Below are 214,314 nucleotides of genomic sequence, written 5' to 3' on the forward strand. Positions count from 1 at the left end.
GCCGCTTGGCCTGGGTGATCAGCTTGGCGGCCTCGCGGATCTGCTTGGCGTGCGGCTTGGTCACCGGGCGGTAGCCGGGCAGGTCGAGCTGCGGCGGCCAGCTGAAGACGGTCCGGGCCTGGAGGGCGTCCTTGGCGATGTCGACCAGGACCGGGCCCGGGCGGCCGGTGGAGGCGATGTGGAACGCCTCGGCGATCGTCTTCGGGATGTCCTCGGCCTTGGTGACCAGGAAGTTGTGCTTGGTGATCGGCATGGTGATGCCGCAGATGTCCGCCTCCTGGAAGGCGTCCGTACCGATGGCCTTGGAGGAGACCTGACCGGTGATCGCGACCAGCGGGACGGAGTCCATGTGGGCGTCGGCGATCGGGGTGACCAGGTTGGTGGCGCCGGGGCCGGAGGTGGCCATGCAGACGCCGACCTTGCCGGTGGCCTGGGCGTAGCCGGTCGCGGCGTGGCCCGCGCCCTGCTCGTGGCGGACCAGGATGTGACGGACCTTCGTGGAGTCCATCATCGGGTCGTACGCGGGGAGGATGGCACCGCCGGGGATGCCGAACACCGTGTCGGCACCCACTTCCTCGAGAGAGCGGATGAGGGACTGCGCGCCCGTGACGTGCTCAACGGTGGCGGAGGACGGTCCGCCGGTACGGGCCCGCGGCTGCGGATGGTGGGCCCCGGTGGCCTGCTCGGTCATCGGCATTCTCTTCTCGAAGCTGAGGGTTTTCGCGAGGTTTGACGGGTTTGGCGGGGTGCCAGTGCAACAAAAAACCCCTCGTGCCGTGAGGCAAGCGAGGGGAGCGCGCCGGTGTGGGTCCGCACGGCCAACAGGGGGCCGTGCTCAGCCGACGCGCTTTCCAAGTACGAGAATTCGGGTGCGCATGGCATTGACCCTCCACCCGGCGCACTACCAGTGTCAAGTGGGTGGGACGCGCGTCTCATCATGTGAACGCAGCGAGGGAAGTCCCGCGGGCAGTCCGGGCAGGGCCGAGGGCAGGACGGAGCCGGTGAGGACGGGCAGGGCGACGCGGTCCGGCACCGGGAACTCGTCCCGGACCAGGGCGCGCCGCAGCCGGTACTCGTCGAGCGGCCCCGAGAAGGCCATTCCCTGTCCATGCGTGCACCCCATCGCCCGCAGCGCCAGGACCTGCTCCGGTACGTCGACGCCGTCGGCCACCGACTGCATGCCGAGGTCGCGGGCGATACGGAGCAGCCCACTGGTGATCTTGTGCAGCCGGGGAGACTCGACCACACCTTCGACCAGTCCTCTGTCCAGTTTCAGTATGTCCACCGGAAGACGGCGCAGCGCGGTGATCGCGGCGTATCCGCTGCCGAATCCGTCGAGGGCGATGCGCACCCCGAGCCCGCGCAGGGCCACCAGGCGCTGCTCCAGCTCGTCGAAGGAGATCCTGGGGTCGCTGTCGGCCAGCTCGATGATCAGGGTGCCGGAGGGCAGCTCGTGCTTGGTGAGCAGGTTCTCGACGGTGCTGAGCGGCAGGGACCGGTCGAGCAGCCCGCGGGCCGGGAGGCGGACCGCGACCGGGACGTGGTGGCCCTGCCGGGCGCGCTCGGCAGCCTGCTCGACGGCCTCCTCCAGCAGCCAGCGGCCGAGCTCGCCGGTGCGCCGGCCGTCCTCGCCGACCCGGAGGAATTCGGCCGGGGTGAACAGCACGCTCTGGGCGGAGCGCCAGCGGGCCTGGGCGGCGACGGCGGTGACACGTCCGGTGGTGAGGTTGACCACGGGCTGGTGGACCAGGGTGAACTCGCCGTCCTCCAGGGCGGTGCGCAGCCGGGTGGCGACCGCCGTGCGGCGCACCACCTCGGTCTGCATCTGGGGGGCGTACAGCTCGACGCGGTTCTTGCCGCCGGCCTTGGCCCGGTACATGGCCAGGTCGGCGTTGCGCAGGAGCTCCCCGGCGCCGATGCCGGGCTCGGCGAAGGCGACACCGATGGAGGCGGCGACCCGCACGTCCTGGCCCTCGACCCGGTACGGCTCGGAGAGGGTGAGCCGCAGCCGGTCGGCGATCTCGTGGACCTGGAGCTCGCGGCCGGACGGGTCCTGGCCGCCGTCGCCGAGGATCAGCGCGGCGAACTCGTCGCCGCCGAGCCGGGCGGCGGTGTCCCCGGCGCGTACCGAGTCCTGCAGGCGGCGGGCGGCCTGGACGAGCAGCTCGTCACCGGCCTGGTGGCCGAGCCGGTCGTTGACGCCCTTGAAGCCGTCGAGGTCGATGAAGAGCACGGCGGTGCCCGAGTCGCCCGCCCGGCGCCCGCTGAGCGCCTGCCGGACCCGCTTGGTGAACAGGGCGCGGTTGGGCAGGTCGGTGAGCGGGTCGTGCTCGGCGTTGTGCTGGAGCTGGGCCTGGAGGCGGACCCGTTCGGTGACGTCGCGGCTGTTGAAGATCAGGCCGCCCTGGTGGCGGTTGACGGTGGACTCGACGTTGAGCCATTCGCCGGTGCCGGACTTGAAGCGGCACTCGATCCGGGTGGTGGGCTCCTCCGACGGGGAGGCGGCCAGGAAGCGCCGTACCTCGTGGACGACGGCGCCGAGGTCGTCGGGATGGATGAGCGAGGCCAGCTCCGAGCCGATGAGCTCCTCGGCCTCCCGCCCGTACACCCCGGAGGCCGCCGGGCTGACGTAGCGCAGGACGCCGGTGGGCGCGGCGATCATGATGACGTCGCTGGAGCCCTGCACGAGTGACCGGAAGTGGTTCTCCTTCTGGGCCAGTTCATGGGTGAGGGCGATGTTGTCGACGAGCATGATGCCCTGCCGGACGACGAGCGCGAGCACGACCGTGCAGCCGGTGAAGACCACGACGCGGTCCACGCGGCGGCCCTCGATGACGTTGTACAGGATGCCCAGGGTGCACACGGCCGCCGCCAGGTACGGGGTGAGGGCCGCCAGCGAGCCGGCGACGGGCCGGCTGAGGTGGCGCAGGTGCCGCTGCCCGCGCGCGGGCGCGGCGCTCTCGGCGGTGCGGCGCGCGCCCCAGGGGGCGTACGCCAGGAGCAGCGACCCGGCGAACCAGCCGGCGTCCAGCAGCTGGCCCGAGCGGTAGTTCTCGCGCAGCAGCGGCGAGGTGAACAGGGCGTCGCACAGGACGGTCAGGGCGAGGGCCGCGATGGCCGTGTGGACGGCCGAGCGGTTGGCCTGGGAGCGCCGGAAGTGCAGCGCGAGGACCATGCTCACCAGGACGATGTCGAGCAGCGGGTACGCCAGGGACAGCGCGGCCCGGGCGACGCTCTCGCCCTGGAACTGCGCCGTGTGTGTGAGGGCGAGGCTCCAGGACAGGGTCAGCAGCGAGCCGCCGATGAGCCACGAGTCCAGCCCGAGGCAGACCCAGCCCGCGCGGGTGACGGGCCGCTTGGCGAGGACGAGCAGTCCGACGATGGCGGGCGGCGCGAAGAGCAGGAAGAACAGGTCGGCCACGGAGGGGCTGGGCACCGGCCGGCCGAGGACGACCTCGTACCAGCCCCAGACGCTGTTGCCGGCGGCGGCCATGGCGGAGGAGAAGGCGAACAGCAGCCAGGCCTGCCGGAAGCGGCTGCCTCGCGCGCGTGCGTACAGGAAGCAGGAGACGGAGGCGGTCAGGGCGGCCGCACTGAGGCCGAAGTCCCCCATGATCTGGGCCGCTTTCTGGGATCCCCAGCCGACCGCGGCCCCGGCGGCGTAGCCCGCGCAGATCAGGGCGAGGGCGAGCTGGCAGTAGAGCCCGCCCGCCCTGCCCGCTTCGTTCCCGGCGCCCCGCCCGGATCCGCCGCCCGTCACGGGGGGCCGCTCGATGAGCATCCCCGGGGCGCTCACCGGAACGCCCCTGCGCGTGCGTGCCGCCGGGGCGGCCGGACGGGTGCCTGTGCGGAGGTCCGCGCCGGAGTGCCGGCGCGGACGCCGCCCGGCGTCCCGCAGGTTCGCAGCCGAGTTCCCCGTCGCGTCGGTTCGTTGGTCCATCGACCGTGCATCGCCCGTCGCCCCCCTCGGATTTGTGGTCGACCATCACGTCGTTCCCCTGCGCCGTCGTGCTCGGCGCGTCCCCCAGATCGGGACGATACACCAGATCCGTCACTCAGGGACAGGGGTTCTCTACGCTCCGTGACGATCATCGGAGTTACGGGCGCGTACCGCGCGCATACGACTCCGTACCGTACTCAGGTGGTAGTGAACACCTGGTTCCGCAACGGCTCGCCCTGGACGAAGCGGGAGAGCTGCGCGGCCAGGAGCCGCCGGGCGCGCGGCAGGAAGGCGGAGCTGGAGCCGCCGACATGGGGGCTGATCAGCACGCCGGGGGTGTGCCACAGGGGGTGGCCGGCGGGCAGCGGCTCGGGGTCGGTGACGTCCAGAGCAGCCGTGATGCGCCCCTTGGCGGCCTCGGTGATCAGGGCTTCGGTGTCGACGACCGGGCCGCGGGAGACGTTCACGAGCAGGGCCCCGTCCTTCATCCGGGAGAGGAACCCGGCGTCGGCGAGGTGGCGGGTGTCGGGAGTGAGCGGTGTGGACAGGACGACCACGTCGGCGTGCGGGAGGAGCGCCGGGAGCTCGGCCAGCGCGTGGACGGGTCCGCGCTCGGTGGCACGGGCGGAGCGCGCGACGCGTACCACCCGCGCGCACTCGAAGGGCGCGAGCCGGTCCTCGATGGCGGCGCCGATCGATCCGTACCCGACGATCAGCACGGACTTGTCGGCGAGCGCCGGGTAGAAGCCGGCCCGCCACTCCTGCCGCTCCTGGCCGCGCACGAAGCCCGGGATGCCGCGCAGCGAGGCGAGGATCAGCGCCAGAGTGAGCTCGGCGGTGCTGGCCTCGTGCACCCCCTTGGCGTTGCACAGCACCACACCGGGCCGCAGGGCGCCGATGCCCGGCGTCACGTGGTCCATCCCGGCGGTCAGGGTCTGCACGACGCGCAGGGAGGTCATACCGGCGAAGGGGCGCACCGCGACGCTCGTCGGCTTCATGTACGGGACGACGTAGAAGACGCAGTCGGCCGGGTCGGCCGGGAAGTCGGGTTCCCCGTCCCACAGGCGGTACGTCAGGCCCGAGTCGGCGGGGTCGGGAAGCCCGTCGATCTCGTCGGCGGGAACGGGGAGCCACACGTCGGTAGTCATGGTCAGGAGGTTAGTTTGGGGGGCGGCACGAGGAGGGGTACGGGGAGTTGGAGCGCAGGACAATCGGGGCGACGGCGCTCGAAGTGGGGGCGATCGGCCTGGGCTGCATGCCGATGAGCTGGGCGTACAGCGCCTCGCGGCAGCGCGGTGACCGCTCCGTGCGCACCGTGCACGCCGCGCTCGACGCGGGTGTGACCCTGCTCGACACGGCCGACATGTACGGGCCGTTCACCAACGAGCTGTTGCTGGGACGGGTGTTGAAGGAGCGGCGGGCGGACGCCTTCGTGTCGACCAAGTGCGGGCTGCTCGTCGGGGACCAGCACATCGTCGCCAACGGCCGCCCCGGGTACGTGCGCCGGGCGTGCGACGCCTCGCTGCGGCGGCTCCAGACGGACGTGATCGACCTCTACCAGCTGCACCGCGCCGATCCGGAGGTGCCCGTCGAGGAGACGTGGGGCGCCATGGCGGAGCTGGTGACGGCGGGGAAGGTGCGGGCGCTGGGGCTGTGCGCGATGGCGGTGCGGTCGGCCCGGCGCGCGGGCGGGGACGGGGCGGCCGACCTGTACGACGGAACGATTCGCCAACTGGAGCGCATCCAGCAGGTGTTCCCGGTGAGCGCCGTACAGGCGGAGCTGTCGGTGTGGTCGCCGGAGGCGCTGCGGCGGCTGCTGCCGTGGTGCGAGTCGCGGGGCGTGGGGTTCCTCGCCGCGATGCCGCTGGGCAACGGCTTCCTGACGGGCACGCTGACGCCGGGCGGCGGCTTCGAGCCGGAGGACCTGCGGGCGCGGCACCCGCGTTTCACGGCCGAGATGATGGCGGCGAACCAGCCGGTGGTGGTGGGGCTGCGCCGGATCGCCGAGCGCCACGGCGGCCGCGGGGCCGGGGTGACGACGGCGCAGGTGGCACTGGCCTGGGTGCTGACACGGGGCCGCCATGTCGTGCCGGTGCCGGGCACGAAGCACGAGCGGTGGGCGGTGGAGAACGCGGGGGCGGCCGCGCTGCGGCTGACGGGCGAGGACCTCGCGGAGATCGCGGCGCTGCCGCCGGCGCAGGGTTCGTGGGACTGACCCGCCCGACCGGACCGGCCGACCGGACCCGCCGGGCCGGAGACGGAACCTGATCGACCCGGCCCGCCCGGGAGGCGAACCCGACCGGCCCGGGCGGTGTATCAAGGGGTGTCATGCAGCTCGCACCGCCGTGGTGGAAGGAATTCGTACCGTGCAACGTCCTGCTGTGACGGCCGTGTTGGCCGCTTCCGCGCTCGTGTTCGCGGCCGGTTGCTCGGGGGGCGGGGGCCCGGGGCCGGCCGGCGCCGCCAGCACCCCGCCATCGGCCCGCTCCTCGCCCGCCTCACCTGCCGCGCCCGCCTCGCCGTCGCCGTCCGCGCCGCCCGCCGAGGGCACGGTGAAGGTGCTGCGGACGCTGGCCGAGGGGCTGAAGTCGCCGTGGGGCCTGGCCGCGCTGCCCGACGGGGATCTGCTGGTCTCCTCGCGTGACGAGGGCACGATCAGCCGGATCGACACGGAGAGCGGCAAGGCGACCGTGATCGGCTCCGTGCCGGGGGTGGCTCCGGCGGGCGAGGGCGGGCTGATGGGGCTCGCGCTGTCGCCGACGTACGCCTCGGACCACCTGGTCTACGCCTACTTCACCACCGAGTCGGACAACCGCATCGCCCGGATGCTGTACGACGAGAAGAGACCGGCCGGTCAGCAGCTCGGCGCGCCGGACACGGTGCTGCGGGGCATCCCGAAGGGCACCGTCCACAACGGCGGCCGGATCGCCTTCGGCCCGGACAAGATGCTGTACGCGGGGACGGGTGAGACCGGTGACACGAGCCTGGCGCAGGACATGTCCTCGCTGGGCGGCAAGATCCTGCGGATGACGCCGGACGGGCAGCCCGTGCACGGCAACCCGGCGGAGGACTCCGTCGTCTACTCCTCCGGGCACCGCAATGTGCAGGGGCTCGCCTGGGACGCCGGGAAACGGCTGTGGGCGGCCGAGTTCGGGCAGAACACCTGGGACGAACTCAATCTGATCGAGCCCGGGAAGAACTACGGCTGGCCGGAGGCGGAGGGCCGGGCGGGCCGGCGCGGGTTCATCGACCCGGTGGCGCAGTGGAAGCCGGAGGACGCCTCACCGAGCGGGATCGCCGTCGCCGCGGGCTCCGTGTGGATGGCGGGGCTGCGCGGTGAGCGCCTGTGGCGGGTGCCGCTGGCCGGGGCGGAACCTTCCGCGGCCCCGCAGGCGTTCCTCGGTCAGGAGCACGGCCGGCTGCGCACGGTGCTGTCGGCGGGCGGGAACAGGCTCTGGCTGGTCACCAGCGAGACGGACACCAGGGGCACCCCGGAGCCGGGCGACGACAAGATCCTCCTGCTGGAGGTGACCTGAGAGGCGGCAGCCAGTGTTCAACCTGATGGAAGAGCTCTTCGCGCCGGGCCGCAAGCACACGCGTGACGAGGAGCGCCGCCTCGCCCTGACCCGTGAGGACCTCGGGGACAACGACCCCTCGCGCGGCCCGATAGACCTCACGTCGGGCCGGGTCACGATCCGCGTCGCTCCCCCGGCCGACGACACCGCCCGAGAGCCCGCGCCGGCGCGCCGCGGCGCGTCAGGCGGTCGCTCCGGACAGCAGGTGGAGGCGGTGGGCGAGGGCGGCCGCCTCGCCACGGCCGGAGACTCCGAGCTTGGACAGGATGTTGGAGACGTGGACGCTCGCCGTCTTCGGTGAGATGAAGAGCTCCTCGGCGATCTGGCGGTTGGTGCGGCCCTCCGCCACCAGGCGCAGCACGTCCTGTTCCCGGGGGGTCAGGCCGAAGCCGTCACCGGTCCCCTCGCCGGGGCCGGGCGCGGCGGGCTCCGGCCGCAGGGAGAGGCGGGCGCGGGCGGCGAGCAGTTCGAGCTCCTCGCGCAGGGGATGGGCCGCGAGGCGGACGGCGACCACGTGCGCCTCGCGCAGCAGCGCGGCGGCCCGCTCGCGGCTGCCGCCCCCGACCAGCAGCGCGTCGGCCCAGCGGTGCCGGACCCGGGCGAGGTCGTAGGGGCGCTCCAGCGGGGCGAAGGCGTCGGCCACCTCCGCCCAGCGGCCGGCGTCGGTACGGCCCCCGGCGCGGTCCAGCTCGGCGGCGACGTACAGGGCGTACGCACGCCACACGGGGACGGGCGTGGCGAGCTGCCGGGCGCAGGAGCGGATCAGCTCCAGCGCCTCGGGGCGCCCCTCGGCCGCGGACGGCAGCCCCACGGTGTCGGCCTCGGCGGTGGCGGCGGTGAGCAGCAGCGGCCAGGCGTACCGGTGGCTGCCGGTCGGGAACCCCGCCTCCGCGGTCCGGGCGAGCCCGGTGCGCACGTCGGCGACGCAGCCCCGCGCGGCGGCGGCGCCCAGGGCGAGCCGGTCCAGCGGCAGCAGGTACTGCATCATCGGGTCGTGCTTGCCGTAGGCCTCGTGGGCGAGCGCCACGTGCTCCCGGCACGCGGCCACCTCGCCGCGGAGCAGGGCCAGCTCGGCGCGCTTCTGGTGCGCGGAGCCGCGCGGCTTGGTGCTGTAGGCGATGCGCTGGAGCCGGTGGGCGCCCTCGCTCGCCTCGTCCCAGTGGCCGAGCGAGATCTGTGCCTCGATGAGGTTGCCGAGGACCCAGCCCTCGTTGTCGATGAGGCCGCGGCTGCGGGAGTACGCGACGCCTTCCGTGGCGACCCGTACCGACTCCCGGGAGCGGCCGACGGCCTCCAGGCAGGAGCTGAGGTTGGTGTAGGCGCGTCCGGTCTCGGCGCGCAGGCACAGTTCGCGGGCCCGGTCCCGTACCGCGTACATGGTGGCCAGGCCGTCCTCGATGTCACCCGCGTCGACCATGAGGCCGCCGAGGGTGAGCCGGGCGTTGAGTTCGATGGGCTCGGCCTGGACGAGCCGGGCGTATTCGACGGCCCGTTCGGCGGCGGCGAGGCTCTCCGGGCCGGGGGCGTGCAGCATGCCCCAGCCGGCGGCGAGGGCCAGGACCCGGGCGTGCACGGCGGACGGCGGCAGGCCGCTCACCAGTTCCTGGGCCTTGGCGATCTCGGCCCAGCCGTCGCCGCGGCCCAGGTTGGAGACGAGCCGGGAGCGCTCGGCCCAGAACCAGGCGGCGCGCAGGTGGTCGTTCTCCTCGTCGAGGAGGCGCAGTGCCCGCTTGACCGTCTTCAGGGCCCGTTCGCGCTCGCCGCACAGCCGCGCGGCGACGGCGGCCTCCGCGAGCAGGTCGAGGTAGCGCAGGGGGGCGGCGCCGGAGTCGCAGCCGCACGCGGGGTAGGCGTCGGCGTGGTCGATCGGCCGCAGTGAGGCGCGGACCTCCGCGGGGACGTCGTCCCAGAGCTCCATGGCCCGCTCCAGCAGCCGGAGTTGCTCGGCGTACGCGTGGCGCTTGCGGGTCTCGACGGAGGCCTGCAGGACGACGGGGAGGGCCTTGGCGGCGTCGTGGGCGTGGTACCAGTAGCTGGCGAGCCGGGTGGCGCGCTCGTCGGCCCGGACGAGCGCGGGTTCGGCCTCCAGCGCTTCGGCGTACCGGCGGTTGAGGCGGGAGCGCTCACCGGGCAGGAGGTCGTCGCTGACGGCCTCGCGGACGAGGGAGTGCCGGAAGCGGTACCCCTCGCCGTCGGGCACGGCGAGCAGGATGTTGGCGTTGACGGCGGCCCGCAGCGCCTCGATGAGATCGTCCTCGGGCAGCCGCGCGACCGCGGCCAGCAGTCCGTACTCGACGGTGGAGCCGCCCTCGGCGACGGTCCTGACGACCTTCTGGGCGTCCTCGGGGAGCCGCTCGACGCGGACGAGCAGCAGGTCGCGCAGTGAGTCGCTGAGCTCACCGGGGCCGCAGTCGCTGCAGACGGCGAGTTCCTCGACGAAGAAGGCGTTGCCGTCGGAGCGGCCGAAGATGCCGTCGACCAGGGCGGGGGCGGGCTCGGCGGCGAGGATGCCGGTGAGCTGGCGGTGCACCTCGGTGCGGGTGAACCGGGGCAGTTCGATGCGGCGCACGGTGCGCATCCGGTCCAGCTCGGCGAGCAGGGGGCGCAGCGGGTGGCGGCGGTGGATGTCGTCCGCGCGGTAGGTCGCCACGACGACGAGCCGTCCGCGGCGCAGCGTGCGGAAGAGGTACGCGAGCAGGTGGCGGGTGGAGGCGTCGGCCCAGTGCAGGTCCTCCAGGGCGAGGACGACGGTGCGGTCCGCGGCGATGCGTTCGAGCAGGCGGACGGTCAGCTCGAACAGCCGGGCGGTGCTGTCCTCGTGGTACGACTCGTGACCCGCCGTGTCGCCCAGTTCGGGCAGCAGCCGGGCCAGTTCGCCCTCCTGGCCCTCGGCGGCGGCGGTGAGCTCGTCGGGGAGCCGGCGGCGCAGGGAGCGCAGGGCGGCGGAGAAGGGGGCGAAGGGCAGCCCGTCCGCGCCGATCTCGACGCAGCCGCCGAGGGCGACGACGGCGCCCTCGGCGCACGCCCGGTCGAGGAACTCCTCCAGCAGCCGGGTCTTGCCCACGCCTGCCTCGCCGCCGACGACCAGTGCCTGCGGCTCGCCCGCGGCGGCGCGGGCGAGCGCTTCGGTGAGTTCGGTCAGTTCACCGGCTCTGCCGACGAACACCGGGCTGACGGACCTGGTTTCCACGCCGCCGAGCATCGCACAGGCGTCCGACCACGTGGGACAGGATTTCGGCAGGACGGGCGCGGCCGCCATGGCGCCGGGCTCACGCGGCCCGGGCGAAGCGGGTCCGCGGGCCGTCGCCGGTGCTGTTCACCGGCCCCTCGGAGCCGTTGCCGCCGGGGCGGCGGACGGTGGCGCGGCGGCCGGTGCGGACGAGTCCGGCCAGCCGGTCAACCTCCGCCTCGCGGACGAGGTCGGCGTGGCGGGCCCGGTGCAGTTCGTAGGCGAACATCGTGTTCTCCCTGGTCGAGGTGGGACGTGCTGTGTGTCTCCACTCTCGTGCGCCAGGTGGGGCGGCCGCATCGGGAGAGTGCCTCATCCCGGGGCCGCGGGGGGCCTTAGACGTGCACTCGCCCACCACGCGGCGGGCCTAAGTCGTGCGCGCAGGGCGCGCCATTCGGGGGCGAGGACGGACCAGACCTCCATGTCGTGGCGGACGCCCCGGTAGGGGTACGACTCGCGCAGCACGCCGTCCTTGGTCATGCCCAGGCGCTTGGCGACGTTGATGCTCGCGGTGTTCTCGGAGGAGACGTGCCATTCGACGCGGTGCATGCCGCGCTGCTCGACCGCCCAGTCGATCAGCACCCGGGCGGCGCGGGTGACCAGCCCGCGTCCGGCGGCCGAGGGCTCCAGCCAGCAGCCGGCCTCGCACACCCCGGTGGCCACGTCCATGGTGCGCAGCATGACCCCGCCCACCAGGACGTCCTCCAGCCAGATGCCGCAGATGCGGCCTGTGTCGCCGGCGGCCTTGTCGGCGTAGCCCTGGAGGAAGGCCCGCGTCGAGGGCAGGTCCGTGCAGACGTCGGGCAGGCCGATGTACCGGCCGATGTAGTCGCGTCCCCGGTCGAGGTGGGCGAGGTACTCCTCGGCCTGCCAGGGTTCGAGGGGACGCAGCTCCGCTCCGTCGTCGCCCAGGGATATCGCGTACATCGTCCTCAGTCCTCCACGACCGCTAGGGCACGAGTTCCCCGTCCTGGCTCGTGCGCTGTCCGGCGATCTTCGCACGGGTCGTGGCGCGGCGGTCGGGGGTTTCGATGCTGATCCGCGGCAGGATCCGGTCCAGCCAGCGCGGCAGCCACCAGTTGGCGCCGCCGAGCAGGTGCATCAGGGCGGGCACGAGCAGCGTCCGCAGGACGAAGGCGTCGAGGGCGACGGCCGCCGCCAGACCGATGCCGAACATCGCGATGACCCGGTCGCCGGACAGGACGAAGGCCAGGAAGACGGCGATCATGATGACCGCGGCGGAGTTGATCACTCGACTGGTCTCGGCGAGGCCGACCCGGACGGCCCGCCGGTTGTCGCCGGTTTCCAGCCACTCCTCGTACATCCGGCTGACCAGGAAGACCTGGTAGTCCATGGAGAGGCCGAACAGCACGGAGACCGCGATCACCGGGAGGAAGGGTTCGATGGGCCCGGCCCGGCCGAGGCCGAGCAGTTCGCTGCCCCAGCCCCACTGGAAGACCGCGACGACGATGCCGAAGGCGGCGGCGACGGCGCCGACGTTCATCACGGCGGCCTTGAGCGGGATGCCGATCGAGCGGAAGGCAAGCAGGAGCAGCAGGCAGCCCAGGGCGATGACGACGCCGACGAAGAGGGGCAGTTTGCCGATGATGACCTGGGCGAAGTCGTCGTACCCGGCCGTGACGCCGCCGACGTGCACCTCCAGGGAGGTGCCGTGCTCGGCGCGCGGCAGGACCTCGTCGCGCAGCCGGTCGACCAGGTCGCTGGTCTGCCGGGACTGGGGTGCGGAGTCGGGGACGACGGTGAGGACGGCCGTGTTGCCGCTCCCGTTGTACGCGACCGGGCTGACCGCCTCGACGCCCTCGGTGTCGCGCAGCGCCTCGGGCAGGGCGGTGAGGGCGAGCCGGTCGTCGGCGCCGTCGAGCTCGGCGACCAGGGTGAGCGGTCCGTTGACCCCGGGGCCGAAGCCGTCCGCGAGCAGGTCGTACGCCTTGCGGGTGGTCGAGGTGGCCGGATGGTTGCCCTGGTCGGAGGTGCCGAGGTGCAGGCCGAAGGTGGGCAGGGCCAGGACCAGCATGACGACGGCGGCGAGGCCGCCGAGGAGCTTGGGGTGGCGTTCCACGAAGGCGGACCAGCGGGCGGCGAACCCGGTGGGCAGTTCGGGCTGCGGGCCGTGCTCGGCGAGCCGGCGGCGCTCGCGGCGGGACAGGGCGCGCATCCCGATGAAGGACAGCAGCGCGGGCAGCAGGGTGACGGACGCGGCGACGGTCAGGACGACGGTGAGCGACGCGGCGATGGCGACGCCGTTGAGGAAGCCGAGCCGCAGGATGAGCATGCCGAGCAGGGCGATGCAGACGGTGGCGCCGGCGAAGACGACCGCCCGGCCGGTGGTGGCGACGGCGTTCCGGGCGGCTTCGGCGACGGGCAGACCGCGTTTGAGGTTCTTGCGGTGCCGGGTAACGATGAAGAGCGCGTAGTCGATGCCGACGCCCAGTCCGACGAGCATGCCGAGCATGGGCGCGAAGTCGGCGACCGTCATGGCGTGGCCGAGCAGCACGATGCCCGCGTACGCGGTGCCGACGCCGACGAGTGCGGTGGCGATGGGCAGGAGGCTGGCGGCGAGCGAGCCGAACGCGAGGAAGAGGACGACGGCGGCGACGGCCACGCCGACGATCTCGGCGGTGTGGGAAGTGGGGGCCTCGGTGAGGGCGATGGCACTGCCCCCGAGCTCCACCTGGACGCCGTCGCCGGCGGCTTGGCGCGCGGTGTCGACGACGGCGCGGGCCTCACCCCCGGTTATGTCCTCGGCGGGCTTGTCGAAGGTCACGGTGGCGTAGGCGGTCCGGCCGTCCTCGCTGATCGCGCCGGTGCCCTCGTCGTCGTACGGGCTGATCACGGCGGCGATGCCGGGCAGCTCGGCGACCTCGTCGAGCATGCCGGTGACGCGCTCCTCGACGCCGGTGGCGCGGACGCTGCCGCGGTCGGTGTGCCAGACGATGGTGTCGCTGTCCCCGCCGGTGCCCCGGAAGCCTTCTTCGAGGAGGGAAGCGGCCCGGCCCGACTCGGTGCCGGAGACCCCGTAGTCGTTGGAGTACGCGGGGCCGGCGGTGCTCGCGGCCGCCGCGGCGCCGCCGAAGGCGAGGAGCCAGAGCAGGACGGCGACGAGGCGGTGATCGATGCACCACCGTGCGAGGGCTGCCAACGGGTTGCTCCCTGAGTGGTTCGTGCTCTTCCATCGGGGATTGCCCGTAAAGACCACCTGAACTTCGTACGGTCACTCTGGCAGCCCAAAGTGATCGTTTGTCCTTTTCGTGGGCTTACTCACAGCGATCCGTGCTGGTGGGGCGCTGTGAGAAGGCCCACGCGGGAATGTCCGCGCCGCCACCGTTCCGGTGTCCGGACCGGCCGTACGGCCGCATCGAGCCCGGCGGCATCCCCTGCCGCGGCCGGTCCGCGCCAGGCAGGCATGATCGACCGGGCCCGGGGCAGAAGCACCACACCCCCCACGGGACAGTCCGGTCCCGGTCATGGCCCTGCCGCCCCTTCCGAGGGGCGGCAGGGCCATGCACCAAGCGTCCGCGGGCGTCACGGTCCTTCGTGCGGATCAGGCTCGATCAGGGGCCGTGGTCGCGGGGTGCTCCCCCGGGCCGGTGATGTTGTCCGCCAGCGGGGTGGGCGACAGGACGCTGTCCTCCTCACCCGGCTCCAGCAGGGTCTGCGCGGCCCCGATGATCAGCGGGTCCGGCGTGCCGACCGCCTCGGGGTCCTTCCGGTCGTAGTCGATCCGCCAGAGCAGGTGCCGCATGGCCTCCAGACGGCCGCGGCGCTTGTCGTTGTTCTTCACGACCGTCCACGGCGCCTCCACCGTGTCGGTCGCGCGGAACATGGCCACCTTCGCGGTGGTGTACTCGTCCCACCGGTCGAGGGACGACAGATCGGTCGGGGAGAGCTTCCACTGCCGGACGGGGTCCACCTGCCGGATCGCGAACCGCGTGCGCTGTTCCGACCGGGAAACCGAGAACCAGAATTTGACCAGGACGATTCCGTCCTCGACCAGCATCCGCTCGAATTGCGGGCATTGCCGCAGGAACAGTTCGTACTCGTCCTGCGTGCAGAATCCCATGACCTTTTCCACGCCGGCCCGGTTGTACCAGGAACGGTCGAAGAAAACGATCTCACCGGGTCCGGGCAGGTGGGCGACGTAACGCTGGAAATACCACTGCCCGGATTCCCGCTCGGTGGGCTTGTCCAGCGCGACGACCCGGGCGCCGCGGGGATTCAGGCGTTCCATGAACCGTTGTATGGTTCCGCCCTTGCCCGCGGCGTCCCGGCCTTCGCAGACCACGACGAGCCGTCCACCGGTGTCCTTGATCCACCGCTGGAGCTTCAGCAGCTCGATCTGCAGCACGCGCTTGGTGCGCTCGTACTCACCGCGCCGCACCTTGCGGTCGTACGGGTAGTTCTCCTGCCAGGTGCGCAGGGGCCTGCCCTGCCCGTCCAGCAGGATCGGCTGCTCGGGCCGGCTGTCGTCAACGGTCAGCCCGCCCAGCAGCTCCTTGTCCGGGTCCACCGGGACTCGCCTACCAGCGATACCAGCGGCCACGGGTCCCGCTGGGACCGGCGGAGCGCATGACGAAGCCGAGCAGCCAGACCACCAGGACGATGACGGCGATCCACCACAGGGCCTTCAGTGCGAATCCCGCACCGAAGAGGATCAGGGCGAGCAGAAGAACGAGAAGCAAAGGGACCATTGTTTTCCACCTCCGATCCGCCGTATGCCCCGCCTTTCGGGTGACACACCTTCCGCGGCCGGTTCCGTTCGGGTGTGCGGTGCAGGCGTCCCATCGGGTGACGGATGCGTTTGCGGAACGAAGAGCCGGATACGCGGGAGGATGTCATTGTCCCAGTCGAAGGAGTGATCCTCGTGTCGGCAAGCGAAAAGGCCAAGGCGAAGACCGAGCAGGCCAAGGGCAAGCTGAAGGAAGCCGCAGGCCGGGCGTCGGGCAATGAGGAGATGGCGACGGAAGGCCGGGCCGAGCAGGCCCGCGGCGACGTCCGGCAGGCGAAGGAGAAGGGCAAGGACGCCTTCAAGCGGTAGGCGGAGCTCGCGCCCCTGGGGGCCGCCCCGGCATGGATGCCGGGGCGGCCCCTTCTCGCGCGTGGCCCCGCCCTTCTGGAATGGCCCCGCCCGCCCGGCCGCCCCCGCGGGCCGCCCGGACGCCACGCCTCGTCGGCGCCGCGGGCCGCCCGAGGCCGGCTTCCGCCCGGCCTTCGGCGACGACCGCGCCGGCGCTACCGCTCGTCGGCCTCCGCCAGCACCTTGATGCCCCGCAGCGACGCCTCGATGTTCGCGCGGAGCTCCTTCAGGCGGGAGGACACTATCTGCGCCTCCCGGTCCGGCATCCGGTCGATGGACAGGCTGACCCCCGAACGCGCCGGCCCCAGCCGGGCCGACTGGTGCAGCCGGGTGCCTCCGGCCTCGGGGCTGAGGGTGAAGCGCCAGGTGGCCATGGGCCGGGCAAAGTCCGGGGCGTCGTCCCCGAATCTGCCGTCCGGGTCCACCACGGCCCAGCCGAACACCCGCTGCTCCTGCAGCTCCACCACACGGGACATCGTCCGCCACTCGCCGACCAGGGGGTGGCGGTTGTACCCGACGAAGGTCTCCCCGAGCGCGGGCGCACGCGTCGCCGCGTCCGTCCACTCGGCACGCTGCAGTTCGGGGCTCAGCCGGGCCGGCAGCTGAATGTCGGTCACCAGCTCCCAGACCGCCTGCGGTGGCGCCTCCACGTGGACGTCGCACTCGACCAGGGGTCCATCGGCGTAACGCATGTGCCCTCCTCAGTGGTGTTCCCCCGGAGCAACGGCGGGTTCGGCGACTGATCATCGCGGACCGGCCCGCGCGCGGACAAGGGTCACGGTCGCCGCCTCCCGGACACGACGCGGCCCCCGTACTCCTCGGCGGAGCACGGGGGCCGGTGGAGGCCGGGTCAGCCCTCGACGCCGAGCTTCTCCAGGATCAGCTCGCGCACGCGGGCCGCGTCCGCCTGGCCGCGGGTGGCCTTCATGACGGCGCCCACCAGGGCGCCGGCCGCGGCCACCTTGCCGCCCCGGATCTTGTCCGCGATGGCGGCGTTGGCGGCGATCGCCTCGTCCACGGCCGCGCCGAGCGCGCCCTCGTCGGAGACGACCTTCAGACCGCGCTTCTCGACGACCGTGTCGGGGTCGCCCTCGCCCGCCAGCACGCCCTCGATGACCTGGCGGGCCAGCTTGTCGTTGAGGTCGCCGGAGGCGACGAGCTCGCTGACGCGGGCGACCTCGGCCGGGGTGATGGCCAGCTCGTCCAGCGGGGTGCCGGACTCGTTGGCGTTGCGGGCCAGCTCGCCCATCCACCACTTGCGGGCCTGGTCGGCCGGGGCGCCCGCCTCGGTCGTGGCGACGATCAGGTCGACCGCGCCCGCGTTGAGGATCGCCTGCATGTCGAGCTCGGAGATCCCCCACTCCTCGCGCAGCCGGTTGCGGCGCACGCGCGGCAGCTCCGGCAGCGTGGCGCGCAGTTCCTCGACCCACTCGCGGGACGGGGCGACCGGGACGAGGTCGGGCTCCGGGAAGTACCGGTAGTCCTCGGCCTCCTCCTTCACCCGGCCGGAGGTGGTGGAGCCGTCCTCCTCGTGGAAGTGGCGGGTCTCCTGGATGACCGTGCCGCCCGCGTTCAGCACGCCCGCGTGGCGGCTGATCTCGAAGCGGACGGCCCGCTCGACGGAGCGCAGCGAGTTGACGTTCTTCGTCTCGCTGCGGGTGCCGAACTTCTCGGTGCCCCGGGGGCGCAGCGACAGGTTCACGTCGCAGCGCATCTGGCCCATCTCCATGCGCGCCTCGGACACGCCGAGCGCCTTGATGAGCTCGCGCAGCTCGGCGACGTACGCCTTGGCGACCTCGGGGGCGCGCTCGCCGGCGCCGACGATCGGCTTGGTGACGATCTCGATCAGCGGGATGCCGGCGCGGTTGTAGTCGAGCAGGGAGTGGGACGCGCCGTGGATACGGCCCGTGGCCCCGCCGACGTGGGTCGACTTGCCGGTGTCCTCCTCCATGTGGGCGCGCTCGATCTCCACGCGGAAGACCTCGCCGTCCTCCAGCTGGACGTCCAGGTAGCCGTTGAAGGCGATCGGCTCGTCGTACTGGGAGGTCTGGAAGTTCTTCGGCATGTCCGGATAGAAGTAGTTCTTCCGGGCGAAGCGGCACCACTCGGCGATCTCGCAGTGGAGGGCCAGGCCGATCTTGATGGCCGACTCGACCGCGGTCGCGTTCACGACCGGGAGCGAGCCGGGCATGCCGAGGCAGGTGGGGCAGGTCTGGGCGTTGGGCTCGGCGCCCAGCTCGGTCGAGCAGCCGCAGAACATCTTGGTGCGGGTGCCGAGTTCGACGTGCACCTCGAGGCCCATGACGGGGTCGTAGGCGGCGAGGGCGTCGTCGTACGGCACCAGTTCGGTGATGACGGTCACGGTGAAACTTTCCCTCTCAGCCGAACAGGACGTCGTCGTCGCCGACGCGCTTCAGCTCGCGCATCAGGATGGCGAGGCCGGTCGCGATGGCGGCGGCGGACACGACGGCGTCCAGCAGCAGCAGCGTGTCGCTCTCGGTGCGGGCCTTGCGCAGCTGCTTGACCACGCTGAGGGCACCGAACGCGGTGGTGCCGATGGACAGATACGTACCGGTCTTGGACTTCTTGAAGCCCTTGGCCTTGGTCAGTGCGCTCACAGCGACGGAGCCTCCTCCAGCAGCGGGTGGCCCCAGCGTGCCACGAAGGCGGCCTCGACGGCCGCACCGACCGTGTAGAGGCGGTCGTCCTTCATGGCGGGGGCGATGATCTGCAGGCCGACCGGGAGGTTGTCCTCCGGGGCGAGGCCGCAGGGCAGCGACATGGCGGCGTTGCCGGCCAGGTTGGTCGGGATGGTGCACAGGTCGGCGAGGTACATCGCCATCGGGTCGTCGGCGCGCTCGCCGATCGGGAAGGCGGTGGTCGGCGTCGTCGGGGAGACGATCACGTCGACCTGCTCGAACGCATCCTCGAAGTCCCGCGTGATGAGGGTGCGGACCTTCTGCGCCGAGCCGTAGTACGCGTCGTAGTAGCCGGAGCTGAGCGCGTACGTGCCGAGCATGATGCGGCGCTTGACCTCGGCTCCGAAGCCGGCCTCACGGGTGAGGGCGGTGACCTCCTCGGCGGAGCGCGTGCCGTCGTCGCCGGTCCGCAGGCCGTAGCGCAGGCCGTCGAACCGGGCGAGGTTGGAGGAGCACTCGGACGGGGCGATCAGGTAGTACGCGGAGAGGGCGAGGTCGAAGGACGGGCAGTCCAGCTCGACGATCTCGGCGCCCAGCTCCTTGAGCAGCTCGACGGACTCGTCGAAGCGCTGCACGACGCCGGCCTGGTAGCCCTCGCCGCGGAACTGCTTGACGACGCCGACGCGCATGCCCTGCACGGAGCCGTTGCGGGCGGCCTCGACGACCGGCGGGACCGGGGCGTCGATGGAGGTGGAGTCGAGCGGGTCGTGGCCGCCGATGACCTCGTGGAGCAGCGCCGCGTCCAGGACCGTGCGGGCGCAGGGGCCGCCCTGGTCGAGGGAGCTGGAGAAGGCGACCATGCCGTAGCGGGAGACGCCGCCGTAGGTCGGCTTGACGCCGACCGTGCCGGTGACGGCGGCCGGCTGGCGGATGGAGCCGCCCGTGTCGGTGCCGATGGCGAGCGGCGCTTCGTACGACGCGAGGGCGGCGGAGGAGCCACCGCCGGAGCCGCCGGGGATGCGGGTGAGGTCCCACGGGTTGCCGGTCGGGCCGTACGCGCTGTTCTCGGTGGACGACCCCATGGCGAACTCGTCCATGTTGGTCTTGCCGAGGATGACGACGTCGGCCGCGCGCAGCTTCCGCACGAGCGTCGCGTCGTACGGCGGGATCCAGCCTTCGAGAATCTTGGAGCCGACGGTGGTCGGCATGTCCGCGGTGGTGAAGATGTCCTTCAGCGCGAGCGGCACGCCCGCGAGGGGGCCGAGCTTCTCGCCCCTGGCGCGCTTCTCGTCGACGGCGCGGGCCTGGGCGAGGGCACCCTCGCGGTCGACGTGCAGGAAGGCGTGGACCTTCTCGTCGACGGCCTCGATGCGGGCCAGGTGGGCCTCGGTGACCTCGACGGCGGTGAGCTCGCCGGACGCGATCCTTTCCGCGATCCCGGCAGCGGTGAGCTTGATGATGTCCGTCATGGCGGTCTTAGTCCTCCCCCAGGATCTGCGGCACCTTGAAACGCTGCTGCTCCTGGGCGGGCGCGCCGGAGAGCGCCTGCTCGGGGGTGAGCGAAGGACGGACCTCGTCCGCGCGCATGACGTTGGTCAGCGGCAGCGGGTGGGAGGTCGGCGGTACGTCTTGGTCGGCGACCTCGGAGACGCGGGCGACCGCGCCGATGATGTCGTCGAGCTGTCCGGCGAAGTGGTCGAGCTCTTCGCCCTTCAGCTCCAGACGCGCCAGCCGTGCGAGGTGGGCGACCTCCTCGCGCGTGATGCCAGGCATGCAGCGATCCTCAGGGGTGAGTGTGATGGTTTTGGCCCAATCCTATGGGGCGGGGCCCCATGCCCGTGAAACGGTTTCCCCGGGCGCCGGACGGTGCCTGCCGCGTGTACCCGGATCGGCCCTGTGCCGCCCCGCTGCGCCGTCCGTCCCCGGGTCCGCCGTCCCGTGACCCGCGGCGGCGGCGCCGGACCGCCCGGCCCGGCGGCGGGGCGTCCTGTCCGCGGCGGGTGCGGCGGTTACTGGACCACCTGGCCGGCGTCCTTCGGGGGCGGGAGCTCGGCGGTGGGCCGGGGCGCCGGGGCGTCGCGCGCGCGGAGCCAGGCGGTGGTCTCGGCCGGCGGCATGGCCGCGGCGACCAGCCAGCCCTGGACCGCGTCGCAGCCGAGGTCCCGCAGGCGCTCCCAGGTCTCGTCGTCCTCGACGCCCTCGGCGACGACGAGGAGGCCCAGCGAGTGGGCGAGGTCGACCGTGCAGCGGACGATTTCGGCGTCCTCGGTGTCGACGGCCAGGCGTGCCACGAAGGAGCGGTCGATCTTGAGCTCGCTGACCGGGAGGCGGCGCAGGTGGACCAGGGAGGAGTAGCCGGTACCGAAGTCGTCCAGGGACATCTTCACGCCGTGGCCGGTCAGGCCCGCGAGGGTGTCCGCGGCGCGCTGGGGGTCCTCCAGCAGGACGTGTTCGGTTATCTCCAGCTGCAGCGCCCCGGCCGGGACGCCGTGCCGGGCGAGCCGCGCGGCGACCGCGCCCGCGAAGCCGGGGCTGTGGACGTCCCGGGGGGAGACGTTCACCGCGACGGGGACCTCCAGTCCCTGGGCGCGCCACTTCGCGACCTGGCCCAGGGCCGTCTCCAGGACGTACTCCGTGAGGTGCGGCATCAGGCCGGAGGTCTCCGCGATGGCGATGAACTCGTCGGGAGGGACCCGTCCGCGCTCGGGGTGCACCCAGCGCACGAGGGCCTCCAGGCCGGCCACGTGCCCGTCGAACCCGACCTTGGGCTGGTAGTGCAGCTCGACGTCGCCGGCATCCAGGGCGCGCCGCAGGTCGCCGAGGAGCCCGAGCCGGTCGGGGGTGTTGGAGTCGCGCTTGGACTCGTACACCTCCACGCCCGTACGGTCCCGCTTGGCCTGGTACATGGCCACGTCGGCGCGCTGCAGGAGCCCTTCGGCGTCGGTCGCGTGGTCGGGGAAGACCGCGACGCCCGCGCTGGCCTCCAGCACGAGCGTCAGCCCGTCGAGGTCGAGCGGCGAGGAGAGCTCGGCGGCGAGCTGCCGGGCGACCCGCTGGGCGCTCGTCGTGGAGTCGGCGGTGGGGAGCAGGACGGCGAACTCGTCCCCGCCGAGCCGGGCCGCCTCGGCCCCGCGCGGCAGCGCCAGCCGCAGCCGGTCGGCTATCTGGAGGAGCAGCCGGTCGCCCGCCAGATGACCGAGCGTGTCATTGACCGACCGGAACCGATCGAGGTCGATCAGGACCAGGGCCGCCTTGAGGCCCTCGCCCTCCGCGTCCTCCAGCGCGGTCCAGGTGCGCTCCAGCAGCCACTGACGGTTCGGCAGCCCGGTGAGCGGGTCGCGCAGTTGCTCCTCCGCCCGGGCGCGGGCGATCCACAGGGTGGAGTCGAGCGCGATCAGCGGGACGGCGAACAGCGGCAGCAGCACGGGCAGGGAGACGGCCACGGCGCAGATCAGGGGGGCGATGCCGAGCAGCGCGACGGCGACCAGCCCCTGGCGCAGCAGGGCCGTGCGGGCGGCCGTCGGCAGGCCGCCGCCCTGCGGGGCGAGCGTGTACCACAGCAGGAGCCGGGTCACCACCAGGTAGCCCACCGCCGCCAGCACCACTTCCGGTACGGCTTCGATCCCCCATTCGAGGGGCTGCCACGGGCGTTCGACGCTCGGTACGTCCCCGAACGCGGCGAGCACGAGCGCGGCCACGCCGATGCCGAGGATGTCCGCGGCGCCGTGCAGCAGGCCCTGCCGCCAGCGGTGCCGCCGCGCCGCGCCGACCAGCACGACGACGGCGAGGCTGACCAGTCCGGCCGGCAGCCAGCCGTACAGCAGGAGGACCGCGAGCGTCAGCGCGGCGCCCGATCCCGTGCCGCCCCACCAGCGGTCGCGGCCGAGGGCCACGAGGTGGGCGACGATGATGCCGGTGAGCACGGCGAGCGACCAGCCGGGAGTACCGCCGGGGAAGAGCCCGTGGCCTTCGCGCACCGCGCTGGTGAAGCCGGTCGCGAGGAGGAGCGCGGACAGGGTCACCACCGTGGCGGGGAGCCGCTCCGCGATGCGCGTGCAGGCCGCACGGGCACGCGGCCGTGAGACCGGGGCGGCACTCTCGGTCGGTTTCATTCCGTCCCTCTCACAGCCGGCTGTGCCGTTGCCACGTGATGGCCCGTCGTCATGCCACCACGGCCGGACCCGGACCCCGCGGCCGTGCACGACAAACGCACGTCTCAACAGTAGGCCGCGGAAGGCTCCGACGGGCACCGCTCTACAGCTCTTGCCCGAATGCGACCCGGCCACCCTTATCCATCTGGTATGCGCTGAACGGGTGACGTTTTCCGGTCGTTCCGCGGCTTGTACCGGCCTACTGTTCGGCGAGGACCGCCGCCTCCTTCGCCGCGTCAGGCCCTTGTTCCAGCAGGACAGCGAAGCCGTCCTCGTCCAGAACCGGAACCTTCAGTTGCATCGCCTTGTCGTACTTCGAACCAGGGTTGTCGCCCACCACCACGAAGGCGGTTTTCTTCGAAACGGAACCGGTCACTTTCGCTCCACGGCTCTGGAGCGCCTCTTTTGCGCCATCCCTGGTGTAGTTCTGCAGGGTGCCGGTGACGACCACCGTCAGTCCCTCCAGCGGACGCGGGCCTTCGTCCTCCCCGGAGCTCTCCTCCTCCATGCGGACGCCCGCCGCCCGCCACTTGCGCAGGATCTCCCGGTGCCAGTCCACCTCGAACCACTGCTTGAGCGAGGCCGCGATGGTCGGCCCGACGCCCTCGACCGCCGCCAGCTCCTCCTCGGTGGCCTGTTCGATGCGGTCGATCGAGCGGAACTCCCGTGCCAGCGCCTCCGCCGCCACCGGACCGACATGACGGATCGACAGGCCCGTGATGATCCGGGCGAGCGGCCGCTGCTTGGCCGCCGCGATGTTCTCCAGCATCGCCAGGGCGTTCTTGCGGGGCTCGCCCTGCTGGTTGGCGAAGACCGTGACGACCTTCTCCTCGCCCGTTCTGGCGTCCCGCTTGGGCAGGCCGCTGTCCTGGTCCAGGACGTACGCCTTGATGGGCAGCAGCTGCTCGATGGTGAGGTCGAACAGGTCGCCCTCGTCCACCAGCGGCGGCTCCGCCGGCTCCAGGGGCTTGGTGAGCGCGGCCGCCGCCACGTAACCGAAGTTCTCGATGTCGAGGCACTTGCGGCTGCCCAGGTAGAACAGCCGCTCCCGCAGCTGCGCCGGGCACGTGCGCCCGTTGGGGCAGCGCAGGTCGACGTCGCCCTCCTTCATCGGCCGCAGCGGCGTACCGCACTCCGGGCACTCCGCCGGCATCACGAACTCCCGCTCGGTGCCGTCCCGCAGGTCCACGACCGGCCCGAGGATCTCCGGGATGACGTCACCGGCCTTGCGCAGCACCACCGTGTCACCGATGAGCACGCCCTTGGCCTTGACCACGTCCTGGTTGTGCAGGGTGGCGAACTCGACCTCCGAGCCCGCGACCGTGACCGGCTCCACCTGCGCGTACGGCGTCACGCGGCCCGTACGGCCCACGCCCACGCGGATGTTGACCAGCTTGGTGTTGACCTCCTCCGGCGCGTACTTCCAGGCGATCGCCCAGCGCGGTGCCCGCGAGGTCGATCCGAGGCGCCCCTGGAGCGGGATCTCGTCGAGCTTGACGACCACGCCGTCGATCTCGTGCTCCACGGAATGGCGGTGCTCACCGAAGTACGTGATGAACTCCCGGACGCCGTCGATGCCGTCGACGACCTTGTTGTGCCGCGCGGTCGGCAGGCCCCACTCGCGCAGCAGTTCGTACGCCTCCGACAGACGGCGGATCTCCAGGCCGTCGCGGGCACCGATGCCGTGCACCACCATGTGCAGCGGGCGCGTGGCCGTGACCTTCGGGTCCTTCTGGCGCAGCGAACCGGCCGCGGCGTTGCGGGGGTTGGCGAACGGCTTGTCACCGGCCTCCACCAGCCGGGCGTTGAGCTCCTCGAACTTCTCCATCGGGAAGTAGACCTCGCCGCGGATCTCGACGAGGGCCGGGATCCGGTCGCCCTTCAGCCGCTCGGGGACGTCGGCGATGGTGCGGATGTTCGGCGTGATGTCCTCGCCCGTCCGCCCGTCGCCGCGCGTCGCCGCGCGGGTGAGGCGCCCCTTCTCGTACGTCAGGTTCACGGCGAGGCCGTCGACCTTCAGCTCGCACAGGAAGTGGTGGTCCGAGGTCCCGACCTCCTTGGCGACCCGGTCCGCCCAGGAGGCCAGCTCCGTGTCCTCGAAGGCGTTGTCCAGCGAGAGCATCCGCTCGCGGTGCTGGACGGCGGTGAACTCCGTCTCGTACGCCCCGGCGACCTTCTGGGTCGGCGAGTCGGGCGTCCGCAGCCCGGGGTGCTCCTCCTCCAGGGCCTCCAGCGAGCGCAGCAGCTTGTCGAACTCCGCGTCGCTGATGACCGGCTGGTCCTTCACGTAGTAGCGGAAGCGGTGCTCCTCCACCTGCTCGGCCAGCTGCGCGTGCTTCTCCCGTGCCTCGGCCGGCACCGCGTCCTGCTGTTCGACAGCCACCGTGTTCCTCCCGTTACGACGTTACTCAGGGTTGTCCGCGAGCGATCTCGCCGCCTTGGCGCAGTGGGCGAGGGCCGCCCGGGCGTAGGCGGGCGAGGCGCCCGCCAGCCCGCACGTCGGGGTGATCACCAGCGACTCGGCGAGAGTCCCCGGATTCAGCCCCAGCCTGCGCCACAGCGTCCTGACACCCATGACGCTACCGGCAGGGTCGGACAATGGGCCGTCGGTGGACGCCACGACGCCCGCGAACAGCCGCGTCCCGCCCTCGACCGCCTCACCGATCTGCTCCTCGTCACGCTCCGTGAGGAGGTTGAAATCGAACGAAACGGCCGTGGCACCCGCCCGGCGCAGCAGCGCGAACGGCACGTCCGGGGCGCACGAGTGGACGACCACCGGCCCGTCGTGGACCGCGACGACGTCCCGCAGCGCGCCCTCGACCACCTGGCGGTCCACCGCCCGGTGGGTGCGGTACCCACTGGCGGTCCTGACCTGCCCGCGCAGCACGGCGGTGAGGGACGGCTCGTCGAGCTGGAGCGCCACCCGCGCGCCCGGCACCCGGCGCCGCACCTCCGCGAGATGGGCGCGCAGTCCTTCGGCGAGCGACGCGGCCAGGTCCCGGCACGCGCCCGGGTCGCCCAGCGCGGCCTCCCCGCCCCGCAGCTCCAGCGCGGCGGCCAGCGTCCACGGGCCCACGGCCTGGACCTTCACGACGCCTTCGTACCCCTGCGTGAACTCCTCCAGGGCGTCCAGGTCCTCGCCCATCCAGGACCTGGCCCGGCGGGTGTCGCGGCCGGGCCGGTCGCTGACGCGCCAGCCGCTCGGCTCGACGTGCGCGTACATCTCCACCAGCAGGCCGATGGTCCGCCCGATCATGTCGGCGCCGGGGCCGCGGGCGGGCAGCTCCGGGAGGTGGGGGAAGTCCTCGAAGGACCCCACGACCGTCTTGGCGGCCTCGCGCGCGTCGCCGCCCGGCATGGACCCGATCCCGGTGGCCGGGCCCCAGCTGAAGTCGTTGTTCTCGCTCACCGGGGAAGCGTACGTGCCAGCATCAGGCGGGTGGCCTCCGTCTCCCGGTGGCCGGCGCCGAGGACGCGGGTGCGGGCCTCCAGCACGGCTTCGTACTCGGCGACCGCGCGTTCCGTCTCCCCGCAGTCGGCGAGGGCGGTGGCCAGGTTGTGCCGGGTCGTCAGGGTGCTCGGGTGCTCGGCGCCCAGCGTCCGCGTCTCAGCGGCGAGGACGGCCTCGTACTCGGCGCGGGCGCCGGCCGGATCGCCGTCCAGGTGGTGGAGCATGGCGAGGTTGTGCCGGGTGGCCAGGGAGTGCCGGTCGGTGGGGCCGAGCAGCCGGACGTACACCTCCAGCACCTTCCCGTAGGCGTCCCGGGCCGCCGCGACGTCACCGGTCTGCTGGGCCGCCACCGCGTACAGGTGGCGGGTGCGCAGGGTCACCGGCCCGTCCGGGCCGAAGTGCTCCTCGCAGTCCCGCAGCAGTGCCTCGCACGCCGTCCGTGCCTCCGCCGCCCGCCCCGAGTCGAGCAGCGCGCTGACCTCCAGGGTGCGCGCCCAGTGGCTCAGCCGGTGCGCGGCGCCCAGCGCCCGAGGGGCCCGCGCCGCGAGCGGCCGTACCGCCGCCAGCCCCCGCTCCGGAGCACCGGCGCGCGTCAGGTGGTCGGCCGCGCACAGCGCCCCGACCCACAGGTGCTCGGGCGAGCCGTCCTCCGGTTCGAGCTCCAGCAGGTGCGGCAGCAGCAGCGACCAGAAGGGCCACCGGGCCGGGTCCTCCGGCCGGCGGTCGGCGTCGGCGGCGCGCGCCGCCAGGTCCTCGGCCAGGGCCCGGGCCGCGTCCGTCCGGTGGGCGTCCCGCACCAGGGGGTGCAGGGCGACGACCGGCTGCTCGCCGTCGCGGTCGCGCAGTTCGGCCAGGCCGAGCCGGTCCAGGGCCTGGAGGGCCCCCCACAGGCCCGCGGGGGTCACCTCGGGGATGCGGGCGGGGTCGAGGATCCGCAGCGGGACCGGCGCGTCCGCGAAGCCGGCCAGCAGCCGCAGCACCGGCCGGGCGCAGGTGTGCCCGCGGGCCTCCGCGAGGGTCAGCGACATGTCCCAGATGCGCGCCAGCGTCCCGTCGCCGTCGACGGTCAGGTCACCGCTGCCGACGGCCGCCAGGTACGCGGCGTACGAGGCGGGCTCGTCGGCGCCCCGGAGGAACGGGGGCCGTTCGTTGACGGAGGCCAGGTAGCGCCCGGCCGTGTCCAGGGCGAGCGGCAGCCCTCCGAGCCGTACGGCCACCCGGGCCGCCTCCTCGGGCCGGCCGGCGCTCTCCCCCGCCCGGTCGTGCAGCGCCTGTGCGCCCTCCGTGCGGGCCAGCGGCCCGACCGGGTGGAGCACGGGCAGCGGCCCCCAGCCGGCCGGGTCGCCGTCGCGCGTGGTCACCAGGACCAGGCCGTGCGGGGCGCTGTGGGGGCGCACCCAGCCGGTGCCGGAGGCGAGCCGCCCCGGGCCGTCCAGCAGGCCCAGGTCGTCCGCGTTGTCGACGACCAGCAGCCACGGGCCGCCGAGCCGGTCCAGGCGCTGCCACAGCAGGTCGGCGGTGACCCCGGCGGCGAGGTCGTCGTCGGTCGCCCCCAGGTGCCGGGCGACGGCCCGCATGCCGCCGGACAGCCGGGTGCCGTCCTGTGCGGCGACCCACCACACCGGCGCGCCCCGCTCACGGTGGCGGTGCGCGGCCTCCAGGGCGAGGCTGGTCTTGCCGACGCCGCCCAGCCCGTACAGGACGTGGACGCCGGGCGCGGCCATGAGCCGCTCCAGCAGCTCCTCGCGGCCGCGCAGCGGTGTGCCGCGGTCGCCCCACGGCGGCGCGACGGTGACCTCGTCGGGCGCCGTGCGGGCATCGCCCACCACGAGGTGCTCGATGTGGCCCGCCTGGATGAGCGTCTCCTGCCGGCCCCCGGAGACGACGTTGCGGACGGAATCCCCCACCCCTGTGCCCCTATCGTCCCGGTCGCACCGTCAGGTCGTTGATCTCGGCGTCGCGCGGCAGGTCCAGGGCGGTGAGGATCGCGGTGGCGACCGACTCCGGGTCGATCCACCGGGAGGCGTCGTACTCCTTGCCCTCCTGCTGGTGGACCTTGGCCTGCATGGGGCTGGCCGTACGGCCCGGGTAGACGGACGTGACCCGTACGCCTGCCGGGTGCTCCTCGTGGCGCAGTGCGTCGGCGAGCGCCTTCAGGCCGTGCTTGGAGGCGGCGTACGCGGCCCACTCGGCGTGGGCGTTGAGCCCGGCGCCCGAGTTGACGAACACGATGTGCCCCTGGGAGAGCCGCAGTTGCGGCAGCAGCAGCCGGGTCAGCTCGGCGGGGGCGACCAGGTTCACGTCGAGCTGGTGGCGCCACGTCCTGGGCGTCAGGTCCCCGACCCGGCCGAGGTCGACGACGCCCGCGATGTGCAGCAGCGAGTCGAGGCGGTCCGGGAGGGACTGGTGGGAGAAGGCCCAGGAGAGCCGGTCGGGGGTGGCGAGGTCGCCGACGAGCGTACGGGCGCCGGGATAGGCACCGGCCAGTTCCTTGGCGCGTCCGGCGTCGCGTGCCAGCAGCACGAGGTCGTCGCCCCGCTCGTGCAGCCGGCGCGCGACGGCCGCGCCGATGCCGGATCCTGCTCCGGTGATCAGATGTGTAGCCATAGGGGCCATGCTCGCACTGCCGGCCCGCTACCGGATCCCGGCGGTCTCCTCCAGGTACGCGAGGGCGGCGACGCCGTCCTCCGCGAAGAACACCAGGTCCGTCAGGGGCACGGGGAGGAAGCCCTCGGCGTCCATCCGCCGGAACTGCTCCTTCAGGCCGTCGTAGAACCCGGCGGTGTTGAGCAGCACGACCGGCTTGCCGTGCAGGCCGTGCTTCTTCAGCTCCAGGATCTCGGTGGCCTCGTCGAGGGTGCCCGTACCGCCGACCATGATCACGATCGCGTCGGCCCTGGCCAGCAGGAGCGCCTTGCGCTCGGCGAGGTCCTTGGCGACGACCATCTCGTCGACGCCGGGGCGGGCCTTGTGGGACAGGAACTCCACGGAGACGCCGACCAGCCGGCCGCCGGCGTCCTGGACGCCGTCCGCGACGACCTTCATGAGGCCGGCGTCGGAGCCGCCCCACACCAGGGTGTGGCCGGCCTTGCCCAGCAGTTCGGCGAACTCGCGGGCCGGGACCGTGTAGCGCTCGTCGAGGTCGGCGGCGGAGAGGAAGACACAGATGTTCACGACGCAACCCTACGGGCCCGCGCGGGAACAGGGCCGGGGGAGTCGGCGGCCGGTCACCGCCGGTGCACCGGTCCCGGAGCGGACCCCGCCGACGGGGCCGCGGCCGCCCCGGCCCCTCACCGCGCACCTCCCCGCGGCCCGGACCCGCGGGCCGGGTCAGGCCGTGGCCGCCGCCGCGCCGCGCCGCGTGGTCGTCGCGATGGTCGCCGAGCCGACCACGCGGGTGCCGTCGTACAGGACGATCGCCTGGCCGGGGGCCACGCCGCGGACCGGCTCGTCGAAGGTGACCCGCAGCTCGCCGCCCTCCAGGGAGGCCGTCACCGGGGTCTCGCCGCCGTGCGCGCGGAGCTGGGCGGTGTACGTGCCGGTGCCGGAGGGCGCCGTGCCGCACCAGCGGGGCTTGATCGCGGTCAGCGCGGTGACGTCCAGGGCCTCGGCGGGGCCGACGGTCACCCGGTTGTCCACGGGCGAGATGTCCAGCACGTAGCGCGGCTTGCCGTCGGGCGCCGGGTGGCCGATGCGCAGGCCCTTGCGCTGGCCGATGGTGAAGCCGTACGCGCCCTCGTGCGTACCGACCTTGGCGCCGGACTCGTCGACGATGTCGCCCTCCGCCCTGCCCAGCCGGGAGGCGAGGAAGCCCTGGGTGTCGCCGTCGGCGATGAAGCAGATGTCGTGGCTGTCGGGCTTCTTCGCGACGGCCAGGCCGCGCCGCTCGGCCTCCGTGCGGATCTCGTCCTTGGTGGTGAGGGTGTCGCCCAGCGGGAACATGGCGTGGGCGAGCTGGCGCTCGTCGAGCACGCCGAGGACGTACGACTGGTCCTTGGCCATGTCGGAGGCGCGGTGGAGCTCGCGGCTGCCGTCCTCGCGGGTCACGACCGTGGCGTAGTGGCCGGTGCAGACCGCGTCGAAGCCGAGCGCGAGCGCCTTGTCGAGCAGCGCCGCGAACTTGATCTTCTCGTTGCAGCGCAGGCACGGGTTGGGGGTGCGGCCGGCTTCGTACTCGGCGACGAAGTCCTCGACCACGTCCTCGCGGAACCGCTCGGCCAGGTCCCACACGTAGAACGGGATGCCGATGACGTCGGCCGCGCGGCGCGCGTCGCGCGAGTCCTCGATGGTGCAGCAGCCGCGGGCGCCGGTGCGGAAGGACTGCGGGTTGGCGGACAGGGCCAGGTGCACCCCGGTGACGTCGTGCCCGGCTTCGGCGGCACGGGCGGCGGCGACGGCGGAGTCCACGCCGCCCGACATGGCGGCGAGGACGCGGAGGGGGCGCGGGGAAGTCTCAGTCATAGCCCCACCAGGGTACGGGGCGGGCGGGAGGACCCGGGAACCGAATACGCATGCGCATGCGTTGACGATCACATGGGGAGTGCTCACAGGCGGGGAGTCGGCCGGCGCGCGGTGCTGATCGGCGGCGGCGCGGCCGTCGTCGGTACGGCCGTGCTGGCCCGGGACGAACTGAGACGTGCCTGGTGGCGGCTGCCCGGCATGGAGAAGAAGCGCGTCGAGGGCGAGCTGGACCACCAGGGCGCGCAGTGGACGGCGGCGGCGCGGGCGAACTGGCGGCGGGCGGACCGGCCGGACGACTACACGATCGACCGGGTGGTGATCCATGTCGTCCAGGGCAGCTTCCCCACGGCCCTGAAGGTGTTCAAGAACCCCGGGCACGGCGCGGCGACCCACTACGTCGTCCGCAAGGACGGCCACGTCGCCCAGATGATCCGCGAGCTGGACGTGGCCTTCCACGCCGGGAACCGCGACATGAACGAACGCAGCATCGGCATCGAGCACGAGGGTTTCGTGCACCGCCCGCAGGACTTCACGGCGGCGATGTACGAGGCGTCGGCGCGGCTGACGGCGGGGATCTGCGCCCGGTACGGGATACCGGTCGACCGGGAGCACATCATCGGCCACGTGGAGGTGGAGGGCACCGACCACACCGACCCGGGCCCGCACTGGGACTGGGACCGGTACATGCGCCTGGTACGGGCCGCGGCGGCGGGGCTCCCTAGCTGAGGCCGGCCGTGCGGGCCCGCTCCACCGCCGGGCCGATGGCCTTCGCGACGGCGTCGACGTCCGCGTCCGTGGAGGTGTGGCCGAGCGTGAAGCGCAGGGTGCCGCGGGCCAGGCCGGGATCGGTACCGGTGGCCAGCAGCACATGGCTGGGCTGGGCGATGCCCGCCGTGCAGGCGGAGCCGGTGGAGCACTCGATGCCCTGGGCGTCCAGGAGCAGCAGCAGCGAGTCGCCCTCGCAGCCGGGGAAGGCGAAGTGGGCGTTGGCGGGCAGGCGGCCGGCCGCGTCCGGGTCCCCGCCGAGGACGGCGTCCGGGACGGCCGCGCGGACGGCCTCGATCAGCCGGTCGCGCAGGGCGCCGACGTCCCGGGCGTGCTGCTCGCGGCGCTCGGCGGCCAGGCGCGCGGCCACCGCGAAGGCGGCGACGGCCGGGACGTCGAGGGTGCCGGAGCGGACGTGCCGCTCCTGGCCGCCGCCGTGCAGCACCGGCACGGGGCTGTGCTCGCGGCCCAGCAGCAGGGCGCCGATGCCGTACGGGCCGCCGATCTTGTGGCTGGACACGGTCAGGGCGGCGAGGCCCGAGGCGGCGAAGCCGACCGGGACCTGACCGAACGCCTGGACCGCGTCGGAGTGCAGGGGGATGCCGAACTCCCGGGCCACCGCCGCGAGTTCGGCGACCGGCATGACGGTGCCGATCTCGTTGTTGGCCCACATCACGGTGATGAGCGCGACGCTCTCCGGGTCCCGCTCGACGGCCTCGCGCAGCGCGTCGGGGTGGACGCGTCCGTACGCGTCGACGGGCAGGTACTCGACGGTCGCGCCCTCGTGCTCGCCGAGCCAGTGCACGGCGTCGAGGACGGCGTGGTGCTCGACGGGGCTGGCCAGCACCCGCACGCGGCGCGGATCGGCATCGCGCCGGGCCCAGTACAGACCCTTGACGGCGAGATTGTCCGATTCCGTACCCCCCGAGGTGAGGACGACCTCGCTGGGGCGTGCCCCCAGCGCCTCGGCGAGGATCTCGCGGGCCTCCTCGACGGTACGGCGGGCCCGGCGGCCGGCGGCGTGCAGCGAGGACGCGTTGCCGGTGACGGCGAGCTGGGCGGTCATCGCCTCGATCGCCTCCGGGAGCATCGGAGTGGTCGCGGCGTGGTCGAGGTAGGCCATGGTGCCTCGATTCTACGAGGCTCCCCGGGGCCGGAGGCCGCCCGGTGCGGTCAGGACGCGGTCAGCACGCGGTCCGCGTGGCGGGGGGCCGCGGCCGGGCCCGGTCCGTCAGCCGAAGTTCCAGGAGAGCGTGCCGTCGGCCGAGGCCAGCACGGCGAGGACCACCAGGTCCGCGATGCCGAGGCCGAGACCGAGCAGCGCGCGCCCGCGGCGTGCGGTACCGCGGCGCAGGGCCAGCAGCGCGAGTCCGATGGCGATGGGCCCGAGGATGATGTTGAGGACCAGCAGCCCCAGCAGTCCCAGGACGAACGCGGCGACGGCCATGCCGTCGGCATCCCGGATGCCGGTGCGGCTCCGGGGCGGTGCGGTGAGTTCCATGACGACGCTCCTCTCGGTGAAGACGGTGGCGTCAGCCACCGCGGTGACGTGCCGTGGTGTGCGTCCGTGGCGAACGCCGGTGGTGGTGGTGCGTCAGTGGTGGCGGTGCCGCCGCCGCTCGCGTGCGGCGAAGACCAGCAGCCAGGCGCCGATGACGGCGGCCGCCACGACGGTGACCGGCAGGGGCACATGGGCCACGGACCCCATGAGCACCCCCAGCAGGAGCAGGGCTGCCACGAGGAAGAGCATCGGAAACAACCTCCTGGATCGGAAACAGTTGTTCACTGACTACCCAGTCTAACGACTCCGATGACTGTCGCGCCGGGGAGAACGGTTGTTTACTCATGGAATGAGTCACACCGCCGGGACGGGGACCGGGATCCGCCGGGCCCAGAAGCAGAAGACCCGTCAGGCCCTGCTGGACGCCGCCCTGCTGCTCCTGGAGGAGCAGAGCCTGAGCAGCCTCGGCCTGCGCGAGGTCACCCGCGCCGTCGGCGTCGCCCCGGCGGCCTTCTACCGCCACTTCCGCGACACCGCCGACCTGGGCGTCGCGCTGGTCGACGAGGCCCTCGGCAGTCTGCACGAGACGCTCCGTACGACACTGGCGACGACCGGGGACAGCGGCGAACGGATCGCCGCGGCAGTCGAGTTGATCGCCGACCTGGTCCACGGGTACCCCGCTCACGTCCGGTTCATCGTCCGCGAGCGGCACGGCGGCGTACGGCGCGTGCGGGAGGCGATCGGCGGACAACTCGACCTGTTCGTCCGGGAGGTGGCCGACGAGCTGGCACGGCAGCCGGAGTCACGCGGCTGGGACCGGGACGATCTCCTGATGCTCGCGGGGCTCTATGTGGACCACATGGTGATGACCGCCTCGGCGTTCCTGGCCGTCGGCCCCGACCGCGAGCCCCGGGACGGCGAGCTCGGGGAGCGCGCGGCGCAGGAGCGTGCGGCACAGGACCGCGGGGAGTACGAGCGGGTGGCGCGCACCGCGCGGCGGCAGCTGCGGCTGGTCGCCCTGGGGCGCCGCCACTGGCTGGACTGACCTGTCCGCGCCCGGCCGCCCCGACGCGAGGAGCGCCCCGGCGTCCCGGTGGCTGGTGCGCACGGGGGCGGCGAGGCGCTCGACGAATGGGACCAGGGGGGACCCTCTCTAGCGCGGCGCGCGGGCCAGTTGGCGGGACTGGGCGACCAGACGGTCGGCGGTGTCCCAGACCTCGGCGTCCTCCTCCAGGAAGCCGCCGGCGAGGTTGCGGGTGGTGATGAAGACGCGCAGCGGGCCGGGGGCCGGGCGGCAGCGTATGTGCGTGGTGAGCTCGACGGTCGGGGTCCAGCCGGTCAGGCCGAGCTCGAACGAGGTCGGGGGCAGCGCGTCGACGGTCAGGAGCAGCGACAGCGGATCGGGGTCGCGGCCGTCCGCCAGCCCGAACCAGCCGCGCATCTTGCCCTTCCCGGAGGGCGCGCCGAGGGCCCAGCCCAGGGTGGCGGGGTCGAGCTTGATGTCGAGGCGCTCGGTGATGGCCGAGGAACCGGGGATGGGCGCGGGGCCGTCCGCGGGGCCGAGGCAGTGCTCGCGGGGCGGGATGGCGGGCGGCTTGGCCGAGGTGCGCACGTCGTCGGGGAGCGCGTCGAGGTCGCCGTAGGAGGCGAGGACCCGGATGCGCTCGACCTCGGCGCCGTCCGGCCCGTACTGGAAGAGGGACGCCTGGCCCGTGGAGAGCGTCCGGCCGGTGCGGACGGTCTCGGTCCGGATGACGGCCGGGCCGGGCACGGAGGGCGTCAGGTAGTACGCCGAGACGGTGAACGGGTCCGGGTGCGGCAGGGCCTCCCCGAGGGCGCGGCCCAGCAGGGCGAGCAGGTAGCCGCCGTTGACGGCGGAGATGATCGTCCAGCCGGCGGAGAGCTCTGCGTCGTAGACGCCCGGCTCGCGCAGGGTCACCGCGGTGTCGCGGTCGAACTCGCTGTCCATGGCTCGGAACCGTACAGCAGGAAACTACTAAGCGGTAGCTTTTCCCGGCAGCTCTTCCTCGGAGCGGGCGGAACGGCGGTTCCAGGCGCGCGGCGCCCGCCAGTGGAAGCGCATGGCGAGAAGCCGGAGCACGAACGTGGTCAGGGCCGCGAGGCCGCTGGTGAAGGGGTTCAGCATCTCGAAGCGGATGCAGAGCGCCACCATCGTGGCGCCGACGATGGCGGGCACGGCGTACAGGTCCCGGTCCCAGCGGAGCAGCGAGGGGACCTCGTTGGCGAGGACGTCGCGCAGCACGCCGCCGCCCACCCCGGTGGCGAGCCCGAGCACGGCGGAGAAGGTCAGCCCGAGCCCGTGCTCGTACGCCTTGGTCGTGCCGGAGACGCAGAAGAGGCCGAGGCCCGCGGCGTCGAAGACGTTGACGGCGTTCTGGGTGCGCTCGACCTGGGGGTGCAGGAAGAAAACGAGGACGGTCGCGACCAGGGGCATGACGAAGTAGCCGAGGTCGGTGAAGGCGGCGGGCGGCACCGCGCCGATCACGAGGTCCCGGAACAGCCCGCCGCCGAGCGCCGTGACCTCGGCGAGGACGGCGATGCCGAACACGTCGAAGTTCTTGCGGACCGCAAGGAGCGCGCCGGAGATCGCGAAGACGAAGATGCCGGCGAGGTCGAGCGCGTGTTGGACGGACGGCGTGAACAATTCCTGGAGCACCGCACAATTGTGCCGCCTCCGGCGGAGGGCTCCGCTCCGCCGGACGACCGGCCCGCCGGGAGCTCACCCGGCGGGCGCCCCCGGCTTCCGGGCGAACCCGGCCCCGGCGGCCGGCGCTCCGCGGGCGGACCCGCGGCGGGGGGCGGGCCCCCGCGCCGCGTCCGCACGGGTCAGGGCTTCTCCGGAGCCTCGTCCTTCGACGCCGCCTCGGTAGCCGCGGCCTCGTCCGGCGCCGGAGCCCCGGAAGCCGTGGCCTCGCCCTTCGACGACTCCCCGGAGGCCGGCGCCCCGGAAGCCGCTGCCTCGTCCGGCGCCGGAGCCCCGGAAGCCGTGGCCTCGTCCTGCGATGCCACCTCGGGAGCCGGAGCCTCGCCCTTCGACGACGACTCCCCGGAGGCCGGCGCCCCGGAAGCCGTGGCCTCGCCCTGCTCCGCCGCCACCTCGGGAGCCGGAGCCCCGGCTTCGGCCGCCACCGGCGGCACCTCCGCCACGGCCGCCGCCTCGGCGTCCGCCGCCTCGGCCTCGGCCGCCTCCGCCACCGCCTTCGTCGCCGGGACGATCTCGATCGCCTCGCCCGCCGAGGCCAGCAGCGCGTCGCCCGGGACCTGGTCGGGGGCGTTCTCCGGGTGGTGGCAGGCGACCCGCCGGCCCGGGGCCAGCTCCAGCAGCGGGGGCTCCTGGACCGTGCAGACCTCCGTCGCCTTCCAGCACCGCGTGTGGAAGCGGCAGCCGCTCGGCGGGGAGATCGGCGACGGCACGTCGCCCTTGAGCAGGATGCGCTCGCTCTTGGCGTGCCGGCGCCTGGGGTCCGGGACCGGCACCGCCGACATCAGGGCCTTGGTGTACGGGTGCATCGGCGCCTCGTACAGCGAGGTCCGGTCCGCCAGCTCCACGATCTTGCCGAGGTACATCACCGCGATCCGGTCCGAGACGTGCCGGACGACCGACAGGTCGTGCGCGATGATCACGTACGTGAGGCCGAGGTCCTGCTGGAGGTCGTCCAGCAGGTTCACGACCTGCGCCTGGATGGAGACGTCCAGCGCCGAGACCGGCTCGTCCGCGACGACGAGCCGCGGCTTCAGCGCCAGCGCGCGGGCGATGCCGATGCGCTGGCGCTGGCCGCCGGAGAACTCGTGCGGGTAGCGGTTGTAGTGCTCGGGGCTCAGGCCGACGCGCTCCAGCAGACCCTGGACCTCCTTCTTCACGCCGCCCTCGGGCTCCACGCCCTGCAGCCGGAAGGGCGCGGAGACGATGGTCCCGATGGTGTGGCGCGGGTTCAGGGAGCCGTACGGGTCCTGGAAGATCATCTGGATGTCGCGCCGCAGCGGCCGCATCCCGGCCGTGTTGAGGTGCGTGATGTCCGTGCCGTCGAACTCGATCCTGCCGCCGCTGGGCTCCAGCAGGCGCGTGATCAGCCGGCCCATCGTGGACTTGCCGCAGCCCGACTCGCCGACCACGCCCAGGGTCTCCCCGCGGCGCACCTCGAAGTCGATGCCGTCGACCGCCTTGACCGCGCCGGCCTGCCGCCGCAGCACGCCCTTCTTGATGGGGAAGTGTTTGACCAGGCCCTCGACCTTCAGCAGGGTGTCGGAGGAGGAGCCGGTCGTGTGGGTCGGTTCGTTGGTCACAGCTTCGGCGCAATCTCTTCGGTCCAGATCCGCGTGCGCTCCTCCTGCGGCATGTGGCAGGCGGAGAAGTGGCCGGAGCCCACCTCACGCAGGTCCGGACGCTCGGTGCGGGTGATCCCGCCCTTCGGCACGTCCGCGTACGGGCAGCGCGGGTTGAACGCGCAGCCGCTCGGCACGTTGATCAGGGACGGCGGCTGGCCCTTGACCGGGATGAGCCGGTCGGTCTGCTCCCGGTCGATGCGGGGCATCGAGCCGAGCAGGCCCCAGGTGTAGGGGTGCTGCGGCGCGGAGAAGATCGTGTCGACCGGCCCGCGCTCCACGCACCGGCCGCCGTACATCACCAGGATGTCGTCGGCGATCTCGGCGACCACGCCCAGGTCGTGGGTGATGATGATGACCGCCGAGCCGAACTCCTTCTGCAGGTCCCGGATCAGGTCGAGGATCTGCGCCTGGACGGTCACGTCCAGTGCGGTCGTCGGCTCGTCCGCGATGAGCAGTTCGGGGTTGTTGACGAGCGCCATCGCGATCATCGCGCGCTGGCGCATGCCGCCCGAGAACTCGTGCGGGTAGGAGTCCACGCGCTTGCCGGGCTCGGGGATGCCGACGCGATCCAGCAGCTCGACGGCCCGGGCGCGGGCGACCTTCTTCGGCACCTTGTGGTGGACGCGGTAGGCCTCCACGATCTGGCTGCCCACCGTGTAGTACGGGTGCATCGCGGACAGCGGGTCCTGGAAGATCATCGCCATCTCGCGGCCGCGGAGCCGCCGCACCTCGTCGGGGTCGGCGTTCACCAGCTCCTTGCCGTCGAGCCAGATCTCACCGCTCATCCGTACGTTCTTGCCGCGCGCCCCGAGCCGGTGCAGGCCCATGATCGCGAGCGAGGTGACGGACTTGCCGGAGCCGGACTCGCCGACGACGCCCAGCGTGCGGCCCTTCTCCAGCTGGAAGGAGAGGCCGTCGACGGACTTGACCAGGCCGTCGTCGGTGGGGAAGTGGACCTTGAGGTCGCGTACGTCGAGGAAGGCCTGCGACGGCGGGCTGTGCACCGGCTCCCCCACCGCGGCGCCGCTCTTGGACAGTTCGGTCATGACACCCTCACGCGCGGGTCGACGACGGCGTACAGAAGGTCAACCACGAGGTTGAGGAAGACGACGAAGAACGCGGCGAGCAGGGTGACGCCGAGGATCGGCGGCAGGTCGTTGGCGACGATCGACTGCACCGCGTACTCGCCGATGCCGTGCAGCGAGTACACGGACTCGGTGATGACCGCACCGCCGAGCAGCAGGCCGATGTCCATGCCGAAGACGGTGACGATCGGGGTGAGCGCGGCCCGCAGGCCGTGCTTGGCGACCACCCGGCGCTCGCGCAGGCCCTTGGCGCGCGCGGTGCGGATGAAGTCCTCGCTCATCGCCTCCAGCATCCCGGAGCGGGTGAGGCGGGCGTAGATCGCCGCGTAGAGCAGGGCCAGCGAACACCACGGCAGGAAGAGGGTGTTCGCCCATTGCGAGGGGTTCTCGGTGAACGGCACGTAGGTCCGTCCGAAGATCTCCAGCTTGTAGCTGAAGAGCAGCAGGAACAGCTGGGCGGTGAAGAAGATGGGCAGCGAGACGCCGGCGAGCGCACCGCCCATGGCGGCCCGGTCGAAGAACGAGCCGGGCTTGAGCGCCGAGACCACGCCGACCAGGACGCCGGAGACCAGCCACAGCAGGGCGGCACCGATGGCGAGCGAGATGGTGATCGGCAGCCGGTCGACCAGCTCCGGCCAGACCTCCATGTGGGTCTTGAAGGAGTACCCGAAGCAGGGTGCGTCGCACCGTACGGAGGTCGGCCCCTGGTCGTAGGTGGCGCCGCCGACGAGTCCCCTGACGAAGTCCCAGTACTGCACGTAGACCGGTTCGTCGAGGCCAAGGTTCCGCTTGACCGCCGCGATGTCCTCGGGCGTGGGGTTCTTGCCGATGTACTGCTGGGCCAGCTGATCGGCGGTCTGTCCGGCCAGCTTCGGCAGGACGAAGAAGATGCCGAAGGTGACCGCCGTGACGACCAGCAGCAGGATCACCGCTGCTATCAGCCGGCGGATGATGTACGAGATCACGGGGACCGGCGCCGGTGCCCGCGGGCCGCGCGTCGGGGGACGCGGGGAACCGCGGGCACCAATGCCTTCACCTGCCTTCCGGGGCTACTTCTTCGTGGTGCCGATGTTGAGGTAGTCGTACTGACCGCTCCACGCCGAGGAGGCCGTCATGTTGGTGCCGTACGGCGAGCGGTAGTGCAGGACCTTGAAGTAGGTCAGCGGGACGATGACCGCCTGCTCCATGGCCTTCTTGTCGATCTCCGCGTAGGCCGCGTCACGCGCCGCCTTGTCGGTGTTCGCGATGGCCTGGTCGAACAGCTTGTTGATCGCCGGGTCGTCCAGCTCGGAGAGGTTGGTGTTGCCGGACTGGCTGATGGCCTTGCCGTGCAGGATCTGCTTCAGGTAGCCGTAGCCGGTCGGCCAGTCGGAGCCCCACTGCATCATCATCAGACCGATGTTCTCCTTCTTGGTGAAGGAGGGGACACCCGCGTAGTCCGTGAAGTACTTGCTGCCCGGGTACTGCTTGATCTTGGCGTCGATGCCGACCTTCTTCAGCGACGCGACGACGGCGGTGGCGGCGTCGACCTCGCTCTGGCGCTCGCTGCGCGCGGAGATGAAGGTGGAGATCTTCTCCTGGCCGCAGGCCTTCAGGTGCTGCTTGGCCTTGGCCGCGTCACCCTTGTTGCCCTCGGTGGTGTACAGGTCGAACTTCTGGTAGCCGGGAAGGTCGTTCGGCATGATCGTCGAGGCGATCTCGCCGCGGATCGGCCCGCCCATCGAAGTCTGCACGGAGACCTTGTCGATGGCGTACTGCACGGCCTTGCGGCACTCGACGTTGTCGAACGGCTTCACCTTGGTGTTGATCGCCGTGTAGACGAGGCGGCCGCCGTAGGCGTTGTCGGTGTTGGCCTTGAGGTCCTCCTTGGCCATCACCTGCGCCTGGGTCTGGGCGTCGACGCCCGCGCCCTTCAGGTCGGCGATGATCTCGCCGGCCATCAGGTCCTTGTCGATGGTCGCCTGGTTGACCTTCATGTTCAGGACGATCTTGTCCGGGTACTGCTTGCGCAGCGGGTCGGTCTTGGCGTCCCAGTGCTCGTTGCGGGTCAGGACGACCTGCTTGCCCTCCTGGTAGGTCTCGAACTTGTACGAGCCCGAGGAGACCACGGAGGAGGTGTACTGCGCGCCCTTGTCCTTGGCCTTCGGCACCGGAGCGGTCTGCGGGGCGCTGACCAGGTAGTCGAAGTCCGCGAACGGCTGGTTGAGCTTGAAGACGATGGTGTGGTCGTCCGGGGTCTGGATGGACGCCAGGCCCTTGTCGCTCTTGTCCTTGTACGGGCCCTTGTACTTGTCCCCGCCGTCGAGCAGCGTCTGGAAGTAGTTGGGGCCGTTGGAGAGCACGTCACGCGCGAAGTTGGAACGCTCGACCGCGTACTTCACGTCCTTGGCGGTGACCGGCGTGCCGTCGTCGTACTTGACGCCCTTGCGGAGCTTGTACGTCCACGTCTTGCCGCCGTCGGTCGGGACGCCCATCGACTCGGCGAGGTCCGGCACGAGCTCGTTGCCCTTCTCGCCGGGGGCCGGCTTGAAGGTCGTCAACGGACGCGCGTAGAGGCGGCTGAAGTTGTAGAGGAAGGCGTAGTACGTGTTGCCCGGGTCGAAGGACTCGGGGGCGTCGGCCATCGCGTAGGTGACCGTGCCGCCCGTCTTGTCCGAGACGTTGACGACCCCGGTCGTCGCCGCGTTCGCCTTGGCATTGCCCTTGGCGCCGTCCTCGCCGCTGCCGTCGTCCGCCTTGCTGCAGCCCGCGAGGAGCAGGCTCGCACTGCTGACGACCGCGAGTGCGGCCACTGCTGACCTTCGCATTTTCGTCGAACTCCCCTTTTTGTTCCGACAATTGGTCGGGCACGGTCCCGGTGGTGCGCGGCCTTCAGCGGCTGCGCGGATCGAGAGCGTCCCGAAGGCCATCACCGAGCAGGTTGAAGGCCAGTACGGTGATGAAGATCGCGAGGCCGGGGACGAGCATGAACTGCGGGTCGACCTCGAAGAACGTGACCGCCTCCCTGAGCATGCCTCCCCATGAGGCCTGCGGCGGCTGGATACCGACCCCGAGGAAGCTGAGCGACGCCTCGAAGATGATGTTGGTCGGGATGAGCAGCGTGGCGTAGACGGTGATGGGTCCTACGAGGTTCGGCAGCAGCTCGCGGAAGAGGATGTACGGGCCGCGGGCCCCCATTCCGCGCGAGGCGTCGATGAACTCGCGTTCCCGCAGCGCCAGCGTCTGACCGCGGACGATACGGGCCATGTAGGGCCAGTTGAAGAAGCCGATGACGAAGATGAGCACGCTGATGTGGAGGGGCAGGCCCTCCAGACCGAAGGCACCTCCCTGGAGGGTCGCCGAGATGGCGATGGCGAACAGCAGCAGCGGGAACGCGAGGAACGTGTCCATGAGCCGGCTGATGACGGTGTCCACACGGCCGCCGTAGTAGCCGGCCATCAGGCCGAGCACCACGCCGATGACGTTGGACAGGACCGTGGCGCCGAAGGCGACGACCAGCGAGACCCAGGACCCCTCGAGGATGCGGGCGAGGATGTCGCGGCCGAACTTCGGGTCGACGCCCAGCGGGTGGTCCAGGCTCATGCCGCCGAACGACCCCTTGGGCAGCGAGGTGTTCGGGTCGATGAGGTCCTGCTGGAGGGCGTTCGGGTCGAGGCCGAGGAGCGCCTGGAGCGGTCGGGACAGCACCGCGATCAGGATGAGGAGGATGACGACGACTCCGCCGGTGACGGCCAGCTTGTCCCGCTTGAAGCGGGTCCAGGCGATCTGTCCGAGTGAACGTCCCTCGATCTGGTCGGACTTGACGCCTGCGAGTACGGCCTCAGGCGCTGCCTCGGCCTGTGCTCCGGTGGTCTCCATGGGTGCGGTCATCGTCCCTCGTGCTCGCCCGTGCCGACGGTCGCCGGCAGCGCCTCTACGGGCCGCCCGGGTCTGCGATGCGGTCCGTGGTGCAGGTGCTCAGGAGGGGTGCGTTGCGCTGCACGAATGTGCGACACCCCCTGGTTGGGGGGAGTCTTCAATGGGTTCGCGATCACCCGCCAGACCTGGCGGGGAATGTTTGCGCAACCGTGATGCGGTCCGGTGGCTTCCGTTATGCGGACGGGATGATCGCCTCAGCGGACCAACTCGGGCGGTAGTTCGGCAGAACGGACACGCGTCACGGCGTGCGGGGCGCGCCCGGGGGATAGCCGTACCCGCCCGCGACGGGCGCGGTCACGTGGGCCTCGCGGTCGTAGAAGGGCCGGGCGTTGGCCCGCAGCCACATCGTCACCGGGTCGTACTCGTCGGACATGGCGACCGTCGAGACGGGCAGCCCGTCGGGGACGGCCGCGATCGACTGGCTCATCATGGTGCGCACCGCGTCGACGGACGTCTGCGTCGTGTCGTACAGGTCCAGGCCGATGGCGAGGTACGGGGAGCCGAGCGCGGGCTGCACCCAGGCGCGGCGCAGCGAGCGGACGGCCGGGGTGCGGTGGGCGTTCTGCGTGAGCAGGGCGTAGAACTGCGGGATCTGGATGGCGGGTTCGGAGAGCTTCAGCGGCCCCGCGGGCATCCGGTCCAATCCGGTGGCGATCCGGCGCAGGTCGGGCCAGGGGATGCCGACACCGCCGCCGGGGGCGTGCGGGTTGAGCCAGACGCCCCAGCGGTCGGGGTACAGGGCGCGGGCGATGTCACGGCCGGTGATGACCTCGTGGGCGCGGTTCCAGCCGGAGACGGCGAGCTCCTGGGCGGAGGTGACGCACGGCGCGTAGCCGAGGCCGTCGACCTCCATGTTCCCGTACTGGGCGTCGGGCGAGCCGGCCCGGCCGTGCCAGAGCAGCATCCACAGCGGGGCGTCGGCGAGGGCCGCCAGCAGCGCCTCGTACGCGTCGTAGCGTCCGGGCGTGACCTGGCTCAGCAGCTGCTCGATCCGCCCGGCTGCCTGTCCGGCCGCCGCGGTGCCTTGCGCGCTCACCCTGGGTCCCGCCCCTCGTCGATCCACCGCACCAGCTTATGTGCGTCTACCGCTGCTCGTGCTGGTAGAAGGGGCGCACCTTCTCCAGCATCCAGTCGCCGACCGGGTCCTGCGCGATGTCGAGCAGGACGAGGTTGACCGGCCAGGGCACCTGGACGCGGCCCAGCGCCCGGCCGAGCGCGTCCATGGGTACGTTACGGTCGGCGCCCTCCCAGGAGGAGAGCTGCACACCGATGAAGAGCGACGGGGGGTCCCCCTCGACGCAGGCGAGGGCGCGGCGGGCGGTGAGCACGATGCCGGCGGACCGGAACTCGTCGGCCGCGGCGGCCAGGAAGTCGACCGGGTCCTCCTGCCAGTACGGCTCGTACAGGCGCACCCGGCCGCCGCTCGCGGGGCCGTCCAGGGGGGTGCGGCCGATCCGGCACAGCTCGGCGACCGCGGGCGGCGGGAGGGGCGCGCCGACGGCACCGCCGGGGTTCACCGCGATGCCCACCTGCGGGGGCAGGCCGCGGGCGAACTCGACGGCGGGTGCGACGGTGTACGCCATGTGGGGGCCCACGCAGTGCAGGAACTGCTGCTCGGAGCTGAAGACGGGGACGTACGCCTGGCCCTCGAGCTCCAGCATCGGCAGGTCGAGGTCGGGGCTGTCGGGGCCGCCGCCCTTGGGCAGGGGCACCCAGACGGGACTGCGGCCCAGCACCTCTACGAGGCGGCCTCCGGCCGCCGGGTTGCCGAGAGAGGCGGTGAGCACCTCTTCGAGCTCGTTGACCGGCCAGGCAGTGTCCACTGGTGTCCCCTCGTCCCCGTCCCGCGCGTCCCACCGCGCGGGGCCTGCGCCAGCACCCTAGCGCCCGGGTCGCGGCTCAGCCGAACGTGATGCGGGTCAGCGCCGCCGCGGCCGGGCGGTCCAGCAGGACCGCGGAGGCGCAGCCGGCGGGCAGGATCCCCTTCTCGGCGTCCCGCACCAGCCGCCCGACCGCCCTGCGGTGGCGCGCGAAGGCGTACCCGGACACACCGCGCCCCCGGTGGCGCTGGCCCTCGCGGGCCTCCCCGGGGGAGACGTCGAGCAGGACCAGGTGCAGGGCCCTGCCGCGCCGGCGGGCCTCGCGGGCGAGCCAGCGCCGCACCCAGGCCTGGGTGCCGCAGTCGTGGACGACCACACCGGAGCCGGAGCGCAGCGTGCGGTGGAGCCCGGCGTAGTGGGCGATCCGGACGAGCGGGCGGTACACGGCGTACGGCAGGAAGCGGGGCATCCGCTCCTCCCAGCGCTCGCGGGTGTCCTGCGAGTCGATGCCGCGTCCGCCGGCCGCGCGGGCGATGAGGGTGGACTTGCCGCTGCCGGGCAGGCCGGAGACGACCACCAGGTCGCCGTCGGCGAAGCCGAGCGTGCGCGGGCAGCGCCCCGCGCGGTCCCGCAGGTCGCGCAGGACGGGCGCGGCCGGTGCCGGGCGGCGGCGCGCGGGGACGGCACCGGTCACCACGCCGGATACGGCCGTCCGGGTCGCGGCGCCGGGCATGGCACCCGCGGGCGCGCCGGTCGCCGCGCAGGCATGCTCCACCGGACCGCGCCGGGTGGAACCCCACCGCTGCAACGTCATCGCTCACTCCCCCTGCTCGGGCTCGGCCTTCCCCGACCCTTGCCCAAGAAGTGTAAAGAACGGGTAATAAGGCACAAGCGATTTGCCGATCAGACCCCGCGTGCAATGATGTGCGCGCCGGCGCACACACAGGTGTGCGACCGCCACAACCGCATACCGGCCGCTTGAATCCGCGCGGGAGAGTTCCGGGTCAGCCCGGGCGCCGAAGGAGCAAGTTCCTCCCTTGAATCTCTCAGGCCCCGTACCGCGTGGATGAGGCAGATCTGAAAAGCGGGCCGCCGTGGCGGCTCCACCCAAGGTGCAAGCCGAAGACCGCACGCGTCTCCACACCTCCGTACGGTCACGGTGAACCTCTCAGGTTCCGATGACAGATGGGGAGGACCGTCTTCGAGCCATGCCCGTTCCGGGACCCGGGAGCCACATCCATGAGCACTGCCCCACGCCTCACCGCCCTCGATGCCGTGCATCGGGCGCTCGGCGCGACCATGACCGACTTCGCGGGCTGGGACATGCCGCTGCGGTACGGGAGCGAGCGCGACGAGCACACCGCCGTCCGGACCAGGGCCGGCCTCTTCGACCTCTCCCACATGGGTGAGATCACCGTGACGGGTCCGCAGGCCGCCGCCCTGCTCGACCACGCGCTGGTCGGCAACATCGGCGGCGTCGCCGTCGGCCGCGCCCGGTACACGATGATCTGCCGGGAGGACGGCGGGATCCTCGACGACCTGATCGTCTACCGCCTCGCCGAGGCCACGTACATGGTCGTCGCCAACGCCTCCAACGCGCAGGTCGTGCTCGACGCGCTCACCGAGCGGGCCGCGGGCTTCGACGCCGCCGTGCGCGACGACCGGGACGCGTACGCGCTGATCGCGATCCAGGGCCCGGAGTCGCCCGGCATCCTGAAGTCGGTCACGGACGCGGACCTGGACGGGCTGAAGTACTACGCCGGGCTGCCGGGCACCGTGGCGGGCGTGCCCGCGCTGATCGCCCGGACGGGCTACACCGGCGAGGACGGTTTCGAGCTGTTCGTGGAGCCGCAGCACGCCGAGAAGCTGTGGCAGGCGCTGACGGAGGCGGGCCGGGACGCGGGCCTGATCCCGTGCGGGCTGTCCTGCCGCGACACGCTGCGCCTGGAGGCGGGCATGCCGCTGTACGGGCACGAGCTGACCACGTCCCTGACCCCGTTCGACGCGGGGCTGGGCCGGGTGGTCAAGTTCGAGAAGGAGGGCGACTTCGTGGGCCGCGAGGCCCTGGCGGCCGCCGCCGAGCGGGCGCGGACCGCCCCGCCGCGCAAGCTCGTGGGCCTGGTCGCCGAGGGCCGCCGGGTCCCGCGCGCCGGGATGCAGGTGGTGGCGGACGGCACGGTGATCGGCGAGGTCACCTCGGGCGCGCCGTCCCCGACGCTGGGCAGGCCGATCGCCATGGCCTACGTGGACGCGGCGCACGCCGCGCCGGGGACGCCGGGCGTCGGCGTCGACATCCGCGGTACCCATGAGCCGTACGAGGTCGTGGCGCTCCCCTTCTACAAGCGCCAGAAGTGACGCCCCGCACCACTCCCCCGTTCACCAGCACTCCCCCGCGTACAGGAGAATCCCAGTCATGAGCAACCCCCAGCAGCTGCGCTTCAGCAAGGAGCACGAGTGGCTGTCGGCCGCCGAGGACGGCGTGTCGACGGTCGGCATCACGGAGCACGCGGCGAACGCCCTCGGCGACGTCGTGTACGTCCAGCTCCCGGAGGTCGGCGAGACGGTGACCGCGGGCGAGACCTGTGGTGAGCTGGAGTCGACCAAGTCCGTCAGCGACCTGTACTCGCCGGTGACCGGCGAGGTCACCGAGGTCAACCAGGAGGTCGTGGACGACCCGTCGCTGGTGAACACCGCTCCCTTCGAGGGCGGCTGGCTCTTCAAGGTGCGCGTCAGCGAGGAGCCGAAGGACCTGCTCTCCGCCGACGAGTACACCGAGTTCTCCGGCTCTTAAGGCTTAAGGACCTTCCCGATGTCGCTTCTGAACACCCCTCTCCACGAGCTGGACCCGGACGTCGCCGCCGCCGTCGACGCCGAGCTCCACCGCCAGCAGTCCACCCTGGAAATGATCGCCTCGGAGAACTTCGCCCCGGTCGCGGTCATGGAGGCCCAGGGCTCGGTCCTCACCAACAAGTACGCCGAGGGCTACCCCGGCCGCCGGTACTACGGCGGCTGCGAGCACGTCGACGTGGTCGAGCAGATCGCCATCGACCGCATCAAGGCCCTGTTCGGCGCCGAGCACGCCAACGTGCAGCCGCACTCCGGCGCCCAGGCGAACGCCGCCGCGATGTTCGCGCTGCTCAAGCCGGGCGACACCATCATGGGTCTGAACCTCGCCCACGGCGGGCACCTGACCCACGGCATGAAGATCAACTTCTCCGGCAAGCTCTACAACGTGGTCGCGTACCACGTCGACGACGCCACCGGCCAGGTCGACATGGCCGAGGTCGAGAAGCTCGCCAAGGAGCACAAGCCGAAGCTGATCGTCGCCGGCTGGTCCGCCTACCCGCGCCAGCTCGACTTCGCCGCCTTCCGCCGCGTCGCGGACGAGGTGGGCGCGTACCTCATGGTCGACATGGCGCACTTCGCGGGCCTGGTCGCGGCCGGTCTGCACCCCTCCCCCGTCCCGCACGCCCACGTGGTCACCACCACGACGCACAAGACGCTGGGCGGCCCGCGCGGCGGTGTGATCCTGTCGACGGCCGAGCTCGCCAAGAAGATCAACTCCGCGGTCTTCCCGGGCCAGCAGGGCGGTCCGCTGGAGCACGTGATCGCCGCGAAGGCCGTGGCCTTCAAGGTCGCCGCGAGCGAGGAGTTCAAGGAGCGCCAGCAGCGCACCCTGGACGGCGCCCGCATCCTGGCCGAGCGCCTGGTCCGGCCGGACGTCACCGAGCACGGCGTGTCGGTCCTCACCGGCGGCACGGACGTCCACCTGGTCCTGGTCGACCTGCGCCACAGCGAGCTCGACGGCCAGCAGGCGGAGGACCGGCTCCACGAGGTCGGCATCACCGTCAACCGCAACGCCATCCCGAACGACCCGCGGCCCCCGATGGTCACCTCGGGTCTGCGGATCGGCACCCCGGCCCTGGCCACCCGCGGCTTCCAGGCCGAGGACTTCACCGAGGTCGCCGACATCATCGCCGAGGCGCTGAAGCCGTCCTACGACGCCGACGCGCTCAAGGCCCGGGTCTCCGCCCTCGCCGCGAAGCACCCGCTTTACCCTGGTCTGTAGCCCATACGGCGTTACGTACGTAACAGACTGATCTGCGGGGCACCGCGCACACTGGACAGTGAGTGCGGTGCCCCGTCCCTTGCCCCGCATGCCCGCCCCATCCCGTTGTCCCTGCACCACCCCGGCAGACAGCGACGTCTTCCAACCAAGGAGTCCCCCGTGGCCATCTCGGTCTTCGACCTGTTCTCGATCGGCATCGGCCCGTCCAGCTCCCACACGGTCGGCCCCATGCGGGCGGCCCGGATGTTCGCCCGCCGGCTCAAGAACGAGGGCCTGCTGGCCCACACCGCCTCGATACGGGCCGAGCTGTACGGCTCGCTGGGCGCGACCGGCCACGGCCACGGCACCCCCAAGGCCGTCCTCCTCGGCCTGGAGGGCAACTCGCCCCGCACGGTCGACGTGGAGACCGCCGACGAGCAGGTCGAGCGGATCAAGGGCGAGGCGCGCATCAGCCTGCTCGGCGTGCACGAGATCGCCTTCGACTTCGACCGGGACCTGGTCCTGCACCGCCGCAAGGCGCTGCCCTACCACGCCAACGGCATGACCCTGTGGGCGTACGACGCCGACGGCGGCACGCTGCTGGAGAAGACGTACTACTCGGTCGGCGGCGGGTTCGTCGTCGACGAGGACGCGGTCGGCGAGGACCGGATCAAGCTCGACGACACCGTGCTGAAGCACCCCTTCCGCACCGGTGACGAGCTGCTGCGCCTGACCAAGGAGACCGGCCTGTCGATCTCCGCCCTGATGCTGGAGAACGAGAAGGCCTGGCGCACGGAGACCGAGATCCGCGAGGGCCTGCTGGAGATCTGGCGCGTGATGCAGGCGTGCGTGGACCGCGGCATGTCCCGCGAGGGCATCCTGCCGGGCGGGCTGAAGGTCCGCCGCCGCGCCGCCACCACCGCGCGCAAGCTGCGCTCGGAGGGCGACGCCCAGGCCCTGGCCATGGAGTGGATCACGCTGTACGCCATGGCCGTGAACGAGGAGAACGCCGCGGGCGGCCGCGTCGTGACGGCCCCGACCAACGGCGCCGCGGGCATCATCCCCGCGGTCCTGCACTACTACATGAACTTCGTGCCCGGCGCGGACGAGGACGGCGTGGTCCGCTTCCTGCTCGCCGCGGGCGCGATCGGCATGCTCTTCAAGGAGAACGCCTCGATCTCCGGCGCCGAGGTCGGCTGCCAGGGCGAGGTCGGCTCGGCCTGCTCGATGGCGGCCGGCGCCCTCGCCGAGGTGCTGGGCGGCTCCCCGGAGCAGGTGGAGAACGCCGCCGAGATCGGCATGGAGCACAATCTGGGCCTGACCTGCGACCCGGTCGGCGGCCTGGTGCAGATCCCCTGCATCGAGCGCAACGGCATGGCGGCGGTCAAGGCCGTCACGGCGGCGCGGATGGCGATGCGCGGCGACGGCAGCCACAAGGTCTCCCTGGACAAGGTCATCAAGACCATGAAGGAGACCGGCGCCGACATGTCGGTGAAGTACAAGGAGACCGCGCGCGGCGGTCTCGCGGTGAACATCATCGAGTGCTGATCAGCGCAGCGACAGGCGCGTACCGACCCAGTGCGGGTCGGGTACGACCGTCAGCAGCGCCGAGACCACGACGACCCCCGCCAGCACCGCCAGCTCGGTGCGGGCGGGGGTCGCCGCGTCCCCGCCCCGGTGCCCCAGCCGGCGGCGCGCGACCACGGCGAGGACGCTCGCCACGGCCATCAGCGCCAGCTTGGCCAGCAGGACCCGGCCGTAGGCGGAGCCGAGCACGACGTCGGCCGGGAGCCGGCGCAGCGCCGAGCACGTGCCGGTGACGGCGAGCGCCGCGTAGAGCCAGCCGGCGAGACGGGCGTAGCGCAGCAGCACCTCCCGCGCCCCGCCGCCCCGCAGCCGCACCACGCGCAGCACGTACAGCAGACCCCCGGTCCACAAGGACGCGGCGATCAGGTGCACGACGGTCAGGGCCGTGCCGATCTCCGGGGTGTACGGCTCGGGGTGCGCGCGCAGCGCCTCCGCGCCGATCACCAGCGCGAGCGGGGCCACGGCGTACCCGGGCCGCTTCAGCGCCACGCAGCCGGCCGCGAGGGCGAAACCGTTCGCCATGGCCAGCAGCAGCCCGCCGTCCCGCGTGCCGTAGACCGCGGTGATGTCCAGGTCGCTCACCCGGGCGAGCACCACGATCTGGCCCGCCGACGCGGCGGCGCCCCCGAGGGCGGCACCCAGGGCGTACGGGGACGGCCGGGGTCCGGCGCCCGCGAGCCGGGCCCCGGCGAGTTCGCCGAGGTGCAGCGCGAGGGCGGCGAAGACGGCGACGCGCAGCAGGGTGGTGGTCCCGGCCGCGGGGATGTGCAGCTCTCCCGTGCCGTGCGCGGCGATCCCCGGGCCGAGCAGGGCGGCCCCGAGGGCGGCGAGCACGCCGGCGGCCACGGCGAGCCGGGTGCGGGCATGCGCACGGCGCCGCCCGGACCGCCGGACGGCGCCGTTCTCCGTGCCTGTGATCACGCCTTGCTGAGGTGTGCCCAGAACTCGTCGAAGGTGAGCAGGCCGTCGCCGTTGCCGTCCTGGGAGTTGATGACGGCCTGGGCCACGGTCTCGGTGACGTTGAAGTCGCCGAGCTGCGCCATGACGCTCTTGTACTCGGCGGCCGAGATCAGCCCGTCCCCGTTCACGTCGAACCGCTCGAATGCCTTGCGCGCCGACTCGATGTCCGCCACTGGTCCACCCCTTCTTGGTGCATAACTGACGGCGGTCAGATTATCGGCAGGCCCCTCGGTTCCGGTCCGGGGGCCGTGGTGGACCATGGAGGCATGAGCGATGCGGTGGCGGACATCCTGGCGGCGGCGGCGCGCGGTGTCTTCCCGCCGCCCGACGGCTCGGTTCGGGTGGTGCCGCAGCCGAGCCCGCGGGACGCCGGTGTGCTGGCCTTCACCGCGCACTCGGTGGTCTTCCTGGACGAGGACCCGCAGTGGGTCCGCCGGGAACTGGCGGCCACGGCGAGCGACGCCCTTGCCGCCGCGATGAACCCGGCCTTCCTCGCGGCCGTCATGGCGCGCACGGGCCGCCCCATGAACACCATCGACCTGCTGACGGCCGCGCCCGCCCTCCCCGGCGCCCCGGAGCTCGCGCTCCGTGAGATCGCCGACCCGGACCACCCCCGGGTCGCCCGCGCGTGGAAGTTCCGGGACGACGTACGGGTCTGGGCGGCCGACGGCGGTGTGGTGGTGCTCGGGCGGGGCGTCGCGGGCCGCTGGGAGGCCGCCGTCGAGGTGGACGAGGACGCCCGTGGCGGGGGTCTGGGCCGGGCCCTCGCGGTCGCCGCCCGGCACCTGGTGCCGGACGCGGTGGTGTGGGCGCAGCAGTCGCCGGGCAACGCGCGCAGTGTGCGGGCGTTCCAGGCGGCGGGCTACCGGCCGGTGGGCTCGGAGGCGCTGTTCATCGCCGGATGAGCCGCTGCGAGCCGGGCCGGGACCGGACCCCCGGGGCTGTGCCGCAGCCGGTCGGGGCGGGACCGGGGCCCGGGCCGGTGCCGGGCGCCGGTCAGCGGAAGACGCCGGTGTGGCCGAGGGAGTAGCGGCCGGGCTGGGGGTAGACCGCGAGGCCGTGCGGGCCGCCGCCGACCGGGATGCGGGCCAGCTGCCGGCCGGTCCTCGTGTCGATCGCGTACACCTCGGCGTCGTACCGCCCGGACAGCCACAGCACCTTGCCGTCGGCGGAGACGCCGCCCATGTCCGGGGAGCCGCCGTCCGGCAGGTGCCACTTCTTGGTGAGGACGCCGCGCGCGAAGTCGAAGACGGAGACGGACCCCTCGCCGCGGTTGGAGACGTACATCTCCTTGGAGTCCCGGGACACGTACAGGCCGTGGCAGCCCTTGCCGGTCGGCAGCAGCCGCGGTGCGGTGAACGCCTCGCCGTCCAGCACCCACATGCCGTGCGCCATCATGTCGGCGATGTAGAAGGTCCTGCCGTCCGGCGACAGCTTGACGTCCTGCGGCATCGCGCCCCGGAAGGGCAGTCTCTGCTGGCCGACCACCTTCATCCGCTCCGTGTCGACCTTCAGCAGTTCGCCCGAGAACTCGCAGGAGACGATGAAGTACCGGCCGTCGGCGGAGAAGTCGGCGTGGTTGACGCCGTAGCAGGAGACCGGCTCGGTATGGACGCGCTCCATGGTGTGGGGGTCGCGGAAGACCAGCTCGCGGTCGAGGGAGGCCATGACGACGGCGTACTTGCCGTGGGGCGTGAAGTAGAGGTTGTACGGGTCGTGGACCTCGACCGGTGGCCCGGCGGTGCCCGTGCGCGGGTCGATCGGGGTGAGGGTGTGGCCGCGGTTGTTGTTGACCCACAGCGTCTTGAGGTCCCAGGACGGGACCACGTGCTGGGGCTGGACGCCCACCTTGATGGTGTCGACGACCTTGTAGCTGGCGGGGTCGATGACGGAGACGGTGTTGGAGGTGGTGTTGGGCACGTAGACGCGGGAGGGGAAGTTCCTGACCACCGGGGAGAGCATGTGGGGGCGGTCCGCGGCGTAGACGTCCCGGGGGTCCAGGAGGGGCGGCATGCCGGGGAGCCCGGCGGGGGCCTTCTTCGGTACCGGGGCGGGCACGGCGGCCTTCGTCGACCGCGCCTCGGTGCCGTCGTGGCCGGCGCCGCCGCAGCCGGCGAGGGCCGCGAGCACGGCGGCGGCGAGGAGGCTCTTCGATCGCTTCGAGAGGGTCACGCGAGATGTATGGCGCGACAGGCCCGGACAGTAACGATTCCGAAATTTCGGACTCACTGGCGAAGCCGAAGAATCTACGACGCAACCCATAATTATTCATGGTTTACGAGGTCAGTGGTCCATCTCACCTGGCATTCCAACCACCGCTAGCCCGATTTGCATATTTTTGAGCCGGTAGGGCCTTTTGAGGCAAGGCCCCCCGTCTGCCATAGTCGGTGCACGGCCCCCATTGACCCGGGCGAGGTCGCGTTCGCGCCGTGGACACACCCCACTTCCCGTCCACGGCGCCCACAGGAAAGCCCCCGCGGCGCCGCACCACGGCGCGAGGGGGCTTTCGTGCGTCCGGCGCCCCGGCGGCCGGGGTGCCCGTGGCCGCCGGTCCGGCGGCCGGGGCCTCAGCGGTCGGAGACGCGCATCTCGAACCAGGTGGTCTTGCCGCGCGGCTGGAGGTCGACGCCCCAGCGGTCGGAGAGCTTGTCCACCAGGAAGAGGCCGCGGCCGCTGGTGTCCATCTCCTGCACCGGCATCAGGCACGGCAGGCCGCGCGAGGGGTCGCGCACCTCGATCCGGATCCAGCCGCGGCGGCGCAGCATGCGCAGCCCGAAGACCCGCGCGCCGGTGTGCCGCACGGCGTTGCCGACGAGTTCGGAGACGAGCAGGATCGCGTGCTCGGCGATCTGTGGACCGAGCGCCCACTGGCGCAGCACCACGCACTGGGTCAGCCGGCGGGCCGTCGCGGCGGACTCGGGGCGGGACGGCAGTCTCACCTCGTCCTCCGTGGGATTGCCGAAGATCTCCAGCGCCTCCAGCGCCCGCTCGTCGTCCGCTGCCGGCACCCACCGGGCGGCCGTAGCACTGCCGCGCTGCCGCGGTTGTTCCACACCTTCCAGCCCCGCCATGCCCACCATGATGGCGGTCCGGGGGCGTCCGCGGGGCGGTTCCCCCGGATTCGGCCACTCGGAGCGAGCCGCTCCGGGAAGACGCCGACATATGCCCGCGGCAGCGCCGCAGACCGGCCCCGGGGGATGACCTGCGGTGACACAGGTCACACGCACCACCCGCCGGGGGCCGGCGGCGACGGCGGCCGGGTCTCCCCCGGCTCCGCCGAACCACCCGCACGGCTGACACGGCGGCCGGCGGTGCCCAAGAAGGCGTCGATCAGAGGAACTTGGCCTTGCCCGGGCCCTCCTCGACGAAGCTGCGCATGCCCCGCTCCCGGTCCTCGGTCGCGAACAGTCCGGCGAACCAGTTGCGTTCCACGGTCAGGCCCGTGTCGATGTCCGTCTCCAGCCCCGCGTCGACGGACTCCTTGGCGGCGCGCAGCGCGAGCGCCGGGCCCTGGGCGAGCTTCGCGGCCCAGGCGTGCGCCTGCTCGTAGACCTCGGCCGCGGGCACGACACGGTCGACCAGCCCGATGGTGAGGGCCTCCTCGGCCTTCACATGACGGCCCGTGAAGATCAGGTCCTTGGCCTTCGACGGTCCGACGAGCCGCGCCAGGCGCTGCGTGCCGCCGGCCCCCGGGATGAGCCCCAGCAGGATCTCGGGCTGGCCCAGCCTGGCGTTGTCGCCCGCGATCCGGAAGTCGGCGCACAGGGCCAGCTCGCAGCCCCCGCCCAGCGCGTAGCCGGTGACGGCGGCGACGACCGGCTTGGGGATCCGGGCGACGGCGGTGAACGAGTCCTGCAGGGCCTTGGAGCGCAGCACCATGGCCGCGTGGTCCATCGCCTGCATCTCCTTGATGTCCGCGCCGGCCGCGAACACCTTCTCGCCGCCGTACAGCACCACCGCGCGGACGTCGTCGCGACGGCTCGCCTCTTCGGCGAGTTCGCGCAGCCGGTCCTGGGTGGCGATGTCCAGCGCGTTCATCGGCGGGCGGTCCAGACGGAGGGTGCCGACGCCTTCGGAGACTTCGAGAGTGACTGTCATACGGGGCAGGTTAGCCGCCGTTAACGACGACGGGCCCGGTGCCGTCCGTCACAGTGACGGCACCGGGCCCGTACGCGCCGGGGACCTACTTGATCCACTCCGACCACGGCATGTTCCAGCCGTTCAGGCCGTTGTCCGGCTGGATCTGCTTGTCCTTGGAGTTCTTCACGACCACCACGTCGCCGATGAGCGAGTTGTCGTAGAACCAGGCCGCCGGGGTCGAGCCGTCGTAGGCACCGCGCACGTCCCGCAGGCCCACGCAGCCGTGGCTGACGTTGGCCGAGCCGAAGGTACCGGCGGAGGCCCAGTAGTTGCCGTGCACGAAGGTGCCCGAGGTGGACAGGCGCATGGCGTGCGGCACGTCCTTGATGTCGTACTCGCCGCCGAAGCCGACCGTGGCGCCGTTCATGCGGGTCACCTTGTACTTCTCGCTGATGACCATCTGGCCGTTGTACGTCGTCGTGGACGGCGCGCCCGCGGTGATCGGGACGGTCTTGATCAGCTTTCCGTCGCGGACGACCTTCATGGTGTGGGCGCTCGCGTCGACGGTGGAGACCTGGCTGCGGCCGATGGTGAACTTCACCGTCTTGGACTGCTTGCCGTACACACCCGGCCGGCCCTCGACGCCGTCCAGGTTCAGCTGCACGGTCACCTTGGTGCCCGCCGCCCAGTACTTCTCCGGGCGGAAGTCGAGGCGGTCGTTGCCGAACCAGTGGCCCTCGATCGGGACGGACGGCTCGGCGGTCACCTTGATGGCCTTCTCGACGGCCTCCGGGTCGGTGATGCCCCGGGTGAAGTTGATGGAGACCGGCATGCCGACGCCGACGGTCGAGCCGTCCTCGGGCGTGTAGTGGCCGATGAAGGTGTTCTTGGGGACCAGCGTGGTGAACGTGGTGTCCTTGGCGGACTCACGCCCCTCGGCGTCCTTGGCGACCGCGTGCACCTTGTACTTGGTGCCCGACGCGAGGTGCCGGACCGGCTCCCAGCGGGTGCCCCCCGCGGCCAGCTTGCCCTCGACCGGGTTGCCCTTGGAGTCGGCGACGGTGACCGTGGACAGCGTGCCCTTCTCCGCGGTGACCTTGAGGGCGCCACTGGTGGCGACCGACTCGGCACCGTCCTTCGGAGCGATGGTGACGACGGCCTGCGACGCCGCGTTCTCCACCTTCCCGCCGTCCTTGGTGCCCCCGCCCCTGCCGCTGCCGCTGCCGGAGTCACCGCCCCCGCACGCCGTCACCAGCAGCAGCAGAACCCCGAGGACCAGGGCCGGCAGGCCCCTGCCGGTTCCGCCCCCGTTCCGACCCCCGCGCCGCGTACCGCCCGCCCCGGCCGATGCCCCCGATATCGGCTGCCCGTTCACGATGCTGTCTCCCCTCGCACCGGCCCGGCATCGCCGAGCCCGCACCCCCGCGCGCTCCAACCGCGCGCACCGCGATAGATAATCACATTGCGGGCACTGCGCAGCGCCCGCGCATGTCACCGTTCAGTCCCAACATGTCCAGGACGTGAGCGGTTCACGCGGGTCAGCCGTATGCGGCGGGGGTATGAGGGGCGGTTCAGGACAGCGCGGACCCGGCCTTCCAGCGCTTCCAGTCCATGTTCCAGCCCCCCAGCCCGTTGTGGGCGTCGACGGTGCGGTCCTGGGAGTTGACCACCTCCACCACGTCGCCGATCAGCGTGCGGTCGAAGAACCAGCCCGCCGGGGCGTCCGCGCTGCCGCCCTTCACGTCACGCAGCCCCACGCACCCGTGGCTCACGTTCGCCGTGCCGAAGGTCGACGGGGGCGCCCAGTAGTTGCCGTGCAGGAAGGTCCCGGAGTCGGTCAGCCGCATCGCGTGCGGCACGTCCTTGATGTCGTACTCGCCCTTTCCGGTCTTCTTGTCCGTGAACCCGACCGTGGCGCCGTTCATCCGCGTCACGTCGAACAGCTCGGTGACCACCATCTTGCCGTTGTACGTCGTCGTCTTCGGTGCCCCGGCCGTGATGGGCAGCGTGGTGACGAGCTTCCCGTCGCGCCGCACCTCCATGGTGTGCTCCTCCGCGTCCACCACGGAGACCTGGGAACGGCCGACGGTGAAGCCCACCGTCTTGTCCTGGATGCCGTACACCCCGCGCGCCGCCTCGACGTCGCGCAGCCGCAGGTCGACGGTGACCCGGGTGCCCGGTTTCCAGTACTTCTGCGGACGGAAGTCGAGGCGGTCCTTGCCGAACCAGTGCCCGGCCACCTCGACGGGCGGGCGGGAGGTGACGCGGATGGCCCGCTCGACGGCGGCGCGGTTCTCGATCGGCCGGTTGAAGGAGAACGAGACGATCATGCCGGTGCCCACGACGGAGCGGTTCTCCGGTTTGAAGTAGCCGATGAACCGGTGCTCGGGGACCTCGGTGGTGAAGGTGGAGTGCCGGGCCGAGCGGCGGCCGTGCCCGTCGAGCGCGACGGCGTCGACGCTGTACTTGGCGGCCAGCGCCAGCCGCGTACCCGGGGCCGGCCGCCACCGCAGCCCGTCGTCGGACAGGGCCCCGGGCACCTCGGCCGGCTGGGCGTCCTCCACCTTCATCACCCGCACGCGCTCCAGCCGCCCGCTGGGGATCCGCACCTCCAGCCGGCCGTCCGCTGGGACGCCCTTGGCGCCGTCCTCCGGGATCACCCGGATGGTGTCACCGGGCGCCCGGGCCTTGTCGCCCGCGCCGATGCCGCCGAGGAGCGGGCCGCTGCCCCCCGTGCACCCGGCCAACCCCGCCATCAGTCCTGCCCATGCCACGGCCGCGACCGTGCCGAGCCCTGCCCGTCTCAGTACGTGTTTCACGATCCGCCCAACGACTGCCCCCCTCCAGGGGAAACGTCGGCGCGGGGCATGTTGGGAGCCGGGCCCTGCGGGCAGAACAGGTGGAGGACCACATGCGCGAGCCGCGGCCGGGACGCCGCGGCTCGCGTGCGAAGAGTGAGCCGACGGGGCCCGGGCGAGTGAGCCGAAGGGGCGCGGCGGTGCCGGGAGGGAAAGCGCGCGCGGGTTCCGGGGAACCGGGAACCGGGCACGGCCGACCGCCGGCACCCCCACAGGCGCCGTGGAGGAGAACCGGGCCCTCACGAAAAAGGGGAGCCGGCAGGTGTCGAGTGCGGCGGAACGGGAGGCGGTGCGGCGTGCTCAGCAGAGCACACAGGGCGCACTGCGGGTGGTACGCGAGCTGAACGGGCGCCCGAGGACGGCTCCCGGACCGCCGGTGTGGCCGGGGGCGCCGACGCCGCTGGGCGCGCGGTTCCGGGTCGGGCCGGACGGGGTGGCGGGGACGAACTTCGCGCTGTGGGCGGGCGGCGCCGAGGCGGTGGAGCTGTGCCTGTTCGACGCGGACGGCACGGAGAGCCGCGTACCGCTGACCGAGCTGACGCACCAGATCTGGCACGGCTTCGTGCCGGGCGTCGGGCCCGGGCAGCGCTACGGCTACCGGGTGCACGGCCGCTGGGACCCCTGGACGGGCGCCCGGTGGAACCCGGCGAAGCTGCTGCTCGACCCGTACGCGCGGGCGGTGGACGGCGACTTCACGCTGCCGCCGGAGGTGTACGGGCACGTCCGGGACTGGCCGGAGCAGCACGTCGCCGACACCGTGCGCGACGACCGGGACTCCGCGCCGTACGTGCCCAAGGGCGTCGTCGTGCACGACGACGCACCGGGCGACGAGTGGGAGGACGACCGCCGGCCCAAGACCCCGTGGGCGGACTCCGTCATCTACGAGATGCACGTGCGGGGCTTCACCAAGCGCCACCCCGGCATCCCCGAGGAGCTGCGCGGCACGTACGCCGGCCTCGCCCACCCGGCGGCGGTGGAGCACCTCGTACGGCTCGGGGTGACGGCGGTGGAGCTGCTGCCGGTGCACCAGTTCGCGCACGAGGACCACCTGCTGCGGCGGGGCCTGCGGAACTACTGGGGCTACAACTCCATCGGCTACTTCGCGCCGCACGCCGCGTACAGCTCGTCGGGCACGGCGGGGCAGCAGGTCGGCGAGTTCAAGCGGATGGTCCGGGCGCTGCACGCGGCGGGCATCGAGGTCATCCTCGACGTGGTCTACAACCACACCGCCGAGGCGAGCGAGCTGGGCCCGATGCTGTCGCTGCGCGGCATCGACAACCGCGGTTACTACCGGCTGGCCGCCGACGCCCGCCGGTACGCCGACTACACGGGCTGCGGGAACACCCTCCACGTCGTGCAGCCGCACGTGCTGCGACTGATCACCGATTCGCTGCGCTACTGGGTGACCGAGATGGGCGTCGACGGGTTCCGCTTCGACCTGGCGGCGGCGCTGGCCCGCTCCATGCACGACGTCGACATGCTGTCGCCGTTCCTCGCGGTCATCGCCCAGGACCCGGTGCTGCGGCGGGTGAAGCTGATCGCCGAGCCATGGGACGTGGGCAACGGCGGGTACCAGGTCGGCGCCTTCCCGCCGCTGTGGACCGAGTGGAACGACCGCTACCGGGACGCCGTGCGCGACTTCTGGCGCGGCGCCCTGCCCGATGTGCGGGAGATGGGGTACCGGCTGTCCGGGTCCAGCGACCTGTACGCGTGGGGCGGGCGCCGCCCGTACGCCTCGGTCAACTTCGTCACCGCCCACGACGGCTTCACCCTGCGCGACCTCGTCAGCTACGAGCACAAGCACAACGAGGCCAACGGCGAGGGCAACCGGGACGGCACGAACGACAACCGGTCCTGGAACTGCGGCACCGAGGGGGAGACCGACGACCCGGCCGTCGGCGCGCTGCGGCGGCGGCAGGTGCGCAACCTGCTCACCACGCTGCTGCTCTCCACGGGCGTGCCGATGCTCGTCGCGGGCGACGAGATGGGCCGTACGCAGGGCGGCAACAACAACGCGTACTGCCAGGACAACGAGATCGGCTGGGTCGACTGGTCGCTGCCGGAGCAGCCGGGCCCGCGCGGGCTGCTCGCGCTGACGTCCCGGCTGCTGGCGCTGCGGCACGCCCACCCGGTGCTGCGGCGCCGGGCGTTCTTCTCGGGCCGCCCGCAGGGCGCGGACGGGCTGCGGGACCTGGCGTGGTTCACCGCGCGGGGCGAGGAGATGACGGAGGCGGACTGGTACGCGCGGACGGCGACGATCGGGCTGTACCTGTCCGGGCGGGACATCCCTGGACGGGACGCGCGCGGCGAACCGGTCACGGACGACAGTTTCCTGGCGGTTCTGCACGCGGCCGCCGAGCCGCTGGACTTCCTGCTCCCCGGGCCGCCCTGGGCCGCCGCGTACGAGCTGGTGGTGGACACCTCGCGGGAGGAGCAGGCCGAGGCACCGGGCACGGTCCACGCGGGGGGCGAGGTGCTGAGGGTGCCGGCGAGGTCGGTCCTGCTGCTGCGGGTGCGGGAGTAGCGGCGCCCCCGCCGGCGGCGGGGTACGGCCTGCCGCCGGTCGGCCGAAAACCGCGTGAGCGATGTCAGTGGTGAACCGTACGCTCGGTACTGATGACTGACCGTTCAAGCATTCGCTCGCTGATGCGCTTGTGGCCGTACGTCCGTCCGGTGCGCGCGCGGTGGTTCACCGCGGCGGTGATCGCCGTCGTGGCGTCCTGCCTGGGGCTCGTCATTCCTCTGGTACTGAAGTGGCTGGTGGACGGCCCGGTGACCGACCGCGACCCGGGCGGTGTGGGGCTCGGGGCGCTGGTGGTGCTGCTGCTCGGGCTCGCGGAGGCGGGGCTGTTCGGGCTGCGGCGGTGGCTGGTGGCGCGCCCGCTGGCCGGGGTCGAGGCCGCGATGCGCGCCGACCTGTACCGGCACGTGCAGCGGCTGCCGATCGCGTTCCACGACCGGTGGGCGTCGGGGCAGCTGCTGTCCCGGGCGACGACGGACCTGTCGCTGCTGCGGATGTTCCTGGCGTTCCCGCTGACGTTCCTGTTCGTGAACGGTGTGACGGTGCTGGCGGGCTGTGCGGTGCTGCTGGTGCAGGACCGGGTGCTGGGACTGGTGCTGCTGGTGCCGGTCGTCCCGCTGATCGTGGTGTGCGCGCTGTTCGAGACCCGGTACTCGGTGGTCGCGCGGCGCGCGCAGGACCAGGTGGGCGATCTGACGACGGTCGTCGAGGAGAGCGTGCTGGGCATCCGCGTCATCAAGGGCTTCGGGAAGCACCGCAGCCAGGCGCGGGCCTCCCGCGCGCTGGCGGAGCGGGTGCGGGGCACCGAGCTCGGCAAGGCGCGGCTGCTGGCGGGCATCTGGGCGGTCATCACGATCGTGCCGGAGCTGGCGATCGGCGCGGCGCTGGTGCTGGGGACGGTGCGGGTCGCGGACGGCGACCTGTCGGCGGGCACGCTGGTGGCGTTCCTGACGACGGCGCTGGCGCTGCGGTGGCCGGTGGAGTCGATCGGGTTCCTGCTGGCGATGAGCCAGGAGGCGGCGACGGCGGCGGACCGGTACTTCGAGGTGATGGCCGAGCCGGAGGAGGACGACGGCGGCGCGTCCCGGACCGGGGCGCCGGCCGTTCCGCTCTCCGGGGGCCTGCGCTTCGAGGACGTCACCTTCCGCTATCCGGACGCGCCGCCCGGCGCGCCGCCGGTGCTGGCCGGGATCGACCTGCACGTGCGCCCCGGCGAGACGATGGCGCTGGTCGGCGCCACGGGCTCCGGCAAGACCACGCTGACGGCGCTGGTGCCGCGGCTGCACGAGGTGACGGGCGGCCGGATCCTGCTGGACGGGGTCGACGTGGCGGACCTGCCGCGGGAGCGGCTGCGGGAACTGGTGGCGGTGGCCTTCGAGGAGCCGACGCTGTTCTCGGCGAGCGTCGGCGAGAACGTGCTGATGGGCGCCGGCCCGGCGGGCGCGGGCGAGACGGAGCTGCGGCGGGCGCTGGACGTGGCCCAGGCCGACTTCGTGCGGAACCTCCCGCAGGGCACCGAGACCCAGGTCGGCGAGCAGGGCCTGAGCCTCTCGGGCGGCCAGCGCCAGCGCCTCGCCCTGGCGCGGGCGGTGGTGGGCCGCCCGCGGTTCCTGGTCCTGGACGACCCGCTGTCGGCGCTGGACGTCCACACGGAGGGCCGGGTCGAGGCGGCGCTGCGCGAGGTGCTGCGGGACACGACGGCCCTGGTGGTGGCGCACCGGCCCTCCACGGTGCTGCTGGCCGACCGCGTGGCGCTGCTGTCGGAGGGGCGCATCACGGCGGTGGGCACGCACCAGGAGCTGCTGCGGGAGAGCGCGCAGTACGCGTGGCTGATGTCGGGAGCGGACGGAGCGGCGGGCGGTACGCGATGACGGACGGCACGATGACGGACGACCCGGCGCCCCACGGCGCGGAGCCGGAGCCCTGGGCCGGGCAGGGCTCGGGGACGAAGCAGGGCCCGGAGCCGCAGCCGGGCACGGGAACCAAGCAGGGTGCGGGCGGTCCGGCGGGCGGCGCGGAGGAGGAGCTGTTCGACCGGGACGCGTTGCCGGCCGGGCGGGGGGCGACCGGGGCGCTGCTGCGGTCGCTGCTGCGCCCGCGCCGCCTGCGCGTCGCCGTCAGCGCGCTGCTCCTGCTGGTGCAGCAGGCGGCGGTGCAGGCGGGCCCGCTGCTCGTCGCGTACGCCATCGACACCGCCGTACCGGCGCTGCGCCGCGGGGAGCACGGGCCGCTGGTGGCCGTCGCCGCCGGGTACGGGGTGTGCGCGGTGGGCGCCGGGCTGCTGCAGTACGCGTTCATCCGCACCTCCGCGCGCGTCAACCAGGACGTCCTGCTGGACCTGCGCGGCCGCATCTTCCGGCACGCGCAGGCGCTCAGCGTGGACTTCCACGAGCGGTACACCTCGGGCCGGCTGATCTCCCGCTCCACCACCGATGTGGAGGCGCTGCGCGAACTGCTCAGCGAGGGCCTGCAGGAGCTGGTCGGCGTCGTCCTGTCGTTCGTCTCCATCTCGCTGCTGCTGCTCTGGCTGGACCTGGGCATCGGTGCGGTGGCGGTCGCCTCCTTCCTCCCGCTGTACCTGCTCGTACGCCTCTACCGGCGGCGCGCCGCGCTGGCGTTCGGCGAGCGCTCGACCGCGATCTCGGCGGTGATCGTGCAGTTCGCGGAGACGATGAACGGCATCCGGCCGGTGCGCGCCTTCCGGCGCGAGCGGGCGAACGACGTCCGGTTCCAGGAGCTGAACCACCGCCACGAGCGCCGCAACGGCGACGCGATACTGGAGATGGCCCGCTACGTCGTCGGTTCGCGTCTGATCGCCAACACCGCGGTCGCGGGCATGGTGCTGTGGGGCGCCCACCGGGTGGCGAGCGGCACGCTGGCGCTCGGCGTGCTGGCGGCGGCCGTGCTGTACGTGCGGCGGCTGTACGACCCGATCGACCGGCTCGCGATGTTCCTCAACTCCTACCAGTCGGCGGCCGCGTCGCTGGAGAAGATCGCGGGGCTGCTGGGCCGGACGCCCGCGGTACCGGAACCGGCCGCCCCGAAGGCTCTGCCGCCCGCGCGCGCGGACAGCCCGGGCCGCGAGGTGGTCTTCGAGGACGTGCGGTTCGCCTACCGCACCGGCGGCGAGGTGCTGCCGCGCTTCGGGCTGACGATCCCGGCGGGGCAGACGGTCGCGGTGGTGGGCGCGACGGGCGCGGGCAAGTCGACGCTGGCGAAGCTGCTGGCCCGCTTCTACGACCCGACCGGGGGCCGCGTGCTGCTCGACGGCGTGGACCTGCGCGACCTGGCGGTGGCGGAGCTGCGGCGCGGGGTGGTGATGGTGACGCAGGAGGCGTTCCTGTTCTCCGGGACGGTCGCGGAGAACATCGCGCTGGGGCGCCCGGAGGCGACCCGGGAGGAGATCGAGCGGGCCGCGAAGGCCATCGGCGCCCATGACTTCATCGCCGCCCTCCCGGACGGTTACGACACCGACGTGCGCAAGCGGGGCGGCCGCATCTCGGCGGGCCAGCGCCAGCTGGTGTCCTTCGCCCGCGCCCTGCTGGCCGATCCGGCGGTGCTGATCCTGGACGAGGCGACGAGTTCGCTCGACGTCCCGGGCGAGCGGGCGGTGCAGCGCGCGATGGACACGGTGCTGAAGGGCCGCACGGCGGTGGTGATCGCCCACCGCCTGTCGACGGTGGAGATCGCGGACCGTGTCCTGGTGATGGAGGCGGGCCGCATCGTGGAGGACGGCCCGCCGGCCGAGCTGATCGGCGGGACGGGCCGTTTCGCGGAGCTGCACCGCGCGTGGCGCGACAGCCTGGTGGGGTGAGCCGCCTCCGGCTCACCCCGGTGCGGGGCCACAGCGGTCGCGGGGGTTACAGGCGGGAGAGGTCGATGGCCGACATGTGGGTGCTCGGGGCGGCGTCGACCATGCCGCCGGGGGCGTAGAGGCAGGTGCGGGAGCGGTCCTCGGAGCAGGGGGCCGCCGTGGCGGTGAAGCCGAAGCGGGCCTCGGGCAGCGGGGGCAGGGCCGACCAGGCGTTGGTGCGCGGGGCGAACACCTCGGTGGTGGCGACGGCGGTCAGCTGCGCGGTGGGCGAGCCGCCGATGCCGTACACGCAGCTGGTGCCGGCGAGCGTGGAGGTGCCCGGGCAGGGGCCGGAGACGACGCCCATGCCGCGGCGGGCGGTGGGGGCCGAGGGCAGCTTCACCCAGGCGCGGGACTCGGGGTCGAAGACCTCGACGGTGCTCACGGGTTCGGCCGTGTCGTTGCCGCCGACGGCGTACACGCAGGTGGGCGCGTGGGACACCATGGCGCGGGGGCAGGACGCGGCGGCGACGCCGAGGCTGCGGCGCGGGGTGGGGAGCGAGGGCAGGGTCGCCCAGGTGTCGGTGGCGGGGCTGTAGGCCTCGACGGTGGCGAGCGTCTTCGTCTCGCTCCCGGAACCGGTGCCGTGGCCGGTCCCCGAGCCGGTGCCCGTTCCGCTACCGTGACCTGTCCCGGTCTCGGTGCCGGTCCCGGTGCCGGTGCCGTGGCCCGCGCCGGTGCCGGTACCCGTGCCGGGGGCCGGTGTGCGCGCGGCGCCCGCGACGGCGTAGACGCACAGGCCGCGCAGCCCCTCGACGCCCTGCGGGCACGGCGCGGTCGCGGCGCCGAGGAACGCGCGGGCGGTGGTCATCGGGGCCACCTTCGCCCAGGTGTTGGTGGCCGGGCTGTAGGCCTCGACGGTGGTGAGGGAGCCGCCGCCGTTGGTCCCGCCGACGGCGTACACGCAGATGCCGCGCAGCGCCTCGGTGTTCCGCGGGCACGGCGCGGTGACGGCCGAGAGCCCCGAGCGGCCGACGGACATCGACGGCAGCTTGGCCCACGTCCTGGTCCCGGGGCTGTACGCGTGCGCCGACAGGGCCGCTTCGAGCGGATGGCCGCCGATGACGTAGACGCAGCGGCCGTCACCGAGGCCGTCGACCTCCTCGGGGCACGGCGCCGTGGTGGTGCCGTGCCCGGTGCGGGCCATGGTCATGTCCGGGGCGGGCACCCAGCCCGGGTCGGCCGCGGCGTGCGCCGGGGCGGCCGGGGCCGCCAGCGCCGAGGTCAGCGCGGCGGCGGCGAGCCACCGGCGCCGCCGGTGGCCGCGCGGGGTGATCGGGTGGCGTCCGTCGGGTCTGGAGAAGATCCGCACCTGTGGTCCCTGCCTTTCAGTGATCTCGGCATTCGGGACCATTAAGACATCACACCCCCCGACACGCGGGCCGGTGGCGACCGTACGACTGACGTGGCGCCGCCGGACGGCGGCGCGTCCGACCGGGATCGGACGGGCCCGGAACGAGCCACAGTTCCGGGCGGCCGCGCGAGGCGCGCCCGCGGGGTGCTCAACACGCCGTTCACACCGGCGACATGGGGCCGGGCGCCGGGCGCCGGGCGCGCCGGGGCCTTCCGCGAACACTCCGCGGCAGGGGGGCGGCGTCCGGCGAAACGTCCGCTTAACGAACATGGCTTTTCGGGCACCGGACGATTTCCGGCCAACTTGTTGACGCGCTCCTGACAGCAAGCCTTCGCTGCTGCCACTCTTCCAGCGTTCTCCGCACATCTGTTCCACCAGCTCTTGTTTGCTCCGCCGAGCGGCCCACCCAGCCGCCCGTAACCCCCCTCGCAAAAGGAGTCTGCGTGAGATCCACGCCTAGCCGTCGCGCCACCGCGACGGGTGCTCTGATCGCCGCCGCCGCCATGCTCACCGTGGGTGTGCAGACCGGTGCCGCCACCGCCGCCGACGACCCGTGGACGGCCGCGCCGAAGGCGCAGTCGGCCGGCCAGGCCGACCCCGGCGCCCTGCCCGCCGACCTCTCCCCCGCCCAGCGCACCGCGCTGATACGCGCCGCCGACGCGGACAAGGCCGCCAAGGCCAAGGAGCTCGGCCTGGGCAGCCAGGAGAAGCTCGTCGTCCGCGACGTCGCCCAGGACCGCGACGGCACCACCCACACGCGCTACGAGCGCACCTACGCCGGCCTTCCCGTCCTCGGCGGCGACCTCGTCGTCACGGAGAACAAGGCGGGCCGGACCGAGGGCGTCGTCAAGGCCTCCCGGGCGGCGCTCAAGGGCGTGGACACCAGCGCGGACGTCGCCCCGGCCGCCGCGGAGAAGCAGGCGCTGAGCGCCGCCCGCGCCGAGGGCTCCAAGGCGACCGACGCCGAGCGCGCGCCGCGCAAGGTGGTCTGGATGGGCCAGGGCACCCCGGTCCTCGCGTACGAGACCGTCGTCGGCGGGCTCCAGCACGACGGCACGCCGAACGAGCTGCACGTCGTCACCGACGCCACCACCGGCAAGAAGCTCTTCGAGTGGCAGGCCGTCCACACCGGCACCGGCAACACGCAGTACAGCGGGCAGGTCACCCTCGGCACCGCCCCCTCGTACACGCTGACCGACACCACCCGCGGCAACCACAAGACGTACAACCTCAACCGCGGCACCTCCGGCACCGGGACGCTCTTCTCCGGCTCCGACGACGTCTGGGGCGACGGCACCCCGTCCAACCTGGAGACCGCGGGCGCCGACGCCCACTACGGCGCGGCGCTCACCTGGGACTACTACAAGAACGTCCACGGCCGCAGCGGCATCCGCGGTGACGGCGTCGGCGCGTACTCCCGCGTCCACTACGGCAACAACTACGTCAACGCCTTCTGGCAGGACAGCTGCTTCTGCATGACGTACGGCGACGGCTCCGGCAACGCCAAGCCGCTCACGTCCATCGACGTCGCCGCCCACGAGATGACCCACGGCCTGACCTCCGTCACCGCCAAGCTGGTCTACAGCGGCGAGTCCGGCGGCCTCAACGAGGCGACCTCCGACATCTTCGCCGCCGCGGTCGAGTTCCACGCCAACAACACCCAGGACAAGGGCGACTACCTGGTCGGCGAGAAGATCGACATCCGGGGCAACGGCACCCCGCTGCGCTACATGGACAAGCCGAGCAAGGACGGCTCCTCCAAGGACTTCTGGTACTCGGGCATCGGCAGCATCGACGTCCACTACTCCTCCGGGCCGGCGAACCACTGGTTCTACCTGCTCTCCGAGGGCAGCGGGACCAAGACCATCAACGGCGTCACCTACGACTCGCCGACCTCCGACGGCCTGGCGGTCACCGGCATCGGCCGTGACAAGGCCGCGCTGATCTGGTTCAAGGCGCTCACCACCAAGTTCACCAGCACCACGAACTACGCGGGCGCGCGCACCGGCACGGTCGCCGTCGCCACCGAGCTGTACGGCGCCGGCAGCGCCGAGGTCAAGGCCGTCGAGCACGCCTGGGCCGGCATCAACGTCGGCTCCCGCCCCGGCGGCGGCGACCCCGGCACCGGCAAGATCTTCGAGAACACCGCGGACGTCTCCATCCCGGACAACGGCGCGGCAGTGACCTCGACGGTCAACGTCACCGGCATCACCGGCAACGCCCCGTCGGCCCTCAAGGTCGACGTGGACATCGTCCACACCTGGCGCGGCGACCTGGTCGTCGACCTGGTGGCCCCGGACGGCTCGGTCTACAACCTCAAGCCGTACAGCTCCTCCGACTCGGCGGACAACGTGAAGGCCACGTACACGGTCAACGCGTCGAGCGAGGTCGCCAACGGCGCCTGGAAGCTGCGGGTCCAGGACAAGGCCGCGCAGGACACCGGCTACATCAACAGCTTCAAGCTGACCTTCCCGTAGACCGCACGACAGGGGACGGGCCGCCCGGGGACACCTCCCCGGGCGGCCCGTCCGCTTGCGTGCGCCCGCGCCGGCTAGCGCATCAGGACGCCCGCGCCCTCGCCCGTCGCCTCCGTGGGCAGCGCCACCAGGCCCAGGTCCGCGCCCGTCGCCAGCAGCCGGTGCGCCGGCAGTATCCGCACGGTGTAGCCGAACGGACCGGTGCGCTCCAGGGTGAGCGGCCCCTCGTAAGTCCACCGCCCCTGCTGGTCGGGGCCGCCCGCCGGCTTCAGCGGCACCGTCTGGGGGTCGCGCAGCCGGTCGGCGGGGTCGACCCGGCCCGCGACCGCCTGCACCTCGACGTCGTCGGGCGACAGGTCCCCGAGGGTCACCCGCACCCGCAGGCCCAGGGTGGCGCCGAGCTCGGCGATGCCGTTGGCCTCGTCCACCTCGACGTGGTCGACGGTGACGTGCGGCCAGGCGGCGCGCACCCGGTTCTTCCAGGCGGCGAGTTCCCGGGCCGTCCGGCCGTCGAGGGACCGGTGGGCGAGCGCCGCCGGGGTGTACAGCCGCTCGACGTACTCGCGCACCATCCGCCCCGCGAGCACCTTCGGCCCCAGGTTGGCGAGCGTACGGCGGACCATCTCGATCCACCGCTCGGGCAGGCCGCTCGCGCCCCGGTCGTAGAAGCGCGGCGCGACCCGCTGCTCGATCAGTTCGTACAGCGCGGCCGCCTCCAGGTCGTCGCGCCGGTCCTCGTCCGTCGTCGGGCCGTCGGCGGTCGGGATGGCCCAGCCGAAGTCCGGCTCGTACCACTCGTCCCACCAGCCGTCCAGCACGGACAGGTTCAGGCAGCCGTTGAGCGCGGCCTTCATCCCGCTCGTCCCGCACGCCTCCAGGGGCCGCAGCGGGTTGTTCAGCCAGACGTCGCAGCCGGGGTAGAGCTTCTGCGCCATGCCCATGCCGTAGTCGGGCAGGAAGACGATGCGGTGGCGCACCCGCGGGTCGTCGGCGAACCGCACCAGCTCCCGCACCAGCCGCTTGCCGCCGTCGTCCGCCGGGTGGGCCTTGCCCGCGACGACGATCTGCACCGGCCGGGTGGGGTGCAGCAGCATCTCCATCAGCCGGTCCCGGTCGCGCAGCATCAGGGTGAGCCGCTTGTACGAGGGGACCCGGCGGGCGAACCCGATGGTGAGGATGTCGGGGTCGAACACCCCGTCGATCCAGCCGAGCTCGGCGGACCCGGCGCCGCGCTGCCGCCAGGAGGCGCGCAGCCGGGTGCGGACCTCCGTGACCAGCTGCTCGCGCAGCTCGCGCCGCAGCTCCCAGATCTCGGAGTCGGCGATGTCGGCGACCGAGTCCCAGCGCTGCGAGCCGCCGACGCTCAGGGCGTCCTCGGCGCGCTGGGCGCCGATCTTGCGCGCGCCGAGCCGGAACACCTCGGGCGCCACCCAGGTGGGGGCGTGGACGCCGTTGGTGATGGAGGTGATCGGCACCTCCTCCGGGTCGAAGCCGGGCCACAGGCCGGCGAACATCCCGCGGCTGACGGCGCCGTGCAGGGTCGACACGCCGTTGGCGCGCTGGGCGAGCCGCAGGCCCATGACGGCCATGTTGAAGAGGCTGGGCTCGCCGCCGGGGTAGGTCTCCATGCCGAGCTGGAGGACGCGTTCGACGTCGACGCCCGGGAGCTCCGCGCCGTCGCCGAAGTGGCGGGCGACGAGCTCGCGGTCGAAGCGGTCGATGCCGGCCGGGACGGGCGTGTGGGTGGTGAAGACCGTGCCGGCGCGGACGGCCTCCAGCGCGGCGTCGAACTCCAGCCCTTCCTCGCTCAGTTCGCGGATGCGTTCGAGGCCGAGGAAGCCGGCGTGGCCCTCGTTGGTGTGGAAGACCTCGGGGTCCGGGTGGCCGGTCAGCGCGCAGTACGCGCGCACCGCCCGCACCCCTCCTATCCCGAGCAGCATCTCCTGGAGCAGCCGGTGCTCGCTGCCCCCGCCGTACAGCCGGTCGGTGACGTCCCGCTCGCAGGGGCCGTTGTCCTCGACGTCGGAGTCGAGCATCAGCAGCGGGACGCGGCCGACCCGGGCCACCCACACGTGGGCGTGGAGCCGGCGGCCGCCGGGGAGGGCGAGGGACACCCGGACGGGTGAACCGTTCTCCTGGCGCAGCAGACCGAGCGGCATCTCGTTGGGGTCCAGCAGCGGGTAGTGCTCCTGCTGCCAGCCGTCGCGGGAGAGGGACTGCCGGAAGTAGCCGTGCCGGTAGAGCAGCCCCACGCCGATCAGCGGGACGCCGAGGTCGGAGGCGGCCTTGAGGTGGTCGCCGGCGAGGATGCCGAGGCCGCCGGAGTACTGCGGCAGGGCGGCGGTGATGCCGAACTCGGGTGAGAAGTAGGCGACGGCGGCGGGCAGTTCGCCGTCCGAGGCGCCCTGGTGCTGCTGGTACCAGCGGCGGCCGTGCAGATAGTCGTCGAGGTCGTCGGCGACGGCGGAGAGGCGGCGCAGGAACCGCCTGTCCTTGGCGAGCTCGGCGAGCCGCGCGGCGGGCACCGAGCCCAGCAGCCGCACGGGGTCGCAGCCGGCCGCCCGCCAGCCGTCGGGGTCGACGCTCTGGAACAGGTCCCGGGTCTCGGCGTGCCAGGACCAGCGCAGGTTGCGCGCGAGATCGCTGAGTGGTCGAAGGGGTTCGGGGAGGACGGGGCGCACGGTGAATCGACGGATTGCCTTCACGTGTTCCACCTTCGCAGGGCAGGTACGTATCGGGGCGGACGCACGGGCCTCGTGCGTCCGCCTTCACCCTCCGACGGTAGTGGCACGACGGCCCCGTCAACCACGGCGCACTCAGGGGAGCGCGCTCAGCGGCACCTCCCAGGGCGAGCCCGCGTTGACCGTCTCCGGGTCGAACGCCCCGGTCAGGGCGTAGCGCGCGGCGATCTCCGCGCGCTCCCGGGGCGGGATCACCTCGTCGATGTCGGTGAAGCCGTCCGGCGCGCGCTCATGGGCCAGGTTGATGACGACCTCGGGTCCGAGGCGCCGGTTGGCGCGCTGCAGCTCCGTCATGGCGGGGCGCCGTTCCCGTTCGTACGCGGCGAGTGCCTCGGCGGGGTCGCGGTGCAGGGCCATGGCGTGGGCCAGGGCCCGGGCGTCGGCGATGGACTGCGTGGCGCCGTTGGAGCCGATGGGGTACATGGCGTGGGCGGCGTCGCCGATGAGCGTGGTGCGGCCGTGGCTCCAGCGGGTGAGCGGCTCGCGGTCGACCATGGGGTACTCGTAGGCGCCGTCGCCGGCCCGCAGGATGCCGGGGACGCTGACGCCGTCGAACTCCCAGCCTTCGTAGTGGCGGAGGAAGGTGTCGAGGGGGACGGGCCGGTTCCAGTCGCCGCGGGCGTCGGTGTACGAGGCCCCCGGGCGGGTGGCGGCGATGCGGTCGGCGGGCATCGCCAGCGCCCAGTTGACGAGGACCTCGGGCCGGCCGGGGGCCGGGTCGGTCATCGGGTAGACCACGGCCTTCTGCCGGTCGTCGCCCGCGATGAACATGAAGGCGGGGGCGTGCCGGGCCGCCACGCGGGAGACCCCGCGCCATATGAGCATGCCGTTCCACGGCGGCTCGCCCTCGCCCGGGTTGAGGGCGGCGCGGACCGCGGAGCGGATGCCGTCGGCGCCGATGAGCACGTCCGGTTCGAGGGAGGCGCGCCCGCGCGTGGCGCCGCAGTGGTGGGCGAGGCGGACCCGGGGGCGGCCGTCGGGGAGGAGGTCCAGGCCGGCGACGCGGACGCCGGCGACGATCGCGGACGGGCCGAGCCGTTCCCGGACGGCCTCGGCGAGGGCGAGCTGGAGCCGGCCGCGGTGGATGGACAGCTGGGGCCAGAGGTAGCCGGCGCCCAGGCCGCGGGGCTCGCGGGAGACGAGCCCGCCGGAGCGGTGGTAGTAGCGCAGTTCGCGGGTGCGTACGGCGTCGGGCTCCAGCCGGTCGAGGACGCCGAGCGCGTCGAGCTCGCGGACGGCGTTGGGCATGACGTTCAGCCCCGCGCCGACGGGGCGGATCTCGCGGGCGGCCTCGACGACGGTGACGCGCGCGAAGCCGGCGGCGTGCAGCGAGAGCGCGGCGGTCAGGCCGGCGATGCCGCCGCCGGCGATGAGGACGTGCGGGGTCATGGGGGCGCTCCTGTCAGGCGGCCGGGGCCGGCGTGCCGGCTTCCGGGAGGCGGACCGCGGCGGCGGGGGCGGGCTGTGTCCGGACGGCCGCGGGGCGGGGGCGCTCGACGGAGCGGCGCACCAGCGTCTCGTTGTCCCGCGTCAGGTCGAGCACCTCGCGCAGCAGCGTCACCGGGGCGCCGCCGCTGCCCTCGTCGTACAGGCGCAGGTCGTCGCTGTAGGCCTTGCGGGCGATGCCGATGTGCCGGGCCCGGAAGGTCTTCAGGATGCGCAGCACCCGCGCGAGCGAGCGGGCGGAGGCGATCAGCTCGGGCGGCAGCCGGTGCACGGTCTCCCAGCTGAGCGCGGCGGACAGCTTGCTGACGGCGGAGACGCCGCCCCGGTGGGCCGCGTGGAAGGCGCGCCACGACGGCAGGCTGTACGCGACGGACTCGTCGAGGAAGGCGTCGTACGCCGGGTTGGAGCGGTCGCACTGCCAGAGGGTCAGGTCGACCAGCCACAGCGGGACCTGCGCGGCGGCCGGGCCGAGGTAGTCGCGGCCCGCCACGTCGATCTCCTCGAAGTAGGGGCGCAGCGTCTGCGCGAAGTACGCGGGCGTGACGTTGGCGACCGTGAAGTCGATGGAGTCGACCATCGCCTGGACGTGCTGTGCGGTGCGGTCCAGCGCGAGGGCGAAGCCCGGGTCGTACGGTTCGAGGCGGGCGAGGCAGGTACAGGTGTCGAGGGCGGCGACCAGGCTGGGGAAGACCATCCGGACGGCCTCCTGGAGGTGGGCCTCCATCTCGTGCCCGGTGTACATCCGCCGGCGCCGGCCGGGCGGGTTCCAGGTGGTGTAGTGGTGCACGGTGTCGCGGGGCACCATGTCGGTGCGGCGGGCCAGCTCCTCCAGGACCGGCAGGACCTCGGGGACGACCGCGAGGGGTTCGGTGCCGTGCCGTTTCAGTGAGCCGAGCAGCATGCCGATGTCCCGCATGCCGGCGAGGGCTTCGACGATGCTCCATTCGGCGACCCGGTCGAGGTCGGGCACGATCGTGCGCAGGGCGACGGTGAGCGCGGGGACGTCGGCGTCGCGGTTCATCGCGGGGAGCGCGGTGAGCAGCGGATCGGCGCCGAGCGGGTCGGCGGCCCGTATCTCGGCGATGCGGTAGCGCGGTTCGGTGGTGGTATCCAGACCGGGCGCGACAAGGTCGTACAGGGTCAAGGCAGGCCCCCTCGGGCAGTCTCGGGTCGGTCGGTGGCGACGGGCCGCTGGGTCAGGGCGGTCACGAGTCCGCTCGGTCGGGCGGGCACGCGGTCGCGGGACCACGCGATCGCGGGGTCACGCGATGACGGGTCCGGGTCACGCGGTCACGGGATCACCGCGGGTCGCCCACCCGGTCCTGGCGTGGCGGCGCCGGTACGGGCGCGGGCGGGTTCAGCCGTACGGAGAGCAGTGCGGCCACCGCCGCGAAGGCGGCGCCGGCGAGCAGGGCGGCCTGGAAGCCGGCCGTCGCCGCGCCGGCCGTCGCGGTGGCGGGGTCCGCCGAGTCCGTACGGGAGGTGGCGACGGCCACCAGGACGGCGAGCCCCAGGACGGAGCCGAACTGCTGGCTGGTGTTGATCAGGCCGGAGGCCAGGCCCGTCTCCTCGGGCGAGGCCCCGGCGGTGGCGGCCACGTTGGTGGTGACCATGACCAGCGGCAGGGCGGCACCCAGCAGGAGGCTGGGTGCGAACACGGTGGTGAAGAAGGTGCCGTCGGCGCTGAGGGCCAGGGCGAGCCAGACCATGCCGGCGAGGAGCAGCCCGAAGCCGAGGGTCGTGGTGGCGCGCAGGCCGAGGCGGGCGATGACGCGCCCGGTCTGCGGGGCGGTGGCCACGACGACGGCGGACAGCGGCAGCAGTCCCAGGCCGCCGGCCAGCGGCGAGTGGTCGAGCACGCTCTGGAGGTAGAGGCTGACGAGGAAGAACATCGGGAACAGCGCCATCTGGGCGAGAGCGCCCAGGCAGTTGGCGAGCCGCAGCGCGGGCCGCCGGAGCACGGCGGGCGGCACCAGCGGCCGTGCGACGCGGGTCTCCAGCACCGCGAAGGCCGCCAGCAGGGCCGCGCCGGCCGCGCCGGCGGCGAGGCTGCGGCCGACGAGGGCGTACGCGACCAGGCCGAGGCCGCCGGTGACGGTGAGCGCGCCGAGGAGGTCGAAGCCGCGACCGGCGCCGGGCGCGGCCGACGGGCCGCGGGTGGGGCCCCCGCCGTCGAGGAGCCGCAGCGCCAGGGCGCCGAGCAGCGCGGCGACGGCGACGTTGAGCCAGAAGGTGGAGCGCCAGCCGAGCAGATCGGTGAGGACACCGCCGAGGACGGTGCCGAGCACCCCGCCGAGGCCGCCCATCGCGGCGAACGCGCCGAGCGCCTTGTGCCGGGCGGGCCCGTCCGGGAACAGGAGCAGCAGCAGCGCGAAGGCGGCGGCCGCGGCGAAGGCCGCCCCGACACCCTGCGCGGCGCGTGCGGCGACCAGTGCGCCGGCGGACCGCGCGACCCCGCCTGCGGCGGACGCGGCGGCGAGGAGCACGAGCCCGGCGACGAACAGCCGCCGGTGCCCGACCAGGTCGGCGGTGCGCCCGCCGAGCAGCAGCAGCCCGCCGAAGGTGATGAGGTAGGCGTTGGCCACCCAGGACAGCCCGGCGGACCCGGAGCCCAGGTCGGCCCCGATCGACGGCAGGGCGACGTTGATGATCGCCGTGTCCATGATCAGCAGCAGCTGGGTGGCCGCGAGCAGCGCGAGCGCACCCCGCAGGGAGCGGTTCACCGCGGGCGCTCCAGGTCGTAGCCGTCGAGGCAGGCGCGGGCCAGGGACTCGCAGCTGTCCGTGTCGCCCTCCCACGCCTGCTGCATCAGGTAGACGTGCGGGGCGCCGTGGTAGAAGCGCTCGTACTGCTCGTGGCGGGCGGCGAACTCCGAGCCGAGGGCGTCCCACGCCAGCTTCAGCAGCTTGACCCGCTCCTCGGCGGGGGTGCCGGGCGAGCGGATGTACTTGCGGACCAGCGGGCCGAGCTCCGGGTGCAGCAGGTCCTCGCCGGAGGCGGGCAGCTGGATGACGCCGCCGCCCGCGAGCAGCTTGATCTCCTGGACGGCCTGCGGATACAGCTCGCCGGCCATGATGCGCTGCGCGAAGGAGATGTCCTTGCCGGGCATCACCCCGCCGCGGCCCCCGTCGACCTCCTGGTACGACGCCTCGGCGGCCAGGACGAACGCCTTGGCCTGGGCGACCTTGCCCATCAGCCGGCCGATGGCCTGCGTCACGGGCGGCAGCCGGTGGGTGTTGTTGGCCTTGGTGAGCAGGATCGCGATGCCGGTGAGGAACTCCAGCTTGGTCCAGAAGCGGGTGGCCGCCTGGTGCACGAAGTTCAGGTAGGCGGGGGTCCGCCACCACATCCCGAACGCCACGTCGACGTTCCGGTAGGCGAGGACGCGCTCCCAGGGCACGAACACGTCGTCGCAGACGAGGAGGGCGTCGTTCTCGTCGAAGCGCGAGGAGAGCGGGTTGTCGAAGACGCTGCGCGCCTGCGCCTCGTAGGAGGTGCGGGAGAGGAACTTCAGGCCCGGGGTGCCGACGGGAAGGGAGAAGCAGACCGCGTGCTCGACGTCCTGCGGGGCGAGCGGCTCGATGGTGCCGACGATGACCTCGTTGCCGAAGACCGCCGCGGTGCCGATCATCTTGGCGCCGCGCACCACGATCCCGCCGTCCTTCTCGGCGACGACCTTCACCACGAGGTCGTCCTCCTCCTGTTCGGAGGCGGGCACGGTGCGGTCGATCTGCGGGTTGGTGATGGTGAAGGTGGGGTAAAGGTCGCCCTCGGCGAGCCGCCGGTGGTAGGCGAGGGCGGCGCCGGAACCGTCGTACGCCTCGGTCGTGAACACCTGCGGCAGGGCGGCGAACCCGGCGGCGCCGCCCGCCATGTAGTCGGGCGTACGGCCCAGGAAGCCGAAGCTCGCCTCCGACCACACCTTGTACGCCCGGCGGCGGGCGACGAGGTCCTCGTACGAGCGGGGAACGGCGTACGCGCGGTGCACCCCGCCCTGGGTGAGGACCGGGGTGTGCTCGGAATCGTGGGCCAGGTCGTACAGCCGCGCGAGGGAGGCGGCGGTGTTGCGGAAGGCGGGGTGCGCGGTGACGTCCGCCACGCGCTCGCCGTCGAGCCATATCTCGCGCCCGTCGCGCAGCGACGCCAGATACTCCTGACCGGACCTGGTCACCTGTTCTCCTCTTGCGGTTCGGCATTGCCGCAGCAGAGCCTGTCTGGCCGTGCCCGGCCGGGGCAATGAACGACCGTCCAGCGGTCCTTAAGAACCGGCCAGTGCGGTTTTGGCCATACCGGCCGGTATCGGGCCGGGATCCGGCCGTTTTCCCCGCGGCCGCCGCCTGAGCCCCACCGGTCCCGGGCCGGGGCCGGTGGGGCTCAGGCGGCGGCCGTGCTCGTGCGGTACTCCCCCGGAGTCACCCCGAACCACTTGCGGAAGGCCAGGTGGAAGCCGACCGCGCTCTGGTAGCCCACCCGCCGCGGCACCGCCGACTGCGGCAGTGACGTTTCGCCCAGCAGCCGCGCCGCCTCCTGCATGCGCCGCCCGGTCAGATGGCGGGCCGGGGCCTCGCCGACCAGTTCGCGGAAGGCGGCGGTGAAGGCCGAACGGGACATGCCGACCTCCTTGGCGAGCGATTCGATGGTCCACGGCTCGGCGAACCTGGTCGCGATCATGACCATGGCCCGGCTGATCCCGGGGTGGCGCAGCACCGGCAGGGACGCCGGGTTCTCGGTGAACTCGCGCAGCAGCGGCCGCAGCGCCAGCACCAGTGCCATCTCGAACGCGCGCAGCGTGATCAGCCGGTCGCCGGGCCCTACGGGCCGGTCCGGCGCGGCCAGCAGCCGCAGGGTGTCCCGCAGCAGCGGTTCCCGGCCGACCTGCGAGCCGTCCAGGACGAGCACCCACGGCAGCGCCTTGTACAGGCCGGTGGCGGCGCTGGCGTCGTAGTGCAGCCCGGCGCACAGCAGCCGGCTCTCCGGTCCGGGCCCGGCGATGCGGATCGCGCCCGAGGTGCCGGGCTGCCGCTCGGGCAGCACCGCCTTGAGCGGCACGCCCTGCCGCTCGGGCCGGTCGGACAGCCGGTGCGCGGTGCCCGTGGGGAAGACGGCGAGGTCCCCCGTGTGCAGCTCCAGCGGGGCCTGCCCCTCGGCGGTGATCCAGCAGCCGCCCTCGACGATGTAGTGCAGTACGGCGCAGCCCTGCTCGGCGTCGCCCTCGATGGCCCACGGGGCGCTGACGTGCCAGCGGCTGTCGAAGACCCCGGTCAGGCGCAGCGGCTGCAGCAGCTCGCTGAGGAGGTCGTCGCCGTCGGTGCGTTCCTGCTCGGTGCGTACGGTGTCCATGGACGATCCTTCAACCCCCGCCCCGGTTTGTTAATTGATCGGCCAAAGCCGTCGCCGCCAGCCTGTGGAGTGCCGTTTCGGCAGCAGACACACCCTATCGAAGGGCCCTTCAGGCACATGTCGGATCACCTTTCCCAGCCCCCGCAGGCACCCCGGACGCCCTCGCAGATGCGGGTCGCGGTCGTCGGCGCGACCGGCTTCCAGGGCGGCGCGGTCGCCCGCCTCCTGGCCGAGCGCCACCACCGGGTCCGTACGCTCACCCGCCGCCCCGACGGCGACCGGCCGCCGCTGCCGGGCGTCTCCTTCGCCTCCGGCGACCTCGGCAACGCCGAGGACGTCCGTCAGCTGTTCGACGGAGCGACGCACGCGGCGGTGGTGCTGCCGCTGGTGTACGAGCCGGAGCGGGTGCGCCGGTACGCGCGGAACGTCGCGGACGCCGCCCTGGACGCCGGGGTGCGCCGTCTGGTGTACAACGCCAACACCCGGATCCCCTCGGTCACCACCGGTGTGGCGGCGTTCGAGACGCGCCGGATCGCCGAGGAGGTGCTGCGCGACAGCGGCGTCCCGCTGGTGGTGCTGCGCCCGCCGGTCTACCTGGACAACCTCTTCAGCCCGTGGAACGGTCCCGCGCTGGTGAACGACGGCGTGCTCGCCTATCCGCTGCCCGCGCACACGCCGGTCGCGTGGCTGTCCCACCGGGACCTGGCGGAGGCGGTGCTGGGGGCGCTCACCGCGGACGGCGTGGAGGGACGGACGTTCGACATCGGCGGTGCGCGCTCCCTGACGGGCGAGCAGCTGGCGGAGGCGTTCGGACAGGGGCTCGGCCGCACCGTGCGCTACCGGGCGCTGGACCCGGACGTCTTCGAGCAGGGCCTGGCCGCGGTCCTGGGCCCGGTGGCGGCGGCCGGGGTGGCGGGCATCTACCACTACATGGCGTCGGGCGAGGACCCGCTGCTGATGGCGGGGGACGACGGTGCCTGGGCCGGGACGCTGTCGGTGCGCCCGGCGCCGGTCGACGAGTGGGTGACCCGGCAGCCGTGGCAGGTCTGGGCGAACGACCCGGAGGAGCAGGACGCCCAGTCCCCGGCGTGACCACGGGTCCGATCGGCGGCGTGATCACGGGCCGGATCACCGGTCCGGTCTCCCGCGCGTTCACCCGTTCGGCGGTAACCGGCCAACCGGTCCCGGAATCAACCATACGGGGCCGGTTTCCCGTTTCCCGGCTACGCCGGAGTAGTTAACATCGCGCCGGATTGCCCACCCGAAGGGTGGGGGAAGGCTGTTGCGGTACCCGCCCACCCGAGTGAACCCGGACAGGAGCGGTGATGCCTGCGCCCCGCCACTCGTCAACGGAGCAGCTACAAAGAGCGATACCCCATAAGCAACCCTCAGGTGATGCCGTGAATTCGCTGATTGGTCGCATTCCCGTCCTCGATGTCCGCCCCCTGGTCGACTGCGGTAGAAGGCCCGCCAAGGCGGTGACCGGCGAGACCTTTCAGGTTACGGCCACCGTGTTCCGTGAAGGCCACGACGCCGTGGCCGCCAATGTGGTGCTGACGGACCCGGCCGGTCACGAGGGCCCGTTCACGCCGATGCGGGAACTGGCCCCCGGCACCGACCGCTGGGGGGCCGAGGTCACTCCGACGGCCGAAGGCCGGTGGTCGTACCGGGTCGAGGCATGGAGCGATCCGGTCACCACCTGGCGCCACCACGCCGGGATCAAGATTCCGGCGGGCATCGACACCGAGCTGGTGCTGGAGGAGGGTGCGGCGCTGCACGAGCGGGCCGCCGAGGGCGTGCCGAAGGGTGAGGGCCGCGAGGCCGTGCTGGCGGTGGTGGACGCGCTGCGCGACGTACGGCGCCCGCCGGCGGACCGGCTGGCCGCGGCGCTGGCACCGGAGGCCGCGGAGGCGTTGTCCCGGCACCCGCTGCGCGAACTGGTCACCTCCTCGCGCCCGTTGCCCCTCCTGGTGGAGCGGGAGCGGGCGCTTTTCGGTTCCTGGTACGAGATGTTCCCGCGCTCGGAAGGGGCCCGCTTCGAGAACGGCCGGCTGGTCCCGGGCACGTTCCGCACCGCCGCCGAGCGGCTGCCGGCGATCGCCGCGATGGGTTTCGACGTGGTGTACCTGCCGCCCATCCACCCCATCGGCACCACCCACCGCAAGGGCCCCAACAACTCCCTCACGGCCGGCCCGGACGACGTGGGCGTGCCGTGGGCCATCGGCTCCCACGAGGGCGGCCACGACGCGATCCACCCGGACCTCGGCACCATGGAGGACTTCGACGCCTTCGTGGCGCGCGCCCGCGAGCTGCGGCTGGAGGTGGCGCTGGACTTCGCGCTGCAGTGCTCGCCGGACCACCCGTGGGTGACCAAGCGCCCGCAGTGGTTCCACCACCGCGCCGACGGCACCATCGCGTACGCCGAGAACCCGCCGAAGAAGTACCAGGACATCTATCCCGTGGCCTTCGACCAGGACATGCGGGGCATCGTCCGCGAGACGCTGCGGGTGCTGCGGCACTGGATGGCCCACGGGGTGCGCATCTTCCGCGTGGACAACCCGCACACCAAGCCGGTGATCTTCTGGGAGAAGGTCATCGCGTCCATCCGGAAGACCGACCCGGACGTGATCTTCCTGGCGGAGGCCTTCACCCGCCCGGCCATGATGCACACGCTGGCCGCGGTCGGCTTCCAGCAGTCGTACACGTACTTCACCTGGCGCAACGGCAAGCAGGAGCTGACCGAGTACCTGACGGAGCTGTCGGGCGAGGCGGCCGCCTACATGCGGCCGAACTTCTTCGTGAACACCCCCGACATCCTGCACGCCTACCTCCAGCACGGCGGCCGGCCGGCCTTCGAGGCGCGGGCGGTGCTCGCCGCGACGATGTCGCCCGCGTGGGGCGTGTACGCCGGCTACGAGCTCTGCGAGAACACGCCGCTGCGCGAGGGGAGCGAGGAGTACCTCGACTCGGAGAAGTACCAACTCAAGCCGCGCGACTGGGAGTCGGCGGAGCGCGAAGGCCGCACGATCACCCCGCTGATCACCTCGCTGAACCGGATCCGGCGGCGCAACGCCGCACTGCGGCAGCTCCGCTCCATCCACTTCCACCACGTGGACGACGACGCGGTGATCGCCTACAGCAAGCGGTCGGGTTCGAACATTGTTCTGACGGTCGTCAACCTCGACCCGCACCATACCCACGAGGCGACGGTCTCGTTGGACATGCCGGAGCTCGGCCTCGACTGGCACGAGACCGTACCGGTGCGCGACGAGCTCACCGGCGAGACCTATCACTGGGGCAGGGCCAACTATGTGCGCCTCGAGCCGGGCGTCACGCCCGCGCACATCCTCGTCCTGCGACCGTCCCCGCCGATCGGAGGGTCACCCACATCATGATCGTCAACGAGCCCGTCCACGACACCTTCGAGGACACCCCCGCCAAGGACCGCGACCCCGACTGGTTCAAACGGGCCGTCTTCTACGAGGTGCTGGTCCGCTCCTTCCAGGACAGCAACGGCGACGGTGTCGGCGACCTCAAGGGCATCACGGCCAAGCTGGACTACCTGCAGTGGCTCGGGGTGGACTGCCTGTGGCTCCCGCCGTTCTTCAAGTCCCCGCTGCGGGACGGCGGTTACGACGTGTCGGACTACACCTCCGTCCTGCCGGAGTTCGGTGACCTCGCCGACTTCGTCGAGTTCGTCGACGCCGCCCACCAGCGCGGCATGCGGGTGATCATCGACTTCGTGATGAACCACACCAGCGACCAGCACCCGTGGTTCCAGGAGTCCCGCGCCCACCCCGACGGCCCCTACGGCGACTACTACGTCTGGGCCGACGACGACAAGCAGTTCCAGGACGCCCGGATCATCTTCGTCGACACCGAGACCTCGAACTGGACCTTCGACCCGGTCCGCAAGCAGTACTACTGGCACCGGTTCTTCTCCCACCAGCCCGACCTGAACTACGAGAACCCCGCCGTGCAGCAGGAGATCCTGTCGGCGCTGCGCTTCTGGCTGGACCTGGGCATCGACGGCTTCCGCCTCGACGCCGTGCCGTACCTGTACCAGCAGGAGGGCACCAACTGCGAGAACCTCCCCGCCACCCACGCCTTCCTCAAGCGGGTCCGCAAGGAGATCGACGCCGCCTACCCCGACACGGTGCTGCTCGCCGAGGCCAACCAGTGGCCGGAGGACGTCGTCGACTACTTCGGCGACTACGCGGCCGGCGGCGACGAGTGCCACATGGCGTTCCACTTCCCGGTGATGCCGCGCATCTTCATGGCGGTGCGCCGGGAGTCCCGCTACCCCGTCTCCGAAGTCCTGGCCAAGACCCCGGCGATCCCGGTGAACTGCCAGTGGGGCATCTTCCTGCGCAACCACGACGAGCTGACCCTGGAAATGGTCACCGACGAGGAGCGCGACTACATGTACGCGGAGTACGCCAAGGACCCGCGGATGCGCGCCAACATCGGCATCCGGCGGCGCCTCGCCCCGCTGCTCGACAACGACCGCAACCAGATCGAGCTGTTCACCGCGCTGCTGCTGTCCCTGCCCGGCTCGCCGATCCTCTACTACGGCGACGAGATCGGCATGGGCGACAACATCTGGCTCGGCGACCGCGACGGCGTCCGCACCCCCATGCAGTGGACGCCCGACCGCAACGCGGGCTTCTCGTCCTGCGACCCGGGACGGCTCTACCTGCCGACGATCATGGACCCGGTCTACGGCTACCAGGTCACGAACGTCGAGGCGTCGATGGCCTCGCCGTCCTCCCTGCTGCACTGGACCAAGCGGATGATCGAGATCCGCAAGCAGAACCCGGCCTTCGGCCTCGGCTCCTACACCGAGCTGCCGTCGTCGAACCCGGCGGTCCTGGCGTTCCTGCGGGAGTACGGGGACGACCTGGTGATGTGCGTCCACAACTTCTCGCGCTTCCCTCAGCCGACGGAGCTGGACCTGCGCCGGTTCAACGGCATGCACCCGGTGGAGCTGATCGGCGGGGTGCGCTTCCCGGCGATCGGCGAATGGCCGTACCTGCTCACCCTCGCGGGGCACGGCTTCTACTGGTTCCGGCTGCGCGAGGACGCCGTCAAGAAGCCGGCGAAGTCCATCAAGCCGGGCACCCAGGCGGCCCCCGAGCCCCCGGCGCCGAAGCCCGCACCCCGGGGCTGACCTCCACGGCGGCCGGCGACACCCCTCCCCGGCCGCCGGCCCGTCGCGGCGCGCCCGGAGCGGCGTCACCGCAACGGCGTAACGGCCTTCCGCCGTGCCGCTCCCCGGATGCCGCGGGAACCGGCATACCGGAGCGGCATATACACCGCGGCCGAAGGCCCCGCCAGGCGGGGAGAGTTCTCCGGAACCGGGCGTTTCCGGTGCCGCGCCCTGGGAACTCTCCCCCTCATACGTCGATTCGGGTCTATACGGACCATCCCCGCCCGACACGTCCCGCACAGCCGGACAGCAATCGCCGCATTCCGGGACACTCTGCACGTTCTGTGCATTCTGTAGTGCCCGGGGAAAGGACGCGCTGCCATGTCGGAGACCGCATCCACCGCCCGGGCACCGGTCGCCCTGCTCCCCTCCTTGGTGCCCCTGCTCCACGAATGGCTGCCGCGACAGCGCTGGTTCGCCGGCAAGGGCCGGCCCGTCACGGGCTTCACCCTCGTCTCGGCGACCGAACTGCTGCCCGTCGTCGACTCGGCCGGCCCCGGCCTGCTGCACCTGCTCGTCCGCGTCCAGCAGCCCGGCCTCGCGCCGTCCGCCCAGGCCGACTGCTACCAGCTGCTGCTCGGCGTGCGCGCGACCCTGCCGCCGGCGCTCGCCCACGCCCTCATCGGCCGCGTGCCGGACGGACCGCTCGCCGGGCGCACGGTCTACGAGGGGCTGCGGGACCCGCGCCTCGCCTCGCTCCTGCTGGAACGGTTGCGCACCCCCGGCCCCATGGGTCCGCTGCGGTTCTCGCGGACGGTCGCGATCCCGGAGGGGCTCGCCCCCCGCGTCCTGGACGCCGAGCAGTCCAACTCCTCGCTGGTGTACGGCGATGCGTACATCCTCAAGGTGTTCCGGCGGATCTGGTCGGGCGCCAACCCGGACCTGGAGCTGCCCCTCGCGCTCGCCCGCGCCGGGTGCAGCCGGGTCCCCGCGCCCGTCGCCTGGTACGAGACCGTCAACAACCACCCCGAGGCCAGCACGCTCGGCGTCCTCCAGCCCTATCTGCGCGGCTCCCAGGACGGCTGGCAGCTCGCCCTGGACGCGCTCGCGGACGGCCGGGACTTCACCGACGAGGCGCGGGCGCTCGGCCGCACCACCGCGGAGGTGCACACCGCGCTCGCCGAAGCCCTGCCGACCGTCGCGCTCGGCCGCCCGCAGACCGAGAACCTGGCCATCCAGATGACCCGCCGCCTGGACGCCGCCGCCCAGGCCGTGCCCGCGCTCCTGCCGTACGCGCCCGGGCTGCGCACCGCCTTCGACGCGGTCGGCAAGCTGGCCGCCGAGGACGTCACCTGGCGGGCGCAGCGGGTGCACGGCGACCTCCACCTCGGCCAGACCCTGCGCACGGAGGACGGCGACTGGTCGGTGATCGACTTCGAGGGGGAACCCGCGAAGCCGCTCGCCGAGCGCCGCCGCCCGCAGCCGCCCGTCCGCGACGTGGCCGGGATACTGCGCTCCTTCGACTACGCGGCCCGCTCCTTCCGCCCCTGGAACGCGGACTGGGCGGAGCGCTGCCGCGACGCGTACTGCACCGGCTACGCCGAGGCATCCGGCACCGATCCGCGCGATACGCCCGCTCTGCTGCGGGCGTACGAGACGGACAAAGCCGTGTACGAGGTCCTGTACGAGGCCCGGCACCGACCCGACTGGCTACCGGTCCCGATGGCGGCCGTCCGCCGCCTGGCCGCACAGCCGACCCCCTGACGCCTTGAGGAGGCCTTTCCCCGTGACCCCCCGTCGCCCGACCCGCAATCCGGCAGCCCGGCCCGAGACCAGGAACGTCAAGACCACAGCCGTCGGGGACGCCACCGCCCTCCCCACGCCGCCGCCCGGCGCGACCCCGCGTCCGCGCACCGGCGCCGGCGCCGTCCCGGCCGCGCCGCTGGACCCCGCCGACCGGGGGCGGCTGCTCGCCGGGGAGCACCACGACCCGCACGCGCTGCTCGGCGCGCACCCGGTCGAGAGCGGCGGCGTCGCGATCCGGGCGCTGCGCCCGTACGCGGTGGGCGTCACCGTCCTCGCGGACGGGTCGCGCACCGAGCTGCACGACGACGGCGACGGGCTCTTCTCGGGGGTGCTGCCGCTCGCCGGGGTGCCTGACTACCGGCTCCTAATCGCCTACGACTCCGGTGTCGTCGAAGTGGACGACCCGTACCACCACCTGCCCGCGCTCGGGGGGCTGGACCTGCACCTGATCGGTGAGGGCCGCCACGAACAGCTGTGGACGGCGCTCGGCGCCCACCCGATGACCCACCAGGGCACCGAGGGCACCCGCTTCACGGTGTGGGCGCCGAACGCGCGCGGGGTGCGGCTGGTCGGCGAGTTCAACTACTGGGACGAGGCCACCGGCCTGCCGATGCGCTCACTCGGCGGCACCGGCGTGTGGGAGCTGTTCGTGCCGGGCATCGGCGAGGGCGCGCTGTACAAGTTCGCGGTCACCGGGCCCGACGGCAGCCGGTCGCTGCGCGCCGACCCGATGGCGCGCCGCACCCAGTGCCCGCCGGAGACCGCGTCGATCGTCACCGCCTCCCACTACGAGTGGCAGGACGGGGAGTGGATGGCGCACCGCGGCGACCGGCCGGTGCACGAGGCGCCGTTCTCCGTCTACGAGGTGCACCTGCCCTCCTGGCGGCCGGGCCTGACCTACCGGGAGCTGGCCGAACAGCTCCCCGCGTACGCCAAGGAGCTCGGCTTCACCCATGTGGAGCTGATGCCGGTCGCCGAGCACCCCTACAGCCCGTCGTGGGGCTACCAGGTCACCGGTTTCTACGCGCCCACGGCCCGGCTCGGCACCCCCGACGACTTCAAGTACTTCGTGGACGCGTGCCACCGGGCCGGGATCGGCGTGATCGTGGACTGGGTGCCGGCGCACTTCCCGAAGGACGACTGGGCGCTGGCCCGCTTCGACGGCACCCCGCTGTACGAGCACCCGGACCCGCGGCGCGCCGAGCACCCCGACTGGGGGACCCTCGAATTCGACTACGGCCGCACCGAGGTCCGCAACTTCCTCGTCGCGAACGCGGTCTACTGGTGCGAGGAGTTCCACATCGACGGGCTGCGCGTCGACGCCGTCGCCTCGATGCTGTACCTGGACTACTCGCGCGAGGGGGGCGAGTGGGCGCCCAACGAGTTCGGCGGCAGGGAAAACTTCGACGCCGTGTCCTTCCTCCAGGAGATGAACGCCACCGTCTACCGCCGCTGCCCCGGCGTGGTGACGATCGCGGAGGAATCCACCGCCTGGGAGGGCGTCACCCGCCCGACCGACCACGGCGGGCTCGGCTTCGGCCTGAAGTGGAACATGGGCTGGATGCACGACTCGCTGGTGTACGTCTCCAAGGAACCGGTGCACCGCAAGTACCACCACAACGAGATGACGTTCTCGATGGTGTACGCGTACAGCGAGAACTACGTCCTGCCGATCTCGCACGACGAGGTGGTGCACGGCAAGCAGGCGCTGGTGACCAAGATGCCGGGCGACTGGTGGCAGCGGCGCGCCAACCACCGCGCGTACCTCGGCTTCATGTGGGCGCACCCCGGCAAACAACTGCTCTTCATGGGCCAGGAGTTCGCGCAGGGCGCGGAGTGGTCCGAGGCGCACGGACCGGAGTGGTGGCTGCTGGCGGACGACTACCACTCGGCCGGCGACCACCGGGGCGTGCGCGACCTGGTGCGCGACCTGAACCGGGTCTACACCGCGACGCCCGCGCTGTGGGAGCGCGACACCGTCCCGGAGGGTTTCCAGTGGGTGCTGGGCGACGCGGCCGACGACAACGTCTTCGCGTTCCTGCGGTACGACGCCCGGCGCAACCCGCTGCTGGCGGTGACCAACTTCTCCCCGGTGGTGCGCCAGGACTACCGGCTGTGGGCGCCGGAGGGCGTCTCGGCGTGGGCGGAGGTCCTCAACACGGACGCCGCGGTGTACGGCGGCGGTGACGTGCGCAACGCCGAGCCGGTGAAGCGGGAGGCGGACGGCATCCGGCTGACCCTGCCGCCGCTGGCGACGGTGTACCTGAAGCCCGCGTGACCGCCTGACCGCATGACTCCGCGACCCCGGAGCGGGGGTGCGGGGCCGCCGGCCGGCGGGCGAGGATGGCCCGCATGGACGACCGCCCCGCACTCCCCCCGCAGGCCCTGCTGCTATTCGACCGCGACGCGGGCGTCTGCGTCGTGCCGTCGTACGCCGCCGCCGCGAACTCGCTGGAGGCCGCCGACGTCGCCGCCGGGGAGTACGAGGCGTACGCCCCCGACGGCCACGTGGTGCGGCTGGCCGCGCCCGCAGGGCCGTACGGGCCGGTGACCGTCACGGCGACCGGGGAGTCCGACCCCGCGGGGCTCACGGCGCGGATCGCGCGCGTGTGGCGGGAGGCGTTCCCCGGCGAGACCCCGCCCGGCGCGGCCGAGCTGACGCGCAGGCACCTGGAGCGCGAGCCGAGGGCTCCCCGGCGCCTGTTCAGCTTCCGGTTCCGGCGGCGGCCCTGATGACGCCGAGGCGCTGGGTCGCGCGGGTCAGCGCCACGTAGAGGTCGTTGACGCCGTGCGGCCCGGCGGCGCGGATGGCGTCCGGGTCCACGACGATCACCGTGTCGAACTCCAGGCCCTTCGCCTGGCGCGGCTCCAGCAGCACGACCGTGCGGGTGAGGTCGGGGACCGGGCCGTGCGCGGCGCCGGGCAGCGCCTCGCCGATGGCGGTGAGCCGGCCCGCCGGGGCGATGACCGCGAGCCGTCCTTCGGCGGGCGTCTCGCGCCGTACGGCCTCGGCGACCGCGCCGGGCAGGTCGTCCGCGGTCACCTCCCAGGGCGGGACGCCGGTGGACCGGACCGACCGCGGCGGCTCGAACCGCGGGTCCTCGGCGCGGCGCACCGCGGCCGCGACCTCCATGATCTCGGCGGGGGTGCGGTAGTTGACCCCGAGCCGAACGTGCTCGAACCGGTCGCCCACGTACGGCGCGAGGATCTCCTCCCAGGAGCCGCAGCCGGCCGCGTCACCGGTCTGGGCGGGGTCGCCGACCAGGGTCATGGAGCGGGTGGGGATGCGGCGCATCAGCAGCCGCCACGCCATCGCGGACAGCTCCTGCGCCTCGTCGACGATGACGTGCCCGAACGCCCACGTGCGGTCGGCGGCGGCGCGCTCGGCGGCGCTGCGGTGGTCGGCCTCCTCGTGGCGCTCGGCGAACCGTTCGGCGTCGATGATGTCGTGCGCGCCGAGCACCTCGGACTCCTCGTCCTCGAACTCGTACGTGCGTGAGGCGTAGCTGACGTCGAGGACGCCCTGTGCGTAGGCGATGCGCGCGCCGCGCTCCCGCTCGGCGGCGGCGCGCTCGGCGGTGTCGTCGTGGCCGAGGAGCTCGGCGGCCTCGTCCAGCAGCGGTACGTCGGCCTCGGTCCACGGCCCGTGGTCCCGGCGGACGAACTCGGCCTCGCCGTCGGCCAGGTAGCCGTCCGGTGCGGCGAGGAAGCCGGCGACGAGCTGCTGCGGGGTGAGGACGGGCCACAGCTCGTCGACGGCGGCGTGCACGTGCCGGCTGGCGGCGATCTCCTTGCGCATCTGCGTGATGTCGGACGGGTCGAGGAGGTTGGGGCCGCCGAACGGGTCGGCGCCGAGCCGCTCGGCGAGCTGCTCGGTGAGGGCGTCGATGATGCGGAAGGTGAAGCGCGGCCGGGCGAGGTTGTGCGGCAGTCCGGTACCCCGGGCGTCCCAGCGGGCGTCCTCGGCCATGTTCCGGTCCAGGAGCAGGGTGCCGTAGTCGTCGTGGTCGATCTCGATCGGCGCGTCGGTGGGCGGCACGGTCTGCTGGTCGCGCAGGTACCGGGCGAGGACGTCCGCCATGCCGGCGCGGCCCTTTATCTCGGCGGCCTCGGGGGTGTCGGTGCCGGTGGCCCGGACGCCGGGGAAGAGCTCCGCCATGGTGGCGAGGAGTACGCCGGTCTCGCCGAGCGCGGGCAGGACTTCGCCGATGTACCCGAGGAAGGCGGGGTTGGGCCCGACGATGAGGACCGCGCGGCGGGCGAGGTGCTCGCGGTGCGCGTAGAGGAGGAACGCGGCGCGGTGCAGCGCGACGGCGGTCTTGCCGGTGCCGGGGCCGCCCTCGACGACGAGGACGCCCTGGTGCGGCGCGCGGATGATGCGGTCCTGCTCGGCCTGGATGGTCTGCACGATGTCGCCCATCCGGCCGGTGCGGGCGGCGTCGAGCGCGGCGAGCAGCACGGCGTCGGCGTCCGGGTTCTCCAGCCCGGTGCGGGTGGTGTCGGTCAGGTCGAGGATCTCGTCGTGCAGCGCGGTGACCTCCCGGCCGCGGGTGGTGATGTGCCGGCGGCGCCTGAGGCCCATGGGCTCGTACCCGGTGGCGAGGTAGAACGGCCGCGCCACCTCGGCGCGCCAGTCCACGACGAGCGGGGTGCGCTCCTCGTCGTCGTCGCGGATCCCGATGCGCCCGATGTGGTGGTCGCGGCCGTCCCGGAACTCCAGCCGCCCGAAACACAGACCGTTCTCGCCGGCGTCGAACGCCGCGAGCAGCCCGGACTGCTCGGCGACCAGCACATCCCGCTCCAGCCGCGCCTGGAATCCGCTGCCGGCGTCCTTGAGCGCCTCCCGGACGGCACGTTCGGCCTGGTCGCGCAGGTGGTCGAGTCGCGCGTAGAGCTCATCGATGAATTGCTGCTCAGTCCGATATTCCTCGGTTGACAATTCGACTCCTGACGCGATACAGTGCGCTTATTCGACTTCCGTGTGCGTATTCTTATGCCCGCACGCGAACCATCAAATATACGCGAGAAAAGACCCCGGCCGTCAATGCGACCGGGGTCTTTTCCGTCCGCCCTGCGGGCGGTGCGGCCCGTCAGCGCGCCGGCGTGGGACGGGGTTCCAGGACGTCCTCCAGTTCCTGGAGCAGACGGCGCTTGGGGCGGGCCCCGACCATCGACCTCACGGGCTCGCCGGAGCGGAACAGCAGCAGCGTCGGCATCGACAGCACGCCGTAGCGGATCACCGTCTCCGGGTTGGTGTCGGCGTCGATCCGCACCACCTCCAGCCGGTCCGCCTCCTCCTCGGCCACCGCGGCGAGGACCGGGGCAAGCTGGCGGCAGGGGCCGCACCAGTCGGCGGTGAACTCGACGAGGACGGGACGGGCGGCCGCCAGGACCTCGGTGTCGAAGTCGGCGTCGGTCACGAGCTTCATGGGGTGCCTCCGAAGGCGCATCGCGGTGCGGGGGTGTCGGTCGCCAGCGCCAGCCGGGCGGCGACCTCGGCGCGGACCGACTCCAGCCGGCCGATCAGGGCGTCGAGTTCGGCGAGCTTGCGGCGGTAGACGTCGAGCGACGCCGGGCACGCGTCGCCGGCCGGGTGGCCGGCGCGCAGGCAGTCGACGAAGGGCCGGGTCTCCTCCAGGCCGAACCCGAAGTCCTGGAGCGTGCGGATCTGCCGGAGCAGCCGCAGGTCGTCCTCGTCGTAGGTGCGGTGTCCGTTCTCCGCCCGCCGGGCGGGGAGCAGGCCGCGGGACTCGTAGTAGCGCAGGGTGCGCGTGGTCGTTCCCGCGCGCTGCGCAAGCTCGCCGATTCGCATGCCGTGAACGTACGCCCTGACGTCGGCGTCAAGGCAACAGCGGTTTGCGCGGCACCGGCGACGACAGCACGATCGACGTCGTCGTGCGCCCCAGCGCCGACGTCTGCTCCAGGACGTCCTCCAGGTGAGCGGTGTCCTTCACCGCCACCTTGAGGATCCAGCAGTCCTCCCCCACCACGTGATGGGCCTCCAGGACCTCGGGGCGCGCCAGCAGCTCCAGGGTCCTGGGGTGTTTGAAGGTGTAGCCGCCGTGCGGGTTGACGCGGATGAACGCCTGGATGCCGTACCCGAGGCGGGCGGCGGAGACATGCGCCCCGTAGCCGGTGATGGCGCCGCACGCCTCCAGGCGGCGGACGCGTTCGGCCACGGCCGCCGGGCTGAGCCGGACGCGCCGGCCGAGCTCGCTCAGCTTGATGCGCCCGTCGGTCTGGACGAGCTCCAGGATCTGCCGGTCCACCTGGTCGATCCCCGCCGCCGTCGTTTCATGGGCGGCGGGGCGCACCTGCCGTGGTTCTTTCGGTGCGGCGGCCGCATCTCCCATGGTTCCCCCTTCAGACGGCGACCCGTCAACGTAACACTGGTGCGCATGCTGCACATATGCGTGATCGGCGGGAGCCGGTACATCGGAAAGCGCCTCATCCAGCGGTTGCTGACGTCCGGTCATGAGGTGACCGTCCTCAACCGCGGGTCCTCCGCGCCGCCCGCCGGGGCCCGTTCCGTCATCGCCGACCGCGACGACGAGGAGGCGCTCGGAGCGGCGCTCGGCCCGCTGGCCTTCGACGTCGTCATCGACCAGGTCTGCTACACCCCGCGCCAGGCCGCCGTCGCCCGGCGCGTCCTCGGGCCCCGGACGCGGCGGTACGTCATGACGTCGACGGTCGAGGTGTACGAGCACCAGGACTCCGCCTCGCCCGTCCGCGAGGACGCCGTCGACCCGCGCTCGGTCGCCGTGGACCTGGACCTGCCGTGGGACGACCCGGACTTCAGGGAGGCCCACTACGGCGAGGGCAAGCGGCAGGCGGAGGCGGTCTTCGCGCAGGACCCGGCGTTCCCGTACGTCGCGGTGCGGGTGGCGCACGTCCTCGGCGGCGCCGACGACTTCACCGGGCGGGTCGCGCACTACGCGGACCGTATCCGGGCGGGCGTTCCCATCGCCGTGCCGGTGACGAACCACCCGGCCACCTACGTGTACGTCGAGGACATCGCCGGTTTCCTGGCCTGGACGGCGGAGGGGGATTTCACCGGCCCGGTGAACGCCGCCTCCCCCGGCCCGCTGACGACCGGGGACATCTGCGCGGCCGTCGAGGCGCACACCGGCGGCCGGGCGACCTTCCGGGAGGTGGAGGCGGGCCAGGTCTCGCCCTTCTCCTTCCGGCGCTCGTACGCGATGGACACCACGCGTGCGGCGGCGCTCGGCCACTCCTTCCGGCCCGCCTCGGGCTGGCTGCGGCAGGCCGTCGGCGAGACGGTGGGGGCGACGCGGTGAAGCGGCGGTTCATCGGCGGCATCGAGGTCGGCGCCGTCGGGCTCGGGGCGATGCCGCTGTCCATCGAGGGCCGTCCCGGCGAGGAGCGGGCCGTGGCGACGGTGCACGCGGCGCTCGACGCGGGCGTCACGCTCCTCGACACCGCCGACTCGTACCACCCGCCCGGGGAGGAGCCGGGCGCCGGCGAGCTGCTGGTGGCGCGGGCCCTCGCGGCGTACGGCGGCGGGGCGCGCGACCGCGTGCTCGTCGCCACCAAGGGCGGCCGGGGCCGCACCCCGGACGGCGGCTGGACCGTCGACGGCCGGCCCGCGCACCTGCGCCGCGCCGCGCAGGCGTCGGCCCGGCGGCTGGGCGTCGAGGCGATCGGGCTGTACCAGCTGCACAAGCCCGACCCGGCCGTGCCGTACGCGGAGTCGCTGGGCGCGCTGAGGGAGCTGCTCGACGCGGGGACCATCCGGCTGGCGGGCATCTCCAACGTCGACACGGCGCAGATCCGCCTCGCCCGCGAGATGCTCGGCGACCGGCTGGTCTCCGTGCAGAACCGCTACTCGCCGGCGGTCCGGGACAGCGAGCCGGAACTGCGGCTGTGCACCGAGCTGGGCCTGGCCTTCCTGCCCTGGAGCCCCCTCGGCGGCATCTCGCGCAGCTCGCTCGACGGCACGTCCCCGCAGCCCCCGGACCCGCGCTTCGCCGCCTTCCACCGGGTGGCCCGGGACCGCGGCGTCAGCCCCCAGTGCGTGGCCCTGGCCTGGTCGCTCTCCCGCTCCCCGGCGGTCGTCCCGATCCCGGGCGCGAGCCGCCCGGCCACGGCCCGCGACTCCGCCTCGGCGGCGGCCCTGGTCCTGGCCCCGGAGGAACTGCGGCTGCTGGACCCGTAGGCCCCGCGCGGCGACACCCCGGCGGGCGTGCGGGGCGCGGAGCTTCCCCGCGCCGGGGGTGTCTTGCCGATCACGCCGGGCTGATCGACAAGACACCCCCAGGCCCGGTCCGGGACGTGCGGCCCCCCGGCGGCACGTCGCGGACCGGGCGGTCCGGGGGGTCAGACGCGCTCGAGGGCCCGGTCCTCGGAGCGGGGGGCGGTCTCCCGGCGTGTGCGGCCCGGGAGCAGCACGGCCACCAGCAGCGTGCCGGCCGCCAGGATCACCGCGCCGATCAGGCTCGTGTGGGCGACCGCGTCGGAGAAGGCCGAGCCCACCGCGTCGGCGGTCCGGCGGGCCGCCTGCGCGAGCTGGGCGGCCTGCTCCGGGGAGCCGGCCTGCGCCGCCTTGCCGGCGATCGACCGCGCCACGGCGTACCCCGCGCCCACCGAGTCCTGGGCGGTGGACAGCGCCCCGGCCGGCAGCCCGGTGCCGCGCGCCGCGTCGGCGAGGTTCGCGGAGTAGGAGGAGGCCAGGACCGAGCCGAGCAGGGCGATGCCGAGCGATCCGCCCAGTTCCAGCGAGGTGTCGTTCACGGCGCCGCCGACGCCCAGTTCCGACTCGGGGAACGCGCCCATGATCGCGTCCGTGCACGGCGACAGCGCCAGGCCGATCGCCAGGCCCAGGACGACGAGCGGGGCGACCAGGTCGCCGTACCCCGACGCCGCGTCGATCCGGGTGAGCAGCGCGAGGGCGGCCGTCCCGAACGCCATGCCCGCCGTGACGGTGACCTTCATGCCGAGGCGCGGCGTGAGGAACCCGGTGAGGGCCGAGCCGGCGAAGACCGCGCCGGCCAGCGGGAGCATCCGCACGCCCGTGTCGAGCGGGTCGTACCCCAGCACGAACTGCAGGTACTGCGTGAGGTAGTAGAAGGCGCCGAAGACGGCGAGGAAGAACAGCGCCACGGCGAGGTTGGAGCCGGCGAAGCCGCGGTCGAGGAAGCGGCGGACGTCCAGGACCGGCCGCGGGTGGCGCAGCTCCCAGACGACGAACGCGACCAGCCCGGCGCCCGCGACGACCGCCGCACCGACCGCCTCGGCACCCCAGCCGAAGTGCGGCCCCTGGATGATCATGTAGACGAGCGCGCCGGTCCAGACGACGGACAGCAGCCCGCCGACGTAGTCGATGCGCCCGTGCCGCGCCGCCTTCGAGGGCGGCACGAGGGCGAACGCGCCGAGGATCGCGAGCACGGCGACGGGCACGTTGATCAGGAAGGTGGAGGACCAGCCGTGGTTCTCCAGCAGCGCGCCGGCGACCAGGGGCCCGGCGGCGATGGCGATGCCCGCGGTGGCGGTCCACAGCACGATGGCCTTGGCGCGCTCGGCCCGCGGGAAGGTCGCGGCCAGCAGCGAGAGGGTGGCCGGCATGATCATCGCCGCACCGACGCCCATCACCGCCCGGGCGGCTATGACACCGGGGGCGGAGTCGACCAGCGAGCCCGCGACGGAGCCCGCGCCGAAGACGACGAGCCCGAGCACCAGGGCCCCGCGGCGGCTGTACTTGTCCCCGATCGCGCCGAGGAGCAGCATCAGCGCCGCGTACGGGACGGTGTACCCGTCGATGACCCACTGGAGGTCGGAGCTGGTGAGCCCGAGGTCCTGGGTCATGTCGGGGGCGGCGACCGTCAGCGCGGTGTTCGCCATGACGATGATCAGCAGGCTCAGGCAGAGCACGAGCAGCGCCCACCAGCGCCGCGGGTAGGGCCGGTCCATCTCATCGACCGGCTCGTTCATGACGAGTGGCATGACCACACCGCCCTTCCGGGGTCCATACAGTCCGAGATCTTGCACAGGAATGTGCAAATACACACCGCTGTGCAAGTTACGTGACTGCACAGGCATGTGCAAAATGAGGGGGTGACCTCAGGACGAGCCGACGCGAACCGGCGTCGCATCGAGCAGGTGGCCCTCACCGAGCTGCTGCGCGACCCCGACGCCTCCATGGACCAGATCGCCCGCGCGGCCGGCGTCGTCCGGCGGACGGTGTACGGGCACTTCCCGAGCCGCGACGCGCTGATCGCCGCGCTCGTGGACAGCGCGGTCGACTCCGTCGCGCGGGCCCACGCGAGCGGCCGCGCGGGCGTGGACGATCCCGCCGAGGCGCTGGCGCGGGCCACCCTCGCCGCGTGGGAGATCGCCGACCGCTACCGGCTGCTGGTGGCCCTGGCCCAGCGCAGCGTGACGATGGAGGGCATCCGGGAGAGGCTCGCCCCCGTCCGCACGGAGGCCACGGCCCTGCTCCAACGAGGGCTGGACGCGGGGGTGTTCACCTCTCCGCTGCCGGCGTCGGCCCTGGCGTACGTGCACGAGCACGTGCTCTTCGGACTGATGGAGGCCGTGAACGCGGGCACGCTCGCCGCCGACCGGGCCGGCCGGTCCGCCGCCGCGACGATGCTGATCTCGGCCGGGGTGCCCGCGGAGCGGGCGACGGAGCTGGCTCAGGCACTGTGACCGGCCTCGCCCGCCCGTCCGGTCCCCCCGGTCCGCCGGCTTTCCGCTACCGGACACCGGCCATCATCGAGATGCACGAACGCACCAGCTCCGTCGAGCTGAGGGACATCTCCCGCCGCCTCGTACGGGAGGAACTGGCCGAGACGCTCACCGGCTTCCGCACCCTGCTGGGCAAGCAGCACTGGACACCGGAGAACGTCGGGGTGCTGCACGCCTACCGCACCCTCATGGCGTACCTCCGGACGGGCTGCCCCTGCGTCACCGCGGCCCTGTCCGAGTTCGCCGCCGAGCCCCCGGCGGCCACGGCGGCGGCGCACGCCCTGCCCGAGGGCGCGGCCCACCTGATCCACGAGGCGTCGGCGTACGCGTACTACGGGCTCACGCTGCTCCAGATCTTCGGCGGCCACTCCTTCGAGCGGCGCCGCGGCGTGGCGGCGCTGCGGGGCCGGGCCGGGGATCCGCACGCCCTGGCGGAGGCCCGGCTGGAGCTGGTGCTCTCCCCGTACAGCGCCCGCGCGGTGCTCGACGAGGTGCGCCGGGCGTGGGACCTGCCGCCCGTGCCGGCCCCGGCGCCGCTCACCGCGATCCCCGTGCCGCGGGAGGAGCGGTGCGAGACGCACCAGCCCGGGTGAGCCGGCGCGGGCGGGCCGGCTCACCCGGGAGCGTCAGCGCCGCAGCCCCGCCAGCGCCTCCTCGGCGACCTGCGCGGCGCGCTCCCGCTGCGGGAAGTCGCCGACCTTCACCCGGGCGACCTCCCGGGCGGTGCGGTAGTCGACCACGGACACCTCGTCGCGCTGGGAGAGCGTGACGAAGCAGTGCGTGCCGCCGGGAGCCGTCACCGCCCAGTACGGCAGGGCGCCCTGCTCGTAGTGGACGAAGCCGTCGGTGGTCAGACCGGGGCGGGAGACGACGGCCGTGTAGTCGTCGATGGTGCCGGCCATGCAGAGCTTGTCGTGCGTGCCGTTGAGCGCCATGCCGTGGTGGGCGGAGTTCTGCGGGTAGTCGTCGGGCTTGAGCGCGGCGCCCGCCGCGCTGAACGGCATTTGCACCGTGCGGACCGTACGGCCCGCCTCCAGGTCGTACTCGATGAAGCCGTTGAGGTACGACAGCTGGGCGTACATCGTCTTCTCGTCCGGCGTGATGACCGCCGGACGCACGCCCTTGTCGAAGGTGTACGTGCGCAGCACCTTCAGCGTCCGCGCGTCGGCCACGGTCACCCGCTTGGTGCCCTTGAGCGCGTCGAGCGCCTTGGGCAGGGAGGTGACGCCGATGGACATGTTGTAGATGCGGCTGCCGTCCGGCGAGTACATGTTCTCGTGCGGGTACGTGCCGGTCGGGAACTCGCCGGTGATGCGGCCGGTCGCGGTGTCGAGCACCTGCGCCTTGGCGGCGGTGATGGCGGAGACGACGAAGGCGGAGCCGTCCGCCGACAGTGCGGCGTGGTCGGCCTTGAAGCCGTCGAGGTGGGTGCGCCACAGCTGACGCCCGGAGGCGATGTCGTACGCGGCGGCGTCGCCGAGGTTGCCGCGCGAGACGTACAGGGTGCGGCCGTCGGGCGAGACGTGGGCGTCGTCGACGAATTTGTCGCCGCCGGCCTGCTGCTTGACGATCTCGTAGGCGGCGCGGCGGATGGGGTTCATGCCGGCGAGGACCTCGTCGAGGTCGGGGACGACGTCGAGGGAGCCGAGGTTCTCGTACGTACGGGAGTCGATGAAGCTGACCGTGCCGTCGGCGCTGTTGCCGACCAGGACGACATGGCGCGGCGGGGCCGCGTGCCCGGTCGCGGAGGAGGCGGTCACCGATCCGAGGGCGAGGGTCAGCGTGAGGGCGAGCACGGCGGGCAGGGCGTGGAGGCGCGGCATGGGACCGTCCTTTCGGATGAGCCACGGATACTGCATGTGCATGCCAGAAACGTCGCCCACCACGATGACACGATCCTGTTACCGGCGGTACGTCCTGGAGCCGGAAACCCGTGAGAGAGGCCCGGGCGCGGCGCGCGTACCGGGCCGGCGCCACCGCGAGCTGGTCACGGCGGAGTCGGCCCCGTTGCCGGCCGACGAGTTGCCGGCCGTCAGCACGCGCACCGCGCGGGAGGCGGCACCCGGCCCCCTCCCGCGGTCGCGGCTCCGTGCGGCCACCCCGCGCGATGGCGGTTCCGGGCGCACCCCCGCGCGATGGCGGTTCCGGGCGCGCCCCCGCACGGTTGCGGTTCCGGGCGCGCCCCGCGCGGTCGCGGCGCCGCGCCTCAGACCTTGGCGGGCTCGCGCTGCCCGGGGGCCTCGTCCTCGGCCTCCGGCGCCGCCGGCTGCGGTGCCGGCGCGTGGTCGTCCACCAGCGTCCGCTCGTCGAAGGGGACCCGGCCGGCGAGGACCTCGGCGACCCGGCCGCGGTCGATCTCCTTGGTCCAGGTGCCGACCAGCACCGTGGCGACCGCGTTCCCCGCGAAGTTGGTCAGGGCCCGCGCCTCGCTCATGAAGCGGTCGATACCCACGATCAGGCCGACACCGTCGACCAGTTCGGGACGGTGCGACTGCAGGCCTCCGGCCAGCGTCGCCAGGCCCGCACCGGTCACGCCCGCCGCGCCCTTCGACGCGATGATCATGAAGACGAGCAGCGAGATCTGCTCCCCGACCGACAGCGGGTTGCCCATCGCCTCGGCGACGAACAGCGAGGCCATCGTCAGGTAGATGGCGGTGCCGTCCAGGTTGAAGGAGTACCCGGTCGGCACGGTGATGCCCACGACCGGCTTGCTCACGCCCAGGTGCTCCATCTTCGCGATCAGCCGCGGCAGCGCCGACTCGGAGGAGGAGGTCGACAGGATGAGCAGGAACTCCCGGCCCAGGTACTTCAGCAGCGCGAGGATGTTCACCCCGGCGACCACCCGCAGCAGCGCACCGAGGACGACGAAGACGAACAGGGCGCAGGTGATGTAGAAGCCGATCATGATGACGGCGAGCGACTTCAGCGCGTCGAGCCCGGTCTCGCCGACCACGGCGGCGATGGCGCCGAAGGCACCCACCGGGGCGACCCACATGATCATCGCGAGGATGCGGAACACCAGGCGCTGGATGTGCCCGATGCCGCGCAGTACCGGCTCGCCGGTCCGGCCCATGGCCTGCAGGGCGAAGCCCGCGAGCAGCGCGACGAGCAGGGTCTGGAGGACCTCCCCCTCGGTGAAGGCGGAGACCATGGTCTTGGGGATGACGCCGAGGAGGAAGTCCACGGTGCCTTCACCGGCGCCGGAGGCCTGCTTCTCGCCGGCCTGGCGCGCCGCGTCGGTGAGGTGCAGCCCGGCGCCGGGCTCCAGCAGATTGCCGACCAGCAGGCCGATGGCCAGCGCCACGGTCGACATGACCATGAAGTAGCCGAGGGCCAGTCCGCCGACCGCGCCGACCTTGGCCGCCTTGCGGACCGAACCGACGCCCAGGACGATCGTGCAGAAGATGATCGGCGAGATCATCATCTTGATCAGGTTCACGAAGCCGGTGCCCAGCGGCTTCAGCTCGACCGCCACGCCGGGGGCGGCGAACCCCACGGCGATGCCGAGCACGACCGCCGCGATGACGGCCAGATACAGATAGTGGGTACGGTCCCGTCGTGCGGCCACGGGGTCCTCCTCGGTGAGTCGCTCCACTGTCCCTGTGGATCCCCGAGACCATCTCTCACCTTGTGACCGCGGTCACCGTTGCGTACCTTTCGTTCACACGTTTTCCCGCCAGGCAGACTTGTCCCCATGCGCAGACCCCGCGAGCCCCGCATACCGCGGGTGCCCCGCCCCCCGGAGCGGGCGCCCCGCCCCCGCGGCCTGTCCCGGGTGCCCCGCCCGCGGAGCCTCGCCGGCCAGCTCTTCGCGATGCAGGTCGTCCTGGTGGCCGTCGTCGTGGCGGGCTGCGCGCTCTTCGCGTACGCCGACGACCGCCGCCAGGCCGAGGAGACCGCGCGCCGCCAGGTCACGGCGACCGCGACGGCCGTCGCCCGCTCCCCCGCCGTCGTCGCCGCCGCCCGCTCCGGCGACCCGACGGCCGCGCTCCAGCCGTACGCCGCCTCGCTCGTCGGCGAGCACGGCGTCGCGTTCGTGACGATCATGGCGCCGGACGGGACGCGCTGGACGCACCCCGATGCGGGCCAGATCGGCAGGAAGTACCTCGGTCACATCGAGGAGGCACGGCGCGGTGCGACGTACTCCGAGACGTACCGCGGCACCCTCGGGCGCTCGGTGCGCACCGTGGCGCCGGTGTTCGACGGGGGCAGGGTCACCGCGCTCGTCAGCGCGGGCATCACCGTCGACCGGATCAGCGAGCAGCTGAGCAAGCAGGTCACGGCCCTGTTCGGGATGGCGGGCGCGGCGCTGGCCCTCGGCGGCCTCGGCACGTACGTGATCAACGCGCGGCTGCGGCGGCACACGCACGGTATGAACGCCTCCGAGCTGAGCCGGATGCACGACTACCACGAGGCCGCGCTGCACGCGGTGCGCGAGGGGCTGGTGATGCTCGACGGACGGCGGCGCATCGCGCTGATCAACGACGGCGCCCGCGAACTGCTGGGGCTGGGCGAGGACGCGGTGGGCGCACCGGTCGCCGGGCTCGGCCTGCCGCCGTCGCTGACCGGCGCGCTGCTCGCGTCGGAGCCGCGCGCGGACGAGCTGCACCTGACGGCCGACCGGGTGCTCGTGGTCTCCACCCGCCCGGTCGTCGGCGGCGAGCGGCGCGGCACGGTGGTGACGCTGCGGGACCACACCGAGCTGCAGGCGCTCTCGGGCGAGCTGGACTCGGAGCGCGGCTTCACGCAGGCCCTGCGCTCGCAGGCGCACGAGGCGGCGAACCGCCTGCACACGGTGGTGTCGCTCATCGAGCTGGGGCGGGCCGGTGAGGCGGTGGAGTTCGCCACGGCCGAGCTGGAGCTGGCCCAGACCCTCACCGACCGGGTGGTCGACGCGGTCGCCGAGCCGGTCCTCGCCGCGCTGCTGCTGGGCAAGGCGGCGCAGGCCAACGAGCGGGGCGTGGAGCTGGTGCTCACCGAGGACAGCCGGATCGACGACGGGGTGCTGCCGCGGACGCTCCCGCCCCGCGACCTGGTCACCATCCTGGGCAACCTGGTCGACAACGCCCTGGAAGCGGCCCAGGGCAGCCGGCTCGCCCGGGTCACCGTGACCGCGCGGGCGGACGAGGAGTCCGGCGAGCTGCTGCTGCGCGTCGCCGACACCGGTCCGGGCGTCGGCCCGGAGGACCACGACGTCGTCTTCGAGCGCGGCTGGTCGACCCGCGGCCCCGGGCGCGGCCTCGGGCTCGCCCTGGTCCGCCAGGCCGCCCACCGGGGGCGGGGTTCGGTGCGGCTGGCCGGCGGGCCGGACGGGGGCGCGGAGTTCACCGTACGGCTGCCGCTCGGGGCCGCCCGCGCACCGGTGGAGGCCCGCTCATGACCGCGGCGCCGGCCATCAGGGTGCTGGTGGTGGAGGACGATCCGGTCGCCGCCGACGCGCACGCCCTGTACGTGGGCCGGGTGCCCGGCTTCACCGTCGTCGGCGTGGCGCACACCCGGGCCGCCGCCGGGCGGCTGCTGGAGCGGACGGCCGTCGACCTGATCCTCCTCGACCTGTACCTGCCCGACGGCCACGGCCTGCACCTGCTGCGCTCGCTGCGCGCGGCCGGGCACCACGCGGACGTCATCGCCGTCACCTCGGCGCGCGACCTGGCGATCGTGCGCGAGGGCGTGTCGCTGGGCGTCGTGCAGTACGTCCTCAAGCCGTTCACCTTCGCGACGCTGCGCGACCGGCTCGGCCGGTACGCGGAATTCCGGGCGGCGGCCGGGGAGGCGTCCGGCCAGGAGGAGGTCGACCGGGCGCTGGCGGCGCTGCGCACGCCGCGGCCCGCGGCCCTGCCGAAGGGGCTGAGCGCGCCGACGCTGGCGGCGGTGACCCGCACCCTGCGGGAGTCGCCCGGCGGCCTGACCGCCGCCGAGGCGGGGGCGGCCGTCGGCATCTCCCGGATCACCGCGCGGCGGTACCTGGAGCACCTGGTGGAGGCCGGACGGGCGGCCCGCAGTCCGCAGTACGGCCAGGTCGGCCGCCCCGAGCTCCAGTACCGGTGGATCACCGCGGAACGGTGAATTACCCAAGGTAGTATTTTTTCTGGACGTTCCTACGATCTGTGGCGTTGGCCGAACGCACCGTAGCCAGAGGTGACCGGCCGCACCTACCGTGTGCCGCGTGCACCCCTCCCCACCCTCTCCACCCTTCAATGCGCTGGCCGCCCGCCGACTGCGCGAGGCGCTCGGCATGGGCCCCGCCCACGTCGCCTACGGCCTGCGCGCCCAGTACGGACTGGCCGTCCCCCCGGAAACGGTGATGGCCTGGGAACGCGGCGTCGCCGCGCCCACCCCGAACGAGCTCACCGCGCTCGCCGGCGTCCTGTGGTGTTCGCCCGGCGAACTGCTGGCCGCCGCCACGACCCTGCGCGAGCACCGGATGGCACGGGCCATGGCACCCGAGGACCTGGCCCGCCGGGTCGGCCTGGACGTGAAGTCGTACCTCCGCATGGAGGAGTCCGGCCGCTGGCGCGGGAACGAACGGCAGACCGCCGCCCTCGCGGACGTGCTGGCCCTCGGGCCGCGCGAACTGCTCACCGTCACCGGCCGGCACGAGCAGCTCGCCGAGCTGCTGCGCAGCGCCGCCTCGACGCGCTGGCAGGCGTACGTCCGTCCGGTGGCGAAACTGCTGCCGATGGACCGGGGCCGGCTGGAGCAGGTGCTCCAGCAGCTGCACTCCGACTACCAGGCGCGCATGGTCTCCACCAACAGCTGGGGCGTCGACCTCACCGACAGCAGCGACGGCCAGGCGGGCAAGGAGTTCCTGGCACGGATAGACGAGCACTTCTGGTCGCTCGCCCACCTGTGACCGGCCGCGGTCAGGGCGCCCCGGGCCGGTCGAAGCCGAACAGCTGACCCCGGCCGTCCTCGCGGCACGCCTCCTGCACCACATCCGTCCACGGCTCGCGCGAGGCGTCCCGTACGCGCAGGCACAGGTCCGAGTGCGCGGACCTGATGCGGTGGCCGGCCTCCCGGCCGGCGCCGTCGAACGCCTCGATGCGGAACTCCTCGCGCGCGCCCCGCCGTCCGCACTTCTGGTCCACCAGGGGCGCGCCGTGCTCCTCGGCGAGGGCGGCCGGGATGCCCGCGCAGCCGGCCCCGAAGTCGGGGTGGTCGGAGTGGATCCGCCACCGTCCCCCGCCGAGCCGCACGAGGGAGTAGCGCGGCACGGTCGCCTCCGCGCAGGGCACCTGGTAGACCTGCCCGCTCTCCTGACCGGGCCGCTCGTTCAGGCAGAGGCCCGAGTGCACGGCCCGCAGGAGCACCGGCCCGGGCGCGGGCGGGGCGGCCTCCTCCCGCGGGCGGCCGGCGTCGGGGCCGCGGAGGAACGCGACGACCGTCGTCGCGGCCGTGACGAGGGTGAGCAGCCCGACGAACGGCACGAATCCGCGGGTGGCCCAGGCGCGTAATCGCTCCCCCCGCCCCGGGGCCCCGGGGCCGCCGACCGGCCCGCCGCGACCGTCCGGACCGTCCGGGCCCTTCGTGCCGGGGGTCACGTCCTCGGCCCAGCGCAGGGTCCCCGCCCCGGCGGCCGCATCGGCAGGCCCGTCCGCGGGACCACCGTCGGGGCCGGCCGGCCGGTCCCCGGCTTGCGCCGCGGCGCCGTCGGTGCGGCAGCGGCCGGCGAGGTCCTCGCGGACCGCGAGCCAGCGCTCCAGTTCCCCGGGGCCCACTCCGCAGGCGCGGACGTACACCGACAGCAGCTCCTCGCGCGGCAGCGAGGCGCGGGCCAGCATGCTGGCGACCGTCGAGCGCGGCAGGACCTCGCCGAGCGCCTCGGCGCGGGCCGACAGCTCCCGGTAGGTCAGACCGGCCGCGTCCTTGAGCGCCTGCAGCAGCCGGACGAACGCGGCGGGGTCGCGCGCCTCCCGGGGGTCGGGAGCTGCTCTCTCCCCGTCGGTCATGCACGGCCCCTTCCGCCCGTCCCCGGTCCTCGGCCGCCCCGGACGCGGTGGTGGGTCGTCCGGGACAGGAGTCAAGCCTTGTGGAATCGGCGAGGGGCCTCAAGAGGGGAAATCGGCAATTCCGGCAGGGCGCTCGCGGCGGGCCGGCGGGAAAGCCGGCGGCCCCGGTCGTCCGCGAGGGCGGGGCCGGCCGGGGCCGAAGCAGAGGTGCGCAGGCGTCAGAAGACGGACTCCGCTTCGTACATCCGGTTCCCCGGCACCGTCTTCAGCTGCGTGACCGCCTCCGCGAGCGGCACCATGTGGATGTCCGTGCCGCGCAGGGCCGTCATCCGGCCGAACTCCTTGCGGTGCGCCGCCTCCACCGCGTGCCAGCCGAAGCGGGTCGCGAGGACGCGGTCGTACGCGGTGGGGGTGCCGCCGCGCTGGACGTGGCCGAGGATGACCGGCCGGGCCTCCTTGCCGAGCCGCCGCTCCAGCTCCTTGGCCAGCCGGTTGCCGATGCCCTGGAACCGTTCGTGCCCGTACTGGTCGATGGCGCCCTTCTCGTACTCCATCGAGCCCTCCGCGGGGTGCGCGCCCTCGGCGACACAGATCACCGCGAACTTCTTGCCGCGCGCGAACCGCTCCTCGACCATCTTCACCAGGTCGTCGACCTCGAAGGGCCGCTCCGGCAGGCAGATGCCGTGCGCGCCGCCCGCCATGCCGGACTCCAGCGCGATCCACCCGGCGTGCCGGCCCATGACCTCGACGACCATCACCCTTTGGTGCGACTCGGCGGTGGTCTTCAGACGGTCTATGGCCTCGGTCGCGACCATCACGGCCGTGTCGAAGCCGAAGGTGCGGTCGGTAGACGAGATGTCGTTGTCGATGGTCTTCGGCACGCCGACGACCGGCATCCCCGCCTCGGCCAGCAGCCGCGCCGCGGACAGCGTGCCCTCGCCGCCGATGGGGATGAGGACGTCGATCCCGTACCGCTTCTGCAACTCGCCGCAGTTCTCGGCGGCTTCGTGCAGCCGGGCGCGCTCCAGCCGGGCGGAGCCGAGGATCGTGCCGCCGCGGGCGAGGATGCCGCTCACCGCGTTGAGGTCGAGCGGCCGGTAGTGGCCGTCGAGGAGGCCCTTGAATCCGTCCTCGAAGCCGATGACCTCGTCACCGTGACCGGTGAGCGCCCGGTGCACGACCGACCGGATCACTGCGTTGAGGCCCGGGCAGTCGCCGCCTGCGGTGAGAACTCCGATGCGCATCGTGCTGTGTCTCCTGCTCGGTATCGGTACGGGGGAGCCTTACCGAATTGTCCCACGGTACGGCCACGCAGCGTGTTCCCCGCCGCTCGGCCGAAGGGCTGTCGTCACGGACCTCGCAACCCGGCGGGCGCTTAACCCAGCACCAGAGGTATTGTCAAGGGGGTATCGGGCACCCGATCAGGGATTTTGCATCAGCACTCGCTTGACAGGAGAGCATGCGTGGCGCGCAGCGTGTACGTGACCGGGATCGACCGCGGTGACGGCCGCCAGGTCGTGGAGCTGGGAGTCATGGAGCTCCTGACCCGCCAGGTGGACCGGGTGGGGGTGTTCCGGCCCCTGGTGCACGACGGCCCCGACCGCCTCTTCGACCTGCTGCGGGTGCGCTACCGGCTGTCCCAGGACCCGGCCACGGTGTACGGCATGGACTACCAGGAGGCGTCCGCCCTCCAGGCCGAGAAGGGCACGGACGAGCTGGTGTCCCGGCTGGTCGACCGCTTCCACGCGGTGGCGCGGGAGTACGAGGTCGTGCTGGTGCTCGGTACGGACTTCCACGCCACGCAGCTCCCCGAGGAGCTGGCGCTCAACGCGCGGCTCGCCAACGAGTTCGGCGCCTCGGTGATACCCGTGGTCGGCGGCAAGGACCAGGACGCCGACGCGGTGCGCGCCGAGACGCGCAACGCCTTCCGGGCGTACGAGAGCCTCGGCTGCGACATCCTCGCCATGATCGCCAACCGGGTGGCGCCCGAGGACCGCGACTCCCTCGCCGAGCGGCTGGCGGCCCGCCTCCCGGTGCCCTGCTACGTGCTGCCGGACATGCCGGCACTGTCCGCGCCGACGGTCGCCCAGATCCGCCAGGCGCTGGGCGCCGAGGTGGTGCTCGGGGACGACTCGGGGCTGGCGCGCGACGCGCTGGACTTCGTCTTCGGCGGCGCGATGCTGCCGAACTTCCTCAACGCCCTGACCCCCGGCTGCCTGGTCGTCACACCCGGCGACCGCGCCGACCTGGTGGTGGGCGCGCTGGCCGCGCACTCGGCGGGGAACCCGCCCATCGCGGGCGTGCTGCTCACCCTGAACGAGCGCCCCAGCCAGGAGGTGCTGAACCTGGCCGCCCGCCTCGCGCCCGGCACCCCGGTGCTGTCGGTCAGCGGCACCAGCTTCCCCACCGCCGCGGAGCTGTTCTCGCTGGAGGGCCGGCTGAACGCGGCGACCCCGCGCAAGGCGGAGACGGCCCTCGGGCTGTTCGAGCGGCACGTGGACACGGCCGACCTGCTGGGGCGGATCTCGGTGGCCCGCAGCGGCCGCGTCACGCCGATGATGTTCGAGCACGAGCTGCTGGAGCAGGCCCGCGCCGACCGCCGCCGCGTGGTGCTGCCGGAGGGCGCGGAGGAGCGGGTGCTGCGCGCCGCCGACGTCCTCGTCCGCCGCGACGTGTGTGCCCTGACGCTCCTCGGCGACGTGGAGCTGATCCGCAAGAAGGCCGCCGACCTGGGCGTGGACCTCGGCGACAGCCAGCTGATCGACCCGGCGTCCTCGGAACTGCGCCAGCGCTTCGCCGAGCGGTACGCCGCGCTGCGCGCCCACAAGGGCGTCGGCGTGGAGCTGGCGTACGACGTGGTGTCGGACGTCAACTACTTCGGCACGATGATGGTGCAGGAGGGGCTGGCCGACGGGATGGTGTCCGGGTCCGTGCACTCCACGGCGGCGACGATCCGCCCCGCCTTCGAGATCATCAAGACGAAGCCGGACGCGTCGATCGTCAGCTCCGTGTTCTTCATGTGCCTGGCGGACAAGGTGCTGGTGTACGGCGACTGCGCGGTCAACCCGGACCCCGACGCCGAGCAGCTCGCCGACATCGCCGTCCAGTCGGCCGCGACGGCCGCCCGGTTCGGGGTGGAGCCGCGGATCGCGATGCTGTCGTACTCCACCGGCACCTCGGGCTCGGGCGCGGACGTCGACAAGGTGCGCGAGGCGACGAAGCTGGTGCGCGAGCGGCACCCGGAGCTGAAGATCGAGGGGCCCATCCAGTACGACGCGGCCGTGGAGCCGTCCGTCGCCGCGACGAAGCTGCCGGGTTCGGAGGTGGCGGGCCAGGCCACGGTGCTGATCTTCCCGGACCTGAACACCGGCAACAACACGTACAAGGCGGTGCAGCGCTCCGCCGGCGCCGTGGCCGTCGGCCCGGTCCTGCAGGGTCTGCGCAAGCCGGTGAACGACCTGTCGCGCGGAGCGCTCGTCAGCGACATCGTGAACACCGTCGCGATCACCGCGATCCAGTCCCAGCCCGCCTCCGCATGCCCACAGAAAGCAACGCACCCGTGAGCAACGCGACCGCCGCCTCCCGCGTCCTTGTCCTCAACTCCGGCTCGTCGTCCGTGAAGTACCAGCTGCTCGACATGCACGACGGCGCCCGGCTGGCCGTCGGGCTCGTGGAGCGGATCGGCGAGGAGACCTCCCGCCTGGTCCACACGCCGCTGACCGGCGGTGCCGGGCAGCGGGAGCGCACCGGTCCGATCGCCGACCACGAGGCGGCGCTCAAGGCCGTCGCCGACGAGCTGGCGGCGGACGGGCTCGGCCTCGACTCCCCGGAGCTGGCGGCGATCGGGCACCGGGTGGTGCACGGCGGGCTGCGGTTCTCCGCCCCGACGGTCATCACGGACGAGGTGATGGCCGAGATCGAGCGCCTGATCCCGGTGGCACCGCTGCACAACCCGGCGAACATCACGGGCATCCGCACCGCGCAGGCGCTGCGCCCCGACCTGCCGCAGGTGGCCGTCTTCGACACGGCGTTCCACACCACGATGCCGGAGCACGCGGCGCGGTACGCCATCGACGTGGCGACCGCGGACGCGCACCGGATCCGCCGCTACGGCTTCCACGGCACGTCGCACGCGTACGTCGCGCGCCGCACCGCGCAGCTGCTGGGCAAGGACCCGTCCGAGGTGAACGTGATCGTGCTGCACCTGGGCAACGGCGCGTCGGCGACGGCGGTGCGCGGCGGCCGGTGCGTGGACACCTCGATGGGCCTGACCCCCTTGGAGGGGCTCGTCATGGGTACGCGGTCCGGTGACATCGATCCCGCGGTGGTGTTCCACCTGGAACGGGTCGCCGGAATGTCGACCGACGAGATCGATGTGCTGCTGAACAAGAAGAGCGGATTGGTGGGGCTTTGCGGTGACAATGACATGCGCGAGATCCGGCGGCGGATCGATGAGGGCGACGAGCGGGCGCAGCTCGCGTTCGACATCTACATTCACCGTTTGAAGAAGTACATCGGCGCTTATTACGCGGTGCTCGGCCGGGTCGACGCGGTGGCGTTCACCGCGGGTGTCGGCGAGAACGCGGCGCCGGTGCGGGAGGCCGCCGTGGCGGGCCTGGAGCAGCTCGGCCTGGCGGTGGACGCCGGTCTGAACGCCGTACGGTCCGGGGAGGCGCGCCTGATCTCGCCGGAGTACGCGCGGGTCGCGGTGGCCGTGGTGCCGACCGACGAGGAGCTCGAAATCGCCCGCCAGACCTACTCACTGGTCAACTCCGCGGCCCACGACTGAGCGGCACCGCGCCCATTTGTACATTCCACCAGACGGAATATTCCGCAGTGAAACAAACCGATAGGATCCGCCTTATGCGCCGTTCCAAAATCGTCTGCACACTGGGCCCCGCCGTCGACTCGTACGAGCAACTGAAAGCTCTGATCGAGGCCGGTATGAACGTGGCCCGCTTCAACATGAGCCACGGATCCCACGCTGAGCACGAGGAGCGGTACCACCGCCTCCGCCAGGCCGCCGAGGACACCGGCCGCGCGGTGGGCGTCCTCGCCGACCTCCAGGGCCCCAAGATCCGTCTGGAAACGTTCGCCGAGGGGCCGGTCGAGCTGGTCCGCGGTGACGAGTTCACCATCACCACCGAGGACGTCCCCGGGGACAAGTCCATCTGCGGCACCACGTACAAGGGTCTGCCCGGGGACGTCTCCAAGGGCGACCAGATCCTGATCAACGACGGAAACGTCGAGCTGCGCGTCATCGAGGTCGACGGCCGGCGCGTGAAGACGATCGTCGTCGAGGGCGGGGTCATCTCCGACCACAAGGGCATCAACCTGCCGGGTGCGGCGGTGAACGTCCCGGCCCTGTCCGAGAAGGACGTCGAGGACCTGCGCTTCGCCCTGCGGATGGGCTGCGACCTGGTCGCCCTGTCCTTCGTGCGGGACGCCGACGACGTCAAGGACGTCCACAAGGTGATGGACGAGGTCGGCCGCCGCGTGCCGGTCATCGCCAAGGTGGAGAAGCCGCAGGCCGTCGAGAACATGCAGGACGTCGTGATGGCGTTCGACGGCGTGATGGTGGCCCGCGGCGACCTGGCCGTCGAGTACCCGCTGGAGCGGGTCCCGATGGTGCAGAAGCGCCTCATCGAGCTGTGCCGCCGCAACGCCAAGCCGGTGATCGTGGCGACCCAGATGATGGAGTCGATGATCACCAACTCGCGCCCGACCCGCGCGGAGGCGTCCGACGTCGCCAACGCCATCCTGGACGGCGCCGACGCGGTCATGCTGTCGGCGGAGTCCTCCGTGGGCGCGTACCCCATCGAGACGGTCAAGACGATGTCGAAGATCGTCGCGGCCGCGGAGGAGGAGCTGCTCTCCAAGGGCCTGCAGCCCCTGGTGCCGGGCAAGAAGCCGCGCACCCAGGGCGGCTCGGTGGCCCGCGCGGCCGCCGAGATCGCGGACTTCCTGGACGGCAAGGCCCTGATCGCCTTCACCAAGTCCGGCGACACCGCCCGCCGCCTGTCCCGCTACCGCGCCCAGCAGCCCATCCTGGCGTTCACCACCGAGGTCTCCACCCGCAACCAGCTCGCCCTGAGCTGGGGCGTCGAGTCCTTCGTGGTCCCCCACGTCGACAACACGGACGCGATGGTCGACCTGGTCGACGCCGAGCTGCTGAAGCTCCAGCGCTACAACGAGGGCGACACCATGGTCATCACCGCGGGCTCCCCTCCGGGCGTCCCGGGCACGACCAACATGGTCCGCGTCCACCACCTGGGCGGCGAGTCCCGCTCCTGACACCACCCGGCACGCACGCCGCGGGCCGCACCCCCGTAGGGGGGCGCGGCCCGCGGCGCGTGCGGCGGTCAGCCGTCGATGTAGTTCTTCAGGCCCGGAACGGTCAGGGTGCCGCCGAACTGGCCGGCCTGCGTGACCTTCACGTCGGTGAAGAAGGCGAACGGGACGTTCAGCGGGGGCGGCGTCTCGGGGCTGAACGTGATCGGGATGAGGCCGAAGAGGTTGCCCTTCAGCTCCTCCGTGTACATCGTCACCGTGCCGCCCGTGATGGTGGAGGTGGAACCGGGGCGGGACTTCACATGGCCGGTGCGGCCCTCGGAGTGGACCGTGAGCTGGTGCAGGTCCTTGATGTCGACCTCGCTCGCGGTGAACTTCAGGACCTTCTTCACCTTGCCGCTGCCGGTCTTCACCTCGACGATGCCGTGGTAGTCCAGGCCGCGCAGGGTGAGCCTGGTGCTCTCCAGCCTCCACGGATCGTCCGGGAGCAGCGGGATGCCGGGCTCGGCCTTCGCGTCGGCGAGGGCCTGCGGGTCGGGCGTCGGGCAGGGGAAGCGCGGCTTGGCGCCGTCCGGGATGTCCTCGTCCTTCTTGGGGTCGAGTCCCTTGACGTCCTCGGGCAGCTCCTCCACCGTGGCGCCGGCCTTGTCGGCGGCGTCCTTGATGGCGTCCTTCGTCCGGTCCGGCGCCTCGCCGGCGGATCCGGCCGGCGGCTCGGCCGAGGGCTCGGGGCCCGGCTGCGTGGACGGCTGTCCGGCCGAGGCGGTGGGCGACGGCGTGGTGGAGGGCTGGGCGGGGGCGGACGCACCGGCCGACGGGGTCGCCGCCTGCTCGTCGTCCGGGCCGTCGAAGATGTCCTTGATCGCGCCGCCGATGCCCAGCGGGTCCAGCGGGTTCTTGGACTCGGTCGGCGTCGGCGTCGGCGTCGGGGTGGGCGTGGGCGTGGGCGTGGGGGAGGCCGTCGCGCCGGTCTTCGGCAGGGTGGCCGGCCCGGTGTCCTCCACCGCGTCGTCCGCCGACGGGGCGTCACCGGGCGCCGGCTTCGCGGCGTCCTCCTGCTCCTGCCCGTCCTGCCCGTCACCGCTGCCGGCCGGGTCGCCGGCGCTCGCCGACGGCTCGGGCGCGACCGAGCCGGACGGCGACGGCTTCGCCTGCTCGTCCGTCTCCTGCGGCTCGTCGGACCGGGTCACGCACGGACCGGGCGCGAAGGGGATGTCCTTCTCGTCGGCGAGGGCCAGCTTGGGCGTGAGGCCGAGGCCGACGAGGACGGCGGTGGGCATCGCCGCCAGGGCTATCGCCTTGCCCGCGGGGGCCTGGATCCTGGTCCGCAGCGACTTCTTCGGGGCCGCGTGACGCGGCCCCCTTCTTGCCAGAGTGCCGTCGCCCCCCGTCGTCTCCGACTGCGTGTCGTCACCCCGCACTGTTCCTCCCGCCGTTGGCCTGGGTCGTCGCTTCGGTCACGTGCGGGTCCGTCCCGCCCTCGGGCCGCTGCCCGGGTACGGCGGCGGCCGTGGCGTCCTCGGGCACCGGAGCCGCGCCCACTCCCTCGTCCTCACCGGCTTCGTCCCGGGGAACGCCGGGGGCCCACGAGATGGAGAGCGCACCGCCGATCAGCGAGCAGAGGAACCCCACGAGGAAGCCGCCGATGTTGGAGATGGGCAGCGACACGAGCCCCAGGATGATGGCGGCCACACCGGCGAAGACGCGGACGATGGAGTGGAACCACATCGTCAGGCCGAGCGTGGCCAGCAGCAGACCGATGATGAGCGATCCGGCGCCGGCCGTGGTCGCCATGGCGATCGTGACGTTGCCGAGCCGGACGTCGGCGTACGGGAGGTAGGCGATCGGCACGCTGCCCAGCAGAGTGAACAGTCCCGCCCAGAAGGGCCGGTTGCCACGCCAGGCCCGGAAGCGAAGCCGCCAGTAGGTGAATCCGCGGGATCCAGTGGACTCGGCGCTCATGGAAAACAGCTCCCTGGAAGCGGTGTTGCTGTGAAAGGTGGTGAAGTGGCCCGAGCGGGGCGGGGGCCGTCGCGCGATCCCCGCCCCGTCAGGTCCGTGCTAGAAGCACTCCTTGACGCCCTGGTGCAGGCGCAGTTTCAGACCGCTGAGCTTGAAGGTGCCGGCCGTGGTGGCCCAGGCCTTCTGCTCGACGTTCTTCAGGACGGCCTTCTTGGCACGCTGCGAGAAGCCGTACGGGTTCGCCTGCGTACCGGGCTGGACGCCCGGGTTCTTCAGGGAGCCCGCGGCAACACCGATGTCGATGTTGCTGAACTCGGCGTCGGCGTCCAGCTCCGAGACATCCAGGTAGATGTCCTTGGCGTAGACGCGGTCGTGACCCGGCGTGCCGGCCCGCAGCTCCAGGCTGACGTTGCCGAGGAAGGGCACCTTCGGCGTGACGACCGACTGGCACATGTCGGTGATGTAGGCCTCGCTGAAGCCCGAGACACCGACCGGGTCCGCGAAGTCCTTGCCTTCGAGGTCCTTGCCGTGCGCCACGCTGCCGTACTGGACGAAGTCGTAGCCCTCGAGTTCCTTGGCCTTAACCTTGAACTCCTGGCCGGAGATGCTGAACGACGCGGCGAGCGCGCCCTGCGCCATACCGATGCCTATCGCGGCCGTCGCGGCCACGCTCGGCACCATGACAACGGCGAACCGCTTCCATCTGGTCCCACCGCGAACCTGGGACTTCATAGATTCCTCCTTCTCGGACGTACATCTCCAAAAGGGCCGTCGGCCCGTCCTGGGATGGGAGAAGTGCTACGTCCTCGGGAAGGAGAGCGCCCGTGGATCAGGCGCGAGCCGCGTCCGAACACCGGCGATCACCCCCGAGCGACAACCACTGGCCACGCCTTCGCGCAACCTGATCGGACAGGCCCTGCCGGTCGGCAGGAACCCCCCTGTCCTCGGCCGGCGCCCGTGCTGCCGCCGGCCGGCTCGGTGGGGACCCAGGCCCGTGGCCCGGCGGTTCGCCGGGGTGGTACGGGATTGGACCGAGCGTCGCCGATCGTGGTCCATTCCGCGGCGGGGCACAAGGGGGTTCGTTACCCACTAGTAACGGCTGGATAACCGCGGTACGACGGGGTGGCGTCGGGCGGGCACTCAGGGTGCTACCACCCGGTTCGACAGAAGGTGATTTCGCCGCTGAAAGGCGGACATAAGGAGGGCGTTGCTTTACTGGAAGTAACAGCGGCCGCGATTACCAAGTTTTGGTAAAACGCGGCCGCGTTCCGTCACTCTCCCGCCGGTTCGGGGCCCTTCGCCCCGGCCGGGCGGTGCCTCAGAAGAGCACCCTCGCCAGCGCCGAACGGGCCGCCTGGACGCGCGGGTCCTCGGGGCCGATCACCTCGAACAGCTCCAGCAGCCGCAGCCGCGCGGTGTCCCGGTCCTCGCCCGCCGTGCGCCGGACCGTCTCGACGAGACGGCCGAAAGCGTCCTGCACGTGCCCGCCGACCAGATCGAGGTCGGCCGCGGCCAGCTGGGCCTGGACGTCGGCGGGGTCGTCCGCGGCGTTCTTGCGGACCTGCTGCGGGTCCATGTCCCGCACTCGGCCCAGCAGCTCCGCCTGCGCGAGCCCCAGCTTCGCCTCGACATTGGCCGGATCGTCCACCAGGACGTTCTTGTACGCCTGGACGGCGCCGGCGAAGTCGTTGGCGTCCAGCGCCTGCGCCGCCGCCTCCAGCAGCGCGTCGTACGGGCCGGCCGGCCGGACCGGGGCGGCCGGCGCCGCGGCGCCCTCGCCGTCCGGGTCGACGGTGAGGCCGGTGAGGCCGAAGCGCTGCTCGCCGACCTGGATCAGCTGGTCCAGCGTCTGCCGGATCTGGGCCTCCGGGGCCGCGCCCTGGAAGAGCGGCAGCGCCTGGCCGGCGACCACCGCGAAGACGGCCGGGATGCCCTGGATCCCGAACTGCTGCATCAGCATCTGGTTGGCGTCGACGTCGATCTTCGCCAGCAGGAAGCGGCCGTTGTACTCGACGGCCAGCCGCTCCAGCAGAGGACCGAGCTGCTTGCAGGGCTCGCACCACTCGGCCCAGAAGTCGAGGACGACCGGTACCTCGGCCGAGCGCTGGATGACGTCGCGCTCGAAGCCGGCCTCGTCGACGTCGATCACCAGCGCGGACGGGGACACCGCCGCGCTGCCGCCGTGCCGGGCGGCCTCGGCCCGCGCCTTCTCCGCCTTCGCCTTGGCCTCTCCGGCCGCCTTCACCGCGGCGAGGTCGACGACGCCGCTCATGGACATGTTCCTAGGCTGCATGGGTACATCCTCCCCCTTCCGCGGTCGTAACCGGTAAGAACCGGTAAGTCACGGCGCACGCCGCTGTCCGAGCGCGGCCGGAATGCGGCTGCGCGCCCGTCTTCACCCGTTTCGTAGCGGCGCCGGGTCCCCACCTCGGCGCCAGTGCGTGGTTGTCGCTGGGGCCGCTCGGGCGGCCTTTCGCTACAGGTCGTAGCGTAATGGCAGGAGGCGGGTCAGGGCGAGACCCCCGCGGTGAACTCGATCACACGAACGGCGGCGGGCGGCGCAACCTACTCGCCGGTATGGTCGGGCGTCATGTGCAGCCGTACGAGCCCTCGAAGCCGTGCCGGACGGCCCCGCAGCGCCGCGGCCGACACCGCGATCCTGGAGGCCACCCGCGCCGCGCTCGTCGAGCTGGGCTGGTCCAAGCTGACGATGAGCGACGTCGCCACCCGCGCCGGCGTCGCCAAGACCACCCTCTACCGGCGCTGGGCCGGCAAGAACGAGCTGGTGGTGGACGCGGTCGCGGTCCTCTTCGACGAGCTGCAGCTGCCCGACCGCGGCAGTCTGACGGCGGACATCGAAGGCGTGGTCCTCCAGTTCGCAGCGCTCCTCGAACGGCCCGAGACCAAGACGGCCCTGATGGCGGTGATCGCCGAGTCGACCCGCGACGAACCGCTGCGCGAACGGATCCGCACCTCGATCGTCGAGCGGCAGAAGCGCCTCGTCCAGGAGGGCCGCCGGCGCGCCCAGGCCCGCGGCGAGCTGCCCGCGGGACCCGGTCCGATGGCCGGCACCGACGACCTGATCTTCGACGTGATCGCGGGCGCGGTGGTCCACCGGGCTCTGGTGAGCGCCGAGCCGGTCGACGCCCAGTGGGTGCAGCGCTTCACCGCGCTGCTGCTGGGCGGCCTCGCCGCGGCCGCGCAGACCTGAGTCCCCGCCCCTGCCTGCGCGGCCCCGGGGCCCCGCTGCCCTACAGCGGCCGGTACATGATGTGCAGGCCGACGTATCCGCGCTCGGGGTGGCGGAAGCCCTCCGGGACCGTGCCGATGATGCGGAAGCCCAGCGATTCGTAGAGCCGTACGGCGTGGGCGTTGGTCTCGACGACCGCGTTGAACTGCATGCCCCGGAAGCCGGCGGCCCGGGCCCACCGCAGCGACTCCTCGACCAGGGCCCGCCCGACGCCGCGCCCGCCGTGGGCCGGGTCGACCATGTAGCTGGCGCTGGCGATGTGCGCGCCGTTCCCGCCCTGGTTGTTGTTCATCTTCGCCGTGCCGACGACCGTCCCCGTGGCGTCGTCGACAGCGACGACCGTACGGTTCGGGGCGGGAAGCAGCCACCATGCGCGGCCCTGCTCGTCGCTCAGGTCGAGGGGGTAGGTGAAGGTGTCCCCCGCGGCGACGATCGCCCGGAAGAAGGGCCGGATGGCGGGCCAGTCGCCGGCGGTGGCGTCCCGGATGGTGAGCTGCATGCGCCCAGCATGCAACGGCCGTGCCCCGGGCGCGACGGAGTTTCGCCCGGTGGGGGCCGGGTGCTCCGCGCGCAAGGCGGAGGCACCCGGCCCACCCGGTCAGAAGCCCGCCGGCTCGGTGTACGTGCCCCACTCGTCGCGCAGCGCGTCGCAGATCTCGCCGAGCGTGGCCTCCGCGCGGACGGCCTCCAGCATGGGCTCGATCATGTTGGCACCGCTGCGGGCGGCGTCGAGCATGGCGTCCAGCGACGCCCGTACCCGCGCGTCGTCGCGCCGCGCCCGGCGGTCGGCGAGCAGGCGCACCTGCTCGCGCTCCACCTCGTGGCTGACCCGCAGGATCTCCAGGTCGCCGGTGACGGAACCGGTGTGCACGTTGACGCCGACGACCCTCTTGTCGCCCTTCTCCAGCGACTGCTGGTAGCGGAAGGCGGACTCGGCGATCTCACCGGTGAACCAGCCGTCCTCGATGCCGCGCAGGATCCCGGAGGTGATCGGCCCGATGGGGTGCTGCCCGTCGGGGTGCGCGCGCAGACCGCGTTCCTTGATCTGCTCGAAGATCTTCTCGGCGTCCGCCTCGATGCGGTCGGTGAGCTGCTCGACGTACCAGGAGCCGCCCAGCGGGTCGGCGACGTTGCCGACGCCGGTCTCCTCCATCAGCACCTGCTGCGTGCGCAGGGCGATCTCGGCGGCCTGCTCACTGGGCAGGGCGAGGGTCTCGTCCAGGGCGTTGGTGTGCAGGGAGTTGGTGCCGCCGAGGACCGCCGCGAGCGCCTCGACCGCCGTGCGGACGACGTTGTTGTACGGCTGCTGAGCGGTGAGGGAGACGCCGGCGGTCTGGGTGTGGAAGCGCAGCCACTGCGCCTTGTCGGTCTTGGCGCCGTAGACCTCCTTCATCCAGCGGGCCCAGATGCGGCGGGCGGCGCGGAACTTGGCGATCTCCTCGAAGAAGTCGACGTGCGCGTCGAAGAAGAAGGACAGGCCGGGCGCGAAGACGTCCACGTCCAGGCCGCGGCTCAGGCCGAGTTCCACGTACCCGAAGCCGTCGGCGAGCGTGTACGCCAGCTCCTGCGCGGCCGTCGCACCGGCCTCGCGGATGTGGTAGCCGGAGACGGAGAGCGGCTTGTACGCGGGGATGCCGGCCGCACAGTGCTCCATCAGGTCGCCGATCAGGCGCAGGTGGGGCTCGGGCTGGAAGAGCCACTCCTTCTGGGCGATGTACTCCTTGAAGATGTCCGTCTGCAGGGTGCCGTTGAGCACGCCCGGGTCGACGCCCTGGCGTTCGGCGGCGACGAGGTACATGCAGAAGACGGGGACGGCGGGGCCGCTGATCGTCATCGACGTCGTGACGTCGCCGAGGGGGATGTCCTTGAAGAGGATCTCCATGTCGGCGGCGGAGTCGATGGCGACGCCGCAGTGGCCGACCTCGCCGAGCGAGCGGGGGTCGTCGGAGTCGCGGCCCATCAGGGTCGGCATGTCGAAGGCGACGGACAGGCCGCCACCGCCGTTGCCGAGGATCATCTTGTAGCGCTCGTTGGTCTGCTCCGCGTTGCCGAACCCGGCGAACTGGCGGATGGTCCAGGTGCGGCCCCGGTAGCCGGTCGGGTACAGGCCGCGGGTGAAGGGGTACTCACCGGGCCAGCCGATCCGCTCGAAGCCGTCGTAGGTGTCGCCGGGCCGGGGCCCGTAGACGGGCTCAACGGGGTCGCCGGAGAGCGTGGTGAAGTCGGCGTCGCGCTTGCGGGCGGCGTCGTAGCGGGCCTGCCAGCGTCGGCGGCCTTCCTCGATGGCGTCAGCGTCCATACCTTCGAATTTACTAGGACGTCCTAGTAAATGTCGATGGCTGACCGCCGTACGCAACGTGGCGCACGGCGGTCGGGGAGGTTACGCCTCGGCGGGCCGGGGCGCTGCGGCGCCGGCGAGCAGCGGCTCGACGTCGCGGACGACCGTGCGCTCGACGAAGAAGGCGGCGAAGGGGATCGTGCCGGAGAGCAGGATCCACAGCAGCTTGCCGAACGGCCACTTCGCCTTGGACCCCAGGTCGAAGGCGAAGACCAGGTAGATGATGTAGAGGACACCGTGGGCCTGGGAGACCATGAAGGTCACGTCCTCGCCCGTGTCGAACCCGTACTTCGCCACCATGCAGGTGCAGAGCAGGAGCAGCATGACGGCGGTGACGTAGGCCATCACTCGGTAGCGGGTCAGCACGCTTCGTTTCATGCGTTCGAGCGTAACCGCTCGCCGAACCCCCGCTCGGGCGGGGAGCACCTCATGCTGCTCGTGCTCTGCACGTGCATGGTGGGATCACCCCCGCGTCGCCGGGGAGGCGCGCTGACCCGCCCCCGGCCTACTTCTCGTCGAAGTCGTGCGCGGCGATCCGCAGCGGCCGCAGCATCGCGAAGATCTCCGCGCACTCCTCGCCGTCGTACACGCCGAGCCCGAAGTCCATCGCCATCAGGTCGCGGGTGGCGTCCTCGACGACCTCACGGCCCTTGTCGGTGATGGAGGCGAGGGTGCCGCGGCCGTCGTTGGGGTTGGGGCGCTTGGCGACCAGGCCGGAGCGCACCAGGCGGTCGACGGTGTTGGTCACCGAGGTGGGATGCACCATCAGCCGTTCGCCGATCTTGGACATCGGCAGTTCGCCCGCCTTGGAGAAGGTGAGCAGCACCAGCGCCTCGTACCGCGCGAAGGTCAGCCCGTACGGCTTGACCACGGCGTCGACCTCGGCGAGCAGGATCTGGTGGGCGCGCATGATCGAGGTGATCGCCGCCATCGAGGGCACGGGCCCCCACCGCTGCTGCCAGAGTTCGTCGGCGCGGGCGATGGGGTCGAACGGGAGACTGAGCGGCTTGGGCACGGGACCGACCTTACCGAGTGGTCACATGCTGGTCAGCCCCGTCTCGCTTTTCGGTACCCGGGCCGGTCCCGGTCAGGCCGACAGGTGGCGCTCCACCGTCTCGACCTTGGAGGTCAGGCCGTCGGTGACGCCCGGCCGGATGTCCGCCTTCAGGACGAGCGAGACGCGCGGCGCCCGCGCCTCCACGGCCGCGACGGCGCGCCTGACGACGTCCATGACCTCGTCCCACTCGCCCTCGACGGAGGTGAACATCGCGTCCGTGCGGTTCGGGAGCCCGGACTCGCGGACGACGCGCACGGCATCGGCGACGTACTCGCCGACGTCCTCGCCGACGCCGAGGGGGGTGACGGAGAAGGCGACGATCACGCGTTCACCGCCCCTTCGCGGCGGGCCCGGGAGGCGATGACGGCGTCGTCGGCGGCGCGCTTGAGCTTGCGGTCGGCGAAGAAGCCGCCGAAGGGCACCACGGAGAGGAGGAAGTAGACGGCGGCCGTCTTCACGTCCCACTTGGTGCGGTTCCAGGCGTCGAGCCAGAAGAGCACGTACAGGATGAAGAGCACGCCGTGGACGGCACCCATGACCGGGACCGCGTTGAACTCCGTCGTGCGCTTGAGCACCGAGCAGACCAGCAGCAGGAGGAACGAGACGGCCTCCGGCGCGGAGACCAGGCGGAGGCGGTGGAGGGAGGAGGCGGTCTTGATGTCCACGAGGCAGCACCTTCGTCGTGAGCGATGCGCGGCGATCTTGTGAATCGCCGCACAAGCGGGTCCGGACCATTGTGGCAGGCGACTTTGCCAGTCCGTTACCAGGGTGGGGATCCACCCGGTGGCCCTGTCCCGGCCGGGGGCCACCGGTTACCGTCGTCGCGTGGCAACGTTCCGACTCCAGGGCAGCAAAGTGCTCGCCGTCGACATGACCGGCGACTCCGTCAGAGCGAAGAACGGCTCGATGGTCGCGTACGACGGCCAGATGGCCTTCAAGAAGATGTCCGGCGGGGGTGAGGGCCTGCGCGGGATGGTCACCCGGCGGCTCACCGGCGAACAGATGGAAATGATGGAGGTGAAGGGGCAGGGCACCTGCTACTTCGCCGACCGGGCGAGCGAGATAAACCTGGTCGCGCTGCACGGGGACAAGCTCTTCGTGGAGGCCAGCAACCTGCTGTGCGCCGACGGCGGGCTGCGCACCGGCACGAGCTTCACCGGTCTGCGCGGCGGGGCGACCGGGACCGGGCTGTTCACGACGACCGTCGAGGGCTCGGGGCAGGCCGCGATCATGTCGCACGGACCGGCCGTGGTGCTGCGGGTGACACCGCAGTACCCGCTGTCGGTGGACCCCGGCGCGTACGTCGCCCACCAGGGCGACCTCCGGCAGAGCTTCCAGTCCGGTGTGACGTTCCGCACGTTTCTGGGCGAGGGCGGCGGCGAGGCGTTCCAGATCCGCTTCGAGGGCGACGGGCTGGTCTACGTCCAGCCGAGCGAGCGCAACACCGTCGGGGGGGACATCTGATGCCGTTCCGCGAGGTCAACGCGAAGATGGTCGAGGCGACGATCGCGCCCGGCCAGAAGATGTTCAGCCAGCGGGGCGCGATGCTCGCGTACCGCGGCGACGTCACTTTCACGCCGAACATGGCCGGCGGCCAGGGCGGCCTGATGTCGATGATCGGGCGCCGGGTGGCCGGCGAGGCGACGCCGCTGATGACGGTCGAGGGCCGGGGCACCGTGATGTTCGGGCACGGCGGCCACCACATCCAGGTGATCCAGCTGTCCGGCGACACCCTGTACGTGGAGGCGGACCGGCTGCTGGCCTTCGACGGGACGCTGGAGCAGGGCACGATGTTCCTGGGCGCGCAGGGCGGCGTCATGGGCATGGTGCGCGGTCAGGTCACCGGCCAGGGGCTGTTCACGACGACCCTGAAGGGCCACGGCGCGGTCGCGGTGATGGCGCACGGCGGGGTCATCGAGCTGCCGATCACCCCCGGGCGGCCGGTCCACGTCGACCCGCAGGCGTACGTCGCGCACCACGGCGACGTGCGCAACAAGCTCTCCACCGCCCTGGGCTGGCGCGACATGGTGGGGCGCGGCTCGGGCGAGGCGTTCCAGCTGGAGCTGAGCGGCAGTGGTGCGGTGTACGTCCAGGCGTCGGAGGAGAAGCTGTGAGCACGCCCGTCGTTTTCGATCCCGTCACGCTGCCGAGCGACGACAACGTCAATCCGTACACCTTCTGCGTGGAGCTGAAGGGCTCCCAGTGGTTCCTGCAGAAGGGGAAGATGATCGCCTACTACGGGCGGATCGACTTCAACGGCATCGGCCACGGACGCCTGGAGCGGCTGATCCGGACGAGTTTCCACTCCCCGCTGCACGCGAGCGACTGGGTGGTGGCGGAGGGCAGCGGCAAGATGCTGCTGGCGGACCGCGCCTTCGACGTGAACTCGTTCGACCTGGACGAGGGGAACCTGACCATCCGGGCCGGGAACCTGCTGGCGTACCAGCCCACCCTGGCGCTGAAGCAGTCGATCGTGCCGGGGTTCCTGACCCTGCTCGGCACGGGCAAGTTCGTGGCCGCGTCGAACGGGCCCGTGGTGTTCATGGAGCCGCCGCTGCGGGTGGATCCGCAGGCGCTGGTGGGCTGGGCGGACTGCCCCTCGCCGTGCCACCACTACGACCACGGCTACATGACGGGCGTCCTGGGCGGGCTGCGGCAGCTGACGGGGATCGGCGGGGCGTCCGGCGAGGAGCACCAGTTCGAGTTCGCGGGGGCGGGGACGGTGCTGCTCCAGTCGACGGAGGCGCTGATGCCCGAGCAGGCGACGGGGGCGGTGCCGCACGAGCCGGGCGTACCGGGCGGAACGCATGGATCCGGCCACGGTCAGCACGGTTCCGCACCGCGCCTTCCCGGTCAGCTGGGGGACCTCCAGCGTCGCTTCGGGCTGTGAGCGGTAGTCTGCGGAGTGTGACGTCCTCGAACGTCTGCGCCCTTGTAGTGCGGGTACACAGACCCCGGGGACGGGGGGCCGGGGCTGCCCGGCGTCACCGACCTCATTTCGTCCAGCATTCAACTTCTTAGGTAGAATCCATACATGGAGACCGAGACGGCCATCCCCTGGCTGACCGATGCCGAGCAGCGCGCCTGGCGCACGTACCTGGACGTGAACAGGCTGCTGACGTACCAGTTGGAGAAGGACCTCCAGCCGTTCGGACTGACCATCAACGACTACGAGATCCTGGTGAACCTCTCGGAGTCACTCGAGCGGCGGATGCGGATGAGCGACCTGGCGGCGGCGACGCTTCAGTCCAAGAGCCGCCTGTCCCACCAGATCACCAGGATGGAGAACGCCGGACTGGTGCGCCGGGAGAACTGCGAGTCGGACCGGCGCGGGCTGTACGCGGTCCTCACCGACCACGGCATGGAGACCATGCGGAAGGTCGCCCCGCACCACGTCGAGTCGGTGCGCAAGCACTTCATCGACCTGCTGAACCCGGACGCGCTCCACCAGCTGCACGACTCGCTGCACCCCATCGCCGAACAGCTGCGGGGCCTGCGCGGCAAGCCCTAGGAGGTCCTGCCGATCAGGCCGGATCGGTGAGCGGCGTTCGGTGCCGGGCGTCGCGAGCCCGGCGTGACCGGCACGACACCACCTAAGCGGTGTCCGCGGAGTCCCGCGGCACCCGCAGCTCCAGCATCGCGCCGCCGGAGGGGGACCGGCGGGCCGCGAGGGTGCCGCCGTGGCGTACGGCGATGTCACGGGCGATCGCGAGGCCCAGGCCCGCGCCGCCCTCGTCCCGGCTGCGGGCGTCGTCCAGCCGGACGAACCGCTCGAAGATCCGCTCCCGCTCGGCCTCCGGCACGCCCGCCCCGTCGTCCTCGACGGTCAGCACGGCGTCCCGTCCGGCGGTGCGGACGGTGACCGTCACCCGGGCGGCCGCGTGCCGCTGGGCGTTGTCGAGCAGGTTCGCGAGGACCCGCGCGAGCTGGGGGCGCGAGCCGCCGAGCTCGGCGCGCTCGGCCTCGACCCGGACCGGTACGCGGTCCCCCGCCCGCTGGGACACCTCCTGCCGCACCAGCTCGGCCAGGTCGAAGCGGGTCCGCCCCGGCCGCTCCCCCGCGTCCAGACGGGCCAGCAGCAGCAGGTCCGCCGCCAGCCGCTGGAGCCGCACGGTGTCGGCGACCGCGCCGGGGAGGTCCAGCAGCCCGGGGTGCGCCGCGCCCACCTCCAGCTGGGTGCGCAGGCTCGCGATGGGGCTGCGCAGTTCGTGCGAGGCGTCCGCGACGAACCGCCGCTGCCGCTCGACGGATGCCTCCAGCGCCGCCAGCGTCTCGTTGGTCGTACGGGCCAGCCGCGCCACCTCGTCGTGGGTGCCGGGCTCGGGCACGCGGCGCGAGAGGTCCTCCGACGCCGTGATCGCCGCCATCTCGCTGCGGATGCCCTCCACGGGCTTCAGCGCCCGCCGGGTGACCAGCCAGGTCACGGCGGCGACCACCGCGAGCAGCACCGGCAGCGTGCCGAGCATGGCGTCCCGCACACCGGAGACCGTGGCCGTCTCGGTGGTCAGCGGCGCGCCGGCGTACACGGTGACCTCGCCGCCCCGCGGCCCGGAGGCCCGGACGGCGGCGAAGCGGTACGTGGCGGTGTCGCCGTCGACGGTGACGTCGCCCTTCGAGTACGCGACGTCGTCGGAGACCTCCCCGGTGTCCGGTCCCGCCCCGCCGTCCTCGCCGGGACGCGGCGCGACCGCCGTCGTCCCCGGGCTGCCGGTGCCGGTGATGGCCTCGATGTCGTCCCCGACCGCGACGACACGACCGTCCTCGTCCACGACCTGCACCGGGTGCTCCTCGGTGTCGTCGGGCAGGTCCAGCCGGTCCGGCGGCCTGCCGTCGGCGATCTGCGAGGCGACCGAGCGGGCCGAGACCGTCGCCTGGAGCTCGGCCTGGTCGACGAGGTTGGCGCGCAGCACCGCGAGCAGCGCGAAGCCCGCGCCGACGAGCGCGACCGCCACGACGAGGGTGGCGCCGAGGGCGGTACGGGCGCGGACGGAGCGCAGCGGGTGCCTCACCGGTCCTCCAGGCGGTAGCCGGCGCCGCGCACGGTGCGGATGGTCCGCGCGCCCAGCTTGCGCCGCAGCGTGCTCACGTACACCTCGACGATGTTCGGGTCGCCCTCGTACGCGAAGTCCCAGACGTGCTCCAGGATCTCCGCCTTCGACACGACCTCGCCCGGCCGCAGGGCCAGCTGCTCCAGGACGGAGAACTCCTTCGTGGTGAGGCCCACCTCCGCGCCGTCCAGCAGGACGCGGCGGCTCGCGGTGTCGACGGTGAGGGCCCCGGCCCGCAGCACGGGGGACGCGGTGCGGCCGCGGCGCCGCAGCAGGGCCTTGACGCGGGCGACGAGGACGACGTACGAGAACGGCTTGGTGAGGTAGTCGTCGGCCCCGGTGTCGAGGCCCTCGGCCTCGTCGTACTCGCCGTCCTTGGCGGTAAGCATCAGGATCGGCACGTCGTGCCCGGCGGCCCGCAGCGCCGCGCAGACGCGGTAGCCGTTCATGCCGGGCAGCATGATGTCGAGGACCACCAGGTCGTACGCTCCGTCCCCGGCCCGGTGCAGCCCTTCGAGCCCGTCGTGGACCACGTCCACGGCGAACCCTTCGGCGCGCAGCCCGGCGGCGAGGGACAGGGCGAGCCGCTTCTCGTCCTCCACGATCAACAGGCGCATGGGTTCAGGGTCGCAAACGGAACCTGAAGAGGCCTTCAGGCGGCTTCAGCCCGCCTTCAGGCACCGGGGCGCAGGGTGGGTCGCGTACCGAAGGAACCGAACCTCCCTGGAGGCCCCTCCCATGAAGCGCAACCTCATCATCGCGACGGTCACCGCGGCGGCCCTGGCCACCGGCGGCACGGCGGCGGCGTTCGCCGCGGCCGACGAGGCCCCGTCGCAGCCGCACCACGCGGTGGCGCAGTCCGACGACCGCGACGACGCCGCGGACGCCTCCTCCGACGCCGAGGAGGCGCGGGACGCCGTCCGGGGCACCGGGGTCACGGCCGCCGAGGCGCTGCGGGCCGTCGCGGGCCACGGCACGGTGACCTCGCTGGAGCTGGACGACGACGGCGCGAAGGCGTGGGACGTCGAGCTGCTGACGAAGGACGGCACGGTCCAGGACTGGACGGTCGACGCGAAGACCGCGAAGGCCGCGAAGGCGGTCCAGGACAAGGAGCAGGACGACGAGCGGGACGCGGACGCCGACGCCGGCTCCGACGAGGACTGACGCCTCCTGCCCCGGGTGGCCGGTGCCGCCGGCAGCCCGCGCCGGGCGGCACCCGGCGCGGGGGCGACCGCCCGGGAACCGGCTGCACAGTCCGTCCCGGCTCCCCGCCGGACGGGTCCGGCGGGGAGCCGGAAGACGGGTCCTACTGACCCGTCAGGCCCGCCACCAGTTCGTCCGCCGCCGCGTACGGGTCCAGCGTGCCCGAGACGATGCGCTCCGCGAGGGTGCCGAGGCGGCGGTCGCCGTGGAGGTCGCCGATGCGTTCACGCAGAGCCGTGACCGCGATGGTCTCGACCTCGCGCGCGGCCCGCGCCCGGCGGCGCTCCGCCAGGACGCCCCGCTCCTCCATCCAGGCGCGGTGCTTCTCCAGCGCCTCGACGACCTCGTCGACGCCCTCGGCGCGCGCCGCCACCGTCTTGACGATCGGCGGCCGCCAGTCGCCCGGCCCGCGGGCCTCGCCGAGGCCCAGCATGTGGTTGAGCTCGCGCGCCGTGGCGTCGGCGCCGTCGCGGTCGGCCTTGTTGACGACGTACACGTCGCCGATCTCCAGGATGCCCGCCTTGGCCGCCTGGATGCCGTCGCCCATGCCGGGCGCGAGCAGCACCACGGACGTGTCCGCCTGGGAGGCGATCTCGACCTCCGACTGCCCGACGCCGACCGTCTCGACCAGGACCACGTCGCAGCCGGCCGCGTCCAGGACCCGGATCGCCTGCGGCGCGGCCCAGGCGAGGCCGCCCAGGTGGCCGCGGGTGGCCATGGAGCGGATGTAGACGCCCGGGTCGGAGGCGTGCTCCGACATCCGGACGCGGTCGCCGAGCAGCGCGCCCCCGCTGAAGGGCGAGGACGGGTCGACGGCCAGGACGCCGACCCTCTTGCCGGCCCGCCGGTACGCGGTGACCAGGGCCGACGTCGACGTCGACTTGCCGACACCGGGCGAGCCGGTCAGGCCGACGACGTACGCCCCGCCCGTCAGCGGCGCGAGCGCCGCCATCACCTCACGGAGCTGCGGGGACGCACCCTCCACGAGCGAGATCAGCCGGGCCACGGCCCGCGGCCGGCCCTCCCGTGCCTGGGCGACCAGTGCGGGGACGTCCACCATCACGTACAGAGCTCCTTACGGGCCGGGCCGTCAGGCCGGTTTACTTGCCGTTGCCGGGGACGCGGAGGATCAGCGCGTCACCCTGGCCGCCGCCGCCGCACAGCGCCGCCGCGCCGACTCCGCCGCCGCGCCGCTTGAGCTCCAGGGCCAGGTGGAGGACGAGCCGGGCGCCCGACATGCCGATCGGGTGCCCGAGGGCGATGGCGCCACCGTTGACGTTCACCTTTTCGGGGGTCACGCCGAGATCCTTCATTGACTGTACGGCGACCGCCGCGAACGCCTCGTTGATTTCGATCAGGTCGAGGTCGGAGACGTCCAGGCCCTCCTTCTTCAGGGCGTGGACGATCGCGTTGGACGGCTGCGAGTGCAGCGAGTTGTCCGGTCCGGCCACGTTGCCGTGGGCGCCGATCTCGGCGATCCAGTCCAGACCGAGCTCCTCGGCCTTGGCCTTGCTCATCACGACGACGGCCGCGGCACCGTCGGAGATCTGCGAGGCCGTGCCGGCCGTGATGGTGCCGTCCTTGGCGAAGGCGGGGCGCAGCTTGCTCAGGGACTCGACCGTGGTGTCCGCCCGGATGCCCTCGTCCTTGGCGCAGATGACGGGGTCGCCCTTGCGCTGCGGGATCTCGACCGGGGTGATCTCGGCCTCGAAGATGCCGTTCTTCTGCGCGGCGGCGGCGCGCTGGTGGGACAGCGCGGCGATCTCGTCCTGCTCCGCGCGGGCGATGCCGAGGTGGGTGTTGCGCTTCTCGGTGGACTCGCCCATGGCGATGCCCTCGAACGGGTCGGTGAGGCCGTCGTGCGCCATGGTGTCGAGCATCTCGATGGCGCCGTACTTGAAGCCCTCGCGGGACTTCGGCAGCGCGTGCGGCGCGTTCGTCATGGACTCCTGGCCGCCGGCGACGATCACGTCGAACTCGCCCGCGCGGATCAGCTGGTCCGCGAGCGCGATGGCGTCGAGCCCGGAGAGGCAGACCTTGTTGACGGTGAGCGCCGGGACGTTCATCGGGATGCCGGCCTTGACGGCGGCCTGACGGGCGGGGATCTGCCCGGCGCCGGCCTGCAGCACCTGGCCCATGATCACGTACTGCACCTGGTCACCGCCGATGCCGGCCCGGTCGAGGGCGGCCTTGATGGCGAAGCCGCCCAGGTCGGCGCCCGAGAAGGACTTCAGCGAGCCGAGCAGCCGGCCCATGGGCGTGCGTGCGCCCGCGACGATGACTGAGGTGGTACCGGTCGTTCCAGACATGAGGCACGATCCCCTTCCAGCCTGGGGCTGAGGAGTGAACGAGGGTTTACTGCCAATGTACTGAGCGGTACTGGCCCGGGTCACCGGCCAGCCGGTGTGATCGCGCGCACGTTGCGTAACCACCACCTTCGGCGCTGCACTGTTCCCATGCTGACGCGAATCGACCACATCGGGATCGCCTGTTTCGACCTCGACAAGACCGTCGAGTTCTACCGTGCCACGTACGGGTTCGAGGTCTTCCACACCGAGGTCAACGAAGAGCAGGGCGTGCGCGAGGCCATGCTCAAGATCAATGAGACGTCCGACGGCGGCGCCTCCTACCTCCAGCTGCTGGAGCCCACCCGCGAGGACTCCGCGGTCGGGAAGTGGCTGGCCAAGAACGGCGAGGGCGTCCACCACATCGCGTTCGGCACGGCGGACGTGGACGGGGACGCCGCGGCCATCCGGGAGAAGGGGGTGCGCGTGCTGTACGAGGAGCCCCGCATCGGCTCCATGGGGTCGCGGATCACCTTCCTGCACCCGAAGGACTGCCACGGGGTCCTCACGGAACTGGTGACGTCCGCTGACCCGTCCTCAGCGGAGCACTGACCTCCGGATTCCTGGCCCGGTAGAGTGGGCGGCTCCGGGCCGGGGACGGACCGGGGCCGCGCCGCGTCCCCGGCGTTGGATCTGACACCATTCCCCGGGGGGCCGTTCGCCCGGCGAACGGTGCTCGTACAAGAGAGTTGCGACCAGGGGACGGATGGGACCGCGCAGTGCGGGGCTACGAACGCCAGGAGAGCCACCGGGCTGACGACCACCTTTCGCGGTTCGAAGCCGAGATGGACCGGCTGAAGACCGAGCGGGAGAAGGCCGTCCAGCACGCCGAGGACCTCGGTTACCAGGTCGAGGTCTTGCGCGCCAAGCTCCACGAGGCGCGCCGCACCATCGCGACCCGGCCCGCGTACGACAGCGCGGACATCGGCTACCAGGCCGAACAGCTGCTGCGCAACGCCCAGATCCAGGCCGAGCAGCTGCGGTCGGACGCCGAGCGCGAGCTGCGCGAGGCCCGCGCCCAGACGCAGCGGATCCTCCAGGAGCACGCCGAGCACCAGGCCCGGCTGCAGGCCGAGTTGCACGCGGAGGCGGTGCAGCGCCGCCAGCAGCTCGACCAGGAGCTGGCCGAGCGCCGCCGGACCGTCGAGGCGCACGTCAACGAGAACGTGGCGTGGGCGGAGCAGCTGCGGGCCCGCACCGAGGCGCAGGCCCGCCGCCTGATGGAGGAGTCCCGCGCGGAGGCCGAGCAGGCACTGGCCGCCGCCCGCGCGGAGGCCACCCGGCTCGCGGAGGAGGCCCGCCAGCGGCTCAGCGCCCAGACCGAGACGGCCCGCGCGGAGGCCGAGGCGATCCTGCTGCGCGCCCGCAAGGACGCCGAGCGGCTGCTGACCGCCGCGTCGACGCAGGCCGCGGAGGCCACCAGCCACGCCGAGCAGCTGCGCAGCGCCACCACCGCCGAGTCGGAGCAGGCGCGCCAGCAGGCCACCGAGCTGAGCCGGGCCGCCGAGCAGCGGCTCCAGGAGGCGGACGAAAGGCTGCGCGAGGCCCGCGCGGAGGCCGACAAGGTCGTCGCGGAGGCGCGGGAGGCGGCGGCCAAGCGGCTGTCGACCGCCGAGTCGGAGACCGAGCAGCGCACCCGTACGGCCAAGGCGGAGATCGCGCGGCTGGTCGGGGAGGCCACCAAGGAGGCCGAGGCCGCCAAGGCGGAGGCCGAGCAGGCGCTCGCCGACGCCCGCGAGGTGGCGGAGAAGCTCGTCGCGGAGGCTTCGGAGAAGGCCCGTACGAAGGCGGCCGAGGATTCCGCGGCGCAGCTCGCCAAGGCGGCCCGTACCGCCGAGGAGGTCCTGACCAAGGCGTCGGAGGACGCCCGGGAGACCACCCGCAAGGCCACCGAGGAGGCCGAGCGGATCCGCCGCGAGGCGGAGGCCGAGGCGGACCGGCTGCGGGCCGAGGCGCACGACACGGCCGAGGAGCTCAAGGGCGCGGCCAAGGACGACACCAAGGAGTACCGCGCCAAGACGGTCGAGCTCCAGGAGGAGGCGCGCCGGCTGCGCGGCGAGGCCGAGCAGCTGCGTGCCGAGGCGATCGCCGAGGGCGAGCGCATCCGCGGCGAGGCGCGGCGCGAGGCCCTCCAGCAGATCGAGGAGGCGGCCAGGACCGCCGAGGAGCTGCTGACCAAGGCGAAGGCGGACGCGGACGAGCTGCGCACGGCGGCGACCGCCGAGAGCGAGCGGGTGCGCACGGAGGCGATCGAGCGGGCGACCGGGCTGCGCAAGCAGGCCGAGGAGACGCTGGAGCGCACCCGCGCGGAGGCCGAGCAGCTGCGGACCGAGGCCGAGGAGCAGGCCGAGTCGGTGAAGGCCGCGGCCGAGCAGGCCGCCGCCGCGCTGCGCGAGGACGCCGAGCGGGGCATCGCGGCCCGGCAGGCGGAGGCCGCCGAGGAGCTGGCCCGGCTGCACTCGGAGGCGGAGGCCCGCCTCACGACCGCCGAGCAGGCGCTGGCCGACGCGCGGGCGGAGGGCGAGCGGATCCGCCGCGAGGCGGCGGAGGAGACCGAGCGGCAGCGCACCGAGGCCGCCGAACGCATCCGTACCCTCCAGGCGCAGGCCGAGCAGGAGGCCGAACGGCTGCGCACCGAGGCGGCGTCCGACGCGTCGGTGACCCGTGCCGAGGCGGAGGAGAACGCGGTACGGCTCCGCACCGAGGCCGCCACGGAGGCCGAGCGGCTCCGCAGCGAGGCGCAGGAGTCGGCCGACCGGGTGCGGGCGGAGGCCCAGGCCGCGGCCGAGCGGGTCACGGCCGAGGCCGCCGAGGAGCTGGCGGCCGCGCAGGAGGAGGCCAACCGGCGCCGGCGCGAGGCGGAGGAGATCCTCGGCGCCGCGCGCGGCGAGGCCGACCAGGAGCGGCAGCGGGCCCGCGAGCAGAGCGAGGAGCTGCTGGCGTCGGCGCGCAAGCGCGTCGAGGAGGCGCAGACCGAGGCCCAGCGGCTGGTCGAGGAGGCGGACCGGCGCGCCACCGAGATGGTCGCGGCGGCCGAGCAGACGGCGCAGCAGGTGCGGGAGTCGGTGGCCGGGCTCCAGGAGCAGGCCGAGGAGGAGATCGCCGGGCTGCGGTCGGCCGCCGAGCACGCCGCGGAGCGCACGCGCACGGAGGCGCAGGAGGAGGCGGACCGGGTCCGCGCCGACGCGTACGCGGAGCGGGAGCGGGCCGCGGAGGACGCGGCCCGGGTGCGCACCCGGGCGCAGGAGGAGGCGGACGCCGCGAAGGCGCTCGCCGAGCGGACGATGGCGGACGCCCTCGCCGAGTCCGAGCGGCTGAGGTCGGACAGCGCGGAGTACGCCCAGCGGATGCGTACGGAGGCGTCCGACGCGGTGGCGTCGGCGGAGCAGGACGCGTCGCGGACGCGGGCGGAGGCCCGCGAGGACGCCAACCGCATCCGTTCGGAGGCCGCCACGCAGGCGGACCGGCTGGTCGGCGAGGCGACGAGCGAGGCCGAGCGCATCACGGCCGAGGCCGCCGAGCTGCTGGCGAGCGCGGAGCAGGACGCGGTCCGGCTGCGCGGCGAGGCCGAGCAGGTCAAGGCCGACGGCGAGGCGCAGGCCGAGCGGTTGCGCGCCGCCGCCCGCGCGGACGGCGAGCAGGTGCTGGACGAGGCGCGCAAGGCCGCGGACAAGCGGCGCGCCGATGCCGCCGAGCAGGCGGACCAGCTCATCGCGGAGGCCACCGGCGAGGCCGAGCGGATCGGCACCGAGGCGGCCGAGCGGGTGGAGCGGCTGCTGGCGGAGGCGACGAGCGAGGCGGAGCGGCTGCGGAGCGAGGCGGCGGACGAGGCCGAGCGGCTGCGGGCCGAGGCGAGCGAGACCGTGGGCTCCGCGCAGCAGGCTGCCGAACGGATGCGGGCGGAGGCCGAGCGGCACCGGACGGAGACGGAGGCGGCCGCCGAGCGGATGCGCAGCGAGGCGCGGGCCGAGGCGGACCGGATGGTCGACGAGGCGCGCGAGGCGGCGGCCAGGCGCCGCGCGGACGCGGCCGAGCAGGCCGACCAGCTCATCGCGAAGGCGCAGGAGGAGGCGCTGCGGGCGACCGCCGAGGCGGAGGCGCAGGCCGACACGATGGTCGGCGCGGCCCGCAAGGAGGCCGAGCGGATCGTCGCGGAGGCGACCGTCGAGGGCAACACCCTCGTGGAGAAGGCCCGGACGGACGCGGACGACCTGCTGGTCGAGGCGCGCGGGGACGCGACCGCCATAAGGGAGCGGATGGAGGATCTCCGTACGCGGACCGAGGCGGAGATCGAGGAGCTCCACGAACGGGCGCGTCGCGAGGCGGCCGAACAGATGAAGTCCGCCGGCGAACGGGTGGACAAGCTGGTGAAGGCCGCCACCGAGCAGCGCGCCGAGGCGGAGGCCAAGGCGAAGGAGCTGCTGTCGGATGCCAATTCGGAGGCCGCGAAGGTCCGTATCTCCGCGGTGAAGAAGGCGGAAGCGCTGCTCAAGGAGGCCGAGCAGAAGAAGGCCGAGCTCACCCGCCAGGCCGAAAAGATCAAGGCGGACGCGGAGCGCGAGGCGGAGAAGATGATCTCCGACGGCACGCGGGAGGTGGAGGTCCTGGCGCGCCGGCGCGAGGACATTCAGGCGGAGATTTCGCGCGTTCAGGACGTATTGGAGGCGCTGGAGTCGTTCGAAGCTCCGTCAGGGGGTACGAAGGACAGCGGAGTCAAGGCGGGTGCGACGGCCGGGGTTACCCGTTCGAGTAGCAAGTCATCCGACGGTTAAGCCACTCAAAAGGCTGGACATTCTGTAGTTTGAACGGGCATCCGCTCGAAGACACGCCGCTTTGGCCCCTAGGATTCCCCCTAACACCTCACCGGTCTCATTCGACAGGAACCCCATGAGCGACACTTCCTCCCCCTTCGGCTTCGAGCTCGTGCGGCGTGGTTACGACCGCGGTCAGGTGGACGACCGCATTACCAAGCTCGTCGCCGACCGTGACAGTGCTCTGGCCCGAATCACCTCTCTGGAAAAGCGCATCGAGGAGCTCCACCTCGAGACGCAGAACGCCCAGGCCCAGGTCAGCGACGCCGAGCCGTCGTACGCCGGTCTCGGTGCCCGTGTCGAGAAGATCCTCCGTCTGGCCGAGGAGGAGGCGAAGGACCTGCGCGAGGAGGCTCGTCGCGCCGCCGAGCAGCACCGCGAGCTCGCCGAGTCGGCGGCCCAGCAGGTGCGCAACGACGCGGAGTCGTTCGCCGCCGAGCGCAAGGCGAAGGCGGAGGACGAGGGCGTACGGATCGTCGAGAAGGCGCAGTCCGAGGCGAACACGCTGCGCGCCGAGGCCCAGAAGGACGCCCAGTCGAAGCGTGAGGAGGCTGACGCGCTCTTCGAGGAGACCCGTGCGAAGGCCGCGCAGGCCGCCGCCGACTTCGAGACGAACCTCGCCAAGCGGCGCGAGCAGTCGGAGCGGGACCTGGCCGCCCGTCAGGCGAAGGCGGAGAAGCGTCTCGCCGAGATCGAGCACCGGGCGGAGCAGCTGCGCCTGGAGGCGGAGAAGCTGCGCACGGACGCGGAGCGCCGCGCCCGCCAGACGGTGGAGACCGCGCAGCGCCAGGCCGAGGACATCGTGGCCGACGCGAACGCCAAGGCGGACCGTATCCGCAGCGAATCGGAGCGCGAGCTGGCGGCGCTGACGAACCGTCGCGACTCCATCAACGCCCAGCTGACCAACGTCCGCGAGATGCTGGCCACGCTGACCGGCGCGGCGGTGGCCGCGGCGGGTTCCCCCGTGGACGACGAGCCCGTCTCCCGCGGCGTCCCGGCCCAGCAGGCCCGCTGAGGCCGCAGCGCAGTACCGCCGGTTTCACCGAGGGCCCTGCGGGACCCACGACGAACACGCCTCGCGGCGCGGTTCGCGTGGGCCCTGCGGGGCCCTCGGCACGTCGCCGGCCGGCCGGTTCCCACGAAGGGAAGAGGGGCGTGTCATTCCGGTGGCGGCCCGCTTCCCGGGCTCGTAGCGTGGACGGATGATCGAGCTCGAGGGGCTGACGAAACGGTTCGGTACGAAGACGGCGGTCGACCGTCTCAGTTTCCGTGTCCGCCCCGGGGTGGTGACGGGCTTCCTGGGCCCGAACGGAGCCGGCAAGTCGACCACCATGCGGATGATGCTCGGCCTGGACCACCCGACCGGCGGGACGGTCCGGATCGACGGCAAGCGGTACCGGGACCTCGACGAGCCGCTGAAGTACATCGGCGGGCTGCTGGAGTCCCGGGCGATGCACGGGGGGCGCAGCGCGTACAACAACCTGCTCTGTCTGGCGCAGTCCAACCGCATTCCGCAGCAGCGGGTCGCGGAAGTCCTCGATCTCGTCGGGCTGACCGCCGTCGCCCGGAAGAAACCGAAAGGTTTCTCGATGGGCATGGGGCAGCGCCTGGGAATCGCCGCCGCCCTGCTGGGTGACCCGCAGGTTCTCCTCTTCGACGAACCCGTCAATGGTCTGGACCCCGAGGGAATTCACTGGATCCGCAATCTGATGAAGGCGCTGGCCGCGGAGGGCCGGACGATCTTCGTATCCAGCCATCTCATGAGCGAAATGGCACTGACGGCGGACCACTTGATCGTGATCGGGCAGGGCAGGCTGCTCGCCGACACCTCCATGGCGGAATTCATCCGGCAGAACTCCCGCAGTTATGTACGGCTGCGCACACCGCAGCGCGAGGAACTGCTCGACGCGCTGCGCCGGGGCGGCCTGACGGCGGTCGAGGTGGAGGGCGGGGTGCTGGAGATCGACGGCACGACGACCGAGGAGGTCGGCGAGCTGGCGGCCCGGCACGGGGTCACGCTGCACGAGCTGAGCGCCCAGCGGGCGTCGCTGGAGGAGGCGTTCATGCAGATGACGGCGGCGGCGGTCGAGTACCACGCGCACTCCGCGAACGCCCCGCAGTGGGCCCCGAAGGAGGTCTGAGCCGATGGCAGCGGTCCCCGCGGTCCTGCGCTCCGAATGGACCAAGATCCGTACGGTCCCGTCGACGGTGTGGACGCTGGCCAGCGCCCTGATCGTCACGGTGGCGATGGGGGCGGCGCTGTCCGCGCTCGTGCGGGAGACCTTCGACGAGATGCCGCCCGTCGAGCGGGCCACCTTCGACCCGACCGTCGTCAGCTTCTCCGGCATGCTGCTGGGCCAGCTGGCGATGGTGGTGTTCGGCGTCCTGGTGGTCGGCACGGAGTACAGCACCGGGATGATCCGTACGTCGCTGGCGGCGGTACCCCAGCGGGCCACCTTCCTCTTCGGCAAGATCGCCGTCGCGGGGGTGCTGGCGCTGGTCGTGGGCCTGCTGACCAGCTTCCTGTCCTTCTTCGCCGGCCAGGCGCTGCTGGGCGAGCACCGCACGGGCATCGGCGAGGAGAATGTGCTGCGCGCGGTCGTCGGCGGGGGCCTCTACATGGGGCTGATGGCCGTGTTCTCGATGGGCGTGGCGGCGATGCTGCGTTCGACGGTGCTGTCGCTCGGCATCCTGGTGCCGTTCTTCTTCCTCGTCTCGCAGATCCTGTCGGCCGTGCCGAAGGCGAAGGAGGTGGCGGAGTACTTCCCCGACCAGGCGGGCTCCACGATCATGCAGGTGGTGCCGGGCGCGCTGGGCAGCGATCCGGCGCCGTACAGCCCGTGGGGCGGGATGGGCATCATGCTGCTGTGGGTGGCGGCGGCGCTGGCCGGCGGGTACGCGGTGCTGAGGAAGCGCGACGCCTAGCGGGCCGATATCGGATGGCGGCTCCGGTGCCGGCCGTCCGATCATCACGCACATGACCGATCACCTGGCTCCTGTGCAGGCGCTGCTTCTCGTCGATCTCCAGCGGGCGTTCGTCTCCGGCGCCGAGGCCGTACCGGATGCCGCCCGGCTCCTGCGGCACATCCGGGACCTGCTCGCGCGGGCGCGGTCGGGCGGCGCGCTCGTGGTGCACCTGCAGAACGACGGGCCGCCGGGCGCGGCCGACGAGCCGGGCACCCCCGGCTGGGAGCTGTTCCTGCCGGTCGAGGAGCACGGACGGGAGGCCGTGGTGCGCAAGACCGAGGACGACGGTTTCGACGGCACTGCGCTCGGCGCGCTGCTGGACGGCGCCGGGGTAGGGGCCGTGGCGGTCTGCGGGGTGATGTCGGAGATGTGCGTCGCGGCGACCGCCCGCACCGCGCTCGCGCGCGGCCACCGGGTGGTGCTGCCGCACGACGCCCACGCCACGTACGACATCCCCGCCCGGCCCGGCGTCAGCGACGCGGTGCCGGCCGTCATGGTGTCGCGGGTCGCGGAGTGGTCGCTGGGCGACGAGGTCGAGATCCCGGCGCACGCCGCCGAGGTGACGTTCGTGTCCGCCGGGCGCGGATGAGCGGCGGGGGGGGGGGGGGGGGGGGGGGGGGGGGGGGGGGGGGGCGGGGCCGGGGGGGGGGGGGGGGGGGGGGGGGGGGGGGGGGGGGGGCGGGGGCGGGCGCGGGCCCGGGGCGGCGCGGCGGCCCCCCCGCCCCCCCCCCCCCCCCCCCCCCCCCCCCCCCCCCCCCCCCCCCCCCCCCCCCCCCCCCCCCCCCCCGGGCCCGGGGCGAGCCGTTACAGCGCCGGTTCCATCCGCAGGACATCGGCGAGCTGCTCCGACCACTCGCCCTTCGCCGTGCCCAGGGCGACTTCGGCGAGGCGCAGCAGCTGGATGTCCGACGTGCCCGCCGGGGCGAAGAGGTGGTGCGCGTCGCGCAGGAACCGCTCGATGGGGCGGTCGGTGAACAGCCCGGCGGCGGCGTGGATCTCCATGGCGTTGCGAGCGGAGTCCAGCGCCGACTCCACATTGACGAGCTTGGCGTTCATCAACTCCGCGTCGCAGGGGATGCCCTGGTCGAGCAGGTGCACGGCGTGGTACGCGGCCAGCCGTGCGGTCATCAGCCGGGACTGGATCTGCCCGAGCTTCAGCTTGACGGACGGCAGTGCGTGCAGTGGCCGGCCGTAACGGTGGCGCTCTTCGCAGAACCGGGTCGTCTCCTCCAGGATCGCCCGGTGGATGCCGAGCGAGACGGCGGTGAGGTTGGCCCGCCCGTACAGGACACTGGAGGAGTAGGCGACGGCGAGCCCGTCCCCCTCCTCACCGAGCCTGTTCGACGCCGGGACGCGGCAGTTGTCGAAGAACAGCTCACCGAAACCGAATCCGTGCAGACCCATCGTGGGCTGCTGGTCGCCGACGCGGAAACCCGGCCGCCAGGACTCGACGAGGAAGGCCGTCAGCCCCTTCGATCCCGGGCCGGTGCGCGCGACGACACCGTGCAGGTCGCCGACATGGCTGTTCCCCACGAAGACCTTGCGGCCGTTGAGCAGGTAATCGTCACCGTCGCGGACGGCCGTGGCGGTCATGCCCAGCACATGGCCTCCGGACTCGGGCTCGGTCACCGCGATGGTCGGCAGGCATGCGCCCGCCGCGATGGCAGGCAGCCAGGTCTTCTTCTGCTCGTCGCTGCCGAAGTGCACGATCTTGGCCGCACCCAGCTGCGATGCCTGCACCATGGCGCCCATGGCACCGCTGACCCGGGACAACTCCTCGATGATGATCGTCTTGCCGAGATGGCCGACCCCCAATCCGCCGTACTCCTTGCTGATCGTCGCGCCGAGCCACCCCTGCCGGGCGATGAGCCGCGACAGCTCGTGGTGTACCGACCGGGCCGCCTCCATGGCGGGTATCAGCGGCCGGACCCGGCTCTCCGCGAAATGCCGTACACGCGCCCTCAATCGATGGTGCAGTCCACTGGCGAAGTACCCGTCCAAAGCGAGGCCTCCTCTGCGAAACGCCTGCTCGTGCGGGTGTGCGAGCAGGTGGTGCATCGGTAGTGATCCCGGTCCCGAACAGGCCGACCACCTCTTGGTGCCGATCGTCTCCGAACCCTTCGGGCGTTCGTCTCACCGTTGGCCGAAACAGATGTGGTTGACGTGAGGTCGGTGCTGTGCTGCGCGTGATGGGGGCCTGTCCGGTCCTATCCGAGGTCCATTCCCCCCGCGCTTCCTCCTGCCACATGCCAAAGGCAAAGGGTTTCGTGGGCAGACGGCTCCGAAGGCCGGATATCCCGCCCATGGCGTCACGGCCGCCACAGAGGTGCGGGACGGATGGATCGATTCGGCACGGAGATCGGCCGGATCCGTGCCGTGCGGGAACGGGTGGCGGGTCCTCACGGGCAGGCGTGCCGGAGCGGTACTCCGTCGTGGTGCCGGGGCGCGGCGCACAGGGGCGCAAACCGGCGCACGGTGCGGCCGCGGAGCTCCGCAGCGCTCTGACAGGCGCACGCCCTCTTCCCGTGCGCCGGCCCGTACCGCTCGCCGGGGGTGCGGGGCGCGTCGGCGGTACGGGCCGGTTTCGGGTGGTACAGGACGGTTATGGGCGGTACGGGCGGGGTGCGGACGGCGTTCCGCGCGGCGGTGCGGCGGCCTTCACGCCGGCCGCCGCACGGGCCTCCCTTCCGCAGCGCCCGCCGCATGGCGCCGGTAGGCGCCGGGCGACATGCCGACCAGCTCGGTGAAGCGCGCGTCGAAGACGCCCGGCGACGGGCAGCCGACCGCTGAGCGGACCTCGGCCACGCCGAGGCCGCCCTGTCGCAGCAGTGCCGCCGCCCGCTCGACACGACGCCTCATCAGGTACGCGTAGGGCGATGTGCCGTACGCCATCCGGAACGCGCGGCTGAGGTGCCCGGGCGGCATGCCGGCGCCGCGGGCGAGCGCCTCGACGTCCAGCGGCAGCGCGTGCTCCCGGTCGATCCGGTCGCGGACGCGGCGCAGCAGTGCGAGGCCGTCCGTACGCAGCGCCGCGATGCGTGCCTGCCGCCACGCCGGGTGACACATGGGGGGTTCCCTTCGTCGGTGTCCGTGAGCAGAAGGCGCACCGCGGCGGCGAGGTGACCCTTGACGCGTGCGCGGCCGGCCCGACGGTTCAGCGGAGCTCCTGGATGCGGACGAGGTTGCCCGCGGGGTCACGGAAGGCGCAGTCGCGGATGCCGTACGGCTGCTCGGTCGGCTCCTGGACGACCTCGGCGTCGCCGGCCTGCACCCGCGCGAACGTGGCGTCGAGGTCCCGGGTGGCCAGCAGGATCCAGCCGTAGGTGCCCTTGGCCATCATCTCCCGGATGGTGCGGCGCTCGTCCTCGGTGACGCCGGGGTCGGCGGCGGGCGGCGCCAGCAGGATCGACGTGCCGGGCTGCCCGGCGGGGCCGACGGTGATCCAGCGCATCGCACCCTGCCCGACGTCGCTGCGGACCTCGAAACCGAGGACGTCGCGGTAGAAGGCCAGCGAGGCGTCCGGGTCGACGTGCGGGAGGAAGGTCGTGTGAATGGTGATGTCCATGCCGCTCAGGCTAGGTGCGGGCGTGCGGCCCCCGCTTCTCGGATCCTGACCGATCCGGATACCGGTGCCGAGCCGATTCCGTGCCGGTTCCGGGTCCGGTTCGGGTGCCGGGCCGGGTGCTCGTGCCGGTGGCGAGTCGTACGGTCGTCGTATGGCCACAGCCGACGACGTACGCAGGATCGCGCTCTCGCTGCCCGGGGCGGCCGAGAAGCTGTCGTGGGGGATGCCCACCTTCCGCGCGGGCGGCCCGGGCGGCAGGATCTTCGCCTCCCTGGACGAGGACGACCGGGTGATGGGCGTCAAGTGCCCGCAGGAGGAACGGGAGGAGCTCATCGCCGCCGAGCCCGACAAGTTCTTCCTCCGGGCGGGTCACGACGACGCCTACGCCTGGCTGCGCGTCCGGCTCGCCGCGCTCGACGACGAGGAGGAGCTGCGTTCCATCCTCGTCGACTCCTGGCGGCAGGCCGCGCCGCGCAAGCTCCTCGACGCGCACCCCGAGACGGCCCGGCCGTCGGGGGAGTGACGCGGCCGCGCGGGGCCGCTGCCGCAGAAAGCCCATGATCGCTCCGGTTCTCGCAGCGTGCTCGCGCCGTCACCGATCGCGGTCACCCGGGGCGCGACCGGAGGCGGTGCGGGGCCGGCCGGGAAAGCGGTTCGTGATCACCGGCCGGAGTGCGGTATTGTTCTCATGCACGCCGGGCCGGGGGAAACCCCAGGTCAGACGGGCCTCGGGACGTGGCGCAGCTTGGTAGCGCACTTGACTGGGGGTCAAGGGGTCGCAGGTTCAAATCCTGTCGTCCCGACTTGTGAAAGTCGGAATCAAGAGGTCGTTTCGGAGTCATCCGAAACGACCTCTTGGTCGTTTCCGCGACCGGCCGGGGGCCGAGGTGCCGGCCGCGTCACTGGGTGACCACGCGGATCACGCGCCCGGACGCGCGGAGCCCCCGAGCCGGCGGGCTGTCGCCCGCCGCGTCCGTTCCCTTACAGTCCGTGATGCCCGCGCCCGTGGGGCACGTGACGACGTACCGCTGCCGGACAGGAGCAGACCCGTGGCCATTCCCGCCCGACCGGACTCCCCGCCGAACCCGTCCCCCGCAGGCCGTCCGGTCCCCGAGCTGGATCCCGCAGCCGTCGAGCAGTGGCAGGCCGGGGGAGGGGAGATCGTCGACCTCCTCACCCAGGCGCACGAACGGCTCGGCGGCGTCGCCGGGTTCCGGCTCGGTACGCGCCCGACCGTCGTGGTCACCGGCCCCGAGGCCGTCCAGCACGTACTGGCGCTCCATCCCGACCGGTACGTGAAGCGCTCGCACCGCGCCCGGCTGCTGATCGGTGACGGGGTGCTTGCCGCGACGGGCGAGGCGTGGCAGCGGCAACGACGGCAGCTGCAGGCGCAGTTCACCGGCCGGGGCATGCGCCGCTACGAGCAGCGGATCGCCGACGCCGCCCGCACGACCGCCGCGCGCTGGACCGCGTACGCCCGCACCGGGGAGGTCGTCGACGTCGGCGAGGAGATGCGCCGCTTCGCCCTGGACACCATCTGGCGCTCCCTCACCGGGCACCCCCTCGACGCCGGAACGGAACGGGAACTGGCCGCCGTGCCCGCCGTGGTGGCCGCGCTGCCCCGCCTGCCCGCCGACGGCGTCACCGCTCAGGGGGCCGTCGCGGCCGAGCTGGCGCGCATCGACGCCGTGGCGGGCCGCGCCATCGACGCCGCCCGCGCGGGCGAGGCCGGACCCGACGGCCCGGGCCTGCTCCACGTCCTGATCGAGGCCGCCGGTACCCGCCCCGAGTGCACCGACCGGCTGATCCGCGACGAGCTCGTCACCCTGCTGGTCGCCGGACACGAGACCACCGCCACCACCCTGACCTGGCTCCACCTCCTGCTGGAGCGGAACCCGGAGGCCCGGGAGCAGACCCTGGCCGCCGGGGCCGAGGGCTCCCCCGGGCGGCGGCAGGCCGTCCAGGCGCTCGTCCACGAAACGCTGCGCTTCTACCCGTCCGCCTGGATCCTGCCGCGCTGCGCGGCACAGGACGACGTCCTCGCCGGATACGCGATCGAGGCCGGTACCGACGTGCTGGTCTGCCCGTACCTCACGCACCGCGACCCCGCGCTCTGGGCGGACCCCGGACGGTTCGACCCGCAGCGCTTCACCACGCCCGGACGGCGCCCCGCCCATCCCGGGAGCTACCTCCCGTTCGGCATCGGGCCCCGGGCCTGCCTGGGCCTGCAGTTCGCCCTCCGGGAGTCGACCGTCCTCCTCGAACAGCTGCTGCCCGCTCACACCCCGCGCTTCCGATCCCTCCCCGCCGGCGCCGCCTTCGGTATCACCGTCCGGCCCGACGGCCCGGCAACCGCGGTGCTGGAGCCGCGCGGCTGAGAACCGGCCGCAGGCCGGGTCCGCCCGCCCCGCCGGAAACCACCGGCGCGGGTCCGGGCCGGGTGACAGACTCGGGCGGATGGAGGACATGGGGCGTTTCCGGACGGCGGTCGCGCGGGCGGCGGGGCGGCAGGCGGACCCGGCGGCCGTCGCGGAGTGCCGGGACCGGGCGGAGCGCCTGGGCGTGCGGACGGTCGTGCTGGTCGAGGGGCGCAGTGACCAGGCCGCGCTCGAAGCCCTGGCCGCGCGGCACGGGCGGGACCTCGACGCGGAGGGCTCCCCGGTGGTGCCGATGGGCGGCGTGACCAACGTCGGACGGCACCTGCGGATCCTCGGACCCCAGGGGCTGGGCCTCGGCGTGGCCGGCCTGTACGACGCCGCCGAACACCACCACGTCCTGCGCGGGCTGGAGCAGGCCGGGCTCGGCCCGGTCTCCGGCAGCGACACCGGCGACGTCGGCGGCGGCGCCGCGGAAACCCGTACCGCCGCCACCGGCGCGCCCGCCGGTTCCCCCGCGGAGCCGTCCCACGCCGTTCTGGAGCGCCGCGGATTCCACGTCTGCGTCGCCGATCTGGAGGACGAGCTGATACGCGCCCTGGGCGCCGACGCCGTCCAGGCGGTCATCGAAGCCGAGGACGAAGGGCGCGCGTTCCGTACGTTCCGGCAGCAGCCGGCCCAGCAGGAGCGGACCGTCGAGCAGCAACTGCACCGCTTCATGGGCACCCACAGCGGCCGCAAGTCCCGATACGCACACCTGCTCGTGCACCGCCTGGACCTGGCGCGGACCCCCGCACCGCTCGCCCGCCTCCTCGCCCGCACCGCCGGCTGACCGCCCGCTCCCGCGCGCCACAACGGCCGACTCGCGCACTGTTGCTCGCCCACCGCATCTCGTAGCGTCGTCGCGGCTTGAAGTGAACATGGCTATCGAGAGGCTGTTCATGCGCAGACGCCTGCTGTCGCTCGTCCTCGCCGCGGCCGCCGGTGCCGCGGTCCTCACGGCCCCCGCGACCGCCGCGCCGCCACCCGTCACCGCCGCGCCGCCGCCCGCGACCGCCGCGCCGCCCGGGCCGCCGGACGCGTACCGGCCGGTGCGCGGGCCGTCCGCGCCCGCGGAGTACCGCTACCTCCAGAAAACCCTGCCCGGGCAGTCGATTCCGCGCCACGCCCACGACCTCGCCGCCCAGCAGGCACGCCGGCTCCCGGCGGTCGGAGGGCGCTGGAAGCCGCTCGGGCCGACGAACATCGGCGGGCGCATCGTCTCCCTCGCGCTCGACCCCGTGCGCGCCGACACCGTGTACGCCGCGGCGGCGAGCGGCGGGCTGTGGCGCAGCACCGACGCCGGGCAGACGTTCCGGTCGGTGTGGCCCGACGGGTGGACGCAGTCCATGGGCGCGGTCGCCACCGCCCCCGACGGCACGCTGTACGCCGGCACCGGGGAGCCCAACCCCGGTGGCGGCAGCATCACCTACGAGGGGACGGGCCTGTACCGCAGCACCGACGGCGGGGCGCACTGGCGGTTCATCGGCCTGCGCGACTCGGGCGCGATCAGCGCCATCACCGTGGACCCGGCCGACCCCCGCCGCGTCTTCGTCGCCGCCGCCGGGTCCTTGTACAACGGCGGGGGCGACCGGGGTGTCTACCGCTCGGACGACGGCGGGGAGACCTGGCGGCGCATCCTCGCCGGGGCCAACGACTTCACCGGGGCCACCGAGATCGTCGTGGACGGCGACCGGCTGTACGCCGTGCTGTGGGACCACCGCCGCCGCCCCGACCTTCGGACCTACGGGGGAGTCGGCTCGGGTGTCTTCCGCAGTACGGACGACGGCCGGACCTGGCAGCGGCTGGGCGGTGGCCTGCCCGCCGAAGGACCCGACGTGGGCCGGATCGGGCTCGCCGTCGCGGGCGACCGGCTCTACGCGATCGTCACCAAGGCCGGCGGCCCCTTCGAGGGCTTCTACGTCTCCGACGACGCCGGCGACCGCTGGACCCGTACCCCGGACCACCCGGCGCTCGCCGCGTCGCAGTCGAGCTTCGGCTGGTGGTTCGGCAAGGTGTGGATCGATCCGCAGGACGTCCGGCACGTCCACGTGGCCGGCGTCGCGCTGATGACGACGAAGGACGGCGGCGCCACCTGGACGGGGGACGACACCAGCCTGCACGTCGACCACCACGCCATGGTGTGGGACCCGCGCCGGCCCGGCCGCGTCTACCTCGGCAACGACGGCGGTGTGTACCGCTCCGACAGCCGCGGTGACGGCGGCTGGGTGAAGGCCCGCCACGAGCCGTACACCCAGCTCTACAGCGCCGCCATCACTCCGCAGGACGTCACCCGGATCTCCGGCGGCGCCCAGGACAACGGCTCGCTGCGCTCCTGGGGCGGTGACGGCTTCAACGAGTACCTCGGCGGCGACGGCGAGGAGAACCTCATCGACCCGGCCGATGCCGACAACGTCATCGCCTGCTACCAGTACGGCAATTGTTTCCGCTCGACCGACGGCGGCGACACGCTCACCTACTTCGCCGACCGGACCACCTTCAAGCGGCGCAACTGGTTCACCCCGGTTGTTTTCGACCCGCGCGACCCGCACATCCTGTACTACGGCGCCGAGGTGCTCAACCGTTCTACGGACGGCGGTGCGACCTGGCAGGCCATCAGCCCGGATCTGTCCGGAGGGCCGGGAGCCGACCCCGCTTACCCCAACTACGGCACCATCACCTCCATCGCCCCGGCCGGTGACGGACGCACCGTCTACGCGGGGACCGACGACGGCCGCGTGTGGGTGACCCGCGATCTGGGCGGGACGTGGACCAAGCTGGCCGAAGGACGACCGTGGGTGACCCGGGTGGTCGTCGACCCCGCCGACCCCGACCGGGTCTGGACCACCCACTCCGGCTACCGGGCGGGCTCCCCCCTGCCGCATGTGTACGCCAGCTCCGACGGCGGCAGGCACTGGCGGAACATCTCCGGGAACCTGCCCGCCGCACCCGTCAACGACCTGGTCGTGGCCCGGGGCGGCATGCTGCACCTCGCCACCGACCAGGGGGTGTTCACCAGCCCCTCCGGCCGGGGCCACTGGCTGCGGCTCGGGCGCGGCATGCCCCAGGTCCCGGTCGACGACATCGAGTACGACCCGGACCACCACCGGCTCGTGGCCGCCACCTTCGGCCGGGGGTTCTACGAACTGACCACCCCCTGACCCCCCGAGCGGACGTCTGATCACTCGTGCGAGGGGTACGGGCGGTTCGCCGCTCCGCCCGGGCCCGCCCCCCGGGCAATCCCCGCATGAGGAGCCGTGCGCGGGGGCGCTACGGGGTCGTCTTCTTCGCGCTGGCGATCGGGGGCATCGCCGGAGCCCTGTGGATCAGCTACCGCTTCGATCTGCGCCCGGCCGGGACGGCGGTGTCACTGCTGCCGTCCCTGGCCGGGCTGTGGCTGTCGTGGGCCGCCTTCCGCGCGGAGCGGGCCGGCGCGGCCGTCCCGCCCGGCCCCGCGGAGATCGCCGACCAGCTCGCCCTGGCGGTACGCAACCAGTGGGACACCGAAGTCCGCATGCCCCGGATGAACGATCCGTACCCGCTCGCGGTGTCCTGGCGGGCCGCCGACGCGGACCTCGGCGAAGCCTGGCCGGAACTCCTCGCGACGGCGGACGGCCTGCCCTCCGGCCCGGACGGTCCTGCCCCCGGCCCGGGCGGTCTCCGCCCCGGTCCGGACGGCCTGTGGCCAGGACCCGGCGGGCGGGCCGCCGGGCCCGCGGACCTGGCCGGGGCCGGGGCCGATGGCTCACCGGTCCGCCCGCGGCGATCGTCGGCGGGCCGGCCGGGGGAGTCGCGGGCGGTATCGGCCGCGGGCTCGCCGCCGGGCTGACACCGGGATCGCCGAGGGCGCCACGCCGGGGCTGGCCACCGAGGCGCCGGGCTGGCTGTTGACCACGACCGCCAACGGGCTCGCCTACGGTTTCGCCGGCGGTGTCGTCGGCGCGCTGTCCAGCAGGCTCGTCACGCTCCACCCGGCCCGCTGGGCCTGGTCGTGGGACTGGCGCGGCGCCGTCGTGGGCCTCGCCGCCGGCGGTGTCCTGTGGTTCTCCTTCCGCCCCGCCTTCGGCGTCTCGGCGGCCCTCCTCGGCGCCGCCGCGAGCGGCACCGTGTACGCCCTCGCGGCCCGGGCCGCGCCCCCCCGCACCCGCGCGGACGACGCCGTAGGCGCCGCTGACCGGCAGTTACGCCGCATGGCGGGCCCCGCATCTCCCGTAACGCCTAATAAGAAGACAAGCCGACATTTCCCGGAGCGCTTTCGGCAACACCTACGGTTCGGGCCTTGCCCACCCCCCACCGAAACCGAGGTGACACCTGATGCTCCACAGACACGCCACAGCCGCGTGCACCGCCGCCCTGGCCGCCGTCGGCGCGCTCGTGCTGACCGGGCTGCCCGCCGCGGCCGCATCACCCGCGCCGCCCACCGGGCCGTCGGCCGCCGCGGAGCTCGGCGCCGACAAGCCGTCCGCCGAGGTGCTCCGTGCGATGCAGCGCGACCTGGGCCTCACCCGGGAACAGGCCGCGCAGCGCCTGATCAACGAGGCCGAGGCCGGAGCGATCGCCGGACGCCTGCGCGCCTCGCTCGGCACCCGCTTCGCCGGCGCCTGGCTGCGCGGCACCACCTCCGCCACGCTCACCGTCGCCACGACCGACGCCGCCGACGTCCCCGCCATCAAGGCGGGCGGCGCGCAGGCCGAGGTCGTACGGTACGGGCTCGCCGAACTCGAGGCCGCCAAGGCGAAGCTGGACAAGGCCGCCACCACCACGAAGACCCTCGACGCGCCGGTCCGGTACGTCGACGTCCGGACGAACACCGTCACCCTGGAGGCCACCGAGCAGGCCGCCGCCGACGCGCTCCTCACCGCCACCGGCCTCGACCGCCCGCTCGTCCGCGTCCGCACGACGGCCGAGCGGCCGCGCCCGCTCGCGCACGACATCCGCGGCGGCGACGCCTTCTACATCGCCATCAGCCGCTGCTCCGTCGGCTTCTCCGTCCTCGCGGGCACCCAGCAGGGCTTCGCCACCGCCGGGCACTGCGGCAAGGAGGGCAACACCACCACCGGCTTCAACAAGGTGGCGCAGGGCACCTTCAGGGCCGCCGAGTTCCCCGGGCAGGACATGGCGTGGGTCGCCACCAACGACGACTGGACCGCCACGCCGTACGTCAAGGGTGAGGGGGAGGAGAACGTCGAGGTCACCGGCTCCACCGAGGCCCTCGTCGGCGCGTCCATCTGCCGCTCCGGCTCCACCACCGGCTGGCACTGCGGGACCGTCGAGCAGCACGACACCAGCGTCACCTACCCGCAGGGCACCGTCACCGGCATGACCCGGACCACCGTGTGCGCCGAACCGGGCGACTCGGGCGGCGCGTACGTCTCCGGCAGCCAGGCCCAGGGCGTCACCTCCGGCGGCTCCGGCAACTGCACCTCCGGCGGCACCACCTTCTACCAGCCCATCAACCCGATCCTCAAGGCGTACGGGCTGACGCTGAAGACCACCGCGAGCGACGCGGGCGAGGTCGGCAAGGCGGGCGGCGCCTGGGCCACCGGCAAGGTGTACGCGCCCGGCCACCGGGTCACGTACGACGGGGTCGCCTACCGCTGCATCCAGGCGCACCAGGCCCAGCCCGGCCGGCACCCCGCGGCCGTGTCCGCCCTCTGGCAGCGCATCTGACGTGACACCACGCCGGACGGGCCCGGGCCGGCGCGGCCCGGGCCCGGCCCGTCAGCGGTACTCCCGGATCACGTCCGCGAGGTCAGACGGTGTCCGGTACGTGCGGCCGCTCCGCCGCGATCGTCGTGTCGGGGCCGTGGCCGGTGTGCACGACCGTGGCACCCGGCAGGGGCAGCAGCCGCCGGCGGATCGACGCCACGATGGTGTCCCGGTCGGAGTACGAGCGGCCGGTGGCCCCAGGGCCGCCGTGGAACAGCGTGTCCCCGGTGAACACCGCGTCCAGGAACGGGACGTGGAGCGCGCAGCTGCCCCAGGTATGGCCGGGCGTGTGCAGCACCCGCACCCCGGCGCCGGCGACGAGGAGCTCCTGCCCGTCTCCCAGCGCGCCGTCGGGGGCCCGGCCGGGGTGCATGGCGTCCCACAGCTCGCGGTCCGCGGGGTGCAGCAGGACGGGCGCCCCGGTGGCGGCCGCGAGGGCGGGCGCCGCGCCGATGTGGTCGTCGTGGCCGTGGGTGCACACGACGGCGGTGACCCGGCGGCCCGCGACGGCCGCCGTGATGGCCGCGGCGTCATGGGCGGCGTCGACGACCAGCACCTCTTCGTCGTCACCGATGAGCCACACGTTGTTGTCGACGTCGAAGGTCTCCCCGTCGAGGCTGAACGTGCCCGAGGTGACCACCCGTTGGGCCCGCACCGTGCTCACAGCACGACCACCGAACGCAGGACCTCGCCGCGGTGCATCTTCGCGAAGGCACCCTCCACCTCGTCCAGTGCGATGGTCTCGGTGACGAAGGCGTCCAGGTCCAGCCGGCCGCCGAGGTACTGGTCGATGAGGACGGGGAAGTCCCGGCTGGGCAGGCAGTCCCCGTACCACGACGACTTCAGGGCGCCGCCGCGCGAGAACAGGTCGATCAGCGGCAGGTCGATCCGCATGTCCGGGTCGGGTACGCCGACCTGCACCAGCACGCCCGCGTGGTCGCGCATGTAAAAGGCTTGCTCGTACGTCTCGGGGCGGCCGACCGCGTCGATGGCGACGTCCACCCCGAAGCCGTCGGTGAGCGCCCGTACCGCCTCCACGGGGTCGGTCTCCCGCGCGTTGACGGTGTGCGTGGCGCCGAAGCGGGTCGCCGTCGCGAGCTTCCGGTCGTCGATGTCGACGGCGATGACACGCCGTGCCCCGGCGAGCGAGGCGCCCGCGATCGCGGCGTCGCCGACGCCTCCGCAGCCGATGACGGCGACGGTGTCGCCCCTGCCGACGTTGCCGGTGTTCACGGCGGCGCCGTAGCCGGCCATCACGCCGCAGCCGATCAGCCCGGCGGCCTCGGGACGGGCGGCCGGGTCGATCTTCACCGCCTGGCCGGCCGCGACGAGGGTCTTCTCGGCGAAGGCGCCGATACCGAGGGCGGGGGAGAGGGGCGTGCCGTCCAGCAGGGTCATCGGCTGCCGGGCGTTGCGGGAGTCGAAGCAGTACCACGGCCGGCCGCGGCGGCACGACCTGCACGCGCCGCAGGGGGCGCGCCAGGCGAGGACGACGTAGTCGCCGGGGGCGAGGTCCGTGACGCCGTCGCCGACGGACTCGACGAACCCCGCGGCTTCGTGGCCGAGGAGGAACGGGAACTCGTCGTTGATGGCGCCTTCCCGGTAGTGCAGATCGGTGTGGCACACACCGCACGCCCGGACGGAGACGAGGACCTCGCCCGGTCCCGGGTCGGGTACCAGGATCGTCTGCAGCTCGACGGGTGCGCCCTTCTTCACAGCGACGACGGCACGGACCTCATGGGACACGACGGCACTCCTCTGCTGGGCGCGGTGCTGGTTGCGCGGTGCGCGACGGGTTGCGCGGTGAGAAACATACTGAGAACGGCGGCAACCCACCGTCAAGAGGAGGAATCAGACGCCGGGGCGGGCCCGCGACCGAAAACCGGTGAGGGACGGCCACCACCCGGACACACGGGGGCGCGGGGCCGGGTTCGTTCCCCGGCCCGCGTCCGTGTGGAAGACCATGTCGCGCCGACGCCGCCGGTATTCGCCGGTTGCCGACACCCTTCGGTTTCCGCCGGCGTCCTTCGGCATCCGCCGGCCTTCTCGCCTCCGCCGTGTCCCGCCCGTCCCGGCGGCTCAGAGCCCGTACCCCATCCGCCGGGACAACTCGCCGGCCGCCGCGGCCGTACGCCGGGCGAGCTCCGGCAGCCGGTCCCGCTCCAGCCGGTACGCCGGCCCCGACACGCCGATCGCCCCGATGACGCTCCCGTCGTGCCCGCGCACCGCCGCGGCCACCGCGTGCAGCCCCGGTTCCAGCTCCTCCACGGAGAGGGCGAACCCCTGCTCGCGCACCGCCTGCAGGGCGGAGCGGAGCTTCCCGGCGCTGGTGACCGTGTGCGCGGTGAACCTCGGCAGTGCCCGGGCCAGCAGGCCCTCGCGCAGTGTCGCCGGCAGGTGGGCGAGCAGCACCTTGCCGCCGGCCGTGGCGTGCAACGGGGTGCGCCGGCCCAGCCAGTTCTGCGCGGCGACCGAGGCGAGCCCGCGGGCCTGCACGACGCTGACGGCGGCGTCGTCGTCCAGCACGGCGATGTGGGCCGTCTCGCCGAGTTCGTCGGCGAGCTCCCGGCACACCGGCCCGCCCTCCTGGGAGATGTCCAGCCGGACCGCCGCCGCCCCCGCCAGGCGCAGCACGCCCGCCCCGAGGGAGTACTTGCCGCGGTCCCGGGCCTGGGCGACCAGGCCCCGGTTCTCCAGCACGCCGAGCAGCCGGAACGCGGTCGACTTGTGTACGTCCAGCTCCTCGGCGATGTCGGTGACGCCGGCCTCGCCGAGGCGCGCGAGGATCTCCAGCACGCTCACCGCCCGGTCCACCGATCGGATCGCGCCCGACGCGCCCCGGGAGCCGCGCTCCGGGGCACCCCGGGAAGCCGTGGACTCCTCGGCGTCCTCCGCGTCCCCCCGGGCGTCCCCGGGGAGCCGGCCGTCCGGCTGGTCACGGGTCATCGCTCCCCTCCCACCGCCGTGCGGCCTCTTCGCGCCGCACGCCCCCAAAGCCCTGACACGGCGTACCCCCGACCGGATCGCGTTGCGCGGAGCGCTCCCTCGTGCGCCGGGAGCAACCTGAGGCTACCCAGGAGCCGCACCCCCGAGTCGTGTCGTCGCGGGCTCGCCCGAGGAGCCGGGCCGGCCCCCACGGCCTACTGTGGGGACCATGACGCGAGCCGCCCACCGCCCCACGGTCCGCCGCATCTACGACGCGGCCGAGGACGGCGACGGGACGCGGGTCCTCGTCGACCGGCTCTGGCCGCGGGGCGTGTCCAAGGCCGACGCCCGCGTCGACGAGTGGCCCAAGGCCCTCACCCCCTCGACCGAGCTGCGGCGCTGGTACCACGCCGGGGAGGGCACGTACGAGGAGTTCCGGGAGCGCTACGAGACCGAGCTGGCCGGGCCGGACGCCGCCGAGGCCCTCGACGGGCTGCGCGGACTCGTCCGGAAGGGGCCGGTCACGCTGCTCACCGCCGCCAAGGAGCCCGGCCGCAGCCACGCGCAGGTGCTCGTGGAACTGCTCACGCGATGACCGGCCCGGGGTCCGGCTCGGCCTCCGGCTCCGCCGCGTCCGGTACGGGCCGGGGCTGACCGGCCGTCAGCAGGATCACCCCGCGGGCCGCGAGCCCCGCCGAAACCGCCGCGACCAGCCAGCCCAGCACGCCCGCGCGGAAGGTCTCGCCGAGCAGCGCGACGCCGATGACGGCCGCCACCGCGGGGTTCGACAGGTTCACCACCGCGAGCGGCGCGGCGAGCCCGCCCCGGTAGGCCGCCTGCGACAGCAGCAGCCCGCCCAGGGCGAACACGGCCACCAGCGCGCCCAGGAGCACCGTCTGCCACACCGTCACCGGGCCGCCCGGCAGCCGGTGTGCCGCCGCCGCGGTGACCGTCTGCGTCAGCGCGGACGCGACGGCGGAGGCGACCCCCGACGCGGTGGCGAAACCCAGCACGGAACCGGATGCGGCCCGGGACCCCCGCCCGCGGCCGGGCTCGTCCGGGGAGGGGGCGCGGCACACCAGTACCGCGATCAGCAGCGCCGCCGCGGCGGCGACCGCCAGGGCCTCCGGCAGCGACAGCGCGTCGCCCGGCGCCGCCGGTCCCACCACCGCGACCAGGCCCGCCAGCCCGCCCACCGTCGCCAGCGCGCCACGCCACTCCGTCCGGGTCACCCGCTGCCGCGCGTACCACGCCCCCACCGGCAGGGCGGCGACCAGCGTCAGCGCGCCCAGCGCCTGCACCAGGGTGAGCGGCCCGTAGTGCAGCGCCGCCACGTGCAGCAGCGCGCCCGCCGCGTTCAGCCCGACGGCCCACCACCACAGCGGCCGGGCCGACAGCCGCCGCAGCGCCCCGCGCCCCGCGGGCCCCGCCTGGGCCAGCCGCGCCTGGACCACCGCGGCCAGCGCGTACCCGGCGGCCGAGGCGAACGACAGCAGCAGCGCGAGCAGCGTGGCCCTCATCGCAGCGCCGCCCGTGCGGGAGCGGCCGCCCGGCGCGGTGCGGCGGCCCCCGGGGCCCGTACGACCAGCAGGGTCGCGCCCAGTAGCACGGCCGCCACCAGCGCGTCCAGCCAGTAGTGGTTGGCGGTGCCGACCACGACCAGCAGGGTCAGCAGCGGGTGGAGGAACCACAGCGCGCGCCACCGGCCGCGCGTGGCGGCGATCATGCCGACCGCGACCATCAGTGCCCAGCCGACGTGCAGCGACGGCATGGCCGCGAACTGGTTCGCCAGCGTGTCGGTCTCCGGTGAGGCGCCGTACACCGACGGGCCGTAGGCCTGCGCGGTGTCGACCAGGCCGGCCTCGGCCAGCATCCGCGGCGGGGCGAGCGGCACCAGCAGGTGCAGGACGAGCGCGGCGGCCGTGAGCAGCGCCAGCGCCCGCCGGGACCAGAGGTAGTGCGCCGGGCGGCGCCAGTACAGCCAGCCGAGGAAGGCCACCGTGGCCGGGAAGTGCACCGCGGCGTAGTAGGTGTTGGCGAGGTGGACGAGGGTTCCGTCGTGCAGGAGCAGGCGCTGCACCCAGCCCTCGCCCGGCAGGTGCACGGCGCGCTCGGCGTCCCAGACGGCATCCGCGTTGCCGAAGGCGCGGTCCTCCTGCCCGGCGGCGACCAGCCGGCCGAGCTTGTAGACGAGGAACAGCCCCGCCACCACCAGCAGCTCGCGGACCAGCGGCGGCCGCGCGGCGGCGGTCGACCCGGTCGTCTCCGGTGGTGTCACGGGTATCCCGGCGGCCATGCTCCGGCCCCTCTGCAGGTTCGTTCCGCTTATCGAGACGCTTACGTCTCGATACGTTTGCGTCTCGATTGTACGCCGCCTACTCTCGGACCTGCACGAAGGACCCGTCAGGCCGGAGAGAGCGATGTCCACACGCGCCGCCACCGCCGCCGCGCGCCGCAGCAAGATCGGCCCCGAGCGCGAGCAGGAGCTGTACACAGCCGTACTGGACCTGCTGCGGGAAGGCGGCTACGACGCCGTGACCATGGAAGGCGTCGCCGCCCGCACCAAGTGCGGCAAAGCGACCCTCTACCGGCAGTGGAAGACCAAGCAGCAGCTCGTGACCGCCGCGCTCGCCAAGAGCCGCCGCCCCCTGTTCACCGGCATCGACACCGGCTCGGCCGCGGGTGACCTGCGCGCCGCGGCCACGGCCGCCGCCGACCGCCGGGGCCGCGACACGGAACTGATGGAGGCCGTCGGCCAGGCCTACCTCCTCCACGCGGGGCTGCGCCGGGCGCTGCGCGAGACCGTCATCGACCCGGAGGTGGCCGCGCTCGACGCGATGCTCCGACGCGGCATCGAGCGCGGCGAGATCGACGCCGCCAACCCGGCCGTCGCCTTCGTCGCCCCCTGCTTCCTCGGCGTCCTGCGCATCGAGCGCCTCTTCGAGGACCGCTTCCCCGGCGACGAAGCCCTGCCGGCGTTCGTCGAAGGGGTGTTGCTGCCCGCGCTGGGCCTGGCCCCCCGCCCCTGACGCCCGCCCCCGCCCGTCGCCACCGCGCCACCGAGCGGCCAGGAGTGCCCTTCCCGGGCGCCGCGGCCTGCGGCACCATGACCGCACCGACCGCCGACGGAGGTGCCCCCCATGGACTTCGACTCGCTCGACGGACTCCAGCGCGACCCCTACCCCCTGTACGAGCGGGCCCGGCGCACCCCCGGCCTCACCTTCGTACCCGCCCTCGACGCCTGGCTCGTCGCCCGCGACGCCGACGTACGGGACGTGCTGTTACGGCCCGACACGTTCTCGTCCGCCGGATCGCTGCGGCCCGACGTCACCCCCGGCCCGGCCGCCCTCGCCGTGCTCGCCCGGGGCATCGGCAACCGCCCGACCGTCGTCACCTCCGACGGGCACGCCCACCGGCGCCTGCGCGCGCCGCTCAACAGCGCCCTGTCCGCCGCCAGGACCGCCGCCCTCCGCCGGTACGCGGCCGAGCAGGCCGCCGCGCTCGTCGACGGCTTCGCGGACGACGGCCGCACCGAGCTGATGACCGCGTACGCCCGCAGGCTGCCCGGCGCCGTGATCGGCCGCCTCATCGGACTCGACCCCGCCGACGTACCGGCCGCCGTGCACGGCAGCCACCGCGCCGAACAGCTCCTCTTCCGGCCCATGCCCGAAGCGGAACAGGTCGCCGCGGCCGAGGACGTCGTCGCCCTCCAGCACCTCCTCGACCGCTGCGTACGCGCCCGGCGCGCCGAGCCCCGCGCCGACCTGTGCTCCACCCTCGTCGCCGCGCTCGCCCCCGGTACCGGCGAGCTCACCCCCGACCAGCGCGACGAGCTGGTCGCCAACCTCCAGAACTTCCTCATCGCCGGGCACCTGACCACCACCGCGCTCATCGGCACCACCCTGCTGCACCTCCTGCGCCACCCGGACCAGTGGGAGCGGCTGTGCGCCGAGCCCGCCCTGATCCCCGCCGCCGTCGAGGAGGCCGCCCGCTACGACAGCGCCGTGCAGGGCTTCCGCCGCACCACCACCCGTCCCGTCACCCTCGCCGGCACCGAACTGCCCGCCCACGCCACCGTCTTCGTGGCCTACGGCTCCGCCAACCGCGACGGCACGCGCCACGCGCGCGCCGACACCTTCGACATCACCCGGCCTCCCGGCCGCCACGTCGCCTTCGGTCACGGCGCACACGGCTGCCCCGGCTCCCACCTCGCCCGCACGCAACTCCGGCTCACACTGGAGCTGTTCACCCGCCGCCTGCCGGCGCTGCGCCTCGACCCCGGCCACGCCGTGACGATGCGGCCCACCCTGATCCACCGCTCACCCGAGGCCCTCCACCTCGTCTGGGAGGCGTAGCCGCGGCGCCACCGCCACCGGATCCACGCCCGCGGCACCGGCCGCCCGATCCTCCGCCCCGCCGGTCTCCAGCCGGGCCGCCAGCTCACCCGCCCACGCCACCAGCCCGCCCACATCGATCCCATGACGGGGCGCGAAGGCGCGGATCCGATCCGCGCCGCGCCGCAGCAGCCGCGCCCCGCCCTGCGCGTTGCCGCGCGCCGCGTGCGTCAGCCCCACCGCCAGCTGGGCCAGCCCCCGCCACAGCTCGCGCTCCTCCCCCTCGCCGCACGACTTCCAGGCGTCCTCGAACACCTCGTGCGCATGGAACGGAAGCCCCGCGTCCAGCAGCCGCTGCGCCTCCCGCAGGGTCTCCTCCGGCGTGCGCTCCACCCCCTCCGGCTGCCGCTCGACCCCCGCCGCCCCGTACGGCAGCGGCCGTCCCAGTCCGTCTCGGGGACGCGCGTTGCGTGCGCGCCCCTCGGTGTCCCGGTCCCTTCGCGTCCTGTTCACGCCTCAATTGTCACCCTTCCGACGGGGTCGCTCCCCACCGTGTCCGCCACCCGGGTCACGGAGCTACTCTCGGGTCGAGGAGCGTTGTGCGGACTTCGTGGGGAGGGAAGCCGATGCTGCCGTCCCGGCCGGAACACCGGCTGTCCGTACCATTGTTGGAGCGCCAGTCCGAGCTCGCCGCGGCCGCCCGCGCCGTGGCGGCGCTGTGCGGGAGCGGCGGCTCCGGCGGGCTGCTGGTGTACCGGGGCGAGGCCGGCATCGGCAAGACGTCCCTGCTCGACGCCGTCCGCCGGCTCGCCGCCGACCGCTGCACCGTCCGGTCGGCACGCGGCGGCGAGACCGTCACGTCCGTCGCCTTCCACGTCGTGCGGCAGCTGCTGCGGCCCGCCCTCGCCGCGTACGGCGACGACGACCTCCGGCGGCTGTTCGGCGACCGGTACGACACCACCGCCCCCGCCCTCGGTGTCGCCCCGCCCCGCACGCCGCTCACCGACCCGCAAGGCGTCCGCGACGGGCTCGACCGGGTCGTCGCGCGCCTCGCCGAGCGCCACCGCGGCCGTCCCCTCGTGCTGCTCGTCGACGACGCGCACTGGGCGGACGCCGAATCGCTGGCCTGGCTCGATTCCTTCGCCGCCGGCCTGCCCGCCCTGCCGCTGCTGGTAATCCTCGCGCACCGCCCCGACGTACGCGCCGAGCCCGCCGCGGCCCTGCTCGGCACGCTCGGCGAGGCAGCCAGGCTGCGCGTCACCCTGCACGCCCTCACCGCGGACGCCACCGCCGACCTGACCCGGGCCACCCTCGGCGACGGAGCCGACGACGCCTTCTGTCGCGCGGTGTGGTCCGTCACCGGCGGCAACCCCTACGAGACGGTGGAACTGCTCGCCAAGGTCCAGGACCGCGTACTGCCGCCCGTCGAAGCGTCCGCGGACCGGCTGCGCGACCTGGCCGCCTCCGCCCGCGGCAGGGGACTCGTCGCCCGGCTGGAACGGCTCGGCACCGGGCCCACCCGCTTCGCCTGGGCCGCCGCCGTCCTCGGCACCGGCATCTCCCAGTCCCTGGCCGCCACCCTCGCGGGGATGGCCCCCGGCGAGGCCGAGGCGTGCACCCAGCGCCTGCGGGAGGCCCGCATCGTCACCGGCACCGATCCCCTGGAGTTCGTCCACCCGCTCATCGCCACGGCCATATACCGCTCCATCCCGCCCGCCACCCGCACCGCCATGCACGGCCGGGCCGCCTGGGCCGTCACCCGCGCCGGGCTGGGCGCCGCGGCCGCCTCCCGCCACCTGCTCGAAACCCACCCCGACGACGACGAGGAAGTCGTCGCCCAGCTGCGCGAGGCCGCGCGCGAGTACCTCGCCCTCGGCGCCCCCGCCGCCGCCCGCCGCTGCCTGGAACGCGCCCTGCAGGAACCGCCGTCCCCCCACACGTACGCCCACGTCCTGTACGAACTCGGCTGCGCCGCCCTCCTCACCTCGCCGCCCGCCACCGTGCGGCACCTGCGCTCCGCCCTCGACCTGCCCGGCCTCGACGGAGAACTGCGCACCGACGCCACCTGCCGCCTCGCCCAGGCCCTGGCCCACAGCGACCGGCTGCCCGAGGCGGCCCAAGCCGTCGCGGCCGAGGCCGCCCGGACCCCGCCCGGCCCGGCCCGCACGCGCCTGCGGGCCGCCCACTTCATGTACGAGGCGTTCCAGGCCGCCGAGGAGGACGGAGCCGGCCGCTCGCGCCGCCTCGCCGAGCTCGCCGGCCCCCTCCGGGGCGCCGACAACGCCGAACGCGCCCTGCTGTCGCTGCGCGCCTTCGACGCGATGCTGCGCGGCGAGAACGCCGACCTCGTCCTCGACCTGTGCGCACGCTCCCTCGTCGACGGCCGCCCGGCGCGGGGCATGGGCTGGACCGACACGGAGTGGGGCTTCGAGACACCCGCCATGGTCGGCATCGCGTACGCCTTCACCGACCGGCCCGACCAGGCGCGCGCCCTGTTCGAGGAGGCGGTGCGGGCCTTCGAGATCTCCGGCTGGAGCGGCGCCCACCTCGCCTTCGCCCACACCCTGCTCGGGCTGGCCCACCGCCGCCGCGGCGCCCTCGTGGAGGCGGAGAGCTTCCTGCGCGAGGCCCTGCGCCTCGCGGACCGCCTCGGCACCGGGCTGCCCGTCCAATGGGACGCGGTCTGCCTGCTCATCGACACGCTGCTGGCCCGGGGCCGGGTGTCCGAGGCCCGCCGCATGGCGGACCACCACCGCTTCGGGCCGCCCTGGCCCAGCGCGATGGTGATGCCCGACGCCCCGTGCGTCCACGGCCGGCTGCTGCTCGCCGAAGGCCGCACCGACGAGGCCGTCACCGAACTGGAGGCGGCGGGCCGCGCCGTGGAGGACCGCGACCGGCACAACGGCGTCTGGGCGCCCTGGGCCTGCGACCTCGCCCGCGCGCTCGCCGCCGACGACCCGTCGCGCGCCGCCCGCCACGCCACCCGCGCCCGCGTCCACGCCGAGCGCTTCGGCACCGACACCGCCGTCGGGGAAGCCCTGCGCTGCGCGGCCCTGTTCGCCCGCCCGGAGGAGGCCGTCGACCTGCTGGCCCAGGCGGTCCACCACCTGGCGGCCTCCCCGTCCGCGTACGAACACGCGCTGGCCCGGTACGACCACGGCCTGGCGCTCGGCTCCCCGGCGGAGCTCACCCACGCCGCCGACCTGGCCACCAGCTGCGGCGCGGACGCCCTGGCGACCCGCGCACTGCTGGCCCGGGAGTCGGTCCTGCGCCGGAAGTGAGGTAAAGTCTCCCTGCGCGCGCACCACGGCCACCGGCCGGGTGAACCGCGCACCGGGACGTGGCGCAGCTTGGTAGCGCACTTGACTGGGGGTCAAGGGGTCGCAGGTTCAAATCCTGTCGTCCCGACTTGAGAAAGTCGCAGGTCAGGGGCCGTTTCAGAGCAATCTGGAACGGCCCCTTGGCCATTCTTGGGGAGCGGCCGGGGACCAGTCCCCGAGCCCCGTAATGCTTCTTGATCCACGTCAGGGTGCGTTACAGGCCGCAAGTCGGCGGCGTGGACGGAGCGCCTGCCGATGGCGGTCGGGTGGGTTCGCCCTTGTGGACACAGTGGCGGCCTGGTCGTAGAGGCTTCGAGGCCGGTCAGCGCGAGGCAAACGATCCTGAGTCGCGTCCGCATTGCTGCCTGTACCGCACATCGCTATGAGAGCGGATGGTTTCGGGAGATCGTTCCCTGGATTGGGTGAACATTTCGGCCGTTGCCTACAGCCCACGGTGAGCCATTGGCAGAGTCGGTGCCGCACGTCGGTGGTTCATCACCATCGCTTGCCTCATGCCGCCGTCGGCGGAGCAGGAAACCAGATGCGAGATCCCAGATACCCGCAGTGTGGGTGTTGTTCGGTGTGATCACTCTGCGGGCGTCGGCCGTTGGACCGTACGTGGCGGGACGGGCCGGGCTCTTTGGAACCACCGGTCCGGATTCCCGCTGGCGCGAGGTCCAGTCCTCGGGCGCGTGTCACGCTCCCGATGACGGGGGTGTGCCTTGGAGCCCGGAGCAGCCGGGAGAAGGACGAACCTCATGGCCAGCAAGCGACCTGCAGGGGTCTACCCGTACATCGGCACCACGACGTACGCCGAGCGTCTGGCGGACGCCGTCGAAAATACCTGCGAGATGCAGGGGCTTTTCCCCCCGCCTCGTGCGGCGATCATTGAGGGCCTCGCCACCGCCCTCGGCGATACCGAGATCAAGAAGCTCGTAATGACCTCGCGGGGCAAGCGGATCCTCAACCCCACGGCGTCGCGGGTGGTGCAATCGGGAACGGAGCAGGTCCTTCTGCTCAACTGCGACGTCCATGGCGCCGCGGTCGCTCCTTGGGACCTCAACGATCGCACCGTCAGCTCTTGGTCGCCGCCCAGCCCCGAGGCCAGGCAGCGCGTCGCCGACCTGATCGCCGCAGAGATGGCGTTGGATACCGCCGAGAAGGCGAGGAAGATCGCCGACAAGGAACGCGAGACCCGCCGGCGCGCGCCCAGTGGCGATCCGCACTACGCCACGGCGCTCGCCGCTGCAGAGGTGAAGCTTGCGGAGGCCACCCGGCAGATGCGAGAGGCCGAGCGGAGGCGCACGGCCTTGCTCTCCGGGCTCGGCAACCGTCGGCCCCGCCCGGTCGTGCGGGCCGCCGAGGAAACCGGCCAGCCTATGGCAGCGCTCACCGTTGCGGAGCAGTCGTACCAGGAGGCCGTTCACATCCAGCGTTACGCTGCGGAGCAGCTGCGACGCTCCGGAAAGACCCGCGGCTACGACCTCGCGGAGTCCCTCGTCGCCGCAGGCCAGCTCTCGCGCGGCATGAGTGTGCTCCAGCAGTGGCAGATTCGGAACGACGACGGCAGCCTCTCCCAGATCTGGCGGATGGTGGCCGTGACCGCCAACAACCGTGCTTTGGCCCGCCTCGATGTCTTCGACGTCCGTCCGGAGCACATGATCGCCGGCATGCCGCAGCCTCTCGTGGCCTTGTCCCACGAGGCCAAGGACCCCGGCTTGCTGTTTCTGAACCAGCGGGAGGTTCTCAACCGGATCTCGCAGCGCCTCAACGAGGCCGATGCCCTCGAGGAGACGGATCCTGACCACCCGGCCCGTCGAGCCGCGAAGATCGCCACGGTGCCGATGGAGATCGTTGTGGGCTGCAGCAAGCCAGCCGCCCTGGAGCACGTGCTGAGGGGACTGAACGTCAATGACCACTTGCGGGGAATCCAGCCCTACGACGAGGACGCTCGACTCATCGCCCTGTTCGCTACCCTCGTCGACGCCTACGCGGTGGAGGGCAGGCTCGCCGACCTGCTTGCCGACACGTTCCCGACTGCCCAGGGCATTGACCTCCTCGATCTGGACGGTGTGCGCAACGCCCTGACCGCGAACGGCCCGCTCGACCCGCTGGCAGCCCTCCTCCCGGTGGACGAGAAGGTCTCACCGGTCACACTGAGGGACGCCGCGATCCGAGCCATCACCGCGCTCGTGTTCCCGGAGGTACCACCAGCCGTCGCGCACACGGGCAGGCGGAAGGTTCGCGACACCGGAGTGTTCTGGCCGATCGTTCGGGCGAGTCTGCAGGAGCCGGCGATCAGCCAGACGAAGGCTGCCACCGCAGAGGCCCGTACCCGGTTGTGGTCGGCGGCAGTTGCCCAGCTGTTTCTACACCGGGCCAACATCCTCGCGGCATTGGGCCTGTTCACTGTGACGGATGCCAAGGAGGGCTCCAGGCAGGACCCGCGACCGCTCAAGGAATTGCTCCTTGGCGCAGAGGCCGGTGACCCCACAGCGTGGGCAGCGCTGGTGCGGCGGATGGCGCCTGCGCTGATCCACGCTCCTGAACCCCTTGTCACTCCTGGCCAGGGCAGCGAGGCGGGAGCGGGCCGCAAGGGCGTGCGCCGCACTCCGGCCAATGCCCTCGCGGCGCTTACCGTGGCCTATAGCGAAGCGCCGTCCATCGTCAGCAGGCCCCTCCTGCTCGCGTTCGCTCGGTCCGTGCTGGAGCACCCGGACGCAACGGTGCCGCCGCAGGCCCCCGACGGCAGTCAGCCGGTCTGCTACGGCGAGCTGCAGCTCGGAGAGGAATCGCGAAGCCCGATCGTCCCGGGGATGATTCTCATCCCGGACACCGACGGTGAGCCCACTCACCTGGTCGCCGACAAGGCATGGTTCGACACACTGTTCCCTCCGGACCTCGCTCGTACCACGGTGGGCGGCTCTGGGGCGAGTGGCACAGCCAGTGGGTCCGCCGGCTCGGACACTGGTGACACGGCTGGCGACACGACCACCGCCAACGGGCAGGCTTCGTCCGACCCCAGGGACCGGCTCCACGCGATCCGCCAGGGGACGCCCGCGCGGATCGAACTCGCCGAAGGCAGCTACCAGCGGGCCGGCGATGCCGCCAGGAACCTCAAGGCCGACTTCCAGGAAGCGATCGAGCTGCGGACCCTTCTGGGAGAGGATCCGCTGCCGGCCGAAGAGCGGATTCAGTGGATGGAGCGACTGGCAGCGTTGCGGGAGGCAGCGCAGAACAGCGCCACGGAACTGGTGGAGGTGGAGGCCCTGATCCTGAAGGTGTAGAAGCGGAGTCTCCGGCTGGCGCCGCGGCCTCGATGACCGGCGCCGGGATCGGTTCTTCTTCCTGAGTAGACCGGTTAGGACAAGGAAGGATGTGCTTGAAGGCACGCCCGTCCGCTTGGGGCAGGTCGCCCAGCGAGATACCGTCCCGCCCGCGCCGATCTCGGCCGGACGTACGCGTGCCGAGGGCGGCGGCCCGGGAGGCGGTCGAACCGCGCAGGTGAAGGGCCGTTTCAGAGCGATCTGAAACGGCCCTTCGGCAGGTGCGGGGACCCGTGTGCCGGGCCGGCCGCCCGGAGCACGGGCAGGCGGCCCGGCGTCCCGGCCGGGCAGCGTGGACGTGCCGCGGGCCTACCGCGCGCCGAGGCCGGCGTCGGAGGCCTCCGGCTTGCCCGCGGCCTTGAGCACCTTGTTGAGCAGCGTGAGGTCGTAGATGCCGCTCAGCTCGGGTTCCTTCAGCAGTCCGGCGTCCACCGCGTGGCCCGCCTGGGTCCGGAGGGTGGCGGCGAGCGGGTCGTCGGTGAGGGTGATGGACGGCCAGGCCGCGTCGATCACCTCGGCCGACAGCGGCTTGCCGGTCTCCTTCTTCAGCGCCGCGTTCACCGATTCCTTGGCTTTGTCCGGGTGGGCGGTGATCCACGCGTTGGTCTTCACCGTGCCGCGCAGCACGGCCTCGACGACGTCCGGGTGCTCCTCGAGGAACGCCTGCCGCACGATGATGTTGGTGATCACGAACTTCTTCCCGGGCCACAGGTCGGTCTCGTCGAGCAGGACCTTCGCGCCCTCGCTGACGAGCTTCGACGCGGTCGGCTCCGGCACCCACGCGCCGTCGATGGAACCGGACTTGTAGGCGTCCGGGGTCACCTTGTTGTCCGTGCGGAGCACCGAGACGTCGCCCTTGCCGCTCTGCGGGTCGACCTTCCAGCCCTTCTCGGAGACCCAGTGCAGGAAGGCGACGTCCTGCGTGTTGCCCAGCTGCGGGGTGGCGATCCGCTTGCCCTTGACGTCGTCCAGAGACTTGATCTTCGCCGGGTCGACGACCAGCTTGACCCCGCCCGAGGCGGAACCGGAGATGATCCTCAGGTTCTTGCCCTTGGACTTGGTGTAGCCGTTGATGGCGGGGGAGGGGCCGATGAAGCCGATGTCGATCGAGCCGGCGTTCAGCGCCTCGATCTCGGACGGCCCGGCGTTGAAGGTCGAGGGCTTGATCGTGGTGCCGCCGAGCTCCTTCTGTATCAGTCCCTCCTGCACGCCCACGAGAGCGGTGGCGTGGGTGAGGTTGGGGAAGTAGCCGATCCGCACCTCCCCGGCGGAGAGCTTCTCGGCGCCGGCCGCGACCTTGGGCTGCTCGTCCTCGGTCGCCTGCGAGCCGTAGCCGCAGGCGGTGAGCAGGAAGGGGAGCGCCGCTGTGGCGGCGATGGCGCGCAGGGTGGTGAGCGGTCTTGCGGCAGACACGGAGGTGTCCTTTCACGAAGGGGTTTCGGGGAGGTGCGGAGGTCCGCGACGCGCAGCCCACGGCAACCACCCCACGGACATAGGCGCGGACCGTGGTGCGGGTGGTGAGTGCCTGACACGCCGGGGATATGCCGGATCGCCGTGCGCCGCTGGGCGCCGTGCGTGGCCGGCCGCCGTGCATCGCCGGGCCCTCGCGTGGGCGGGCCCCGCACGCAGCGGTCGACGCGTGCTCAGGCCCGGATGTGTACGGCCATGGCGGTGTTCCGAAGGACACGGAACCTGCCGAACGGCCGTCTCAGAGAGACCGACAGATGGCGCTGGAGGTGCGGCCGAGGTCGATGTGCCGACGCGAGGTGAGAAGGGGGAGCGGGTCGCCCGCGTGCTTCGGCATGTGCACAGCCACCACCCGCCCCGGAATCCATAGTTTTCCCACCTGGTTGGTAGGCATAGTGGCAGAGGCCGGTTTCCGCCCCAAGAGGTTGTTCGCATGATGGACGCCCTCATCTTGCGTTCCGAGACGCCGCAGGTCAGGCGTCAGAGATCCACCCTCGCCACCGCCCGGCGGCGGTCGTTGAGGTAGTGGTCGCCGATGACGCGCAGGCGGTGGGTGGCCGAATGGTGGGCCGTCAGGGTGCGGGCGTTGCGCCAGAAGCGGTCCAGGCCCGGGGCGTCCGCCAGCTCCAGGACCCGGGTGGTGACATGCAGGGCCGCCGTCGTCGTGACGGTCTCGGCCAGGGCGACCAGGGCGTCGACGGCTGCGGGTTCCTCCGGGTCGAGCTCCGCCTCGGGGTTCAGGGCGCGCGCCATCGCATGCGTCGCCCTCTCGACCACGGCGGCGGCGGTCTGGGCGGCGGAGGCGAGCTCGCCGTACGCGAGGAGGAGGTCGGGGTCGTCGCCGGGCGGTCCGGGGACCCGGGCGTTCCTGCTGAGGTCGCGGGCCTCGATGAGAGCGCCCTCGGTGATGCCCAGGCCGACGTGGCACAGGGCGAGACGGAGCGCGGGCCCGGCGAGCGCGGTGAGGGGTGCGGTCGACTCCTCGTCCTGCGGCCGGTGCCCCACGATCTGCCGGGGATCCACCACGACGCCGTCCATGACGAGCGCGCCCGCGCCCGCGACGCGCTGGCCGAGCCGGTCGTGGGCCGGTTCGGCGATCACTCCCGGGTCGCCGGCCCGGACGCGCACGACGAGCACGTCTCCCGTCACGGCGGACACGGCGTCCACCAGGAACTGGTCGGCGACGGTCACCGCGGTGGCCACGGGGCGGCGCCCGTTCAGCACGTGGCCCGAGGCGAGCGGCGTCAGGGTGAGGTCCGGTCCGCCGGTGTCGGGTGCCGCGCCCGGAGCGCGGACCGTCCCGGCCCACAGCCACTGCTCGCGCACCGCCTCCTCTTCGAGGGCCGACGCATGAGGGTGCCCTGCGTAGAGGCGGACGTTCCAGGCGTGCGCGTAGTGGCGGGCGAGGATTTCGCCGAGGGAGCTGTCCGCCGTGGCGACCTCCCGTATGACGGCGCACCCGGTGCGCCAGTCCGCCCCGCCGCCCGGCAGGGGCGGGCTGAGGGCCGCCGGCAGGCCGGCCTCGCGCAGTCGGGCCGTCTCGTCGACGGGCGGTTTGCCCGCCTGGTCGCGGACGATCGCGTCCGTGGCGAGGTCGTCCGCGACGTCGCGGGCGGTGCGCAGCAGCACCCGCCGCTGCTCGTCGGCGGACGGCTCGACGGCCGCGGCCGGTGTCGTCGGCGTGGCGCTCACCGGCAGGCCGAGGTGCGGGTACGGGGCCCGGGCGCCGGGCGGACGGCGGCGCCGTGGCGGTGGGGGGCGGTGGTCATGTGAACGGCTCCCGCGGTGTCTTGTCGGAGTGTCAGGACGGGGACGGCTTTTCCTAGTTTTCCCATCGAGTTGATAGGGATCCTGGGCGGAAGGGGTTCGCCTGACAAGAGGGTGACCGAAGGGTGGACGGGTTCGTCTCAGGCTGCGGAGACGAGGGCGAGAGGGAGTCCCGCGTCGCGCTTCAGGGATTGGTCCAGGCGGCCGGATCCTGCGCCAGGGCGTGCACGAAGTCGGGCAGCTCGCCCGACGCGATGTCCGCCAGCGAGACGCCTTCCAGGATCTCCCGGACGTTCGCGCGCAGGGCGACCCACAGCGGCAGCAGCGATGTCGCGGGGCCGTTGTACGAGAGCTCCGGCGGGCGCACACCGCGCACGGAGACCAGCGGGCCCTCGACCGCCCGCACCACATCGGCGACGGAGATGTCCTCCGCGGCCCGGGCCAGCCGGTACCCGCCGTTGGCGCCGCGCTGGCTGACCACCAGGCCGCCGCGGCGCATGTCGTTGAGGATGCCTTCGAGGAACTTGTGCGGGATCTCCTGCGCCTCGGCGATGGCCTCCGCCTTCATGGAGCCGGCTTCGGCGGCGCCGGCGAGGAGGAGGGCGGCCCGTACCGCGTAGTCCGCCCTGGCTGAGATGCGCATGCGGGCATTATCCCGCACATCCCGTGGCTGATCACGGCGGGCCGGGCAGGGGGCGACCTGCGCGGACCGGGCCGGGCGGGGCCGCTCGGACCGGGCGCCGGGAAGTAATTCCTATGCAATCAGTAGAGAAGCATTGACCTGGGCTCGGGATGCGCCCCAGGATGTCTGCATGTCCCCGTCGCAGCCGTTGCTCGTACGCCGCAGGCACGTCGATCTCCTCCGTGTCGCCGGCGCCGCCTGCCGACCCGTCTAGGGCTTCCCCCCCGGGACATCTCTCTTCCGACGCACGGCGGCATTGCGGCCGCCGGTCTTCCTCGCGTCCCCCCTCCCTCTCCGCGACCCGCTCAGGCACTGCGGGGCCGTACGGGGCAGCCCGGCGTGCGACGACGCCGTCCGGGCGGATCCGTCACCAGTACGCCATGCCCCGCCACAGCCGCCGAGTGGGCCTGTGCACCGCAACCCTCCGACCCAGCCGAAGGGGCCCATCGTGACCACCGCACTCCCCGCATCCGCCATCCGCCGCTCGCCCGCCCCGCGCCTCCGGCTCGTGGGGGATCGCCCGCCCGGCGCCACCGGCGCCACCGGTGCCGCCGTCCCCGCCGAAGGCGGAGACGGCCGGGTCGGGTATCTGATGTTCCTGCCGGCGGACACCGACCCCGTCGCGCTGCTGGCCGCGCACGGTGTACACCCGGAGATCCACCCGCTCGCCCCCCGCCGCACGACACCGCCGGCCCCCGGGCCGGAACCGGCGGCCGGCCCCGACCCGGTGCACGCCGACGGACTCCGTCTCGACCGGGCCGGGCGGCGGATCGAGGCCGACGGGGCGGAACTGGACCTCACCTACCTGGAATTCGGGTTGCTCGCCCATCTCCTGACCCACCCCCACACGGTCCACACGCGGGAAGCCCTGATCTCCGACATCTGGGGCTACGGGCACATCGGAGACGGCCGCACCGTCGACGTCCACGTCGCCCGGCTACGGCGCAAGCTCGGACCCGCCTACCGGGATCGCATCGTCACGGTGCGCCGGGTCGGCTACAAGTACGTGCCGGAAGCCGCATAGCACCCTTCCGGTGCCGGCGGCTGGTTGAGGTCGCTGACGGTACGGCCGTCCGCTGTGCTCGGGCAGGTTGCGGCGGCACACGATGTCCGTTGAAGGAAAAGACGTGAGCATGTTGGAAGCGGGCGAGGTCCCCCGGTCCCTGGCGGTGTCGTACGCCAGAGGCTCCGGCGAGGAAGGGAGGGCCTGGATCACCGGACTGCCGGCTCTCGCTGCGCAATTCCTGGACCGATGGGAGCTGGAACGGGACGGCGTGGCCCGGGCGGGGGAAGCCTCGCTGGTGCTGCCGGTGCTGCGTCGGCACGGCACTCGCGCGGTCCTCAGACTGCAGATGCCCAGAGAGGAGACCGCTGCCGCACTCATCGGGCTGCGGACCTGGAACGGCGAGGGGATGGTGCGGCTGCTCGATCACGATCCCGAAACCAGCACCATGCTCCTGGAACGGCTGGACCCCGCCCGCACGCTGGCCTCGATCGAGGACGACGACGTTGCGATGGGCATCCTCGCCGAGCTGCAGGCCCGGCTGGTCCGTGTCCCCGCGCCGCCGGGACTGCGCAGCCTCGGCGACATCGCCACCGAGATGCTGGAGCAGGTTCACGAGGCGGTCGCGGCTCTCGCCGACCCGGCAGACCGGCAACTCCTGCGCGGTTGGGCATCGGCGGTGAGCGAGCTGGTCGGCGAGCCCGGAGAGCGGATCCTGCACTGGGATCTGCACTACGACAACGTGCTCGCCGCGCAGCGTGAGCCGTGGCTCGCCATCGATCCCGAGCCGCTCGCCGGGGACCCCGGCTTCGATCTCTGGCCCGCCCTGGACAGCAGGTGGGACGACCTCGTCGCACAGGGCGGGGCGTTGCGCGTGGTGCGGCGCCGCTTCGACCTGCTCACCGAGGTCCTCGGCCTGGACCGCGCACGCGCGACCGGCTGGACGCTCGGGCGGCTGCTGCAGAACTCGCTGTGGGACATCGGTGACGGTGCGACCGCTCTCGCGTCGTCCTCCGTGGCGATCGGGGAGTCGCTGCTCAACCGGTGACATGTGTGCCCGCGGTGCTGTCGGCGGAGGCTGCGGACAGCACCGGGGAAGTGCCTGCGTCCGGGGGACGCGGCTACGAGGCGGCGGGCCGGCCCCGTTCCGTCACGGTGACGGCCGAGGCGGGGCACGCGCCGGCGGCCATGCGGACCGAGGCGTGCTGGCCCTGCGGCGGGCCGGCGTCCAGCAGGACGACCAGACCTTCCTGTTGGTCCTGGTCGAAGACCGCCGGGGCGGTCAGGGCGCACATGCCGGCGCCGAGGCAGCGGTCGCGGTCGACGCGGATCTCCACGGGATCAGCCCTCGTCCCAGGTGACCGGCAGCCGGTGCACGCCGTAGATGTTCATGTCGGTGCGCAGCGGGACCTCGTCGGCTGGTATGCCGAGGCGCAGCGCGGGGAACCGCTTCAGCAGCGCGGGCAGCGCCACCGTCAGTTCCACGCGGGCCAGTTGCTGGCCGAGGCACTGGTGGATGCCGTGTCCGAAGCCGAGGTGTCCCGTGGCCTTGCGGTGCAGGTCGAGGACGTCCGGGTCGGGGAACCTCTCGGGGTCGCGGTTGGCGGCCTCGAGCGAGAGGGTGATGCTCTCGCCGGCCGCGATCGTCCGGCCCTCCAGCTCGACGTCCTCCAGCGCCGTCTTCACGGTGGTGTGGGCGACCGTCAGGTAGCGCAGCAGCTCCTCCACGGCCTGCGGCGCGAGATCGGGATCCGTGCGCAGGGCCGCGGCCTGGGCCGGGTTGCTCAGCAGGGCGAACGTCCCGTGGGCGATCATGTTGGCGGTGGTGTCGAGCCCGGCCGCGAGCAGGAAGCCGCCGATCCCGACGAGTTCCTCGTCGGTCAGGTCGGAGTCCTGCGCCAGGTCACCGAGGAGGTCGTCGGAGGGTACGGCGCGCTTGGCGGCGACCAACTCGGCCATGTACTCCTGGAGTCCGACGAAGGCGGCGTACCGTTCCTCGGGCGCCGGATCCATGGCCATGAGCGTGTGGGCGTGGTGCTGGAAGCGCTCCCGGTCGGCGTACGGCACACCGAGGAGCTCGCAGATCATCAGCGCGGGGATCGGCCGGGCGAACGCCTCGACCAGGTCGGTGCCCGGCCCCCGGCGCTCCAGCTCGTCCAGGCGCTCGGCGGTGATCTCCTCCAGCCGCTCGGTGAGCAGGCGCATCCGGCGGACGGTGAATCTGCCCGCCAGGAGCCGCCGGAAGCGGGTGTGCTCGGGAGCGTCCATGCCGGTCATGTCCCCGACGGGCGCGGGCGGCAGGGGGCCCTCGGGCCCACCGGGGAAGGGGTAGTGCATCAGCTCGTACCGGGAGCTGAACCGCGGGTCGCCCAGGATCGAGCGGACCGCGGAGTATCCGGTGGCGAGCCAGCCGACGTGCCCGTCGGGGTAGGTCATCCGGGCCAGCGGCCGCTGCTCGCGCACCTCCGAGAGCCCGGCGGGCGGATCGAAGGGGCAGCCGGCGGCGCGCTGCCTGGGGATCGTGACGGGTTCGGCGGCTTCTGGCCGGGCCGACGGTTCGGGTGCGTGCTGCATGGTGTCCTCCGTGGAGAGCGACGTGCCGTGAAGGGTGCTGCGGTGCAGGGTGCTGCGGTGAACGGCGACGTGCGGTGGCCGAGGAAGGCGGCTCACCGCCGGGCGGTACGGCCGAAGGCCGACCGGGCCCAGAGGTAGCCGACGAGGGTCAGGCCGGCGCACCACGCGAGCGCGAGGTATCCGCTGGTGCCGATGCCGGTGCCCATGAGCAGGCCGCGCAGGGTCTCGATGACCGGGGTGAAGGGCTGGTACTCCGCGAACCAGCGCAGTCCCGTCGGCATGGAGTCGGTCGGGACGATGGCGCTGCCGAGGAAGGGCAGGAAGGTCAGGGGCAGCGGTGTGTTGCTGGCCGACTCCGGGGTCCTGGCCACCAGGCCCATACCGGCCGCCAGCCAGGTCAGGGCCAGGATGAGGAAGGTCAGCAGGCCGATCGCGGCGATCCACTCGACGAGGGAGGCGTCGGGGCGGAAGCCGATGGCGAGGGCGACGCCGATCACCAGGGCGACGCCGGCCAGGGTCTGGAGGAGGCTGCCGACGACGTGCCCGGTCAGGAACGCGGCGCGGGAGAGGGACATCGTACGGAACCGGTTGACGATGCCCTCCGTCATGTCGACGCAGACGCCGACCGCCGTCGCCACCGCCCCGGAGGTCGCGGCCATCAGGATGATGCCGGGCGCGACGTAGTCGATGTACGCGTCCCCACCGGCGGGGGCTCCGGAGATCCCTGCGCCGAGGGCGCCGCCGAAGGCGTAGGTGAACAGCAGCAGCATCATCACCGGCATGAGGACGACGGAGAACGTCATCGCGGGATAGCGCAGCGCGTGCTTGAGGTTGCGGCGCAGCATCGTGACCGAGTCGCTGACGGCGTAATGGAGGGTGCTCATCGGACCATCTCCGCGGTGGTGTCGGGCGTGCTGTGGCCGGTGAGGGTCAGGAAGACGTCGTCGAGGTCGGGTGTGTGCACGGTCAGCGACTCGGCGCGCACCCCCGCGCCGTCCAGGACGTCGAGGACGGCCCGCAGGGTCGGGATGCTGCCGTCGCTGGGGATGCGGAGCGTGAGCTCCTCGGGGTCGCGGGCGGCAGCGCCGAAGTAACGTGCGGCGGTGTCGAGTTCGGCGGCCGCCGCGAAGCGCAGCCGGATGTGGCCGCCGGGGATGAGGCGCTTGAGCTCGTCCGCGGTTCCCTCGGCGACCAGCCGGCCCTTGTCGAGGACGGCGATGCGGTCGGCGAGCTGGTCGGCTTCCTCCAGGTACTGCGTGGTCAGGAAGATGGTGACGCCGTGGTCGGCGACGAGCCCGCGGATGATCTCCCACATGGTGCGGCGGCTGCGGGGGTCGAGGCCGGTGGTCGGCTCGTCGAGGAAGATGATCCTCGGGTCGCCGACCAGGGTCATCGCCAGGTCGAGCTTGCGGCGCATGCCGCCGGAGAAGGTGGCAACCGGCTTGCGGGCGGCCTCGGAGAGTTCGAAGCGCTGCAGGAGGCCGACCGTGCGGCGGCGGCCCTCGCGCCGTGGCAGGTGCTGGAGGTCCGCCATGAGGAGCAGGTTCTCCTCGGCGGTGAGGAGGTTGTCGACGGCCGCGAACTGGCCGGTGACGCCGATCGCGGCGCGTACGCCGTCGGGCCGGCCGACGAGGTCGTGGCCGGCGACCTGGGCCTCCCCGGCGTCGGGCGCGATGAGCGTCGACAGGATTTCGACGGTGGTGGTCTTGCCGGCGCCGTTGGGGCCGAGGAGGGCGAAGACCGTGCCCTCGGGGATGTGCAGGTCGATGCCGTCGAGGACGACCTTGTCGCCGTACGACTTGCGCAGGCCCAGCGCGGAGATGGCGGGCGGCGCCGCGGCGCGGGCTTCGGCGGCGGATAACGCGGTCATGGGTTCAGGTCTTCCTTCCGGAGAGGTCAGGCGCGGCGGATGACGATGTCGCCGAGGCTGGTGCGGGCGTGGATCTCGACGGTCTCGTCGGAGGCGTCGGGGCCTTCGGCGGCGCCGAGCGCGTTGCGGAACGTGCCGAGCTTGGAGTTGACGTCCAGCCAGGCCGCGGTGGACTCGCGGATGCCGACCTCCACGTCACCGACGGCGGTGCGGAGGTCGATCACGCCGCGCGCCACCTGCTTCACGGTGATCGCGCCGTTGGCGGACTTGGCCTCGACCGAGCCGTGCGCGACGCCGACCGTGATGCGGCCGTTGGCGACGTTGGCGGTGAGGGCGCCGGTGATCTCGCCGATCACCGTCTCGCCGTTCCCGTTCTTGACGGTCGCCGCTCCCGTGATCTCGCCGGCGTCGACGCGCCCCGCTCCGTAGATCTCGGCATCGCCCACGGCCCGGTCGACGCGGATGTCGCCGTGGCCGGTCCGCAGGTTCACCGCGCAGGTCTCGTCGAGCCGGATGTCGCCGAGCGAGGTCTTGATGCGGCACTCGCCGAGCGGTCCTTCGGCGGTGTAGTCGCCGATGGAGGAGCTGCCCCGGACCTGCGATCCGGCGGGCAGCTCGACGGTCACGTCGATCGAGCCGTGCTTGCCGAACAGGCCCCGCTTCTTTGGCCCCTTGAGGGTGAGGGTGCCGTTGGCGTACGTGACCTTGGTCTGCTGTGCGGCCCGTACGTCGGCGTCGTCGGCGCCGTTGCTCGGCAGCACCTCGACGACCGTGTCCTGGCGCTTGCTCGCGCTGAGGCGCACGTTGCCGACCTCGAACTCGAGGACCGCGGTGATGGGTGCAGGGGTTGCGTAAGAAGGCATGGGTGTCCCGTCCTCGTGACTCTGGAATGTGTTTCCGCAAGTGGGGCGGATGTGCCGGGGGCGGGGGCTTGGGCTAGCGGACCCAGCCCTGGTAGCCCTGGCCGTTGCGCGGGGTGCGCGCGGCCGGCCGGGACGGTGCGCCGCCCGGCTCCAGGGCGGTGGCCACGGCCCGGACGAGCCAGGCGTTGACGGACAGGCCCTCCCGGGCGGCCGCTTCCTCGACGCGGGCCTTCAGCGGCGCCGGAAGCCGGAAGTTGATCCGGGCCGTACCCCCGTCATCGCTGTCCGCAAGGGATGGCGCCACGGGTGCCACCGGTGGCGCCATCCGTGCCGCCATGGTGGACGCCGCCGGGGCGGGGGTATCGGCGGCCGGCGGTGCCGTCACCACGAACTCGGGGTCGACACCCCGCAGGCGCACGTCCACCGAGCCCGGGGCCAGCTCGCGGGTGATCTCGTCCGAGGCGGCGGAGAGTGCGTTCAGGAGGGTCAGCCGGGCGGCCGACTCCAGCGGTGCGGTGAGCCGCTCGGCCAGGGCGCGGGCCTCGTCCCCGCCGGCGTTCGCGGCGACCGCGAGCTCATGGCGGAGGTGGTCGACGTAGGGGGTCAGGTCCATGCGAACCATGGTGGCACCATGATGGCGCCATGGCAAGTGATTGTGGCACCACGTGGCGCCACGGGGCGTCGAACGGGCGGATTGCGCGTCGGGGCAGGAGCACGCGCCGGCGCGGCAGGCTGGAGGGAGCAAGGACTCCTCGGAGAGCGGGTGTTCGTCCCCGCCGTGTGAGGGTCCCTCAGGGGCCCGCGTACACCTCCGGTGGGCCCCGCCGGGTGCTCAAGATCGATCTCTGGTCGTAGACGACCGAGACCCAGGGCCGACGTCGACGGCCCCCGCTGCCGCCTAGCGTCCTGAGGCATGAAGACGTTACGAACGCTGCGTCCGGCAGCCGTCGCCGCCCTCGCCCTCGCCCTCGCCGCCCCCGTGTCGGCCGCACACGCGCAGTCCCCCGCCGACCGCACCGTCCCGCTCGCCGCGCCCGTACGGGAGGCCGCGGCCGGTGTCGTGCTGCCGAGCCCCGGGGGACTCGCGCCCGTCGGCCGGTCCACGCTCCACCTCGTCGACCGGGCCCGCCAGGACCTGTGGGTGCCCGAGCGGCCGCGCGAGCTCATGGTCGACATGTACTACCCGGCCCGCGACGCCGGGCGCACCTTCGCCCCGTACGCCGACCCCCGCGAGGCGCGGCTGCTGCTGGAGGCCGCGGCGGGAAGGACCCCGCGGCCGCCGAGAAGCTGGGCGCCACCCGCACCCACAGCGTCACCGGGGCCCGGCCCGAGCGCGGCCGCCACCCGCTGGTCCTGTTGTCACCCGGCTTCGGGGCCCCGCGGTTCACCCTGACGACCCTCGCGGAGGAACTGGCGAGCAGGGGGTACGTCGTCGCCCTGGTCGACCACGCCAACGAGTCCTCCGGCACGGTCTTCCCCGGCGGCCGCGTGCTGACCTGTGTGGCGTGCGAGAAGGCCGAGACGCTGGAGGACATGCGCAAGGCCACCGTCAACCGCGCCCAGGACCTGTCGTTCGTCATCGACCGGCTGACCGGCCCGCGACCCGTGTGGAAGCACGCCGCGCTCATCGACCGCAAGAGGATCGGCGCGGCCGGCCACTCCCTGGGCGGCGCCGCCTCGGCCGCGGCCATGGCCCGGGACGGCCGCGTCCTGGCCGGCATCAACATGGACGGCACGTTCGGCGACCCCGTGCCCGAAGCCGGGCTCGGCAAGCGGCCGTTCATGATGCTCGGCACCGACGACGCGGTCCACCAGCCCGGAGGCGGGGACCCGACCTGGGACACGGCGTGGCGCAACCTGGACGGCTGGAAGCGCTGGCTGGGCGTGTCGGGCGCCCACCACTTCAGCTTCTCGGACGTGCCCGTCATCCTGGACCAGCTGAACATGCCGTACCCCGACAGCCAGCCGGCACTTCCCGCGGGGCGGGCCGTCGACGTGACGCGCGCGTACGTGACGGCCTTCTTCGACCTCCACCTGCGCGACCGGCCCCAGCCGCTCCTGGTCGGGCCGTCGCCGCAGAACCCGGAGGTGCGCTTCATCCAGCCCGCTCGGTGAGCCGCCGCCGGGCACACGGACCGTGCCCGGCAGACGGACCGCCGTCCGGTCGACCGGACCGCGCCCGGCACACGGACCGCGCACGGCGTTCGCGCCGTGCGCGGTCCCTCGCGTCAGCCCCCGGCCATCGCCCAGCGGTGGGCCCGCAGCGGTGCGCCCCGCTCGCGCAGCGTCCACGGGTCCGCCAGCTCGTGGAGGAGCAGACGGTCGGCCAGGGCGGTGCGCTCCTCGGGAGCGAGCGCGGCGACGGCGGTGACGAGGCGCTCCGCGGTCGCCGTCCCGTCCACCGGACCGCCGTAGGCCAGGAGGCGCGCCGTCCCGGCGTCCAGGGGGGCGTGCCCCGCGGCGTCGTCCGGCCGCGGCCCGCCCGCGCGGCGCAGCGGTGCGGCGGCCTCGTCCGGCAGCAGGTCCGCGTACCCGGGCAGCTCGGCGTCGTCGGCGATGAGCAGCAGGTGCTTGGCGATCAGCGCGGCCTCGGCGAACGGGGTGCGGACGGCCAGCGCGGACAGGGCCGCGGGCGGGAGACCGGCCACGCAGCCGGCGTGCAGCAGGATCTCCCGGACGCGCCGCGCCCCGGGGCCGGCGGGCAGCAGGGCGGCGGTGCGCTCGATGAACCGGGCGAGGACCGCGTCGGCGTCCTCCGTTGCGGTGCCCTCCGCGCCGCGGAAGTAGCGGGCGAGGTAGCCGTACCACCACGCCAGGTGGACGGCGTACAGCTCCGCGACCGTGCGCTCGTACGCGCCGGCCGGGAGGAGCCCCTCCTCGGCGAAGTCCCGCAGGGCGGGGACGAGGTCGCGGTAGACGAGGCGTATCCAGGTGTGGGGGGAGCGCTGGATGCCCCAGCAGTCGCCCCGCGCGTGGTCGGCCAGCAGCTCGGCGGGGGCGATGACCCCGGCGGTGAAGTCGGTGACGAAGCCGGGGACGAGGGGCGCGCCGGTCCCTGACTCGCTCGCGGCACCGGGGGCGGCGGCCTCGAAGCGGTACAGGTGCTCGTCCGCGCGCGGCGGTCCGGGTACGGGCAGCTTGTCGTCGATCAGCCGCTCCAGCTCGGCGTAGCGGCGGTGGAGCGCGTCGAGGGGCAGGTCGAGCCGGGGGTGCAGGGGGTTGGCGAACCGGTTCTTGACCTTGGCGATCTCCTCGGACAGGGCCTGGTACAGGAAGATCTTGTCGAACCGGTAGCTGAAGGACAGGCCGATGTAGGGGAAGACGGTGCAGTCCCGGCACTCCGAGCGGTGCCCGACCTCCTCGTCGCGCACCCGCAGGAACTCCTCGTCCCGGACCAGCTCGCCCAGTGGGCGGTCCCACGGGAGGGAGTTGTCGAAGGCGTGGTAGCAGGGCAGGACCAGACGGCCGTCGGGGCCGACGGTCAGGATGCGCTTGTTGGCGAAGCAGTCCGTGGGCGCGGTCGGGTCCAGCGTCTCCATGTACTTGCGGAAGTGCAGGTTGACGAGGGCGTACGGCTGGTACAGCAGGCGCAGCAGTTCGTCGGCGATCCGCCCGCCCGTGGGCTCGGAGGCGGACATGCGCGCCGTGCGCTGCGGACCGGCGCCGGCGAGCGGCTTGCCGTTCTGCTCGATCAGCTTCAGCTTCCGGGCGGTCCGGTTGACGTCCCTGACCGTGTCCTGCTCGTCGAAGTACTCGAACATGCCGGAGAAGTAGACGGGCAGCCGGTTGTCGTGCGCGAAGCGCAGCAGGTCCGGCAGCTCGTCCAGGTTCTCGCGGGTGACGACGCAGATGAGCTTCAGGTTGCCGGACCCGGTGGCGGCGATGCGCCGGATGACGTCGAGCGCCCGGTCCAGGGTCGGCACGCCCCGGATGGCCCGGTACCGGTCCGGCCGCAGCGTGTCGAGGGAGACGTTCATGGTGTCGACGTACGGCACGATCGCCTCGATGTGCTGGGCGAAGCGGATCCCGTTGGTGGTGATCTCGACCGTCATGCCGAGGGACTTGGCGTGCTGGACGATGCCGTCGATGTGCGGGTGCAGCACGGGCTCACCGCCGGTGAAGTCGACGTAGCGCACGCCGAGGGCGTGCAGCTCGTCCAGGATCTGCCGGCCGCGCTCCAGGCTCAGTTCCTCGTAGCCCTTGAACTTGTCGTCCTGCCAGACGTTGCAGTAGCCGCAGAGCGAGTTGCAGCGGAAGGTGATGTAGAAGCGGGCCGCCTGGAGCAGGCCGGTACCGGCGGCGGCGTTCGTGGCCGCGGTGCCGGGAGTGGCGGGCGCGGCCGCCGGCGCGGCAGCGGGTACGGGTGTGGTGGCGGCAGCAGGTGCGGGGGTGGCGGCGTCGGTGCTCGGTGTCACTGTGGTCTCTCCGTGGGGTGGGCCGGCGCGGGCGGTGGCGGTGGCGGGGTCAGGGCAGGGGCTTGCCTCGGGCGGCGATCCACAGCGCGTACCACTCCTCGTGGGACAGGCCGGGCTCCCCGACGGCCGCGTCACGGCAGGCGCGGATGCGTTCGGGCCGGCTGGTGCCGACCACCGGGCGGATGCCGGCCGGGTGCCGCTGGAGCCACCACAGCAGGACGGTCTCCGGCGTCGTCCCCTTGGCCGCGGCGAGCTCCCCGATCAGGTCGGCCGCGGGAGACGGCTCGGCGCCGGTGTAGCGGCCGCGGGCGAGGGCTCCCCACGCCTGGAGCTCGATGCCGTGGGCGGCGCAGTACTCCAGCGTCCCGGCCGGGAAGCCGTTGGCGGCCGCGGCGCCGGTGTTCACCAGGACGCCGGCCTCGACCCAGTCGCGCCGCTCCAGGCTCATCTCCAGCTGGTTCGCCACCAGCGGCACGTCGAGGTGCGCCTGGAGCCGGTCGATCTGGGCGGCGCTCATGTTCGACACGCCGAACTGCCGCACCAGCCCCTCGGAGTGGAGGTCGCCGAGCGCCCGGGCGATCTCCTCGGGGCGGGCGAGCGGGTCGGGGCGGTGCAGGAGGAGCGTGTCGATCACGTCCGTACGCAGCCGGGCCAGGCTCTCCCGCACGCGGCGGACGATGCTGTCGGCGCGCAGGTCGTACAGCCCCGGGCGGCCCTCCGCGGGGAGCCGGATGCCGCACTTGGTCTGGAGCACGATCCGCTCCCGCAGCCCGGGCGCCCGGGACAGCACCTCTCCGAAGACCGCTTCGGACTTTCCGTGCCGGTAGATGTCCGCGTGGTCGAAGGCGGTGATGCCCGCGTCGAGCGCGGCCTCGACGGCGGCCTGGGCGTGGTCGATGTCGGCGGCGGTGTACGGCCTGTCGTCCCAGGTGCCGCCCAGGCCCATGCAGCCGTACAGCAGCCGGCCGTGCGGCGGCCGGGCCGCTCCGTGGGCTCCGCCCGGTGTGGTGTCGCGCATGCGGTTCAGTCCTTCACGGCGTCGGCGAGCATCTCCGCGGCGGCGAGCACCGGGAGCTGGGTGTTCGATGCGGGAACGGTCGGCAGCAGGGAGGCGTCCACGACACGCAGGTTCGCCAGGCCGCGCACCCTGCCCTCGCCGTCGGTCACGGCGAGCGGGTCCTCCGGCCGCCCCATGGCACAGGTGCCGACGGGGTGCCAGTACGTGCCGAGCCGGGCCCGCAGCTCCGCGTCGGACGACTCCCGCGAGGGGCCGCCCGGCACCGGATCCGCCAGAGCCCGCAGCGGGGGCGCCGCCGCGAGCCGTTCCACGATCCCGAGGCCCGAGCGCAGCGCGGCGGCGTCCCGGCCGCCGGGGTCGGAGAGGAACCCCGGGTCGATGTCCGGGGCCTCGGCCGGATCGGCGGAGCGCAGCCGCACCCGGCCGCGGGACACGGGCTTCATGAGGAAGGCGGAGATGCCCGCCTCGTACGTGCCCGGCGGCAGCGAGCCGAACAGCGGATCCCCCGCGGACGGCAGGACGTGCAGGTTCCACGACCCCTCGGGGCACCCGTCGCCGGCCGCCCGGATCAGCATGCGGCTCACGTACAGGTCGCCCTCCCGCTCCTTCGCCGCGAGTGCCGCGTTGAGCGCGCCGGTCGGCGCGAGCGGCACGAACACCCCCGGCTGGTCGGTGAGGTTGGCCCCGACGCCGGGCAGGTCGGCCTCCGGCCGGATGCCCAGGGCGCGCAGGTCGTCCGCCGGGCCGACACCGCTGCGCAGCAGCAGCGCCGCCGAGCCGAAGGTGCCGCAGGCCACGAGGAAGGCGCCGGCCGTCAGGGTGTCCCGCCGCCCGGCGGTGACGACCTCGGCGGCGGTGACCCGGCCGCCGCGCACGGTCAGCCGCTGCGCGGCCGTATCGCCGAGGACGGTGAGGTTGGGGCGGGAGCGCGCCTCGCCGAGGTAGGCGAATGCGGCGTTCCAGCGGGTCCCGTCCAGGGCGTTGAGCAGCGGCGTGCCGTACCCGGGACCGCCGGGCGCACCCATGTCGACCCGGGCGAAGCCCAGGTCGCGGGCGGCTTCCAGCGCGGCGCCGCTCCACGCGGACAGTTCGTGCTCCGGGACGGGTCGCAGGCGCATCTGCTCGACGGCGCGCCGCCGGTAGGGCTCCAGCGCCGCGGCGGACCAGCGCTCGCCGCCCGCGCGGACCCACTCCTCGTGATCGGCCGCGCTGCCCCAGGTGTTCCAGCAGCCGTTCACACAGGACGAACCGCCGAGGACCCTGGCGCGGAACCGGTGCACGGCGGTACGGCGCTCCCACAGGTGGTCGCGGGGCAGGGCGTGGGCGTCGAGGAGCGTGGACGGCCACTCACGCCACCGCGGCCCGTGGTCCGGCCCCGCCTCGACCAGGCACACGGTCCGGCCCGGGTCCTCGCTCAGGCGGGCCGCCAGGACGCACCCGGCGACTCCGCCGCCCAGGACGACGACGTCGTAGCCGGTGGAGCGGGCGGAGGCGCTCATGCGCCGTCCCCCGCCGGCACACCGGCCCGGTCCAGCAGGTCGGCGAGGCGGATCGCTTCGGTCCGGGTGGACGGGACGGTGCAGGCGTGCGCCCCGGCCACCGCCCCGAACCGGCCGCAGCGCTCCAGCGGTTCGCCGCCCAGCCAGCCGTAGAGGAAGCCGGCGGCGAACGCGTCACCGGCGCCGTTGGAGTCGACCACCGGTGCCGGCGGGGCGACCGCCGGGATATGCGTCAGCTCGCCGTCGGCCAGCAGGTACGCGCCCTCGCTGCCGGCGGTGGCCACGACGGCGCGGGCCCTGCCGCGCTCGACGATGCCGCGCATGGTCCGCTCCGGGTCCGCCAGCGCCGTGGTGGACACGAACACGAGGTCCGCCTCGTGGGCGAACGGCTCGTGGTAGGGGTTGACGCCGTCCCAGTTGTGCAGGTCCGTCGAGATCGTCGCGCCGGCTTCCCGCAGCGCGGGCAGCGCCTGGGCACACGGGTGGGTGATGACGACGTGGGCGTGCCGGCTCGCCCGGGCCAGATCCCGCACCACGTCCTCGGGCAGCCGGTCGGACGCGCCCGCCCGGGTGTCGTCGTACAGCGACAGGCGCCGTCCGTCGGGCCCGACGAGGTTCACCGCGCGCTTGGTGCCTCGGGGCTGCCGGACCTCGGTGAACGGGATGCCTCGGTCGCGGTGGAGGGCGCGCACGAGGTCGCCCTCCGGGTCGTCGCCGATCATGTCGAGGTGGTGGGTGCGCAGCCCCAGGGCGTGCGTACCGAGGGCGACGAAGTCACCGCTCTGGCCGGCCCGGGTCACGATCCCCGGGCGGATCATGTAGCTGTCGGCGAACGGGAGGGGCAGCTCCGGGACGTGGACGACGGTGTCCACGCCGGCGCCGCCCAGGACGAGGACGTCGATGCCGGTATCGGTGTTCATGGCAGTTCCTTGGCTGTGTCGGCCGGGAGGTCCGGCGCGGTCCGGCGCGGTACGGCGAACCGTCACGCGGTACGGGCGGTCGGGGGGCGGGACGGGGAGTCGGACAGGGGCGGGAAGAGGCGTTCGAGGACGGCCGCGACGCCGTCGTCGTCGTTGCCCGGCGCGGTCTCGTCGGCGTGCTGCCGCAGCCGGGGGTGGGCGTTGCCCATGGCGACGCCGTGGCCGGCCCACCGCAGCATGGGGATGTCGTTGGGCATGTCGCCGAAGGCGATGGTGTCGGCCGCGGCGAAGCCCAGCAACCGGGCCGCGGCGGCCAGCCCGCTGCCCTTGTCCACCCCGGCGGGCAGCAGTTCCACCATGCCCTCGCCGGAGTGCGTGACGGCGATCCGGTCCGCGCAGACGCGTCCCGCCAGCGCGGCCAGGGCGTCGTCGCCGAGCCGCCGGCTGCGGATCAGCACCTTCTCCACGGGGTGCGCCCACAGCGCTCCGTGGTCCTCCACGAGCCGCCAGCCGTGCCGCACCCGGTCACCGAACCCGGGGGTGACCAGGAACTCCCCGGCGAGGCCCGCGGTCACCACGCCGAGCGCCAGCGGCCCCGCCTCCTCGGCGATGCGGCTCACGAGCGCGCGGACGGTGGGGCGGTCCAGGGCCGCCGTGGCCAGCAGACGGTCCGCGCCGACGTCGTACAGCTGGGCGCCCTGGCCGCACACCGCCACCCCCCGGTACCCCAGCGGCTCCAGCAGGCTGCGGCAGCCCGCGGCGGGGCGGCCGGTGACCACCAGGTGACGGGCGCCGAGGGCCGCGGCCCGCGCGAGGGCGGCACGCGTCCGGGCGGAGACGGTGAGATCGGCGCGGAGCAGCGTGCCGTCGAGGTCCGTGGCGACGACGGAGAAGGTCGGCCGGCGGGCGGGGCCGGGCACCGGGCGCGGTGCGCTCACCGCCCGGCCTCCCGCCGCCGCTCGTCGTGGAGGAGCAGCAGCGTGTGCGCGGCCAGGGACGCGGCGTCGGTGACGCGGCCCGAGCGCACCAGCTCCCGCCACTCGCCGGGGCCGGCCCAGCGCCGCTCCATGTCGGCCTCGGAGGGCTCCGGTTCGGGCTCGCCCTCGGTGAGCTCCTCGGCGAGGAAGACGTCGCAGCCCTGGCTGGCGTACCCGTAGGCGACGTGCACCCGCCCGAGGAGCGTCATGCGGGCGGCCCGCAGACCGGTCTCCTCGCGCAGCTCGGCACGGGCCAGATCGAGCGCGGTGCCGCCGCCCCGGTGCCCCGCGGGCCACGAACCCTGCGGGAACTCCCAGTACCGGCCGCCCACCGGGTAGCGGAACTGCTCCACCAGGCACACCCGGCCCTCCTGACGGGGGATCACCAGGGCGTAGTCGGGCTTGTCCACGACGCCGTAGCGGCCCCGGCTGCCGTCGGGGCGGCGGATGTCGTCCTCGCGCACGCTCATCCACGGGTTGCGGTAGACCTCGCGGGAGCGGATGGTGCGGATCACGCGGCTCTCCCTTCGGGGCGGTCGAGCAGGGTACGTACCCCTTCGGCGACACCCCGCACCCGGAGCCCGTGCCCGGCGAGGAAGCCGTCGAGGAGACGGCTCGTCAGACAGCTGTGGGCGGGCCTGCTCGCGTAGCGGCCGTCCGCCTTCGGCACCCGCACCACCAGGGAACGCGGCACGCCCAGCCCGTCGGCCACGGCCTCGGCCCACGCGGCCCGCGACACCACCTCGGGACCACCGAGATGGAGCAGCGGCGGCGTGCCGGGGGCGAGGGCGGCCGCCGTCACCTCGGCGACGTCCGTCACCAGCACCGGGGTCGTCCACTGGTCGTCCGGGGCCTCCACGGGCTCACCGCGGCGCAGCCGGTGGGCGCAGGCGGCGAAGAAGTTGAGCCACTTCGCGCTGCGCTCCGGTTCCCAGCCGTAGACCAGGCTGACCCGCAGCACCGTGGCGTCCGCGGTGCCGCGCACCACGGCCTCGGCGGCGAGCTTCGCCCGGCCGTAGGCGTTGGCGGGCGCGGTGGGGGCCGACTCGTCGTTGACGGGGGAGCGGCCGGGGAAGACGTTGTCGGTGGAGACGAGGACCGTGCGCAGCCCCGGCGCGGCGGCCGTGAGGTTCCGTGCCGCCGCGGTGTGCAGCGCCACCGCCCGGTCCGGGTGGGCCTCGCACCACGTCACGTCCGACGGCCCGTGCACCAGGACCACGCGGTCGGGGCGCACCTCACCGACGACCCGCCGGCAGGCGGCCGCATCGGCCGCGTCCAGCGGGACCCAGGACGCCGGGGCACCTGCGGGCGGGCGGCGGGAGGCGAGCACCGGCCGCTCCCCCCGGGCGGCGAGCCGGGCGGCGACGGCGCGTCCCACGAAACCGCTGCCGACGATCAGCGTGCGCGTCATACCGCCGTCACCACCTGCCGCGCCGCGCCGCGCGCGGCGAGCAGCCGCCCGGCTCCGATCAGCCCGTGGTCGTCGTCCGCGGCGCCGAGGACCACCATCCGGCCGATCTCCTCCGGCGTGAGGCCGAAGCAGCCGAGCCGCTGCAGCTCCTCGGTGAGCAGTTCGGCGTAGCGGGGCCCGACCGCGAGGGCGAACCCGCCCATCAGGACGTAGCGGCGCACACCGATCGAGGTGAACACCGACGTGATGGCGGACGCCAGATGGGTGAGCCCACCGCGCAGCACCGCGGTGGCGAACGGGTCGTGCGCGCGGATCGCGGCGGCCAGCGCCGGATTGCCGAGGCGGGCCGGGTCGGGGGCCAGGTCCGCGAGGGCGGAGCGGGCGTAGCCGCCGGGGTCCGCGGCGGCGGCGCGACGCGCGGCGGCCAGCACGCCCCGGCCCGAGGCGATGCCGCCCAGGTGACCCCGCCCGCCGCAGTCGCACGGCGCCGCCTGCGGTGAGGGGTCGCACCTCCAGTGGCCCAGCTCGCCCCCGTGGCCCTCGGCGTCGAGGAGCACCTCGCCCGCCCGGTACACCTTGCTGCCGATCCCGGAGCTGACCGTGATCAGGCAGAACGGCGGCTCGTGGGGGCCCCGCACATGGCGCCAGACCGCTGCCGTGAGGTCGTTGACCACGACGACCGGCACGCTCAGCCGCTCTTCGAGGAGGTCGCGCAGCGGCAGGGGCGCGCCGCGGCCGCCCCAGATCGTCGGGGCGGTGACGACCCGCCCGTCGGCCGTCACCGGGCCGGCGAACGCGACGGCGAGGGCGCGGCTGCCGTGCCGTGCGACGGCCTCCCCGGCGAGCCGGCCGAGCTGCTCGGCCACCTGCCGCTGCAGCACGGGCACCGGCGCCCCCGGATGGAGGGCGATGCCGTCCGTGGGCGTGCGGCGCACATCGGCGAGGGTGCCCGCACCGGCGTCGTAGCGGCCGGTCCGCAGGGTCGTTCCGCCGACGTCGGCGACGGTGAAGGCTGGTTCAGACACGGGTTCCTCTGCTTCCTGCGGTGGCATGCGGCTGGGGAGGCTGCTCCACGGATCCGTCCTCCAGGACGATCGCCCCGTCGATGTCGGCCCCGGCGGGGACGACGGCGCCCGGCAGCAGGACGCTGCGGCGCACCCGCGCCCCGGCCCCCACGCGTACGCCGGGGAAGGCGACGCTGCGCTCGATCCGGCCGCCGTTGACCAGGTCGGCCGGCACGAGGGAGCGTTCGATGCCCGGGGCGCGGCCGACCAGGCGGCGCGCCGTGCCGGGGCTGATGGTGCGCGGGAGGTCCGCCAGCGTGAGCGGCGCGCCGGGCGCGAGGAGCGCCAGGTGCGCCCGGTGGTAGCGGTCGACCGTGCCGATGTCCTCCCAGTGCGAGGCGACTTCGTACCCGAGGATGCGCTCGCCGCCCGCCAGCATGGCGGGGATGACGTCCCGGCTGATGTCGTGCTGCCAGCCGGTGCCGTCGAGCTCCTCCAGGTAGCGGTGGAGCCGGGCCGCGTCGAAGACGCAGAAGGCGGCGAAGACGAGGTCGCTGGTCGGCTCCGCCGGCTTCTCCACGAACGCGGTGAGCTGCCCGGCGGCGTCGAACTCCACCATCCCGAACAGGTGCACCCAGCGGCGCTCGATGCGCTGGTAGGCGAGCGTCAGCGCCGCGCCGCCGCGGCGGTGTGCCTCGATCAGCGGACGGTGGTCGAAGCGGTACACGTGATCCGCGTGCAGCAGCAGGATCTCCGTGGTGCCGGGGGCGAACAGGTACGGGGCCTTGCGGATCAGCGCGTCGGCCGTACCGCGCTCCGGCCGCCCGGGGCCGTCCGGCGGACGGTAGCCGGTGCCCTCCCGGTAGCCCCGGTCGTATGGCCCGAAGTGCACCCGGAAGCCGGGCCGCCACCAGGTGCGGTACAGGTCGTCCATCAGCTGCCGCTCCTCGTACTGGGACAGCAGCAGCACCTCGCCCAGGCCCGACGCCTCGGCGTTGGCGAGCGAGAAGTCGATCAGCCGGCAGGTGCCGCCGAAGGGCACCAGCGGTTTGAGCCTGCCCCGTCCGAGCCGGCCCATCCTGCGTCCCTCGCCGCCCGCGAGCAGGGCCGCGCGCACCGGCTCAGCCACGGCGCACCCCGTCCCACGCGCAGCGGCCCGAGGCGAGGGTGACCAGCAGGTGGACGTCCCGCTCGCCCTGCGGGGCGTCCCGCCCGGCCGGCGGCAGCGGCCCGGTGAACTCCCCGGGCGCGGAGCGCTCCAGGGGGCGGACGGTCACGCCCCGGCGCCCCGGCCCCGGCGGGCCGGGCTCCACCAGCTCCACCCGCTCGGCGTGGGGCAGCCGGTACACGATCCTGCCGTCCTCGACGGCGCACCGCCCCGCCAGCCGGTCGCGCAGCTCCCGGTCACCGCCGGCGACCGCCGCGCACCGGGCGAAGTCGGCGCGCTCCCAGGCGGCGTCGAACAGGGCGCGGGCCGCCGCCGCGTCGACGGGCCGGCAGCGCCCATAGGCGTCGGCGTCACCCAGGCGGGCAGCCGCCGCGGCGACGGCATCGCGGTGGGTCTCGTACGCCTCCGGCGGCAGCAGGTCGAACCAGCCGTGGCGCAACGGCAGTTCGATGCCCGGCGCGGGCCGCCGGCCCTCCCACAGCGCGGTGAACGCCTCCGTGTGCCGCCGCGCGACGTTCTCCCAGGTGAACCGCCGTGCCCGGGCGATGGCGTTGGACCGCAGCCGGCGGTGGTCGCCGGGCCGGTCGCGGAGCAGGGCCACCGCTTCGCGGATGCGCCGGGCGAGCGCGTCCACGAGCAGGGCGTCGTCCTCGGCGAACGAGCGGTTCACCGCGAACCCCGTGGCGGTCGCGGCGCCGGGGCCGTCCAGCGGGTCGCCGGTGTGGCCGAAGTGGGCCATGCCGAGCTGCGCGGTGGCGATCGGCACCGCCCCCATCGCCATCGCCTCCCCCTGGGCTATCAGGAAGGTGTCCATCTCGAACTTCGACGGGAAGAGGCAGAAGTCCGACGCGGCGGCGTACGCGACGATCCGTTCCTCCTCGACGCGCTCGCACTCCAGATGGATGCGGCCCCGGTGACGGGTGACGACGTCGTTGACGTACGGGTCGCCGATGCCGCCGTCGGTGAGGCAGCGCAGCACGAAATTGGCCGCCAGGCCCTCGCTCAGCACCCGGTCGACGGCACGGAACAGCTCCGTCTGCCCCTTGTGGTGCACGGCGTAGCGGGCGTTGTGGAAGAACGTCGGCAGGGCGGGGTCGAGGCCCAGGGAGGACAGCACCCCGGCCCGGTCGTCGGCGGGCGGCCGCCCCCCGGTCCACCGGTCCCCGATGGCGCAGCCGCCCACGAACGCCTTGTGCGCGTTGCGGCGCACCGCGTCGCGCACCGGATGGCCGGTGAACAGCTGCTCGAACGGCGTGTCCGCGAAGCCGGTGTAGAACTCCAGGTGCCCGGGGGACAGGAAGTCGATCAGGTCGGCGTGGTCCGCCACCAGGTCGTAGACGCGCACGTGACCGGGCCCGTACTCGTAGTGCAGGTGGGTGCGCTGCTGGTACGCGCTCATCACGGCCTCGGCCCCGGTGGGCGGCCGGTCGGGGTCCTCGTCCTCCGGCGGCAGCGCGACGGGCGCGCCCAGCAGGTCCAGGAGCCGCTCGACCTTGGGCCGGTGGACCTTCTTGGTGATCGGCATGTTGCTCTGCACCGTGGACACGACGAGCATGTCCGGGTCGTCGCGGAAAGCGGCCGGCATCAGGTAGTGGTAGTACGGCTCGTGGGCGTGCAGCAGCGCCCTGCCGTCGCCCAGCCGCTCGCGCACGAAGCGGATCGTGTCCACCTGGTAGGCGAGCGGCTTGAAGAACACCAGGTCCCGGCCCTTGCTGTCGTACGGCGGGTAGAACCGGTCGGGCAGCTCGTCGAGCAGCTCGTTGGAGAGGAAGTACAGGTCCACGCCCTCCAGGCGCACCCGGTGCGCCGTGGTGGTCAGCGGGATGCGCACCTCGGAGGGGAAGCGCTCGCCCCAGGTGCCCGGGTCGAGGACGAGGGGCAGCTCGTAGCTGTCCCGGTAGTCCAGCGTCTCCACGTCGTAGTCGCGGCGCAGGTCGTCGAGGCGGCCGTGGGCCGGGGTGACGACGGAGACGCGGTGCCCCTGGCGGGCGAACTCCGTGGAGAGGTTCCACAGGTAGACGGAGATGCCGCCCTGGAGGAAGCGGTGGTCGAAGCCTCCGCATTCGAAGTAGGTCTCGATGATGTGCACGGTGTCGTCCTTCACCGGGAGGCCGGAACGCCGCTGGCCTCCACGGCGTGCCGCAGGTTGATCGCCGCGTGGTAGGCGCGGTCGTGGGCGTACGCGTACTCCAGCTCGTGGATCAGGCGGCGCAGCCGGATCAGGCGCCAGGCCGGGTGGAGCGAGGAGCCGGGACCGGGGTCGGCCAGCAGGTCGCCCGCCCGGGTCGCCCACAGCCCGGCGGCCGCGCGCAGCCGGCCCAGCTCCGCCAGCCGGCGGGCCGTCCAGCCGGGGGTGTCGGGCGCCACGCCCGCGGCCTGCAGCAGGGCCGTGCGGCAGGTGTCCTCGGGGTCCATGCCGACCGTCTGCGCGGCGTGGTCGGTGAACTCGTCGGCGGCGAAGATCTCCAGACCGCGTCGCAGGGCCGCCAGGTCCTGCCACGGCGAGGAGACCGTCGACGGGTCCTCCGGGTCGGGGCAGGGCGTGGACAGGTCGATCACGCACATCTCCCAGGTGCCGTCGGCCCGTTCCCGGCGCAGCAGGTGGGACAGGTGCAGGTCGCCGTGGCAGGGGCCGGCCGGCCAGGGCCGGGCCGGCAGCGACCGCACGGCCCGCAGCGCGCGTTCCAGACCGGAGACGGCGGCCTGCCGCACCGCGGCCGGGTAGCGGGTGTCGTCCAGGATCCGCGGGCGCAGCGCCGACAGCCGCCGGGCCGCCTCGGCCGTCTGCGCCTCGGCGGCTCCCTCCGGGTGCCCGCCGAGCCGCTCCGCCAGGTCCCGGTGGAAGCCGTGCAGGAAACGCCCTGCCTCCCGCAGGGGCGCGGTGAGGCCGCGCAGGGAAGCGGCCACCGCGCCGTCGGGTGCGGCACCCGCCGCCAGCAGCGGCCACACGGCGCGTATCCCGGTGCGCAGCGGGACGTTCAGCCCCTCACCGGCGGCGAAGCGGTACACGACGCCGAGCGGTTCCTCGCGGCCGGTGGACGCGTCCACGTACGTGTAGTCGCCCGCCGGCTGCTGCGTACGGCCGGTGGAGGCCATGAGGCGGAGCAGCTCCGGCTCACGGGTGCCGCTGTCGATGCGGCGGTACGTCTTGTGGACGTGCGCCCCGCCGCCCAGGTCGAGCAGGGAGAGCGTGTTGGAGCACCAGCCCGGGTCGAAGGGCACCTGACCGCGGTACGCGGGCGGCGCGCCGCGGAACCGGACGGTGTTGCCCCGCGCCGTGGGCAGGTCCAGCCCGTCGCGCAGCGCCGCGACGACGAGCCGGTCGAACGAGGCGTCGCAGGTGGCGCTGCGGACCGGTGCGGTACCGGTGACGGGCACGAACCAGCGGGCGGTGGCGTCCGCGGTGACGGACGCGACGATCAGCAGCCGCACGTCGCCGAGCACGGCCGTGTCGTGCAGTGCGAAGCGGCCGGTGCGCCGCGGCGTCTCCTCCATCCACGAGGCCTCGCGGAGCAGGTTCACGACCGCGGGGGGAGGGGCGCCGAGCAGCAGGGTGTCCAAGGGGTCAGCTCCCGGTCATCTCGTATCGGTCCACGCCCCGGTTCCAGACGACCAGGGCGAGCGCCGCCAGGCCGGCCGCCACGACGAAGAGCCAGGGCAGCAGGTCGGTGTGCCCGAACAGCAGGAAGGCGGCGGGGACGTAGGCGGTGAAGGCGTAGGGCAGCACCCAGGTCAGGACCCACCGCAGCGAGGGGTGGTAGAGGTCCAGCGGGTAGCCGGAGAACTCGCCGAGCTGGTGGCTCGCGTACAGCGCGGGGAAGCTGTCGGTGAGCCAGAAGGCGAGGGCGGCGAACAAGGTCTTGACCGAGGCGAGGATCAGGGTCCCGCAGAGCACCAGGACCGGTGCGAGCAGCAGCGTCCCGGCCCCCACGGCGAGGTCCAGGTGCGCGGCGGCCCAGCAGACCAGCGCCAGCCCGGTGACCAGCTCCCCGAACCCGTCGGGGTAGAGGAAGCGCTCCGACAGCAGCGCGAACAAGGGGTGGACCGGCCGGATGAGGTAGCGGTAGAACTCGCCGGTGCGCACCAGCTTGCGGGCGAGGATCCACAACTGGTCGGTGAACATCCGGTCGAGGCCGCGCGGCAGCAGCGAGAAGCCGAGCAGGAACAGCACCTGGTGGTAGGTCCAGCCCGCGATGACGGGCACGTGCCGGAACACCATCCCGATCACCGCGACCTGACAGGTGACCCGCAGCAGCAGCCCGCCGGCCCCGAGCAGGAAGTCCATGCGGTACGCGGTCAGCCGGTGGAGACTGACACCGCTGAGCAGCCAGGTGAGGCGCAGGTAGCGGGCCGCGGTGGCGAGGGGGCTCATCCGCCGAGCACCTCCAGCCGGCGCACGGCCCGCCGCCAGGCGAGCGTGCACGCCCCGGTGAGGAGCGCCGCCCAGCCGAGCTGGACCACGAGGATCCCCGCGGCGCCGGACACGCCGTCGTACCGGCCGAGCAGCAGGCGCAGCGGCCCGTCCACCATGCCCTGGAACGGCAGGGCGTGTGCGACGGCGGCCAGCGGCCCGGGCATCAGCGAGAGCGGGACGACCTGTCCGGCGAAGAAGGCGACGACGCTGTCCTTGACGATGCGCACGCCCCACACGTTCGTGGTCACGAATCCCGCGAGCCCCACGAGCAGGTTGATGCCGAACCCGATGACGAGCGAGAGCGCCGCGGACACCGCGAACAGCAGCGCCCGCGGCCAGGTCGGCGCGGTGAGCGGCAACAGCAGCGCGTACACCACCACCAGGGGCACGGCGACGAGGACGGCGTTGCACAGCGACACGGGAAGGCCCGCGGCGAACCGCGCCAGCGGGTAGCTCACCGGGCGCAGCAACGACACGGCGATGTCCCCGCGCTGCACCTCCCCGGCGACCTCCTCGTCCACCCGGCTGGCGTGGAGCAGCCCCAGCACCTGCGCCAGCAGGACGTACGTCGTCAGCTGCGCGGACGTGTAACCGCCGAGCGGGCCGCCGTCGCCGCCCTCGTACACGGCGCGCCACAGGAAGACCTGCACACCGACGGCGGTCGCCGCGGTGAGGGCGCTGACGGCGAACGACGAGCGGTACTGGAGCAGGCCCTGCAGGCTCGCGACGCCGAACGGCGCGTAGCGGCGCAGGGACGCCAGGGGTGCCGGGCCGGTCATACGGCGGCCCCGCGCTGCCCGGCCGCACCGGCCGCACCGGCCGGTCCGGCCGGGACGGTGTCCGCGGGCGGCGCGGCGTGCCCGGCGCTCCCCGTGTAGATCCGCCGCAGCACCGACTCCAGGTCCGGCTCCGGTGCGACGCAGTCGGTCACGTCGAAGTGGTCGAGCAGGAAGCCCATCACCTGGCGGGCGGACCAGCGGCCGGCCGGGTACTCGACCGTCACGCGCCCGCCGTCGGCCGGCGTGGCCGTGGCGCCGTCCAGGTGACGCTCGATGATCCTCTTCGTCTCCTCCGGCCCGGTCTCCCGGCCCTGGTGCTCGAACACGACGGCACGGGTGTCCGCGGTGCGCAACAGCTCCTGCACGGTGCTCTGATGGATCACCTCGCCACGGTCGACGACGAGGACCTGGTCGCAGATGGCGGTGATGTCCCCCATGTCGTGGCTGGTCAGCAGCACGGTGGTGCCGCGTTCGGCGCTGACGTGGTTGACGAGCGTGCGCACCGCCTGCTTGAGCACCAGGTCCAGGCCGACGGTCGGCTCGTCCAGGAAGAGCACCTTCGGGTCGTGGACGATCGCGGCGGCGACCTCGGCGCGCATGCGCTGGCCGAGGCTCAACTGGCGTACGGGCGTGTTGCCGAGGGCGTCGAGGTCGAGCAGCTCCCGGAACAGCTCCATGTTGCGCCGGTAGACGGGCGCCGGGATGCCGTGGATGTGGCGCAGGATGCGGAAGGAGTCCGGCACCGGCAGGTCCCACCACAGCTGGCTGCGCTGGCCGAAGACGACCCCGATGTTCGCGGCGTTGCGCCGCCGCTGCTCGTACGGCTCCAGTCCGGCCACCCGGCACCGTCCGGCCGTCGGGCGCATGATCCCGGTGAGCATCTTGATGGTGGTGGACTTGCCGGCGCCGTTGGCGCCGATGTACGCGGCCCTGGTGCCGGCCGGTATCTCGAAGGAGACGCCGGACACGGCGCGCACGGTCCGGTACTCGCGGCTGAACAGCGAGCCGAGGCTGCCGAGCAGACCGGGCCGGGGCCGGTGGACCCGGAATTCCTTCACGAGGTTCTCCGCGACGATCAACGCTCGCCCTCCGTGACGCGCTCCAGGGCCTGCCCCAGCAGGGCGATGCCTTCCTCCAGGAGCGCGCGGCCGATGGTGAACGGCGGCGCGAGCCGGATGACGTTGCCCCCGAGCGCGGTCCGCAGTCCCAGGTCGAGCGCGGCGCGGTACACCGCGCGCGCGATGTCGGGCGCCGGCTCGCGCGAGGCGCGGCTGCGCACGAACTCCAGCCCGTACAGCAGGCCGATGCCGCGCACCTCGCCCAGCACGTCGTACCGGGCGTGCAGCCCGGCCAGACCCTCGGCCAGCACCCCGCCCAGCACGTCCACCTGCTCGATCAGGGCGTCACGGCGCACCACTTCGAGCGTGGCGCGCGCGGCGGCGATGCCCAGGGGGTTGCCGGCGTACGTGGACGCCGTCGACCCGGCCCGCGCCGCGTCGGGGTGCCGCAGCACGGGGGCGCGCCCGGCCAGCACGGCGAAAGGGAACCCCGAGGCCATGCCCTTCGACAGCGCCACCAGGTCGGGCTCGATACCGAACCGCTCGGAGGCCAGGAAGGCGCCGGTGCGCCCGCCGCCGGTGAGTACCTCGTCGGCGACGAGCAGCACGCCGTTGTCCCGGCAGCCGTCGGCGATCTGCTCCCAGTAACCGGGCGGCGGGACGATCACCCCTGCCGCACCGAGGACGGGCTCGAAAACGAGCGCGGCGACGTTGGACTTCTCCGCGATGTGGCGGCGTACCAGCGTCGCGCAGCGCACGCCGCAGGACGGGTAGCTGAGTTCGAGGGGGCAGCGGTAGCAGTAGGGCGAGTAGCCGAGGATGCTGTTGCCCGAGAGCGCCTGGTTGCCGATGTCCCAGTGGACCAGCATGCGCGCGCCCTGGGTCTTGCCGTGGAAGCCGTACCGCAGCGCGCCGATCCGGTTGCGCCCCGGCTCGGCGACGGCCTGGACCACCCGCAGCGCGGCCTCCACGACCTCCGCGCCGGTGGAGAAGAAGGCGTACGTGTCCAGTTGCTCCGGCAGCAGCTCGGCGAGCAGGTCGCACAGGGCGGCGCGGCCGGCGGTGGCGGAGTCGTGGACGTTCCACAGCCGCGCGGCCTGGTCGGTCAGCGCCGCGACGACCTCGGGGTGGCAGTGGCCGAGCGACTGGGTGAGGGTGCCGGCCGCGAGGTCGATGTATTGGTGGCCGTCCAGGTCGGTGAGGACGGCGCCGCGGCCCTCGGTGAAGACCCGCCGGCCCAGTGCCGACTCCTCCGACGCGCCCGGGGCCAGCCGGGCGGCCTCCCGCTCCAGCAGGCGCCGCTGGAGGGGCCGTTCCTCCCGGGGGAGCCGCTCCCGCTCCGGCGCGCCGGTCATCGCTCGCCGCCGAGCGGCCCGACCTCGAGGACCAGCAGCTTCAGATCGTCGTCCGAGTCGTTGACGAGTCCGTGCGCGCCGTGGGGGCGGTTGGGGACGACGTCGCCCGCGTGGACCGCGAACTCCTCGCCGTCCAGCGTCATCCGGCCCCGGCCGGAGAGGATGACGTAGGTCTCCTGGTCGTCGGCGTGGCGGTGCACGCCGATGGAGGAGCGCGGCGGCAGCACGACCAGGTCGACGAAGGCGATCCCGGCGGGCGCGTCCTCGCGCCGGTAGACCCGGTGGGCGAGGATCGTTCCCTCTCCGCCGTGGTCGCCCGTCACCTCACGGAGCAGGCCGTCGTAGAGGTTGGCGAGGGCGGGACGGGACGGCTCGGCGGGGTTCATCGGGCTGTGGCTCCAGGGCTTCGGGGGGCGGTGGGGAGCGGGGCGGGGAGGCCGGCCGCACGGCGGGCGAGCGCCCGCAGGGCCTCGTCGAGCGCGCCCGCCGGGATGTCGTCCAGGTCGTCGACGAAGGACGCCGTGCCGATCCCGCGCGGCACCACGAGGTGCAGACGGCGCCCCCGCCGCTCCCAGGCGGCGTGCAGGGCGCCGTGCATCAGCTCCGGGGTGCAGGTCTGCGGGTCGTGCACGGGCAGGCCGAGCGCCGCGAGGAGGCGGACGATCCGCTCGCAGTCGGCGGCGTCGATCAGCCCCAGTACCCGGGCGAGCTCGCTGGACAGCGCCATGTCGACGGCGACCGACTCGCCGTGGGCGACGCGGTAGCCGCTGGCCGTCTCGATGGCCGGTCCGAAGGTGTGGCCGAAGTCGACGAGCCGGGCGAGGTCGTGCTCGCGGAGGTTGGGGCAGAGCTCCTCCATCATCAGCCGCATCGAGGTCCGCAGGACGTAGCCCTCCACGCCCCGCGGGGCGGCGTCCGCGAGCCGGGCGGGGACCGGGCGGGGCGTGAGGAAGACGTCGGGGCACTCCTCCAGGGCGCGGAAGAGCGACGCGTCCTTGATGACGGCCATCTTGGCCACCTCGCCCAGGCCGCAGCGCACGTCGCGCGGTGCCAGCGTCCGGAGGAACGCGGGGTCGTTCAGCGACGCGTGCGCGGGATGGTAGGCGCCGAGCATGTTCTTGGTGCCGAGGGCGTTGACGCCGGTCTTGACGCCGACGCCGACGTCCACCTGGCCGACGAGCGTGGTGTTGACCTTGATGTAGCGCACGCCGCGGCTGTAGATGGCCGCCGCGAAACCCACCAGGTCGCAGGTGACCCCGCCGCCGACGGCGAGCAGCACACCACGTCGGTCGAGGCCCTCCCGCTTGGCCCGGGCGCAGATCTCCTCGACGGTCGCCATCGTCTTGTGGTGCTCGCCGCCGGGGAGGACGGCCACGCTCCAACTGCCGGGCGTGAGCGCCGAGGAGAGGTACTGCCGCAGCCGCTGCCCGTAGAGCCGCTCCACCGTGGGCCCGAGGAAGGCGACGACCCGGCGTCCCTCGCAGTACCGGGCCAGGAGCGGGTTCTCCGGGTCCAGCAGGCCGCGCGTGATGTCGACGCGGTACGACGTGCCCTCGGGTGCGCGCAGCGAGAAGCCGCCGTCGTCGCATCGCACCCCGGGCTCGACAACGGCTGCTTGCACCGTCACGACACTCCTCGAGTCCATCGGCAGAACTGCCGAACGTCCGTCAATTGCGGTCAGCGGCAAGGACTTTAATGACCATGTCCGATGCTTCGCAATGACTTGCTGAGAGCTTCTGCAAGAATTTTCAATGCATGACAGGCGTCGGCCGGACGCCCACGGCGGCGGCGCCGTCCGGCCCTGCTGGAGTGGTCCAACCGCTACCACCACGTGAGGGAGGTGACCCGCGACGACGTCCTCGCCCACCTCAGGACGCTGCACGGTCTCAGCGACGTGACCAGCTCGTCGCCCTGCGGTCGCTGTTCACCTGGGCCACACGGCAGGGGTTGATCCGCCGCAACCCCACCAGCCGAATCAAGGTCGGGCAGAACGATTCCGCCGTGCTGCAACCTCTCCTCCCTGAGCAGGTCGAGCGCTCCGTCGCAGCTGCGTTGACGCCGGCGGCGCGACTCGTCCTCGCCCTCGCGGCGGTCCACGCCGCCCGGATCGCCCACATCGTCGCCCTCGTGCTCGAGGACGTCGATCTCGGCAACCGCCGGCTGACCATCGCCGGACGCGCCCGGCTTCTCGACGACCTCACCCTGGAGCTGACCCAGGGCCTGCCCACTCCATCTCGCGGAGGTCTTCGGGCCCGACGGGAAGACCGCTATGCGCTACGCGGACTCCGCACGAGCCCTGCTGGAGCAGGCCGCCGGGGGAGTCGGAGTTCAGCCGAGATACGCGGCAAGGGGGCAATGAGTAGATCCTGATGCGGCTTCACGCGTGGTCAGCACAGTGACGCCGCAGTACATGCGTACATCTCGCCCTGGAAGCCGGAACGGTCCGCCGCAGGTCGCGACGATCACGGCCAGGGCTCCGTCGCAGTAAACCCGGTAGCTGCCGCGGTAGTTGCGTCTACGCCTCCGTGACCGCGCAACTGTCCGAATGCGGGTCTGCTGTGAGGGCTTGAGGGGAGGAGACCGTCAGTGCGCGACGCCGACCAGGCCTGGCACCAGCATGTTTGCCCGGGTCATGCCCCCAGGTCCTCCGTCACGGGCAGGCACTCGGCGAGCAGGGCGACGACGTCGCGCCAGGCTCGCTGCGCGTGCTGTCGGTGGTAGCCGACGCCGGGGACCACGGGGTGGTCGACCGGCGGGTGGTGGAAGGCGTGCAAGGCTCCGCCGTAGACCGCGAGGCGCCAGTCGACGCCCGCGGCCTGCATCTCGGCGGCAAACGCGTTTCGTTGCGCGGGCGGCATGATCTGGTCTTCCGACCCGACCCCGGCCCACACCGGGCAGCGAATGCGCGCCGCCTCGCCCGGTCGGCCCGTGGTCAGTGCGTTGACTGTCCCGATCGCGCGCAGGTTGACGCCGTCACGCCCGAGTTCCAGCCCGACGGCGCCCCCGGTTCCGTAGCCGACGGTGGCGATCCGGTCGGGGTCGGTCCGGGGCTCGGTGCGCAACACGTCGAGCGCCGCATGGCCGATCTCCCGCATCCGGTCGGGATCGGCGAGCAGTGGCATGCAACGGGCCAGCATCTCCTCGGGGTCACCCAAATAGCGCCCGCCATGGAGGTCGAAGGCCAGCGCTACATATCCCAGCTCGGCGAGAGCATCGGCCCGGCGGCGCTCGACGTCGCTGAGCCCCATGCCCTCTGGTCCGAGCAGCACCGCGGGCCGGCGGTCGACACCGGCCGGGAGCGCGAGGTGCCCGATCATCGTCAAACCGTCGGCAGGGTACTCGACCGTACGCGTCGTGATCTTCGTCATGAGACTGGACTGTAGTGATCGTCGAGTCCGGTCCGGCCGGTGTTCTGCCGCTGGCAGAACACAACGGTGTCCCTCCGAAATACGGGACGCGCCCGGCGCTCAGGGCTTCAGGGATCATCCCGTCGCCCCTTTGGCGCGTATCTCTGGCGCATGTCGCTCGGGCGCGGGTTGGGGCCGCCGTCGGGCCAGAAGGAGGCCTCGACGCCGACCCCGCCGCGGAAGGTGCCGCTGTCGTCGATGACCTGGAGCATCGGCTTCACATGGGAGTTGCCGGTGCAGCACTTCTCACTCCGCTTCATGGCAAGGCAGGTGCACCGTTCCGCCGTGCGGCGGCGCCGGGGTGCCGCCGCCGTCCCCGGCTTTGGCTTCGGCCGGTCGTGGTGGTGCCGCCGCTTGGTGAGGGCCTGCTCCTCGGCAGCCATCCGAGCGCCGCTGCGCGCCATGGACTCAGAAGGACGCGGCGCGTCGCTGCGCCGCGTCGGGGGGCGTCCTCGCCCGGCGGGGTGCGGTCCGGTCGCGCGAGGGGCCCGGCACCGCGCCGCGCGGGCGCGTCCGGGGCGGGAGCCGGCCGTCCGGGGAGCGCGGCGCGTCCCCGGAACGCCTTCGGAGCGTGCGGCGCCGCCTCAGAGCGCGGCCAGCACCTCGTGCAGGGCCGCGATCACCTTGTCCTGCACGTCGGGCGCGAGCCCCGGGTACATCGGCAGCGAGAAGATCTCGTCCGCCAGCCGCTCCGTCACCGGCAGCGAGCCCTTGGCGTACCCCAGGTGCGCGAAGCCCGTCATGGTGTGCACGGGCCACGGATAACTGATGTTGAGGGAGATCCCGTACGACTTCAGCGCCTCGATGATGTCGTCCCGGCGCGGGTGGCGGACGACGTACACGTAATACACGTGGTCGTTGCCCTCGGTGACGGACGGCAGCACCAGCCCGCCGGGCCCCGTCAGGTCCGCGAGCCCTTCGGCGTAACGCCGGGCGACCGCGCGCCGGCCCTCGATGTAGCGGTCGAGGCGGGTGAGCTTGCGGCGCAGGATCTCCGCCTGCACCTCGTCGAGCCGGCTGTTGTGGCCGGGCGTCCGCACGACGTAGTACACGTCCTCCATGCCGTAGTAGCGCAGCCGGCGCAGTGCACGGTCGACGTCCGCGTCGTCGGTCAGCACGGCCCCGCCGTCGCCGTACGCACCGAGGACCTTCGTCGGATAGAACGAGAAGGCGGCGGCGTCGCCCAGCGTGCCGGCCAGCTCGCCGTGGTGGCGCGCGCCGTGCGCCTGGGCGCAGTCCTCCAGCACCACCAGGCCGTGCTCCTCGGCCAGGGCGCGCAAGGGCGCCATGTCGACGCACTGCCCGTACAGGTGCACCGGCAGCAGGGCCTTCGTCCGCGGGGTGATGGCGTCCGCGACCTGGTCGGTGTCCATGAGGTGGTCATCGGCGCGGACGTCCACGAAGACGGGTGTGGCACCGGTGCCGTCGATGGCCACCACCGTCGGCGCGGCCGTGTTGGAGACGGTGACGACCTCGTCCCCCGGGCCCACCCCCAGCGCCTGCAGACCCAGCTTGACGGCATTGGTGCCGTTGTCGACACCGGCGCAGTGGCGCAGGCCGTGGTAGTCCGCGAACTCCTTCTCGAACCCGTCCACGCTGGGGCCGAGGACCAACTGCCCGGAGGCGAAGACGGTCTCGACGGCGTCGAGGAGGTCCGCGCGTTCGTTCTGGTATTCCGCCAGGTAGTCCCAGACGTAGGTAGTCACGGAGAGCTCAACCTCCAGAGTGTTTCGATGGGGTGGTGGGAAGCCGGTGCGCGCGGACCAGGTCGTGCCAGCAGTCGCGGACCGACTCCCGCAGCGAACGGCGCGGTGCCCAGCCCAGCAGGGCGCGCGCCGCGCCGGTGTCGACCCGCAGCCAGTCCTCCCGGTGACCGGCCGCCCGGACCGGAGCCGGGCGCTCCACCACCCGTGCCGGAATGCCGCTCGCCTCGATGAACAGGTCGACCAGGTCGCGGACGGCGACCGCCTCGCCCCGCCCGATGCCGACGGCGACCGGGACGTCCGGCGCGCAGGCGGCGGCCACGACGGCGTCGGCCACGTCCCGCACGTCGACGTAGTCCCGGTGCGCGCGCAGCCGGGACAGTTCCACGACGGCCTCCGCACCCGTCGCGGCGGCCGCCAGCAGCCGCTCGGCGACCTGGCCCAGCAGACTGATCCGCGGGGTGCCGGGGCCCGACACGTTGGACACCCGCAGCACCACACCGTCGACCCACCCGCCCGAGGTGCCCCGCAGCACCGCCTCGCTGGCGGCGAGCTTGCTCCTGCCGTACGCCGTGTCCGGGCGCGGTACGGCGTCGGCGCCCACCGAACTGCCGGGCGTCACCGGGCCGTACTCCAGCACCGAGCCGAGGTGCACCAGCCGCGGCCGCGCGGACATCAGCGCCAGCGCCTCCAGCAGGCGCAGCGTGGGCACCGCGGTGGCGGACCACATCTGCTCGTCGGTACGGCCCCAGATGCTCCCTACGGAGTTGACGATCGTGTCCGGACGCTCCGCGTCCAGGGCCGCGGCCAGCGCCGCGGGATCCGTACCGGCCAGGTCCAGGGTGACGCAGCGGTACGGCACCGGCTCCTCGGGCGGGCGGCGGCCCACCACCACGACGTCACGGCCCCGCGCGGCGAACGCCGCGCACACATGGCGGCCGACGTACCCGGCGCCGCCGAGGACCACGACGCTCCCACTGCCACTGCCACTGCCACTGCCGTTGTCGTTGCCGTTGCGGTGCCGGGAAGCCTCCGGCTCCGGCGACGCACCGGGCCCCCGCGCGCCGGGACGGGGCCCGCGCTTCGGCATCGGATCGTTCACCATGTGACGGGCAGTCGCTCCGGCACCCGCAGCAGCAGCCCCGGCTGCCAGCGTACGTCCGCCGCCGGGACGGCCAGGCGCAGCCCGGGCAGCCGCCGGGTGAGGACCTCCAGCACCACCTGGATCTCCAGCCGGGCCAGCGGGGCGCCCATGCAGTAGTGGATGCCGTGGCCGAAACCCAGGTGCGGATTGCGCTCCCGGGTGAAGTCGAGACGCTCGGGGTCGGGGAAGACCTCCGGGTCCAGGTTGGCGGCGGCAACGGAGGTGAACACGGCCTCCCCGGCGCGGATGAGCGTGCCGCCGACCATGACGTCCTCCAGCGCGATCCGCGCGTAACCGTCCACCGTGGTCAGCGGCGTGAAGCGGAGCAGCTCCTCCACCGCTCCGTGGATCAGCCCCGGGTCCTCGACCAGCGACGCGTACAGCCGGCGGTCGCGCAGCAGCAGGTACGCGAAGTTCCCGATCTGCGTCGCCGTCGTCTCGTACCCGCCGACCAGCAGCCCGGCGCCCAGCATGTACAGCTCGTTCTCGGACAGGCGGTCCTCGTCGTCACGCGCCTGGACCATCGCCCCCAGCAGGTCGTCCGTCGGCGACTCGCGCCGCTCCGCGACCAGCTGCGCGAGGTAGCCGACGAACTCCTCACCGGCCCGCCTGACCTCCTCGGGCGGCAGCGCGGTCGACAGCAGGGCGTCGGAGAACCGCTGGAAGACGTGCCGGTCCTCGTAGTCCACCCCGAGCAGCTCGCAGATCACACCGATCGACACGGGCAGCGCGACCGCCTCCAGCAGATCGGCGGACGTCCCCGCGGCGGTCATCCCGTCCACGAGCCGGTGCGCGAGGGCGGTGACCGACGGGCGCATCCGCTCCACCCTGCGGTGCGTGAACACGCCGCCCGCCAGCCGGCGCAGCCGGGTGTGCTCGGGCGGGTCCATCGCGACCAGCCCGCCCGGCTCCAGCAACTGCTCGGTGGGGCGGGGGACGTCCTTGCCCGCGCCCGCCGCCATGCTGAACCGCGGGTCGCCGAGCACCAGTCTGGCGTCGGCGTGCCGGGTCACCATCCACGCCTCGCCGCCGTACGGCATACGGACCCGCGCCACCGGCTCGCGCTCGCGCAGGTACCCGTACAGGGGGTCCATTCCGAGCCCCGTGGCGGTGCTGAACGGATACGGCCGCGCGGCCGCGCCGGCCTCGGCCGGGGCAGCGGCCCCGGGGGCCGCGTCGGTGGTGGAACTGTCGGACGTCATGAGCCTTTCCTGCCGTCAGCGGTACGGATCGTGCGCGCGTGCCCGGGCTCCGCCCTCATCCCGGCCCGGGTACGCCGCCCGCGCCGCACAGCCGCGCGTGGTGGTCCCGGTAGGCGCGGTAGGAGGGGAGGAGGCCGAGCCGCTCCGCCTCGGCGAGGGTGGGCGCGCCGGCGTCCTGCGCGGAGAGCACCGGTTCGATCCCGTCCGGCCAGGCGATCGCCAGGCCGGGGTCCAGCGGACTGATCGCGTGGTCGAGCTGCGGGGCGTACCCGCTCGAACACAGGTAGATGAGCGTGGTGCGGTCCGTCAGCGCGAAGAACGCCCTGCCCAGGCCCGCCGCCACGTACACGGCGGTACGGTTGTGCTCGTCGACGTGCACCGCCTCCCACCGCCCGAAGGTGGGCGAGCCGGTCCTGATGTCGACGACCACCTCGATCCCCGCCCCCTGGACGCACGCGCTGTACTTCGCCTGGCCCGGCGGCAGCCGGGTGAAGTGGATCCCGCGCAGCGCACCGCGCCGGTTCACCGCGACGTTCGCCTGCACCAGCGGCAGCGTGTGCCCGGTGGCACGCCGGAACCGCTCGCTCTGGAACCACTCGTGGAACTCGCCGCGCCGGTCGGGGTGCACCTCGGGTTCCACCACCCAGGCACCCTCGATGCCGAGCGGGCGCGGAACGCCCTTCTCCTCAGCCACCGTTGCGCCAGTAGGCACCCTGCCGGTCCACCTGGTGGATCTCGTCGTCGATGCCCATGCGGTCGCGGAAGTCGTGCACGGCCTGCCGGCAGGCCGGGATGCAGTAGTCGTCGACGATGACGTACCCGCCCGGCGACAGCTTCCCGTACAGGTGGGTCAGGACGTCCATGGTGGCGCCGTACGAATCGCCGTCCAGGCGCATGACGGCGAGCCGCTCGACCGGCGCCGTCGGCATGGTGTCCTTGAACCACCCCGGCAGGAACCGGACCTGGTCGTCCAGCAGGCCGTAGCGGGCGAAGTTCTCGCGCACGGTCTCCAGGCCGGTGGGCAGGCTCACCGCCTCGTTGTACTGGTGGAGGTCCATCTCGACGTCCATGGGGTGGTCGTCGGCCTCCGTCCTGGGGAACCCCTGGAAGGAGTCGGCGACCCACACCGTGCGGTCCGTCACGCCGTGCGCCTTCAGCACCCCGCGCGCGAAGATGCACGCACCGCCGCGCCACACACCCGTCTCGATGACGTCACCCGGCACACCGTCCCGCAGTACGTCCTCGATGCACTGGTGCAGGTTGTCCAGCCGCTTCATGCCGATCATGGTGTGCGCGACCACCGGGTAGTCCTCACCGCTCTCGCGGGCCTCCCGGTCGAAACGGGGATCCGTGATGAGGCCCGCGGCGTGCGTCGGGTCCTCGTAGATCATGTTGGTGACGACCTTCTTCAGCAGGCCGAGATACAGATCTCGGCCGTCCGCGGTGGCGACTGTCAAAGGGATCCTCCAGCGAGGCGGGAGCACCGGTGCCTGACGGGTGCCCATGAGGGCTTCGACGCTAGGGACAGTGGGCGGTGGAACGCCACTCACCCGCGGATCCGTATGTCAGGTCGGCCATCGGCCCTGACCAGGCCCCCCGGCACGGCCCGCGCGCCGGTGGAACCGCCCCTGCCGTCGCCCTCGCGTCCGTCCGGGCGTCCGCCCTCGCGTCCCGCCCCCGCCGTCTGCCTCCGCGTCCGCCCCCGCATCCATCTCGCGCCCGCCTGCGCGTCGGGCCCCGCGCCCCGCCGCCGTCCGCGCCGGCTTCCGTGGCCCGGGGCCGGCGCCGCACCGACCTGACGAAGATCGACGGACCTTCCTTGCCGGTCGTCGCGGCACCGTGCTTCGTTGAGCGGGACGCGGCGGGCTGTGCGCGCCGTACCGGTTGCCGAAGACGTAAGGGGAATCCGTTGCCCACAGCACGTGCCGCCGACGCCGAGGCGCAAGCGGAGGTCTCCTGGCCGATGGCCCGCACCTGCCCCTTCCAGCCCCCCGCCCGGTACGCCGAGCTGCGCGCCACCACCCCCGTCGCCCCCGCCCGCGTCTGGGACGGCTCACGGACCTGGCTCATCACCAAGCAGGAGCACATGCGGGCCCTGCTCGCCGACAGCAGGGTCCGGATCGACCCCGCCGGACTGCCGCGGCTCTCCCCGGCCGACGGCGAGGCCGAGGCGACCCGCTCGCTGCTGACCCTCGACGCCCCCGACCACGGCACCCTGCGTCGTGTATTCATCCCCGAGTTCACCGTACGCCGGGTCCGCGCCATGCGGCCCGGCATCGAACGGATCGTGGACGGGCTGCTGGACCGGTTCGACACCCTGGAACGCCCCGCGGACCTGGTCGCCGAACTCGCCCTGCCCATGTCCACCCTGGTCATCTGCGAGCTCCTCGGAGTGCCCTACGAGGACCACGCCTTCTTCCAGAGCCGCAGCGAGCGCGCCACCAGGCTCATGGGGGACGACGAATCGGTGACCGCGCTGCTCGAACTGCGCGACTACCTCGACCGGCTGATCACCGCCAAGGCCGGTGCCACCACACCCGACGGCGGCGTCATCGGCACCCTCGCCGCCCAGGGCCTGCGCACCGGCGAGCTGACCCACGCGGACGTCCTCGACAACGCCGTGCTGCTGCTCGCCGCCGGACACGAGACCAGCGCCGCGATGACCGCGCTCAGCGCCCTGACACTCCTCCAGCACCCCGACGCGTGGCGGGAACTCACCGAGAACCCCGCACTCCTGCCCGACGCCGTCGACGAGCTGCTGCGCTACCTCACCGTCGCCGACGGGCTGCGCCGCTCCGCCGCCGACGACATCGAGCTCGACGGGCACACCATCCGGGCCGGTGACGGCCTGATCTTCCTGCTGGCCTCCGGCAACCGCGACGAGGACGTCTTCCCCTCCCCGGACGCCTTCGACATCCACCGGCCGGCCCGCCAGCACGTCGCCTTCGGATACGGACCCCACCAGTGCCTCGGCCAGAACCTGGCCCGCCTCGAACTGGAGGTCACCCTCGGCGCGGTGCTCCGCCGGCTGCCCGGGCTGCGCCTCGCCACGGACGTCGACACGCTCCGGGTGAAGGAGGACTCCGCCATCTTCGGGCTCCACGAGCTGCCCGTCACCTGGTGACGGAGCCACGGAAGCCACCGCGAACGAAGGACGCATGACATGCGTGTACGCATCGCCAGGGACCTGTGCGTCGGCGCGGGCCAGTGCGAACGCTCCGCCCCCGAGGTCTTCGCCCAGGACGACAGCGGCCTGAGCCGGGCCCTCACCCGGACGCCCCCCGCCGCACAGTGGCCCGCCGTCCACGAGGCCGCCGGCCTCTGCCCGGTCGGCGCGGTCCTGGTGACCGAGGACGGGGACGCGGACCGGGCCGCGCTGCCGGACGCGCACCGGAACGTGGACCGAGCCGCGCACCAGGACGTGGACCGAGCCGCGCACCGGGACGTGGACCGAGCCGCGCACCGGGACGCGTCCCGGGCCGCCCCGAACGACCGGCGGGAGACGTCATGACGAGCGGCCACTGGGCCGGACGGACCGTGATGGTCACCGGCGCGCTGGGTTTCATCGGTTCCCACTTCGTCGAGCGGCTCGCCACCGAGGGCGCCACCGTGATCGGCCTCCACCGCACCGACCGGCCCGTGATCCGCAAGGAACTCACCGCCCTGGCCGGCGACCGGCTCCGGCTCGCCCGCGTCGACCTCGGCGACGAGCACGAGACGCGCGCCGCCTTCCGCTACCTGGCCCCGCACATCGACGCGGTCCTCCACTGCGCCGCCCTGGACGGCAACGCCCAGTACAAACGGGAGCACTCGGCCGAAATCCTCGACGCCAACGTGCGCACCACGGCCCACCTCCTCAACTGCGCCCGCGAGTTCGAGGTGGACAACGTCCTCCTGCTGAGCTCCTCCGAGGTCTACTGCGTACCGCGGACCGCCCCGGCGTCCGAGGACGAGGACATCCGCCGCAGCCCCCAGTACACCGAGAACGGCTACGTACTGTCGAAGATCTTCGGGGAGATCCTCGCCGACCACCACCAACGGCAGTTCGCCACCCGGGTCTTCCGCATCCGCCCGGGCAACGTGTACGGCCCCCGGGACAGCGCGGCCGGCGCCCACAACCGGGTCATCCCCAGCATGGTCGCGCGCGCCGCGTCCGGCGAGGAGATCGAGATCTGGGGCGACGGCAGCCAGACCCGGTCCTTCATCCACGTGTCGGACCTGGTGCGCTGCGCGCTGCGGGTGGTCGAGACCGGCAAGTACGACGTGGTGAACGTCGGGTCCGCGGAGGAGGTGTCGATCCTGGAGCTGGCCCGTCTGGTGGCCGCGGCCCTCGACGTGCCCTCCCGCGTCCGGACCGACCCCGGGCGGCCCGCGGGCGCGGCGGTCCGCAGGCTGGACCTCGCCAGGATGCGCGAAGTGATCGACTTCGAGCCCCGCTCGCTGCGCGAGGGACTGCGGGACACCGTGCGCTGGTACCGCGACAACGCGCACCCGCAACCGTAGACCGCCCGATCCGTCACCGATTTCTCCCGCCGTTCCCTTCTCCCGCTGATTCCGCCCTCCCGCCGATTCCGTCACCGATCCCCTCACCGAACCACGACCTGGAAGGCTCTCCGTGGCCGAGAACACCGACCTCTCCCTCGTGCAGGACATCATCCGGGCAGCCGGAGGGCACGCCGCTTCCCTGGGCGAACTGACGGAGCGCCACCGCGCTGCCGACGTCGCCAGGGTGCTGATCGACGAGATCTGCTCGCGCTCCCCGGCCCCCGTCAACGAGGAACCGGTGCTCGTCGAGTTCGTCGTGCGCACGGCCGGCGAACGGCTGGCCCACTGGCTCCGCGCCGTCCAGGGCGCACCCGTCCGCACCGTCCCCCGCGGCGGGGAATTCGTCGCCATGAGGATCGAGTACGACCTGGCCGACCTGGTCCGCGAGTTGTTCGGCCCCTCCCGGGAGCATCCCACCGGCGTCCGCGGGACCACGCTGTTCCCCTACGCCGGCTCCGACGCCGCCGACAAGATCGGCCCCTACTTCCTGGCCGCCCAGCAGGCCACCGCCACCGTGCTGGCCGGCTGCACCTCCGCCAAGCCGGACCTGAACGAGCTGACCTCCCGCTACCTCACACCCAAATGGGGATCGCTGCACTGGTTCACCCCCCACTACGACCGGCACTTCAGCCCCTACCGGAACGAAGAAGTACGGGTCCTGGAGATCGGCATCGGCGGCTACAAGCACCCCGAGTGGGGCGGCGGCTCCCTGCGCATGTGGAAGCACTACTTCCACCGCGGGCTGATCCACGGCCTGGACATCGTGGACAAGTCGCACGCCGACGAACAGCGCATCACCACCGTCATCGGCGACCAGAACGACCCGGACTGCCTCGCGGAGATCGCCCGGAAGTACGGCCCCTTCGACATCGTCATCGACGACGGAAGCCACATCAACGAGCACGTCCGCACCTCGTTCCACGCCCTGTTCCCGCACGTGCGCAACGGTGGCCTGTACGTCGTCGAGGACCTGTGGACCGCCTACTGGCCCGGCTTCGGCGGCAACGAGGACCCCGAGCGCAGCGGCGCGACCAGCCTCGGCCTGCTGAAGTCGCTCATCGACAGCCTCCAGCACGAGGAACTGCCGCCCGCGCAGGGCCGCACCCCCGGCTACGCGGACCGCCACGTGACGGGCCTGCACGTCTACCACAACCTCGCCTTCATCGAGAAGGGCACCAACGCCGAGGGCGGCATCCCGCCCTGGATCCCCCGCGACTTCGACTCCCTGGTGGCCGCCTCCTCCGGAGGCGCCGCATGACCCCGCGTACGACGGGCCGGCGGCACCGCCCCGCCGGTACCGCGCCCCGGAGGACCGCATGCGCATAGCACTGCTCACCATGGGCTCGCGCGGCGACGTGCAGCCCTTCGTCGCCCTGGGCAGCGGCCTGCGCGACCGCGGGCACCACGTCGTCCTCGGCGCGCCCGAGGCCCTGCGCCCCCTGGTCGAACGGGCGGGCCTGGAACACCGCACCACACCGGGTGACCCGGACGGCTTCTTCACGATGCCGGAGGTGGTGGACGCACTGCGCCGCGGACCGTCGATGAGGAACCTCATCAAGGCCCTCCCCAAGGCGCCCGAAGGCTACGACCAGCAGGTGCTGGACGAGATCGAGACCGCGGCGGAGGGCGTGGACCTCGTCCTGCACTCGCCGCTGACCGTGGCCGCCGCGTTCGGCACCGCAAGGACACCGTGGCTCTCCGCCTGCTGGTGGCCCAACACGGAGACCACCGCCTTCCCCGCGATCGAGTCCGGCCAGCGCCTGATGGGCCCGCTCACCCCGTACTACAACCACTTCACCCATGTGCGGGCGGCCACCGAGGACTGGCGGTGGCGCGGCCCCGAGATCGACGAGTACCGCGCGCGGCGCGGCCTGCCGCCCTTCGGCGCCGACTCTCCCCTGCGCCGCCTCGGCCGGGACCAGCCCCACCTGTACCCCTTCAGCCCCAGCGTCCTGCCCAAGCCCGCCGACTGGCCCGCGCGCTGTCACGTCACCGGCTACTGGTTCTGGGACGAGCCGGGCTGGGAACCGCCCGCCGGGCTGGAGGACTTCCTGGCCGGCGGTACGCCGCCGATCGCGCTCACCCTCGGCAGCACCTGGCCGGTCCACCGCCAGGAGGCCACTTTGGAGTACGCGATCGCCGCGGCGCGCGGCGCCCGCCGCCGGCTCGTCGTGGTCGGCGGCCCGGACGGGGCGCTGCCCGACGACGTCTTCCGGGTCACCGGTGCCGACTACTCCTGGCTGTTCCCCCGTACCGCCGCCGTGATCCACCACGGCGGGTTCGGCACCACGGCCGAGGTGCTGCGCGCCGGAGTGCCCCATGTCATCGTGCCCGTGTTCGCGGACCACCCCTTCTGGGCAGCCCGGCTGCACCGGGCGGGACTCGCCGGCCCGCCGGTGCCCATGCGCCGGATGAACCGCCAGGAGCTGCTGGCGAGCGTACGGGAGGCGGCGACCGACCCGGCCGTGGCCGCACGGGCCCGGCGGCTCGGGGACGCCGTGGCGGCGGAGCGCGGGGTCGACACGGCGTGCGACGTCATCGAGGAGTGGGCCACCAGCAAGGGGATCGCGGCGGCCACCGTCTGAGGCGCCCCGGCGCGCTCCACTCGTTCGGCCCGGGCCCGGCGGGACCACCCTTGCCGGGACCGGGGGAGGGGGAGGGACCGGGACGCGGACCCCAGGTGCCGCGCGCCGCGTCGGGGAGGTTCGCGGACCGGGAGCGGGGCCGTCGGCGGCGGCTCGCTCACGCCGCCTTGCGGCTGAGGCGTCCGGGCAGGTGAGCCGGGGTCACGCCAGCGGACGGTACGCGGTCAGCGAGACGGACAGCGTCACGTCACAGGGCTCCGGCAGCCGCGCGATCCGCTCCTCCAGCCGGCCGCCGTCCTGGTGCCAGGCGTTGGGACCCATCCCCACCAGCTGTGGCAGGGCCTTGTGGTCCAGCGCCATGGTGCTCCGCGCCCGCTCGCGGGCCACCTCGGTGAAGTGCGCGCCGAACCGGTCGGCCAGGCGCTCGTCCTTCTGCTCGTCCACCCGCAGCAGCCCGAGGGAGTCCACCAGTTCGCGCAGATGGTCGGGCTGCGGTGTCACCACGAGGAGCACGCCCCCCGGGCGCAGGATCCGCCGCAGTTCGGCAGGGTTGCGCGGTGCGAAGACGTTGAGGACCACGGACGCGGCCCCGTCGCCGAACGGCAGCCTGTCCCAGGCGTCGGCCACGACGGCACTGATACGGGGGTGGGCCCGCGCGGCGCGGCGGGCGGCGAACTTGGAGATGTCGAGCAGGATGCCCTCGGATCCCGCGAACTCCGACACCACGCGCGCGTGGTAGTAGCCCGTGCCGCCGCCGATGTCGACGACGCAGCCGGGATCCCCGTCCACCGGCTCCGGAGCCGTCCCGCGGGCCAGTGCGGCCAGGGACTCGGCGATCGGCGCGTAGTGGCCCCCGGCGAGGAAGTCCGCGCGGGCCGCGACCATGCCGGCGGTGTCCGCGCTGAACCTGACCGCCCCACGCAGCAGGTTCACGTACCCCTGCTTCGCCACGTCGAAGCTGTGCCCCGAGCCGCACCGCAGGGTGCTGCCGTCCATCGTCATCGTGCCGGAACAGTGAGGACAACGAAGGTACCGCACCGCCTCTTTCCGCATCGTGTCCCCTGGTGCCGCCGTGGTCGTGACAAGAGCCCAGCTTATGCAATGCGGCGCGGGCGACGCGCCCCGCCCGAGCGGCGAGCGGGTGCGTCAGGCGCGTCAGTACAGCGTGTGGGCACACGCCACCAGGGTGCGCAGCTCGATGTTGAGGTAATTGCCGTGCGCCAGCAGCCCGGTGAGCTGAGCGAGCGACAGCCACGCGAAATCGTCCGGTGCGTCCTCCGGGAAGTCCGGCGGGACCTCCACGATCACGTAGCGGTTCTGCGCGTGGAAGAAGCGCCCGCCCTCCTCGGACTGGACGGCGTCGTAGCGCACGTGCTCCGCCGGCGCGGACAGCACGTGCTCCAGGTACGGCGGGCGGGGCAGCCCCTCCGGACCTGTGTGCTCCTCCGGCCGGCACTGGACCGTGGGGGCCAGCTCGGCGACGTTCAGGTGCCCGACGTCCACCCGCGCCTGCACGAGCGCGTGCAGCACGCCGTCGACGGACTTGACCAGCAGCGCCATCAGCCCCGGCACCTGCGGCTCGATGAGCGGCTGCGTCCAGGAGGTGACCTCCCGGCTGCTCGCGCTGACCTCGGCCGCCATGACCCGGAAGTGCCGCCCGCTCTCGTGGGCGATCTCGTGCGGCGCGCGGTACCAGCCGTCCACCGTCACCGCGTCGAGCGGCACCCGGTTCTGCACCAGCTCCCGCAGCGCGCGCACACCCGTGAACCACGTCAGGACCTCGGCCATGCCGTGCCGCGCCTCGCCCGGCGCACCGAAGAAGGAGCGCAGCACGGGGGACGGGGCGGACGTGTCGGCGTCCGCCGTGGGCAGGCAGGCGAGGATGGACCGGGCGTCCATGTTGACCACGTTGTCCAGCAGCAGCAGCCGGCGGATCTGCCCCAGTGTCAGCCAGCGGAAGTCCTCCCCGATGTCGAGGTCGTCGTCCGCCGCCAGCTCGACGATCATGTTCCGGTTGCGCTTGGCCAGGAACCAGTCGGCCTGTTCGGACTGGATCGAGTCGACCAGGACCCGCGCCCGTCGCGGCCCCATGAACAGGTCCAGGTACCGGATGTCGCGCCCCCGGTGCACCCCGGTGAAGTTGCTGCGGGTGGCCTGCACGGTCGGCGACACCTGCAGGACGTTGACGTTCCCGGGCTCCATCTTGGCCTGCATCAGGAAGTGCAGCACCCCGTCGATCTCCCGCGCCACGATCCCGAGCAGCCCCACCTCCGGCTGCACGATGATGGGCTGCGTCCAGCCCCGCTCGGGCATGCGGTCCGTACGGACGTGCAGCCCCTCGACGGAGAAGAAGCGGCCCGACGCGTGGTGCAGGTTTTTCGTACCGGGGTGGAAGCTCCAGCCGCGCAGCTCCGCGAAGGGAATGCGGGACACGTCGAAGCGCCCCGCCCTCAGGCGTTCGGCCAGCCAGCCGGAGATGCCGTCGAACGGCGTGACCGGGCTGTCCGGAGTGCGCGCCGAGACCAGCACCCGCCGCGCCGTGTCCACCGGGTCACCGGGCCGGGCCGCGTCCGCACGGCGCCGCACGGCGGCGGGCGGGGCCGGGGCGCGACGCGGCGGTACGGGCCCGGAGGTGGTGTCCGCGGCGGGACGCGACGGGACGGGTCCGGCGGTCGTGTCCGCGGCGGGACGCGGCGCGACGGGTCCGGCGGTCGCGTCCGCGGTGGTCGTGCCGGCGAGGGCGTGGCCGATGGTCCGGCACACCTCGTCCATCCGGTCGTTCAGATAGAAGTGACCACCGGGGAAGGTGTGCAGGGCGAAGGGGCCCGTGGTCAGTTCCCGCCACGCCCTCGCCTCCTCCAGCGGGACGTTGGGGTCACGGTCACCGGTGAGCACCGTGACCGGACAGTCCAGCGCACCGCCGGGCACGTACGCGTACGTGCCCGCGGCCCGGTAGTCGTTGCGGATCGCCGGCAGGGCCAGCCGCAGCAGCTCCTCGTCCTGGAGGACGGCGTCGTCGGTGCCCTGCAGCGTGGCGATCTCCGCGATCAGCGCGTCGTCGTCGAGGAGGTGGGCGACGTCCCGCCGGCGCACCGTCGGCGCACGGCGGCCCGACACCAGCAGGTGGACGGGGGAGGCCTGCCCGGTGCCGCGCAGCCGGCGCGCGACCTCGTACGCCACCGTGGCACCCATGCTGTGCCCGAACAGTGCGAACGGACGGTCGGCCCACCGCAGGATCTCCGGCACCACCTGGTCCACCAGACCCGATATGGACGGGATGAACGGCTCGTGCCGGCGGTCCTGGCGGCCCGGATACTGCACCGCCAGCGCCTCCACGGTCTCGTCCAGTCCGCGGGCCAGGGAGACGAAGGAGGTCGCGGCGCCGCCGGCGTGCGGGAAGCAGACCAGACGCAGTTCCGGATCCCGCACCGGGCGGTAACGGCGGACCCACAGACCCTCGTCCGGGTGTCCGGCCGGTGACGGGGCTCCCGGGACGGGTGGTGCGGAACGGGTACTCACGGCGGATGCAGCTCCTCGCGGTCGGTGGACCGCTGTCAGGGACGGCGCGTCGGGTGCGGGCGTCGGGTACGGGCGTCAAGGCGGGGCGGGAGGGGACCGGACGGGGCGGGAGGGGACCGGACGGGGAGGTGGGAGGGGGCCGGGTGGCGGGCCTTGCTCCGGGGCCTGGACGGGGCCTGCGGAGGCGTGCAGGGCCCGGACGCGCGGTCAGTCCGGGCGCCGGGCCTCCTGCGCGACCTTCTTCAGCGGTTCCCACCACGAGCGGTTCTCCGCGTACCAGCGCACCGTGTCCGCCAGGCCCGTCGTGAAGTCCGTACGCGGGGTGTAGCCCAGCTCGCCCGCGATCTTGCCGATGGCCAGCGCGTACCGCAGGTCGTGCCCCGGCCGGTCGGCGACGTGACGCACCGACGAGGCGTCGGCACCGCACAGGCCGAGCAGCCGTTCCGTCAGCTGCCGGTTGGTCAGCTCCGTACCGCCCCCGATGTGGTAGATCTCGCCCGGGCGCCCGCGGGTCGCCACCAGGCTGATCCCGCGGCAGTGGTCGTCCACGTGCAGCCAGTCCCGGCTGTTGCCGCCGTCGCTGTACAGCGGCACCGTCAGGCCGTCCATCAGATTCGTGGCGAAGAGCGGGATGACCTTCTCGGGGTGTTGGTACGGGCCGTAGTTGTTGGAGCACCGGGTGACGACGACCGGCAGGCCGTACGTCCGGTGGTAGGCCAGCGCCAGGAGGTCCGACGCCGCCTTCGAGGCGGCGTACGGGGAGTTCGGCGCCAGCGGCTGGTCCTCGCGCCACGACCCCTCGGCGATCGAGCCGTACACCTCGTCCGTGGAGACGTGGACGAACCGGCCGGCCCGCGCCTCCACCGCGGCCTGCAGGAGGGTCTGCGTCCCCCGTACGTTCGTCTCCACGAACGCCGACGCGTCGGCGATGGAGCGGTCCACGTGCGACTCCGCCGCGAAGTGGACGATGACGTCCGCCCCCCGCACGACCCGGGCCATCACCTCCGCGTCCCGGATGTCGGCGTGCACGAACTCCAGCGACGGATGGTCCGCGACCGGGTCCAGGTTGGCGAGGTTTCCGGCGTAGGTCAGCTTGTCGACCACCACCGTCCGTGCTCCGGCCAGATCCGGATACGCCCCGGCCAGCAGTTGTCTGACGAAGTGCGAGCCGATGAAGCCCGCACCTCCGGTGACCAGCAGGCGCATGGGAGCACAGACCTTTCTTCCATGGACGGGGGCGGGGGCGGGGGTGGGGACGGGAGGGCTGGGGGGCGTAGCCGGAAGGGTGGATGGTCGGGTGGGCGGCTAGGCGGCCGGTCCGGGCATGAGGGTCTCCGCCACGTCCATCAAGTACCGGCCGTAGCTGGAGCTTTCGAGTTCGCGGCCGAGCTCGTGGCACTGCTGCGCGCTGATGTACCCCATCCGCAGCGCGATCTCCTCGATGCAGGAGATCCGCACGCCCTGCCGCTGCTCCAGGAGCTGGACGTACTGCCCCGCCTGGAGCAGCGAGCCGTGCGTGCCCATGTCCAGCCAGGCGAAGCCGCGTCCCAGTTCGGTCATGCGGGCGCGGCCCTGTTCCAGGTACACCTTGTTGACGTCGGTGATCTCCAGCTCGCCCCGCGGGGACGGCGTCAGCCGCCGGGCGATGTCCACCACGCCGTTGTCGTAGAAGTACAGGCCCGTCACCGCGAGATGGGAGCGGGGCTTCTCCGGCTTCTCCTCCAGGGACACCAGCCGGCCTTCCGCGTCGACCTCGCCGACGCCGTAGCGCCGGGGGTCCTTCACCGGGTAGCCGAACAGCTCGCAGCCGTCCAGTCGCGCCGCGGTGGTGGCCAGCACGGAGGAGAACCCCGGCCCGTGGAAGACGTTGTCCCCCAGGATGAGGGCGACCGGGTCGTCCCCGATGTGCTCCTCGCCGATGAGGAACGCCTCGGCGATGCCCCGGGGCTCCTCCTGCTCGGCGTAGTCGACGCTGATCCCGATGCGGCTGCCGTCACCCAGCAGCGAGCGGAACATCTCCAGGTGCGTCTTCGAGGTGATGATCTGGATGTCCCGGATCCCCGCCAGCATGAGCACCGAGAGCGGGTAGTAGATCATGGGCTTGTCGTAGACCGGCAGCAACTGCTTGGACAGTGCCCCGGTCAGGGGGCGCAGGCGCGTGCCGCTGCCGCCCGCCAGGATGATGCCCTTCATGGGCCGCCGGTCCGCCATCGTCTTCGTCATGGAGTCGCCGCCCGGGTCAGGAGCGCGTCACCTGAACGGGAAGGTGACGCGCGGTGAGCTGATCCGCGTCGTAGAACTCCACCCGGTCGTGGTCGATGCGGTAGTCGGTGAATTCGTCCAGGACGAGGTCCAGGAACACCTTGGCCTCCTGCCGGGCGAGGAACGCACCCAGGCAGTGGTGGATACCGTGCCCGAACGCCATGTGCTTATTGGAGCTCCGCCGGATGTCGAATCGGTCCGGGTCCGGGAAATGATCCGCGTCCCGATTGGCCGAGGCACTCCAGGCGATCACCATCTGATGTGCCTTCATCGGGTGCCCGAGGATGTCCGTGTCCTCCGTCAGCAGCCGGAAAATGTTGTTGAAGGGGCTGCGGTAGCGCAGGGTCTCCTCGATCGCCCCGGGAATGAGCGAACGGTCGGCCCGTAATGCGGCCAGCGCTTCCGGATGCTCCTCCAGGACCAGGAACAGATTCCCGAGGAGCGTGGCGCTCGAAATGTGGCCTGCGGTGAGCAGCAGCGCCACGATATTGACGATCTGCTCGTCCGTCAGGCGCTGCCCGTCGGCCTCCGCCTCGATGAGCCCGCTCATCAGGTCGTCGGCCGGTGCCGCGCGCTTCTTCGCGATCTGCGCGTACAGGTAGTCCGACCACTCCTTGATGGCCGGCCCCATCGTCTCCGCGAAGTCGTCGGGCAGGTGGGGGTACTGCAGTCCCTCGTTGTTGAGGATCACGTCCACCCACTCGCGGAACAGGTCCCGGTCCTCGGCGGGGATCCCCAGCAGCTCCGCGATGACGATCACCGGCAGGGGGTACGCGAGGTCGGCCACCACGTCCAGCCGGTCCCGCTCCCGCAGATCCGCCAGTAGCCGGCGGCTGATGACGGAGATCCGCGACTCCAGCCGGGCGATGCGCCGCGGCGTGAACGCCTGCGAGACCAGTTTGCGCAGCGGTCCGTGCCGGGGCGGGTCGATACCGCCGAAGGTGCCCGGACCCATGAGGAGGGCCAGCTCCTCGGGCACGGGGAACACCGGTGAGAAGTCCGACGAGAACAGCTGGGGATTGGTGGAGACGGTGAGGTAGTCCTCGTAGCGGAAGACCTGCCACGCCTGACGGGACTCGTCCCAGAACACCGGTGCCTCCGCCCGGCACCGGGCGAACCACGCCAGCAGCTGCCGTGCGTCGGCGTCCGCCGGCTGGGCGAGCGGATGGACGGACGGCTCCGGTTCCGTAGCGGCTGCGGTGTCCCTGGTCTGCGTCGTCATCTCGACTCTCTCGTGGGGGCTGGATCTCCCTGCCGGGCCGTGAGGCCGCGCCGTGACCGGTGGCAAACCCGGGACACGTCGCGGAGCGAAGGGTGGGGGCGACCCAGCGGTCGACGTTCGGAATGCAGGAGAGTGGTCTGGCCGTATCCATCGCATTGCCTGGCCGGTACGAAACCGGTTACGTGTCCGGCTCTCGTCCGATACACGTTTCGGCATGGCTCCGGTGGATGCGTCCGGTGTTTGTCGGGTGCGATGTCCGGTACGTGTCCCGTGCGTCGGCGACTGTTCCGTGCCGTCCGGTGCCGTCCGGCACGGCAAAGCCACGCCGTTTGCCATGTCGATGGGCCATTCGGTCATTCGGTCATTGCCGTGTGGAATGCCGTGCAATGCCGAGAAAGCTAGACGGCGGCCTTCCGCGTCCGCAAGCCGGGACCTGACATAGTGCCCGGGGGGCTTCCCACCAATAGAGATGACGACGTTCGGGTGTCGCGGGCGACCTGACACAGTTGCCCGACAGATATCGAGCAGCCGTCCCGACCGGAGGTTGGCTGACGGAGTTGACGGTCAGCTCGGTGCCCCGCCCTCCTTACCCTCCCGCTCCTTACCTCCCGCCCCTCCTTCGAGCGGACACCGGCACATCGCGCCACTCGCTATGGCTTTGGCTACGGAGACTTGATGAACGCGGAATTCGGTGTGAAGCGCAACGGCGACGACGGCGACAACGACGGCACGGGCCGGCAGACCGGCTCCGGCTCAGCCTCCGGGGCAGGCGCGGGCGTGGAGACCGGCCCGGGCGCGGGTACGGAGATTGGCTCCGGCACGGGCGCGCGCGTGGAGTCCGGCTCGGGCGCGGGTACGGAGACCGGCCCCGGCACGGGCACCCGGTCGGGCGCGGGCTCCGCGAGGGTGCACGAGTCCCACGATGACGCCGCGCCCATCGCCGTCGTCGGGATGGCGTGCCGCCTCCCCGGTGCCGGCACCGTGGACGAGTTCCGGGAACTGCTGCGCGCCGGCCGCAACGAGGTCACCCGGCGTCCGGACGGGACATGGCGGGCCGCCCTGGCGGACCACGCCGGCTTCGACGCCGACTTCTTCGACATGTCTCCGCAGCAGGCCGCCGCCACCGACCCCCAGCACCGCCTCCTCCTCGAACTCGGCTGGGAGGCGCTGGAGAGCGCCGGCATCGACCCCGGCCGGCTCGCCGGCACCGCCACCGGTGTCTTCGCCGGCATCGCGTCCGACGACTACGCGACTCTCGTGCACCGTGCCAGGTCGGCATCCGGCGCGCACACCGCCACCGGCCTGCACCGGGCCCTCGCACCCAACCGCCTGTCCTACTTCCTGGGCCTGCGCGGCCCCAGCATCGCGGTCGACACGGCCCAGTCGTCGTCGCTGGTGGCCGTACACCTCGCCTGCGAGAGCCTGCGCCGCGGGGAGAGCACACTCGCCGTCGTCGGCGGTGTGCACCTGGTCATGGCGGACGAGAGCACCACCGCCATGGAGAAGATGGGCGCCCTCTCGCCGGACGGGCAGTGCCACACCTTCGACGCCCGGGCCAACGGGTACGTCAGGGGCGAGGGCGGCGCCGCGCTCGTCCTCAAGCCGCTCGGCAAGGCAATCGAGGACGGCGACCGCGTCCACTGCGTCATCAAGGGCGGCGCGGTCAACAACGACGGCGGCGGCGACAGCCTGACCACACCGCACCGCCAGGCCCAGGAAGCGATGCTCCGCGCGGCGTACACCCACACGGGGACGCGCCCCGAGGACGTCCGGTACGTCGAGCTGCACGGAACCGGAACCCGGGCCGGCGACCCGGTGGAGGCCGCCGCGCTGGGCGCTGTCCTGGGCACCGCGCGTGCGGAGGCCGGTCTCGCCCCCCTCGCGGTGGGTTCGGTCAAGACGAACATCGGACACCTGGAGGGCGCCGCCGGCATCGTCGGCCTGCTCAAGGCCGCGCTGTGCGTACGGGAAGGAATACTGCCGCCCAGCCTCAACTACCGCACGCCTCACCCGGACATCCCCCTCGACCAGCTGCACCTGGACGTGCAGACGGCTCTGGAGCCCTGGACCGAGGAACCCGGCAAGCGCCGCGTCGCCGGTGTGTCGTCCTTCGGCATGGGAGGGACGAACGCGCATGTGGTGCTGGAGCAGGCGCCGGGCGAGCCGGAGGTGCCCTCGGAGCCGGTGATGGCTCCTGTTCCGGTGGTGGTGTCGGGTGCTTCGGCGGAGGCGCTGGATGCGGGGTTGGGGCGTCTGGGGTCGTTCATCGAGGGTGGCAGCGGGCTGGGTGTGGGGGAGGTGGGGTGGTCTGCGGTCCAGCGTTCGGTGTTCGATCACCGTGCGGTGGTGGTGGCGTCCGGGCGTGAGGAGCTGCTGGCCGGTTTGAAAGCCCCGGTCATTACGGGGGCAGCTGGTGCGGTGGGTCGGTCGGTGTTGGTGTTTCCGGGTCAGGGGACGCAGTGGGCCGGTATGGGTGCGGAGCTGCTGGAGTCCTCGCCGGTGTTTGCGGCTCGTATGGGTGAGTGTGCTGCCGCGCTGGGGCCGTTCGTGGAGTGGGACCTGCTGGAGGTGGTCCGCTCGGGTGAGGGGTTTGAGCGGGTGGATGTGGTGCAGCCGGTGACGTGGGCGGTGATGGTGTCGCTGGCGGAGGTGTGGGCCAGTGCGGGCGTCCGGCCGGATGCGGTGGTGGGGCATTCCCAGGGTGAGATCGCTGCTGCTGTGGTGTCTGGTGCGCTGAGTCTTGAGGACGGGGCGCGGGTGGTGGCG

The 214,314-nt window shown here is 73.0% G+C and carries 185 protein-coding genes, 2 tRNA genes and 1 riboswitch (1 of these 188 running past the window's edge); of the genes, 68 read left to right on the plus strand and 119 right to left on the minus strand.

The genetic code is table 11. From position 1 onward, the window contains the following. The 3 genes from ACIA79_RS08115 to ACIA79_RS08125 form a co-directional block, all read right to left on the minus strand. Positions 1-691, minus strand: partial view of an acetolactate synthase large subunit gene (locus ACIA79_RS08115; RefSeq protein ID WP_399427309.1) — the start only. Its footprint begins 1,163 nt before the window's first position; the window shows 691 of its 1,854 coding nt (coding positions 1-691); its start codon is at positions 689-691; its stop codon lies beyond the left edge, outside the window. A 219-nt stretch (positions 692-910) separates the two neighbouring features. Then, a complete protein-coding gene (locus ACIA79_RS08120) occupies positions 911-3,796 on the minus strand; it encodes a putative bifunctional diguanylate cyclase/phosphodiesterase (protein ID WP_399427310.1) in 2,886 nt (961 codons plus the stop codon). A 341-nt stretch (positions 3,797-4,137) separates the two neighbouring features. After that, on the minus strand, positions 4,138-5,088 hold the full coding sequence (locus ACIA79_RS08125; protein WP_399427312.1) for a 2-hydroxyacid dehydrogenase: 951 nt from the start codon (positions 5,086-5,088) through the stop codon (positions 4,138-4,140). 47 nt (positions 5,089-5,135) lie between these two features. Here ACIA79_RS08125 and ACIA79_RS08130 point away from each other — a divergent pair, with 47 nt between their 5' ends. From ACIA79_RS08130 to ACIA79_RS08140, 3 genes are all read left to right on the plus strand, one after another. Next, on the plus strand, positions 5,136-6,155 hold the full coding sequence (locus tag ACIA79_RS08130) for an aldo/keto reductase (protein WP_399427313.1): 1,020 nt from the start codon (positions 5,136-5,138) through the stop codon (positions 6,153-6,155). A 166-nt stretch (positions 6,156-6,321) separates the two neighbouring features. Next, on the plus strand, positions 6,322-7,476 hold the full coding sequence (locus tag ACIA79_RS08135) for a PQQ-dependent sugar dehydrogenase (protein WP_399427314.1): 1,155 nt from the start codon (positions 6,322-6,324) through the stop codon (positions 7,474-7,476). 25 nt (positions 7,477-7,501) lie between these two features. Further along, a complete protein-coding gene (locus tag ACIA79_RS08140; protein ID WP_399427492.1) occupies positions 7,502-7,816 on the plus strand; it encodes a DUF6191 domain-containing protein in 315 nt (104 codons plus the stop codon). On the opposite strand, the gene ACIA79_RS08145 is transcribed toward ACIA79_RS08140, so the two are convergent. From ACIA79_RS08145 to ACIA79_RS08170, 6 genes are all read right to left on the minus strand, one after another. Next, the gene (locus tag ACIA79_RS08145) at positions 7,697-10,717 is read right to left on the minus strand and encodes an AAA family ATPase (RefSeq protein WP_399427493.1); all 3,021 of its coding nucleotides are present in this window, start codon (positions 10,715-10,717) and stop codon (positions 7,697-7,699) included. The two genes, ACIA79_RS08140 and ACIA79_RS08145, sit on opposite strands and share 120 nt — an antisense overlap. 67 nt (positions 10,718-10,784) lie before the next feature. Beyond that, positions 10,785-10,973: a hypothetical protein gene (locus ACIA79_RS08150; RefSeq protein WP_399427315.1), complete on the minus strand. Its 189-nt coding sequence runs from the start codon at positions 10,971-10,973 to the stop codon at positions 10,785-10,787. An 83-nt stretch (positions 10,974-11,056) separates the two neighbouring features. Then, positions 11,057-11,671 carry a GNAT family N-acetyltransferase gene (locus ACIA79_RS08155; protein WP_399427316.1) on the minus strand — a complete coding sequence of 205 codons (615 nt, stop codon included), beginning with the start codon at positions 11,669-11,671 and terminating at the stop codon, positions 11,057-11,059. Positions 11,672-11,693: 22 nt separating this feature from the next. Further along, positions 11,694-13,904 (minus strand): MMPL family transporter, encoded by a 2,211-nt coding sequence (locus tag ACIA79_RS08160; RefSeq protein WP_399427317.1) that lies wholly within the window; start codon positions 13,902-13,904, stop codon positions 11,694-11,696. Between the two features lie 402 nt (positions 13,905-14,306). Beyond that, positions 14,307-15,272, minus strand: a complete 966-nt coding sequence (gene ppk2 / locus ACIA79_RS08165; RefSeq protein WP_399427318.1) for a polyphosphate kinase 2 — start codon at positions 15,270-15,272, stop codon at positions 14,307-14,309. A gap of 10 nt (positions 15,273-15,282) precedes the next feature. After that, on the minus strand, positions 15,283-15,453 hold the full coding sequence (locus ACIA79_RS08170) for a DUF5670 family protein (protein ID WP_031073563.1): 171 nt from the start codon (positions 15,451-15,453) through the stop codon (positions 15,283-15,285). Positions 15,454-15,626: 173 nt separating this feature from the next. On the opposite strand from ACIA79_RS08170, the gene ACIA79_RS08175 reads away from it, so the two are divergent. Further along, positions 15,627-15,800: a CsbD family protein gene (locus ACIA79_RS08175; RefSeq protein ID WP_399427319.1), complete on the plus strand. Its 174-nt coding sequence runs from the start codon at positions 15,627-15,629 to the stop codon at positions 15,798-15,800. A 194-nt stretch (positions 15,801-15,994) separates the two neighbouring features. Here ACIA79_RS08175 and ACIA79_RS08180 read toward each other — a convergent pair whose 3' ends face one another. From ACIA79_RS08180 to mnmA, 12 genes are all read right to left on the minus strand, one after another. Beyond that, entirely contained in the window at positions 15,995-16,531 is a 537-nt protein-coding gene (locus ACIA79_RS08180) for an SRPBCC family protein (protein ID WP_399427320.1), read from the minus strand. A gap of 158 nt (positions 16,532-16,689) precedes the next feature. After that, on the minus strand, positions 16,690-18,201 hold the full coding sequence (gene gatB / locus ACIA79_RS08185; protein WP_399427321.1) for an Asp-tRNA(Asn)/Glu-tRNA(Gln) amidotransferase subunit GatB: 1,512 nt from the start codon (positions 18,199-18,201) through the stop codon (positions 16,690-16,692). Positions 18,202-18,217: 16 nt separating this feature from the next. After that, positions 18,218-18,457, minus strand: coding sequence for a hypothetical protein (locus ACIA79_RS08190; protein ID WP_399427322.1), 240 nt, complete (start codon positions 18,455-18,457; stop codon positions 18,218-18,220). Further along, positions 18,454-19,947: an Asp-tRNA(Asn)/Glu-tRNA(Gln) amidotransferase subunit GatA gene (gatA, locus tag ACIA79_RS08195; protein ID WP_399427323.1), complete on the minus strand. Its 1,494-nt coding sequence runs from the start codon at positions 19,945-19,947 to the stop codon at positions 18,454-18,456. Before gatA ends, ACIA79_RS08190 begins: the two co-directional genes overlap by 4 nt. A gap of 7 nt (positions 19,948-19,954) precedes the next feature. Further along, the gene (gatC, locus tag ACIA79_RS08200; protein ID WP_015036350.1) at positions 19,955-20,251 is read right to left on the minus strand and encodes an Asp-tRNA(Asn)/Glu-tRNA(Gln) amidotransferase subunit GatC; all 297 of its coding nucleotides are present in this window, start codon (positions 20,249-20,251) and stop codon (positions 19,955-19,957) included. 236 nt (positions 20,252-20,487) lie between these two features. Next, positions 20,488-22,590, minus strand: a complete 2,103-nt coding sequence (locus ACIA79_RS08205) for a putative bifunctional diguanylate cyclase/phosphodiesterase (protein WP_399427324.1) — start codon at positions 22,588-22,590, stop codon at positions 20,488-20,490. 238 nt (positions 22,591-22,828) lie between these two features. After that, a complete protein-coding gene (gene ligA, locus ACIA79_RS08210) occupies positions 22,829-25,012 on the minus strand; it encodes an NAD-dependent DNA ligase LigA (protein WP_399427325.1) in 2,184 nt (727 codons plus the stop codon). A 21-nt stretch (positions 25,013-25,033) separates the two neighbouring features. Continuing rightward, positions 25,034-26,038, minus strand: coding sequence for a methionine synthase (locus tag ACIA79_RS08215; protein WP_399427326.1), 1,005 nt, complete (start codon positions 26,036-26,038; stop codon positions 25,034-25,036). Next, the gene (locus tag ACIA79_RS08220) at positions 26,035-27,987 is read right to left on the minus strand and encodes a tetratricopeptide repeat protein (RefSeq protein ID WP_399427327.1); all 1,953 of its coding nucleotides are present in this window, start codon (positions 27,985-27,987) and stop codon (positions 26,035-26,037) included. Before ACIA79_RS08220 ends, ACIA79_RS08215 begins: the two co-directional genes overlap by 4 nt. A 10-nt stretch (positions 27,988-27,997) precedes the next feature. Next, positions 27,998-28,696 (minus strand): SDR family oxidoreductase, encoded by a 699-nt coding sequence (locus ACIA79_RS08225; protein WP_399427328.1) that lies wholly within the window; start codon positions 28,694-28,696, stop codon positions 27,998-28,000. Between the two features lie 18 nt (positions 28,697-28,714). After that, entirely contained in the window at positions 28,715-29,254 is a 540-nt protein-coding gene (locus tag ACIA79_RS08230) for a TIGR00730 family Rossman fold protein (RefSeq protein WP_399427329.1), read from the minus strand. Positions 29,255-29,410: 156 nt separating this feature from the next. Next, complete coding sequence (gene mnmA, locus ACIA79_RS08235) at positions 29,411-30,541, minus strand: tRNA 2-thiouridine(34) synthase MnmA (protein WP_399427330.1); 1,131 nt, start codon at positions 30,539-30,541, stop codon at positions 29,411-29,413. A gap of 72 nt (positions 30,542-30,613) precedes the next feature. Here mnmA and ACIA79_RS08240 point away from each other — a divergent pair, with 72 nt between their 5' ends. After that, a complete protein-coding gene (locus ACIA79_RS08240; RefSeq protein ID WP_399427331.1) occupies positions 30,614-31,267 on the plus strand; it encodes an N-acetylmuramoyl-L-alanine amidase in 654 nt (217 codons plus the stop codon). Here the strand turns inward: ACIA79_RS08240 and ACIA79_RS08245 are convergent. The 3 genes from ACIA79_RS08245 to ACIA79_RS08255 form a co-directional block, all read right to left on the minus strand. Further along, complete coding sequence (locus tag ACIA79_RS08245) at positions 31,260-32,429, minus strand: cysteine desulfurase family protein (RefSeq protein WP_399427332.1); 1,170 nt, start codon at positions 32,427-32,429, stop codon at positions 31,260-31,262. The two genes, ACIA79_RS08240 and ACIA79_RS08245, sit on opposite strands and share 8 nt — an antisense overlap. A 108-nt stretch (positions 32,430-32,537) precedes the next feature. Beyond that, entirely contained in the window at positions 32,538-32,807 is a 270-nt protein-coding gene (locus tag ACIA79_RS08250) for a DUF4190 domain-containing protein (RefSeq protein ID WP_399427333.1), read from the minus strand. 93 nt (positions 32,808-32,900) lie between these two features. Then, positions 32,901-33,056: a hypothetical protein gene (locus tag ACIA79_RS08255; RefSeq protein WP_199819758.1), complete on the minus strand. Its 156-nt coding sequence runs from the start codon at positions 33,054-33,056 to the stop codon at positions 32,901-32,903. Positions 33,057-33,156: 100 nt separating this feature from the next. Here ACIA79_RS08255 and ACIA79_RS08260 point away from each other — a divergent pair, with 100 nt between their 5' ends. Then, complete coding sequence (locus tag ACIA79_RS08260) at positions 33,157-33,852, plus strand: TetR family transcriptional regulator (RefSeq protein ID WP_399427335.1); 696 nt, start codon at positions 33,157-33,159, stop codon at positions 33,850-33,852. A gap of 108 nt (positions 33,853-33,960) precedes the next feature. Here the strand turns inward: ACIA79_RS08260 and ACIA79_RS08265 are convergent, their stop codons facing one another. The 10 genes from ACIA79_RS08265 to ACIA79_RS08310 form a co-directional block, all read right to left on the minus strand. After that, positions 33,961-34,776, minus strand: coding sequence for a thioesterase family protein (locus ACIA79_RS08265; protein ID WP_399427336.1), 816 nt, complete (start codon positions 34,774-34,776; stop codon positions 33,961-33,963). A gap of 27 nt (positions 34,777-34,803) precedes the next feature. Then, entirely contained in the window at positions 34,804-35,484 is a 681-nt protein-coding gene (locus tag ACIA79_RS08270; protein WP_399427337.1) for a trimeric intracellular cation channel family protein, read from the minus strand. A gap of 170 nt (positions 35,485-35,654) precedes the next feature. Continuing rightward, on the minus strand, positions 35,655-37,112 hold the full coding sequence (locus ACIA79_RS08275) for a dipeptide ABC transporter ATP-binding protein (RefSeq protein ID WP_399427338.1): 1,458 nt from the start codon (positions 37,110-37,112) through the stop codon (positions 35,655-35,657). Further along, positions 37,109-38,200: an ABC transporter ATP-binding protein gene (locus tag ACIA79_RS08280; protein ID WP_399427339.1), complete on the minus strand. Its 1,092-nt coding sequence runs from the start codon at positions 38,198-38,200 to the stop codon at positions 37,109-37,111. The genes ACIA79_RS08275 and ACIA79_RS08280 overlap by 4 nt, the downstream gene beginning before the upstream one ends. Next, positions 38,197-39,204 carry an ABC transporter permease gene (locus tag ACIA79_RS08285; RefSeq protein WP_399427341.1) on the minus strand — a complete coding sequence of 336 codons (1,008 nt, stop codon included), beginning with the start codon at positions 39,202-39,204 and terminating at the stop codon, positions 38,197-38,199. Before ACIA79_RS08285 ends, ACIA79_RS08280 begins: the two co-directional genes overlap by 4 nt. A gap of 84 nt (positions 39,205-39,288) precedes the next feature. Then, the gene (locus ACIA79_RS08290) at positions 39,289-41,046 is read right to left on the minus strand and encodes an ABC transporter substrate-binding protein (RefSeq protein ID WP_399427342.1); all 1,758 of its coding nucleotides are present in this window, start codon (positions 41,044-41,046) and stop codon (positions 39,289-39,291) included. A gap of 64 nt (positions 41,047-41,110) precedes the next feature. Continuing rightward, positions 41,111-42,109, minus strand: coding sequence for an ABC transporter permease (locus ACIA79_RS08295; RefSeq protein ID WP_399427343.1), 999 nt, complete (start codon positions 42,107-42,109; stop codon positions 41,111-41,113). Positions 42,110-42,395: 286 nt separating this feature from the next. Beyond that, positions 42,396-43,193 carry an enhanced serine sensitivity protein SseB C-terminal domain-containing protein gene (locus ACIA79_RS08300; RefSeq protein WP_399427344.1) on the minus strand — a complete coding sequence of 266 codons (798 nt, stop codon included), beginning with the start codon at positions 43,191-43,193 and terminating at the stop codon, positions 42,396-42,398. A 46-nt stretch (positions 43,194-43,239) separates the two neighbouring features. Beyond that, positions 43,240-43,980: an enhanced serine sensitivity protein SseB gene (locus tag ACIA79_RS08305; RefSeq protein WP_399427345.1), complete on the minus strand. Its 741-nt coding sequence runs from the start codon at positions 43,978-43,980 to the stop codon at positions 43,240-43,242. 76 nt (positions 43,981-44,056) lie between these two features. Further along, positions 44,057-44,791: an AAA family ATPase gene (locus ACIA79_RS08310; RefSeq protein WP_399427346.1), complete on the minus strand. Its 735-nt coding sequence runs from the start codon at positions 44,789-44,791 to the stop codon at positions 44,057-44,059. A gap of 165 nt (positions 44,792-44,956) precedes the next feature. Continuing rightward, positions 44,957-45,048: riboswitch (glycine riboswitch) on the plus strand. A 168-nt stretch (positions 45,049-45,216) separates the two neighbouring features. Between ACIA79_RS08310 and gcvT the strand changes: the two genes are divergently transcribed. From gcvT to ACIA79_RS08330, 4 genes are all read left to right on the plus strand, one after another. Next, the gene (gene gcvT / locus ACIA79_RS08315; RefSeq protein WP_399427347.1) at positions 45,217-46,332 is read left to right on the plus strand and encodes a glycine cleavage system aminomethyltransferase GcvT; all 1,116 of its coding nucleotides are present in this window, start codon (positions 45,217-45,219) and stop codon (positions 46,330-46,332) included. Between the two features lie 58 nt (positions 46,333-46,390). Next, positions 46,391-46,768: a glycine cleavage system protein GcvH gene (gene gcvH, locus ACIA79_RS08320; protein WP_399427348.1), complete on the plus strand. Its 378-nt coding sequence runs from the start codon at positions 46,391-46,393 to the stop codon at positions 46,766-46,768. A gap of 18 nt (positions 46,769-46,786) precedes the next feature. Then, on the plus strand, positions 46,787-48,046 hold the full coding sequence (gene glyA / locus ACIA79_RS08325) for a serine hydroxymethyltransferase (RefSeq protein ID WP_399427349.1): 1,260 nt from the start codon (positions 46,787-46,789) through the stop codon (positions 48,044-48,046). A gap of 159 nt (positions 48,047-48,205) precedes the next feature. After that, positions 48,206-49,573 carry an L-serine ammonia-lyase gene (locus ACIA79_RS08330; RefSeq protein WP_399427350.1) on the plus strand — a complete coding sequence of 456 codons (1,368 nt, stop codon included), beginning with the start codon at positions 48,206-48,208 and terminating at the stop codon, positions 49,571-49,573. Here the strand turns inward: ACIA79_RS08330 and ACIA79_RS08335 are convergent, their stop codons facing one another. Further along, positions 49,574-50,533, minus strand: coding sequence for a CopD family protein (locus tag ACIA79_RS08335; protein WP_399427351.1), 960 nt, complete (start codon positions 50,531-50,533; stop codon positions 49,574-49,576). Continuing rightward, on the minus strand, positions 50,530-50,745 hold the full coding sequence (locus tag ACIA79_RS08340; RefSeq protein ID WP_031073624.1) for an EF-hand domain-containing protein: 216 nt from the start codon (positions 50,743-50,745) through the stop codon (positions 50,530-50,532). Before ACIA79_RS08340 ends, ACIA79_RS08335 begins: the two co-directional genes overlap by 4 nt. Before the next feature lie 93 nt (positions 50,746-50,838). Here ACIA79_RS08340 and ACIA79_RS08345 point away from each other — a divergent pair, with 93 nt between their 5' ends. Next, entirely contained in the window at positions 50,839-51,477 is a 639-nt protein-coding gene (locus ACIA79_RS08345) for a GNAT family N-acetyltransferase (RefSeq protein ID WP_399427352.1), read from the plus strand. A 91-nt stretch (positions 51,478-51,568) separates the two neighbouring features. Here the strand turns inward: ACIA79_RS08345 and ACIA79_RS08350 are convergent, their stop codons facing one another. The 5 genes from ACIA79_RS08350 to ACIA79_RS08370 form a co-directional block, all read right to left on the minus strand. Then, a complete protein-coding gene (locus ACIA79_RS08350) occupies positions 51,569-52,744 on the minus strand; it encodes a YncE family protein (protein WP_399427353.1) in 1,176 nt (391 codons plus the stop codon). A gap of 395 nt (positions 52,745-53,139) precedes the next feature. After that, entirely contained in the window at positions 53,140-53,655 is a 516-nt protein-coding gene (locus ACIA79_RS08355; protein ID WP_399427494.1) for an ATP-binding protein, read from the minus strand. A gap of 247 nt (positions 53,656-53,902) precedes the next feature. Continuing rightward, on the minus strand, positions 53,903-54,670 hold the full coding sequence (locus ACIA79_RS08360) for an enoyl-CoA hydratase/isomerase family protein (protein ID WP_399427354.1): 768 nt from the start codon (positions 54,668-54,670) through the stop codon (positions 53,903-53,905). 85 nt (positions 54,671-54,755) lie between these two features. Beyond that, on the minus strand, positions 54,756-56,027 hold the full coding sequence (locus ACIA79_RS08365; RefSeq protein WP_399427355.1) for an Ig-like domain-containing protein: 1,272 nt from the start codon (positions 56,025-56,027) through the stop codon (positions 54,756-54,758). Between the two features lie 196 nt (positions 56,028-56,223). Beyond that, entirely contained in the window at positions 56,224-57,471 is a 1,248-nt protein-coding gene (locus tag ACIA79_RS08370) for an Ig-like domain-containing protein (protein ID WP_399427356.1), read from the minus strand. Positions 57,472-57,772: 301 nt separating this feature from the next. Between ACIA79_RS08370 and glgX the strand changes: the two genes are divergently transcribed. From glgX to ACIA79_RS08385, 3 genes are all read left to right on the plus strand, one after another. Then, positions 57,773-60,034 carry a glycogen debranching protein GlgX gene (gene glgX, locus ACIA79_RS08375; protein ID WP_399427357.1) on the plus strand — a complete coding sequence of 754 codons (2,262 nt, stop codon included), beginning with the start codon at positions 57,773-57,775 and terminating at the stop codon, positions 60,032-60,034. A gap of 92 nt (positions 60,035-60,126) precedes the next feature. Then, positions 60,127-61,902 (plus strand): ABC transporter ATP-binding protein, encoded by a 1,776-nt coding sequence (locus tag ACIA79_RS08380; RefSeq protein ID WP_399427358.1) that lies wholly within the window; start codon positions 60,127-60,129, stop codon positions 61,900-61,902. An 11-nt stretch (positions 61,903-61,913) separates the two neighbouring features. Further along, positions 61,914-63,845 carry an ABC transporter ATP-binding protein gene (locus tag ACIA79_RS08385; protein ID WP_399427495.1) on the plus strand — a complete coding sequence of 644 codons (1,932 nt, stop codon included), beginning with the start codon at positions 61,914-61,916 and terminating at the stop codon, positions 63,843-63,845. 46 nt (positions 63,846-63,891) lie between these two features. Here ACIA79_RS08385 and ACIA79_RS08390 read toward each other — a convergent pair whose 3' ends face one another. Further along, a complete protein-coding gene (locus ACIA79_RS08390; RefSeq protein ID WP_399427359.1) occupies positions 63,892-65,196 on the minus strand; it encodes a Kelch repeat-containing protein in 1,305 nt (434 codons plus the stop codon). 485 nt (positions 65,197-65,681) lie between these two features. On the opposite strand from ACIA79_RS08390, the gene ACIA79_RS08395 reads away from it, so the two are divergent. Next, positions 65,682-67,715, plus strand: coding sequence for a M4 family metallopeptidase (locus ACIA79_RS08395; RefSeq protein ID WP_399427360.1), 2,034 nt, complete (start codon positions 65,682-65,684; stop codon positions 67,713-67,715). A 74-nt stretch (positions 67,716-67,789) separates the two neighbouring features. Here ACIA79_RS08395 and glgP read toward each other — a convergent pair whose 3' ends face one another. From glgP to ACIA79_RS08425, 6 genes are all read right to left on the minus strand, one after another. Next, positions 67,790-70,420, minus strand: coding sequence for an alpha-glucan family phosphorylase (glgP, locus tag ACIA79_RS08400; RefSeq protein WP_399427361.1), 2,631 nt, complete (start codon positions 70,418-70,420; stop codon positions 67,790-67,792). A gap of 111 nt (positions 70,421-70,531) precedes the next feature. Beyond that, a complete protein-coding gene (locus ACIA79_RS08405; protein WP_399427362.1) occupies positions 70,532-71,845 on the minus strand; it encodes a flavin-dependent oxidoreductase in 1,314 nt (437 codons plus the stop codon). A gap of 13 nt (positions 71,846-71,858) precedes the next feature. Next, positions 71,859-73,046, minus strand: a complete 1,188-nt coding sequence (locus tag ACIA79_RS08410) for a monodechloroaminopyrrolnitrin synthase PrnB family protein (protein ID WP_399427363.1) — start codon at positions 73,044-73,046, stop codon at positions 71,859-71,861. 154 nt (positions 73,047-73,200) lie between these two features. Further along, on the minus strand, positions 73,201-74,625 hold the full coding sequence (locus ACIA79_RS08415; protein WP_399427364.1) for an MFS transporter: 1,425 nt from the start codon (positions 74,623-74,625) through the stop codon (positions 73,201-73,203). Continuing rightward, on the minus strand, positions 74,622-76,073 hold the full coding sequence (locus ACIA79_RS08420) for a 4-hydroxyphenylacetate 3-hydroxylase family protein (protein WP_399427365.1): 1,452 nt from the start codon (positions 76,071-76,073) through the stop codon (positions 74,622-74,624). The genes ACIA79_RS08415 and ACIA79_RS08420 overlap by 4 nt, the downstream gene beginning before the upstream one ends. A gap of 203 nt (positions 76,074-76,276) precedes the next feature. Then, a complete protein-coding gene (locus tag ACIA79_RS08425; RefSeq protein WP_399427366.1) occupies positions 76,277-77,242 on the minus strand; it encodes an AraC family transcriptional regulator in 966 nt (321 codons plus the stop codon). A 117-nt stretch (positions 77,243-77,359) separates the two neighbouring features. Between ACIA79_RS08425 and ACIA79_RS08430 the strand changes: the two genes are divergently transcribed. The 6 genes from ACIA79_RS08430 to ACIA79_RS08455 all read left to right on the plus strand — a co-directional run bounded on the left by ACIA79_RS08430 (position 77,360) and on the right by ACIA79_RS08455 (position 86,930). After that, on the plus strand, positions 77,360-78,334 hold the full coding sequence (locus tag ACIA79_RS08430) for an SDR family oxidoreductase (RefSeq protein ID WP_399427367.1): 975 nt from the start codon (positions 77,360-77,362) through the stop codon (positions 78,332-78,334). A gap of 317 nt (positions 78,335-78,651) precedes the next feature. Next, the gene (locus ACIA79_RS08435) at positions 78,652-80,637 is read left to right on the plus strand and encodes an alpha-1,4-glucan--maltose-1-phosphate maltosyltransferase (protein ID WP_399427497.1); all 1,986 of its coding nucleotides are present in this window, start codon (positions 78,652-78,654) and stop codon (positions 80,635-80,637) included. Next, on the plus strand, positions 80,634-82,412 hold the full coding sequence (gene treS / locus ACIA79_RS08440; RefSeq protein ID WP_399427368.1) for a maltose alpha-D-glucosyltransferase: 1,779 nt from the start codon (positions 80,634-80,636) through the stop codon (positions 82,410-82,412). Before ACIA79_RS08435 ends, treS begins: the two co-directional genes overlap by 4 nt. A 360-nt stretch (positions 82,413-82,772) precedes the next feature. Next, a complete protein-coding gene (locus ACIA79_RS08445) occupies positions 82,773-84,155 on the plus strand; it encodes a maltokinase (RefSeq protein WP_399427369.1) in 1,383 nt (460 codons plus the stop codon). Positions 84,156-84,159: 4 nt separating this feature from the next. Further along, a complete protein-coding gene (gene glgB / locus ACIA79_RS08450; protein ID WP_399427370.1) occupies positions 84,160-86,475 on the plus strand; it encodes a 1,4-alpha-glucan branching enzyme in 2,316 nt (771 codons plus the stop codon). A 74-nt stretch (positions 86,476-86,549) separates the two neighbouring features. Then, positions 86,550-86,930, plus strand: coding sequence for a hypothetical protein (locus ACIA79_RS08455; RefSeq protein ID WP_399427371.1), 381 nt, complete (start codon positions 86,550-86,552; stop codon positions 86,928-86,930). Here ACIA79_RS08455 and ACIA79_RS08460 read toward each other — a convergent pair. The 4 genes from ACIA79_RS08460 to ACIA79_RS08475 form a co-directional block, all read right to left on the minus strand. Continuing rightward, entirely contained in the window at positions 86,902-89,136 is a 2,235-nt protein-coding gene (locus ACIA79_RS08460) for a HelD family protein (RefSeq protein WP_399427372.1), read from the minus strand. The genes ACIA79_RS08455 and ACIA79_RS08460 overlap by 29 nt on opposite strands. A 151-nt stretch (positions 89,137-89,287) precedes the next feature. Then, positions 89,288-89,626, minus strand: coding sequence for a thioredoxin (gene trxA, locus ACIA79_RS08465; RefSeq protein ID WP_399427373.1), 339 nt, complete (start codon positions 89,624-89,626; stop codon positions 89,288-89,290). Then, positions 89,623-90,009, minus strand: a complete 387-nt coding sequence (locus ACIA79_RS08470) for a MerR family transcriptional regulator (protein WP_399427374.1) — start codon at positions 90,007-90,009, stop codon at positions 89,623-89,625. The genes trxA and ACIA79_RS08470 overlap by 4 nt, the downstream gene beginning before the upstream one ends. A gap of 28 nt (positions 90,010-90,037) precedes the next feature. Next, positions 90,038-90,550, minus strand: a complete 513-nt coding sequence (locus ACIA79_RS08475; RefSeq protein WP_399427375.1) for an Lrp/AsnC family transcriptional regulator — start codon at positions 90,548-90,550, stop codon at positions 90,038-90,040. A gap of 45 nt (positions 90,551-90,595) precedes the next feature. On the opposite strand from ACIA79_RS08475, the gene ACIA79_RS08480 reads away from it, so the two are divergent. After that, a complete protein-coding gene (locus ACIA79_RS08480; protein WP_399427376.1) occupies positions 90,596-91,495 on the plus strand; it encodes an NAD-dependent epimerase/dehydratase family protein in 900 nt (299 codons plus the stop codon). Next, positions 91,492-92,373: an aldo/keto reductase gene (locus tag ACIA79_RS08485; RefSeq protein ID WP_399427377.1), complete on the plus strand. Its 882-nt coding sequence runs from the start codon at positions 91,492-91,494 to the stop codon at positions 92,371-92,373. Before ACIA79_RS08480 ends, ACIA79_RS08485 begins: the two co-directional genes overlap by 4 nt. Before the next feature lie 161 nt (positions 92,374-92,534). Here ACIA79_RS08485 and ACIA79_RS08490 read toward each other — a convergent pair whose 3' ends face one another. After that, positions 92,535-94,157, minus strand: a complete 1,623-nt coding sequence (locus ACIA79_RS08490) for an MFS transporter (protein ID WP_399427378.1) — start codon at positions 94,155-94,157, stop codon at positions 92,535-92,537. A gap of 111 nt (positions 94,158-94,268) precedes the next feature. Between ACIA79_RS08490 and ACIA79_RS08495 the strand changes: the two genes are divergently transcribed. Beyond that, positions 94,269-94,862, plus strand: coding sequence for a TetR/AcrR family transcriptional regulator (locus ACIA79_RS08495; RefSeq protein WP_399427379.1), 594 nt, complete (start codon positions 94,269-94,271; stop codon positions 94,860-94,862). A 71-nt stretch (positions 94,863-94,933) separates the two neighbouring features. Then, on the plus strand, positions 94,934-95,494 hold the full coding sequence (locus ACIA79_RS08500; RefSeq protein ID WP_399427380.1) for a hypothetical protein: 561 nt from the start codon (positions 94,934-94,936) through the stop codon (positions 95,492-95,494). Positions 95,495-95,527: 33 nt separating this feature from the next. On the opposite strand, the gene ACIA79_RS08505 is transcribed toward ACIA79_RS08500, so the two are convergent. Further along, entirely contained in the window at positions 95,528-96,724 is a 1,197-nt protein-coding gene (locus tag ACIA79_RS08505) for a YncE family protein (RefSeq protein WP_399427381.1), read from the minus strand. A gap of 383 nt (positions 96,725-97,107) precedes the next feature. Continuing rightward, positions 97,108-98,469: a cation:dicarboxylate symporter family transporter gene (locus ACIA79_RS08510; RefSeq protein WP_399427382.1), complete on the minus strand. Its 1,362-nt coding sequence runs from the start codon at positions 98,467-98,469 to the stop codon at positions 97,108-97,110. A gap of 246 nt (positions 98,470-98,715) precedes the next feature. Here ACIA79_RS08510 and ACIA79_RS08515 point away from each other — a divergent pair, with 246 nt between their 5' ends. From ACIA79_RS08515 to ACIA79_RS08525, 3 genes are all read left to right on the plus strand, one after another. Continuing rightward, positions 98,716-100,281, plus strand: coding sequence for an ATP-binding protein (locus ACIA79_RS08515; protein ID WP_399427498.1), 1,566 nt, complete (start codon positions 98,716-98,718; stop codon positions 100,279-100,281). Further along, complete coding sequence (locus ACIA79_RS08520; protein WP_399427383.1) at positions 100,278-100,967, plus strand: response regulator; 690 nt, start codon at positions 100,278-100,280, stop codon at positions 100,965-100,967. Before ACIA79_RS08515 ends, ACIA79_RS08520 begins: the two co-directional genes overlap by 4 nt. Before the next feature lie 100 nt (positions 100,968-101,067). Then, positions 101,068-101,754 carry a helix-turn-helix domain-containing protein gene (locus ACIA79_RS08525; protein ID WP_399427384.1) on the plus strand — a complete coding sequence of 229 codons (687 nt, stop codon included), beginning with the start codon at positions 101,068-101,070 and terminating at the stop codon, positions 101,752-101,754. 10 nt (positions 101,755-101,764) lie between these two features. On the opposite strand, the gene ACIA79_RS08530 is transcribed toward ACIA79_RS08525, so the two are convergent. After that, a complete protein-coding gene (locus ACIA79_RS08530) occupies positions 101,765-102,850 on the minus strand; it encodes an RICIN domain-containing protein (protein ID WP_399427385.1) in 1,086 nt (361 codons plus the stop codon). A gap of 218 nt (positions 102,851-103,068) precedes the next feature. After that, positions 103,069-104,094 (minus strand): ATP-dependent 6-phosphofructokinase, encoded by a 1,026-nt coding sequence (locus ACIA79_RS08535; RefSeq protein ID WP_399427386.1) that lies wholly within the window; start codon positions 104,092-104,094, stop codon positions 103,069-103,071. A 219-nt stretch (positions 104,095-104,313) separates the two neighbouring features. Between ACIA79_RS08535 and pta the strand changes: the two genes are divergently transcribed. From pta to pyk, 3 genes are all read left to right on the plus strand, one after another. Then, positions 104,314-106,413: a phosphate acetyltransferase gene (gene pta, locus ACIA79_RS08540; RefSeq protein WP_399427387.1), complete on the plus strand. Its 2,100-nt coding sequence runs from the start codon at positions 104,314-104,316 to the stop codon at positions 106,411-106,413. Next, a complete protein-coding gene (locus tag ACIA79_RS08545; RefSeq protein ID WP_399427388.1) occupies positions 106,410-107,639 on the plus strand; it encodes an acetate kinase in 1,230 nt (409 codons plus the stop codon). Before pta ends, ACIA79_RS08545 begins: the two co-directional genes overlap by 4 nt. A gap of 74 nt (positions 107,640-107,713) precedes the next feature. After that, positions 107,714-109,144, plus strand: coding sequence for a pyruvate kinase (gene pyk, locus ACIA79_RS08550; protein ID WP_399427389.1), 1,431 nt, complete (start codon positions 107,714-107,716; stop codon positions 109,142-109,144). 68 nt (positions 109,145-109,212) lie between these two features. On the opposite strand, the gene ACIA79_RS08555 is transcribed toward pyk, so the two are convergent. From ACIA79_RS08555 to ACIA79_RS08570, 4 genes are all read right to left on the minus strand, one after another. Continuing rightward, positions 109,213-110,562 (minus strand): hypothetical protein, encoded by a 1,350-nt coding sequence (locus ACIA79_RS08555; protein ID WP_399427390.1) that lies wholly within the window; start codon positions 110,560-110,562, stop codon positions 109,213-109,215. Then, on the minus strand, positions 110,552-111,103 hold the full coding sequence (locus ACIA79_RS08560; protein ID WP_399427391.1) for a DUF6114 domain-containing protein: 552 nt from the start codon (positions 111,101-111,103) through the stop codon (positions 110,552-110,554). The genes ACIA79_RS08555 and ACIA79_RS08560 overlap by 11 nt, the downstream gene beginning before the upstream one ends. A gap of 99 nt (positions 111,104-111,202) precedes the next feature. Further along, the gene (locus ACIA79_RS08565; RefSeq protein ID WP_399427392.1) at positions 111,203-111,835 is read right to left on the minus strand and encodes a DUF6230 family protein; all 633 of its coding nucleotides are present in this window, start codon (positions 111,833-111,835) and stop codon (positions 111,203-111,205) included. A 586-nt stretch (positions 111,836-112,421) separates the two neighbouring features. Next, a complete protein-coding gene (locus ACIA79_RS08570) occupies positions 112,422-113,396 on the minus strand; it encodes a tetratricopeptide repeat protein (protein ID WP_399427393.1) in 975 nt (324 codons plus the stop codon). A 297-nt stretch (positions 113,397-113,693) separates the two neighbouring features. On the opposite strand from ACIA79_RS08570, the gene ACIA79_RS08575 reads away from it, so the two are divergent. Further along, the gene (locus ACIA79_RS08575) at positions 113,694-114,314 is read left to right on the plus strand and encodes a TetR/AcrR family transcriptional regulator (RefSeq protein WP_399427394.1); all 621 of its coding nucleotides are present in this window, start codon (positions 113,694-113,696) and stop codon (positions 114,312-114,314) included. Positions 114,315-114,354: 40 nt separating this feature from the next. On the opposite strand, the gene ACIA79_RS08580 is transcribed toward ACIA79_RS08575, so the two are convergent. From ACIA79_RS08580 to ACIA79_RS08605, 6 genes are all read right to left on the minus strand, one after another. Next, positions 114,355-114,852 (minus strand): GNAT family N-acetyltransferase, encoded by a 498-nt coding sequence (locus ACIA79_RS08580; RefSeq protein WP_399427395.1) that lies wholly within the window; start codon positions 114,850-114,852, stop codon positions 114,355-114,357. A 99-nt stretch (positions 114,853-114,951) separates the two neighbouring features. Continuing rightward, positions 114,952-116,652 (minus strand): methylmalonyl-CoA mutase, encoded by a 1,701-nt coding sequence (locus tag ACIA79_RS08585; RefSeq protein WP_399427396.1) that lies wholly within the window; start codon positions 116,650-116,652, stop codon positions 114,952-114,954. 81 nt (positions 116,653-116,733) lie between these two features. Next, the gene (locus ACIA79_RS08590; protein WP_399427397.1) at positions 116,734-117,069 is read right to left on the minus strand and encodes a DUF3817 domain-containing protein; all 336 of its coding nucleotides are present in this window, start codon (positions 117,067-117,069) and stop codon (positions 116,734-116,736) included. Positions 117,070-117,196: 127 nt separating this feature from the next. After that, a complete protein-coding gene (locus ACIA79_RS08595) occupies positions 117,197-117,706 on the minus strand; it encodes a MarR family winged helix-turn-helix transcriptional regulator (RefSeq protein WP_399427398.1) in 510 nt (169 codons plus the stop codon). 72 nt (positions 117,707-117,778) lie between these two features. Further along, a complete protein-coding gene (locus tag ACIA79_RS08600; protein WP_031073724.1) occupies positions 117,779-118,072 on the minus strand; it encodes an MTH1187 family thiamine-binding protein in 294 nt (97 codons plus the stop codon). Beyond that, positions 118,069-118,413 carry a DUF3817 domain-containing protein gene (locus tag ACIA79_RS08605; RefSeq protein ID WP_399427399.1) on the minus strand — a complete coding sequence of 115 codons (345 nt, stop codon included), beginning with the start codon at positions 118,411-118,413 and terminating at the stop codon, positions 118,069-118,071. The genes ACIA79_RS08600 and ACIA79_RS08605 overlap by 4 nt, the downstream gene beginning before the upstream one ends. Positions 118,414-118,573: 160 nt before the next feature. Between ACIA79_RS08605 and ACIA79_RS08610 the strand changes: the two genes are divergently transcribed. The 4 genes from ACIA79_RS08610 to ACIA79_RS08625 all read left to right on the plus strand — a co-directional run bounded on the left by ACIA79_RS08610 (position 118,574) and on the right by ACIA79_RS08625 (position 121,259). After that, a complete protein-coding gene (locus tag ACIA79_RS08610) occupies positions 118,574-119,212 on the plus strand; it encodes an AIM24 family protein (protein ID WP_399427400.1) in 639 nt (212 codons plus the stop codon). After that, a complete protein-coding gene (locus ACIA79_RS08615; protein WP_399427401.1) occupies positions 119,212-119,862 on the plus strand; it encodes an AIM24 family protein in 651 nt (216 codons plus the stop codon). The genes ACIA79_RS08610 and ACIA79_RS08615 overlap by 1 nt, the downstream gene beginning before the upstream one ends. Next, entirely contained in the window at positions 119,859-120,638 is a 780-nt protein-coding gene (locus ACIA79_RS08620) for an AIM24 family protein (RefSeq protein WP_399427402.1), read from the plus strand. The genes ACIA79_RS08615 and ACIA79_RS08620 overlap by 4 nt, the downstream gene beginning before the upstream one ends. Before the next feature lie 144 nt (positions 120,639-120,782). Further along, positions 120,783-121,259: a MarR family winged helix-turn-helix transcriptional regulator gene (locus ACIA79_RS08625; protein ID WP_031073733.1), complete on the plus strand. Its 477-nt coding sequence runs from the start codon at positions 120,783-120,785 to the stop codon at positions 121,257-121,259. 82 nt (positions 121,260-121,341) lie between these two features. Here ACIA79_RS08625 and ACIA79_RS08630 read toward each other — a convergent pair whose 3' ends face one another. Continuing rightward, positions 121,342-122,745 carry an ATP-binding protein gene (locus ACIA79_RS08630; protein WP_399427499.1) on the minus strand — a complete coding sequence of 468 codons (1,404 nt, stop codon included), beginning with the start codon at positions 122,743-122,745 and terminating at the stop codon, positions 121,342-121,344. An 8-nt stretch (positions 122,746-122,753) separates the two neighbouring features. Beyond that, on the minus strand, positions 122,754-123,413 hold the full coding sequence (locus ACIA79_RS08635) for a response regulator transcription factor (protein ID WP_399427403.1): 660 nt from the start codon (positions 123,411-123,413) through the stop codon (positions 122,754-122,756). A 121-nt stretch (positions 123,414-123,534) separates the two neighbouring features. On the opposite strand from ACIA79_RS08635, the gene ACIA79_RS08640 reads away from it, so the two are divergent. Continuing rightward, complete coding sequence (locus ACIA79_RS08640) at positions 123,535-123,960, plus strand: PepSY domain-containing protein (RefSeq protein WP_399427404.1); 426 nt, start codon at positions 123,535-123,537, stop codon at positions 123,958-123,960. Positions 123,961-124,102: 142 nt separating this feature from the next. On the opposite strand, the gene meaB is transcribed toward ACIA79_RS08640, so the two are convergent. Both meaB and ACIA79_RS08650 read right to left on the minus strand, forming a co-directional pair. After that, positions 124,103-125,059, minus strand: coding sequence for a methylmalonyl Co-A mutase-associated GTPase MeaB (meaB, locus tag ACIA79_RS08645; RefSeq protein WP_399427500.1), 957 nt, complete (start codon positions 125,057-125,059; stop codon positions 124,103-124,105). Positions 125,060-125,099: 40 nt separating this feature from the next. Continuing rightward, positions 125,100-126,308, minus strand: a complete 1,209-nt coding sequence (locus ACIA79_RS08650) for an acetyl-CoA C-acetyltransferase (protein ID WP_399427405.1) — start codon at positions 126,306-126,308, stop codon at positions 125,100-125,102. A gap of 147 nt (positions 126,309-126,455) precedes the next feature. Here ACIA79_RS08650 and mce point away from each other — a divergent pair, with 147 nt between their 5' ends. The 6 genes from mce (at position 126,456) to ACIA79_RS08680 (ending at position 134,711) form a co-directional block, all read left to right on the plus strand. Next, positions 126,456-126,896 carry a methylmalonyl-CoA epimerase gene (gene mce / locus ACIA79_RS08655; protein WP_399427406.1) on the plus strand — a complete coding sequence of 147 codons (441 nt, stop codon included), beginning with the start codon at positions 126,456-126,458 and terminating at the stop codon, positions 126,894-126,896. Positions 126,897-127,063: 167 nt separating this feature from the next. After that, positions 127,064-131,116 (plus strand): polarized growth protein Scy, encoded by a 4,053-nt coding sequence (gene scy / locus ACIA79_RS08660; RefSeq protein ID WP_399427407.1) that lies wholly within the window; start codon positions 127,064-127,066, stop codon positions 131,114-131,116. A 115-nt stretch (positions 131,117-131,231) separates the two neighbouring features. Further along, positions 131,232-132,170, plus strand: coding sequence for a cellulose-binding protein (locus tag ACIA79_RS08665; RefSeq protein WP_391813627.1), 939 nt, complete (start codon positions 131,232-131,234; stop codon positions 132,168-132,170). Positions 132,171-132,357: 187 nt separating this feature from the next. Next, positions 132,358-133,296 carry an ABC transporter ATP-binding protein gene (locus ACIA79_RS08670; protein WP_399427408.1) on the plus strand — a complete coding sequence of 313 codons (939 nt, stop codon included), beginning with the start codon at positions 132,358-132,360 and terminating at the stop codon, positions 133,294-133,296. 4 nt (positions 133,297-133,300) lie between these two features. Then, the gene (locus ACIA79_RS08675) at positions 133,301-134,080 is read left to right on the plus strand and encodes an ABC transporter permease subunit (protein ID WP_399427409.1); all 780 of its coding nucleotides are present in this window, start codon (positions 133,301-133,303) and stop codon (positions 134,078-134,080) included. A 52-nt stretch (positions 134,081-134,132) separates the two neighbouring features. After that, complete coding sequence (locus tag ACIA79_RS08680) at positions 134,133-134,711, plus strand: isochorismatase family protein (protein WP_399427410.1); 579 nt, start codon at positions 134,133-134,135, stop codon at positions 134,709-134,711. A 215-nt stretch (positions 134,712-134,926) separates the two neighbouring features. Here ACIA79_RS08680 and ACIA79_RS08685 read toward each other — a convergent pair whose 3' ends face one another. The 3 genes from ACIA79_RS08685 to ACIA79_RS08695 form a co-directional block, all read right to left on the minus strand. Continuing rightward, positions 134,927-136,123, minus strand: a complete 1,197-nt coding sequence (locus ACIA79_RS08685) for an acyl-CoA dehydrogenase family protein (RefSeq protein ID WP_399427411.1) — start codon at positions 136,121-136,123, stop codon at positions 134,927-134,929. Positions 136,124-136,780: 657 nt separating this feature from the next. Beyond that, positions 136,781-137,188, minus strand: a complete 408-nt coding sequence (locus tag ACIA79_RS08690) for a helix-turn-helix transcriptional regulator (protein WP_399427412.1) — start codon at positions 137,186-137,188, stop codon at positions 136,781-136,783. An 88-nt stretch (positions 137,189-137,276) separates the two neighbouring features. Next, positions 137,277-137,687, minus strand: coding sequence for a VOC family protein (locus ACIA79_RS08695; protein WP_399427413.1), 411 nt, complete (start codon positions 137,685-137,687; stop codon positions 137,277-137,279). 151 nt (positions 137,688-137,838) lie between these two features. On the opposite strand from ACIA79_RS08695, the gene ACIA79_RS08700 reads away from it, so the two are divergent. The 7 genes from ACIA79_RS08700 to ACIA79_RS08730 all read left to right on the plus strand — a co-directional run bounded on the left by ACIA79_RS08700 (position 137,839) and on the right by ACIA79_RS08730 (position 145,771). Next, complete coding sequence (locus ACIA79_RS08700) at positions 137,839-138,210, plus strand: MmcQ/YjbR family DNA-binding protein (protein ID WP_399427414.1); 372 nt, start codon at positions 137,839-137,841, stop codon at positions 138,208-138,210. A gap of 206 nt (positions 138,211-138,416) precedes the next feature. Further along, positions 138,417-138,490: transfer RNA gene (locus ACIA79_RS08705), tRNA-Pro, on the plus strand. Between the two features lie 246 nt (positions 138,491-138,736). Beyond that, positions 138,737-140,065 (plus strand): cytochrome P450, encoded by a 1,329-nt coding sequence (locus ACIA79_RS08710; RefSeq protein ID WP_399427415.1) that lies wholly within the window; start codon positions 138,737-138,739, stop codon positions 140,063-140,065. Between the two features lie 79 nt (positions 140,066-140,144). Continuing rightward, positions 140,145-140,894, plus strand: coding sequence for a TOPRIM nucleotidyl transferase/hydrolase domain-containing protein (locus ACIA79_RS08715; protein ID WP_399427416.1), 750 nt, complete (start codon positions 140,145-140,147; stop codon positions 140,892-140,894). 88 nt (positions 140,895-140,982) lie between these two features. Further along, positions 140,983-143,262, plus strand: coding sequence for a WD40/YVTN/BNR-like repeat-containing protein (locus tag ACIA79_RS08720; protein ID WP_399427417.1), 2,280 nt, complete (start codon positions 140,983-140,985; stop codon positions 143,260-143,262). Between the two features lie 86 nt (positions 143,263-143,348). Next, positions 143,349-143,930, plus strand: coding sequence for a hypothetical protein (locus ACIA79_RS08725; RefSeq protein WP_399427418.1), 582 nt, complete (start codon positions 143,349-143,351; stop codon positions 143,928-143,930). Positions 143,931-144,415: 485 nt separating this feature from the next. After that, positions 144,416-145,771 carry a trypsin-like serine protease gene (locus ACIA79_RS08730; protein ID WP_399427419.1) on the plus strand — a complete coding sequence of 452 codons (1,356 nt, stop codon included), beginning with the start codon at positions 144,416-144,418 and terminating at the stop codon, positions 145,769-145,771. 82 nt (positions 145,772-145,853) lie between these two features. Here the strand turns inward: ACIA79_RS08730 and ACIA79_RS08735 are convergent, their stop codons facing one another. From ACIA79_RS08735 to ACIA79_RS08745, 3 genes are all read right to left on the minus strand, one after another. Continuing rightward, positions 145,854-146,474, minus strand: coding sequence for an MBL fold metallo-hydrolase (locus ACIA79_RS08735; protein ID WP_399427420.1), 621 nt, complete (start codon positions 146,472-146,474; stop codon positions 145,854-145,856). Then, positions 146,471-147,556 (minus strand): S-(hydroxymethyl)mycothiol dehydrogenase, encoded by a 1,086-nt coding sequence (locus ACIA79_RS08740; RefSeq protein WP_399427421.1) that lies wholly within the window; start codon positions 147,554-147,556, stop codon positions 146,471-146,473. The genes ACIA79_RS08735 and ACIA79_RS08740 overlap by 4 nt, the downstream gene beginning before the upstream one ends. 333 nt (positions 147,557-147,889) lie before the next feature. Further along, positions 147,890-148,756, minus strand: a complete 867-nt coding sequence (locus ACIA79_RS08745) for an IclR family transcriptional regulator (protein WP_399427422.1) — start codon at positions 148,754-148,756, stop codon at positions 147,890-147,892. A 208-nt stretch (positions 148,757-148,964) separates the two neighbouring features. Here ACIA79_RS08745 and ACIA79_RS08750 point away from each other — a divergent pair, with 208 nt between their 5' ends. After that, positions 148,965-149,330 carry a DUF488 domain-containing protein gene (locus ACIA79_RS08750; protein ID WP_399427423.1) on the plus strand — a complete coding sequence of 122 codons (366 nt, stop codon included), beginning with the start codon at positions 148,965-148,967 and terminating at the stop codon, positions 149,328-149,330. Here ACIA79_RS08750 and ACIA79_RS08755 read toward each other — a convergent pair. Continuing rightward, on the minus strand, positions 149,320-150,255 hold the full coding sequence (locus tag ACIA79_RS08755) for a DMT family transporter (RefSeq protein WP_399427424.1): 936 nt from the start codon (positions 150,253-150,255) through the stop codon (positions 149,320-149,322). The genes ACIA79_RS08750 and ACIA79_RS08755 overlap by 11 nt on opposite strands. Further along, positions 150,252-151,031 (minus strand): phosphatase PAP2 family protein, encoded by a 780-nt coding sequence (locus tag ACIA79_RS08760; protein WP_399427425.1) that lies wholly within the window; start codon positions 151,029-151,031, stop codon positions 150,252-150,254. The genes ACIA79_RS08755 and ACIA79_RS08760 overlap by 4 nt, the downstream gene beginning before the upstream one ends. Before the next feature lie 124 nt (positions 151,032-151,155). On the opposite strand from ACIA79_RS08760, the gene ACIA79_RS08765 reads away from it, so the two are divergent. Continuing rightward, complete coding sequence (locus ACIA79_RS08765; RefSeq protein WP_399427426.1) at positions 151,156-151,764, plus strand: TetR/AcrR family transcriptional regulator; 609 nt, start codon at positions 151,156-151,158, stop codon at positions 151,762-151,764. Between the two features lie 111 nt (positions 151,765-151,875). Beyond that, entirely contained in the window at positions 151,876-153,090 is a 1,215-nt protein-coding gene (locus tag ACIA79_RS08770) for a cytochrome P450 (protein ID WP_399427427.1), read from the plus strand. Here the strand turns inward: ACIA79_RS08770 and ACIA79_RS08775 are convergent. Beyond that, positions 153,055-153,582: a DUF309 domain-containing protein gene (locus ACIA79_RS08775; protein ID WP_399427428.1), complete on the minus strand. Its 528-nt coding sequence runs from the start codon at positions 153,580-153,582 to the stop codon at positions 153,055-153,057. The two genes, ACIA79_RS08770 and ACIA79_RS08775, sit on opposite strands and share 36 nt — an antisense overlap. A 113-nt stretch (positions 153,583-153,695) precedes the next feature. On the opposite strand from ACIA79_RS08775, the gene ACIA79_RS08780 reads away from it, so the two are divergent. The 3 genes from ACIA79_RS08780 (at position 153,696) to ACIA79_RS08790 (ending at position 159,676) form a co-directional block, all read left to right on the plus strand. Next, complete coding sequence (locus ACIA79_RS08780) at positions 153,696-156,350, plus strand: ATP-binding protein (protein WP_399427429.1); 2,655 nt, start codon at positions 153,696-153,698, stop codon at positions 156,348-156,350. Between the two features lie 53 nt (positions 156,351-156,403). Continuing rightward, a tRNA-Pro gene (locus ACIA79_RS08785) sits at positions 156,404-156,477 on the plus strand. Positions 156,478-157,147: 670 nt separating this feature from the next. After that, positions 157,148-159,676: a hypothetical protein gene (locus ACIA79_RS08790; RefSeq protein WP_399427430.1), complete on the plus strand. Its 2,529-nt coding sequence runs from the start codon at positions 157,148-157,150 to the stop codon at positions 159,674-159,676. Between the two features lie 348 nt (positions 159,677-160,024). On the opposite strand, the gene ACIA79_RS08795 is transcribed toward ACIA79_RS08790, so the two are convergent. The 4 genes from ACIA79_RS08795 to ACIA79_RS08810 all read right to left on the minus strand — a co-directional run bounded on the left by ACIA79_RS08795 (position 160,025) and on the right by ACIA79_RS08810 (position 163,592). Next, positions 160,025-161,128: an aliphatic sulfonate ABC transporter substrate-binding protein gene (locus tag ACIA79_RS08795; protein ID WP_399427431.1), complete on the minus strand. Its 1,104-nt coding sequence runs from the start codon at positions 161,126-161,128 to the stop codon at positions 160,025-160,027. Positions 161,129-161,423: 295 nt separating this feature from the next. After that, on the minus strand, positions 161,424-161,576 hold the full coding sequence (locus ACIA79_RS08800) for a putative leader peptide (RefSeq protein ID WP_399427432.1): 153 nt from the start codon (positions 161,574-161,576) through the stop codon (positions 161,424-161,426). 86 nt (positions 161,577-161,662) lie between these two features. Beyond that, complete coding sequence (locus tag ACIA79_RS08805) at positions 161,663-162,874, minus strand: acyl-CoA dehydrogenase (RefSeq protein ID WP_399427433.1); 1,212 nt, start codon at positions 162,872-162,874, stop codon at positions 161,663-161,665. Positions 162,875-163,133: 259 nt separating this feature from the next. After that, positions 163,134-163,592, minus strand: coding sequence for an RrF2 family transcriptional regulator (locus ACIA79_RS08810; protein ID WP_399427434.1), 459 nt, complete (start codon positions 163,590-163,592; stop codon positions 163,134-163,136). A 169-nt stretch (positions 163,593-163,761) separates the two neighbouring features. Between ACIA79_RS08810 and ACIA79_RS08815 the strand changes: the two genes are divergently transcribed. The 3 genes from ACIA79_RS08815 (at position 163,762) to ACIA79_RS08825 (ending at position 165,682) form a co-directional block, all read left to right on the plus strand. Next, a complete protein-coding gene (locus ACIA79_RS08815) occupies positions 163,762-163,845 on the plus strand; it encodes a putative leader peptide (RefSeq protein WP_399427501.1) in 84 nt (27 codons plus the stop codon). Positions 163,846-164,079: 234 nt separating this feature from the next. Further along, positions 164,080-164,655: a winged helix-turn-helix domain-containing protein gene (locus tag ACIA79_RS08820; protein WP_399427435.1), complete on the plus strand. Its 576-nt coding sequence runs from the start codon at positions 164,080-164,082 to the stop codon at positions 164,653-164,655. 109 nt (positions 164,656-164,764) lie between these two features. Then, positions 164,765-165,682 carry an aminoglycoside phosphotransferase family protein gene (locus ACIA79_RS08825; protein WP_399427502.1) on the plus strand — a complete coding sequence of 306 codons (918 nt, stop codon included), beginning with the start codon at positions 164,765-164,767 and terminating at the stop codon, positions 165,680-165,682. A 73-nt stretch (positions 165,683-165,755) separates the two neighbouring features. Here ACIA79_RS08825 and ACIA79_RS08830 read toward each other — a convergent pair whose 3' ends face one another. The 6 genes from ACIA79_RS08830 to ACIA79_RS08855 form a co-directional block, all read right to left on the minus strand. After that, entirely contained in the window at positions 165,756-165,971 is a 216-nt protein-coding gene (locus tag ACIA79_RS08830; RefSeq protein ID WP_399427436.1) for a ferredoxin, read from the minus strand. Positions 165,972-165,975: 4 nt separating this feature from the next. Beyond that, entirely contained in the window at positions 165,976-167,208 is a 1,233-nt protein-coding gene (locus tag ACIA79_RS08835; protein ID WP_399427437.1) for a cytochrome P450, read from the minus strand. A 92-nt stretch (positions 167,209-167,300) separates the two neighbouring features. After that, positions 167,301-168,092: an ABC transporter permease gene (locus ACIA79_RS08840; RefSeq protein ID WP_399427438.1), complete on the minus strand. Its 792-nt coding sequence runs from the start codon at positions 168,090-168,092 to the stop codon at positions 167,301-167,303. Continuing rightward, a complete protein-coding gene (locus ACIA79_RS08845; RefSeq protein ID WP_399427439.1) occupies positions 168,089-169,078 on the minus strand; it encodes an ATP-binding cassette domain-containing protein in 990 nt (329 codons plus the stop codon). The genes ACIA79_RS08840 and ACIA79_RS08845 overlap by 4 nt, the downstream gene beginning before the upstream one ends. Positions 169,079-169,104: 26 nt before the next feature. After that, positions 169,105-169,941 carry a DUF4097 family beta strand repeat-containing protein gene (locus ACIA79_RS08850; protein WP_399427440.1) on the minus strand — a complete coding sequence of 279 codons (837 nt, stop codon included), beginning with the start codon at positions 169,939-169,941 and terminating at the stop codon, positions 169,105-169,107. Positions 169,942-170,014: 73 nt separating this feature from the next. Next, the gene (locus tag ACIA79_RS08855) at positions 170,015-170,554 is read right to left on the minus strand and encodes a hypothetical protein (RefSeq protein WP_399427441.1); all 540 of its coding nucleotides are present in this window, start codon (positions 170,552-170,554) and stop codon (positions 170,015-170,017) included. Between the two features lie 300 nt (positions 170,555-170,854). Here ACIA79_RS08855 and ACIA79_RS08860 point away from each other — a divergent pair, with 300 nt between their 5' ends. Then, positions 170,855-171,334, plus strand: a complete 480-nt coding sequence (locus ACIA79_RS08860; protein ID WP_399427443.1) for a hypothetical protein — start codon at positions 170,855-170,857, stop codon at positions 171,332-171,334. Then, on the plus strand, positions 171,298-172,056 hold the full coding sequence (locus ACIA79_RS08865) for an alpha/beta hydrolase family protein (RefSeq protein WP_399427444.1): 759 nt from the start codon (positions 171,298-171,300) through the stop codon (positions 172,054-172,056). The genes ACIA79_RS08860 and ACIA79_RS08865 overlap by 37 nt, the downstream gene beginning before the upstream one ends. A 113-nt stretch (positions 172,057-172,169) precedes the next feature. Here ACIA79_RS08865 and ACIA79_RS08870 read toward each other — a convergent pair whose 3' ends face one another. From ACIA79_RS08870 to ACIA79_RS08950, 17 genes are all read right to left on the minus strand, one after another. Then, entirely contained in the window at positions 172,170-174,356 is a 2,187-nt protein-coding gene (locus tag ACIA79_RS08870) for a radical SAM protein (protein ID WP_399427445.1), read from the minus strand. 49 nt (positions 174,357-174,405) lie between these two features. Continuing rightward, entirely contained in the window at positions 174,406-175,374 is a 969-nt protein-coding gene (locus ACIA79_RS08875; protein WP_399427446.1) for an aldo/keto reductase family oxidoreductase, read from the minus strand. 5 nt (positions 175,375-175,379) lie between these two features. Next, entirely contained in the window at positions 175,380-176,873 is a 1,494-nt protein-coding gene (locus tag ACIA79_RS08880) for a GMC family oxidoreductase (protein WP_399427447.1), read from the minus strand. Further along, the gene (locus tag ACIA79_RS08885; RefSeq protein WP_399427448.1) at positions 176,870-177,793 is read right to left on the minus strand and encodes an adenosine kinase; all 924 of its coding nucleotides are present in this window, start codon (positions 177,791-177,793) and stop codon (positions 176,870-176,872) included. Before ACIA79_RS08885 ends, ACIA79_RS08880 begins: the two co-directional genes overlap by 4 nt. A 62-nt stretch (positions 177,794-177,855) precedes the next feature. Further along, entirely contained in the window at positions 177,856-178,731 is an 876-nt protein-coding gene (locus tag ACIA79_RS08890) for an HAD family hydrolase (protein ID WP_399427449.1), read from the minus strand. Beyond that, a complete protein-coding gene (locus ACIA79_RS08895; RefSeq protein ID WP_399427450.1) occupies positions 178,728-179,285 on the minus strand; it encodes an NUDIX domain-containing protein in 558 nt (185 codons plus the stop codon). Before ACIA79_RS08895 ends, ACIA79_RS08890 begins: the two co-directional genes overlap by 4 nt. Then, positions 179,282-180,181: an SDR family oxidoreductase gene (locus ACIA79_RS08900; protein ID WP_399427451.1), complete on the minus strand. Its 900-nt coding sequence runs from the start codon at positions 180,179-180,181 to the stop codon at positions 179,282-179,284. Before ACIA79_RS08900 ends, ACIA79_RS08895 begins: the two co-directional genes overlap by 4 nt. Then, positions 180,178-181,206, minus strand: a complete 1,029-nt coding sequence (locus ACIA79_RS08905; protein WP_399427452.1) for an ROK family protein — start codon at positions 181,204-181,206, stop codon at positions 180,178-180,180. The genes ACIA79_RS08900 and ACIA79_RS08905 overlap by 4 nt, the downstream gene beginning before the upstream one ends. Continuing rightward, the gene (locus tag ACIA79_RS08910; RefSeq protein ID WP_399427453.1) at positions 181,199-182,314 is read right to left on the minus strand and encodes a sugar phosphate nucleotidyltransferase; all 1,116 of its coding nucleotides are present in this window, start codon (positions 182,312-182,314) and stop codon (positions 181,199-181,201) included. The genes ACIA79_RS08905 and ACIA79_RS08910 overlap by 8 nt, the downstream gene beginning before the upstream one ends. After that, positions 182,307-184,442 carry a glycosyltransferase gene (locus tag ACIA79_RS08915; RefSeq protein ID WP_399427454.1) on the minus strand — a complete coding sequence of 712 codons (2,136 nt, stop codon included), beginning with the start codon at positions 184,440-184,442 and terminating at the stop codon, positions 182,307-182,309. Before ACIA79_RS08915 ends, ACIA79_RS08910 begins: the two co-directional genes overlap by 8 nt. An 11-nt stretch (positions 184,443-184,453) precedes the next feature. After that, positions 184,454-185,914 (minus strand): phosphotransferase, encoded by a 1,461-nt coding sequence (locus ACIA79_RS08920; RefSeq protein WP_399427455.1) that lies wholly within the window; start codon positions 185,912-185,914, stop codon positions 184,454-184,456. Between the two features lie 4 nt (positions 185,915-185,918). Next, on the minus strand, positions 185,919-186,725 hold the full coding sequence (locus ACIA79_RS08925) for an ABC transporter permease (RefSeq protein ID WP_399427456.1): 807 nt from the start codon (positions 186,723-186,725) through the stop codon (positions 185,919-185,921). After that, entirely contained in the window at positions 186,722-187,546 is an 825-nt protein-coding gene (locus ACIA79_RS08930) for an ABC transporter permease (RefSeq protein ID WP_399427457.1), read from the minus strand. The genes ACIA79_RS08925 and ACIA79_RS08930 overlap by 4 nt, the downstream gene beginning before the upstream one ends. Next, entirely contained in the window at positions 187,543-188,604 is a 1,062-nt protein-coding gene (locus tag ACIA79_RS08935; protein WP_399427458.1) for an ATP-binding cassette domain-containing protein, read from the minus strand. The genes ACIA79_RS08930 and ACIA79_RS08935 overlap by 4 nt, the downstream gene beginning before the upstream one ends. Positions 188,605-188,621: 17 nt before the next feature. Then, complete coding sequence (locus ACIA79_RS08940) at positions 188,622-189,959, minus strand: aspartate aminotransferase family protein (protein ID WP_399427459.1); 1,338 nt, start codon at positions 189,957-189,959, stop codon at positions 188,622-188,624. After that, a complete protein-coding gene (locus ACIA79_RS08945) occupies positions 189,956-190,345 on the minus strand; it encodes a cupin domain-containing protein (RefSeq protein ID WP_399427460.1) in 390 nt (129 codons plus the stop codon). The genes ACIA79_RS08940 and ACIA79_RS08945 overlap by 4 nt, the downstream gene beginning before the upstream one ends. Then, the gene (locus ACIA79_RS08950; protein WP_399427461.1) at positions 190,342-191,586 is read right to left on the minus strand and encodes a sedoheptulose 7-phosphate cyclase; all 1,245 of its coding nucleotides are present in this window, start codon (positions 191,584-191,586) and stop codon (positions 190,342-190,344) included. The genes ACIA79_RS08945 and ACIA79_RS08950 overlap by 4 nt, the downstream gene beginning before the upstream one ends. Before the next feature lie 320 nt (positions 191,587-191,906). Between ACIA79_RS08950 and ACIA79_RS08955 the strand changes: the two genes are divergently transcribed. Further along, positions 191,907-192,329 (plus strand): hypothetical protein, encoded by a 423-nt coding sequence (locus ACIA79_RS08955; RefSeq protein ID WP_399427462.1) that lies wholly within the window; start codon positions 191,907-191,909, stop codon positions 192,327-192,329. Positions 192,330-192,589: 260 nt separating this feature from the next. Here ACIA79_RS08955 and ACIA79_RS08960 read toward each other — a convergent pair whose 3' ends face one another. The 7 genes from ACIA79_RS08960 to ACIA79_RS08990 form a co-directional block, all read right to left on the minus strand. Then, positions 192,590-193,327, minus strand: a complete 738-nt coding sequence (locus ACIA79_RS08960; protein ID WP_399427463.1) for a dienelactone hydrolase family protein — start codon at positions 193,325-193,327, stop codon at positions 192,590-192,592. Between the two features lie 107 nt (positions 193,328-193,434). After that, on the minus strand, positions 193,435-193,626 hold the full coding sequence (locus ACIA79_RS08965) for a hypothetical protein (protein ID WP_399427464.1): 192 nt from the start codon (positions 193,624-193,626) through the stop codon (positions 193,435-193,437). Positions 193,627-193,950: 324 nt separating this feature from the next. Then, positions 193,951-195,072 (minus strand): DegT/DnrJ/EryC1/StrS family aminotransferase, encoded by a 1,122-nt coding sequence (locus ACIA79_RS08970; RefSeq protein WP_399427465.1) that lies wholly within the window; start codon positions 195,070-195,072, stop codon positions 193,951-193,953. A gap of 7 nt (positions 195,073-195,079) precedes the next feature. Next, entirely contained in the window at positions 195,080-196,159 is a 1,080-nt protein-coding gene (locus ACIA79_RS08975) for an NAD-dependent epimerase/dehydratase family protein (RefSeq protein WP_399427466.1), read from the minus strand. An 8-nt stretch (positions 196,160-196,167) separates the two neighbouring features. Further along, positions 196,168-197,415, minus strand: a complete 1,248-nt coding sequence (locus ACIA79_RS08980) for a cytochrome P450 (protein ID WP_399427467.1) — start codon at positions 197,413-197,415, stop codon at positions 196,168-196,170. 55 nt (positions 197,416-197,470) lie between these two features. Beyond that, on the minus strand, positions 197,471-198,109 hold the full coding sequence (locus ACIA79_RS08985; RefSeq protein ID WP_399427468.1) for a dTDP-4-dehydrorhamnose 3,5-epimerase family protein: 639 nt from the start codon (positions 198,107-198,109) through the stop codon (positions 197,471-197,473). Then, positions 198,102-198,872: a TylF/MycF family methyltransferase gene (locus ACIA79_RS08990; protein ID WP_399427469.1), complete on the minus strand. Its 771-nt coding sequence runs from the start codon at positions 198,870-198,872 to the stop codon at positions 198,102-198,104. The genes ACIA79_RS08985 and ACIA79_RS08990 overlap by 8 nt, the downstream gene beginning before the upstream one ends. Before the next feature lie 452 nt (positions 198,873-199,324). On the opposite strand from ACIA79_RS08990, the gene ACIA79_RS08995 reads away from it, so the two are divergent. The 5 genes from ACIA79_RS08995 (at position 199,325) to ACIA79_RS09015 (ending at position 204,545) form a co-directional block, all read left to right on the plus strand. Continuing rightward, a complete protein-coding gene (locus ACIA79_RS08995; protein WP_399427470.1) occupies positions 199,325-200,539 on the plus strand; it encodes a cytochrome P450 in 1,215 nt (404 codons plus the stop codon). A gap of 39 nt (positions 200,540-200,578) precedes the next feature. Next, entirely contained in the window at positions 200,579-200,926 is a 348-nt protein-coding gene (locus ACIA79_RS09000) for a ferredoxin (protein WP_399427471.1), read from the plus strand. Beyond that, positions 200,923-201,918: an NAD-dependent epimerase/dehydratase family protein gene (locus ACIA79_RS09005; RefSeq protein ID WP_399427472.1), complete on the plus strand. Its 996-nt coding sequence runs from the start codon at positions 200,923-200,925 to the stop codon at positions 201,916-201,918. The genes ACIA79_RS09000 and ACIA79_RS09005 overlap by 4 nt, the downstream gene beginning before the upstream one ends. 112 nt (positions 201,919-202,030) lie before the next feature. Next, the gene (locus ACIA79_RS09010; protein WP_399427473.1) at positions 202,031-203,218 is read left to right on the plus strand and encodes a hypothetical protein; all 1,188 of its coding nucleotides are present in this window, start codon (positions 202,031-202,033) and stop codon (positions 203,216-203,218) included. Positions 203,219-203,276: 58 nt separating this feature from the next. Continuing rightward, positions 203,277-204,545 carry a glycosyltransferase gene (locus ACIA79_RS09015; protein ID WP_399427474.1) on the plus strand — a complete coding sequence of 423 codons (1,269 nt, stop codon included), beginning with the start codon at positions 203,277-203,279 and terminating at the stop codon, positions 204,543-204,545. A gap of 201 nt (positions 204,546-204,746) precedes the next feature. Here the strand turns inward: ACIA79_RS09015 and ACIA79_RS09020 are convergent, their stop codons facing one another. From ACIA79_RS09020 to ACIA79_RS09040, 5 genes are all read right to left on the minus strand, one after another. Further along, positions 204,747-205,598: a putative RNA methyltransferase gene (locus ACIA79_RS09020; RefSeq protein WP_399427475.1), complete on the minus strand. Its 852-nt coding sequence runs from the start codon at positions 205,596-205,598 to the stop codon at positions 204,747-204,749. Positions 205,599-205,700: 102 nt separating this feature from the next. Further along, entirely contained in the window at positions 205,701-208,064 is a 2,364-nt protein-coding gene (locus tag ACIA79_RS09025; protein ID WP_399427476.1) for an alpha/beta fold hydrolase, read from the minus strand. Between the two features lie 207 nt (positions 208,065-208,271). Beyond that, positions 208,272-209,270 (minus strand): dTDP-glucose 4,6-dehydratase, encoded by a 999-nt coding sequence (gene rfbB, locus ACIA79_RS09030; protein WP_399427477.1) that lies wholly within the window; start codon positions 209,268-209,270, stop codon positions 208,272-208,274. A 99-nt stretch (positions 209,271-209,369) separates the two neighbouring features. Beyond that, positions 209,370-210,257, minus strand: coding sequence for a glucose-1-phosphate thymidylyltransferase RfbA (rfbA, locus tag ACIA79_RS09035; RefSeq protein WP_399427503.1), 888 nt, complete (start codon positions 210,255-210,257; stop codon positions 209,370-209,372). 46 nt (positions 210,258-210,303) lie between these two features. After that, positions 210,304-211,548, minus strand: a complete 1,245-nt coding sequence (locus ACIA79_RS09040) for a cytochrome P450 (RefSeq protein ID WP_399427478.1) — start codon at positions 211,546-211,548, stop codon at positions 210,304-210,306. Between the two features lie 675 nt (positions 211,549-212,223). On the opposite strand from ACIA79_RS09040, the gene ACIA79_RS09045 reads away from it, so the two are divergent. Beyond that, the coding region (locus tag ACIA79_RS09045; protein ID WP_399427479.1) for a type I polyketide synthase at positions 212,224-214,314 on the plus strand (2,091 nt) is incomplete at its 3' end.

Source organism: Streptomyces sp. NPDC051310 (assembly GCF_044455245.1).
Classification (GTDB): domain Bacteria; phylum Actinomycetota; class Actinomycetes; order Streptomycetales; family Streptomycetaceae; genus Streptomyces.

What these genes read in the sequence shown, in the direction of transcription:
- gatA (WP_399427323.1), bottom strand. Translation starts at nt 19,947, where the DNA reads ATGACGGACATCATCAAGCTCACCGCTGCCGGGATCGCGGAAAGGATC.
- ACIA79_RS08265 (WP_399427336.1), bottom strand. Translation starts at nt 34,776, where the DNA reads ATGGACAGCGAGTTCGACCGCGACACCGCGGTGACCCTGCGCGAGCCG.
- ACIA79_RS08405 (WP_399427362.1), bottom strand. Translation starts at nt 71,845, where the DNA reads ATGACCCCGCACGTCCTCATCGCCGGCGGCGGCATCGCCGGCCTGACC.
- ACIA79_RS08780 (WP_399427429.1), top strand. Translation starts at nt 153,696, where the DNA reads ATGCTGCCGTCCCGGCCGGAACACCGGCTGTCCGTACCATTGTTGGAG.
- glyA (WP_399427349.1), top strand. Translation starts at nt 46,787, where the DNA reads ATGTCGCTTCTGAACACCCCTCTCCACGAGCTGGACCCGGACGTCGCC.
- pyk (WP_399427389.1), top strand. Translation starts at nt 107,714, where the DNA reads ATGCGCCGTTCCAAAATCGTCTGCACACTGGGCCCCGCCGTCGACTCG.
- ACIA79_RS08720 (WP_399427417.1), top strand. Translation starts at nt 140,983, where the DNA reads ATGGCTATCGAGAGGCTGTTCATGCGCAGACGCCTGCTGTCGCTCGTC.
- meaB (WP_399427500.1), bottom strand. Translation starts at nt 125,059, where the DNA reads ATGGTGGACGTCCCCGCACTGGTCGCCCAGGCACGGGAGGGCCGGCCG.
- ACIA79_RS08295 (WP_399427343.1), bottom strand. Translation starts at nt 42,109, where the DNA reads ATGACCGCACCCATGGAGACCACCGGAGCACAGGCCGAGGCAGCGCCT.
- ACIA79_RS08290 (WP_399427342.1), bottom strand. Translation starts at nt 41,046, where the DNA reads ATGCGAAGGTCAGCAGTGGCCGCACTCGCGGTCGTCAGCAGTGCGAGC.
- rfbA (WP_399427503.1), bottom strand. Translation starts at nt 210,257, where the DNA reads ATGAAGGGCATCATCCTGGCGGGCGGCAGCGGCACGCGCCTGCGCCCC.
- ACIA79_RS08500 (WP_399427380.1), top strand. Translation starts at nt 94,934, where the DNA reads ATGCACGAACGCACCAGCTCCGTCGAGCTGAGGGACATCTCCCGCCGC.
- ACIA79_RS08560 (WP_399427391.1), bottom strand. Translation starts at nt 111,103, where the DNA reads ATGAGCGCCGAGTCCACTGGATCCCGCGGATTCACCTACTGGCGGCTT.
- gatC (WP_015036350.1), bottom strand. Translation starts at nt 20,251, where the DNA reads ATGCCTGGCATCACGCGCGAGGAGGTCGCCCACCTCGCACGGCTGGCG.
- ACIA79_RS08565 (WP_399427392.1), bottom strand. Translation starts at nt 111,835, where the DNA reads ATGAAGTCCCAGGTTCGCGGTGGGACCAGATGGAAGCGGTTCGCCGTT.
- ACIA79_RS08770 (WP_399427427.1), top strand. Translation starts at nt 151,876, where the DNA reads ATGGACTTCGACTCGCTCGACGGACTCCAGCGCGACCCCTACCCCCTG.
- ACIA79_RS08515 (WP_399427498.1), top strand. Translation starts at nt 98,716, where the DNA reads ATGCAGGTCGTCCTGGTGGCCGTCGTCGTGGCGGGCTGCGCGCTCTTC.
- ACIA79_RS08945 (WP_399427460.1), bottom strand. Translation starts at nt 190,345, where the DNA reads ATGAACCCCGCCGAGCCGTCCCGTCCCGCCCTCGCCAACCTCTACGAC.
- ACIA79_RS09040 (WP_399427478.1), bottom strand. Translation starts at nt 211,548, where the DNA reads ATGACGACGCAGACCAGGGACACCGCAGCCGCTACGGAACCGGAGCCG.
- ACIA79_RS08445 (WP_399427369.1), top strand. Translation starts at nt 82,773, where the DNA reads ATGTCGGAGACCGCATCCACCGCCCGGGCACCGGTCGCCCTGCTCCCC.
- ACIA79_RS08975 (WP_399427466.1), bottom strand. Translation starts at nt 196,159, where the DNA reads ATGCCGAAGCGCGGGCCCCGTCCCGGCGCGCGGGGGCCCGGTGCGTCG.
- mnmA (WP_399427330.1), bottom strand. Translation starts at nt 30,541, where the DNA reads ATGACTGAGACTTCCCCGCGCCCCCTCCGCGTCCTCGCCGCCATGTCG.
- ACIA79_RS08650 (WP_399427405.1), bottom strand. Translation starts at nt 126,308, where the DNA reads ATGTCTGGAACGACCGGTACCACCTCAGTCATCGTCGCGGGCGCACGC.
- ACIA79_RS09015 (WP_399427474.1), top strand. Translation starts at nt 203,277, where the DNA reads ATGCGCATAGCACTGCTCACCATGGGCTCGCGCGGCGACGTGCAGCCC.
- ACIA79_RS08745 (WP_399427422.1), bottom strand. Translation starts at nt 148,756, where the DNA reads ATGACCCGTGACCAGCCGGACGGCCGGCTCCCCGGGGACGCCCGGGGG.
- ACIA79_RS08505 (WP_399427381.1), bottom strand. Translation starts at nt 96,724, where the DNA reads ATGCCGCGCCTCCACGCCCTGCCCGCCGTGCTCGCCCTCACGCTGACC.
- ACIA79_RS08680 (WP_399427410.1), top strand. Translation starts at nt 134,133, where the DNA reads ATGACCGATCACCTGGCTCCTGTGCAGGCGCTGCTTCTCGTCGATCTC.
- gcvT (WP_399427347.1), top strand. Translation starts at nt 45,217, where the DNA reads ATGAGCACTGCCCCACGCCTCACCGCCCTCGATGCCGTGCATCGGGCG.
- ACIA79_RS08280 (WP_399427339.1), bottom strand. Translation starts at nt 38,200, where the DNA reads ATGACCGAACTGTCCAAGAGCGGCGCCGCGGTGGGGGAGCCGGTGCAC.
- ACIA79_RS08155 (WP_399427316.1), bottom strand. Translation starts at nt 11,671, where the DNA reads ATGTACGCGATATCCCTGGGCGACGACGGAGCGGAGCTGCGTCCCCTC.
- ACIA79_RS08455 (WP_399427371.1), top strand. Translation starts at nt 86,550, where the DNA reads ATGGACGACCGCCCCGCACTCCCCCCGCAGGCCCTGCTGCTATTCGAC.
- ACIA79_RS08385 (WP_399427495.1), top strand. Translation starts at nt 61,914, where the DNA reads ATGACGGACGACCCGGCGCCCCACGGCGCGGAGCCGGAGCCCTGGGCC.
- ACIA79_RS08880 (WP_399427447.1), bottom strand. Translation starts at nt 176,873, where the DNA reads ATGAGCGCCTCCGCCCGCTCCACCGGCTACGACGTCGTCGTCCTGGGC.
- ACIA79_RS08700 (WP_399427414.1), top strand. Translation starts at nt 137,839, where the DNA reads ATGGCCACAGCCGACGACGTACGCAGGATCGCGCTCTCGCTGCCCGGG.
- ACIA79_RS08480 (WP_399427376.1), top strand. Translation starts at nt 90,596, where the DNA reads ATGCTGCACATATGCGTGATCGGCGGGAGCCGGTACATCGGAAAGCGC.
- ACIA79_RS08900 (WP_399427451.1), bottom strand. Translation starts at nt 180,181, where the DNA reads ATGACGCGCACGCTGATCGTCGGCAGCGGTTTCGTGGGACGCGCCGTC.
- ACIA79_RS08615 (WP_399427401.1), top strand. Translation starts at nt 119,212, where the DNA reads ATGCCGTTCCGCGAGGTCAACGCGAAGATGGTCGAGGCGACGATCGCG.
- ACIA79_RS08310 (WP_399427346.1), bottom strand. Translation starts at nt 44,791, where the DNA reads ATGACGTTGCAGCGGTGGGGTTCCACCCGGCGCGGTCCGGTGGAGCAT.
- rfbB (WP_399427477.1), bottom strand. Translation starts at nt 209,270, where the DNA reads ATGCGCCTGCTGGTCACCGGAGGTGCGGGCTTCATCGGCTCGCACTTC.
- ACIA79_RS08520 (WP_399427383.1), top strand. Translation starts at nt 100,278, where the DNA reads ATGACCGCGGCGCCGGCCATCAGGGTGCTGGTGGTGGAGGACGATCCG.
- ACIA79_RS08715 (WP_399427416.1), top strand. Translation starts at nt 140,145, where the DNA reads ATGGAGGACATGGGGCGTTTCCGGACGGCGGTCGCGCGGGCGGCGGGG.
- ACIA79_RS08960 (WP_399427463.1), bottom strand. Translation starts at nt 193,327, where the DNA reads ATGACGAAGATCACGACGCGTACGGTCGAGTACCCTGCCGACGGTTTG.
- ACIA79_RS08670 (WP_399427408.1), top strand. Translation starts at nt 132,358, where the DNA reads ATGATCGAGCTCGAGGGGCTGACGAAACGGTTCGGTACGAAGACGGCG.
- ACIA79_RS08860 (WP_399427443.1), top strand. Translation starts at nt 170,855, where the DNA reads ATGAAGACGTTACGAACGCTGCGTCCGGCAGCCGTCGCCGCCCTCGCC.
- ACIA79_RS08855 (WP_399427441.1), bottom strand. Translation starts at nt 170,554, where the DNA reads ATGGACCTGACCCCCTACGTCGACCACCTCCGCCATGAGCTCGCGGTC.
- mce (WP_399427406.1), top strand. Translation starts at nt 126,456, where the DNA reads ATGCTGACGCGAATCGACCACATCGGGATCGCCTGTTTCGACCTCGAC.
- ACIA79_RS08475 (WP_399427375.1), bottom strand. Translation starts at nt 90,550, where the DNA reads ATGGGAGATGCGGCCGCCGCACCGAAAGAACCACGGCAGGTGCGCCCC.
- ACIA79_RS08260 (WP_399427335.1), top strand. Translation starts at nt 33,157, where the DNA reads ATGAGTCACACCGCCGGGACGGGGACCGGGATCCGCCGGGCCCAGAAG.
- ACIA79_RS08225 (WP_399427328.1), bottom strand. Translation starts at nt 28,696, where the DNA reads ATGGCCCCTATGGCTACACATCTGATCACCGGAGCAGGATCCGGCATC.
- ACIA79_RS08840 (WP_399427438.1), bottom strand. Translation starts at nt 168,092, where the DNA reads ATGAGCACCCTCCATTACGCCGTCAGCGACTCGGTCACGATGCTGCGC.
- ACIA79_RS09020 (WP_399427475.1), bottom strand. Translation starts at nt 205,598, where the DNA reads ATGCGGAAAGAGGCGGTGCGGTACCTTCGTTGTCCTCACTGTTCCGGC.
- ACIA79_RS08490 (WP_399427378.1), bottom strand. Translation starts at nt 94,157, where the DNA reads ATGCCACTCGTCATGAACGAGCCGGTCGATGAGATGGACCGGCCCTAC.
- ACIA79_RS08730 (WP_399427419.1), top strand. Translation starts at nt 144,416, where the DNA reads ATGCTCCACAGACACGCCACAGCCGCGTGCACCGCCGCCCTGGCCGCC.
- ACIA79_RS08800 (WP_399427432.1), bottom strand. Translation starts at nt 161,576, where the DNA reads ATGCCTACCAACCAGGTGGGAAAACTATGGATTCCGGGGCGGGTGGTG.
- ACIA79_RS08425 (WP_399427366.1), bottom strand. Translation starts at nt 77,242, where the DNA reads ATGGACACCGTACGCACCGAGCAGGAACGCACCGACGGCGACGACCTC.
- ACIA79_RS08470 (WP_399427374.1), bottom strand. Translation starts at nt 90,009, where the DNA reads ATGCGAATCGGCGAGCTTGCGCAGCGCGCGGGAACGACCACGCGCACC.
- ACIA79_RS08940 (WP_399427459.1), bottom strand. Translation starts at nt 189,959, where the DNA reads ATGACCGGCGCGCCGGAGCGGGAGCGGCTCCCCCGGGAGGAACGGCCC.
- ACIA79_RS08205 (WP_399427324.1), bottom strand. Translation starts at nt 22,590, where the DNA reads ATGAAACCGACCGAGAGTGCCGCCCCGGTCTCACGGCCGCGTGCCCGT.
- ACIA79_RS08815 (WP_399427501.1), top strand. Translation starts at nt 163,762, where the DNA reads ATGTCCCCGTCGCAGCCGTTGCTCGTACGCCGCAGGCACGTCGATCTC.
- ACIA79_RS08675 (WP_399427409.1), top strand. Translation starts at nt 133,301, where the DNA reads ATGGCAGCGGTCCCCGCGGTCCTGCGCTCCGAATGGACCAAGATCCGT.
- ACIA79_RS08980 (WP_399427467.1), bottom strand. Translation starts at nt 197,415, where the DNA reads ATGACGTCCGACAGTTCCACCACCGACGCGGCCCCCGGGGCCGCTGCC.
- trxA (WP_399427373.1), bottom strand. Translation starts at nt 89,626, where the DNA reads ATGAAGCTCGTGACCGACGCCGACTTCGACACCGAGGTCCTGGCGGCC.
- ACIA79_RS08530 (WP_399427385.1), bottom strand. Translation starts at nt 102,850, where the DNA reads ATGACCGACGGGGAGAGAGCAGCTCCCGACCCCCGGGAGGCGCGCGAC.
- ACIA79_RS08245 (WP_399427332.1), bottom strand. Translation starts at nt 32,429, where the DNA reads ATGGCCTACCTCGACCACGCCGCGACCACTCCGATGCTCCCGGAGGCG.
- ACIA79_RS08695 (WP_399427413.1), bottom strand. Translation starts at nt 137,687, where the DNA reads ATGGACATCACCATTCACACGACCTTCCTCCCGCACGTCGACCCGGAC.
- ACIA79_RS08835 (WP_399427437.1), bottom strand. Translation starts at nt 167,208, where the DNA reads ATGCAGCACGCACCCGAACCGTCGGCCCGGCCAGAAGCCGCCGAACCC.
- ACIA79_RS08640 (WP_399427404.1), top strand. Translation starts at nt 123,535, where the DNA reads ATGAAGCGCAACCTCATCATCGCGACGGTCACCGCGGCGGCCCTGGCC.
- ACIA79_RS08765 (WP_399427426.1), top strand. Translation starts at nt 151,156, where the DNA reads ATGTCCACACGCGCCGCCACCGCCGCCGCGCGCCGCAGCAAGATCGGC.
- ACIA79_RS08255 (WP_199819758.1), bottom strand. Translation starts at nt 33,056, where the DNA reads ATGCTCTTCCTCGTGGCAGCCCTGCTCCTGCTGGGGGTGCTCATGGGG.
- ACIA79_RS08535 (WP_399427386.1), bottom strand. Translation starts at nt 104,094, where the DNA reads ATGCGCATCGGAGTTCTCACCGCAGGCGGCGACTGCCCGGGCCTCAAC.
- ACIA79_RS08875 (WP_399427446.1), bottom strand. Translation starts at nt 175,374, where the DNA reads ATGCGCGACACCACACCGGGCGGAGCCCACGGAGCGGCCCGGCCGCCG.
- gcvH (WP_399427348.1), top strand. Translation starts at nt 46,391, where the DNA reads ATGAGCAACCCCCAGCAGCTGCGCTTCAGCAAGGAGCACGAGTGGCTG.
- ACIA79_RS08250 (WP_399427333.1), bottom strand. Translation starts at nt 32,807, where the DNA reads ATGGAACTCACCGCACCGCCCCGGAGCCGCACCGGCATCCGGGATGCC.
- ACIA79_RS08625 (WP_031073733.1), top strand. Translation starts at nt 120,783, where the DNA reads ATGGAGACCGAGACGGCCATCCCCTGGCTGACCGATGCCGAGCAGCGC.
- ACIA79_RS08345 (WP_399427352.1), top strand. Translation starts at nt 50,839, where the DNA reads ATGAGCGATGCGGTGGCGGACATCCTGGCGGCGGCGGCGCGCGGTGTC.
- ACIA79_RS08580 (WP_399427395.1), bottom strand. Translation starts at nt 114,852, where the DNA reads ATGCAGCTCACCATCCGGGACGCCACCGCCGGCGACTGGCCCGCCATC.
- ACIA79_RS08810 (WP_399427434.1), bottom strand. Translation starts at nt 163,592, where the DNA reads ATGCGCATCTCAGCCAGGGCGGACTACGCGGTACGGGCCGCCCTCCTC.
- ACIA79_RS08360 (WP_399427354.1), bottom strand. Translation starts at nt 54,670, where the DNA reads ATGACAGTCACTCTCGAAGTCTCCGAAGGCGTCGGCACCCTCCGTCTG.
- ACIA79_RS08750 (WP_399427423.1), top strand. Translation starts at nt 148,965, where the DNA reads ATGACGCGAGCCGCCCACCGCCCCACGGTCCGCCGCATCTACGACGCG.
- ACIA79_RS08140 (WP_399427492.1), top strand. Translation starts at nt 7,502, where the DNA reads ATGGAAGAGCTCTTCGCGCCGGGCCGCAAGCACACGCGTGACGAGGAG.
- ACIA79_RS08240 (WP_399427331.1), top strand. Translation starts at nt 30,614, where the DNA reads ATGGGGAGTGCTCACAGGCGGGGAGTCGGCCGGCGCGCGGTGCTGATC.
- ACIA79_RS08665 (WP_391813627.1), top strand. Translation starts at nt 131,232, where the DNA reads ATGAGCGACACTTCCTCCCCCTTCGGCTTCGAGCTCGTGCGGCGTGGT.
- ACIA79_RS08575 (WP_399427394.1), top strand. Translation starts at nt 113,694, where the DNA reads ATGTGCAGCCGTACGAGCCCTCGAAGCCGTGCCGGACGGCCCCGCAGC.
- ACIA79_RS08690 (WP_399427412.1), bottom strand. Translation starts at nt 137,188, where the DNA reads ATGTGTCACCCGGCGTGGCGGCAGGCACGCATCGCGGCGCTGCGTACG.
- ACIA79_RS08850 (WP_399427440.1), bottom strand. Translation starts at nt 169,941, where the DNA reads ATGCCTTCTTACGCAACCCCTGCACCCATCACCGCGGTCCTCGAGTTC.
- ACIA79_RS08590 (WP_399427397.1), bottom strand. Translation starts at nt 117,069, where the DNA reads ATGAAACGAAGCGTGCTGACCCGCTACCGAGTGATGGCCTACGTCACC.
- ACIA79_RS08125 (WP_399427312.1), bottom strand. Translation starts at nt 5,088, where the DNA reads ATGACTACCGACGTGTGGCTCCCCGTTCCCGCCGACGAGATCGACGGG.
- ACIA79_RS08825 (WP_399427502.1), top strand. Translation starts at nt 164,765, where the DNA reads ATGTTGGAAGCGGGCGAGGTCCCCCGGTCCCTGGCGGTGTCGTACGCC.
- ACIA79_RS08180 (WP_399427320.1), bottom strand. Translation starts at nt 16,531, where the DNA reads ATGCGTTACGCCGATGGACCCCTGGTCGAGTGCGACGTCCACGTGGAG.
- ACIA79_RS08170 (WP_031073563.1), bottom strand. Translation starts at nt 15,453, where the DNA reads ATGGTCCCTTTGCTTCTCGTTCTTCTGCTCGCCCTGATCCTCTTCGGT.
- ACIA79_RS08760 (WP_399427425.1), bottom strand. Translation starts at nt 151,031, where the DNA reads ATGGCCGCCGGGATACCCGTGACACCACCGGAGACGACCGGGTCGACC.
- ACIA79_RS08570 (WP_399427393.1), bottom strand. Translation starts at nt 113,396, where the DNA reads ATGCAGCCTAGGAACATGTCCATGAGCGGCGTCGTCGACCTCGCCGCG.
- treS (WP_399427368.1), top strand. Translation starts at nt 80,634, where the DNA reads ATGATCGTCAACGAGCCCGTCCACGACACCTTCGAGGACACCCCCGCC.
- ACIA79_RS08430 (WP_399427367.1), top strand. Translation starts at nt 77,360, where the DNA reads ATGTCGGATCACCTTTCCCAGCCCCCGCAGGCACCCCGGACGCCCTCG.
- ACIA79_RS08725 (WP_399427418.1), top strand. Translation starts at nt 143,349, where the DNA reads ATGAGGAGCCGTGCGCGGGGGCGCTACGGGGTCGTCTTCTTCGCGCTG.
- ACIA79_RS08635 (WP_399427403.1), bottom strand. Translation starts at nt 123,413, where the DNA reads ATGCGCCTGTTGATCGTGGAGGACGAGAAGCGGCTCGCCCTGTCCCTC.
- ACIA79_RS08925 (WP_399427456.1), bottom strand. Translation starts at nt 186,725, where the DNA reads ATGAGCCCCCTCGCCACCGCGGCCCGCTACCTGCGCCTCACCTGGCTG.
- ACIA79_RS08585 (WP_399427396.1), bottom strand. Translation starts at nt 116,652, where the DNA reads ATGGACGCTGACGCCATCGAGGAAGGCCGCCGACGCTGGCAGGCCCGC.
- ACIA79_RS08150 (WP_399427315.1), bottom strand. Translation starts at nt 10,973, where the DNA reads ATGTTCGCCTACGAACTGCACCGGGCCCGCCACGCCGACCTCGTCCGC.
- ACIA79_RS08380 (WP_399427358.1), top strand. Translation starts at nt 60,127, where the DNA reads ATGACTGACCGTTCAAGCATTCGCTCGCTGATGCGCTTGTGGCCGTAC.
- ACIA79_RS08885 (WP_399427448.1), bottom strand. Translation starts at nt 177,793, where the DNA reads ATGAACACCGATACCGGCATCGACGTCCTCGTCCTGGGCGGCGCCGGC.
- ACIA79_RS08755 (WP_399427424.1), bottom strand. Translation starts at nt 150,255, where the DNA reads ATGAGGGCCACGCTGCTCGCGCTGCTGCTGTCGTTCGCCTCGGCCGCC.
- ACIA79_RS09005 (WP_399427472.1), top strand. Translation starts at nt 200,923, where the DNA reads ATGACGAGCGGCCACTGGGCCGGACGGACCGTGATGGTCACCGGCGCG.
- ACIA79_RS08790 (WP_399427430.1), top strand. Translation starts at nt 157,148, where the DNA reads ATGGCCAGCAAGCGACCTGCAGGGGTCTACCCGTACATCGGCACCACG.
- ACIA79_RS08145 (WP_399427493.1), bottom strand. Translation starts at nt 10,717, where the DNA reads ATGCTCGGCGGCGTGGAAACCAGGTCCGTCAGCCCGGTGTTCGTCGGC.
- ACIA79_RS08930 (WP_399427457.1), bottom strand. Translation starts at nt 187,546, where the DNA reads ATGACCGGCCCGGCACCCCTGGCGTCCCTGCGCCGCTACGCGCCGTTC.
- ACIA79_RS08845 (WP_399427439.1), bottom strand. Translation starts at nt 169,078, where the DNA reads ATGACCGCGTTATCCGCCGCCGAAGCCCGCGCCGCGGCGCCGCCCGCC.
- ACIA79_RS09000 (WP_399427471.1), top strand. Translation starts at nt 200,579, where the DNA reads ATGCGTGTACGCATCGCCAGGGACCTGTGCGTCGGCGCGGGCCAGTGC.
- ACIA79_RS08965 (WP_399427464.1), bottom strand. Translation starts at nt 193,626, where the DNA reads ATGAAGCGGAGTGAGAAGTGCTGCACCGGCAACTCCCATGTGAAGCCG.